The 230,196-nt window shown below is 61.8% G+C and carries 204 protein-coding genes and 1 pseudogene (2 of these 205 cut by a window edge); 119 read left to right on the top strand and 86 right to left on the bottom strand.

Annotated elements, in window-relative coordinates; translation table 11 throughout:
• A protein-coding gene (locus ACJJVH_RS26395) for an amino acid ABC transporter permease (protein WP_412065568.1) crosses the window boundary here: on the bottom strand, positions 1-161 show its 5' end (the start). It extends 973 nt beyond the left edge of the window; the window shows 161 of its 1,134 coding nt (coding positions 1-161); the start codon lies at positions 159-161; the stop codon falls past the left edge of the window.
• A 191-nt stretch (positions 162-352) separates the two neighbouring features.
• Positions 353-1,126 carry an ABC transporter substrate-binding protein gene (locus ACJJVH_RS26390; protein ID WP_412065567.1) on the bottom strand — a complete coding sequence of 258 codons (774 nt, stop codon included), beginning with the start codon at positions 1,124-1,126 and terminating at the stop codon, positions 353-355.
• A gap of 189 nt (positions 1,127-1,315) precedes the next feature.
• On the opposite strand from ACJJVH_RS26390, the gene ACJJVH_RS26385 reads away from it, so the two are divergent.
• Positions 1,316-1,678 (top strand): hypothetical protein, encoded by a 363-nt coding sequence (locus ACJJVH_RS26385; RefSeq protein WP_162764512.1) that lies wholly within the window; start codon positions 1,316-1,318, stop codon positions 1,676-1,678.
• 161 nt (positions 1,679-1,839) lie between these two features.
• Here the strand turns inward: ACJJVH_RS26385 and ACJJVH_RS26380 are convergent, their stop codons facing one another.
• On the bottom strand, positions 1,840-2,709 hold the full coding sequence (locus ACJJVH_RS26380; protein ID WP_412065566.1) for an IclR family transcriptional regulator: 870 nt from the start codon (positions 2,707-2,709) through the stop codon (positions 1,840-1,842).
• Positions 2,710-2,770: 61 nt separating this feature from the next.
• On the opposite strand from ACJJVH_RS26380, the gene ACJJVH_RS26375 reads away from it, so the two are divergent.
• The 8 genes from ACJJVH_RS26375 to ACJJVH_RS26340 all read left to right on the top strand — a co-directional run bounded on the left by ACJJVH_RS26375 (position 2,771) and on the right by ACJJVH_RS26340 (position 13,945).
• Positions 2,771-3,862 (top strand): succinylglutamate desuccinylase/aspartoacylase family protein, encoded by a 1,092-nt coding sequence (locus ACJJVH_RS26375; RefSeq protein WP_412065565.1) that lies wholly within the window; start codon positions 2,771-2,773, stop codon positions 3,860-3,862.
• Positions 3,859-4,797: a threonine/serine dehydratase gene (locus tag ACJJVH_RS26370; protein WP_412065564.1), complete on the top strand. Its 939-nt coding sequence runs from the start codon at positions 3,859-3,861 to the stop codon at positions 4,795-4,797. Before ACJJVH_RS26375 ends, ACJJVH_RS26370 begins: the two co-directional genes overlap by 4 nt.
• 144 nt (positions 4,798-4,941) lie before the next feature.
• Positions 4,942-5,961 (top strand): sugar ABC transporter substrate-binding protein, encoded by a 1,020-nt coding sequence (locus ACJJVH_RS26365; protein WP_412065563.1) that lies wholly within the window; start codon positions 4,942-4,944, stop codon positions 5,959-5,961.
• A 108-nt stretch (positions 5,962-6,069) separates the two neighbouring features.
• Positions 6,070-8,637, top strand: coding sequence for an ATP-binding cassette domain-containing protein (locus ACJJVH_RS26360; RefSeq protein WP_412065562.1), 2,568 nt, complete (start codon positions 6,070-6,072; stop codon positions 8,635-8,637).
• A 48-nt stretch (positions 8,638-8,685) separates the two neighbouring features.
• Positions 8,686-9,660, top strand: a complete 975-nt coding sequence (locus tag ACJJVH_RS26355; protein WP_412065561.1) for an ABC transporter permease — start codon at positions 8,686-8,688, stop codon at positions 9,658-9,660.
• Positions 9,657-10,466, top strand: a complete 810-nt coding sequence (locus tag ACJJVH_RS26350) for a creatininase family protein (RefSeq protein WP_412065560.1) — start codon at positions 9,657-9,659, stop codon at positions 10,464-10,466. Before ACJJVH_RS26355 ends, ACJJVH_RS26350 begins: the two co-directional genes overlap by 4 nt.
• Entirely contained in the window at positions 10,463-11,989 is a 1,527-nt protein-coding gene (locus ACJJVH_RS26345) for an aldehyde dehydrogenase family protein (RefSeq protein ID WP_412065559.1), read from the top strand. Before ACJJVH_RS26350 ends, ACJJVH_RS26345 begins: the two co-directional genes overlap by 4 nt.
• A gap of 246 nt (positions 11,990-12,235) precedes the next feature.
• Positions 12,236-13,945 (top strand): GMC family oxidoreductase, encoded by a 1,710-nt coding sequence (locus ACJJVH_RS26340; protein WP_412065558.1) that lies wholly within the window; start codon positions 12,236-12,238, stop codon positions 13,943-13,945.
• A 379-nt stretch (positions 13,946-14,324) separates the two neighbouring features.
• On the opposite strand, the gene ACJJVH_RS26335 is transcribed toward ACJJVH_RS26340, so the two are convergent.
• Together ACJJVH_RS26335 and ACJJVH_RS26330 are read right to left on the bottom strand one after the other, a co-directional pair.
• Complete coding sequence (locus tag ACJJVH_RS26335; protein ID WP_112798910.1) at positions 14,325-15,101, bottom strand: IclR family transcriptional regulator; 777 nt, start codon at positions 15,099-15,101, stop codon at positions 14,325-14,327.
• Positions 15,102-15,123: 22 nt separating this feature from the next.
• The gene (locus ACJJVH_RS26330) at positions 15,124-15,930 is read right to left on the bottom strand and encodes an ABC transporter ATP-binding protein (RefSeq protein ID WP_113357247.1); all 807 of its coding nucleotides are present in this window, start codon (positions 15,928-15,930) and stop codon (positions 15,124-15,126) included.
• Positions 15,931-16,076: 146 nt separating this feature from the next.
• On the opposite strand from ACJJVH_RS26330, the gene ACJJVH_RS26325 reads away from it, so the two are divergent.
• The 12 genes from ACJJVH_RS26325 to ACJJVH_RS26270 all read left to right on the top strand — a co-directional run bounded on the left by ACJJVH_RS26325 (position 16,077) and on the right by ACJJVH_RS26270 (position 28,362).
• The gene (locus ACJJVH_RS26325; protein WP_412065557.1) at positions 16,077-16,880 is read left to right on the top strand and encodes an ABC transporter permease; all 804 of its coding nucleotides are present in this window, start codon (positions 16,077-16,079) and stop codon (positions 16,878-16,880) included.
• Between the two features lie 32 nt (positions 16,881-16,912).
• A complete protein-coding gene (locus ACJJVH_RS26320) occupies positions 16,913-17,893 on the top strand; it encodes an ABC transporter substrate-binding protein (RefSeq protein WP_412065556.1) in 981 nt (326 codons plus the stop codon).
• A gap of 63 nt (positions 17,894-17,956) precedes the next feature.
• Positions 17,957-18,712 (top strand): SDR family NAD(P)-dependent oxidoreductase, encoded by a 756-nt coding sequence (locus tag ACJJVH_RS26315; protein WP_412065555.1) that lies wholly within the window; start codon positions 17,957-17,959, stop codon positions 18,710-18,712.
• Positions 18,713-18,722: 10 nt separating this feature from the next.
• Positions 18,723-19,424: a hypothetical protein gene (locus ACJJVH_RS26310; protein WP_412065554.1), complete on the top strand. Its 702-nt coding sequence runs from the start codon at positions 18,723-18,725 to the stop codon at positions 19,422-19,424.
• Positions 19,421-20,275: a fumarylacetoacetate hydrolase family protein gene (locus tag ACJJVH_RS26305; protein ID WP_412065553.1), complete on the top strand. Its 855-nt coding sequence runs from the start codon at positions 19,421-19,423 to the stop codon at positions 20,273-20,275. Before ACJJVH_RS26310 ends, ACJJVH_RS26305 begins: the two co-directional genes overlap by 4 nt.
• A gap of 133 nt (positions 20,276-20,408) precedes the next feature.
• On the top strand, positions 20,409-21,194 hold the full coding sequence (locus ACJJVH_RS26300) for a 2-keto-4-pentenoate hydratase (protein ID WP_412065552.1): 786 nt from the start codon (positions 20,409-20,411) through the stop codon (positions 21,192-21,194).
• Between the two features lie 420 nt (positions 21,195-21,614).
• A complete protein-coding gene (locus tag ACJJVH_RS26295) occupies positions 21,615-22,691 on the top strand; it encodes a Gfo/Idh/MocA family protein (protein WP_113393301.1) in 1,077 nt (358 codons plus the stop codon).
• Positions 22,691-23,533 carry a sugar phosphate isomerase/epimerase family protein gene (locus tag ACJJVH_RS26290; protein WP_412065551.1) on the top strand — a complete coding sequence of 281 codons (843 nt, stop codon included), beginning with the start codon at positions 22,691-22,693 and terminating at the stop codon, positions 23,531-23,533. The genes ACJJVH_RS26295 and ACJJVH_RS26290 overlap by 1 nt, the downstream gene beginning before the upstream one ends.
• Positions 23,533-24,366 (top strand): alpha/beta fold hydrolase, encoded by an 834-nt coding sequence (locus ACJJVH_RS26285; RefSeq protein WP_112798893.1) that lies wholly within the window; start codon positions 23,533-23,535, stop codon positions 24,364-24,366. Before ACJJVH_RS26290 ends, ACJJVH_RS26285 begins: the two co-directional genes overlap by 1 nt.
• Positions 24,363-25,064, top strand: a complete 702-nt coding sequence (locus ACJJVH_RS26280) for a ribulose-phosphate 3-epimerase (RefSeq protein ID WP_412065550.1) — start codon at positions 24,363-24,365, stop codon at positions 25,062-25,064. Before ACJJVH_RS26285 ends, ACJJVH_RS26280 begins: the two co-directional genes overlap by 4 nt.
• Before the next feature lie 13 nt (positions 25,065-25,077).
• A complete protein-coding gene (locus tag ACJJVH_RS26275) occupies positions 25,078-26,037 on the top strand; it encodes an ROK family protein (protein WP_412065549.1) in 960 nt (319 codons plus the stop codon).
• Between the two features lie 120 nt (positions 26,038-26,157).
• On the top strand, positions 26,158-28,362 hold the full coding sequence (locus tag ACJJVH_RS26270; RefSeq protein WP_412065548.1) for a DUF1217 domain-containing protein: 2,205 nt from the start codon (positions 26,158-26,160) through the stop codon (positions 28,360-28,362).
• A 206-nt stretch (positions 28,363-28,568) separates the two neighbouring features.
• Here ACJJVH_RS26270 and ACJJVH_RS26265 read toward each other — a convergent pair whose 3' ends face one another.
• From ACJJVH_RS26265 to ACJJVH_RS26250, 4 genes are read right to left on the bottom strand one after another with little or no spacing between them, the layout of a single operon-like run.
• Positions 28,569-29,699 (bottom strand): P1 family peptidase, encoded by a 1,131-nt coding sequence (locus ACJJVH_RS26265; protein WP_412065547.1) that lies wholly within the window; start codon positions 29,697-29,699, stop codon positions 28,569-28,571.
• Between the two features lies 1 nt (position 29,700).
• Entirely contained in the window at positions 29,701-30,531 is an 831-nt protein-coding gene (locus tag ACJJVH_RS26260; protein WP_113357258.1) for an ABC transporter permease, read from the bottom strand.
• Between the two features lie 10 nt (positions 30,532-30,541).
• Positions 30,542-31,441 carry an ABC transporter permease gene (locus ACJJVH_RS26255; RefSeq protein WP_112798880.1) on the bottom strand — a complete coding sequence of 300 codons (900 nt, stop codon included), beginning with the start codon at positions 31,439-31,441 and terminating at the stop codon, positions 30,542-30,544.
• The gene (locus ACJJVH_RS26250) at positions 31,441-32,535 is read right to left on the bottom strand and encodes an ABC transporter ATP-binding protein (RefSeq protein WP_412065546.1); all 1,095 of its coding nucleotides are present in this window, start codon (positions 32,533-32,535) and stop codon (positions 31,441-31,443) included. The genes ACJJVH_RS26255 and ACJJVH_RS26250 overlap by 1 nt, the downstream gene beginning before the upstream one ends.
• A gap of 164 nt (positions 32,536-32,699) precedes the next feature.
• Here ACJJVH_RS26250 and ACJJVH_RS26245 point away from each other — a divergent pair, with 164 nt between their 5' ends.
• Both ACJJVH_RS26245 and ACJJVH_RS26240 read left to right on the top strand, forming a co-directional pair.
• Entirely contained in the window at positions 32,700-33,743 is a 1,044-nt protein-coding gene (locus tag ACJJVH_RS26245; protein ID WP_113370543.1) for a spermidine/putrescine ABC transporter substrate-binding protein, read from the top strand.
• A 54-nt stretch (positions 33,744-33,797) separates the two neighbouring features.
• Positions 33,798-34,655 (top strand): MurR/RpiR family transcriptional regulator, encoded by an 858-nt coding sequence (locus tag ACJJVH_RS26240; protein ID WP_112798874.1) that lies wholly within the window; start codon positions 33,798-33,800, stop codon positions 34,653-34,655.
• 20 nt (positions 34,656-34,675) lie between these two features.
• On the opposite strand, the gene ACJJVH_RS26235 is transcribed toward ACJJVH_RS26240, so the two are convergent.
• The 3 genes from ACJJVH_RS26235 to ACJJVH_RS26225 form a co-directional block, all read right to left on the bottom strand.
• Positions 34,676-35,959, bottom strand: coding sequence for a cystathionine gamma-synthase family protein (locus tag ACJJVH_RS26235; protein WP_412065545.1), 1,284 nt, complete (start codon positions 35,957-35,959; stop codon positions 34,676-34,678).
• 125 nt (positions 35,960-36,084) lie between these two features.
• A complete protein-coding gene (gene ppk2 / locus ACJJVH_RS26230) occupies positions 36,085-36,999 on the bottom strand; it encodes a polyphosphate kinase 2 (RefSeq protein WP_412065544.1) in 915 nt (304 codons plus the stop codon).
• A gap of 96 nt (positions 37,000-37,095) precedes the next feature.
• Positions 37,096-37,884: a 3-hydroxybutyrate dehydrogenase gene (locus ACJJVH_RS26225; protein ID WP_412065543.1), complete on the bottom strand. Its 789-nt coding sequence runs from the start codon at positions 37,882-37,884 to the stop codon at positions 37,096-37,098.
• 219 nt (positions 37,885-38,103) lie between these two features.
• Between ACJJVH_RS26225 and ACJJVH_RS26220 the strand changes: the two genes are divergently transcribed.
• Both ACJJVH_RS26220 and ACJJVH_RS26215 read left to right on the top strand, forming a co-directional pair.
• Positions 38,104-38,850, top strand: a complete 747-nt coding sequence (locus ACJJVH_RS26220; protein WP_412065542.1) for an acetoacetate decarboxylase — start codon at positions 38,104-38,106, stop codon at positions 38,848-38,850.
• 37 nt (positions 38,851-38,887) lie between these two features.
• A complete protein-coding gene (locus ACJJVH_RS26215) occupies positions 38,888-40,045 on the top strand; it encodes a patatin-like phospholipase family protein (RefSeq protein ID WP_412065541.1) in 1,158 nt (385 codons plus the stop codon).
• 158 nt (positions 40,046-40,203) lie between these two features.
• On the opposite strand, the gene ACJJVH_RS26210 is transcribed toward ACJJVH_RS26215, so the two are convergent.
• The 3 genes from ACJJVH_RS26210 to ACJJVH_RS26200 all read right to left on the bottom strand — a co-directional run bounded on the left by ACJJVH_RS26210 (position 40,204) and on the right by ACJJVH_RS26200 (position 43,728).
• Positions 40,204-41,097 (bottom strand): hypothetical protein, encoded by an 894-nt coding sequence (locus tag ACJJVH_RS26210; RefSeq protein ID WP_412065540.1) that lies wholly within the window; start codon positions 41,095-41,097, stop codon positions 40,204-40,206.
• A gap of 201 nt (positions 41,098-41,298) precedes the next feature.
• Positions 41,299-42,996 (bottom strand): GMC family oxidoreductase N-terminal domain-containing protein, encoded by a 1,698-nt coding sequence (locus ACJJVH_RS26205; RefSeq protein WP_113357267.1) that lies wholly within the window; start codon positions 42,994-42,996, stop codon positions 41,299-41,301.
• Positions 42,997-42,999: 3 nt separating this feature from the next.
• Positions 43,000-43,728, bottom strand: a complete 729-nt coding sequence (locus ACJJVH_RS26200) for an SDR family oxidoreductase (RefSeq protein ID WP_412065539.1) — start codon at positions 43,726-43,728, stop codon at positions 43,000-43,002.
• Between the two features lie 604 nt (positions 43,729-44,332).
• On the opposite strand from ACJJVH_RS26200, the pseudogene ACJJVH_RS26195 reads away from it, so the two are divergent.
• Together ACJJVH_RS26195 and ACJJVH_RS26190 are read left to right on the top strand one after the other, a co-directional pair.
• Positions 44,333-44,873, top strand: a pseudogene (locus ACJJVH_RS26195) (TetR family transcriptional regulator); the annotation flags it as partial.
• A gap of 182 nt (positions 44,874-45,055) precedes the next feature.
• On the top strand, positions 45,056-46,243 hold the full coding sequence (locus tag ACJJVH_RS26190) for an arabinose transporter (protein ID WP_113404534.1): 1,188 nt from the start codon (positions 45,056-45,058) through the stop codon (positions 46,241-46,243).
• 81 nt (positions 46,244-46,324) lie between these two features.
• Here ACJJVH_RS26190 and ACJJVH_RS26185 read toward each other — a convergent pair whose 3' ends face one another.
• The 4 genes from ACJJVH_RS26185 to ACJJVH_RS26170 form a co-directional block, all read right to left on the bottom strand.
• Positions 46,325-47,674: a cytochrome c gene (locus ACJJVH_RS26185; protein WP_113422503.1), complete on the bottom strand. Its 1,350-nt coding sequence runs from the start codon at positions 47,672-47,674 to the stop codon at positions 46,325-46,327.
• Positions 47,675-47,800: 126 nt separating this feature from the next.
• On the bottom strand, positions 47,801-50,065 hold the full coding sequence (locus ACJJVH_RS26180) for a molybdopterin cofactor-binding domain-containing protein (protein WP_412065538.1): 2,265 nt from the start codon (positions 50,063-50,065) through the stop codon (positions 47,801-47,803).
• Positions 50,062-50,523 carry a (2Fe-2S)-binding protein gene (locus tag ACJJVH_RS26175; RefSeq protein WP_112798855.1) on the bottom strand — a complete coding sequence of 154 codons (462 nt, stop codon included), beginning with the start codon at positions 50,521-50,523 and terminating at the stop codon, positions 50,062-50,064. The genes ACJJVH_RS26180 and ACJJVH_RS26175 overlap by 4 nt, the downstream gene beginning before the upstream one ends.
• Positions 50,524-50,795: 272 nt before the next feature.
• A complete protein-coding gene (locus tag ACJJVH_RS26170) occupies positions 50,796-51,515 on the bottom strand; it encodes a CDP-diacylglycerol diphosphatase (RefSeq protein WP_113357273.1) in 720 nt (239 codons plus the stop codon).
• A gap of 338 nt (positions 51,516-51,853) precedes the next feature.
• On the opposite strand from ACJJVH_RS26170, the gene ACJJVH_RS26165 reads away from it, so the two are divergent.
• Together ACJJVH_RS26165 and ACJJVH_RS26160 are read left to right on the top strand one after the other, a co-directional pair.
• The gene (locus ACJJVH_RS26165) at positions 51,854-52,057 is read left to right on the top strand and encodes a hypothetical protein (protein WP_412065537.1); all 204 of its coding nucleotides are present in this window, start codon (positions 51,854-51,856) and stop codon (positions 52,055-52,057) included.
• 92 nt (positions 52,058-52,149) lie between these two features.
• Positions 52,150-52,419, top strand: coding sequence for a PsiF family protein (locus ACJJVH_RS26160; protein WP_112798849.1), 270 nt, complete (start codon positions 52,150-52,152; stop codon positions 52,417-52,419).
• Positions 52,420-52,428: 9 nt separating this feature from the next.
• Here ACJJVH_RS26160 and ACJJVH_RS26155 read toward each other — a convergent pair whose 3' ends face one another.
• Positions 52,429-52,566 carry a hypothetical protein gene (locus tag ACJJVH_RS26155; RefSeq protein ID WP_162751718.1) on the bottom strand — a complete coding sequence of 46 codons (138 nt, stop codon included), beginning with the start codon at positions 52,564-52,566 and terminating at the stop codon, positions 52,429-52,431.
• A 254-nt stretch (positions 52,567-52,820) separates the two neighbouring features.
• On the opposite strand from ACJJVH_RS26155, the gene ACJJVH_RS26150 reads away from it, so the two are divergent.
• The 4 genes from ACJJVH_RS26150 to fdxA all read left to right on the top strand — a co-directional run bounded on the left by ACJJVH_RS26150 (position 52,821) and on the right by fdxA (position 57,115).
• Complete coding sequence (locus ACJJVH_RS26150; RefSeq protein WP_113393320.1) at positions 52,821-53,294, top strand: (2Fe-2S)-binding protein; 474 nt, start codon at positions 52,821-52,823, stop codon at positions 53,292-53,294.
• Complete coding sequence (locus tag ACJJVH_RS26145; RefSeq protein ID WP_412065536.1) at positions 53,294-54,277, top strand: FAD binding domain-containing protein; 984 nt, start codon at positions 53,294-53,296, stop codon at positions 54,275-54,277. Before ACJJVH_RS26150 ends, ACJJVH_RS26145 begins: the two co-directional genes overlap by 1 nt.
• Positions 54,274-56,562, top strand: coding sequence for a xanthine dehydrogenase family protein molybdopterin-binding subunit (locus ACJJVH_RS26140; RefSeq protein ID WP_412065535.1), 2,289 nt, complete (start codon positions 54,274-54,276; stop codon positions 56,560-56,562). The genes ACJJVH_RS26145 and ACJJVH_RS26140 overlap by 4 nt, the downstream gene beginning before the upstream one ends.
• Before the next feature lie 211 nt (positions 56,563-56,773).
• Positions 56,774-57,115 carry a ferredoxin gene (gene fdxA, locus ACJJVH_RS26135; protein WP_113370556.1) on the top strand — a complete coding sequence of 114 codons (342 nt, stop codon included), beginning with the start codon at positions 56,774-56,776 and terminating at the stop codon, positions 57,113-57,115.
• A gap of 66 nt (positions 57,116-57,181) precedes the next feature.
• On the opposite strand, the gene ACJJVH_RS26130 is transcribed toward fdxA, so the two are convergent.
• From ACJJVH_RS26130 to ACJJVH_RS26095, 8 genes are read right to left on the bottom strand one after another with little or no spacing between them, the layout of a single operon-like run.
• Complete coding sequence (locus tag ACJJVH_RS26130; protein ID WP_412065534.1) at positions 57,182-58,576, bottom strand: amidohydrolase family protein; 1,395 nt, start codon at positions 58,574-58,576, stop codon at positions 57,182-57,184.
• Positions 58,577-58,588: 12 nt separating this feature from the next.
• Positions 58,589-59,512, bottom strand: coding sequence for a LysR family transcriptional regulator (locus ACJJVH_RS26125; RefSeq protein WP_112798838.1), 924 nt, complete (start codon positions 59,510-59,512; stop codon positions 58,589-58,591).
• 35 nt (positions 59,513-59,547) lie between these two features.
• A complete protein-coding gene (locus ACJJVH_RS26120; RefSeq protein WP_113357278.1) occupies positions 59,548-60,324 on the bottom strand; it encodes an enoyl-CoA hydratase-related protein in 777 nt (258 codons plus the stop codon).
• Complete coding sequence (locus tag ACJJVH_RS26115; RefSeq protein WP_412065533.1) at positions 60,321-61,478, bottom strand: CaiB/BaiF CoA transferase family protein; 1,158 nt, start codon at positions 61,476-61,478, stop codon at positions 60,321-60,323. Before ACJJVH_RS26115 ends, ACJJVH_RS26120 begins: the two co-directional genes overlap by 4 nt.
• On the bottom strand, positions 61,475-62,833 hold the full coding sequence (locus ACJJVH_RS26110; protein ID WP_412065532.1) for an FAD-dependent oxidoreductase: 1,359 nt from the start codon (positions 62,831-62,833) through the stop codon (positions 61,475-61,477). Before ACJJVH_RS26110 ends, ACJJVH_RS26115 begins: the two co-directional genes overlap by 4 nt.
• 27 nt (positions 62,834-62,860) lie before the next feature.
• Positions 62,861-63,694 (bottom strand): ABC transporter permease, encoded by an 834-nt coding sequence (locus tag ACJJVH_RS26105; RefSeq protein WP_112798832.1) that lies wholly within the window; start codon positions 63,692-63,694, stop codon positions 62,861-62,863.
• Complete coding sequence (locus ACJJVH_RS26100) at positions 63,691-64,503, bottom strand: ABC transporter ATP-binding protein (RefSeq protein WP_113503345.1); 813 nt, start codon at positions 64,501-64,503, stop codon at positions 63,691-63,693. Before ACJJVH_RS26100 ends, ACJJVH_RS26105 begins: the two co-directional genes overlap by 4 nt.
• A gap of 5 nt (positions 64,504-64,508) precedes the next feature.
• On the bottom strand, positions 64,509-65,543 hold the full coding sequence (locus ACJJVH_RS26095; protein WP_112798830.1) for an ABC transporter substrate-binding protein: 1,035 nt from the start codon (positions 65,541-65,543) through the stop codon (positions 64,509-64,511).
• 509 nt (positions 65,544-66,052) lie between these two features.
• On the opposite strand from ACJJVH_RS26095, the gene mgrA reads away from it, so the two are divergent.
• Positions 66,053-67,093 carry an L-glyceraldehyde 3-phosphate reductase gene (gene mgrA, locus ACJJVH_RS26090; RefSeq protein ID WP_412065531.1) on the top strand — a complete coding sequence of 347 codons (1,041 nt, stop codon included), beginning with the start codon at positions 66,053-66,055 and terminating at the stop codon, positions 67,091-67,093.
• Positions 67,094-67,281: 188 nt separating this feature from the next.
• Here the strand turns inward: mgrA and ACJJVH_RS26085 are convergent, their stop codons facing one another.
• Together ACJJVH_RS26085 and ACJJVH_RS26080 are read right to left on the bottom strand one after the other, a co-directional pair.
• On the bottom strand, positions 67,282-68,262 hold the full coding sequence (locus tag ACJJVH_RS26085; RefSeq protein WP_412066225.1) for an ABC transporter permease: 981 nt from the start codon (positions 68,260-68,262) through the stop codon (positions 67,282-67,284).
• A 50-nt stretch (positions 68,263-68,312) separates the two neighbouring features.
• Positions 68,313-69,797: a sugar ABC transporter ATP-binding protein gene (locus ACJJVH_RS26080; protein ID WP_412065530.1), complete on the bottom strand. Its 1,485-nt coding sequence runs from the start codon at positions 69,795-69,797 to the stop codon at positions 68,313-68,315.
• Positions 69,798-70,243: 446 nt separating this feature from the next.
• Here ACJJVH_RS26080 and ACJJVH_RS26075 point away from each other — a divergent pair, with 446 nt between their 5' ends.
• On the top strand, positions 70,244-70,393 hold the full coding sequence (locus ACJJVH_RS26075) for a hypothetical protein (protein WP_162749229.1): 150 nt from the start codon (positions 70,244-70,246) through the stop codon (positions 70,391-70,393).
• A gap of 83 nt (positions 70,394-70,476) precedes the next feature.
• Here ACJJVH_RS26075 and ACJJVH_RS26070 read toward each other — a convergent pair whose 3' ends face one another.
• Together ACJJVH_RS26070 and ACJJVH_RS26065 are read right to left on the bottom strand one after the other, a co-directional pair.
• Positions 70,477-72,360, bottom strand: a complete 1,884-nt coding sequence (locus tag ACJJVH_RS26070) for an MFS transporter (protein ID WP_112798823.1) — start codon at positions 72,358-72,360, stop codon at positions 70,477-70,479.
• A 369-nt stretch (positions 72,361-72,729) separates the two neighbouring features.
• Positions 72,730-73,929 (bottom strand): MFS transporter, encoded by a 1,200-nt coding sequence (locus ACJJVH_RS26065; protein WP_412065529.1) that lies wholly within the window; start codon positions 73,927-73,929, stop codon positions 72,730-72,732.
• Between the two features lie 331 nt (positions 73,930-74,260).
• Here ACJJVH_RS26065 and ACJJVH_RS26060 point away from each other — a divergent pair, with 331 nt between their 5' ends.
• Together ACJJVH_RS26060 and ACJJVH_RS26055 are read left to right on the top strand one after the other, a co-directional pair.
• A complete protein-coding gene (locus tag ACJJVH_RS26060) occupies positions 74,261-75,820 on the top strand; it encodes a B12-binding domain-containing radical SAM protein (protein ID WP_112798820.1) in 1,560 nt (519 codons plus the stop codon).
• Positions 75,821-76,278: 458 nt separating this feature from the next.
• Positions 76,279-76,521, top strand: a complete 243-nt coding sequence (locus ACJJVH_RS26055) for a DUF1127 domain-containing protein (RefSeq protein WP_412065528.1) — start codon at positions 76,279-76,281, stop codon at positions 76,519-76,521.
• Positions 76,522-76,890: 369 nt separating this feature from the next.
• Here ACJJVH_RS26055 and ACJJVH_RS26050 read toward each other — a convergent pair whose 3' ends face one another.
• A complete protein-coding gene (locus ACJJVH_RS26050; RefSeq protein WP_113370569.1) occupies positions 76,891-77,922 on the bottom strand; it encodes a class I SAM-dependent methyltransferase in 1,032 nt (343 codons plus the stop codon).
• Between the two features lie 203 nt (positions 77,923-78,125).
• Between ACJJVH_RS26050 and ACJJVH_RS26045 the strand changes: the two genes are divergently transcribed.
• The gene (locus ACJJVH_RS26045; protein ID WP_412065527.1) at positions 78,126-80,117 is read left to right on the top strand and encodes a putative bifunctional diguanylate cyclase/phosphodiesterase; all 1,992 of its coding nucleotides are present in this window, start codon (positions 78,126-78,128) and stop codon (positions 80,115-80,117) included.
• 22 nt (positions 80,118-80,139) lie between these two features.
• A complete protein-coding gene (locus ACJJVH_RS26040; protein ID WP_113434314.1) occupies positions 80,140-80,532 on the top strand; it encodes an ester cyclase in 393 nt (130 codons plus the stop codon).
• Here ACJJVH_RS26040 and ACJJVH_RS26035 read toward each other — a convergent pair.
• The 4 genes from ACJJVH_RS26035 to ACJJVH_RS26020 form a co-directional block, all read right to left on the bottom strand.
• A complete protein-coding gene (locus ACJJVH_RS26035) occupies positions 80,522-82,843 on the bottom strand; it encodes a cation:proton antiporter (RefSeq protein ID WP_412065526.1) in 2,322 nt (773 codons plus the stop codon). The two genes, ACJJVH_RS26040 and ACJJVH_RS26035, sit on opposite strands and share 11 nt — an antisense overlap.
• 154 nt (positions 82,844-82,997) lie before the next feature.
• Positions 82,998-84,203, bottom strand: coding sequence for a 3-oxoadipyl-CoA thiolase (gene pcaF / locus ACJJVH_RS26030; protein WP_412065525.1), 1,206 nt, complete (start codon positions 84,201-84,203; stop codon positions 82,998-83,000).
• A gap of 112 nt (positions 84,204-84,315) precedes the next feature.
• Entirely contained in the window at positions 84,316-85,005 is a 690-nt protein-coding gene (locus tag ACJJVH_RS26025; protein WP_162703980.1) for a CoA transferase subunit B, read from the bottom strand.
• Positions 85,002-85,709, bottom strand: coding sequence for a 3-oxoacid CoA-transferase subunit A (locus ACJJVH_RS26020; protein ID WP_113393336.1), 708 nt, complete (start codon positions 85,707-85,709; stop codon positions 85,002-85,004). Before ACJJVH_RS26020 ends, ACJJVH_RS26025 begins: the two co-directional genes overlap by 4 nt.
• Positions 85,710-85,861: 152 nt before the next feature.
• Between ACJJVH_RS26020 and ACJJVH_RS26015 the strand changes: the two genes are divergently transcribed.
• Positions 85,862-86,617 carry an IclR family transcriptional regulator gene (locus ACJJVH_RS26015; RefSeq protein WP_113393337.1) on the top strand — a complete coding sequence of 252 codons (756 nt, stop codon included), beginning with the start codon at positions 85,862-85,864 and terminating at the stop codon, positions 86,615-86,617.
• Positions 86,618-86,701: 84 nt separating this feature from the next.
• On the opposite strand, the gene ACJJVH_RS26010 is transcribed toward ACJJVH_RS26015, so the two are convergent.
• On the bottom strand, positions 86,702-87,589 hold the full coding sequence (locus tag ACJJVH_RS26010; protein ID WP_113370574.1) for a helix-turn-helix domain-containing protein: 888 nt from the start codon (positions 87,587-87,589) through the stop codon (positions 86,702-86,704).
• A gap of 112 nt (positions 87,590-87,701) precedes the next feature.
• Between ACJJVH_RS26010 and pobA the strand changes: the two genes are divergently transcribed.
• The gene (gene pobA / locus ACJJVH_RS26005) at positions 87,702-88,874 is read left to right on the top strand and encodes a 4-hydroxybenzoate 3-monooxygenase (protein WP_412065524.1); all 1,173 of its coding nucleotides are present in this window, start codon (positions 87,702-87,704) and stop codon (positions 88,872-88,874) included.
• A 109-nt stretch (positions 88,875-88,983) separates the two neighbouring features.
• Here pobA and pcaQ read toward each other — a convergent pair whose 3' ends face one another.
• Positions 88,984-89,910: a pca operon transcription factor PcaQ gene (gene pcaQ / locus ACJJVH_RS26000; RefSeq protein WP_113357390.1), complete on the bottom strand. Its 927-nt coding sequence runs from the start codon at positions 89,908-89,910 to the stop codon at positions 88,984-88,986.
• A gap of 94 nt (positions 89,911-90,004) precedes the next feature.
• Between pcaQ and pcaD the strand changes: the two genes are divergently transcribed.
• From pcaD to ACJJVH_RS25935, 13 genes are all read left to right on the top strand, one after another.
• On the top strand, positions 90,005-90,814 hold the full coding sequence (gene pcaD / locus ACJJVH_RS25995) for a 3-oxoadipate enol-lactonase (protein ID WP_113393339.1): 810 nt from the start codon (positions 90,005-90,007) through the stop codon (positions 90,812-90,814).
• Entirely contained in the window at positions 90,811-91,215 is a 405-nt protein-coding gene (gene pcaC, locus ACJJVH_RS25990) for a 4-carboxymuconolactone decarboxylase (protein WP_112798798.1), read from the top strand. The genes pcaD and pcaC overlap by 4 nt, the downstream gene beginning before the upstream one ends.
• A 12-nt stretch (positions 91,216-91,227) precedes the next feature.
• Positions 91,228-91,977 (top strand): protocatechuate 3,4-dioxygenase subunit beta, encoded by a 750-nt coding sequence (gene pcaH, locus ACJJVH_RS25985; RefSeq protein WP_113393340.1) that lies wholly within the window; start codon positions 91,228-91,230, stop codon positions 91,975-91,977.
• Positions 91,977-92,591, top strand: coding sequence for a protocatechuate 3,4-dioxygenase subunit alpha (gene pcaG, locus ACJJVH_RS25980; protein ID WP_112798794.1), 615 nt, complete (start codon positions 91,977-91,979; stop codon positions 92,589-92,591). Before pcaH ends, pcaG begins: the two co-directional genes overlap by 1 nt.
• Positions 92,592-92,594: 3 nt before the next feature.
• A complete protein-coding gene (locus ACJJVH_RS25975; RefSeq protein WP_113393341.1) occupies positions 92,595-93,647 on the top strand; it encodes a 3-carboxy-cis,cis-muconate cycloisomerase in 1,053 nt (350 codons plus the stop codon).
• Between the two features lie 144 nt (positions 93,648-93,791).
• A complete protein-coding gene (locus ACJJVH_RS25970) occupies positions 93,792-94,964 on the top strand; it encodes an ABC transporter substrate-binding protein (RefSeq protein WP_113393342.1) in 1,173 nt (390 codons plus the stop codon).
• A 92-nt stretch (positions 94,965-95,056) separates the two neighbouring features.
• Complete coding sequence (locus tag ACJJVH_RS25965) at positions 95,057-95,920, top strand: branched-chain amino acid ABC transporter permease (RefSeq protein ID WP_112798788.1); 864 nt, start codon at positions 95,057-95,059, stop codon at positions 95,918-95,920.
• Between the two features lies 1 nt (position 95,921).
• Complete coding sequence (locus tag ACJJVH_RS25960; RefSeq protein WP_412065523.1) at positions 95,922-96,926, top strand: branched-chain amino acid ABC transporter permease; 1,005 nt, start codon at positions 95,922-95,924, stop codon at positions 96,924-96,926.
• Positions 96,923-97,687 (top strand): ABC transporter ATP-binding protein, encoded by a 765-nt coding sequence (locus tag ACJJVH_RS25955; RefSeq protein ID WP_412065522.1) that lies wholly within the window; start codon positions 96,923-96,925, stop codon positions 97,685-97,687. Before ACJJVH_RS25960 ends, ACJJVH_RS25955 begins: the two co-directional genes overlap by 4 nt.
• Positions 97,668-98,384 (top strand): ABC transporter ATP-binding protein, encoded by a 717-nt coding sequence (locus ACJJVH_RS25950; RefSeq protein ID WP_113422494.1) that lies wholly within the window; start codon positions 97,668-97,670, stop codon positions 98,382-98,384. Before ACJJVH_RS25955 ends, ACJJVH_RS25950 begins: the two co-directional genes overlap by 20 nt.
• A 221-nt stretch (positions 98,385-98,605) precedes the next feature.
• Positions 98,606-102,232 carry a hydantoinase B/oxoprolinase family protein gene (locus tag ACJJVH_RS25945; protein WP_412065521.1) on the top strand — a complete coding sequence of 1,209 codons (3,627 nt, stop codon included), beginning with the start codon at positions 98,606-98,608 and terminating at the stop codon, positions 102,230-102,232.
• A gap of 86 nt (positions 102,233-102,318) precedes the next feature.
• Positions 102,319-102,846 carry a winged helix DNA-binding protein gene (locus tag ACJJVH_RS25940; RefSeq protein ID WP_112798780.1) on the top strand — a complete coding sequence of 176 codons (528 nt, stop codon included), beginning with the start codon at positions 102,319-102,321 and terminating at the stop codon, positions 102,844-102,846.
• Between the two features lie 301 nt (positions 102,847-103,147).
• Positions 103,148-103,978: an MBL fold metallo-hydrolase gene (locus ACJJVH_RS25935; RefSeq protein ID WP_412065520.1), complete on the top strand. Its 831-nt coding sequence runs from the start codon at positions 103,148-103,150 to the stop codon at positions 103,976-103,978.
• Positions 103,979-103,993: 15 nt separating this feature from the next.
• On the opposite strand, the gene ACJJVH_RS25930 is transcribed toward ACJJVH_RS25935, so the two are convergent.
• Complete coding sequence (locus ACJJVH_RS25930; protein WP_412065519.1) at positions 103,994-104,746, bottom strand: polysaccharide deacetylase family protein; 753 nt, start codon at positions 104,744-104,746, stop codon at positions 103,994-103,996.
• A complete protein-coding gene (locus tag ACJJVH_RS25925) occupies positions 104,736-105,839 on the bottom strand; it encodes a glycosyltransferase family 4 protein (RefSeq protein ID WP_412065518.1) in 1,104 nt (367 codons plus the stop codon). The genes ACJJVH_RS25930 and ACJJVH_RS25925 overlap by 11 nt, the downstream gene beginning before the upstream one ends.
• A gap of 200 nt (positions 105,840-106,039) precedes the next feature.
• Between ACJJVH_RS25925 and ACJJVH_RS25920 the strand changes: the two genes are divergently transcribed.
• Positions 106,040-107,764 carry an adenylate/guanylate cyclase domain-containing protein gene (locus ACJJVH_RS25920; RefSeq protein WP_112800153.1) on the top strand — a complete coding sequence of 575 codons (1,725 nt, stop codon included), beginning with the start codon at positions 106,040-106,042 and terminating at the stop codon, positions 107,762-107,764.
• 75 nt (positions 107,765-107,839) lie between these two features.
• On the top strand, positions 107,840-108,718 hold the full coding sequence (locus ACJJVH_RS25915; protein WP_113404532.1) for an FkbM family methyltransferase: 879 nt from the start codon (positions 107,840-107,842) through the stop codon (positions 108,716-108,718).
• A 12-nt stretch (positions 108,719-108,730) separates the two neighbouring features.
• Here the strand turns inward: ACJJVH_RS25915 and ACJJVH_RS25910 are convergent, their stop codons facing one another.
• A complete protein-coding gene (locus tag ACJJVH_RS25910) occupies positions 108,731-109,210 on the bottom strand; it encodes a class I SAM-dependent methyltransferase (protein WP_412065517.1) in 480 nt (159 codons plus the stop codon).
• Between the two features lie 144 nt (positions 109,211-109,354).
• On the opposite strand from ACJJVH_RS25910, the gene ACJJVH_RS25905 reads away from it, so the two are divergent.
• From ACJJVH_RS25905 to ACJJVH_RS25855, 11 genes are all read left to right on the top strand, one after another.
• Positions 109,355-110,530 (top strand): DUF3095 domain-containing protein, encoded by a 1,176-nt coding sequence (locus ACJJVH_RS25905; RefSeq protein WP_412065516.1) that lies wholly within the window; start codon positions 109,355-109,357, stop codon positions 110,528-110,530.
• Positions 110,531-110,885: 355 nt separating this feature from the next.
• On the top strand, positions 110,886-112,250 hold the full coding sequence (locus ACJJVH_RS25900; protein ID WP_113399920.1) for an adenylate/guanylate cyclase domain-containing protein: 1,365 nt from the start codon (positions 110,886-110,888) through the stop codon (positions 112,248-112,250).
• A gap of 133 nt (positions 112,251-112,383) precedes the next feature.
• On the top strand, positions 112,384-114,303 hold the full coding sequence (locus ACJJVH_RS25895) for an ABC transporter ATP-binding protein (protein WP_412065515.1): 1,920 nt from the start codon (positions 112,384-112,386) through the stop codon (positions 114,301-114,303).
• Positions 114,300-116,216, top strand: a complete 1,917-nt coding sequence (locus tag ACJJVH_RS25890; protein WP_113357305.1) for an ABC transporter substrate-binding protein — start codon at positions 114,300-114,302, stop codon at positions 116,214-116,216. The genes ACJJVH_RS25895 and ACJJVH_RS25890 overlap by 4 nt, the downstream gene beginning before the upstream one ends.
• Complete coding sequence (locus ACJJVH_RS25885; protein WP_112798766.1) at positions 116,209-117,207, top strand: ABC transporter permease; 999 nt, start codon at positions 116,209-116,211, stop codon at positions 117,205-117,207. The genes ACJJVH_RS25890 and ACJJVH_RS25885 overlap by 8 nt, the downstream gene beginning before the upstream one ends.
• Positions 117,204-118,379: an ABC transporter permease gene (locus tag ACJJVH_RS25880; RefSeq protein WP_113384114.1), complete on the top strand. Its 1,176-nt coding sequence runs from the start codon at positions 117,204-117,206 to the stop codon at positions 118,377-118,379. Before ACJJVH_RS25885 ends, ACJJVH_RS25880 begins: the two co-directional genes overlap by 4 nt.
• 102 nt (positions 118,380-118,481) lie before the next feature.
• On the top strand, positions 118,482-119,696 hold the full coding sequence (locus ACJJVH_RS25875; RefSeq protein WP_412065514.1) for a glycosyltransferase family protein: 1,215 nt from the start codon (positions 118,482-118,484) through the stop codon (positions 119,694-119,696).
• Between the two features lie 11 nt (positions 119,697-119,707).
• On the top strand, positions 119,708-120,973 hold the full coding sequence (locus ACJJVH_RS25870) for a glycosyltransferase family 4 protein (protein ID WP_412065513.1): 1,266 nt from the start codon (positions 119,708-119,710) through the stop codon (positions 120,971-120,973).
• Positions 120,955-122,115 (top strand): glycosyltransferase family protein, encoded by a 1,161-nt coding sequence (locus tag ACJJVH_RS25865; protein WP_412065512.1) that lies wholly within the window; start codon positions 120,955-120,957, stop codon positions 122,113-122,115. Before ACJJVH_RS25870 ends, ACJJVH_RS25865 begins: the two co-directional genes overlap by 19 nt.
• Before the next feature lie 238 nt (positions 122,116-122,353).
• A complete protein-coding gene (locus ACJJVH_RS25860) occupies positions 122,354-125,068 on the top strand; it encodes an ABC transporter ATP-binding protein (RefSeq protein WP_113384112.1) in 2,715 nt (904 codons plus the stop codon).
• A 52-nt stretch (positions 125,069-125,120) separates the two neighbouring features.
• The gene (locus ACJJVH_RS25855; protein ID WP_112798757.1) at positions 125,121-125,597 is read left to right on the top strand and encodes a cyclic nucleotide-binding domain-containing protein; all 477 of its coding nucleotides are present in this window, start codon (positions 125,121-125,123) and stop codon (positions 125,595-125,597) included.
• A 226-nt stretch (positions 125,598-125,823) separates the two neighbouring features.
• Here ACJJVH_RS25855 and ACJJVH_RS25850 read toward each other — a convergent pair whose 3' ends face one another.
• The 7 genes from ACJJVH_RS25850 to ACJJVH_RS25820 all read right to left on the bottom strand — a co-directional run bounded on the left by ACJJVH_RS25850 (position 125,824) and on the right by ACJJVH_RS25820 (position 136,207).
• On the bottom strand, positions 125,824-126,966 hold the full coding sequence (locus ACJJVH_RS25850) for a fumarylacetoacetate hydrolase family protein (protein WP_412065511.1): 1,143 nt from the start codon (positions 126,964-126,966) through the stop codon (positions 125,824-125,826).
• 177 nt (positions 126,967-127,143) lie between these two features.
• Complete coding sequence (locus ACJJVH_RS25845) at positions 127,144-128,514, bottom strand: alpha-glucosidase/alpha-galactosidase (protein ID WP_112798754.1); 1,371 nt, start codon at positions 128,512-128,514, stop codon at positions 127,144-127,146.
• 19 nt (positions 128,515-128,533) lie between these two features.
• Positions 128,534-130,204, bottom strand: coding sequence for an ABC transporter ATP-binding protein (locus tag ACJJVH_RS25840; RefSeq protein WP_113357309.1), 1,671 nt, complete (start codon positions 130,202-130,204; stop codon positions 128,534-128,536).
• 13 nt (positions 130,205-130,217) lie between these two features.
• Positions 130,218-131,345, bottom strand: coding sequence for an ABC transporter permease (locus ACJJVH_RS25835; RefSeq protein ID WP_412065510.1), 1,128 nt, complete (start codon positions 131,343-131,345; stop codon positions 130,218-130,220).
• Positions 131,345-132,355, bottom strand: coding sequence for an ABC transporter permease (locus tag ACJJVH_RS25830; RefSeq protein ID WP_112798748.1), 1,011 nt, complete (start codon positions 132,353-132,355; stop codon positions 131,345-131,347). The genes ACJJVH_RS25835 and ACJJVH_RS25830 overlap by 1 nt, the downstream gene beginning before the upstream one ends.
• 163 nt (positions 132,356-132,518) lie before the next feature.
• Positions 132,519-134,606: an ABC transporter substrate-binding protein gene (locus tag ACJJVH_RS25825; protein WP_412065509.1), complete on the bottom strand. Its 2,088-nt coding sequence runs from the start codon at positions 134,604-134,606 to the stop codon at positions 132,519-132,521.
• 134 nt (positions 134,607-134,740) lie between these two features.
• Positions 134,741-136,207: an alpha-glucosidase/alpha-galactosidase gene (locus tag ACJJVH_RS25820; RefSeq protein ID WP_113357311.1), complete on the bottom strand. Its 1,467-nt coding sequence runs from the start codon at positions 136,205-136,207 to the stop codon at positions 134,741-134,743.
• A 212-nt stretch (positions 136,208-136,419) separates the two neighbouring features.
• Here ACJJVH_RS25820 and ACJJVH_RS25815 point away from each other — a divergent pair, with 212 nt between their 5' ends.
• Positions 136,420-137,322 carry an AraC family transcriptional regulator gene (locus ACJJVH_RS25815; protein WP_113393354.1) on the top strand — a complete coding sequence of 301 codons (903 nt, stop codon included), beginning with the start codon at positions 136,420-136,422 and terminating at the stop codon, positions 137,320-137,322.
• A 196-nt stretch (positions 137,323-137,518) separates the two neighbouring features.
• On the top strand, positions 137,519-139,762 hold the full coding sequence (locus ACJJVH_RS25810; RefSeq protein WP_412065508.1) for a glycoside hydrolase family 2 protein: 2,244 nt from the start codon (positions 137,519-137,521) through the stop codon (positions 139,760-139,762).
• A gap of 21 nt (positions 139,763-139,783) precedes the next feature.
• On the opposite strand, the gene ACJJVH_RS25805 is transcribed toward ACJJVH_RS25810, so the two are convergent.
• A complete protein-coding gene (locus tag ACJJVH_RS25805) occupies positions 139,784-140,695 on the bottom strand; it encodes a GntR family transcriptional regulator (RefSeq protein WP_112800144.1) in 912 nt (303 codons plus the stop codon).
• A gap of 384 nt (positions 140,696-141,079) precedes the next feature.
• On the opposite strand from ACJJVH_RS25805, the gene ACJJVH_RS25800 reads away from it, so the two are divergent.
• From ACJJVH_RS25800 to ACJJVH_RS25785, 4 genes are all read left to right on the top strand, one after another.
• Complete coding sequence (locus tag ACJJVH_RS25800) at positions 141,080-142,099, top strand: aldo/keto reductase (RefSeq protein ID WP_412065507.1); 1,020 nt, start codon at positions 141,080-141,082, stop codon at positions 142,097-142,099.
• A gap of 177 nt (positions 142,100-142,276) precedes the next feature.
• Positions 142,277-143,266, top strand: coding sequence for an ABC transporter substrate-binding protein (locus ACJJVH_RS25795; protein WP_112798738.1), 990 nt, complete (start codon positions 142,277-142,279; stop codon positions 143,264-143,266).
• Between the two features lie 94 nt (positions 143,267-143,360).
• The gene (locus ACJJVH_RS25790) at positions 143,361-144,911 is read left to right on the top strand and encodes a sugar ABC transporter ATP-binding protein (protein WP_112798736.1); all 1,551 of its coding nucleotides are present in this window, start codon (positions 143,361-143,363) and stop codon (positions 144,909-144,911) included.
• 32 nt (positions 144,912-144,943) lie between these two features.
• Positions 144,944-145,915 carry an ABC transporter permease gene (locus ACJJVH_RS25785; RefSeq protein ID WP_112798734.1) on the top strand — a complete coding sequence of 324 codons (972 nt, stop codon included), beginning with the start codon at positions 144,944-144,946 and terminating at the stop codon, positions 145,913-145,915.
• 15 nt (positions 145,916-145,930) lie between these two features.
• Here the strand turns inward: ACJJVH_RS25785 and ACJJVH_RS25780 are convergent, their stop codons facing one another.
• From ACJJVH_RS25780 to ACJJVH_RS25765, 4 genes are all read right to left on the bottom strand, one after another.
• On the bottom strand, positions 145,931-146,932 hold the full coding sequence (locus ACJJVH_RS25780; RefSeq protein WP_412065506.1) for an acyltransferase family protein: 1,002 nt from the start codon (positions 146,930-146,932) through the stop codon (positions 145,931-145,933).
• On the bottom strand, positions 146,929-148,221 hold the full coding sequence (locus tag ACJJVH_RS25775; RefSeq protein ID WP_113503219.1) for an O-antigen ligase family protein: 1,293 nt from the start codon (positions 148,219-148,221) through the stop codon (positions 146,929-146,931). Before ACJJVH_RS25775 ends, ACJJVH_RS25780 begins: the two co-directional genes overlap by 4 nt.
• 9 nt (positions 148,222-148,230) lie before the next feature.
• The gene (locus tag ACJJVH_RS25770; RefSeq protein ID WP_112798730.1) at positions 148,231-149,505 is read right to left on the bottom strand and encodes a polysaccharide biosynthesis/export family protein; all 1,275 of its coding nucleotides are present in this window, start codon (positions 149,503-149,505) and stop codon (positions 148,231-148,233) included.
• An 83-nt stretch (positions 149,506-149,588) separates the two neighbouring features.
• Positions 149,589-150,269, bottom strand: a complete 681-nt coding sequence (locus ACJJVH_RS25765) for a sugar transferase (protein WP_112798727.1) — start codon at positions 150,267-150,269, stop codon at positions 149,589-149,591.
• 799 nt (positions 150,270-151,068) lie between these two features.
• On the opposite strand from ACJJVH_RS25765, the gene ACJJVH_RS25760 reads away from it, so the two are divergent.
• Positions 151,069-151,290, top strand: coding sequence for an exopolysaccharide production repressor protein (locus ACJJVH_RS25760; protein ID WP_412065505.1), 222 nt, complete (start codon positions 151,069-151,071; stop codon positions 151,288-151,290).
• Between the two features lie 90 nt (positions 151,291-151,380).
• Positions 151,381-152,391 (top strand): glycosyltransferase family 2 protein, encoded by a 1,011-nt coding sequence (locus ACJJVH_RS25755; protein WP_113393358.1) that lies wholly within the window; start codon positions 151,381-151,383, stop codon positions 152,389-152,391.
• Between the two features lie 88 nt (positions 152,392-152,479).
• Here ACJJVH_RS25755 and ACJJVH_RS25750 read toward each other — a convergent pair whose 3' ends face one another.
• Entirely contained in the window at positions 152,480-153,424 is a 945-nt protein-coding gene (locus ACJJVH_RS25750) for a polysaccharide pyruvyl transferase family protein (protein ID WP_412065504.1), read from the bottom strand.
• An 88-nt stretch (positions 153,425-153,512) separates the two neighbouring features.
• Positions 153,513-154,472: a glycosyltransferase family 2 protein gene (locus ACJJVH_RS25745; protein ID WP_113357317.1), complete on the bottom strand. Its 960-nt coding sequence runs from the start codon at positions 154,470-154,472 to the stop codon at positions 153,513-153,515.
• Between the two features lie 236 nt (positions 154,473-154,708).
• Here ACJJVH_RS25745 and ACJJVH_RS25740 point away from each other — a divergent pair, with 236 nt between their 5' ends.
• The 9 genes from ACJJVH_RS25740 (at position 154,709) to ACJJVH_RS25700 (ending at position 164,690) form a co-directional block, all read left to right on the top strand.
• Positions 154,709-154,957, top strand: coding sequence for a hypothetical protein (locus ACJJVH_RS25740; protein ID WP_412065503.1), 249 nt, complete (start codon positions 154,709-154,711; stop codon positions 154,955-154,957).
• Positions 154,958-155,192: 235 nt separating this feature from the next.
• Positions 155,193-156,278, top strand: coding sequence for an acyltransferase family protein (locus tag ACJJVH_RS25735; RefSeq protein WP_162760922.1), 1,086 nt, complete (start codon positions 155,193-155,195; stop codon positions 156,276-156,278).
• A gap of 4 nt (positions 156,279-156,282) precedes the next feature.
• Positions 156,283-157,086: a glycoside hydrolase family 16 protein gene (locus ACJJVH_RS25730; protein ID WP_412065502.1), complete on the top strand. Its 804-nt coding sequence runs from the start codon at positions 156,283-156,285 to the stop codon at positions 157,084-157,086.
• Positions 157,087-157,192: 106 nt separating this feature from the next.
• The gene (locus tag ACJJVH_RS25725) at positions 157,193-158,401 is read left to right on the top strand and encodes a glycosyl transferase family 1 (protein WP_412065501.1); all 1,209 of its coding nucleotides are present in this window, start codon (positions 157,193-157,195) and stop codon (positions 158,399-158,401) included.
• A 20-nt stretch (positions 158,402-158,421) separates the two neighbouring features.
• A complete protein-coding gene (locus ACJJVH_RS25720) occupies positions 158,422-159,396 on the top strand; it encodes a glycosyltransferase family 2 protein (RefSeq protein WP_412065500.1) in 975 nt (324 codons plus the stop codon).
• Complete coding sequence (locus ACJJVH_RS25715) at positions 159,393-160,331, top strand: glycosyltransferase (protein ID WP_412065499.1); 939 nt, start codon at positions 159,393-159,395, stop codon at positions 160,329-160,331. Before ACJJVH_RS25720 ends, ACJJVH_RS25715 begins: the two co-directional genes overlap by 4 nt.
• A complete protein-coding gene (locus ACJJVH_RS25710; protein ID WP_113393361.1) occupies positions 160,328-161,353 on the top strand; it encodes a glycosyltransferase family 2 protein in 1,026 nt (341 codons plus the stop codon). Before ACJJVH_RS25715 ends, ACJJVH_RS25710 begins: the two co-directional genes overlap by 4 nt.
• Positions 161,354-161,357: 4 nt before the next feature.
• Complete coding sequence (galU, locus tag ACJJVH_RS25705; RefSeq protein ID WP_113357323.1) at positions 161,358-162,263, top strand: UTP--glucose-1-phosphate uridylyltransferase GalU; 906 nt, start codon at positions 161,358-161,360, stop codon at positions 162,261-162,263.
• An 84-nt stretch (positions 162,264-162,347) separates the two neighbouring features.
• Positions 162,348-164,690 carry a polysaccharide biosynthesis tyrosine autokinase gene (locus ACJJVH_RS25700; protein WP_113357397.1) on the top strand — a complete coding sequence of 781 codons (2,343 nt, stop codon included), beginning with the start codon at positions 162,348-162,350 and terminating at the stop codon, positions 164,688-164,690.
• Positions 164,691-164,695: 5 nt separating this feature from the next.
• Here the strand turns inward: ACJJVH_RS25700 and ACJJVH_RS25695 are convergent, their stop codons facing one another.
• The 5 genes from ACJJVH_RS25695 to ACJJVH_RS25675 all read right to left on the bottom strand — a co-directional run bounded on the left by ACJJVH_RS25695 (position 164,696) and on the right by ACJJVH_RS25675 (position 169,003).
• Positions 164,696-165,583: a DMT family transporter gene (locus tag ACJJVH_RS25695; protein ID WP_112798709.1), complete on the bottom strand. Its 888-nt coding sequence runs from the start codon at positions 165,581-165,583 to the stop codon at positions 164,696-164,698.
• A 128-nt stretch (positions 165,584-165,711) separates the two neighbouring features.
• Positions 165,712-166,272: an NADPH-dependent FMN reductase gene (locus ACJJVH_RS25690; RefSeq protein WP_412065498.1), complete on the bottom strand. Its 561-nt coding sequence runs from the start codon at positions 166,270-166,272 to the stop codon at positions 165,712-165,714.
• Between the two features lie 71 nt (positions 166,273-166,343).
• The gene (locus ACJJVH_RS25685; protein WP_113393364.1) at positions 166,344-167,567 is read right to left on the bottom strand and encodes an FAD-dependent oxidoreductase; all 1,224 of its coding nucleotides are present in this window, start codon (positions 167,565-167,567) and stop codon (positions 166,344-166,346) included.
• 10 nt (positions 167,568-167,577) lie between these two features.
• On the bottom strand, positions 167,578-167,889 hold the full coding sequence (locus ACJJVH_RS25680; RefSeq protein WP_112798704.1) for a MocE family 2Fe-2S type ferredoxin: 312 nt from the start codon (positions 167,887-167,889) through the stop codon (positions 167,578-167,580).
• Positions 167,890-167,914: 25 nt separating this feature from the next.
• A complete protein-coding gene (locus ACJJVH_RS25675) occupies positions 167,915-169,003 on the bottom strand; it encodes a fatty acid desaturase family protein (RefSeq protein WP_113393365.1) in 1,089 nt (362 codons plus the stop codon).
• A 149-nt stretch (positions 169,004-169,152) separates the two neighbouring features.
• Between ACJJVH_RS25675 and ACJJVH_RS25670 the strand changes: the two genes are divergently transcribed.
• Positions 169,153-170,181, top strand: a complete 1,029-nt coding sequence (locus ACJJVH_RS25670) for a LacI family DNA-binding transcriptional regulator (RefSeq protein WP_112798700.1) — start codon at positions 169,153-169,155, stop codon at positions 170,179-170,181.
• Between the two features lie 158 nt (positions 170,182-170,339).
• The gene (locus tag ACJJVH_RS25665; RefSeq protein WP_412065497.1) at positions 170,340-171,152 is read left to right on the top strand and encodes a TIM barrel protein; all 813 of its coding nucleotides are present in this window, start codon (positions 170,340-170,342) and stop codon (positions 171,150-171,152) included.
• A 36-nt stretch (positions 171,153-171,188) separates the two neighbouring features.
• Here the strand turns inward: ACJJVH_RS25665 and nikR are convergent, their stop codons facing one another.
• From nikR to cbiE, 3 genes are all read right to left on the bottom strand, one after another.
• Positions 171,189-171,626, bottom strand: a complete 438-nt coding sequence (gene nikR, locus ACJJVH_RS25660; protein WP_112798696.1) for a nickel-responsive transcriptional regulator NikR — start codon at positions 171,624-171,626, stop codon at positions 171,189-171,191.
• A 79-nt stretch (positions 171,627-171,705) separates the two neighbouring features.
• Positions 171,706-172,464: a precorrin-4 C(11)-methyltransferase gene (gene cobM / locus ACJJVH_RS25655; RefSeq protein WP_113370604.1), complete on the bottom strand. Its 759-nt coding sequence runs from the start codon at positions 172,462-172,464 to the stop codon at positions 171,706-171,708.
• A gap of 19 nt (positions 172,465-172,483) precedes the next feature.
• Positions 172,484-173,710 (bottom strand): precorrin-6y C5,15-methyltransferase (decarboxylating) subunit CbiE, encoded by a 1,227-nt coding sequence (cbiE, locus tag ACJJVH_RS25650; protein ID WP_412065496.1) that lies wholly within the window; start codon positions 173,708-173,710, stop codon positions 172,484-172,486.
• On the opposite strand from cbiE, the gene ACJJVH_RS25645 reads away from it, so the two are divergent.
• A complete protein-coding gene (locus ACJJVH_RS25645; protein ID WP_412065495.1) occupies positions 173,709-174,479 on the top strand; it encodes a cobalt-precorrin-6A reductase in 771 nt (256 codons plus the stop codon). The genes cbiE and ACJJVH_RS25645 overlap by 2 nt on opposite strands.
• Here the strand turns inward: ACJJVH_RS25645 and ACJJVH_RS25640 are convergent.
• The 6 genes from ACJJVH_RS25640 to ACJJVH_RS25615 form a co-directional block, all read right to left on the bottom strand.
• Positions 174,443-175,207, bottom strand: coding sequence for a precorrin-3B C(17)-methyltransferase (locus ACJJVH_RS25640; protein ID WP_113399941.1), 765 nt, complete (start codon positions 175,205-175,207; stop codon positions 174,443-174,445). The two genes, ACJJVH_RS25645 and ACJJVH_RS25640, sit on opposite strands and share 37 nt — an antisense overlap.
• Positions 175,204-175,941 (bottom strand): precorrin-2 C(20)-methyltransferase, encoded by a 738-nt coding sequence (locus ACJJVH_RS25635; protein ID WP_113384094.1) that lies wholly within the window; start codon positions 175,939-175,941, stop codon positions 175,204-175,206. Before ACJJVH_RS25635 ends, ACJJVH_RS25640 begins: the two co-directional genes overlap by 4 nt.
• Positions 175,938-176,570, bottom strand: coding sequence for a precorrin-8X methylmutase (locus ACJJVH_RS25630; RefSeq protein WP_113384093.1), 633 nt, complete (start codon positions 176,568-176,570; stop codon positions 175,938-175,940). The genes ACJJVH_RS25635 and ACJJVH_RS25630 overlap by 4 nt, the downstream gene beginning before the upstream one ends.
• A 2-nt stretch (positions 176,571-176,572) precedes the next feature.
• Positions 176,573-178,000 (bottom strand): precorrin-3B synthase, encoded by a 1,428-nt coding sequence (gene cobG / locus ACJJVH_RS25625; RefSeq protein ID WP_412065494.1) that lies wholly within the window; start codon positions 177,998-178,000, stop codon positions 176,573-176,575.
• A 58-nt stretch (positions 178,001-178,058) separates the two neighbouring features.
• Complete coding sequence (gene cobF, locus ACJJVH_RS25620; protein WP_412066224.1) at positions 178,059-178,835, bottom strand: precorrin-6A synthase (deacetylating); 777 nt, start codon at positions 178,833-178,835, stop codon at positions 178,059-178,061.
• Positions 178,836-178,999: 164 nt separating this feature from the next.
• Complete coding sequence (locus tag ACJJVH_RS25615) at positions 179,000-179,836, bottom strand: AraC family transcriptional regulator (protein ID WP_113370610.1); 837 nt, start codon at positions 179,834-179,836, stop codon at positions 179,000-179,002.
• A 119-nt stretch (positions 179,837-179,955) separates the two neighbouring features.
• On the opposite strand from ACJJVH_RS25615, the gene ACJJVH_RS25610 reads away from it, so the two are divergent.
• Complete coding sequence (locus tag ACJJVH_RS25610; RefSeq protein WP_113357337.1) at positions 179,956-181,152, top strand: MFS transporter; 1,197 nt, start codon at positions 179,956-179,958, stop codon at positions 181,150-181,152.
• A 60-nt stretch (positions 181,153-181,212) separates the two neighbouring features.
• On the opposite strand, the gene ACJJVH_RS25605 is transcribed toward ACJJVH_RS25610, so the two are convergent.
• A complete protein-coding gene (locus tag ACJJVH_RS25605) occupies positions 181,213-182,463 on the bottom strand; it encodes a D-amino acid dehydrogenase (protein WP_112798677.1) in 1,251 nt (416 codons plus the stop codon).
• A 31-nt stretch (positions 182,464-182,494) separates the two neighbouring features.
• A complete protein-coding gene (alr, locus tag ACJJVH_RS25600; RefSeq protein WP_412065493.1) occupies positions 182,495-183,628 on the bottom strand; it encodes an alanine racemase in 1,134 nt (377 codons plus the stop codon).
• 125 nt (positions 183,629-183,753) lie between these two features.
• On the opposite strand from alr, the gene ACJJVH_RS25595 reads away from it, so the two are divergent.
• Positions 183,754-184,218 (top strand): Lrp/AsnC family transcriptional regulator, encoded by a 465-nt coding sequence (locus ACJJVH_RS25595; RefSeq protein WP_112798673.1) that lies wholly within the window; start codon positions 183,754-183,756, stop codon positions 184,216-184,218.
• A gap of 7 nt (positions 184,219-184,225) precedes the next feature.
• Here ACJJVH_RS25595 and ACJJVH_RS25590 read toward each other — a convergent pair whose 3' ends face one another.
• On the bottom strand, positions 184,226-186,022 hold the full coding sequence (locus ACJJVH_RS25590) for a PAS domain S-box protein (RefSeq protein ID WP_113434348.1): 1,797 nt from the start codon (positions 186,020-186,022) through the stop codon (positions 184,226-184,228).
• 623 nt (positions 186,023-186,645) lie between these two features.
• On the bottom strand, positions 186,646-187,695 hold the full coding sequence (locus ACJJVH_RS25585; RefSeq protein ID WP_113393375.1) for an ornithine cyclodeaminase: 1,050 nt from the start codon (positions 187,693-187,695) through the stop codon (positions 186,646-186,648).
• Between the two features lie 142 nt (positions 187,696-187,837).
• Here ACJJVH_RS25585 and ACJJVH_RS25580 point away from each other — a divergent pair, with 142 nt between their 5' ends.
• Both ACJJVH_RS25580 and ACJJVH_RS25575 read left to right on the top strand, forming a co-directional pair.
• The gene (locus ACJJVH_RS25580) at positions 187,838-188,275 is read left to right on the top strand and encodes an Lrp/AsnC family transcriptional regulator (RefSeq protein WP_112798668.1); all 438 of its coding nucleotides are present in this window, start codon (positions 187,838-187,840) and stop codon (positions 188,273-188,275) included.
• Between the two features lie 168 nt (positions 188,276-188,443).
• The gene (locus ACJJVH_RS25575; RefSeq protein ID WP_412065492.1) at positions 188,444-188,779 is read left to right on the top strand and encodes a hypothetical protein; all 336 of its coding nucleotides are present in this window, start codon (positions 188,444-188,446) and stop codon (positions 188,777-188,779) included.
• 93 nt (positions 188,780-188,872) lie between these two features.
• On the opposite strand, the gene hutC is transcribed toward ACJJVH_RS25575, so the two are convergent.
• Positions 188,873-189,628: a histidine utilization repressor gene (hutC, locus tag ACJJVH_RS25570; protein ID WP_113357341.1), complete on the bottom strand. Its 756-nt coding sequence runs from the start codon at positions 189,626-189,628 to the stop codon at positions 188,873-188,875.
• 194 nt (positions 189,629-189,822) lie between these two features.
• Between hutC and ACJJVH_RS25565 the strand changes: the two genes are divergently transcribed.
• The 6 genes from ACJJVH_RS25565 to solA all read left to right on the top strand — a co-directional run bounded on the left by ACJJVH_RS25565 (position 189,823) and on the right by solA (position 195,655).
• A complete protein-coding gene (locus ACJJVH_RS25565; RefSeq protein ID WP_113357342.1) occupies positions 189,823-190,662 on the top strand; it encodes a transporter substrate-binding domain-containing protein in 840 nt (279 codons plus the stop codon).
• Between the two features lie 101 nt (positions 190,663-190,763).
• Positions 190,764-191,489 (top strand): ABC transporter permease subunit, encoded by a 726-nt coding sequence (locus ACJJVH_RS25560; RefSeq protein WP_112798660.1) that lies wholly within the window; start codon positions 190,764-190,766, stop codon positions 191,487-191,489.
• A gap of 10 nt (positions 191,490-191,499) precedes the next feature.
• Complete coding sequence (locus ACJJVH_RS25555) at positions 191,500-192,204, top strand: ABC transporter permease subunit (RefSeq protein WP_112798658.1); 705 nt, start codon at positions 191,500-191,502, stop codon at positions 192,202-192,204.
• A 22-nt stretch (positions 192,205-192,226) separates the two neighbouring features.
• A complete protein-coding gene (locus ACJJVH_RS25550) occupies positions 192,227-193,003 on the top strand; it encodes an ATP-binding cassette domain-containing protein (protein ID WP_113434349.1) in 777 nt (258 codons plus the stop codon).
• Positions 193,000-194,505 (top strand): HAL/PAL/TAL family ammonia-lyase, encoded by a 1,506-nt coding sequence (locus ACJJVH_RS25545; RefSeq protein WP_412065491.1) that lies wholly within the window; start codon positions 193,000-193,002, stop codon positions 194,503-194,505. The genes ACJJVH_RS25550 and ACJJVH_RS25545 overlap by 4 nt, the downstream gene beginning before the upstream one ends.
• Position 194,506: 1 nt before the next feature.
• A complete protein-coding gene (solA, locus tag ACJJVH_RS25540) occupies positions 194,507-195,655 on the top strand; it encodes an N-methyl-L-tryptophan oxidase (RefSeq protein WP_412065490.1) in 1,149 nt (382 codons plus the stop codon).
• A gap of 21 nt (positions 195,656-195,676) precedes the next feature.
• On the opposite strand, the gene ACJJVH_RS25535 is transcribed toward solA, so the two are convergent.
• Positions 195,677-196,171 (bottom strand): cytochrome b, encoded by a 495-nt coding sequence (locus ACJJVH_RS25535; protein WP_412065489.1) that lies wholly within the window; start codon positions 196,169-196,171, stop codon positions 195,677-195,679.
• Positions 196,172-196,552: 381 nt separating this feature from the next.
• Between ACJJVH_RS25535 and ACJJVH_RS25530 the strand changes: the two genes are divergently transcribed.
• The gene (locus ACJJVH_RS25530; protein WP_112798648.1) at positions 196,553-197,170 is read left to right on the top strand and encodes a class I SAM-dependent methyltransferase; all 618 of its coding nucleotides are present in this window, start codon (positions 196,553-196,555) and stop codon (positions 197,168-197,170) included.
• Positions 197,171-197,212: 42 nt separating this feature from the next.
• Here ACJJVH_RS25530 and ACJJVH_RS25525 read toward each other — a convergent pair whose 3' ends face one another.
• Together ACJJVH_RS25525 and ACJJVH_RS25520 are read right to left on the bottom strand one after the other, a co-directional pair.
• Positions 197,213-197,971, bottom strand: a complete 759-nt coding sequence (locus ACJJVH_RS25525; RefSeq protein ID WP_412065488.1) for an alpha/beta fold hydrolase — start codon at positions 197,969-197,971, stop codon at positions 197,213-197,215.
• Between the two features lie 25 nt (positions 197,972-197,996).
• Positions 197,997-199,793, bottom strand: coding sequence for a cytochrome c biogenesis protein DipZ (locus ACJJVH_RS25520; protein ID WP_412065487.1), 1,797 nt, complete (start codon positions 199,791-199,793; stop codon positions 197,997-197,999).
• Positions 199,794-200,152: 359 nt separating this feature from the next.
• Between ACJJVH_RS25520 and ACJJVH_RS25515 the strand changes: the two genes are divergently transcribed.
• The 8 genes from ACJJVH_RS25515 (at position 200,153) to ACJJVH_RS25480 (ending at position 207,212) form a co-directional block, all read left to right on the top strand.
• Positions 200,153-201,205 (top strand): alpha/beta fold hydrolase, encoded by a 1,053-nt coding sequence (locus ACJJVH_RS25515; RefSeq protein ID WP_412065486.1) that lies wholly within the window; start codon positions 200,153-200,155, stop codon positions 201,203-201,205.
• Between the two features lie 114 nt (positions 201,206-201,319).
• Entirely contained in the window at positions 201,320-202,060 is a 741-nt protein-coding gene (locus ACJJVH_RS25510) for a response regulator (protein ID WP_112798640.1), read from the top strand.
• On the top strand, positions 202,057-203,379 hold the full coding sequence (locus ACJJVH_RS25505) for a sensor histidine kinase (RefSeq protein ID WP_412065485.1): 1,323 nt from the start codon (positions 202,057-202,059) through the stop codon (positions 203,377-203,379). Before ACJJVH_RS25510 ends, ACJJVH_RS25505 begins: the two co-directional genes overlap by 4 nt.
• Before the next feature lie 188 nt (positions 203,380-203,567).
• Positions 203,568-203,984 (top strand): organic hydroperoxide resistance protein, encoded by a 417-nt coding sequence (locus ACJJVH_RS25500; protein ID WP_412065484.1) that lies wholly within the window; start codon positions 203,568-203,570, stop codon positions 203,982-203,984.
• 313 nt (positions 203,985-204,297) lie between these two features.
• Positions 204,298-205,029: a septum site-determining protein MinC gene (minC, locus tag ACJJVH_RS25495; RefSeq protein WP_112798633.1), complete on the top strand. Its 732-nt coding sequence runs from the start codon at positions 204,298-204,300 to the stop codon at positions 205,027-205,029.
• Between the two features lie 29 nt (positions 205,030-205,058).
• Complete coding sequence (gene minD / locus ACJJVH_RS25490) at positions 205,059-205,874, top strand: septum site-determining protein MinD (RefSeq protein ID WP_112798632.1); 816 nt, start codon at positions 205,059-205,061, stop codon at positions 205,872-205,874.
• Positions 205,871-206,131 (top strand): cell division topological specificity factor MinE, encoded by a 261-nt coding sequence (minE, locus tag ACJJVH_RS25485; protein WP_112798630.1) that lies wholly within the window; start codon positions 205,871-205,873, stop codon positions 206,129-206,131. The genes minD and minE overlap by 4 nt, the downstream gene beginning before the upstream one ends.
• A 337-nt stretch (positions 206,132-206,468) precedes the next feature.
• The gene (locus ACJJVH_RS25480) at positions 206,469-207,212 is read left to right on the top strand and encodes a polysaccharide deacetylase family protein (RefSeq protein WP_412065483.1); all 744 of its coding nucleotides are present in this window, start codon (positions 206,469-206,471) and stop codon (positions 207,210-207,212) included.
• Positions 207,213-207,232: 20 nt separating this feature from the next.
• Here ACJJVH_RS25480 and ACJJVH_RS25475 read toward each other — a convergent pair whose 3' ends face one another.
• On the bottom strand, positions 207,233-207,841 hold the full coding sequence (locus ACJJVH_RS25475; RefSeq protein WP_113370632.1) for a TetR-like C-terminal domain-containing protein: 609 nt from the start codon (positions 207,839-207,841) through the stop codon (positions 207,233-207,235).
• A gap of 111 nt (positions 207,842-207,952) precedes the next feature.
• Between ACJJVH_RS25475 and ACJJVH_RS25470 the strand changes: the two genes are divergently transcribed.
• The 4 genes from ACJJVH_RS25470 to ACJJVH_RS25455 all read left to right on the top strand — a co-directional run bounded on the left by ACJJVH_RS25470 (position 207,953) and on the right by ACJJVH_RS25455 (position 212,823).
• On the top strand, positions 207,953-208,642 hold the full coding sequence (locus ACJJVH_RS25470) for a PspA/IM30 family protein (RefSeq protein WP_412065482.1): 690 nt from the start codon (positions 207,953-207,955) through the stop codon (positions 208,640-208,642).
• Between the two features lie 37 nt (positions 208,643-208,679).
• Entirely contained in the window at positions 208,680-208,961 is a 282-nt protein-coding gene (locus tag ACJJVH_RS25465) for a YiaA/YiaB family inner membrane protein (RefSeq protein ID WP_112798622.1), read from the top strand.
• 90 nt (positions 208,962-209,051) lie between these two features.
• Positions 209,052-212,447, top strand: a complete 3,396-nt coding sequence (locus ACJJVH_RS25460; protein WP_412065481.1) for an acyl-[ACP]--phospholipid O-acyltransferase — start codon at positions 209,052-209,054, stop codon at positions 212,445-212,447.
• 127 nt (positions 212,448-212,574) lie between these two features.
• Positions 212,575-212,823, top strand: coding sequence for a hypothetical protein (locus tag ACJJVH_RS25455; RefSeq protein WP_113370636.1), 249 nt, complete (start codon positions 212,575-212,577; stop codon positions 212,821-212,823).
• Between the two features lie 5 nt (positions 212,824-212,828).
• Here ACJJVH_RS25455 and ACJJVH_RS25450 read toward each other — a convergent pair whose 3' ends face one another.
• From ACJJVH_RS25450 to ACJJVH_RS25440, 3 genes are read right to left on the bottom strand one after another with little or no spacing between them, the layout of a single operon-like run.
• Positions 212,829-213,863, bottom strand: a complete 1,035-nt coding sequence (locus ACJJVH_RS25450) for a sensor histidine kinase (RefSeq protein ID WP_112798616.1) — start codon at positions 213,861-213,863, stop codon at positions 212,829-212,831.
• Positions 213,863-214,567: a response regulator gene (locus ACJJVH_RS25445; RefSeq protein ID WP_112798614.1), complete on the bottom strand. Its 705-nt coding sequence runs from the start codon at positions 214,565-214,567 to the stop codon at positions 213,863-213,865. Before ACJJVH_RS25445 ends, ACJJVH_RS25450 begins: the two co-directional genes overlap by 1 nt.
• A 45-nt stretch (positions 214,568-214,612) precedes the next feature.
• Positions 214,613-216,094 (bottom strand): DUF4173 domain-containing protein, encoded by a 1,482-nt coding sequence (locus ACJJVH_RS25440; protein WP_412065480.1) that lies wholly within the window; start codon positions 216,092-216,094, stop codon positions 214,613-214,615.
• Between the two features lie 747 nt (positions 216,095-216,841).
• Between ACJJVH_RS25440 and ACJJVH_RS25435 the strand changes: the two genes are divergently transcribed.
• Positions 216,842-218,650 (top strand): diguanylate cyclase, encoded by a 1,809-nt coding sequence (locus ACJJVH_RS25435; protein WP_113357787.1) that lies wholly within the window; start codon positions 216,842-216,844, stop codon positions 218,648-218,650.
• Between the two features lie 164 nt (positions 218,651-218,814).
• Here the strand turns inward: ACJJVH_RS25435 and ACJJVH_RS25430 are convergent, their stop codons facing one another.
• Entirely contained in the window at positions 218,815-219,624 is an 810-nt protein-coding gene (locus ACJJVH_RS25430; protein WP_412065479.1) for a helix-turn-helix domain-containing protein, read from the bottom strand.
• Between the two features lie 295 nt (positions 219,625-219,919).
• Here ACJJVH_RS25430 and leuA point away from each other — a divergent pair, with 295 nt between their 5' ends.
• Entirely contained in the window at positions 219,920-221,590 is a 1,671-nt protein-coding gene (gene leuA, locus ACJJVH_RS25425) for a 2-isopropylmalate synthase (RefSeq protein WP_412065478.1), read from the top strand.
• A gap of 79 nt (positions 221,591-221,669) precedes the next feature.
• Here leuA and ACJJVH_RS25420 read toward each other — a convergent pair whose 3' ends face one another.
• Both ACJJVH_RS25420 and ACJJVH_RS25415 read right to left on the bottom strand, forming a co-directional pair.
• Positions 221,670-223,334: a DUF4166 domain-containing protein gene (locus tag ACJJVH_RS25420; protein WP_412065477.1), complete on the bottom strand. Its 1,665-nt coding sequence runs from the start codon at positions 223,332-223,334 to the stop codon at positions 221,670-221,672.
• Positions 223,292-223,711 carry a thiol-disulfide oxidoreductase DCC family protein gene (locus ACJJVH_RS25415; protein ID WP_412065476.1) on the bottom strand — a complete coding sequence of 140 codons (420 nt, stop codon included), beginning with the start codon at positions 223,709-223,711 and terminating at the stop codon, positions 223,292-223,294. Before ACJJVH_RS25415 ends, ACJJVH_RS25420 begins: the two co-directional genes overlap by 43 nt.
• A gap of 162 nt (positions 223,712-223,873) precedes the next feature.
• On the opposite strand from ACJJVH_RS25415, the gene ACJJVH_RS25410 reads away from it, so the two are divergent.
• Positions 223,874-224,440 (top strand): TetR/AcrR family transcriptional regulator, encoded by a 567-nt coding sequence (locus ACJJVH_RS25410; RefSeq protein ID WP_412065475.1) that lies wholly within the window; start codon positions 223,874-223,876, stop codon positions 224,438-224,440.
• A 48-nt stretch (positions 224,441-224,488) separates the two neighbouring features.
• Entirely contained in the window at positions 224,489-225,457 is a 969-nt protein-coding gene (locus tag ACJJVH_RS25405; RefSeq protein WP_412065474.1) for a quinone oxidoreductase family protein, read from the top strand.
• A gap of 97 nt (positions 225,458-225,554) precedes the next feature.
• Here the strand turns inward: ACJJVH_RS25405 and ACJJVH_RS25400 are convergent, their stop codons facing one another.
• Positions 225,555-225,809 carry a GCG_CRPN prefix-to-repeats domain-containing protein gene (locus ACJJVH_RS25400; protein ID WP_112798597.1) on the bottom strand — a complete coding sequence of 85 codons (255 nt, stop codon included), beginning with the start codon at positions 225,807-225,809 and terminating at the stop codon, positions 225,555-225,557.
• Positions 225,810-226,142: 333 nt separating this feature from the next.
• Here ACJJVH_RS25400 and ACJJVH_RS25395 point away from each other — a divergent pair, with 333 nt between their 5' ends.
• From ACJJVH_RS25395 to ACJJVH_RS25375, 5 genes are all read left to right on the top strand, one after another.
• On the top strand, positions 226,143-227,093 hold the full coding sequence (locus tag ACJJVH_RS25395) for a sigma-54-dependent Fis family transcriptional regulator (RefSeq protein WP_113452009.1): 951 nt from the start codon (positions 226,143-226,145) through the stop codon (positions 227,091-227,093).
• Positions 227,094-227,249: 156 nt separating this feature from the next.
• Entirely contained in the window at positions 227,250-228,758 is a 1,509-nt protein-coding gene (gene adh, locus ACJJVH_RS25390) for an aldehyde dehydrogenase (protein ID WP_113357780.1), read from the top strand.
• A gap of 81 nt (positions 228,759-228,839) precedes the next feature.
• Positions 228,840-229,232, top strand: a complete 393-nt coding sequence (locus ACJJVH_RS25385) for a DUF779 domain-containing protein (RefSeq protein WP_412065473.1) — start codon at positions 228,840-228,842, stop codon at positions 229,230-229,232.
• 93 nt (positions 229,233-229,325) lie between these two features.
• Positions 229,326-229,922 (top strand): DJ-1/PfpI family protein, encoded by a 597-nt coding sequence (locus tag ACJJVH_RS25380; RefSeq protein ID WP_112798591.1) that lies wholly within the window; start codon positions 229,326-229,328, stop codon positions 229,920-229,922.
• Between the two features lie 21 nt (positions 229,923-229,943).
• Positions 229,944-230,196, top strand: the 5' portion of a protein-coding gene (locus ACJJVH_RS25375; RefSeq protein WP_112798589.1) for a ribbon-helix-helix domain-containing protein. It continues 98 nt past the right edge of the window; 253 of the gene's 351 nt are visible here — the first part of the coding sequence; its start codon is at positions 229,944-229,946; the stop codon falls past the right edge of the window.

The raw sequence follows: 230,196 nt of genomic DNA, 5'->3' as shown, positions 1-230,196 counted from the left end.
AGGGTTTTCCAGCCTGCAAGCAGAACGACAACGCTGACGATCAGGGCGGTCACGGCCCAGTTGGTCGTGTCTTTCGGCGGTGCGCTGGCACTCCAGCTGCGCTCGCCTTCATAAAGGCCAAGCAGGGGCTTGGTCCCCGGTCGAGAGGTATTTTCGGTCATCGCATGCCTCTGCCTTCAAGGCATTTTCCGGAATGCACTCGGTTTATCGATGGAAAATGCGTCAGAACAAATCTGGGCGAAGATGCCGCTCCAGAATCTGTCCGCTGCCGGGAAAATCCCGGCTAAAGCAGGCGATTGCGGGAACGGTTGCACCGGATCGCCGGGGACGGCGATCCGGTGCGACAGCGTGATCAGGGCTTGAGATAAGGAATCTGGGCCGGATCCGCACCCCAGGCATCGGCCAGATATTTCTTGGAGAGGGCGGCAAGGGTGCCGTCCTTCTTCATGTCCTCGATCATCTTGTTGAAGGCGGTCTCGTTGGGCGATCCCTTCGGATAGAGCGCGCCATAGGACTCGCCCGTCGAATACTGATAGGGCACTTCGATCATACCGTGCGAGTTGGTGGCGACCCCGAGCATAATCGAGGTGTCATGCAAGGCGGCATCGATCTGGTTGGACATCAGCGCTGTGGACAGCACGCCGGTATCGGAGAAAACCTTGACTTCCTTCGGCTTCAGCTTCTGATCGACGAAATTCGCGCCGGTCGTGCCTTGCATCACGCCGAAGCGCATGTCCTTCACCGTATCGGCGGAGTACTTCGTACCCTTCTTGACCGCCACGCCGATATCGGAGTCGAAATAGGGCGTCGAGAAATCAACCACTTTCTTGCGCTTGTCCGTGATGGAGATTTCAGCCAGCGCGATATCGAAATCCTTGGTCTGGGCGGCGACGAGCGCGTCGAAGGACACGTTGACGACCTTCACCTTGTCGAGGCCGGCGCGATAGGCCATGTTGATGGCCATGCAATATTCGTAGCCATCCTTCATGGCATCCGGTGAATCGCCGTTCCACCAGGCCGGTGCCGGCAACGTGGTCTGGACGGTCAGCTGGCCTGCGACTGCCGGCTTGATCGGATCGGAACCCTTGGTGCCAGTAACTTCGCAATTACCGATCTTTTCCGCCATGGCGGGAATTCCCGTGCCAAGCAGCATTGCACAACAAATCAGGCTTCCTGCAACAAATTGCTTTCCTACGCGAGTTTTCATATTCAGGTTCTCCTCCTTTATATTTTGTCATTTATGATTATCTCGCTGCCGCCATGCAGAAACGGATTTGCCGATCCTATAGCGCCTCACGACCCTCACAAGACATTTGTGACTCAGAGCTTTTGTAAACACAAGCACCGTTTGCAGCGACGAAATGGCAGGGCCAGTTCACCAAGAGGTGCCGGATCCGACCGGAGCCCCGACGATGCCAGCCAATCTGCATCATTCGGCGGAAAGGAGATGATGATGGCGTGCGGAAAATGTCTTGGCTTCCATGGGCTGATGTCGAACTACACGTCGCTCGCGCTGTCCATTCCACGGCAGGCCGAGCTTTTTTCGTGCAGAAATTGCGGTCAGCTTCTCGAAATCGGCGCGCTGGCGCGCTTCCCGATCTTCCTCACGCCTGAGCAGGCGCGCGACAATTTTCCCGACGGCGGCTGGACCGCTGATGACCCGTCCGCAGACGGTTAGCGATCGCCGGTCCTCGTGGAATAGGCTATTTCGGTCAGCCACTTTGTTGGCCTGGCATGAAGGTCGATCCGCAAGGCTCGAGCGCCAAGGTGGAAAAGCGCAGCCGGCCTTTTGCGGTTGTCGCAATATCGATGACGGCGGCCGCACCGAGGCTTCAGGGATCAAAGCTGCTCGAGGACAGGCGATCGCACGCGATTGGACAGTTTGGCGGATATCCGGCTGCAAGCGGCCCGCAATATTTCCGCCGTGTACTGATGACGGCTTTCACGGGTATGACGGTTCACGTAGGCGATAATGACGGCGGCGACTGCATTGCCGTCGGCGCCGAGCACCGGACAGCAAATATCTGTGATGCCGACAAAGTCACGACTTGGCCGCAGCTCGTATCCCTTCGATCTGATCGACGCGAGATGCGCGGCGATCGCTCCGCGATCGCTTGCCACCCCGCTGTGGGTGTCGCAGGCATCGATGATCCGGCTCGCGGCGTCCGGCGGTTGAAAAGCCAGGATAACCTGGCCCGATGTTGCATCCGATGCGATGCGCCCATAACCCAGACGAAGAGTGAAGGACATATCCTCTCCGCCCGGAACTGCGGCAGTGACCACGGTCAAGCCATGGTTGATGACGACCAGATGCGCGGACTGCTGGCTTTCGTTTGCAATCTTCGTGAGTTCGGGCATGGCAGCGCTCATCAGGTCCTGGGCATTCGGCGTGTGAAGCCCAAGCTTGAACAGCCGGTCCGTCAGGGAATAGGCGTCCGTCTCGGAATCGCGATCAATGTAGCCGCGTTCCTGAAGAGCGACCAGCATCCGGAATATCTCGCTCTTGGAGCGGCCCAGCCCGTCGGCAATCTCCTTCATTGTCAGGGCATGGCGCGCCTCGGCGAGCAACTCCATCACCTCCAGCCCTTTCGTCAGGGCGGGCGCTGCATATGCGGGCTTGCCACTATCATTTTCGGTGCTGCTCATGAGGCGAATCCTTCCTTGCCGACAAACATAATGAACTTGAATCGACATTGCCATTTGTTTCATATGAGAACTTGACATCATATATGAAACTGTCATGGTGATGGCACAGACGAGGAACGAGTGAATGGAAATGAAAAATCGAGCAGCCGCGACCGATTACGATACCAAGCGCAATGCGATTTCTCCGCGGCGCAACAGCGTCTTCACCGCCATCGACTTCGATCGCGACGGCAAGCAGATCGGATATTTTCATGTTCCGCAGTCGCCTCACGATGACGCCTGGGGAACCGTCCAGGTGCCGCTTGCAGTGGTCAGGAATGGCCCCGGTCCGACGATCCTGATCGAAGCCGGAAACCACGGCGACGAATACGAGGGGCCGATTGCCCTCGGCGAGCTTCTCCGCGAGATCGACCCGAAGGATATCAGCGGCCGCATCATTGCCATTCCTGCCATCAACGTGCGTGCCGTCGAAGCCGGCACGCGGACGTCTCCCGTCGACGGGCTGAATTTCAATCGCACCTTCCCGGGCAATTTCAATGGCACGCTGACCAGCCAGATTTCCGCCTATGTGCATGATTGCCTGTTCCCGATCGCCGATTACTTCCTTGATCTGCATTCCGGCGGCTCGTCGCTGATGATCCTCCCAAGCGCCATCATCGAGCCGTCACCGACAGCCGAAGGCCATCGTCTCAACATCAAGGCGACCCTGGCCTTCGGTGCGCCGACCGTGGTCATGGTCGACAATCTCGGCGAGACCCGCACGTCGACGGCCGCTGCAAATCTGCAGGGGCTGATCGTCATCGGCAGTGAAATGGCGGGCGGCGGCCTGGTCAGCCCGGATGCGCTGGATATCTGCCGCCGTGGCATCCGCAACGTGCTCAAGCATGCCGGAATCCTGAAGGGCGAAATCGACCGGCCGGCCAACGCCAATGCGCGGGTTCTGAAGGTTCCGGGCAGCGAGGGTTACATCATTTCCGATGAGGACGGCGTGTTCGAACCCATCAGTCTGCTCGGCGATTTCGTGAAGAAGGGTGACATAGCCGGCCGGATTCATTTTCTGCGCACGCCGCAACGTGAGCCGGTCACACTCTATCACCCGATCGACGGCATCGTTTTTGCCAAGCGTCAGCCCGGGCGGGTGAGGCCCGGCAATTGTTGCTTCGTGCTCGCCAACGAATATCAGGAAGCGCTCGCTAACGAGGAGCTGATCCGATGAGTGTCGAAGACATCAGGGCGGCCGCCGAGCGTGTAAAACCTTTCATTCGCCGGACACCGGTGCTCAGGCTCGAGCACTGCACGGGGGCTAACCTGCCCGCGGATTTTCATCTCAAGCTCGAATGCCTGCAGGTCAGCGGCTCCTTCAAGATCCGGGGTGCGGTCAATCGCGTGAAATCGCTGGCACCGGCGCAGCTGGCAAACGGACTGGTCGCCGCCTCGGGCGGCAATCACGGCCTTGCAAGCGCCTACATGGCACGTCAGTCCGGCGTACCGGCCACGATCTTCCTGCCGACCAATGCCAGCCCGCTCAAGGAGCAGAAGCTCAAGAAGCTGGGCGCGGAGGTGCGCTACGCCGGATCGGTCTGGGACGAGGCGCATGCGGCAGCTCTTTCCTTCGCAAAGGAGCGGGGTGCCTTCTACATGCATCCATTCGCCGACGAGGCAATCGTCGCGGGGCAGGGCACTGTCGCCATAGAGATGCTGGAGCAGATCCCCGATGCCGATCTCTATATCGTGGCGATCGGCGGCGGCGGCCTGATCACGGGCATGTCCCAGGTCATCAAGGCGGTCAATCCGAAAGCGCGGATTATTGGCGTCGAGCCGGTCGGCTCGCCGACGCTGCACGCTTCCTTTGCCGCCGGTCAGGTCGTCAGGCTGCCGAAGGTTACGACGCGCGTCGCGACCATGGCATGCGGACGCACCGACGAGAGCATCTACGAGATTGCGCGGCGCCACGTCGACGACATCGTCCTGATCGACGATGACGACATGCAGCGCGCGGCCGAGCTTCTATGGTTCGAATTTGGCATTGCCGCCGATTTGAGCGGTGCGGCGTCGCTGGCGGCACTGATGGCGGGAGCCGTCAAACCGAGGGCGGGCGGGCGGGTTGCCGGCCTCGTCTGCGGCGCCGGCACCGACGGCCTTTCGAACTGATTCAAGACTGTTCCGTTGCTTTCGGGCAGCGGGCCATTACCGGTATTGCCGCCAGCCGCGGCGAAATGCCGGTCAAGAGTGAGAAGAGGCGGAAAACGCCCAAAATGCCACCAATCAAAACTGCTGATGGCAGAGGAGAACGAAATGCGTACTATTTTGAAGGCATCCATCGCCCTTATGGCACTTGCGCTTGCCACACCGTCTCTGGCGGCCGAAAAGGTGCTCGGCGTAGCCGCGATCGATCTGCAGAACTCGTTTTACGTCCGCATGAAGGAAGCCGGCGATGTCGCCGCAAAGGACTACGGCGTCAAATCCACCTGGCAGAGCGCCGAAGGCAGCCTGGAAAAGCAGGTCGGCATCATCGAGAATTTCGTCAACCAGCACGTCAGCGCCATCCTGATCGACCCGATCGACAAGAACGCCGTCATCCCGGCGATCAAGAAGGCCGAAGCGGCCGGCATCCCGGTCATCACCATGGGCAACAAGGTCGAGGCGGGCGAAAACTATTCGACGCTGTATCCCGACTACGACAACATGGCGATGGTCGCGCGTGCCATCGGCAAGTTCCTGGATGGCAAGGGCGAGATCGGTCTGCTCGTGGGCTCCCGCGGCAATTTCGTCTCCGACACCCGCGAAAAGGGCTTCGTCGATACGATGAAGAAGGAGTTTCCCGATATCAAGATCGTTGGCGTCGAGCCGACCGGCTGGGATGCCGCAAAAGCAACCAATGCGGCCCAGACCTGGCTGACCACCTATCCTGATCTGAAGGGCATCGCCTGCATCTCGGACAGTCTTTGCCTGGCCGCCGATTCCGTTGCGAGCAGCATGGGCTCCAATCTCATCTACGGCGGCTATGACGGCGATGCCGAGATGAAGGACCTGATCGACAGCGGCAAGATGGTCCTCGACGTGCTTACCGGCGCCTATCGCGTCGGGTACTGGAATGTCGCTGTGGCTGCCCGTCTCGCCAATGGCGAGAAACTGCCGAAAGACCTCTATATGCCGACCTATTTCGTCAGCTCCGATGCAACGGCGGAGAAGCTGAAGGCGGCCGGTCTGACCTTCGACCATATCAATACGGACAAGGAAGCTATCGAGGCCAAGAACTACACCGAACAGCTCGGCCCGAAGGTTCCCGCTTCGCAAATGACGGTCGGCAAATAGCCGGCTCCCCGGCCGGTGACGGCGCACGCCGCCGCCGGCCCCATTTGCAACACGCCCCGCAACCCGGTTGCTGCGTGTGAGATACCAATTGTTCGAGAGAGGGCGTCGATGTTCCAGTCCCCGATCACATCTTTCTTCCGCCGCAACGAGCCGGTGCTGATTGTCGTCCTGGCCATCGCCATCGCCGTGTTCGGCTGGATCGATCCCCGCTTTCTGACGGCAGGCAATTTCGTCAGCATCACGCAGCAGAGCGCGGTCATCGCACTCGCGGCCTTTGCCATGACGGCCGTCATCATCGCCCGCGGCATCGATATTTCGGTCGGCAGCGCTCTCGCCTTCGCAGGCGTGGTCGCTGGCCTCGTGTTCACGGCAACGGGCTCGGCGGTCGCGACATTGCTTGCCGCGATCGTCAGCGGCGCGGCGATCGGCCTGCTCAACGGCGTGCTGATCGGCTTCGGCGGTATCTCGCCCTTTATCGCGACGCTCGCCACCATGGCATTCGCGCGCGGGCTGTCGCTCAGCCTCTCGCATGCGTCCAGTCTTGAGATCACCGATCCGGCGATCCTCTATGCCGGTCGTGCGACCTTCGGCTTAATCCCGGTATCGGTCGTCATCGCGGCGATCGTGCTTTGTCTGTGGTGGTTCGTGCTGCGGCGCACGGTGTACGGACGCTGGATCTACGCGATCGGCGGCAATGCCGAGGCGGCCCGCGTTTCCATGGTGCCGGTGAACCTGGTGCGTATTTCCGTCTATCTCATTTCCGGCGCCACGGCAGGGCTGGGCGCGATCCTCACGATCGGCCGCCTCGGCTCGGCCCAGCCGCTGGCTGGGACGGGCCTCGAATTCACCGCCATAACCGCCGCGATCATCGGCGGCACGAAGCTGTCGGGAGGGCAGGGCTCGATCTGGGGCACCGCCGTCGGGGCGCTGCTGCTCGGCGTCATCAATACCGGGCTGTCCTTTCTGCAGGTTCCGCAGATCATCATCTATTACGTCACCGGGGCGCTCATTCTCGTTGCCGTTCTGTCCAGCCAGCCGGAAGCAATCTCGCGCCTGGTGCGTTCGGCCCGCCCTCGAACGATATCGGCCGCTCCGACGACAGGCGCAGCAGGAGCAGATGGCCCGGCGCATTCGATCTCGCTGGTCGGGATCGGCAAGATCTTTCCGGGCGTCAAGGCGCTCGACGGCGTGTCGTTCACGGTTTCCGCCGGTGAAGTCGTGGCGCTCGCCGGTGAGAACGGAGCGGGCAAATCCACGTTGGTCAAGTGCATTTCGGGCGTCTACCGGCCCGATGAAGGCCAGCTGGTCATCGATGGCATGCCGGTCAGCTTCAGTTCCCCGAACGACGCGAAGGGCATCAGCGTCATTCACCAGCATTTCAGCCTTTCTCCCGATCTCACGGTGGCTGAGAACATGTTCGTCGGGCGTGAACCGCGCAATGCATTCGGCCTGCTGGACCGTCGCCGGATGCGGCGCGAGGCGAAAGCCATCCTCGACGAGCTTTCGCTCGACATCGATGTCGACATCGAGTTGCGCGCGCTGTCGGTCGGACGCCAGCAAATGGTCGAGATCGCCCGCGCCGTGTTGTCCGATGCATGGTTCATGGTTATGGACGAGCCGACGAGCGCGCTCTCGAACCGTGAACGCGACCAGCTCTATACGCTGATCGCCAAGCTGCGCGCCCGCGGTGCCGGAATTCTCTACATCTCGCACAAGATGGAGGAGATCTTTACCCAATGCGATCGCGTCGTCGTCCTGCGCGATGGAAAGTTCATCGGAGAGCGCAAGACGGCGGAAACGAGCGAGGCCGAAATCGTCTCCATGATGGTTGGCCGGGAGGTGGATGACATCTTCCCGCATCTGGAAGCCGAGATCGGCGAAACTGCGATCGAGGTGAAGGATATTTCAAACGGCAGGCTGCTGAAATCCGCATCGCTCTCCGTGCGATGCGGCGAGATCGTCGCGCTTGCCGGGCTTATGGGCAGCGGTCGATCCGAGGTGCTTCGCCTGATCGCGGGCCTGGAGACGCTGCATGACGGCAGCATCGAGGTCTTCGGGGAACGGCAGGCCGGCGGCGGGATCAAGGCCGCGAACAGGGCCGGCATCGTTTATGTGCCCGAAGACCGGCATCTGGAAGGTTTCGTCGGGCCTATGCCGATCCGCGACAACCTCTCGCTCGCCTGGATACGGGGCAACAGCCGCTTCGGCATTCTGTCGATGCGCAAGATTAGTGCGTTGGCGCGCGAGCTCATCGGTTCGCTTGGCGTTCGGCCGGCGCAGCCGGGCAAGATGACGATGGAACTCTCAGGCGGCAACCAGCAGAAGGTCGTTATCGGCAAATGGCTTGCCACCAAACCGCGCATCATCCTGCTCGACGAGCCGACGCGGGGTGTCGATGTCGGCGCGAAGTCCGATCTTCATCACCTGATTGCCGGACTGAAGCAAAAGGGCGCGGCGATCCTGATGGTGTCGAGCGAGCTGCCGGAAGTGCTTGGGGTTGCCGATCGCATCGTCGTCATGCGCGAGGGCCGTTCCGTAGGCGAGCTGCCGCGCGGCGTAACGGAGGAAGAGGTCATGGCACTTGCCTTCGGCGAAACGTCCCGGACCGCGAAGATGCCACAGCCGCGCACGCTTTCCGCGGCGGCGAATGTCCCGCTTGGAGCAAACGCACGATGAGTAATGCCCATAATCGGGTCGTCTTCACCATGGAAAGGAAGGATTGAGATGATTTCCTCACGCAATATCCTCCTCAGGCGAATTCTCGATCTTTCGCCGCTGATCCTTCTCGTGATCCTGGTGATCGTCTTTTCAGCGATCGATCCGCGCGTGATCGCGAGCCAGAGCCTGATCAATATCGTTTCGCAGGCAACGCCGATTGCCGTTCTCGCCCTTGGCGCTCTCGTCGTGCTGCTGACCGGCGGCATCGATCTGGCGGCGGGTGTTGGCGTTGCTTTTTGCGCCGTCCTGATCGCGAGCCTGATCGATGCGGGAACGGGTCTTTGGGCGGCATTGGCGATTGGGCTGGCGATCATGCTGATCGTCGGGCTGGTCAACGGCGTCATCATCGCGCTTCTGAAGATTCCACCTTTCGTCACGACGCTGGCGACCATGGTGGTGCTGCAGGGCGCGACCCTGGCGGTCGCCTCGAAGGGCGTGCTGATGCTGAAGGATCCGGTCCTTCGCTTCGTCGGCATCACCCGCTCCTTCGGCTTGCCGAATATCATCTTCGCAACGCTGATCATCGTTCTTGCGGCGGCAATCCTGATGCGCATGACCCGGTTTGGCCTGCGCACCTACGCGCTCGGCTCGGATGCGAGCGCGGCCGAGCTTGCCGGCATACCCGTCACGCGGCACACGATCCTGGTCTATGCCACATCCGGCGTTTTCGTTTTCCTGACGTCCGTCGTGATGATCAGCCGTGTGCCGGTCGTCACGCCGAACATCGGCGGCACCTCCCTGCTGCTCGATGCGATCGCTGCGGCCGTGCTCGGCGGCACCAGCATCTTTGGCGGGCGGGGCACGGTCTGGGGGACGGTGGTCGGCGCTTTGATCGTCAGCCTTCTGACGACCGCTCTGCGAATTTTCGGAACCGACCCGTCGAGCCTCGATTTCTACAAGGGCGCGATCATCATGGCAGCGCTTCTGGCGGATACATCGATGACCTATGCCAAGGCTCAGCTCATGGAGCCGGTGCGATGAGCGGCGGCGATACCGATTTCGTCGTCCGGGGATCGTCGGCCTTCGCGTGGATGACGACCGAGGATGCGCGCAGGCTTGCCGGCGACGGCAGGAAAAGACCTGTCGCGCTGCTGCCGACGGGCGCCGTCGAGCAGCATGGTCCCCATCTGCCGATGGGTCTCGATATCTGGCTCGCGTCCGCGGTTGCCGCCGCTGCGGCAGAGGGCGAGGACGGCATTCGCGTGTGCGAGCCCTTCGCCTATGGATCGTCAGCCCATCACCGCGCCTTTCCCGGCACGATGAGCCTCAGTCCGCAGACCTTCATCGCGGTTCTCGTCGATCTCTGCGCCTGCCTCTGGCAGGACGGTTTTCTGCCCGTCATCATCAATGGTCACGGCGGCAATCGCGCGGCCATCCAGGTGGCGATCACCACGCTGGGACGGCAAGGTGTCGTTTCCGCCGGCTTTTCCTATTTCGATCTCATCGCCGACGTGGCTGCTGAAGCGCTGCCCGATCATGCCGGCGGCACCGGCCACGCCTGCGCGCTTGAGACCTCCTTGATGATGCATGTGCTGCCGGCAAGCGTCCGGCAAAACCTGATCCCGGAAGGAACGACGCCGCCGTCCTGGCCCGATCCGCATCTTTATGCCGGCCCGGCGGTCACCGTCTGGCGGCCGTTTGAGGCGATCCGTGAAAACGGCGTCATCGGTACGCCGTCCGAGGCATCGGCGGAAGCCGGCGAGCGGCTTTTCGTGGAAGCCGTACGGCGCAGCCGCCAAACCATTTTGAAAATTCAGTCCGAATACGGTCAAAGGAGTATCCCATGACGGTCCAATTCAGATCTTCGATCGATGGTCCCCACCTGCGCGGCATGCCCATCGTCGCGCAGCCGACGGAAGGGCTGCGCATAGGCACGAACCGCATCGGCTCCGAATGGGTTGCGGGCAGCTCCGGGAAATACCTCCGCATCGATAGTCCGTCGACCGGCGAGGAACTCGGCTATCTCGCGCTGTCGACGCGTGCAGATGTTGGCCGTGCCGTGGCGGCTGCCGATGCCGCGCGCGAGAGCCTGCGCAAAATGGGTGTCTTCCAGCGCGCCGCGCTGTGCATGCGGATCGCCGATGCGATAGACCGCCGCACCGATGACCTTGCGCGCCTCCTCTGCCTTGAACAGGGCAAGCCCTTCCACACGGAGGCCAAGGCCGAGGTCGGCGCTGCCTCGCTCGGTTTCCGCAACGCTGCGGAGCAGATGAAGTGGCTGGAAACGGCCGCTTTCCCCGTCGCCGATGCCAACAAGCGCGCCTTCAGTTTCCTGCAGCCGAAAGGCGTGCTTGCGATCATCACGCCGTGGAATTTTCCGCTTGGGCTCCCATGCCTCTATTATCTCGGCCCGGCAATTGCGACCGGCAACACGGTTGTCTGGGTGCCGGCGCCGACCACGTCGCTGATCGCCGTTGCGCTCATGGAATGCATGATCGAGGCCGGCCTGCCGGATGGCTACATCAACCTCGTGCTCGGCGATGGCGCTGAAGTCGGCGACGAGGCGGTTATCCATCCCGGTACTCACGCCATTGGCTTTACCGGCAGCTCGGCCACCGGCGCAACGATTGCGCGGCGCGGCGCAGGCAAGCCGCTTCTGCTTGAAATGGGCGGTAATGGTCCGACGATCGTGCTGGCGGATGCCGATGTCGACGTAGCCGCCGAGCTCGTCGGCGCCGGCTGCTTCGCCAATGCCGGCCAGATCTGCACCGCGACCGAACGGGTCCTGGTGCACAAGTCGGTGCATGACCGCTTCGTCGAAGGGCTGATCAAGGCCGCCGAGAAGGTACGCATGGGCGATCCCTTCGATCCGGCAACGACGATGGGGCCGGTCAACAATGCGACGGCGCTCGACAAGATGCTGAGCCATATGGCCGATGCCGCCGAGCGCAAGGCGAACATCGTCAAGGGCGGCAACATCGCCGCTGGCCTGCCGACCAATCTTTACTTCGAACCGACCGTCGTGACCGGCCTGACGCGGGACAGCCTTCTCAACCGCGAGGAATCCTTCGGTCCGGTTGCGCCCGTCCTGACCTTCGAGACGGATAAAGAGGCGCTCGAGCTTGCGGCTTCCAGCCCTTACGGGCTTAACGCTTCCGTCTTTACCAACTCGATCAAGAGGGCGTTCTTCTATACTGAAAGCCTGCGCTGCGGCATCGTCAACGTCAACGAAAAGAGCTGCTACTGGGAGCCGCATATTCCTGCCGGCGGTGCCGCAGGCACCGACAGCGGTCTCGGCCGCACCGGTGGCCGGCATACGCTTGTCGAGATGTGCGATCTCAAGACGATGACGATCGACATTACCCGGTAACTTAGGCTCGCGCCGAAGATCGGTGTCGGGGTTTGTATCAGGACGAAGGAAACATCGATGGCCGTCATTCGGCATGGGCCTGGCAAGACGCCATCAGCGAAGGCGTGGAAGCGGTCGGCTGGTTGCTCGTCCCGCGTCGGGCGCCGATGCACGACGGCGCAGTCATCGATCGCATTGCTTGCAAGGCACCCTGAGGCGGGTGCCTTCTGATCCCCAGTTTTCTCCGGTTCTTCAGGAATTACAGTCATGAATGCAGTGGCTTCCAATCGTGTGGATTACATCATCGTCGGCGGCGGTTCCGCAGGCTGCGTTCTGGCGTCACGCTTGACCGAGGATCCTGCGGTTCGGGTGATCCTGCTGGAGGCCGGTATCGATGCGCCGACGCCGGAGCAATTTCCGGATCTCGCCAATCCCTATCCGGGCGTCGCTTATTCCAATCCGACATATACCTGGTCCGGACTGAAGGCGTCGTTTCCCTATACCGGCTCGAACCGGCCCGAGGCAAAAGCGGCCCGCTACGAGCAGGCCAAGGTGCTTGGCGGCGGCTCGGCCATCAACGGTATCGGCGCCAATCGCGGCGGGCCCCACGATTACGATGAATGGGGCGAGATGGGCGTGGAAGGCTGGTCCTGGGCCGAATGCCTCCCCTATTTCAGGAAGCTCGAACGTGATCTCGACATCGATGACGAGTTTCATGGAAAGACCGGCCCGTTCCCGATCCGCCGGCGCGGCGAGGTGCTCTGGACGCCGTTCACCCGGGCGATGCTGGCGATCTGCGAGAAGAGGGGAATTCCCTTCCTGCCGGATCAGAACGGTGCCTGGCAGGAGGGCATTTTCGAAATGGCGGTCAACATGGATGAAAAGGCCCGGCGCGTCAGCACCGCCTGGGCCTATCTGACGCCGGATGTCCGGCGGCGGCCGAACCTCGAAATCCGTACGGAGACGACCGTCTCGCGCATCCTCATCGAGGGAGGCCGGGCGACGGGTGTGGTTGCGGTGCGCGGCAGCGCTCACGAGGCACTTTCGGCGGCTCGGGTGGTCCTGTCAGCCGGCGCCCTGGCAACGCCCGCGATTCTCATGCGGTCGGGTGTCGGGCCTGCGACCCATCTCGTCGACTGCGGCATCAATGTCGTCCACGATCTGCCTGGCATCGGGCAGAACCTGATGGAGCATCCCTCCGCCGGTCTTGTTCCCTATCTCAAGCCCTCGGCCCGGCAGAAGGGCGTGCCCGACTATCATATTCCGATCGGCTACCGCTTCTCTTCCGGTGTTGAGGGGTGCCCTGAGGGTGACATGCACATGAATTTCGTCACACGCGCCGCATGGCATTCCGTGGGACGCCAGCTCGGCTCGGTCTTCTTCTGGGTCAACAAGTCTTACTCGCGCGGCCAGCTGCTTCTGGATCCGACGGCACCCGACGGACCGCCGCGCATCGATTTTCGCATGCTCTCCGATCGCCGCGACCTTATCCGCCTTGCCGATGCTTTCGAACGCGCGGTGCGGCTGACCTCTGATCCCAGCCTTGGTTCCGTCGTTTCCGGAGTCTATGCCGGCGGCATGTCGGAGATCGGCAAGCGCTTTTCAAAGCCGTCCAGGCTCGGGGCGGTCGTTACCGCCGTCGGCGCCGTCGGGCTCGATGCGATCGGCAGCCTGCGCGAGAAGGTCTTTCCCTTCATGTTGTCGAATTACGACGATCCGAAACGGCTGGCCGGCAACCGTGCCGATCTTGAGGCCTATATTGCCGACACCGTCGGCGGCGTCTGGCATCCCTCCGGGACATGCCGCATGGGGGCAACCGGCGACAGGATGGCGGTTACCGACAACAGGGGAAAGGTGAGGGGGCTGGATGGCCTCTACGTCTGCGATGCGTCGCTTATGCCGACCATACCGTGCGCGAATACGAATGTGCCGACGATCATGATGGCCGAGAAGATCGCAGATGGCCTGAAACGATAGGCTGATCAGGATGTGATCGCCAAGACGCTCTATCCAGGAGGCTCGATCAGGCGGAGCCTGGTCGCTTGCATCCGCGCTTCAGTCGGCGGAGTGTCTGAGACGGCCGGTCGGCGCTATCTCCGGTAGTGTCGTGAATTCGTCAGGCTCGGCGCTGGCGCGCACTATGTCCAAGAGGATCACGCCGATGCTATCGGGCAAGCGCTGGCACATTGGATCGCGGCGTTTCCCTGTCTGGAGCAGGGCGTTCCTATCCCTTGATCGCTCCAAGGCCCAATGATGACGGCAGGCAGCGCGCGGCATCCGCAATGACTGCCGTGACATTCGGTGCGATGGGATGGGAAACCATCGGGTTCCGCCCGGGTTGCCCGATGATTGCCGGTCAAGATGCTCCCCAGGCTATCGCCATGTTGCTTGCCGCGTGCTTCAGGAGAGGGACGATCTCCGCGACCTTCTCGTCGGTCAGCCTCGTCAAAGGCGCGGCGACGCTCATCGTGCCGAGCACCCTGGCGCCTTGTTTCACGACCACCGCGATCGCCCCGACCCCGTCTTCCGCCTCTCCGCGAGCGCGGCCGTAGCCCTGGCCGGCGGTCAGGTCGAGTTCCTTGTTGAGGGCGTCGATCGTGCGAATGGTCGCCGCAGCCTGGCCGGGCCGCCCCAATCCGGCCTCCAGGGCAATTCTAAGGGCGAGCTCACGTTCGATATTGGCAAGCCAGATCTTACCGTTGGCGGTCGCATAAGGCAGGATGGTGGCGCTCATGTCCGGCTCGAAAACGAGGCCGGAGCGACGCCCGCGGGCGGAGCCGATCCACACGAGGCTGTTGTTCTGAACGGCCGTCAAGCGAACCAGTTCGCGGGTTCTTTCCGCGAGATCGTTCAGGATCGGTTGCTTGAGGTCGGTCACTTCAAGCCTGTCCAGCTGCTTTTGCCCGATCAGAGCCATCCGGATGGTCAGGGCATAGCAATCGCTTTCATTGCTCTGCCGCACCCAGCCGTTCTCCATCAGCGAGGTGAGGATCCGATGCGATGCACTCTTCGGTATGGCAAGCCGGTGCGCAATATCCGAAAGCTTGAGCGGCTCCTCCGCCAGCGCCAGAAGTTCGAGCATGGCAATCGTTCGCTCGACGCTTCCGCCTGAAACGCCTGAGATCTTATCCATCAGCCTCTCCGTTCAAAAGAGTTCATGCGTGCCGCTGCAAAATGCCACGAGAAAGGAAAATTTCGGTGATTTCTTCTGATTTCTCGATGAATTCAGGCTCGCGTCTCGCAGCAAGGCCGCGTGGACGCGGCATATCGATTTCCAGCACTCTCTCGATGCGGCCCGGCCGCGGCGTCATCACGATCACCCGGTCGGCCAGGAGGACCGCCTCGTCGATGGAATGAGTGATGAAGACGACCGTCATCCGGTTCTTCAGCCACAGCGCCTCGAGATCGATGCGCATCTGCTCGCGCGTCAGGGCGTCGAGTGCGCCGAACGGCTCGTCCATCAGCAGCAGCCGCGGCTGCAGGAGCAATGCTCTGGCGATGGAAGCCCGCTGCTTCATGCCGCCCGACAGTTCATGCGGGTATCGGTTTGCAAAGTCCTTCAACCCAACGGATTCCAGCAATTCCAAGGCGTGCGGGCGGAGTTCCTCGGGATTTCTGCCCGTCATCTCGGCTGGGAAAAGCACGTTGTCGACAATGGTTCGCCACGCGAGCAGAACATGGTTCTGGAACACGATGCTCATGCCTTTCGGCGGTTCTTTCGACACATCGCCGAACACCGAGATTTCGCCGGTACTCGCCTGGGAAAGGCGCGAGATCAATCGCATCATCGTTGACTTGCCGCATCCCGATGGACCGACAACCGCAACGAATTCTCCGTCCCCGATTGTCAGGTCGAGCTTTTCGAGAGCAATCACAGGCGTATCGGCGTGGCCGAAATGCTTGCTGACGCCCTCCAGTCGCACGCCAGGCTCGTACTGCGGCTTCGCATTATGAATATTCAAAGCGGCTCCTCCCGTCCGGTCGCCTTCGATCCGAAGGCCTCGTTTGAGGTGTAAATAGCACTTGACGGAACATTGGTCCATATGGAACATTGTTCCGACTTTAAAATTGTCGGGCGGATTTCGACGGTTTCCATCGGGAGGACGAAATGTTTTCGAATGTGGTCGGCGCATTGCGGGGGCAGGCGCATACGCTTGCCAGCCTCGTCGGTGCGGTGCTTGTCTGGGAAATCGCCGTGCGGCTTCTTTCTGTCCCGGAATACATCCTGCCGGCGCCGAGCCGGGTCTTCGAGGATCTGATCGCCAACTTCGGGATCGTCGCCAGCGCTTCGCTCTACACATTGCAGCCGATGGTCCTCGGCTTCCTCGTCGCCGTTGTCCTCGGCGTCTTGCTCTCGCTGCTCGTTGTCTACTCGAAAGGCTTCGAGCAGGTATTCTATCCGCTACTCGTGGTGCTCCAGATCATCCCGAAGATCGCCATCGCGCCTCTCTTCATCATCTGGGTCGGCTTTGGGCTGCCGTCGAAGATCCTTCTCGTCTTCCTGCTGTCATTCTTTCCGATCGTCGTGAACTCGATCGTGGCGTTCAAATCCATCGAGCCCGATGTATATGATTTGGCAAAAAGCTACCGCGCAAGCCGCCTGAAGATATTCTGGAAAGTCGAGCTTCCCGGCGCATTGCCCTCGCTATTTGCGGGTTTCAAGGTTGCGGCGGCGCTGTCCGCGACGGCCGCCGTCGTCGCCGAGTTCGTCGCGTCCGACAACGGCCTTGGCTATCTGCTGCTCAACTACAACGGAAACATGAATACCAGCATGACCTTCGCGGTCATCGTGGTCCTCAGCCTGCTCGGGTTGCTGCTCTACGGCATCGTCGAACTCGTCGAGCGCTGGGCCATACCCTGGCACGTTTCTCAACGCCGCGACGATTTCGCCGTCGGCAAGAGCCCGACGTAACAAACTTAATCTGGGAGGTGGAAATGCTGAAAATGATGAAAAGAACGGTTGCGGGCGGTCTGCTTGCGCTCGCGATTGCTTCGGCCGGCGTATCGTCGGCCATGGCTGAAGACAAGGTTACGCTACGCCTGAATTTTCTTTTGAGCGGCGTCCATACGATCTTTTATTATGGGGTGGAGAAAGGCTTCTACAAGGACGCGGGAATCGATCTTCAGATCGGCGAGGGCCAGGGATCTGCGCGCACGGTCCAGGCCGTCGCTACGGGCGGCGATACGTTCGGCATCGCCGACGGCGGCAGCGTCATTGCCGGCGCTACCCGTGGCGCGCCGGTCAAATCGGTTCTGGGCCTTCTCAATACCTCGCCCTATGCGATCTCCTTCCGTGCCGACGCCGGCGTGAACACCATCAAGGATATCGAAGGCAAGTCTGTCGCCGCCTCGGCCGGCGAGGCATCGCTCGCGCTGCTGCCGGCGATTTGGAAGAAGAACGGGATCGATCCGTCGAAAGTCAAGATCCTGAACGTGGACGGGCCGGGCAAGATCATCGCGGTCATGCAGAAGCGAACGGACGGCACGTTGGCCGGCCTGGAAAACCAGGTGGTGGTTCTGAAGAGCAAGGGCCTCGAGCAGAAGGTTTTTTCCTTCGTGGAACTGGGCGTGAACACGCAAGGCCTGACGATCATAGCCAATTCGAAGCAGGCTGAAACAAATCAGGACCTCGTCAAGCGGTTCGTGGCGGCATCCATAAAATCCATCGAGGCGGCCAAGGCCGATCCCGACGCGGCTGTTGCCGCGGCGGTCAAGGTGAAGCCGACCGGCGATGCCAAGCTGCTCAAGGACCAGCTCGACGTCTCCCTCACCCTGCTTGCGTCCCCAGCCGATCCTTCCGCCCGGTTGGGCAAAATGTCGCCTGCGGATTGGCAGCAGACCCTCGATCTCATGAAGGAATACCAGGATATCAAGACGGATATGCCTGCGGATGCCTTCTTCACCAACGCGTTTATCGGGAACTAGGTTTCACGCCTCGCCGGCCCGGGCTTGTCGTTCGGGCCGCAACTTTCATCTCGGATAACAACGATGCAGACAAGCGCGACTTATGATCTCCGCGGCAAGATAGCCGTGATTACCGGCGCGGCCGGCGGTTTCGGCGCAGCCATTCGCGAACGCCTCGCGTCGTCGGGCGCAACGGCCGTTCTATGGGACCTGCCGGAGGCTCTGGCGCGGCAGGACCTTCGCGAAACTCCCCACTTCGGTGTCGATGTCACGAAGGAGGAAAGCGTTGAGAGCGCTGCGGCAGATCTCCGCCGTCGTTTCGGCAGGGTTGATATCCTCGTCAACAATGCGGGCATCGTCGGGGCGGTGCGGCCGACATGGGAAATACCCGTGGCGGAATTTCGCAAGATCCTCGACGTCAACCTTTTCGGGGCCTTCCTGGTCTGCCGGTCGCTCGTTCCGCTGATGCTCGAAAGCGTGGCGCCGACGCGGCTCGGACATATCGTCAACGTCGCTTCGATCCAGGCCAAGGAAGGCATGCACAATGCCGCCGCCTACAGCGCGGCAAAGGCCGGACTGGTAGCCTTCACGAAGAGCCTCGCCAAGGAACTGGCAACCTCGAATATCCTTGTTAACGCCATCACTCCAGCTGCCTCCTTGACCGCGATGAGCATCGACGCACCGAAGGAGCGTCTGGACGACATACTGTCGCGCATTCCGATGGGGCGTTTTCTCGAACCGGCGGAGGTGGCGGCCATGGTGGCATGGCTCTCCTCTTCCGAATGCAGCTTTTCGACCGGGGCAGTCTTCGATCTGTCCGGCGGTCGCGCAACCTATTGAGGTGTCAGACATGGGTTTACTGGGCAAGGCGGTGGTGGCTATCTGGAATGATATCCTGCCGGAGGGCCGCGAGAATTTCATCGAATGGCACAATCGCGAGCATATTCCCGAGCGGGTTGCCATACCGGGCTTCCTGCGTGGACGCCGCTATGTGGCCGAATACGGCAGCCCGGAATATTTCACGCTTTACGAAGCCGCCACCGGCGCGGTGCTGACCGGACCAGCCTATCTGGAGCGCCTTAACAGCCCGACGCCCTGGACCAGGCAATCGACCGCGGATTTTCGCAACACTGTCCGCGGCGTCTGCGGAACGGAGTATTCGCGCGGCAGCGGCGACGGAGGCTTCATTCTCACGCTTCGCTTCGATGCGGATCAAAGCCGTCGCGCAGCTCTTGAAAGGGCGATCGTCGCAGAACTTGAGACCGTGGGCCGTTTGAAAGGCGTGAGCGGCGCCCACCTCTGCATCGCCGACAGCGCGGCAAGCGGCCTCGAAACCGCCGAGCGGAAGGGTCGGCAAGTCGGTGTTCCGAACTGGATTATCCTCATCGAGGGGTCGTCCGCCGCAGCCAGCGATGCCGCCGGGCTCGCGCTGATGAGCGCCCTCTCCTCCGAGATCGCGGCAGACACCGTCGAAAAGGGGCTGTATCGCCTCGAATTCTCTCTCGTCGACTTCCCCGTGGACGACGCGCACTTCGAAAGGAAAGCATCATGAAACTTCTGCGCTACGGCGAGGCGGGAGAGGAGCGCCCCGGAATCCTGGACAAGGACCAGCGAATTCGTGACCTGTCCGGCGTTATCCCGGACATTTCCGGAACTTACCTGTCCCGCGCCGGAAGAGAACGGATCGCAGCTCTCGACATCGACGCCCTGCCGATCGTCCCCGACGGGGTGCGGATCGGTCCCTGTGTCGGCAATGTCGGCAATTTCGTCGCCGTGGGCCTGAATTATATCGACCATGCCGTCGAAACCAATACCCCCATCCCGGAAGAGCCGGTTCTGTTCAACAAGCACACCTCCTGCATCTCCGGCCCCAACGATCCGATCGTCCTGTTGAAGGATTCGAAAAAGACGGACTGGGAAGTGGAGATAGCCTTCGTCATCGGCGAGCCGGCCTACCATGTCAGCGAAGAGGAAGCCCTCTCGATGGTAGCAGGCTTTTGCGTGTGCCATGACGTGTCCGAACGCGCGTTCCAGATCGAGCGGGGCGGCCAATGGACGAAGGGCAAGAGCGGTCCGACGTTTGGCCCGCTTGGTCCCTGGCTGGTCACGCCGGAAGAAATCGCCGATGTGCAGAACCTTGGCCTTTGGCTCGACGTCAACGGAAAGCGCATGCAGACCGGCTCCACCAGCAAGATGATTTTCTCCATCGCTCACCTCGTTTCCTACATCACGCGCTTCATGAAGCTCATGCCCGGTGACGTGGTAACCACCGGAACGCCTCCGGGCGTCGGCCTCGGCATGAAGCCGCCGGTGTTTCTCGCGGCAGGTGACGTGGTCGAACTCGGTGTCGAGGGCCTCGGAAGCCAGCGGCAGGTCGTTACCGGCTTCTCGCAGGCGTGCTGATGACGTCAAACCCGTGGCAGGCTGTCTCGAAGCCTTATCCTTCGCGAGAGCGACAACGCGGCTGTCGGAGCAAGCACGCAGGGCGTCCCGGCACTCTGCGGAATTCCGCACTCGCTCGCAGAGAGATGCTGATATGACCGAAGCATTACGCCGCCTGTCCGGAATGCTTGCCGAGGCCGAGCGGACTGGCAAGGCGCTGTCGCTACAGTTCCTGCAATCCGCCGGTCTCATTCCGGGCACGATCAATGCGGGAATGGCTGCGCAGGCTAACGCGACGAAGGCCATCGGCAGGAACGTCGCCGGCTGGAAGCTCGCTCTCACCCCGACAGGCACGGCGATAGCCGCTCCCATTCTCGACGCGCTATCCGTGAACGACACGGACTGCGCCGAAGTCAGCAAGCCCGGGGCAAAGGCGATCGAAGTGGAGGTTTGCTTTCGGTTCAATCGGGATGTCCCGCCGCCCCGAAGCGGCCATCCCTATAGTCGCGAAGATGCAATCGGCATGATCGGGTCGATCCATCTGGGGATAGAACTGATCGGCTTTCGGATCGACGGAAACAGCGACATACCGCTTCCTCTCTTCCTGGCGGATCGGCTTGGAAACCACTCCTACGTGATCGGCCCCAGGATCTCGCGCGACCTCGTCGACCGCCTGGCTTCGCAAGAAGAGCCGCCATTGTCCCTGTGCGTCGACGATCGCGGCATCGAGCAATTTTCCGACGCTCCTCGCCACCCGCAAGGAGACCCGCTCCTGCCGCTGATCGCCTTCATGAACAATCCCTGCGATCGCCTCGGAGGCTTGCGCGAAGGCCAGTTCGCGACCACCGGCAGCCTCTGCGGCGTGATCCCGGTCCAGTCCAGTTCCGACCTTCACGTCCGTGGTCCGATGCTATCTCATATGCGGTTGGTCATGACTTAAGCGGCATGCCGGGTATTGCCTCCGTCCCTTCACCGCAACGATGGACATCACGGGAAAGCCGCAAAATTACTGTCTTCGAGCTTTTCGAGCGGCCGCTGAGTGAGCGGAAAGCGCATGTCGAACCCCGCCTGCTCGGCAAGGGCAGACGGGCCGATTGCGTCTGAATTTTGAGACGGAATTTCGTGCAAGAAATTTACGCATAAAATTGCATCTCCTCTATTTTATTTCTTCTGTAAAAAAATTATAGAGAGAGGAATGGATGATGACCACGGCGGGGAGGACGCCGGTGTCGCTTGTGATCGTCCATTCTCCCAATCGGAAGCGGGAGGTTTCCGGATTGCATTTTCCTCCATCGATAGGCCGTTTTGCCGACGCTCGCACGAGCGTCTGTCGGTTGTTGCGGAAGTGAAGGAAGTGTTGATGCCAGCAAAAGATGAAAGACGCCTTCGCATCGGTGTTCTCGGGGCGGGCCAGATCGCCCAGGCAGCGCATTTCGAAAGCTGCACTAAGGCGGCGAATGCCGATCTTTATGCGATCTGCGACGTGGCCGACGACCTGCGCGAGCGGATGGCGATCACCCATGGCGCCGAGAAAACCTACGCCGATTACGACAGGATGCTGGCCGACCCGGATCTCGATGCCGTGATCATCGCGACGGCCGATGCCTTTCATGTGCCTGCCGCCGTCAAGGCTCTGGAAGCCGGCAAGCATGTGCTTTGCGAGAAGCCGGTGGCTCTGACGGTCGAAGAATGCCTTGAACTGAAGGCCGTCGTCGAAAAGTCGGGAAAGACGTTTCAGGTCGGCCACATGAAGCGCTTCGACGCGGGGCTGCAGGCGGCCAGGACTTTCATCCGCGATGAAATGGGCGAGATGGTCGCGCTCAAGGCATGGTATTGCGACAGCACTCATCGCTATCCGATGACAGACGCCGTCCAGCCCTTGATCGTCACCAGCGCCAATGCCCGCAAGCCGTCCGCCAATCCGAAGGCGGATCTGCGCCGCTATTACATGCTGGCACATGGCTGCCACCTGATCGACACCGCACGCTATTTCGCCGGTGACATCGTTTCGGTCGACGCCCGCCTGTCGGAGCGTGCCGGCATCTGGTGCTGGTTCGTCAATGTCGAATTCGCCTCCGGCACGCTCGGCCATCTCGACCTCACCGTCCAGGTGCGGATGGACTGGCATGAAGGCTTCCAGATCTACGGCAAGAACGGCAGCATCCTCGGGAAGACCTATAATCCCTGGTATTACAAGACGAGCGAGGTCGACATCTTCCGCGAAGCCGATGGCATGACGCATCGCGTCCTTGGCGCCGACGGCCATTTCTATCGCCGGCAGGTGGAGGGTTTTGCCCGGACCGTCCTCGATGGTGCGGCGATGGAGGGTGCCGATATCGACGACGGCCTCGCCTCGGTGCAGGCGATGGTCGCAATCGCCCGGTCGGTCGAAAGCGGCAAGGCGGTTGCGCTTGCCGATGTGACGGGCGGCGTGTGATGAAGCTCGGTATTTTCGCCAAGACCTTCGAAGGGATGGAGCCCGCGGCTGTCCTTCAATCCGTCGCCGATGCCGGCTTTGCCTGTGCGCAATACAATATGGCCTGCTCCGGTCTGACGCCGATGCCCGACACCATCAGCACGGAACAGGCGCGTGCGGTTGGCGCGGCCGCTGCGGACGCGCAGGTCGGGCTTGTGGCCGTTTCCGGCACCTACAACATGATCCATCCCGATATTGCCGTGCGCGAGGCCGGGCACCGAAGGCTGGAGGAGCTTGCCAGGCATTGTGCCGAGATGTCGACGGGTCTGATCACGCTCTGCACCGGCACGCGCGATCCCGTCGATCAGTGGCGGGCGCATCCTGGCAACGATCTGCCCGATGCCTGGCGCGACCTGCTGCAGGCGATGGAGATTGCGATAGGGATTGCGGAGCGATATGGCGTCGATCTCGGTATCGAGCCGGAGCTGGCCAATGTCGTCAATTCCGCGCAAAAGGCGCATCGCCTGATTAGCGAGCTCGGGAGCCCCAGGCTGAAGATCGTCATGGACCCGGCCAACCTCTTCGAGATTGCCCCACTGAGCGAGCAGAGAAGCACGGTATCCGCCGCCATCGATCTTCTGGCCGACCATATCGTGATGGCCCATGCGAAGGATCGCAATCCGGACGGCAGTTTCGCGACGGCCGGCAAGGGCGTTCTCGATTACGCTCACTATCTCGGCAGGTTGAGGGCTATCGGTTTCAGCGGCAGTCTGGTCACTCACGGTCTTCGGGCGGATGAGGCCGCCGGCGTCGCCGTTTTCCTGCAAGGAATTCTCTCGGAGGGGTCGGCTGGAGAAAAATGATGAGCGATAACCAGTCGTTCGAGACGAATGATGGAACCCTGCTGAATGTCGATGGGACGGGGGCGGGCGCTCCGGTCATCTTCCTGCATGGCCTGTGCGGAGACGCGCGGCAGACGGAGGAGGTTTTTCCGAAAGAGGCTGGCTTTCGCCGGATAACGATCGAGGCGAGGGGCCATGGCCGGTCCCAGCCCGGCAATCCGGAATGCTTCTCCATTGCCACCTTCGCCGAGGATGTGGCGTCTTACATCGAAGCGCATGTCTCCACCCCGGTCGTGCTCGGCGGCATTTCCATGGGGGCGGCGATCTCGCTGCGTCTGGCGGTCAAGCGTCCCGATCTGGTCAAGGCCCTCGTCCTTGCCCGGCCCGCGTGGCTGACGGAGCCCGCTCCGGAAAACATGGCCCCCAACGCGGACGTTGGACGCCTTCTGCGGGAGCGCGCGCCGGAGGCGGCCAAAGAGGCGTTTCTCACCGGCAGCACGGGCCAGCGGCTGGCTGCGGAGGCTCCCGACAACCTTGCCTCGTTGCTGGGCTTCTTCTCGCGAATGCCCCACGATGTCACGGCAGCTTTGCTGACGGCGATTTCCAGCGACGGTCCTGGCGTTGCCGAGGCCGAGGTGCGGCGGATATCGGTGCCGACGCTGGTGATCGGACATGACCGCGATGTCATCCATCCGCTCGGCTATGCCCGGCACCTGGCGGAGGAGATTCCGGGCGCGCGCTTCGTGAAGATCACCTCCAAGGCTGAAAGCCGTTCGAACTATATTGCCGATTTCCGCAAGGCGATGGGCGATTTTCTCAAGGATCTGAAAGACCAAGGACCTGAAAGACAATGACTAACCCTTCCAGAAACTGGATTGCCAACCTTCCCAAGGATCGCCTGATCGGCGAGTTTTCCGTCTGGTCCGCGGACCTTTTGCGCCTCGCCGACGACCTCGCCAGGGTCGATCCCCATGTCGACGTTCTCCATATCGACGTCGCCGATGGCCACTTCGCTCCTGCGATGCTGTTCTTTCCCGATCTGGTAGCCGGTATCCGGAAGATCTCCTCGCGCCCGATCCACGTTCATCTGATGACCGCCGACAATATTCTTCTGTCGCAGATCGAGCAGTTTGCCGATGCGGGCAGCGACCTGATCAGCATTCATCTGGAGAACGAGGCGGTTGCCGATGCCGCGCTGGATCTGCTGGATCGCCGCGGCGTAGCGGCTGGCATGGTGCTCAAGGTCGAAACGCCTGTGTCGCAGGTGGGGAAATATGTCGCGCGCCTCGATTTCCTGACGCTGCTCGGTACGGCGATCGGGGTCAAGGGGCAGGGCCTCGACGAGCGCGCGGGCGAAAGGCTGCGGCAGGCCAAGCAGCTTATCGACGCGTCGGGCGCGGCCCACAGGATCGTGCTGGCCGCCGACGGCGGTATCCGCGAACACACGGTTCCGCTGCTTCGCCAGGCTGGAGCCGAGACGGTCGTCCTCGGCTCGCTGGCCTTCAACGCTCCCTCGCTGGAGGAAAGAATGGCGTGGCTGCACGCCCTTTGACATGGAGTGACGCGTGAGCCGGTTTGCAATCGGGATAGATCTGGGCGGAACGCAGGTTCGTGCGGCGCTGGTCGATGAGCACGGCAAAATCCACCAGCGGTTGGAGGAACGGACGGACGCCGAGGCGGGGCCGGATCGGGTGCTTGGCCAGATCGCCGGCCTGACGGAGAGGTTGCGTTCGGCTTGCGGTCCTGCCGCCGTCGCCGGTCTTGGTGTGTCGGCGCCGGGGCCGCTCGATACGGAGCTGGGGATCGCTCTGGATATCCCGACATTGCGCGGCTTCTCGGACTACCCTTTGCGAGAGGAGTTGCAAAAGCGCTTGCGGCTTCCAGTCAGCCTCGAGAACGACGGCATCGCGGCTGCCATCGGCGAATGGCAGTTCGGCGCCGGCCTGGGGCTTCGGAATCTCGTCTATGTCACGGTCAGCACCGGTATCGGCGGCGGCGTCATCGCGGATGGTCGGGTATTGCGCGGCCGAAAAGGCATGGCCGGCCATGTCGGTCATATGTCCATCGTTCCCGACGGACTGGTGTGTTCCTGCGGAGCCAGGGGATGCTTCGAAGCCTATGCCTCCGGAACCGCTTTCACAAGGCGGGCGCGTATGAGGATTGCGGCGTGCGAGGAAACGTCGCTTGCGAAGATCGGCGACGCGCTCGACAGCCGCAGCGTCTTTGCCGCCGCCGAGAACGGCGATCCGGTAGCCCAGGCGCTCGTCGCCGAGGAGGCGGCTATTCTGGGGCGCGGCTTTACCAGCCTGATCCATATCTTCAGCCCGGAAATCGTCATCATGGGCGGCGGGCTCTCGCAGCAGTTCGACCGATTGCAGGCAGGCATTCAATCGCATGTCGAGCGATGCGCCATGCCGGCGTTTCGGGATGTCAGGGTCGTACCTGCGGCCCTCGGGCAAAATTCAGGAGTTGTCGGGGCGGCCGCGCTTGCACTTCTCTTGCAGCCATCCGCCGTCGCCCTCTGATCGCTGGGCTCTCCGTCGTGGAAAACAGGCCTGTAGATTGCCGGTCTAGCCTGGCGCAAGGTCTGGTTGCGACTGTGTATGCGGGGCGAATACCGGTGAACTGCGCTGTGGGGGCGATCTATGATTTCAACGTATCTCGGCTATGTGACCGCGACAAGGGACATGGCATCGACGCTTGCGCGCGTCGCCAGCCAGGCGGCCGTCAAAGGGGATCAGCAATATTACGACACGCATATCGGCAAGGCTAAGAGCGTCGATGAGTTCCTCGGCGACTACAAGCTCTACAGCTATGCGATGAAGGCCTACGGCCTGGAAGATATGACATACGCCAAGGCCTTCATGAAAAAGGTCCTGACGAGCGATCTCAGCGACACGAGCAGCTTTGCGAACAAGCTGACCGATAACCGCTACCGGCAATTCGCCGCAGCCTTCAACTTCGGCAGCAAATCGAAGAACCAATCCGCTCAAAGCGACACCCAGAAGAGCGATACGATCGGACTTTACGAGCAATCCTTTGCCGATGAAACGACGTCCGCGAAGAAGGAGAGCAAATTCTACGACACATGGATCGACAAGGTATCGAATGTCGATGACATCATCGATAATACGAGGATGAGAAACTATGTTTTTCGGGCACATGGAATCAACCCGGAGCACATATCGAAGACGTTTCTGAAATCGATCTTGACCAGCGACGTCAACGATCCGGGCAGCTTCGTCAATACAGCGGCCAATTTCTCGTCGGTAGCGACGCAGGCGACATACAAGCTGATTGCAGCGCAGTTCAATTTCAATGCCGATGGAACGCTTTCTGCCGCGACGGCGCAAACAACGCAGCAGAAAGAGGCGATGATTTCGCGATATAACAGTATGGTTCCAAGCCTGTTGACACCAGAGGCCGCTGTCAGCAACGACGACTATTATCGACAGGCAATTACCAGGGTGACGTCGCTTACCGATATCACCGGCGATAACAGGCTGTTCTCGTATGTAGAACAGGCTTTCAGCCTCAGTTCCAAGATCACTCCAGCACAGTTCAATCTAGCCTTCACCAATGCCGACTATGCCGCCGTAACAGGAATGGCGGACATGGTTTCGCATTTCAATTTTTCCTCAGACGGCTCGCTGCCCGCCGGTCAGCCCGCGCAGTCGGCCCAAGCCACCGACGATATCTCCACGAAGTATTTGACCAGCGCCAAGGGTGCCAAACAAGCCCTGTTCGAAGATGCGGAGAGCCACTACAAAACCGCGGTAGGCGAGATCAAGACGATCGAGGACTTCTTTGCTGCCAACAACATAAAGAGCAAGAATCTGCCGACCATAGAAGAGATGGCTCTCCGCGCCTTTGGAATCGACAAGAATGAAGTGTCGAAGGATCAGTTGCGCAAGATCCTGGAAAGCGACCCCTATGATGGCAAGAGCTACGTCGCGTCTCTGAAGGACGACAGGTTCATCGCGCTTGCCAAAGCATTCAATTTCGACAGCAAAGGCAATCTCCGCGAACCGCTCGTTGCCCTTTCGCAAACTTCCATCAACAGTTTCATATCCACCTATTCGAAGTCGAAGACGTTCGGGCTGACGGGCGAGATACGGGACAAGGCGGTCAAGGATGCGAAGGACGCGGCAACGGAGTTCAGCAAGTCGATTGTCAAGGTCAAGACCGTCGATGAGCTTCTGGCGGACAAGACGCTGACGGAGTTCATTCTCGTTGCCAACAATATCGATCCGAAGACGCTCGACAAGACCGCATTGAAGAAAGCCTTCACCGCCGATCCGGAGGATGCCAAAGGGTTCCTGAACACACCGGCGGGCGAGAAGTTCAAGGCCATGGTGAATGTCTTCAACTTCGACGCCAAGGGAAACCTGACGACAGCCAAGATCGAGGCCGGCCAGAACAAGGGTGCGCGTCTCGCCACCAACGACCTTTATCTTCATCAGACGCTGGAAAGCCAGCAGGGAGCTTCGAACGAGGGTGTCCGGCTTGCGCTCTATTTCCAGCGAAAGGCGCCGCAGGTCAATTCCGTCTACGACATCATGTCGGACCCGGCGCTTTATAATGTCATCAAGACGACCTATTCCCTGCCGTCATCCATGTCGAACATGGATGTGACCCGCCAGGCGAAGATGCTGGAAAAACTTTTTCCGATCAAGGATTTGCACGATGGCGGCAAGGTAAACAACCTGCTGAAGCGCTTCTCGGCCGTTTATGATGCGGCAAATGGCGTGAATACGACCTCGGCGGCTTCCGCCATTCTGACCCGTGGCTCCGGCATCGGCATGAGCGCCGATCTCATGCTGTCCATCGCCCAGCTCAAATCACGATAGCGCTTTCCGCATTTCCCTTTGACGATGGAAGCGGGTTTGGCGGAGGCTCGGCGCGTGGCCGATCCTTCCCGACTGGCTGCGGGTGCTTTTGCAGGAGACGGTTGTCGAGCCATCAAGCATGTTCGGGTGCCAAGCCGCCCGCGTGCGAGCAGTACCCGCGAGGCGGGCGGCTTGTCCTTCAGCCCGATCACACCGGCAAGGGTGCCTTACGTTTCCATTCGCCCATATTGCCGGATCAGTTCGGCGAGCCGGTCATGGGAAATGGCCTGAATCCGGAAGCGGTCATAGGGCGTTCCGCCCATGTCCTCGGCTGCCAGCATGGCGTTGACGACGGCTTCCTCGACGCTGTCGACGGCAGCCAGATAGACCGGGTCGAGGGGCTCGTCGTTGACGATCTGCAGCGGCAGGTGTCCGCTGGCCCTGTGCGCCATCGGGTGGGCGTTCGCCGTCGAAAATGCCAGGAAGATATCGCCGGAATTGTTGCCGCCGGGCGTGCCGTTGCGGCCGATACCGATGGCGGCGCGTCGGGCAAGGCGCTTGAGCTGATGCGGCGCGAGCGGCAGGTCGGTGGCGATGACCACGATAATGGAGCCGCGCTCCTGCAATTGGCTCTGCGGCGTGCCGTCGCGCATATGCCGGCCGACCGGCACGCCCGAAATCGTCAGCCAGTCGCGCTGGCCGTGATTGGCCTGCACCAGCGTGCCGATCGTATAGGCGCGGCCGTCGAACTCGACGATGCGGGAGGATGTGCCCGTTCCACCCTTGAAGCCGTAGGTGATCATGCCGGTGCCGCCGCCGCAATTGCCCTCCTGAACCGGCCCGGCGGCAATGCCGTCGAGGGCCGCGCGCACGTCTGCCTCGCTGACATGCAGTCCGTTGATGTCGTTCAATGCGCCGTCATAGGTCTCGGCGATGACGGGCATGATCCAGAGGAAGTCGTCGGTCTGGTAGGTCGAGGCATAGCGGTCGATCATCCATTTGACCGTAGCGTGATGCGCCATGCCGACGCCGTGCGTATTGGTGATGACAACAGGACCGAGGAAGTAACCGCCATCCTCGATCCAGTGCGTGCCGGTCATCTCGCCATTGCCGTTGAAGCGATGGACGCCGGCATAGACGGGGACGGGCGTTTCGGAATCCATATGCGGCAGGATGGCGGTCACGCCGGTCCGCGTCGGGCGCTTGCGGCCGGGGCGCGGCTCGTTTTCGATGATCGTGCGGAAGCCGACGCCGATGCCGGCGACATCGGTGATGGCGTTGTTCGTGCCGGTGCGGCCGGTGAAGGGAAGGCCGAGCTGGCGGCCGCGCTGTTTGCGGGAGCTTGCTTTTATTGTCATGTCATTTCTGCCGGGAGCGAAGGTAAAGGCCGAGCGAGGCCACGAGGAAGGAGAAGGTCAGCATCATCACCGCGATCGCATTGATCTCCGGTTTGATGCCGCGACGGAGCATGGCGAAGATGAACATCGGCAAGGTCGTCACGTCGACGCCGGCGATGAAATAGGTAATCACCAGGTCATCCATCGAGATGATGAAGGCGAGCAGCGCGCCGCCGAGTATGCCGGGCATCAGCTGCGGCAGTACCACGCGGCGGAAGGTCATCCACTCATTGGCGCCGAGATCGGCCGAGGCGTTCTCCAGCGTCCGGTCCATGCCGGCAAGACGCGCCGATACGACGATGAACACATAGGAGGTGAGGAAGGTACATTGACCGATGATGATGGTCATCAGGCCGAGCTGGATGCCTGAGCTCACGAAGAAGATCAGAAGCGCGATGCCGAGAACGATGTCCGGCATCAGCATCGGCATGAACATGGCGACCTGATAGAAGCGCTTGCCGAAGAAATTGAAGCGGTGGAGCGCAATCGCCATGGCGGTGCCGAGCAGCGTCGAAATCACGGTCGTCGCCAAGGCGATCTTCAGGCTGTTGAGGACGGCGGCGATCAGCTGGTCGGTCGATTCGATATAGAGCGCGTTTTCCGAAACTGCCGTCTTGAAGCCGAAGACCTGGGCATACCAATCCATGGTGAAGCCGCTCCAGCTCATCATGTTGACCGGATTGGCATTGAACGAATAGACGGCGATCAGCACGAGCGGAATATAGATGAAGGCGAAGAACAGCAGGGTGTAAAATGCCAGGCCGCCGGTAAACAGGGTGCGAGCGATCTTCATGGGATCCTCCTCAAGCCGTCAACGCAGCGGACGCGTTGCGGCGCCCGGACAGGATGACATAGACAAGGAGCAGGACCAGCATCACGGCCATGACCATCATGGCGAGCGCCGAGCCGAACGGCCAGTTGCGCGCCGAGAGGAACTGCCCTTCGATGAGGTTTCCGAGCATCATCACCTTGGCGCCGCCAAGCACCGCAGGCACCACGAAATTGCCGAGCGCGGGGATGAAGACGATGATCGAGCCGCCGGCGATCCCGGGTGCCGTCAGCGGCAGGATGATGCGCAGGAACGTCCGGATCGGGCCGGCGCCGAGATCCAGCGACGCCTGCACGAGCCGCCAGTCGAGCTTCTCGATGCTGGCATAGATCGGCATGAACATGAACGGGATGAAGACATAGACCATGCCGAGTATGATCGCGCCATCCGTATAGATCATCTCCAGCGGTGCCGAGATCACGCCGGTCGCCATCAGCGCATTGTTGACCAGCCCGGTCGGGCGCAGGATCATCACCCAGACGAACAGCCGGACGATGAGGCTGGAAAAGAACGGCAGCGTGATCAGGAAGAGGCAGAAATTCTTCCATCTGTCGGGCAGGCGGCTGATGTAGAAGGCGGCGGGATAGCAGACGAGCAGCGTCGCTCCCACCGTCATCGCCGCAATCCGGATCGAGCGGAGAAAGATGCCGATATAGACCGGATCGTATTCCTCGAATTCCGGGTTGGCAAAGCCGAGGATGCGGCCGAAATTGTCGGGATAGAAGCTCCATTCGACGCCGCCGTAGAGGCCCGGCGTCAGGAAGCTCGTCACCACCATGATTCCGAGCGGAATGAGAAAGAAGACGAGCAGGAACAGCGTCACCGGCCCGAGCAACAGCCCGAGCTGGAGGCGCCGGCGTGCGGCGATATTCATCAGGCTGCCTCCTTCGCCGCGATCAGGTGCACGCTTGCCGGATCGTAATGCCAGCGTGCCGATTGGCCTGCAGCGAGCAGGCCTATTGCGCCGCGCTGCGATGCCGGGATCTGGGCCATGAGCCTGCGGCCGCCCGTCGTCCGGCCGAAGACCTCGAAGGACGAGCCGACATAGACGATCTGTTCCACCGTGACGTCGATGGCCGGGCAGGTGTCGGCAGACGTGGCGAGAAAGAAGTTCTCCGGGCGGATCAGCGCGACGGCATGTCCTCTGCCTGCGGCCTCCGTCGTCGGGGCATGCCTGATCTCCGTGCCTTCGCCGGTGACGAGGTTCTGGCCGTCGCTGCTGCCTTCGAACAGGTTGCTGGCGCCGATGAAGCTTGCCACGAAGGTATTGGCCGGATGATCGTAGATCTGCCGCGGCGTATCGAGCTGCTGGATGCGCCCCTCGGCGAGCACCGCGACGCGATCGGACATCGTCAAGGCTTCCTGCTGGTCATGCGTCACGAAGATGAAGGTGATGCCGAGTTCGTGCTGCAGGTTTTTAAGCTCGAGCTGCATCGTCTCGCGCAGATGGCGATCCAGCGCCGACAGCGGTTCGTCGAGCAAAAGCACCTTCGGGCGTGCGACGATGGCGCGGGCAAGCGCCACGCGCTGCTGCTGGCCGCCTGACAATTGCCGCGGCAGGCGGCCCTCCATGCCTTCCAGCCCGACCATCTTCAGCATTGCCCGCACGCGTTCGACGCGCTCTGGTTTTCCGATACCGGCTGCCTCCAAGGCATAGCCCGTGTTCTCGCCGACGCTCATATGCGGGAACAACGCGTAGTTCTGGAAGACGGTGTTGACGGGGCGGCGATAGGGCGGCCGGTCCGTCATGTCCTCTCCGTCGATGTTGATGCGGCCCGCATCGAGTTCGACAAAACCGCTGATTGCCTGCAGCAGCGTGGTCTTGCCGCAGCCGGATGGACCGAGGAGTGTAATGAATTCGTTGCGGCCGATCTCAAGATCGATGCCGTCAAGCGCTTTCACCTGCCGACCCTCGGGAGTCGAAAAGGCCTTTGCGGCTGAGGCCAGCCGCACGATCGCATCTCGCATTCGTCGTTCCCCGAAATGTTATTAAATTAACTCTTGCGTGATTTCGATATGTTGATATCATTTTTTCGTCGAAGTCAACGCCCTCAACGCGGTCGGTTACAGCTTCCACCAAAGGCCGAGCCAAGCGCGCCGAAGGGATAATAATCCTACCAAGGGGAACAGAAATGACGATTTTGAAAGGCGTTTTCCGGCGCCTGGGTCTCTTTGCGCTCACCGCATTGCTGCCCAGCGCTGTGCTTGCCGATGAGCTCAATATCTACAACTGGGGCGAATACATCAATCCGGCCGTCCTCCAGAAATTCGAGGAGGAAACCAAGATCAAGGTCAATCTCTCGACCTACTCCTCGAACGAGGAAATGCTGGCCAAGATCCAGGGCGGCGCGACGGGCTACGATATCGTTTTCCCGTCCGTGCACATGCAGGACATCATGGCCAAGCTCAACCTGCTCGAGAAGACCGATATCGACAGCTATGAGGGTTTCAAGAACATCGATCCGCGCTTCCTGCGCGCCAAGAGCGATCCGAAGGGCGAATACTGCCTGCCCTACGCCTTCGGCACCGTCGGCATTCTCTACAACCGCAAGGTCCTCGGCAAGGACATCACCGGCTGGAAGGATCTGGTCGCGACGGTCAAGGCCAAGCACCTGAAGTTCACGCTGCTCGACGACATGCGCGAGGTGCTGGGCGTCGGCCTGATGCTCAACGGCCATTCCGTCAATTCGACCAATCCGGAAGAGCTCTCGCAGGCGGCGGATACGATCATCGACATGAAGCCCTATGTTGCGGCTTTCACCTATGATTCCCGCCCGATGGTCGAATCCGGCGATATTGCCGCCGCGCACTTCTTCGTCGGCTCGATGATCAACGTTTTCGGTAATCCGAAGGATCTCGGCTATGTCATTCCCGAAGAGGGGGCGACCATGTACCAGGAAGACATGTGCGTGCTGAAGACGGCTCCCAACAAGGCCAATGCCATCAAGTTCCAGCAATTCTATACGCGCCCGGATATCGCAGCCCTCAACGTCTCGCAGCAGACGAACGGCACGCCCAACGTTCCGGCCCGGCAATTGACGCCGGAAAACATCAAGAATAGCAAGGAAATCAATCCGACAGACGAGACCATGAAGCGTTTGCAGATTTTTCAGGATCTCGGCGGCGGCCTGCGCCAGTTCGATCGCGCATGGACGAAAGTCAAGACTGCGCAGTAATATCGCGAAACGAGACTCCGCCCGGTTCCGGGCGGAGCTTCCCCGGAGGAAAGATTGTCGAAGCAGATACTGAAGCTCGTGCAGAGCGCGGACATGCGCAAGTCGAAATCCGACAAGCTGATTGCCAGCTATATCGAGCGCAACATCGCCGAACTTCCCTTCGAGACGGCGAAATCCATAGCAGCCAGGCTCGAGATTTCGCAGATGACCGTCGGCCGCTATCTGCGGCGGCTTGGCTTCGACGGCCTCGATGAGCTGAAGGCGGCGCTGCGCCGTGGCAGCCGTTCCAATCCGGCCTGGCAGATCAAGGGGTCCATGGACCGCTTCCAGGAGGATTTGCGCGATGGCAAATTCCTTGCCGGCCTTTTGCAGCAGCAGGTCGACAATCTCGGCATGATTTACGAGCTGACGACGGCGCCGCAATGGCAGCAGACCATCGATGCGTTGATTTCAGCCAGCGAGGTCTATGTCGCCGCCTATCAGAATGTGCGGGGCATCGCGCAATATTTCGCCGCCCAGCTCTCCTATACCCGACCGCGGGTCGCCTTCATGGATGGCCTGAACGGCACCTATTCCGAACTGCTCGACGGTTCCGTCGACGGCCGCGTCTTGTTTCTTCACGATGTGCGGCGCTTCGCGTCCAAAGCCCGGCCATTGGCCGAGGAGGCGCGTCGCGCCGGCGTCAAGGTCATCCTGCTGACGGACGAGTTCTGCCCCTGGGCGGAGGAGGTATCGGATATCTCGCTCGTCATACCCGGCTCGCACGGCCCGCTTTGGGACGGTGCCGCGACGATGACCGCGGTCATGGACCTTCTTCTGAGCAATATGATCGTCCTTCTGCGTGGCAAGGTGGACGAGCGCGTCGAGCTTCTGACACGATTGCAGGATGTCTTCGGCGATTTCGAAAGCTGAGCCGAGGCGGCTGGGCTTCATCAAGCGCTGTCGAGGGCGGCCGCGAGGTCGGCGATGAGATCGTCCGGATGTTCGATGCCGATCGACAGGCGGATCGTGGATTCCAGCACGCCGATGCGGTGGCGGACGTCCATGGGAACGCCGGAATGCGTCGTTGTTGCGGGATGGGAGGCGAGCGATTCCGTGCCGCCGAGGCTGACGGCGAGCTTGAAGAGCTGCAGCGCGTTCAGGAACTTGAACGATGCCGGCTGTCCGCCTTTGATATCGAAAGAGAAGGTGGAGCCTGCGCCGCTGCACTGGGCGGCGAAGGTGCGGCCCGTTGGTGAGTTCGGGTCCGTGTAGGGCAGATAGTGAATCTGCTCGACCTTCGGGTGATCGCGCAGGAAATCGGCCACCGCCCGGGCGTTGCTGTTTGCCCGCTCCATGCGGAGCTGCAGCGTTTCCAGCGAGCGGCCGAGCATCCAGCAGGAATGCGGGTCGAGCTGCGTGCCGATCGCGCCGCGCAACGCCTTGACCTGCCTGACGACGGCTTTCGAGCCGAGTGCGGCGCCTGCGATCAGATCGGAATGGCCGCCGACATATTTGGTCAGCGAATAAAGCGAGATATCCGCCCCATGCTCGATCGGCCGCTGGAAGATCGGGCCGAGCAGGGTATTGTCGCATGCGATGATCGGCGTATGGCCCTGCTTCCTGCCGATCGCGTCGGCAACGCGGCGGATCATGGCGATATCGACCAGGCTGTTCGTCGGATTGGCCGGGGTTTCCACGAAAATGACCGATACGCGGCCTTTTGCCATCGCCTCCTCGGCGCTGGACATCACCGAGACCTCGTTGACGCCGTCGGCAAATCCGACGGCGGATACGCCCATATTGAGGAATGTCTTGGCGATGAGCGTTTCCGTGCCGCCATAGAGCGGCTGGGAATGCAGGATCGTATCGCCCGGGCGCACGAAAGTCAGAAGGGTGGTGGCGATCGCCGACATGCCCGAGGAGAACAGCGCGCCGCTTTCCGTCCTTTCGTAGACGGCAAGACGGTCCTCGACGATTTCGCTGTTGGGATGGTTGAAGCGCGAGTAGACGAGGCCGACGCCCCGGCCTGCAGGGGGCTCGTTGCGGCCGGATATGTAATTGAAGAAATCGCGCCCGTCCTCGGCCGACTTGAAGACGAAGGTGGAGGTGAGGAAAACCGGAGGCTTGACCGCGCCCTCGGACAGCTCCGGGTCGTAGCCGTAATTCAGCATCTGGGTTTCAGGATGCAGGGCGTGGTTGCCGATATGGGTTTTTGAGGGATGCGGCGCAGTCATGACGGTCTCCTCAGCCGACGACACGAATTTCACGATCGTATCATATCATCACTTGAGGGGACTGGCCCGCCATAGTCTTCGGCGGAAGACGGGCCCGCACGGGCGAGCCCGTCCCGTCGACTACGTCAGTAGATTTCCGGAACGTACATTTCCGGCGGTACGGGCGTGCGGTGGTAATCCTCGTGGCGGAGGCGCTCCGGCAGGATGATTTCCGGCTTCGGCACGGTCTCGTAGGGAATCTGGTTCAAAAGATGGGCGATGCAGTTGAGGCGCGCCTTCTTCTTGTCGACCGCCTGAACCACCCACCACGGCGCTTCCGGAATGTGGGTGCGCTCCAGCATCTCTTCCTTGGCCTTGGTGTATTCCTCCCAGTGGACGCGGCTCTGCAGGTCCATCGGCGACAGCTTCCACTGCTTCAACGGGTCCTGAATGCGCATGTTGAAGCGGAATTCCTGCTCTTCATCGGTGATGGAGAACCAGTATTTGAGCAGGATGATGCCGGAGCGAACCAGCATGCGCTCGAAATCCGGCACGGAACGGAAGAATTCTTCCAGCTCTTCGGGCGAGCAGAAGCCCATGACGCGCTCCACACCGGCGCGGTTGTACCAGCTGCGGTCGAACAGCACCATTTCGCCCGCGGTCGGCAGATGGGCGGTGTAGCGCTGGAAATACCATTGATGCCGCTCGCGCTCGGTCGGCGCAGGCAGGGCGACGACGCGGCAGACGCGCGGGTTGAGGCGTTGCGTCACGCGCTTGATGGCGCCGCCCTTGCCGGCGGAATCGCGGCCCTCGAACAAGACGACGACCTTGAGCTTTTTGTATTGCACCCAGTCCTGCAGGCGGACGAGTTCGTGCTGAAGGCGGAAGAGCTCGCGGAAGTAGAGCTTGCGCTCGAGCGACGGTCCGGCAGTCTCGATCATGCCTTCGGCGACCAACTCGTCCAGCCGATCCTCTTCGAGCTGCATCTCCAGCTCTTCGTCGAAGCTGTCGACGATCTCGGCCTTGATGCGGTTGAGCGGATCCTGGGTATCATCGGTCATTATGCGCCTCCTGCTCTGTTTTCCATGTTGATGCTGTGGTGTTCGACCACAGAGACCGGCACCGCCGTTCGAACATGCGCCGGCTATGGCTTCGGCTTACTCGGCGGTCCAGCCGCCGTCGACGGAAAGTGTCGTGCCGGTAATCTGCTTGGCGGCGTCGCCGCACAGGAAAACGGCGATGGCGGCGACCTCGTCGACGGTCACGAATTCCTTCGTCGGCTGGGCGGCAAGCAGTACGTCGTGCTTGACCTGCTCTTCCGTCATGTTGCGGGCCCTCATGGTCTCTGGGATCTGCTTTTCGACCAGCGGCGTCCAGACATAGCCGGGCGCGATGGAGTTGACGGTGACGCCGTCGCGCGCGGCTTCGAGAGCGATGGTCTTGGTCAGGCCGGTAATGCCATGCTTGGCCGAGACATAGGCCGACTTGAACGGCGAGGCGACGAGCGCATGCGCCGAGGAAGTGTTGATGATGCGGCCCCATTTGCGCGCCTTCATGCCGGGAATGGCGGCCTTGATGGCATAGAAGGCGGCGAGAAGGTTGATGCGGATGATCGCTTCCCACTTGTCGTCGGGGAATTCCTCGATCGGGGCGACGAACTGGATGCCGGCGTTGTTGACCAGGACATCGAGGCTGCCGAAAGCGCCCTCGGCTTCACGCACCATCGCGGTGACTTCCTCGCCATTCATCATGTTGGCGCCGGAGTAGCGGCACTTCACGCCGAAATCGGCTTCGATGGCGGTCCGTTCCTTTTCGATCGCATCGGCATCGCCAAGGCCGTTGATGGTGACATTCGCACCCTCGGCGGCGAAGGCGCGCGCAATCGCAAGCCCGATACCGCTCGTGGAACCGGTGACCAGCGCATTCTTCGAAGTCAACGAACCCATTCTGCTACTCCCGCAATCCCTATGGTATGGTTGAATAAAGGAAAATGCCGATAAGGGCGCACACTGCCAGCCTCATATGTCGCTTTGATAACAGTGCCTGTGTGGCCTTCCGCCGCTCCGCGCTGGCACCCCACACTTCCACCTGACACTTCATTGTCATGCAAGCGTGCAAGTTTCCGCTCCGGCACCCGGCGATTTCCTCCAACGACGGACAATACGATGAAGGTCGAAGACATTCTCAAGCATGCCTATGCGATGCCGCTGACCAATCCTTCCTATCCCCCCGGCCCCTACAGGTTCTTCGATCGCGAATACATCATCATCACCTACCGCACGACCCGCGAAGCCCTGGAGGCCGTGGTGCCCGAGCCGCTCGAAATCGACGAGCCGCTGGTGAAATACGAATTCATCCGCATGCCGGATTCCACAGGCTTCGGCGACTACACCGAGACCGGACAGGTCATCCCGGTCAGCTATCGCGACCAGCGCGGCGGCTATGTCCATTCCATGTACCTGGACGACGATGCGCCGATCACCGGCGGCCGCGAGATCTGGGGCTTTCCCAAAAAGCTCGCCAATCCGAAGATCGTCAACGAAGGCGAGGTCATCGTCGGCACGCTGCATTACGGCAGCGTTCTCTGCGCCACGGGCACGATGGGCTACAAGCACAAGCCGGTCGAGCAGGCGCCGCTTCTGGCCGCCCTGTCCGAACCCAATTTCCTGATCAAGATCGTGCCGCATGTCGACGCCAGCCCACGCATCTGCGAACTGGTGCGCTACTACCTGACCGATATCGCCATCAAGGAGGCCTGGACCTCTCCCGCTGCCCTGGATCTCAGGCCGCACGTCATGGCCGATGTCGCGCGGCTGCCGGTTCTCGACGTGGTCTCGGCCGTTCATTTCACCGCCGACCTGACGCTCGGGCTGGGCGAAGTCGTTCACGACTACCTCGCCGAGCGCAGGTAATCGAAAGCCTTATCGTTAACCTTGCTGGAGACGGATCGTGCTCGAACGAAATACCAAGGCCGCAGCGCCGACCATCCCGGAAATCGCCGCTCAATATGATCGGGTTGCCCTCGTATTCCAGGGTGGCGGCGCGCTCGGCGCCTATCAGGCCGGCGTCTACCAGGCGCTTGCCGAAACGGGATGCGAGCCGACGTGGCTTTCGGGCGTCTCGATCGGCGCGGTCAACGCCGCCATCATCGCCGGTAACGATCCGGGCAGGCGCCTGCAGCGTCTGGAGCAGTTCTGGCAGATCATCTCCGGCCGCAAGATCTGGGCCTATACGCCGGAAGGCGATTTCTTCCGCGATATCCGCAACCGTACCAGCTCGTGGATGACCATGACGATGGGCCAGCCCGGCTTCTTCAAGCCGCGCTTTCCCAATCCATGGTTCGAGCTGCCGGGCGCCGAGGGTGCGACCAGTTTCTACGATTCCGCCGAGCTGAAGAAGACGCTGGAGATGCTGATCGACTTCGATGTGCTGAACGACGGCAAGAAGCGCTTCAGCGTCGGCGCGGTGAATGTCCGCACCGGCAACTTCGTCTATTTCGACACCGATAATATCCGCATCGGCCCCGAGCACATCATGGCAAGCGGCGCCCTGCCTCCGGCCCTGCCGTCGATCCGCATCGAAGGCGAATATTACTGGGACGGCGGCATCGTCTCCAACACGCCGCTGCAATATCTGCTCGATCAGGAAGAAGACCGCAGCTCGCTTGTGTTCCAGGTGGATCTGTTCAGCGCCCGTGGCGTGCTGCCGCGCAGCATGCCCGACGTCCTCTCCCGCCACAAGGACATCATGTATTCGAGCCGCACGCGGCAGAATACCGACAATTTCAAGCGCATTCACGGACTGAAGATGAAATTGCTGGGCGCGCTGAAGCGTGTTCCCAAGGAGCAGCTGACACCCGAAGAGGAAGAGCTGATCACGGACTATTCCGACGCCGGAGTCGTCAACATCGTGCACCTGATCTATCAGCACAAGAACTATGAAGGCCATGCCAAGGACTACGAGTTCTCAGGCACCTCGATGCGCGAGCACTGGGATATGGGGCTGGAGGACACCAAGCGCACGCTGCGTCACACCGAATGGCTGCTGCCGCCCTTCACCGACGATGCCGTCGCCATTCACGACCTGCACCGCGAAGATCCGGTCTGAGGCCGCAGGCGGGTTCCGGCGGCCCTTGCGTCTCTTGTGCGATGAGAGGGCGGCTTCTCAAGCGACCGATCGATATCAGCCCTGCTTGAGCCAATGTGGGCGGACTGCCTGTTGGCGCGGTTGCCGCACATTCAGGTGCCGCATCCGCGCCGGCTTGCTCAACGGGCCTTGTAGCTGACCGAGAGCTTCGCGGTTGCCAGGGCAGCCTGAGCAAGCTGCGCGCCGTTGAAATCGAGAGTGTCGACCGTCAACGGCTTGTCGAAGGCAAGGTCGAGCGTGAAGAAGCCGGTCGGGTGAGGCAGGTCCTGCACGAAGCGCAGCAGCGCCTTCTTCGATTCCGCATCGATCCGGCTGTCGGGCAGGGCCTGCAGCGCCGCTACCGCCGTATCGCGCAGCTGGCCGATGCCCTGGGCGGGGTCGTCCGAGCCCGTCATCTGCTGGATGAACGCGGCGAGCGACGGCACGGCCATGCCCTCGAACAGACCCAGATTATCGAGGCGGAAGCGCAAACGGGACAGGCCGATGGACCCGTCCTGCGCCAGCCTGGAAATGTCGGCATCTTTCGGAAGACTCAGCTCGGCCGAGAGCGAGACTTTGCCGAGGCGCAAATTGGTGAGCTCCAGCTCCTGAATGTCCAGATAGCCGTCCTTGCGATCGAAACGGAAGGAGCCGGACATATCCATCGGCCATTGCTGAACGGTCGCGATATAGTTGGCGAAGGCATTGTCCATCATCGGCGTGAAGCGCGCGCCCTCGACGGAGATCCGGCCCCAGCTGGGCAGGCGATCGGGCTTGCTCGATATGGATTTGAGGAAGTCGACCAAGCCGTCCCCCTTGAATTCGGCACGATCGAAGGTCCACGCCATTCTGCCATCGGATTTGAAAATCGCGTTCGAGACGGCGCAGCCGTCATGCAGCTGGGAAATGGCAAAGCCATCGGCATGCTGAAGGACGGCGCTGCCCTCGACAAGGTCGGCACATGGCGTTCCGGCTGCGGCGGCGGACAGGGGAGCGAAGGACACGAGCAGCGGCAGGAGGAGAGAGAAACGCATCTTTTTCAGGACTACCTGTTTGAGTCGATTGGCAAATACGAGCCGCGCCATGTTTGTGGCTGCGCCGCGCATGTCAAGGTTTGACTCTCCCGTAATCGGCTTGTCGGCGTTACATTCCGGCGAGGCGGCGGCTTTCCCTCCGCAAACGCGTCAAACCAAAAAGATAGAGCGGTTCCGCGATTTCATGAAAACTGAGCCATTCTAGGCTTTAGCGCCGGCCTTGTCGGTGGCGCGGATCAGGTCGGCGGCCTTCTCGGCCAGGCAATAGGTTGCCGCGACCGTGTTGGCCGAAACGATGCTCGGCATGATGGAGGCATCGACGACGCGCAGGCCGTCCACGCCATGCACCCGCATGGTCGCGGGATCGACGACGGCACGGTCGCCGTGCCCCATCGCGCAGGTGCCGACCGGATGAAACAGCGTGCCGACGCGCTCTCGAATGAAGGCGTCGAGGGCGCCGTCGCTTTCGACATCCGGGCCTGGGTCGATCTCGGCCTCGAGATGCGGCGCAAAGGGAGCTTGGGCGGTAATCTTCCGCGCCAGCCGAATACCCTTGCGCAGCGCTTCCATGGTGCTGTCGCCGCGAAAGAAATTATAGAGGATCGTGGGCTTGTCGCCGGGGTCGGCGCTCTTCAGGGCGACGCGGCCGATGCTGCCCGGCCGGAGCTGGCAGACGTGCATCAGGAAGCCATGTCCGGTAAAGCCCGAGGCGGCCTGCGTGTTGGCTCGGCCGGTGCAGAAGAAGAGCTGGATATCGGGCCGGTCGCTTGTCGGGTCGGTCGAAATAAATCCGCCGCCTTCGCCCGTGGTCGAGGAAAACAGCCCGCGCCTGTTGAAGATCCAGTTGAGCACATGACCGGCATTGCGCGGCAGGGCTCGCCAGGAGATGCCATAGGGCGCGATGGACTTGGCGCGATATTCGATCGTGACGTCGAGATGATCCTGAAGGTTTTCGCCCACGCCCGGCAGGTCGGCAACGACCGCGATGCCGTGGCGCGCGAGGTCTTTGGCATTGCCGACGCCCGACAGCATGAGCAGGTGCGGCGATACGAACGAGCCCGCCGAGAGAATGATTTCGCGGGCGTCGAGCGTTCCGCTTCGTCCATCCCTTCGGAAGGCGATGCCGGTCGCTTTGCGACCGTCGAACACGATGCGCGTGACCTCGGTCTCGCTCATCACCGTGAGATTGGGCCGATGTCGTACGGGGTCGAGATAAGCGCCCTCGGCCGTGACGCGCTCGCCGTTCTTCTGGGTAAAGGTGTAGAGGCCGACGCCGTTCTGGCGCACGCCGTTGAAATCCGCATTCAAGGCATGGCCGGCCTGCTGCGCGGCGTCCAGGAACACCTCCGCCATCGGGTTGACGCTGCGCAGCGGCGCAACGTTCAGCGGCCCGTTCGTGCCGTGATAGGCCGGGTCGATCTGCTTTTCGAGCGGTTTGCCGCCGAAGCGGATGTGCCTGGCCGAGCCGGGTTCCGCCAGAATCTCGAACCGCTCCAGCTTGCGGAAATAGGGCAGCAGATCGTCGTAACCCCAGCCGGGATTCCCGAGGTCGCGCCAATGGTCGAAATCCTCGCGCTGGCCGCGCATGAAGATCTGGCCGTTGACATTCGTCGAGCCTCCGGTTCCCTTGCCGCGCGGCAAGGCTATGGAGCGGCCCTGCAGGCCCGGCTCCGGCTCGGTCTCGAACCAGGACATGAATTTCGGGCCGCCGAGAAAGGCGAGCGCCGGCGCCATGAAAGTGACCATGGCCAGCGGAATGCGCACGATGGCCTTGCGGGCGTTGCGATCCATGCCGGCTTCGACCAGGCACACGCGCTTGGCCGGATCTTCGCTCAGGCGATTTGCCAGCACACAGCCGGCCGCACCGCCACCGACGATGATGTAGTCGAATTCGGGCAAGGCTCAGATATCCTGAATCTGCGGCAGGATCACGAGATCGCGGATGGTGACGTTGGCCGGCCGCGTCAGCATGAAGAGCACCGCGTCGGCGACGTCCTCCGATCGCAGACCCTCGCGTGCCTCGACCTTGGCATCGATGGCGGCAGGGTCGGTATAACCCCAGAGCTCGTTCAGCACGACGCCGGGCGCCACGGAGCCGACGCGGATATTTTGCTTCATGGTTTGCCGCCGCAGCCCATGCACGAAAGCCTGGATCGCATGTTTGGATGCCGAATAGATCGGCTCCCAATGAATGGCCTGATGTCCCGCAACGGAGGACGTCACGACGATCTGGCCGCCGCCTCGAGCAATCATGCCCGGCAGTACGGCGCGGGCCAGCCGGAAGACCGAATTGACATTGATGGCAATGAGCTCGTCCCAGGCGTCGGGATCGCCTTCGGCGACATCGCCGGGAATGTAGAGGCCGGCGTTGGGCAGCAGAATATCGATCCGGCCGAAGCGCTGTATCGTGGCATCGACGACGCTTTTGACCGTGCCCGGCTCGGTGAGATCTGCCGGCAATACCAGCACGTCGCCGCCTGTCTTCCCGGCTACCGCCTTCAGCCTTTCGGCGGAACGGCCGACGAGTGCCAACTTCACACCCTCTTCGGCGAGAGCCAATGCGGTCGCGCGCCCGATGCCGGAGCTTGCCCCCGTGACCAGTGCGACCTTGCCTGCAAGTTTCTGTCCCAAGATGTCCTCCCCGTCGGCGGATCCTTGGAAAGCCTCCGCCAACAAGGAGCCTAGGTAGGCCGCTTCTACCCGTCAATAAAAAATCTCTTCCCACGTAAATTTCACGGCCGAGGCGTCGGTATACCGGCTGTGGCGCACAAGCGAGGAGGATGTGTCTCCGCGCGTCCGTCCGTCCGGCTCCTTTTCCGGAAAGCATTGATTTGGCCTGCAAGGGTTATTGAAAGCGCATCAGATCTGCGCGGTGTCGCTGGAATGCGACGGTGCCGACCAAACGCATGTTACAAACCGTTAATACAACGTTTCTTCACCTTTCTTTCGATCCGGAGTTAGCTATCTAGCGTTGGCCATGCCGCATGACGCGGCTGAAGCCGCCGGTGGATGGTGAAAGCCCGGCAGGGTGAGAGTGATGGGATGGGGTTGGTAGATTGGGCATTGCGCGGCATGCTCGACATGAACTGTCGACGCAGGGCGCGGTCCCGCAAGGGACATTATGAACCGTGGGCCGTGCATGCCGTGGATAGTTTTGAGCGCGAAATGCTGGCTTTCTACAGGCGCTCGCAGTTCAGGGTCATTCAAACGGCCGCATGACGGGCACCGGCCCCGATCGGCCATCCTGAGTGCGGCCGCGCAGGTACTGGCCAAGGAAGGCGCGCGTCGCCGAAAGGGCGGATGTCAGCGTCGGCTCCGTCTATCAATATTTTCCCAACAAGGCGTCTATTCTCTTCCGTCTCCAGAGTGACGAATGGCGGCAGACGTCCGATCTGCTGCACGACATCCTTCAAGACGGGGCGAAGCCGCCATTGGAACGGCTGCGGACGCTGGTTCTGGCGTTCCTCCGCTCCGAATGCGAAGAGGCCGCCATGCGCGTCGCGCTCAGCGACGCGGCGCCGCTTTACCGCGACGCGCCCGCGGCGCAGGAGATAAAGTCATCCGGGGACCGGGTCCTGCATATGTTCATGCGCGAGGTCCTGCCGGGGGGCAGCGAGCCAACCGTCGCCCTGGCAACGGACCTGGTCACGGCCACGCTTGGTGCAGTAGGAAAGCAGTTTTCGGAAAGTCCGCGAACGACGCAGGAAATCGAAACCTATGGAGAGGCCATGGCGGACATGCTCTGCGCCTATCTCGAAAACCTCCGGCTTCGCTGAAAGGCATGTATCGGCTGCTTGGTCGTCCGCCAGTTGACTCATATCCAGCCAGCGCCTATTGAAAGGCCAGCCAGTCCCGCTGGCCGTAAGCGTTTGACGTCAAGCAACGCACTCAACGATCCTCGTCGGTCGGAGTGCGTTTTTTTATGCCTTCGCCATCGAGGAAAGCCTTGGAGACCATCATGGCTTTTCAATCGACACCTGATCCGGCGCGCGGCCGGCTTTTGCTGCTCAGCGCCATTCTCTTCATTTCCTATCTTTGTGTCGGCATGTCGTTTCCCATCGTGCCGATCTATGTGACCGAGCAGTTGAAGCTCGGCAACGTCTGGGCCGGGCTCGGCGTCGGCATCGCCTTTCTCGCAACCATTCTGACGCGCGGCTATGCCGGCGGCCTTTCGGATCATCGCGGTCCCAAGCTCGCGGTCGTCCGCGGGCTGGTGTTTTACATCGCCGGTGCCACGATATCGCTGGTCGCCGGTCTGTTCGCCGGCGCATCGGTGCCGTCATTTCTCCTTCTGCTTGCGGGGCGCCTCTTTCTTGGCCTGGGCGAAAGCCTGGTCGCCGTCGGCGTGATCGCATGGGGCATAGGCGTCGTCGGTCCCGCGCGTTCGGGCAGGGTGCTTGCCCTGGTCGGGGCCGCGATCTATGGCGCGCTTGCGGTCGGCGGCCCCATTGGGCTGGCATTGTTCGACCGGTTCGGCTTTGCCGGCGCGATGAGCATCAGTGCCGCTCTCCCCTGCCTCGGCTTGCTGGCGATCTTGCGCATCCCCGGTGTCGCTCCTCATCCCGGCGCGGAGCGGCCGCCGCTATGGAGCGTCATCAACCGGATATGGCTGCATGGCTCCATCGTTTGCCTTCAGGGCATAGGCTTTGCCGCAATCGGCGCCTTTTTCACGCTTTACTTCCACGACCGCGGCTGGGGTTATGCCGGGCTGGGCCTGACCGCCTTCGGCGGCGGGTTCGTGCTGGTGCGCGTGCTCTTCGGTCATTTGCCGGATCGTATCGGCGGCCTGCAGGTCGCGGCCATGTCGCTTGCCGTCGAGGCGATCGGTCAATTCCTGATCTGGAATGCAAACGATCCGGTTTTGGCCCTGGTCGGTGCATTCCTGACCGGGCTCGGATGCTCGATGATCTTTCCGGCCATGGGCCGGGAGGTCGTTCGCCTGGTGGAGCCGCATCTGCGTGGAACGGCGCTCGGCGGCTTTTCGGCCTTTCAGGATCTGGCCTACGGGCTGACCGGACCCCTGGCCGGCTTGCTCGCCGACAAGGCGGGTTACGGCAGCGTGTTCCTGGCGGGGACCATCACGGCGGTCGTCGGGCTTTTGATCGCGCTTTCGCTTCGCAGGATGCGTGCCGCCGCGTTCGGCTGAAGGCACAATGGTCCTCCGCCCCGCGGGGGACCGGCCAGCCGTGCTCCGATCCGCGCCGATAACGCTTGGCGCTGCAAGCAATTAACGCATCTGCAATATGATGGGGCTGCTGCTTGCCGGATCCGTGTGCTGGCGCAAGGATTTCACCTCGTCGGCGGTAACAGATCCGCCGCGGTTTCCCCAGGACGAACGGACGAACGTCAGGACGTCGGCGATCTGCTGGTCCGAGAGCTGCTGCCGGAACGGCGGCATGCGATAGGCGTCCGGAATGCCGTCTGCCACGATGCGGCCGGAACCGTTGAGGGTCACATTGATCTGCGATGCGTTTTCCTTTGCGAGCGATGCCGCGGAGCCGGCCAGCGGCGGAATCCATTGCTGCTTTCCGCGGCCATCGGCGCCGTGACAGAAGCTGCATTTCGCCATGAATGTCTGCGCGCCCGGAATCTGTTCGCGTGCGGGAAGCGCAACATTCCGGGCGGCGCCCTCGTCATATTGCCAGGGCGTGCCGTCACGCGCGGGATCGCCCGGCAGCAACTTCAGATAGTGGCTGATGGCCTTCAGATCGTCATCGGTCATGAACTGGGTCGAGTTGTTGAAGGCATCCGCCATGGAGCCGAAGACGACGGCGTGGCCGTTCCGGCCGTTCTTGAGGAAGGCATGGATATCGTCCTCGGTCCAGCGGCCGAGGCCGGTATTGGGATCGCCACGCAGGCTCGGCGCATACCAGCCGTCGAGAAGAGCGCCGGAAAGATAGAGCGGGCTGCTCTCGTCGAGCGCCTTTTCCGCCATGGTGATCGAGCGCGGCGTGTGGCAGCTGCCGCAATGTCCCGGGCCTTGAACGAGATAGGCGCCCCGGTTCCATCGATCGTCGCCGGCGGCTTTCTGCTCGTAGGTTCCGCCTTCGGTGAAGACCGCATTCCACAGCGCCAGCGGCCAGCGCATGTTCAGCGGCCATTCGATGCCGGAGGGCTTGTTCGGCTGCCGTACGGCTTCGACCCTGCCGGTGAAATAGGCGTAGAGCGCGCGGATATCGTCGTCGCTCATCTTGACATAGGACGGATAGGGCATCGCCGGATAAAGGCGATGTCCGTCGCGGGCGACGCCCTGACGGACGGCGCGGTCGAAATCGGCGAGCGTATAGGCGCCGATGCCGGTTTCCTTGTCCGGGGTGATGTTGGTGGTGAAGATCGAGCCGAGCGGCGTTCCCATCTCCAGCCCGCCGGCAAAAGGGGCGCTTTTCGGTGTGCTGTGGCAGGCCACGCAATCGCCGAGGCGCGCGACATATTCGCCGCGCTGCAACAGCTCCTCGGAGGGCGCCTGCATCGCAGCGACGTTGTCGAAGGGCGATACCGGCTTGCGGGTTGCGAACCACGCGATGCCGCCGGCAACAAGCACGACAATCAAAAGAAGAACCAGAAGAAATTTCTTCAAGGGTGAGCCCTCACGCCTTTGCTTCGGGATTTCGCACGCGGCTATCGAAGAAGCCTGCTACGCCGGCTCTCGGAGCAGGGAAGGGCCGAGAGCCGGAATCGTGCCTGACGCAGCGTCAGCCGCGTCTCAGCTTTCAAAGGTGTAGTTGGAGAGTGGCATGCTGCGTATCCGCTTGCCGGCCAGCGTGGAAACCGCATTGGCGACCGCCGGCGGAATGGCGGGAAGCCCCGGTTCGCCGATGCCGCCCATCTCGGCACCGCTTTCGACGATGCGGACATGCACACGGGCCATGCGGTCGGGCGGCAGGATCGGGTAGAGATCGTAGTTGCGCGCCACCGGCTCGCCGTTCTTGTAGACGGCTTCCTCCATCAGCACCTGCGACAATCCGAGAGCGGTCGCCGAATTGATCTGGGCTTCGATGATCGCCGGATTGACGATGCTGCCGGGATCGATCGCTTCCCAGACGTCGTGTACGACGACCTGCCCCCCGCGGATGGAGACTTCGGCGATCGCCGCCGTGTGGCTGCCGAAGGGAGAGGCCATCGCCACCCCCCGCGCACGCCGCGAACCGTCGTCTGCCGTGAAGGGGCCTCGCTTCCAGCCGCCGGAGAGATCGCCGACCGCTTTCAAGAGATTGCTCAGCCGCTCGTTGCCCTGCAAAAGCCTGGTGCGTAGCTCGTAGGGGTCCTGGCCGCCTTTGTCGGCCAATTCGTCCAGGAACGTTTCGTAGAAGAAGTCGTTCATGGAATTACCGACGGAGCGCCAATAGGCGAGCATCGTCGGGTTCTTCACATAGATCTGGGCGATGCGGCGGTTGGGGATGGCATAGGATTTGCCCGTCAGGCCCTCGAGCGCGGTCGGGTCCAGCGAGTTCTCCTTATGGCCGTAAACGCCTTCGGTCGGCCCTTCGCAGGCGCTAATCGCCTCAAGCGCAACCGGCATGCCATCGGCATCGAGCGCGCCGCGGAATCGCACCGCAGCCATCGGGCGCAGCGGGTCGCGCAGAAACTCCTCCTCGCGGCTCCAGATGAGCTTGATCGGACGCCCGACCTCCTTGGCAAGCCGGATGGCCTGTGGGTAGGGATTGGCGGAAGGATAGAGAAAGTGACGTCCGAAGAAGCCGCCGAGTAATGGACTATGCACCGTGATCTTCGATGCATCGAGGCCGGTAAGCTTGGCAATATCGGCCTGGAATTGCTCGGGCGCCTGGTTGGGCATCCAGACTTCCAGGCTGCCGTCCGCGTTGAACCGCGCCAGGGTGGACGGCGGCTCAAGCTGCGCGTGATGCACATATTGGCTCTTGTAGGTTGCGGAGACGATGGTCTTGGCGCTGGCGAACGCGCCGGCGGCGTCGCCCTTTTTTTCCGCATCCGTGCCTGGGCCGGGCTCGTTCGCGAGCCGCTCGCTGAAGGCAACGGTCGAAAAGTCGGCCGGCATGAGGCGAAGGGCCGGATTGGCGTCGGCGCCCGGCTCCCGCCAATCGACCTGCGCCGCCTCGGCCGCGCGCTTGGCGTTCCACCACCGTTCCGCAACGACGGCGACGGCGCCCGGCAGGCTGTGGACGGAATGGACGCCGGGCATGGCGCGAAGCTGATCCTCGTTGCGGATGCGAGCGATGATCAGCCCAAGTCGCGGGGCGTGCTGGACGGCGGCGTGCAGCATGCCGTCCACCTTGCAATCTATCGCGTAGACCGCCTTGCCCGTCGACTTGTTGTAGACGTCCAGCCGTTCGACCGGCTTGCCGATCCAGCGGAAGGTGCTCGGGTCCCTGAGCGTCACGCTCTCAGGCGCCGGAACCGGTAGATCCAGCGCCTCGGCGGCGACGTCGCCATAAGCAAGACTTCTCCCTGATGCGGCATGGAGCACACGGCCGGGCTCGGTCGTCAGTTCGGTGATGGGCGCGTTCAGGCGGCTGGCGGCGGCCTGCAGGATCATGTTGCGCGCCAGGGCGCCGAGCCGGCGCATGGTCTCGTAGCTCGTGCGCACCGACATGCTGCCGCCGGTGATGCGCATCTTGCCGTGCACGACCAGATAGTCGCTGCCGGTCGGCGCGTTTTCGACGACGAAGGTTTGCGGATCGGCATCGAGTTCTTCACCGACGATCTGGGCCATTGCCGTGAAGACGCCCTGACCGCCTTCGACGAAGGGGCTCATGAAACGGATGGTGCCATCGGGACGGATTTCGAGAAATGCGGGAACGCGCGTGCCGGGCGGCATGGCGGCTGCGGCCTGCTGGGCGCGCGCCGGGCCGACCGGAACGCCGAAGCCAAGGACGAACGCGCCGGCTGCGGCACCCGCGGAGGTCAGGAGAAAGTGCCGGCGCGAGATATTGACCGGAGATCCGGTCGGAAATTCGTCTTTGGGAACGAGATTGCGGCTGGACTCCGTCATAGCGCTTCTCCTTCTTTCGAGGAGAGGTCCTGAACCGCCGCCTTGATGGCGTTGTAGGTTCCGCATCGACAGAGATTGATCATCGCCGCGGCGATCTCGTCGTCGGAGGGGTTGGGCGTTTGTTTCAGGAGCGCGGTCGCCGCCACGACCTGCCCCGATTGACAGTAACCGCATTGCGGGACCTGATGCTTGACCCAGGCGGCGACCACCCGCTTGCCGATCGGGTCCTTCTCGATCGCCTCGATCGTCGTGACCTGACGGCCGGCGACGCTGTCGACCGGCGTGACGCAGGAGCGAACGACCTCCCCGTCGATGAGGACCGAACAGGCGCCGCATTGCGCCAGTCCACAGCCGTATTTCGTGCCGGTCATGCCCAGTTCGTCACGAATGATCCAAAGGAGCGGCGTGTCTCCGTCGGAGGTGATCTGGTAGGACTGGCTGTTGATTTGAAGATTCATGAAGCGCCTCCTGAGGCTTTCGATCGCGAGCCGTCGATGCCGGGCACTACTATGCGACGATCTGGTTTCCCGACAAGCGGACGACACACAGTTCAGGCTCACAAGCCGGAACTATAGCACCGAATTCTCTTCGCCAAAAAGATTGGAATGTGAATCGTGATAACGGTCAGAAGTTGCGTTCGCAGAGCCGTGGCGCGCTTTCGCGGATGCGGGCACCGTGTCTCGCCGTCGAGCGTGGCTCCGTGCCCTTCCGGGTCGGTATCCTGTTGTTTTCAATGCATGATCGCGCAGCTGTGGTCCTGCACATCCTCGCCGCCCATGCCAAGCGTGGCAATATCCGTCAGCACGATGAAGCCGGGGCCGTCGGCGAAATTGGCGCCGGCCACCACGAGATTGTGATCGCCCATTTCCTTTGCCGGATCCTTCAGCGTCTTGGCGAGTGCCAGGACCGGATTGAAATCGCCCAGCGTCTCGCCCTTGACGCGGATTGCCGAGAATTTGTGCCCGGCAATGGTGTCGGGAAGGGGCGCCCAATCCGCGCCGATCTTGTCGGCATCGGCTTTCAGGATGGCCCGGGCATCCGCGCTGAGGCAATCGATATGGATATGCAGCTGGTTTTGCGTGCGGGCCCGGAGCGCGTTGATGGCGAGGCTCAGACCGTCACGCGGGACCGGGCGCGGCAGCCGGGCATTGACGTCGGCCCGCTCGGCCCAGGCATCGGCGAGGAAATTATGCGTTGACGGATCGAGAAGCGCCGGGCTCTCCATGCCGGTGATCTTGTCGGTGGGAATGAGGAGGACTTGCGCAACGCCTCGCAGATCCTTCAGCACGGCGTAATGTTCGGCCTCATTGACCGAAAGGCACGGCGCGGTCTGCACGACGCATTTTTCATGCACGATTTTCCACAGCACGTCGGAGTCGGCAAAGGCCGGAGCAAAAAGAAGGGGAAGGAAGGAGGCGGCGAGAGCCGTGACGCGGCGCGAGATTGTCATGGCATGAAATTCCCTGGTTCAAACGATCCGGCTCTTCGAAAGTCCGGAGGGCTTAGCACAGGCCTATTAGGCGGATGTGACGGTTCGGAGGCTGCGTACGTCAAATCCGGCCGGATGGATGGCGTGAAGGTTGCAATATCAGTTTCGTTTCATCTTGGCTTCAGGCCGCTTTCAGTTTCGTTGCCTACATGGCAGGAGCCGGGGAAAACCATGCCTCGCCTCAGGATGGAAAGGTATCGGTCAGATCCTGGCTACAGCCCTTCGGACCCCTGCGACGGGGTGTTCGCAACGCTCGACCGCCGCGATCGATCGCAGGTCGACATATTCTGGAGCTTAAAATGGGTATCGGAAAATTGATCGAGGAAGTCGCGGGAGCCGTCGCTGCCGAGGATGCTGCAGAGGCTGTCGACCCGAATGCCGGCTTCGTAACGAAGGCCGCCGCCGCCGTCGCCGGCTTCGAAGGCGTCAACAAGCTGACCGACGGACTGAAGGAAAAAGAGCAGGAGCCGGGCGCGGAGAGCGCCGGCGACCAGAACGGCTGATCGTCAGCAGCGTTGTTTCATACAGGCTCAGGCTTGTTATTCATGTCCCACCCCATGCCCGTTCAGGCGGCGCCATCTCCAGAGGAATTTTGATGAAAATCTCCAGAACACTCGCACTTCTTGGCGCGCTCGCCTTTGCCGGATCGGCTTTCGCGGCCTCCCCGGCTCCAGCTCCCGCCGCAACGACAGCCACCACGCCGGCCGCGGCTTCGACGACCGTCAAGCCCGCTGCAACGGCAACGACGGACAAGCAGGCCGTTTCGAAGAAGTGCTCGGCCGACGCCGATGCCAAGGGCCTGCACGGAAAAGCCCGCAAGAAATTCCGCGCGGATTGCAAGGCAGCTTCGAAGAAGAAGAGCTGACGTATCAATTCATTGCAAATCGACTTGGAAGCCGGGATCTCGCATCCCGGCTTTTTGCTTTTTGCCCGCAGTCGTTGCAACATCCCGCTGCGCGGCGGACGTGCCGCCATGCGGGCCCGCCGCGCTCAGGCGGGTCACTGCACCCATCGAAAGCATTCTTGCCATCGATTCTTGCCCGGAATGTCAGGGCTTGACGAAAACAAACCAGGGATTAGTTTAAACGGAGGCGCCTCCGTTTATTGATGTTGCGCCTTACGTCCTGATTCCGATGAGCCGGCCGCTGAGAGGAAATGCTGGCGGTTCGTCTTCCTGAGAAAATCATACAGCAAACCGGTGGACCGACGAATAGACTCTACCAGATTTCGTAGGTCTGATCTTCGTGACGATGGCAGGAGCTTATTATGACGCGAACCATCCATATCGCCCTCGATATCAACGGGCAGCGACACGAACTCGATATCGAGCCGCGCGTGACGCTGCTCGATGCGCTGCGCGAGCATCTTTCGCTTACCGGCACGAAGAAGGGGTGCGACCAGGGCCAGTGCGGCACCTGCACCTGCCATGTCGACGGCAAGCGCGTGCTCTCCTGTCTGACGCTTGCCGCGCAGGCCGAGGGCCGCAAGGTCACGACGATCGAGGGCATTGCCGGCGAGAGCGGCGATCTGCATCCCGTGCAGGCCGCGTTCATCGAACACGATGCCTTTCAGTGCGGCTACTGCACGCCGGGCCAGATCATGTCGGCGGTTGCCTGCATTCGCGAGGGACATGCCGGGTCGGATGCGGAGATCCGCGAATACATGTCCGGCAATCTCTGTCGGTGCGGGGCCTATAACAGCATCGTTGCGGCGGTGCGCCAGGCAGCGGAGGCGGCCTGATGCGGAACTTCTCCTATCTGCGCGCGACTTCTGCCACTGAAGCCGGCCAGGCAGCCCAACAAGCGGGCGCCATGCTGCTGGCTGGCGGCACAACCCTGCTCGATCTTGCCAAATGCGGCGTCAGCGAACCCGAAACGGTGATCGATATCACCCATCTTTCCGGGATGGGCAGCATCGTGGTCGATACAGCCGGTGCAAGGATCGGTGCTCTTGCCAGGATGAGCGAGGTCGCCGATCACAAGGATATTCGTGCGGCCTTTCCGGCGGTTTCGGAATCGCTGTCGCTCGCGGCCTCGGCCCAACTTCGCAACATGGCGACGATCGGCGGCAATCTCCTGCAGCGGACGCGCTGTTCCTATTTTCGCGATCCGGGCGCCTTCCCCGCCTGCAACAAGCGCAATCCCGGTTCCGGCTGCTCGGCAATCGGCGGCGTCACGCGCAATCATGCGGTGCTCGGCACGAGCGAGGCTTGCATCGCCTCCTATCCCGGCGATCTGGCGGTCGCCCTGGTCGCCTTCGATGCCGTGGTCGAGACGGATAGCCGCAAGCTTGCCATTGACGACTTTTTTCTCTGTCCCGGCGACACGCCGGATAGGGAAACGCTCCTTCAGCGCGGCGAAATCATCATCGCAATCGATATCCCTGCTTCCGCCGCTGCGCGAAACTCCACCTATCTGAAGGTCCGCGACCGGCAGTCCTATGAATTCGCTGCCGCAAGTGCCGCTATTGGCCTCGAGCTCGAAGCCGATGGCAGAACGATCCGCGACATCCGTGTGGCATTGGGCGGGGTTGCCGCCAAACCCTGGCGGGCGCGAGCCGTCGAGCAGGCGCTCGTCGGCAAGGCGCTTGAGGCCGATGCCGTGGAAAAGGCCGGCCGTCTCGCCATGGAGGGTGCCGTCGCGCATGGCGGCAACCGTTACAAGATCGAACTTGCGCAGCGCGTCGTCGCTCGCGCCATTCTGAAGATGGGAGGCCTCGCATGACCATGATGGAACCCCGCAAGCATGGGGATGCTTCCGACGGCACGGTCGGCGGTCGTCAATCGCGCTTCGAAGGCAATATGAAGGTCATGGGTACGGCGACTTACGCGCTGGAATATCCCGTCGAAAACCTCGCCCACGCCGTCCTCGTTCAAAGCACCATTCCGGCCGGGCGCGTCGTGAAGGTTGATGCCTCAGCGGCACTTGCAATGCCGGGCGTGCTGCTGGTCCTGACGCCGGAGGATGATCTCGGTCTCAAGCTCGGCGGCGACTGGGGCGGCAACAAGCCCGTCGAGGGACCCTATTATCCGCTGCCGCGCGAGGTGCAGTTCAACGGCCAGTCGATTGCCGCCGTCGTGGCCGAAAGCCGCGAACAGGCGACCGAAGCCGCCAGGCTGGTGCGCGTCACCTACGAGGAAAGCGAGCATGTCGCCGATCTCAACGATCCGAATGCCGGCGAAGGCAAGCTCATGGAGCCACTCTCGTCCAGCTGGGGCGATGCCGAGGCGGCGCTCGCCGCGTCTCCGGTCAGGATCGAGGCGGAGTATTCGACGCCGCGGGAATATCATGTGGCTATGGAGCCGCATGGCCTCACGGCGAAATGGGATGGCGACCAGCTGACCATATGGGAGCCGAGCCAGTGGTCGCATGGCATGGCGCGCATGTATTCCGAATGGTTCGACATGCCCTATGAAAATGTCCGGATCATCTCGCCCTTCATCGGCGGCGGTTTCGGATCGAAGGGGCAACCGCTTGCCTATGGTGCTGTGGCGATCGCGGCGGCAAGGAAGCTTGGCCGGCCGGTGAAGCTCGCGGTCACACGGCCGCAGAATTTTACCAGCTACGGCGGTCGCGCCGCGACCAGACAGAAGATCGCGCTCGGAGCGACGCAGGACGGCGTCCTGCAGGCGATCGTCCATCGCGGCGCCAGCGAGACCTCCATCTATGCCGATTGGCCGGAGCAGACGGGGGCGGCGACCTCGATCCTCTACAAGGTCGAGAATTTTTCCTCGCAGCATCGCATCGTGCCGGTCAACAGCGTGACGCCAGGCGCCTTGCGCGGACCGGGCAAAAACCCGAGCGCCTATGGCATCGAATGCGCGATCGAGGAGCTTGCCTACAAGCTCGGCATGGATCCGCTGGAAATCCGGCTGAAAAACTATGCCGATCACGACTACCAGTCCGGCAAGCCATGGTCGACACGACGGCTGCGTGAAGCGCTGACAGAGGGCGCCGAAGCTTTCGGCTGGGCGCGACGCAGCCACGCGCCGCGTTCGATGCGGGACGGCAAGACCCTGATCGGCTGGGGCATCGGTTGCGGCACCTTCCCGGTCATCCGCGCACCGAGCGAGGCGATGATCCGTATTCTCGCGAACGGCCGGGTCGAGGTCGTCAGCGGCGCCATCGACATGGGGCAGGGGACCTATACGATCCTCGCCCAGAGCGCTGCGGAAGTCTTCGGCATTCCGGTCGAGCAAGTCGAGGTGCATCTCGGCGATTCACGCCTGCCGGGCTCGGCGATTGCCGGCGGCTCGATGCTGGCCGGCTCGATCATGGGAGCCGTTCACAAGGCTGCGGTTGCAGCCCGTGACGAACTTATCGGGCTTGCGCTCAGCGATGCCAATTCGCCGTTCCGTGAGACGGGCGCGAACACGCTGAATTTCGCCGAAGGCCGCATCGCAGCGCCACGCGGCGAAACCCCGTCGCTCACGCTGGCGGAACTGATGTCGGCGCTCAAGCGCGAGGAGATCGAAGTCCGGCGCAACACCCTGCCTGATGGCGCAAATGCCCAGGAGCAGCTTCAGGCATGGACCACCATGGCGAAAGTGCAAGGGCCGACCATGGGCGATTATTCCATGCACAGCTGGTGCGCCCATTTCGCCGAAGTGCGGATCGACGAGGATTTCGGCACGGTGCGCGTCTCGCGCATGGTTTCCGCCTTCGATTGCGGCCGCCTCTACAATCCGCGGCTGGTCGAAAGCCAGTGGCGCGGCGGCATCATCATGGGGATCGGTCAGGCGCTTCTGGAGGAAGGGCTGGTCGATCCGCGCAACGGGCGAACCGTCAACAACAATGTGGGCGATTACCTCGTGCCGACGAATTCGGACATTCCGGATATTCAGGTAATCTCCGTCGGTGTGCCGGACCGTCATGCCTCGGCGCTCGGCGGAAAGGGCGTCGGCGAAGTTGGCATCGTCGGCGTGGCGCCTGCCATTGCCAATGCCGTGTTCCATGCGACCGGCAAGCGCATCCGCGATCTGCCGATCACCTTGGAGAAGCTGATTTGATCTTGCTGCGTTCGAGCCGCACTGTGCGAGCGTGCGGCTCGAATGCTCAGGACGCATGGTCCTTTAAAATTTCTCGCCCGTTTTCGTATTTCCATGACCTCGGCGTTGCCGTTTCGGCAATGAAAAGGCCGAAAATTGGTGCTTCTTCAGAACGCCCCCTTTTGCCATAGTTCATCGAACGCGCCGTTCAGAGCGCAGTGAGGCGAACATCATGGCTTACGTGATCACCGAGCCCTGCATCGATACGAAAGACGGTGCCTGCACCGTGGCCTGTCCGGTGGATTGCATCTACGAGGGCGGACGGATGTTCTACATCCAGCCGGAGGAGTGCATCAATTGCGGGCTCTGTCTCTCCGTCTGTCCGGTCGATGCTATTCTATGGGATGAGGAAATGCCGGCGGAGCGCTTGTTTCTGCGCGACGTCAACCGCGATTTCTTCGCCGGTGACGTTACCGGCTGGGGCGCACCGGGCGGCTGGGACAAAAGCCGCACCACCAGTCTCGATCATCCCTTCGTCGCGGCTTATGGCGGTGCTTCCGAAAAGCGCATGTGATGCCGTGACGCCTTGAACAAGCATCGCGGCCGGGATCCGAACTGCGGTTGCCGCTTTTTACCGGATTCAGGAAACGCCGGACCAGGCGGCATAATAGCTGCGCGTCGCTTCCGACAAGGCCCGCACGAGAGGACGTTGTTTCTGAAGCCGCGGCAGATCGGCTCTTGCCTGCGTCGACAACTCGGACAAGGCCGCATCGAAGTCGACGCTTGTCAGCCTTCCCTCGCGCATCACCTCGCGGCCGGCGACAACGAGCCCTTTGGCATGTCGCGCGCTCATGCGGGTCAGCAGCACGTCCGCCTCGTCGACATCGTCGAAAAGCGACTCGTCGATGAGCGCCTGATAGTCGACGATCGTGAAGTCTTCCGCGCTCCTTGCATTGACGACCTGACGGCCGACGCGGATCGCGGCATCGAATATATCCCCGGTCGCCAGCTGCCTGGTCAGACCGCGACCGCCCTGCAGGAGATAAAGAAGCCGCATCTCGCGCCATAGATCCTGATCGTCATCCAATCCGGTGCCGTCGAGGCCGATGGCGAAGGCCGGGCCGCCGCGTTCGATCGTCGATGCGATCGGGGCGACGCCTGAGCGCAGACGCAGATTGGCCGCGGGATTGCTGACGATCTGTACGCCGCGCCCGGCAAGCAACTCCAATTCGTCGGGGCGCAGCTGCACACCATGGGCAACGGCGAGCCTTGGCGAAAGGAAGCCTATTCTGTCGAGATAACTGACAACGCCCTCCGGGAAGCGCCGGTCGAGCCATACACGTTGGCGCGGACTTTCGAGCAGATGCATATGAATGCGCCGGTCATGGGACGCGGAGGCTTCGGCAATGGCTTCCAGAAGCGCGTTCGAGCACCATTGCGGCCCGATCGGTCCATACTGCACGTCGACCAGCGGACCGGTATTGGCAGCCGCTACCGCCTCGACGGCGTCAAGTTGCGTGCGGATCGGGGCATAGTCGGGAATGGTTCCGGCGAGCGCATTCCAGTCATGTTCGGAAAGAAACGGCCTCAGCCGTTGCGGGCCGCCATCATAGGCCCAGGCGTCATGGTCGAGCAGCGGACAGGAGAGCGCAAGCCGGATGCCGATGTCGCCGGCGGCCCGCACGACCGCACCTGCCTCATCGATCAGGCGATCGACGTTCAATGAGTTATGGCAATGCATCGTGGCGCCGATGCCGGTTCTGGCGAGCCGCCCGAAGGCGACGAGCGCTTCCAGGTAAGGGTCGGTGCGCGGCCGCAGCCTCAGGCCCGGTATCCATGCTTCCAGGGCGTCATCGAGCGCGCCGAAATCGAGGGTGCGGATGCCGTAGCCATGGTCATGCGCGTTGACCGGGGAAGGCAAGACCAGGTCGCCGCGTTGCAGACGAACGGATCGGAGTGCCGGCGGAAGCTCGGCCTCCTCCTCGATCCTCCGGGCCGGCGCATGACCCGGATCAAGCAACAACCGCATGGCCATAGTCCTTTCCCTCTATCGCGAGACCAGCCTGTTGATCTTCTCGGCAAATTTCGACAGCTCTTCGCCCATCGATTGGGCGACGACCTCCGTCGCATGGGTAAGCTGGCGGCGGCGCGAGACGACGATGCCGACTTCGAGATTCTGAAGCTTCGATCCGGCGATCGAAAGGGCGACGGCATCGCCGGCCTCCAGCTCGCGCAGCAGCCCGAGCGGCGTGAAGAAGGCAACGCCTTCGCCGGCGAGGATCATGGGTTTGAGCATCATCTGGTTGTTCGTCGCGACCAATGTGCGCCCGACGCGGTTGAGCGCGCCGAGTTCGACGGCGATCATCGAGCTCATGACCTCGTTGTCGAGCTGCAGCAGCATGTTGAACTGGGCGCATTCCTGCAGCGTTACCGATCTTTGCCGCGCGAGCGGATGGCTTTTGGCGACGATCGCCATCAACGGCATGCGCACGCCATGGATCAGCTTCATGTCGTGCGGCCGGGCGAGATCGAAAGTGACGCCGATGTCGACATCGCCTTCGGCGAGAAAGCGGAAGATATTGTTGTAATTATCGGTGCGGATACGAAAATCCACTGCCGGATGCTTCTTGTGGAAGCCGGAGACGAATTCCGGCAGGAACTGGATCGCGAGGCTGTCCAGGGCGGCGATATGGACCCGGCCGGTATTCTTGCCATGGAGATCGCCGAGATTGGATTTCATGATCTCATATTCGTGCAGCGTGTCCTTGGCGTGCCGCAGCACGATTTCTCCGGCGGACGTCAGCCGCAAGCCGTCGGAGAAGCGTTCGAACAGCGGCGTTCCAAGTTCGTCTTCCAGCTTCTTGATCTGGCGGCTGACGGCCGAGGTTGCCACATGCAGCTCGTCGGATGCCTTGCGGATCGACCCGGAGCGTGCGACCTCGGCGAAATACTTCAGGATGCTGGCATGCATGAAAGGCCCTCGGCAATCTCGAAGCTATAGCATGCCTATCTGCCGCGCCAAACGGGCGCCCGCTTCTCGCGAAAAGCTGTAACGCCCTCCATGGCATCCTCGCTTTTCAGAGCCTTGATCAGAGCCGGCGTTCTGAGCGCCTGTGCTTCGGCCGGGCTTAGATGCGCCGTGCGATTAACCGTCTGCTTGATTGCCCGCAGCGACAGCGGCGCACAGGCGACGATGTCTGCGACCCAGCGATCGACGGCAGCGTCCAGTTCGGCTGCCGGCACGACCTCGTTGACGATGCCATAGCCTGCCATTTCCTGCGCGCCGAACTGCCGCCCCGTCAGCATCACCGCCATGGCGCGGTTGAACGGAATCTTGCGTTGTAAAAGCACCATGCCGCCATCGAGCGGCATGCGGCCAACGCGCGCTTCCGGCAGGCCGAAACGGGCCGTTTCCACCGCAATGACGATATCGCAGCCGAGCACCATTTCGAAGCCGCCGCCCAGCGCGTAGCCGTTGACGCGGGCGATGACGGGCACGTCGAGCGAGCGGCGGAAGGCGAGGCCGCCGAAGCCGTTTTCCCGGCCGACCGTCCAGTAATCGACGCCGGAACTGCCGCTTCCGCCTTTGAGGTCGGCGCCTGCGCAAAACGCCTTTTCGCCGGAACCGGTCAGAACGACGCAGCTGATGTCGTCACGCCTCTCGATCTCCGTCCAGATCGCTTCCAGCCTCGCTTCGGTCTCCGCATCGACTGCGTTCATCCGATCCGGCCGGTCGAGCGTGACGCGGGCGACGCGGTCTTCTACCGTGAAGGAAACGCTCATGCCGCATCCCCCCGCAGCTCTGAAAGCGATGCCAGGATTTCCTCGTTATGCTGGCCAAGCTGCGGCGGCGCAATCCGCACGGTCACCTGTGCGGCCGACATGTCGATCGGCGAACCGATGAGGCGGATTGGACCGGCGGCGGTCTCGCCGGCCTCGAGGATCATCTTGTTGATGATTGTCTGCTCGTCCTTCAGCGCTTCGGGAAGCGACCGCACCGGCGCGCAGAGGATGTCGACGCCTTCGAGCCGCTCTATCCAATGCGCGGTGCTGTTTCTGGCGAAATTCTCGCGGAAGATCGCCTGCAGCTCCGGCCGCCGCGCCATCTGGGCGTCGAAGTCCTTGTATTGCGGATATTGCGAGAGGTCCTCGATCTCGAGTGCCGCGCAGATGTCGCGCAGCGGGTTCGGCTTGAAGGCCCCGACCATGACGATTGCGCTGTCCGTCGTCTCGAAGACGCCCGTCAGCGGGAAAGCACCCCAGTTCAGGTCTCTCTGCCGCATCAGATGCGTCGTGCCTTCCTGCATCTGCATGGCGATCATGGAGTTGTAGAGGCTGACCGCCACCTGCTGGCCTTCGCCCGTCTTGTCGCGTTGCAGGAGAGCGAGCAGGATACCCTGGACGAGGTGCATGCCGGCCGAATAGTCGGCGAGCGGCGTTGCATAGATCGAGGTGGGGTGGCTGTTGTCCGACTTGCGGCGCATGACGCCCGAGACGGCTTGCGCCAGCACGTCCTGACCACCCTTGTGCTGATAAGGGCCCGTCAGCCCGAAGCCCGTGCCGACGGCATAGATCAGACGGGGATTGATCGCCTTCAAATCCTCATAGCCGAAGCCCATGCGCTCCATGACTCCCGGCCGGAAGTTGTTGACGACGACATCGGCCGTCTCCAGCAGCGTCAGAACGGTTCTGTTCGCCGTCGGGTCCTTCAGGTCCAGTGCCAGACTCTTCTTGTTGCGATTCAGGGAGCAGAAGACCGGATTGTTGAGGCCGTCCGGATCGGAACCGAGCGACCAACGCGAGAGATCGCCGATCTTCACCTTCTCGATCTTGATGACCTCGGCGCCGTAATCCGCAAGGACCTGCGTGCAGGAAGGCCCGAGCATGACCTGCGTGAAATCGATCACGCGGATTCCGTCGAGTGGCAAAGTCGTCATTCTGCTGCCTCCAAATATGTGGCGTTCTCCGAGGGGATGTCGCCGGGATCGGCGCCCTGAGCTCGCATCTGTTTCTGAATTGCGCGGATATCGGCCTTGCGAACGGTCGTCCCGGCATTGAGGGCGACGGTTGCGGCGACACCCGCCGCTTCGCCCATCGCCATGCAAGGCGGAATCTCGCGGCTGGATTTCTGTGCCTGTGGCGTTGCCGAATAGTGCCGGCCGGCGACGATCAGCTGGTCGATCTCCTTCGGCAGCATGGCGCGGTACGGCGTGTAATAATCACGGCCGCGGCAGACCGTGTCGGTAAAATGGCGGCGGGTCATGACGTCGTCCTTGGTAACGACATACGCGCCTTCCAGCAGCCGCGTCTGACGCACGCCCGTCTGCGGGGCGAAATCGACGACATAGGCATTCTCGAAGCCGGGCATCTTTTCCCGCGCGAAATCGAGGAGCTTCGCGATCCTTGAGCGACCCTCCATCTCGGCCTTCGTCAGGTCGTCGACCTTCAGGCCGCTCAAGGTCGGCATATGCGGGCAGTTCAGCCAGACGACGCCGGGCAGCGGTGTCTTCAGCCACCAGAAGGACCAGCAACCGCCGATCAGCCGCTTGGCTTCGTGATCGAGCGCCTTGAAGGCTTCCGGCTCCTGCTGTTCGAAGCGTTCCGCCGCTTCCGTATCGACGCCGCCCCAGCGCGACACCGTCGTCAGGATGAAGTTGGATTCGATGTGGGAAGCCCCAGCGCTTGCTGCCACGTCGAGATCACCCGTCGTGTCGATGACGACACCGCCAAGGATCGCCTGCATGCCTTCCTTGGTCTGGCAGATCACGCCTTTGATCGCACCGTCTTCGACGATCGCCGAGGAAAACCAGCTATGGGTCCTGAGCTTGATCCTGGCTTCGGCGATCATGTCGTAGGCTGCACGCTTGAAGGCGTCTGGATCGAAGGCGGCGGAAAAGCAGATCGGGTGCGGCATCGATTGCGTGTGGAAGTCGAAGAGTCCCCAGCGCGCCCAGCGCTGCCAGGCCTCCGACGTGTCGCGGAATTCGATCAGCCGATCGCGGTCCGTCGGCGTCACGCAGAGCCCCCAGCGCTTCATGCGCTCGATCATCTCCATGCAGATGCCGCGCACGGTGATTTCGAGCTCGTTGATCATGTCGTCGAGCACCAGCACCATGCCGCCGGCGGCAAGCCCGCCGACATAGGGGTAGCGTTCGAGAAGGGTGACGCTGGCGCCGTTGCGCGCGGCCGATACGGCTGCGGCAATCCCTGCCGGGCCACCGCCGACGACAACCACATCGGAGCGATCGACGACACGGATATCCCGTGCAGGCTGGTGAATAACCTGTTCCATTGGTGTTCCCTCGATGTTTTTAAGGCTTCAGTGCTGTCCGGCCGGTTTCCAGCGGATCATCCTCGCCTCCGCGACCGAGACGATGAAGAAGAGGATCACGGCGAGCAGCGCGGCAATGACGACCGTTGCGTAAAGCAGCGGCGAGCGGAAATTATAGGTCGCCTCGATGATGAGGGCGCCGAGCCCGAAACTGGAGCCGATCCATTCGGCGACGATCGCACCCATGACGCTGCTTGTCGCTGCGATCTTCAGGGCGGCGAAGAGGAATGGCAGCGAGCTTGGGAGGCGAACCTTCCAGAGGATTTCGGAGTTGCTGGCCGAAAGCACCCGCATGAGATCGAGCATGGCGGGGCTTGCGGAGCGAAGCCCCTGAACCATGTTGACCAGTGTCGGGAAGAAGCAGATCAGCCCGGCGATGATGATTTTCGGGGCGACGCCATTGCCGAAAATCAGGACGAGGATCGGCGCAAGTGCGATGATCGGGATCGCCTTGACGAAGACGGCGATCGGATAAAAGGCTTTCTCCGCGGTGGCGCTGTGGACGAACCAGATCGCCAGCAGAATGGCGACGAGGTTGCCGAACACGAAGCCGAGGACGGCTTCCAACACCGTCGGCAGCAAGTTGCGCGTCAGCATCGCGGCGTTGTCGCGAAAGGCCTGGAGGACATCGACGGGCCCCGGCGCCATGAAGGTCGGAATCTTGAAGATCCAGATGACCGCCTGCCAGAGCACGATGCAGCCGAGTGCCGCAAGGATCGCCGGCATGTGCGAATGAAGGACGCCGAAAGTCGCATCGAGAACGGCGACCTTGCGCGGCGCCTTGGCGACGTTGCGGATGTCGGAGTGCACGGCGTTGCTCATATGCATTCCTCCAGCAGTGCGCGCAGATGCGCAGTGACCTTGATGAAGTCGACCGTATCGCGCATCGCAAGCGCGCGGGGATAGGGAAGGTCGACCTTCATGAATTCCTTCACGCGGCCCGGATGGGCTTGCAGCATCAGCACATGCTGGCCGAGGAAGACCGCCTCTGGAATGGAATGGGTGACGAAGACGATGGTCGTGCCCGTTTCGCGCCAGATGCGCAGCAGTTCCTCGTTGAGCTTGTCGCGGGTGATCTCGTCCAGCGCGCCGAAGGGCTCGTCCATCAGCAAAATCCGCGGCTTCGTCACCAGGGCGCGAGCGATGGCGACACGCTGGCGCATGCCGCCTGACAGTTCGTGCGGCAAGGCTTTTTCGCGCCCCTTCAGGCCGACGAGAGCAAGCAGTTCTATGGGGTCGGCATAGGCGCTCTTGTCGTGCCTGCCGACTTCGAGTGGCAGGCGAACGTTGTCGATGACGCTGCGCCACGGCAGGAGCGTTGCCTCCTGGAAGACGAAGGCGAAGTCGCGGCCCTCGCGCGCCTGGCGCGGCGGCCGGCCGAACACCGAGACCGAACCGTCGCTGATATCGACGAGATCGGCGATACAGCGCAGAAGGGTCGACTTGCCGCAGCCGGACGGCCCGAGCATGGTAACGAACGATCCTTCGGGAATATCCACGGACACATTGGACAGGGCGGTGAACTCATTGCCCTTGTCTCCAAAGCGGATGTCGAGATCGCGAATGGAAACGGCGAGCCTTGCCGTTTCGGCAACGGGCAGCGGCTGTTTGACTGTAGCGGCGCTCATCATGGCGTTCACCCGATCTGCTTGCGGATGTCGGTTGTGGCATCGAGGATCGCCATGGTGGCGACGTCATCGACCGTAGGCGTGGCGCCGGTAAATTGCTTGAGATCGGCGTAAGCCTTGATCTGCGCGGCCCAATTGTCCTTGTTCATCGCGCCCCAGCCGGTCTGCTTGGTGCTGTCGCCGAAGGAGAAATCGATGACGGGGTGAACGGCCTCCAGCTCGCTCGCCTTGTCGAGGTTGGGATAGGCATCCACCAGCATGTCGACGGCTTCCTCCGGATGGTCGCGGACATAGCCCCAGCCCTTGGCGGCCGCCGTGGTGAAGCGCACCAGCACGTCGGAATGCTTGTCGAGCTGCTCGTCGGTGGTGTAGTAGACGTTGGCGTAAAGCTTCAGTCCGGCATCCCACAGCATCATGTCGACGCGCTCGTCTCCGAGCACCTTCAAGGCGTTGGTGTTTGTGACCCAGCCAGTGACGGCATCGGCTTGCCCGGTGATCAGCTGGTTCATGTCGGAACCCATGTTGACCATCTTCACCTTGTCTTCCGGAATGCCATTTTGGGCGAGCAACGCGCGCAAAAGGATGAAGGCCGTCGGCTGCGTGGCGATCGTCTTGCCGATCATGTCCTTCGGCTCGCGGATCGGTGCCTTTTTCAGCGAGAAATATGTAAAGGGATGCTTACGGTATCCGGCGAGAAACGCCTTGACCGGCATTCCGGCCGAGCGCGCGAGCATGACGGATGGGCTGGAGGAGATCTGGCCGATCGTGGATTGTCCGGCCGCGACACCGGCGACGCCATCCACATTCGGGCCGCCGGGAACGATGGTGAGATTGATGCCCTGTTCGGTAAAGAAGCCCTTCTTCTGCGCGGCGACCTCGCCGATCAGGCCGTTGGAAGCAAGCCAGCCGAGCTGCATGCGGACTTCGGCGACATCGGCCGCCTTGCCGGCGCGGATGCCGACGAAGGTCTGGGTTGCGGCGAGACCTCCGATCAGGCCTGCGTTGGACAGGAAACGACGGCGATTCATCATGAATTGAGACATTCTGATAGTTCCCCTGTTGATTGGGCGATCGGACTTTTTGTCTCGTTATCCACCAATGCCGGGATGATGGGGGAATTCAGCGTTCTAATAAAGAACAATTATGCGCACTATCGATTGCTGAAAAGGCAACGGTCAGCACTTCTGCTCGTGCCGGATGGACGGGACCGAAAGCCCCTCCGTGCGGCGAAACGAGCGGATTCCCCGGTTCCGGAAACGACGAGCCGCGCCGGCTCTGGTAAAGGGAGCCTGCCTACCGAATGCGCGAGAGCCTTTTCCGAAGGTTCGGATAGTGCGCGAACCGCATTCATATGCTCTCCGGGACGATCAGCGGCTGGAAAAAACTTCTTCAATCCCGCCGATAAAAAATATCGGTTGGCTTCTCATCGGATGGCTCTCTGCCATTCTCTGTCTATTGCGAAGGTGATCGAGCCTGCCCTTGCCTGCCAGGCAACGAAGCTGCCCCGGTCGCGTCGCTGCCCATATCAGTTTGCTCGACAGGAAGGCAATTCATGACCTATCGCCCCGATCCGGAACGCTATGATTCCGCCCATTTCCGCCGTGTCGGTCGAAGCGGGCTCAAACTGCCGGCCATCTCCTTCGGCCTCTGGCACAATTTCGGCGATACGACGCCTCTCGACACGCAAAGATCGATCCTTTTCAAAGCCTTCGATCTCGGTATCACGCATTTCGACCTAGCCAACAACTACGGCCCGCCGGCTGGAAGCGCGGAGATCAATTTCGGTCGTATCCTGAAACAGGATCTGGCCAGCTATCGCGACGAGCTCATCATCTCTTCGAAGGCCGGCTGGGACATGTGGCCGGGTCCCTATGGCCGTGGCGGGTCGAAGAAGGCGCTTCTTTCCAGCCTCGATCAGAGTCTCGGCCGCCTTGGCATCGACTATGTCGATATTTTCTATTCCCATCGCTTCGACGCGGAGACGCCGCTGGAGGAAACGGCTGACGCGCTGGCTCAGGCGGTGCGGCAGGGCAAGGCGCTTTATGTGGGCGTATCGTCCTATTCCGGCAACAAGACGCGCGAAATCGCAGCACTCCTGAAGGAACGGCAGGTGCCGCTTCTCATCAACCAGCCTGCCTACAATCTTTTCAATCGTTGGATCGAGACGGACCTGCTTGCCGCTTCGGATGAAGTCGGAGCGGGCATCATCGCCTTTACGCCGCTTGCCCAGGGCCTGCTGACCAACAAATATCTGAACGGCATTCCTCAGGATTCCCGCGTCAACCGGCCTGGCGGAGATCCCCTGCGGCCCGAACATCTGAAAGAGGAAAATATCGAGCGGGCCCGCGCGCTCAACGAGATCGCCAAGCGCCGCGGCCAGTCGCTTGCCCAGCTCGCCATTGCCTGGGTTCTCCGGGACCCGCGCGTTACGTCGGCGCTGATCGGCGCGAGTTCGGCGCGGCAGGTGGAGGAGAATGTGGCCGCCCTGAACGACCTGACTTTCAGTGCCGAGGAACTCGCGGAGATCGACCGCCATGCCGTCGAAGGTGGCATCAATCTTTGGGAAAAGCCCTCTCACGACAAGGCGGTCTGACAGATCTCAGGGGTCTGCCCGAAACACCGGGCAGATCATCTTGGATCAGGCCGGCTGGGGACGTGCGGTGCCACCGTCGTTATGTGATGATCGCAAGCCTGGCTGTTGCCTGCTTGCAAGGATCGGAGTTCCGAAATGAACGAGCCGGACCGTTTCGTGCGGTGATTTCCGCTGGTTGGGGAGAGGGATCATGCCTTGCCGCGACCGATGCCGTAGGTGAGGGCGAGCGCGCCGACGAGGACGGCGCCCTTGATGAAATCCTGGGTGTAATAGGGAGCGTTGAGCATCGTCAGCCCGTTCAGAAGAACGCCGACGAAAACCGCACCGATGGTCGTGCCGAGAACGTTGGGACGGCGCAATCCCAGGACGGCGAAGCCGATAAGCGAGGCTGCGACGGAATCCATCAGCAACGAAGCCCCCGAGGAGACATCGCCGCGGCCGACGCGGGCGGCGACGATAATGCCACCGAGAGAGGCGAGAACCCCTGAAAGCACGTAGGCAAAGGTCTTAAGGCGGCCGATATTCGCGCCGGCCAGCCGGGTTGCCGCTTCATTGCCGCCGGTCGCATAGAGGAGGCGGCCGATGCGGGTGCGCTCGGTGAGAACGTGGAGCACGAAGGCCACGAGCAGCATGAGAATCACGGGAAAGGGGATGACGCCGAGCAGGCTCGATCGTCCGATCGTCAGAAAGGCCGGGTCGACCTTGCCGATTGCCACCGTGCCGTCAGGAAGGATCAGCCCCGCGGAAATGGACCGCCCTGCCGTCGGGATTAACTGCAATCCCGTTAACAGAAACATGGTGGCGAGGGTAGCCAGCAGATCCGGCACCTTCAGCCGGACGATCAGCACGGCATTGGCGAGCCCCACGATTGCGCCGAAGGCAAGCACAAGGGGCACCGTCTGGTAGGCATCGAGATCCAGGACGATCATGGCGTAGCTGGCAGCCATGACGCTTGATGCGGCCACCGCGCCGACGGAAAGATCGAAGCCGCCGATGGCAAGCGTCACCGTGACGCCCGCGCCGATAATGGCGACGACCGAAACCGCTTGCAGAATGCTCATCAGATTGTTGATGTTGATGAAGGCCGGCTGGGCGAAGCTGAAGACGACGACAAGGGCGAACAGCAGAAGAAATACCGCTCCCCGCCGTACGAATTCCTGTGGCGACATCGTACCGCCGCCTGGCTTGCCCTGTTCGGGGATGTCGACGGTATCCTCACTCATGGGACGTATTCCTCTTTCTGCCGGTCGGCGGCGGTCGTTCGAGCCACAGCCTTCAAGGCATGGCGTTCCATCACCAGCACCCGGTCGGCGACTTCGAGCGCCTCTTCCGGATCGGATGTCGCGATCAAGGTGGCACGATCCGCATGGGCGCGTATGGCCGCGATAATGTCGTGGCGGGCTCCGACATCCACGCCTTGAAAGGGCTCGTCGAGGAGCAGCAGCCGGCTCGGTTCCGCTTCCCAGCGCGCGAGCACGGCCTTTTGCTGATTGCCGCCGGACAGCGACCACACGGAGGCTTTCGGGCCGGGCGCTTTGATGCCGAGTCGCCGGATTGCCTTTTCCCCTTCGCGGGTTTCGCGCCCTTTGAACAGGAAGCCGGATGGATACCATTTCTTCAGATGAGGCAGGCTGATCGTGGCTGCGATGCTTTCGCCCGGCCAGTCCGGCGGCATGAGCGAGGAGCGATGCCGGTCGGCGGCGGCCATGACGACCCCGCGCGCAAGCGCATCCGCGGGCGAGGCGGGTCGAAAGACTGTGCCATCCAGAAGCGCATTGCCGGCGGCGAAGCGTTCGAGGCCGAAGAGGGTCGAGAGAAGCCGGCTCTTGCCGGCTCCGAGAACGCCGGTAATCGCCACGACCTCGCCGGCATGGAGCTGGAGATCGATCGGCGGGCTGTCCGAAAGCAGCCGTGCGCCCTGAAGCTCCAGCACGGCTCGGCCGAATTGGTCGCGGCGATGCGGCCGCGCTGCCGTCATCGGCCGTCCGATCATGGCTTCGATGGCTGCGTCGAAATCGACAGGGCGCGCAAAGGCGCCGACATTGCGGCCGCCGCGCAGGACGACGACCCGATCGGCAAGCGCATCGAGATCGGCCGTGCGATGCGAAATGTAGAGAATGCCCAGGCCGCGATCCCTCAGCCGGCGAACGATATCGTAGAGCCGCCTGGCTTCGCGCGCGGACAGACTTGCCGTCGGCTCGTCCAGAATGAGCAGCTGCGCCTTGTTCGACAGCGCCCGGGCAATGGCAACCATCTGCCTGTCGGCGGTGCCAAGATCGCCGAAATCCCGATCCAGCGGCAGGTCGAAGCCTGCTTCCGCCAAGACCGCGGCTGCCTGTCGCCGCACCGAACGTTTCGACAGGAAGAAAGGTTGGCGCCTGTCCACGAATTGATTGAGCAGCACGGCGTCCGCCACGGAAAGGCCCGCTACGCCGACGACGTCGGTCGACTGGTGTACCGTAATGATGCCCTGGGCGCTCGCGGCTGCGGGACTATCGGCACGATAGTCATTGCCGTTCCAGAGAATCCTGCCCGAATCGGCGCGGTGAAGGCCGGACAGGATCTTCACCAGTGTCGATTTCCCGGCCCCGTTGGCTCCCATCAGCGCGACGATTTCGCCGCGGTCGATGGTCAGGGACGCGCCCGCCAATGCCTGTGTCGAGCCGAAGGCAAGCGAGAGGTTTTGTATATCGAGCAAGGTCATGAGCGCGGGTTCGATGTTTGGATCGTCTGCGACACTCGTAAGCCACTGAGGCCCAACCGCAAGGATCGGCCTTGCTTTGTTGATTTATTCTATAGAATAAATTTTTATCTAATGTGACCGCCTTCATGGCAGCGCTTTCAGAAGTACGCGTGGCGGCGGTTGTCCGTCCGGATTCACGTAAAAACAAAGAGATGGAGGAGCCCATAGCTCCCGCAAAAGCCGAACCGTTCCATCGGCCGCTGCTCGGCAGAGCCCGATCCGGCTTCAGGGAGAATTCACGGTTGGTGAGGGGGTTAATTTGTCGGGAAACCCGAGAGGGTCGAAAAAATCTTCCTTTAGTCTACTAATTTTATAGATAATAACTGAGGCAACGGAACGCGAAATCCCGCAATCGGGACAACAGCCGCTCCGCCCAACCCAAAAGGATGTTCTTGCCAGGAGTTTTCATGGATACGGTGATCTATCTCGCTTCCCTCGCAACGCGACCGACCATCGCCGCGAACCGCCGCATCTGGTCGATCCTGCAGCATGCCCTGGCTGCCGTCATGGTTCTCTTTTCGTTTTTCGTGTTGCTGCACGCCTTTTGCGGCGCCTGAACTTTCGGGCGCTAATCAGGAACTGTTTCGGGATGGATGCGTAAAAAGCCCGGCGCTGAGATCGCGCCGGGCTTCCTGCATGATTACTGGATGGCGTTGAGATCGACGCCCTTGGTTTCGCGAACGAAGATGAGGCCGATGATCAGCGTCATTGCCGCGATAGCGATCGGATACCAGAGGCCGTAGTAGATATCGCCCTTGGCGGCGCTCATGGCGAAGACTGCTGCCGGAAGCAGGCCGCCGAACCAGCCGTTGCCGATATGATAGGGCAGCGACATGCCGGTGTAGCGGATGCGGGTCGGGAACATCTCCACCAGGATCGCGGCAATCGGGCCGTAGACCATGGTCACGTAGATGACGAGGATCGTCAGGATCAGGATGGTCAATGGCCAATTGATCGCTGCGGGATCGGCGACCATTTTGAAGGCGCCACCGTTGGCTATGGTATAGACAGGCATGTCGGTCGCACCGCCGGCCTGTTCCGCCGTCAGGAGTTTTGCCTTCACGAGATCGGCGACCGGCGTTACCGTCTTGTCGCCGGCGCGTATCGTTGCCGCATTGAGCCCGAGTTCGGGATTGGCGGCGACAAAGGCGTCGAGCCTGGCGTCCGGCACCTTGGCGGGATCGCGAGCCAGCGGAAAGCCGGCCTTCTGCAGGGCGAGGTTCATGTCGTGCGAGAAGGCTGCGTTCTTGGCCGCCGCGTCGGCGCCGGCCGCGGCGGCATCGTAGGACGTCACAGTCGCGTCGCCGACCTTGACGGTTGCCGGCTGGCCGGCCGGTCCCTCGGCGATCGTATAGGGCACGGACGACTTCGACAGGAACGATGTCGCGATGTCGCACGAGTTGTTGAACTTCGCCGTGCCGACGGGATTGAACTGGAACGTGCAATCGCCGGGGGCGGCCGTGACCGTGGCGCGAATGGTCTGTTCAGCCTGGGCGAGCGCCGGATTGGCCGCCCGCGTCAATGCACCGAACAGCGGGAAGTAGGTCAGGATCGCCAGGGCAAGCCCCGCCATGATGATCGGCTTGCGGCCGATCTTGTCGGAGAGCCAGCCGAAGAACACGAAGAAGCCGCTGCCGATCAAAAGCGCGATCGCGATCATGATATTCACCGACTGGCCGTCGACCTTCAGCACGTTCTGCAGGAAGAAGAGCGAATAGAACTGCCCGGCATACCAGACGACAGCCTGGCCGGCGGTAAGGCCGAGCAGGGCGATGAGGGCGATCTTGGCGTTCTTCCACTGGCCGAAGGCTTCGGAGAGCGGCGCCTTGGAGCCCTTGCCCTCTTCCTTCATCTTCTTGAAGGCCGGCGATTCACTGAGCGACAGCCGGATCCAGACCGAAATGCCGAGCAGAACGCAGGACAGAACGAAGGGAATGCGCCAGCCCCAGGCGGCAAACGCATCCTTGCCGACGGCATTCTGCACGATCAGGATGACGATCAGCGACAGAAACAGGCCGAGCGTCGCGGTCGTCTGGATCCAGGATGTGTAGTAGCCGCGCTTGTTGTCGGGCGCATGCTCGGCGACGTAAGTTGCCGCCCCGCCATATTCGCCGCCAAGTGCCAGGCCCTGCAGCAGGCGCAGGATGATCAGGATGACCGGCGCGAGGATGCCCCAGCTTGCCGCCCCGGGGAGGATGCCGACCAGGAAGGTCGAGAGGCCCATGATCAGGATCGTGACGAGGAAGGTGTATTTGCGTCCCACGAGATCGCCGATCCGGCCGAAGACCAGCGCGCCGAACGGACGCACGAGGAAGCCAGCGGCAAAGGCCAGCAGGGCGAAGATGTTGCGGGTTGCTTCCGGATAGTCGCTGAAAAAGGCCGTGCCGATGAAGGCGGCCAAGGATCCATAGAGATAGAAATCGTACCATTCGAACACGGTTCCGAGCGAAGAGGCGAAGATGACCTTCTTCTCTTCCCTCGTCATGCCTCGACTGCTCGTCGCGGCCACGGACGTGGTTGCCATGAATCAATCCTCCAGTTGCACCAGGGACATGGTCAAAAGACCCGTGTCATGTCCCCCATGATGACATTACGCAGGACTTTCCTGCCGATGGGCGCGGAAAGTCGCGCCAGTGGGTGCTCCCCTGATTCCCTCCCCCAGGAGATCACGCACCTGATGCAGGTGCGAGTGTTGGCGAAAAATTGAAAATTGCAATGCCTGCAACCGGTGTCGCTTATGGAAAACTGTGTGTAAGCATCAAGAAACGTCGATCTACCCCTGCCGTGCGTTGCTGCCGGGGGTTTTCGTGGGGCGATGCCGTGCGGCACGCGGTGAAATGTGACGCATCCGGCAAAGTGCCCGGATGTCGGTCCGCGTGTATCCTGGCCTATCTCATGCCGTCTGCGGCCGTAGCCGCTGCATTGGCGGAAAGGCGAGCGCGATGGCGGCGGCGCCCAAACCCACCATGGAAGAGCCGATGAACAGCCAGGAATAATTGGCGTAGGTATCGAATATCCAGCCGCCGATCAGCGGCCCGGCGGCCATGCCGATGCTCGAGAGCATGGAGGCCGCACCGAAGACGGTGCCGATGACGCGCGGCCCGAAATATTCGCGCGCCAGCACCGCGTAAAGCGGCATCACTCCGCCATAGGCGCTGCCGAAGACCACCGCCAGCGCATAGAATTCGCCGAGTTCGCTGACCAGCAGGTAGGTGGCGAGCGCGATCGCCTGCACCAGCAGGCCGGCGATCAGAACCGGCTTGACGCCAAGCCTGTCGGCGAGCGTTCCGTAAAGCAATCGACCGCCAAGCCCGGCAAGCCCCTCGACGCTATAGATGCTGACGGCTGCCATCGGCCCCACGCCGCAGAGGGTGGCATAGCTGACCATATGGAAGATCGGGCCGGAATGGGCCGCACAGCAGGCAAAGAAGGTTGCGCCAAGAACGAGGAATTGCGGCGAACGGAAGATGCGACCGAGCGTCACGCCTCGGTCTTCCCCTGGCGCGTCCGGGCCGGCGGTTTCGGCAGGAGCCGGTGCCCGACGCACAAGCATTGCCGCCGGTATCAGCAGGATCCACGCCACGATGCCGATCGCCAGCATGGCGAAGCGCCAGTCATAGGCGGAAATCAGATAGCGGGCGAAGGGCGAGACGGTCATCGGCGCTACGCCCATGCCGGCCGAGACCAGCGAGACGGCAAGGCCCCTGCCTTCGTCGAACCAGGCCGTCGCCGCCGCGATCATCGGCGCGAAGAAGGCGCTGGCGGCAAGGCCGACGAGGATGCCATAGGTCAGCTGGAACTGCAGAAGCGAGCCGGCGCTGCTCGCCATCACCAGCGCAAGCCCGAGCAGCAGCGCGCCGATCAGCACCACCACGCGAACGCCGAAACGATCGCTTGCAGCGCCCCAGGCAAAGGCGCCCAAACCCATTGCCAGGAAATTCAGCGTCATGGCGGTGGCGATGCCGGCATGCGACCATCCGGTGTCGGCGGCCATCGGCACCTGAAAGATCGCTAGCGAAAACATCGCGCCGAGCGCGACGCAGCTCATCAGCGCTCCGGCGCCGACGATTACCCAACGGTAGGACGAACTCATTTCGCAGTTCCCTTCATCCGGCCCAGATCGAGGTGCGGCGGAGCGGGTAATCATCTCCCGCGGCGCTTCCGGAGTAAAGACGATTGCGGCCAGCCGATTTCGACATCGCCGCCGAAAAAATCTCACCGGCGCCATGGACCGCGCCTCGACAGGCACCTGGCAGATGCCGTCCGGAATTTAATCCTGAGCTCATACAGGGCTGCTAAGACAGCGGCCTCGATGCTGGAAGAAACCGCTTGCCCGCTATCGGCGGGCGCAAGCGGCTGCAAGTGACATTCAGGCTCAAAGGTAACACCGAACCAGATCCTCAAGTCGTGGAGCGGCATGTTCAATGGCTCATATCGTCATCATCAATCCGCGTTTCGAAACCTCCTACTGGGGCATGGAACATGCGCTGCCGCTCTTCGATGTGAAGGCCAACCTGCCGGTGGCCTGTCTGCCGCTGCTTGCGGCGCTGACGCCTGCCGGTCACGCTGTTACGCTAGTCGACGAGAATATCGAGCCGATAGATTACGACCTCTGCGAGAAGGCCGATATCGTTGCGCTGACGGGCATGATCGTCCAGCGTTTCCGGATGACGGAAATCCTGACCGAACTCAAGCGACGCAACTGTTTCACCGTTGTCGGCGGACCTTGGGTTACGGTCAAGGAGGAGTATTTCGGCAATCTCGTCGACGTCTCATTCATCGGCGAGGCCGAGGACACCTGGCCGAAATTCCTGGAGGAATGGCAGCAGGGCTGCCACGCGCGGCGCTACGAACAGTCCGACAAGACGGATATGAGCAAGGTGCCGGTGCCGCGTTTCGATCTCCTGAAGATGGATGAATACGCGGTCGGCAGCATCCAGTTTTCGCGCGGCTGCCCCTTCACCTGCGATTTCTGCGACATCATCGTGGTCTTCGGCCGCAAGCCGCGCATCAAGTCCAGCGCCCAGATCATCGCCGAGATGGAGGCCCTGATGGCGTCGGGCATGGATACGGCGTTCATCGTCGACGACAATCTGATCGGCAACAAGAAGGCGATCAAGGATGTCTTGCGCGATGTCGTCGCCTGGCAGCAACGCCACCATTATCCGATGACGTTTCTGACCGAGGCGTCGATCGACCTCGCCGACGATGCGGAATTGATGCAGTTGATGGTCGATGCCAATATCCGTGTCGTCTTCATCGGCATCGAGACGCCGAACGAGGCGGCGCTGCGCGAGACCAAAAAGCTGCAGAACCTGCGCAAGGGCGGAACCATGCTGGATAAGATCCATGCGATCCAGCAGACCGGCATGGAGGTCTGGTGCGGCATGATCCTCGGCTTCGACAGCGACGATGCGACCATCTTCGACGCGCAGCGCGTCTTCATCAAGGATGCGCGCATCGTCAACGCCATGATCGGCATGCTGGCCGCCATTCCGAAAACGCCGCTCTACACCCGTCTTGCCAAGGAGGGGAGGCTCGATCACGACGATCCGCCCGCCTTCGGCACCAATGTCATTCCTCTCAATCTCTCCCGGGAGACCCTGCGGGATGGATATCTCTCCGTTCTCAGCGACCTGCATCAGCCGGCAGCCTATTTCGATCGCCTGGATGCGCTCTATATCGATGCCCATATCGAACCGGAAAGCAGCCGCTTACGTCATTTGCGCCGGCATCCGCTGCGGCTGCTCGTTCTCAATGCAATGTGGGTGCTGGAGGCGATCGGCATTTTCGTCCGGTTGATGGGCCGGGTGAAAGAGGCGGATCTGCGTGCCGTCTATCGGCGGCGGCTGCTCCACCTGCTGCGATATCGCCGTTCGCCCGTAATCCTGCAGATCTACGCGATCAAGTGCGCCATGCATTACCATGCTCACATCATGGTTCAGCAGATGCGTGCCGGCGGCGGCATCGTCAATTCGTTCTGACCCCGTCTCGAGGCTCGGGAAGCCGGTTCGGACGAAAGTGTCCGTCGCGCAGACGCGCTCCTGCGTCGGGCGCATGCGGGAATGCCGACTGTTGCGGCGAGGCAACAGATTTATCCGGAAATATACAATTCGAAATTGTGGGGTTGCCGATTGTCCGATCCTGCGTATTATAGGCTCATCCGCAAATCAAACAGAGGAGGCGTGAAATGCATCATACACATATGTTTACGTTCGTCTCCGGCGGAGTGTTCGTTACCGGTTCGGCATGTGCCATGCCAATTCTGCGACGAGCTGCTATTTAGCGCCTATAAATAGCGTTATCTGCCGCCGCTTAGGCGTTTTTCCATAAACACATCATGACTTGCTGATGGACCGATCGGCGCATTTCCGTGCGTCTGCTCCTGAAGCCGGTCGAGCTTCAAGAGGACCTGGCTGCATGAGTGCGCCGGGAAAGCACTATGACGTATTCACAATTACTGGTTGCCGACAATCTGACGGCGACGATTGACGAACTGTACCAGAAATTCGGTGCCTGGAGGACGGCGCGCGCCTTGCTGCTCGTCATCTGGAGGCAGCGCCAGACGCGCAAGCTGGTATCCGAGCTATCGAACCATCAGCTTCGCGACATCGGTCTTCCCGAGCGGGGAGACTTTCTGGGATACCCCGGCTATCTGCCGCCGCATCTTCGCCGCTTCAACTGAGGTGGCGGGGTGCAGGCGAGAGACCGGCCGGAGCAATTCCAGGAAAAGTGCGTTGCGGTTTTCCGTTCGGAATTGCGTGACGGCGAAAGGATAGAGCGCTTTTGCGATTCGAGGAAAAGCGGAAAAGCTTTGAATGCCGTTCGCGCTCGATGCATCTATCGGCCCAATCTTCCGAAGGATGATCGGAAAAGAGAAGGCCGCAGACGGAATGGCCCGTCTATTGCGTATGCGGCAGCTTACCGATGGAATGTCCCGCGAGGGACCCTGCAGGGGAGGATGCGAGGCATTCTCCCCTGCGATGCCGTTCGCGGCGGGCGCTTGACGTTCTCAACGCGGCTGGCCGCGGCGCGAGCCAGCCGGTGTCGCGAGCTACACGGTGAGGACCGCGTAGATCACGCCGCCGTTTTCGCCGCGGGTCACGGAAATGTCGGCAAGATGGTGTCGGACCTTGTTGATGATCGCCTGGACGTCCTCGTCCGTGCGCCAGATCAGCGGCCAGTTCATGAAGGTTTCCATATAGCCTTCGACACCGATATCCTTGGCGAAATTCGCGAGCAGGAACTTGCCGCCCGGCTTCAGCATCTGCAGGCAGCGCTCCGTCAGCCGGACGGCCACGTTTTCGGCAAGGTAATCATAAAGGCCGGCGGCATAGATGAAATCGAATGAGCCGAGCTTTTGCGCCCGCCCCAGGATCGTGCGGACGGAACCGTTGACTGCTTCGACGCGGCTCCCGTGGAAGGCCGAGCTCACAGACCCGACGCTGATGGGGTCCTGATCGAGCGCAATCCAGCGCTTGAGCCTGTCGTTTTTCAGAGCCTGGGAAAGCTCCGCTTCGCGCAGATGGCCCGCTGCGATCGCCAGAATTTCGGCATTGTCGGTCTCGTCCGCCACCGCATCGACATGTGCGGCAAGAAGATCCCGCCGCTCGCGTACCGCAACGGCGGATGGAGCGCTGCGGGTGAAATCGTAAATTTCGGAGCCGAGCGCGGACGCTGCCTTTACCTGGGCTGCGACGCTTGGATGTTCGTAGATGAAATCCAGGAGATAGGCGTCGCCGCTATAGCCGCGTGGTTTCTCGAAGGACCATCGCGTCAAGGGGTCCTGCAGCAGGAAGGCCGATACGGGATGAGCCTGCGCGACGGAGGCAAGATGCGTCCAGACGAGCGGGGTCGATTTGTTCATCAATGCCTGCAGACGTTCCGTCAAGGCTTTCATGATGCCTTGAACGGGGGCGTTCGCTTCGAAACCCTGCTGCGTCAAAGAAAGAATGAGGGCTAGCTCTGCTTCGCCCTCCTTAATCTGGTCGGAAGTTAGAATGTTACCCGATGATCTCGCATGTTCCGAAATGGACTGCGCGGTAACAAGGCTATAGCCGTCTAGAGCAGTTTGAAATTGTTTCAATTTTAAATGATTCCGTGAACACTATGCAAACCATATCTCATGTAAAAATTGGGTGCTATGGTTTTGTTAATGTCACTGCGGCAACGCTGTCGCTATCAAACGGACCAAGTCAGCTGCCAGGTGAGGCGGGCGATTTGTTCAGTCGAGCGGCGCAAAGGTAACGCGGTGACATGAAGTCTCGGCTAACTCGGGTGATGGTGGGCATGCGTCGATTGTCGGGGGTAGGTAATCTTGGCCGGGGAGAAATCCGCCGGGCGAGCCGTGCTGCCGAACTTCGCACGCTCTACAAGAACTACAGCAACGAGGCGCGCCGTGCCCTGGCTCGCAGCGGCCTGTGGCTTGCCGTCCCCGTCTATGTCCTCTTCCTGATAACGGACCTGATCTTCATCCCCGACGTGTCGAGCGTGACCATTCCGGCGCGGTTCCTCATCGGCGGTACTTCGCTTCTGGTTCTGGAGATCCAATTCTCCCGCGGCCGTCGGGCGGGAGAGCTCGAGGCGACATGTGCCGCCGCTGTGGTCCTGGGCTACGTGGTGTGGCTCGTGCCCGCACTGCAGACCGCCAATGCCGAAGCCTTCTCCTATTATGCGGCCTTCGGCGCGATCTTCATGATGGGCGTCAACCTGTTCTTCAGCCTTGAATTCGGCTTGGCGATCGCTTCGTCCGGGCTCATCTTTACGTCCTTCCTGCTCTCGCTCATCGAATTTCACTATAGCCCTGCCTATTGCCTGGCATTTACGACCTTCTATCTCTGCTGCTTCGTCTTCACGTCCTATGTGAATTGGAAGCTGAACAAGGAACGCTTCAACGTTTTCCTCAATGCCAGGGAAGCCGAGTTGCAGCAGCGTCAGGCGACGGAGCGGGGAGAAGCCCTTCTGCGCCTGTCCATTACCGATTCCCTGACCGGAATGGAAAACCGGCGCGCTGCGGACATAAGGCTGAAGCAATTCTGGGAGCGCTGGCGCGAAGACGGAGTGGCGTTTGCGGTGCTGCTGGTCGATGTCGATTTCTTCAAGAAGTACAACGACTATTATGGGCATCAGGAAGGCGACCATTGCCTCGTCACGGTCGCCAATGCCCTGTCGGACATCGTCGCTCCCCTGGGCGCGACCGTCGGACGATATGGCGGCGAGGAGTTTATCGTCATTCTCGATCTGGAGCGCGGAGCGGACGCGCTGGCGCTGGCGGAAGCCATCTGTCACGGGATCGAAGATCTCGATATCGTTCACGCGCAGCGCCTCGACGGCTTCCGGCATGTCACCGTGAGCGTTGGGGCGACCGTTGTCAGGGACGTGGCCGGCACCAAGCTGGAAAACGTCATCAATGAAGCCGACCGCGCTCTTTATTCCGCCAAGGCCAGCGGTCGCAACTGCGCCCGGCTGTTCGATCCGAACGAGTTGCCCGGCGGCGATGCCAGCGAAAACATCGCGGCGATCCTGAAGATCGCGGTCCAGCAAAACCTCGTCTCGCTGGTTTATCAGCCGATCCTGTATCTTGAGACAGGCGAGATCGGTGCTTATGAGGCTTTGATGCGCCTGCAATTGCTCGATGGGTCGAGTTCCTCTCCTGCGGTCTTCATCCCGATCGCGGAGCGCACCGGCGCCATTATCGAGCTCGGTTACTGGGCGATCAGGCGCGCGTGTTGCGAACTGCTGTTCCGCGATATCGTCGACACGGTGAGCATCAATGTGTCTCCGATCCAGTTGCGGGCTCCGGGCTTTGCGGCGCAAGTTGCCGGCATATTGGCTGAAACGGGCGTTTCAGGGCACAGGATCGCGTTCGAGATCACCGAAGGCGTCGACATGGAGATACGCCCCGATGTGCTCGACAGCATCCAGGATCTGAAGAAGCTCGGCATCAAATTCTGGCTGGACGATTTCGGCACAGGCTTCGCCGGGTTGTCCTGGCTTCGCCTGATGGATTTCGAGACCGTCAAGATCGACAAGTCGTTCCTCCACGATGCCGCGGACAACGAGGGCGCCAAGGTTCTTCTCGAAGACATTATTGGCCTGGTGCGCAATCGCGGGCATCGCATCCTCGTCGAAGGGGTCGAGAATGAGAAGCAGCTCGATCTCGTCAAATCCTTTGGCATCGATGCGGTCCAGGGATATCATATCGGCCGGCCGGCGCCGCCGCTGAAGCACCCGATCGCGATGAGGCAAGCGGGCAGGCCCCGTTTGCAGGCATCGGCCTGAACCTTGGCCGAAGGCTGTATGAATGGCTAGCGTCGACCTGTCCGACATCTATCGCGGCTACATTGCCTGCCTGAACGGGCAGGACTGGCAGAACCTTGGCAGCTATGTCCACCAAGACGTTCACTACAACGGCGATTTTGTCGGGTTACCGGGCTACCGCGAAATGCTCGAAGGCGATTTTCGCGCCATTCCCGATCTCCATTTCGATATCCGGCTGCTGATTTGCGAACCGCCACGCATCGCAAGCCGGCTGCAGTTCGATTGTACGCCGAAGGGTGCCTTGTTCGGCATGCCCGTAAACGGCAAGAGGGTGCAGTTTGCCGAGAACGTCTTCTATGAGTTTGTGGATGGGCGGATCCGCAGCGTCTGGTCGATCATAGACAAGGCTGCGATCGCAGCCCAGCTCAATTCGTGACCGCCGGCGCGTTCGCCAGATCGGTTTCGATGAAAATGCAGGATCTGTCGGCCGTCTGCAGCAAGGTATCGGCCACGCTGCCATAGGAGAGGCTGCCGCTGGCGCGCTTGCTCACCCCGAGCACGATCAGATTATATTGTCCGCCGCGTGCATGCCGCAGGATCGACAATTCGGGAGATGGCCCCTGCTGGACGACCTTCTTCAGCTCTACACCGTAATAGTCCGCGATTGCCCCGACCTTGTTCAAAACGTCCCGTTGGTCGTTGTCGCGATCGCTGATGCGCGGAAGGGCGCTGACCTGCCGTGGCTCGACGATCAGCAGGAGGGTGCAATGCACGCCGGCCGCCTTGGCCATGGAAAGCCCGAACTCCGCCGCGCGAACGGATCGCTCCGTCCCGCTGACGGGCAGCAGGATTCGCAGATCCTGAGGGCGCTCCGGAAGCGGTCCGCGCGCTGTCACGATAGCCGACGTTCCATGGAAGGCGGAGGTCATGGTCTGCAAGGGCGCGCTGAAGCGGCCGTCGTCGCCCATGGAGGGTTCTATACCGGTGAACAGAAGGTCGTGGCCGGTGCCCGATACATCGTCCAGCACCGCTTCGATCTTGTCGTCCTTCTCCCGGATCGTAACGTGGATATCGCCTTGCGCCGCCATGTTTTTCTCAGGCGGCGCCGATGACAGTAGATCCGTTGCGCATTGCCGGAGATCGTCAGCCACCGTTCGCGCCTGGGAGGACGATCGCGCCGGTGTCTCCGCATTCTCCCTGGCGTCATCGGCTTCCCTCACGTCGAGAACGGTGACCGGCATCTTGTGCGTTGCGGCAAAGAAGGCGGCGATCCAGGTTGCAAGACGGCTGCTTTGCGAACCGTCGACCGCCAGTAGAATGCGCTCGAAATTTGCCAGGAAGCTTTCTCTTTCGAATTGCTCGCGCTCGAGCCGGTCGCGTTCTTCTTCGCGTAGCGGCAGGCGGGCCAGCGCCCAGCGAAGCGTCGGCGGCATCGCCATCGTGGTGATGACCGCCATGGCGACGATGACGGAGAACAGCTTCTCGTCCAGCACGCCTACGGAGAGGCCAATGGTCGCGACGATCACTTCCGTCGAGCCTCTGGCGTTCATGCCGCAACCGAGCGCCAGAGCTTCCGATGCTGAGTAGCCGCTGATCTTGGCGGCGGCAAAGGCTCCTCCGAACTTGCCGATGCTTGCGATCAGCACGACAGCGGCTGTCAGCAGCAGGATGGAGGGATCGGCAAGTACGGTCAGATCGGTCTGCAGGCCGGTCAGCCCGAAGAAGACGGGCATGAACAGCGCCGTCGTCAGGGCACGGAGCTGGACATCGATCTGGCGGGTGAGGATCGGAGATTCGCCGACGAGAATGCCCGCGACGAAGGCGCCGAGCACCGTATGAACTCCGATGAGATTGGTGATGATCGCCATCGTGCCCATGATCGCTATGATGGCGCTGAGCACGGGCAGGTCACTGCGAAAATTGTCGTTGGTCCAGCGGATGATTTCGAAAACGATCCGCCGGCCGACCGTGAAGCTGACGGCCATGAAGGCCAGCGTGCCGATGACGCTGGTTGCCAGTGTCGGAAGGTCGACCATTCCTTTTTCGGCAAGGCCGAAGGTTATGGCGATGATTACCCAGCCCACGGTATCGTCGATGATCGCGGAAGCGACGATCAGCTGACCGATGTTCCTGCGCATGAAGTCCATCTCGCGGACGACGGAGGCGACGATCTTCACCGAGGAGATGGAAAGCGCGGTGCCGAGAAAAAGCGATGTGACCAGCCGCTTTTCGGGATCGGGAAGCAGGGCGTCGGGAAGAAGTTCGCCCAGGGCAAAGCCCGCGGCGAAGGGAATGACGATGCCCGTCAGCGACACGCCGGCCGCGGATTTGCGCAGGCGCTTCGCCAGGCCCAGATCGGTTTCCATGCCGGCCAGCAGCAGGAGGAAGAGGATACCGAGCTGACCGACCGCATCGGCCATGCTCTTTTGCGCCTCGTTCGAGGGAAAGAGGCTTGCCTGCACATGCGGGAAAGCGAGACCCAGAAGAGAAGGGCCGAGAATGATGCCGGCGATGATCTGGCCCATGATCGAGGGCTGTCCGATCCGCACCATCAATTCGCCGAGCAATCTGCCCGATACCACCAGCAGAACGATCTGGACCAGGAATAGCCCTTCCGACGGATGGCTGGCCTTCTGCCCCTCGGCGGCAAAGGCGGTTTGCGCGATCGACAGCGACAGGATGAAGGTAATGAGAATGATGAAAGCGGCTGAAGGAAACGATTTTAGGAATTTCTGGCGTGACGGCATGAATAGATCCCACTGAGCAGCAGGAAAACGCGCCAGAGCGTCTGCCGTTCCCGCTCGCAATCTGTAATTGCCGACTTAATGGAACCGGTCTTTGCGGCTTGCCGGCAGGCGTGGTCCGCCACTCATGTGGCGGCGGACCGATATGACCCGGAGGTCAGACCCGTTCGAGGGCGATGGCAATGCCCTGGCCGACGCCGATGCACATGGTCGACAGCGAATAGCGGCCGCCGGTTTCCTTCAACTCAAGCGCAGCGGTGCCGGTGATGCGCGCGCCGGACATGCCGAGGGGATGGCCGAGCGCGATGGCGCCGCCATTGCGATTGACGCGTGCGTCGTCGTCGGCAATGCCGAGTTCGCGCAGCACGGCAAGCCCCTGCGAGGCGAAGGCTTCGTTGAGTTCGATGACGTCGAACTGTTCCTGGCGCATGCCGAGCCGGGCCATCAGCTTGCGCGAGGCGGGAACCGGGCCGATGCCCATGATGCGCGGGGCGACGCCGGCAGCCGCACCGCCGAGAATGCGCGCGATCGGCGTCAGGCCGTATTTCTTCGCAGCCGCTTCGGAGGCGATGATGAGGGCGGCGGCGCCATCGTTGACACCGGATGCGTTGCCGGCCGTCACCGTACCGCCTTCCTTCTTGAAGGGTGTGCCGAGCTTGGCTAGCGCTTCCATCGAGGTCGCGCGCGGATGCTCATCCTTGCCGATGACGACCGGATCGCCCTTGCGCTGCGGAATCGTGACTGGCGTGATTTCCTTGGCGAGCCGGCCGTTCTCCTGCGCTGCGGCGGCCTTCGCCTGCGAGCGGACGGCAAAGGCATCCTGATCCTCCCGGCTGACCTTGTAGTCCTCGGCGACATTTTCGCCGGTCTCCGGCATGGAATCGACGCCATACTGCTTTTTCATCACCGGATTGATGAAGCGCCAGCCGATGGTGGTGTCGTAGATTTCGGCGTTGCGCGAAAAAGCGCTTTCGGCCTTCGGCATGACGAAGGGCGCGCGCGACATGCTCTCGACGCCGCCGGCGATCATCAGATCGGCCTCGCCAGCACGGATGGCGCGAGCGGCGGCGATGATCGCGTCCATGCCCGAGCCGCAAAGCCGGTTGATCGTCGTGCCCGGTACAGAGATCGGCAGGCCGGCAAGCAGGCTTGCCATGCGCGCGACATTGCGATTGTCCTCACCGGCCTGGTTGGCGCAGCCATAGATCACGTCGTCGATGGCTTCCCAGTCGACCGAGCCGTTGCGCTCGATCAGCGCCTTCAGTGGCACGGCGCCAAGGTCGTCGGCGCGGACGGAAGAAAGCGATCCGCCGAAGCGGCCGATCGGGGTGCGGATATAGTCACAGATGAAGGCGTCGGTCATGGTCTTCTCCCTACTGCAAGTCGCGCAAACATCTACGGCGATTGCGATAACGACCTGCGAATTATTATAAGCTTAAAGCATACCGGGCGAATCTGAAAGATCGCAACATGCTTTAGAGCGTCGGCACGATGAGGTCCGCAACGGGGCGGTCCGTATGGAGCGGCGCGCCGGTCATCGCCTGCAGCTCGTCCATCGTCATGGCAGCGAGTTTCTCGCGCACCACGAAGCCTTCTTTGGCGATGTCGATGACCGCATGGCTTGTATAGACGCGGGTGATGCAGCCGACGCCGGTCAGCGGGAAGGTGCAGGCCTCCACCAGCTTCGGCTTGCCGTCCTTGGTCACATGTTCGGTGATGACGAAAACCTGCTTGGCGCCGTGCACCAGGTCCATGGCGCCGCCGACGGCGGGCACGCCCTTGGAGCCGACGCGCCAGTTGGCGAGGTCGCCATTCTGCGCTACCTGATAGGCGCCGAGGATGGCGACATCCAGATGGCCGCCGCGCACCATGGCGAAACTGTCGGCGTGATGGAAGAAGGAGGCGCCGGGCTTCAGCGTCACGGCCTTCTTGCCGGCGTTGATCAGGTCCCAATCTTCCTCGCCCTCCGCCGGCGGCTCGCCGAAGTTCAGGATGCCGTTTTCGGTGTGGAAGATTGCCTGACGGCCCGGAGGCTGGTAGCGGGCGACCATTTCCGGAAAGCCGATGCCGAGGTTAACATAGGCGCCGTCCTGGATGTCCTGCGCCGCGCGCCAGGCGATCTGGGCGTTGGAGAGCTTGATGTCTTCGCGTGTATCGATGGTCATGCGTATGCCACTCCGGCTCGGATAAGATCTTCTTCCTGTTGCGGATCGGCGACTTCTACGACGCCGTCGACGAAGATGCCGGGGGTAACGATGTGCTCGGGGTCGAGTTCGCCGGCGGCGACGATTTTCGAGACTTGAGCGATCGTCCTGGTCGCGGCCATGCACATCAGCGGATTAAAGTTGCGACCGGCCTTGTTGTAGATGAGATTGCCCTGCACATCGCCGACTTGCGCCTTGACGATGGCAAAATCGGCCTTGAGCCAGCGCTCCTGAACATAGTGGCGGCCATCGAATTCCGCGATGACCTTGCCGTTGGCGAGTTCGGTGCCATAGGCGGTCGGCGTGTAGAAAGCCGGAATGCCCGCACCGCCAGCCCGGATGCGTTCGGCGAGAGTCCCCTGTGGCACCAGTTCCAGTTCGATTTCGCCGGCCAGGTAGCGGTCCGTGAACGCGCGTGGATCGGATGAGCGCGGGAAGGAGCAGATCATCTTCCTGACCATGCCGGCATCGATCATCGCGGCAATGCCGATACGCCCGTTGCCGGCATTGTTGTTGATGACGGTCAGGTTCTTCGGGCCTTTGTCGATCAGCGCGTGAATGAGTTCGATCGGCGCGCCGGAGCCGCCAAAACCGCCGATCATGACGGTCGCGCCATCGCCGATGTCCGAGACGGCAGCCGCCGTGCTCGCGATTGTCTTGTCCATGCGGATTCTCCCGTTTGCCATTGCGGGCGGATTGAGACGACCCGTCCTCTTCTTTTCGAATAGATCAGCATAGGCCGGGCGGCAATCATTTTGTGCGATATTTGACATTTGTTCATATATCGCACAAAATGACGTCGAATTGAGGATCTGAGATGCGCGAAACGGATTTCGTCAGCGGCTTTGCCAAGGGATTGAAGGTCATCGAGGCCTTCGGCGAGACGCGCCAGCGCCTGACGATCGCCGAGGCGTCGAAGCTCACTGGGCTCGACCGCGCCACCGTACGACGTTCGTTGCTGACGCTCTCCGAGCTCGGTTATGCCGTCTATGACGGGAAGTTCTTCACGCTCACGCCGAAGATCCTCCGGCTGGGCCATGCCTATCTTGCCGCGACGCCGTTGCCGATCATCATTCAGCCGTATCTCGATCAGCTGGCCGAGCGCGCCGGGCAGAATGCGTCTGCTTCCGTGCTTGACGGGACGGAAGTGGTCTATATCGCCCGCGCCGCTCAGCGCCGGGTGATGTCGATCAATCTGACCCCGGGCAGCCGCCTTCCGGCCTTCTGTGCCTCCATGGGCCGCGTCCTGCTGGCCGCCTTGCCGGAAAGCGAGGCGCGCTCGGTGCTTGAGCGGACAGACCTCAAGGCGAACACGCCGAATACGAGGACCGATCCGGAGGCGCTGATGGCGGAATTCCGTCGGGTAAAGGAGCAGGGCTACGCCGTCATCGACCAGGAGCTGGAGATCGGGCTCTGCTCGATTGCCGTGCCAGTCGAAAACGATCGCGGCCGGACCGTGGCGGCGATCAATATCGGCGCACCAGCGGCTTACGTCGCCGCTTCCGACATGGCGGAGCGGTTTCTGCCGTTGCTGAAGGAGACACAAAAGGCACTGCGGCTGGTGCTGCCTTAACTTTCGCGTCTTCGGGGCCATCCTCGTGGTTCGAGGGTGGGTGGTTGGCCAACAATTCCAATCCATCCGAAGGCAATGCCATGTTCACATCCCGAGCCGCTCCCGCTCCCCGATGCGCCAGGCGCGGGGCGTCTGACCGGTATGCTTGACGAAGAAACGCGAGAAATAGGCGGGATCGGCAAAACCGAGGCGATAGCTGATTTCCTGGACCGTCGCGAAGGTGAAGACCAGCTCGCGTTTGGCTTCGTCCAGCAGCTTGCGCGTAATCAGTTCGTGCGCGCCGTGCCCCGTCCGGCTGCGCACGATGCGGCTGAGATGGGCCGGCGAGATGCCGAGGCTTTCGGCATAGAAGGCAGCCGGTTTGTGCGAGCGAAAATGGCGCTGGACGAGGCCTTGCAGCATCTCCATCCGGCGTTCGTTCTCATTGCCGGCGCTCGACCCTTCGTCCGCCCTTTGGGAGATGCGCGCCGTCAGCAGCAATGCCGAGGTCAGATAGGCGTCGAGCAGATCGTTGCGGCCGTTGCGGTGACTGGCAAATTCCTCGCCCAGACGCCTCAGCGTACCGGCGACGTGAGCCGCGTCCTCGGTGCCGGTGTCGAGCAAGGTCAAATGCGGCTCGGCAAGCCATGCGCCCAGCCGGCTGCGGTCGCCTGGCGACGCCTTCAGATGCGAGATCAGAACTGTGATGACGAAGCCGTCTATATCCTTCGAAAACCGGAAGCCGTGATTGAGATGCGGCGGCACGGTGATGACGGCGGGGGGCGTAATGGCATGGGGAATGCCGTCGAACACGGCGTCGCCAGATCCGGCATCTATGTACAAGATCTGAAAGAAGCTCTCATGCCGATGCGGGCGGATTTCCCATTGATGAAGACTGCTGCGGGAGGGAATCGTCTCGCAATGCAGCCAGAAATCCGGCTTTCGACCGGTATTTTCGCCGTAAAGCTCATAGGTCGGCACGTTCTTCATCATGGGTTTCCTCCTTCGCCATGTTCGATTTGTGCAATTTCATGACCGAAATGTCCATTGCGGACCGACATTGCGCCGAAGAGACTTGGAGGAAAGACACGCATGGGAGGATAGGATGCGCACTCAAGTCGCCATTATCGGTTCGGGGCCGTCCGGGTTGCTGCTCGGTCAGTTGCTGACGGAGGCCGGTATCGACAACGTCATTCTCGACCGTGTCGGCAAGGATTATATCCTCGGTCGCGTCCGTGCCGGCGTCCTTGAGGAAGGCACTGTCCATTTGCTGGACGCGGCGCAATCCAGCACGCGGCTGCATGCGGAGGGCTTGCCGCATGATGGCTTCTCGCTTGCCTTCGATGGCCGCGACCATCGTATCGACCTTTACGGATTGACCGGCGGCAAGCGGGTCGTCATCTACGGCCAGACCGAGATGACCCGCGACCTCATGGCCCGCCGCGAGGAAAGCGGAGCCTCGACAATTTATAATGCCACGAATGTCCAGCCTCACGGCTTCGATGGCGAGACGCCTTATCTGACCTACGACAAGGATGGCGTTTCGCATCGCATCGATTGCGATTTCATCGCCGGCTGCGACGGTTTTCACGGTGTCAGCCGCAAATCGGTTCCGGAAAAGGCAATACGCAGTTTCGAGAAGGTCTATCCCTTCGGCTGGCTCGGCGTGCTGGCGGACGTGGCGCCTGTCGATCATGAGCTGATCTATGCCAATCATCCGCGCGGCTTTGCATTATGCTCGATGCGGTCGATGGCGCGCAGCCGTTACTATATCCAGTGTCCGCTCGACGAGAAGATCGAGGACTGGAGCGACGATCGTTTCTGGGACGAATTGCGCCGACGCCTGCCCGTTCACCATGCCGAGGCTCTGGTTACGGCACCGTCCTTCGAAAAATCGATTGCGCCTTTGCGCTCTTTCGTGGCCGAGCCCATGCGCTTCGGCCGCCTCTTCGTCGTCGGCGATGCCGCGCATATCGTGCCGCCGACCGGCGCCAAGGGGCTCAATCTGGCGGCCAGCGACGTGCACTATCTGTTTTCGGGTCTCGCCGAACATTATCGGGATCGTTCGAACGCCGGTTTGGATGCCTACTCCGAGCGTGCGCTCGCCCGCGTCTGGAAAGCCGTGCGCTTCTCCTGGTGGATGACGACGATGATGCATCGTTTCCCCGATACCGGCGATTTCGACCAGAAGATCCAGGAGGCCGAGCTCGATTATCTCACCCATTCGCGCGCCGCCTCGACCGCGCTTGCCGAAAATTATGTCGGCCTTCCGTTCTGAGCGGGTGGCGGGGCGGTTTCGCGTTTCACGGAATCGCCGAACTGGTCCATCCCTTTGTTTTTACGGGGATTCCAAACAGAAACCGCTGCGCACTTTTCCTGGAATTGCTTTAAAGCTTTCTGGCAACCTCGGCTGCCGCTTCCCGGATCGTCTGCATCAGGATCGAGAGCGGCAGGTTGGGAACGGCGTCCGTCCGCACGGTCAATCCAACCGGTCCCTTCGTTTCGCTGGTGTCTATCGGCAGGAGCGCCAGCAGCCCGTCCTCGACATCGCCGGCGACGACGCCGGCCGAGATGATCCAGATGGCGTCGCTGGAGCGCACGAAGGCGCGGCCGAAGGAATCGGAAACGGTTTCGATCTGGTTCGGCAAGCCGCCGGCGCCATTGGCGATCAGAAAGCTTTCGACGAAGGGGCGGATGATCGAGCCGCGCGTCGGCATCAGGATCGTATAGCGGCTGAGATCGGAAAACAGCGATTGCGTGCCGGACAGCAGCGGATGTTCGGCCCTGACGGCGAAGACGACCTGTTCGGAGTAGAGATGTTCGAAGGAAAAGCCCGTCATCTTGTCGGGGCTTGCCAATCGGCCGACGACGAGATCGAGGTCGCCGACGCGCAGCTGTTCCAGAAGCACTGCGTTTTCGCCGGTGACGATCTTGATGCGGCTCCAGGTCTCTTCTCGCAGAAACAATTCCATCGCCCGTGGCATGATCCGCGTCGAAACCGTCGGCAGCGCCCCGACGCGGATCGGCGGCGCTTCGCCGGAGCGTTCCTGCGAAACGGAATCGAGTCCGTGCCGGAGCGCCGTCAGAGCGGCGCCGGCATGGCGGAGAAAGACCTCCCCGTAGCGGGTAATGCGAATGCCGCGCCCGTCACGTTCGAACACGGCAACGCCAAGCGCCTCTTCCAGCTCGCGGATCGTCTTCGTTACGGCGGGTTGGCTGACATTGAGCAGACCTGCCGCCTTGATCACGCTTTTCTGGCGTGCAACCTCGACAAAGGTCTGCAGATGGCGGAATTTGATGCGCGCGTCGAGCATGCTCATTCATAACCAAAGAGTTATCGTTGAGCGAAGAAATATCATTTTACCTAACCAGATTATAGTTTCAATCTCGCGCCCGAGGAGATTTCCAGTGCAGTTTGCCCGTATCAACGACGTCACGATCCACTATCAGATCATTGGCGGCCCCGCCGACAAGCCGGTTCTTGTCTTTGCCAATTCGCTCGGCACCGATTTCCGGATCTGGCGCGATGTGATCGTGCGCCTGGCCGGCGATTTCGCCATCGTGCTCTACGACAAGCGCGGCCATGGCCTCTCCGATCTCGGCCAGATGCCCTATTCCATCGAGGATCACGCCACGGACCTTGCCGGCCTGCTCGATTTTCTCTCGGTCAAGGATGCCATCATTTGCGGCCTCTCGGTCGGCGGGTTGATCGCTCAGTCGCTCTATCAGCGTCGCCCGGATCTGGTGCGGGCGCTGATCCTCTGCGACACCGCCCACAAGATCGGCACGGCCGACAGCTGGAATGCCCGTATCGCGCAGGTCGAGGCGCACGGCATCGAATCGATCGTCGATGCGGTCATGGAGCGCTGGTTCACGCAGGCCTTTCGCCGCCCGGAAAACGTCGCCTTCGCGGGCTATTGCAACATGCTGGTCCGCCAGCCAGCGGCAGGTTACGCCGCCACCTGTGCCGCCCTGCGCGATGCCGATCTGACAGAAGCCGCAGCCGGGATCGCGGTTCCCACCCTGTGCGTCGTCGGTGATCAGGACGGCTCCACCCCGCCGGAACTGGTGCTCTCGACGGCAAAGCTCATTCCGAATGCGCGCTATGAAGTGATCAAGGATGCCGGCCATATACCGTGCGTCGAACAACCCGAGGCGTTGACCGAAGTCATCCGTGCCTTCGTCGACGTCGTCTTGCGTGGAGAACAAGCCCCATGAACGATCCCACCGCGCCATCCGAGCGCTATCTGCAGGGCATGGCGACGCGGCGCGCCGTTCTCGGCGACAGCCATGTCGATCGTGCCCAGCAGGCAGTGACGGCGTTCGATCAACCGTTTCAGCAGCTGATTACCGAGGCGGCCTGGGGGCATGTCTGGTCGCGCCCGACGCTGAGCCGGCGCGAGCGCTCCATCGTGACGATCGCGTTGCTTGCGGCGCTCGGCCAGGACGACGAGGTGGCGATGCATGTGCGCGCCACGCGCAATACCGGCGCGACGCGCGATGACATCTGCGAGGCGCTTCTGCATGTGGCGATCTACGCCGGCGTGCCGGCCGCCAATCACGCGATCAAGATCGCCAAGCAGGTTTTTGAACAGATGGACGCCGAAAAGGCGGCATGAAGCGAGGCAGACATGTCGGACAGACGCAACAGCAAGCCCGAGACGGGCGCCTTTTTCGCCAGGGATCGCGCCTGGCATCCGCCGGCCTTTTCGCCCGGCTACAAGACATCGGTATTGCGTTCGCCGCAACGCGCGCTCCTGTCGCTGGATGGAACCATTTCGGAGATCACCGGCCCGGTCTTCGGCCATTCCATGCTGAACGAGCTCGACAACGACCTCATTCATAATTTCGCCAAGCCGGGCGAAAGCGCCATCGGCGAGCGCATCATCGTGCATGGCCGCGTGCTCGACGAGCGCGGCCGGCCGGTGCCGGGCGTGCTGCTCGAATTCTGGCAGGCCAATGCCGGCGGGCGCTATCGCCACAAGAAGGAAACCTATCTCGCCGCCATCGACCCGAATTTCGGCGGCTGCGGCCGCGCGATCACCGACGACGAAGGGTATTATGCGTTCCGCACCATCCGGCCCGGCGCCTACCCCTGGCCGAACGGCGTCAACGACTGGCGGCCCGCGCATATTCATTTCTCCGTCTTCGGTCATGGCTTTGCGCAGCGGCTGATCACGCAGATGTATTTCGAGGGCGACCCGATGATCTGGAAATGTCCGATCGTCGGGACGATCCCCGACAGGCAGGCGATCGAACAGCTGATTGCGCCGCTCGACTGGGGCAATACGATTCCGATGGACGCGCGCGCCTATAAATTCGATATCGTGCTGCGCGGTCGCCGTTCGACCCTGTTCGAGAACCGGCTGGAGGGTAATTGATGGTACAGGAACTCGGCTACCTGAAGGAAACGCCGTCGCAGACGGCAGGCCCTTATGTCCACATCGGCCTCACGCCGAACTACAGCGAGATCGGCGGCGTCTACGAAACCGATCTCGGCTCCGTGATGGTCAACGACAAGACGCTCGGCGAGCGCATCACGGTGACGGGCAGGGTGCTTGACGGCGCGGGCGCGCCTGTCAAGGACGCCGTCCTCGAAATCTGGCAGGCCGACAGTGCCGGCCTTTATAACAGCCCCTCGGAGCTGCGCGGCACGGCCGATCCGAACTTTACCGGCTGGGGGCGTTGCCCGACCAGTTCCACGGACGGCGTCTTTCGCTTCGAGACCATCAAGCCGGGCCGCGTTCCCTTCAAGGACGGCCGCAAGATGGCGCCGCACATCACCTTCTGGATCGTGGCGCGCGGCATTAATATCGGCCTGCACACACGCCTGTATTTTCCGGAGGAGGCGGCCGCCAACGCCGAAGACCCCTTGCTGGCGCGCATCGAGCACAGGGATCGCCTCGCAACGCTCGTCGCCACGAAAGAAGGCTCCGTCTACACGTTCGATATCCATTTGCAGGGCGACAAGGAAACGGTTTTCCTCGATATATAGGCCATGAGCGTTTCTCCCTTCGACCATCCCTTTCTGTCCGGTCTCCTCGGCGACGAGGAGATCGCGGAGTATTTTTCCGCCAAGGCCGATATTCGAGCCATGCTCACCTTCGAAGCGGCCCTTGCCGAGGCCGAGGCGCAGCATGGTTTGATCCCGCCGGCCGCGGCTGCGCATATCGTGGGCGTCTGCGCGGGTTTCGAGCCCGATGTGCAGAGCCTTAAGGCCGCGACGGCGTCGGATGGCGTCGTCGTGCCGGATCTTGTCCGGCAATTGCGCAGGGCGGTTGGCGAGGCTGCCGGCAGCCACGTCCATTTCGGCGCCACCAGCCAGGACCTGATCGACACCAGCCTGATGATGCGCCTGAAGGCCGTTGCCTTTATCCTGAGCGGCCGTCTCTTCGCCGTCTCTGCCGCACTGGGCAGGCTGGACGAGCGTTTCGGGTCGAACAGGCTCATGGGCCGTACGCGGATGCAGGCCGCGATCGCCATCACCGTATCCGATCGGTTGCGAGCCTGGCGCCATCCGCTCGATCAATATCGGGATCGGCTGACGCAGGAGACCTTTCCGCTGCAATTTGGCGGGGCGGCAGGCACGCTGGAAAAGATCGGGCCGAAAGCGGCTGAAATCAGGGCCTCGCTGGCGCAGGCGCTCGGCCTGACGGATGAGCCTCAATGGCAAAGCCAGAGGGCGCGCATTGCCGAGCTGGCCGGATTGCTCTCCATGATCTCGGGCAGCCTCGGCAAGGTCGGCCAGGATGTCGCGCTTCTGGCGCAGGCGGGCGACGAGATCGAGCTTGCCGGCGGCGGCGGCTCCTCGGCCATGCCGCACAAGCAGAATCCGGTTGCAGCCGAAACGCTGGTCGCTCTTGCGCGCTTCAATGCCGTGCAGCTTTCAGGCATTCATCACTCGCTCGTGCATGAGCAGGAACGCTCGGGCGCGGCCTGGACATTGGAATGGCTGCTGTTGCCGCCTATGGTGGTGGCGACGGCGGCATCGCTGCGCCATGCGCTGCAATTGATCGGCGCGATCAAGCGCCTGGGAACGATGGCCGACTAGCATATTATTCGCTATTCATAACCAGATATGTATGAATAGAATGCTTTATTTCATTTTACATCACCATTTCCTATGAGAAATTGGCGATGATCAGGATTTAGACGATCAGAGGCGGCTCGAACCACGGCTGCCGGGAGGAGAAAAATGAAACGGTTTTTATTGGCCGCCCTTGCGGCCGTTGCTCTTGGCGGCGGAGCCTATGCCGATACCATCAAGGTCGGGGTCATCGGTCCGTTCTCCGGCCCGTTCGCGCTGCAGGGCAAGAATTTCAAGGCCGGTATCGACGCCTATATGGCATTGAACGGCAAGAAGGTCGGCAATGACGAGGTGGAGGTGATCTATCGTGACGTGCCGCAGGCCGATCCCGCCCAGTCGAAGGCGCTGGCGCAGGAGCTCGTCGTCAAGGAGCATGTCCAGTATCTCGCCGGCTTCTATTTCACGCCGGATGCGATGGCCGTGACGCCGATCCTCAAGCAGGCCAACGTGCCGATGGTGATCTTCAACGCCGCGACCTCGGCGATCGTCACCAAGAGCCCGCTTGTGGTGCGCACCTCCTTCACGACCTGGCAGACCTCGACGCCGATCGCCAAGGTCGCCTATGACGCCGGCGTCAAGAAGGTCATCTCGGTCGTCAGCGACTACGGCCCGGGCGTCGATGCCGAAAATGCCTTCAAGGCCGGGTTCGAGAAGCAGGGCGGCGAGGTGGTCCAGACGATCCGCATGCCGCTGTCGACAAACGACTTCAGCCCGATCATGCAGCGCGTCAAGGATTCCGGCGCGCAGGGCGTCTTTGCCTTCCTGCCGTCCGGTCCGACGACGCTCGGTTTCGTCAAGGCCTATAATGAAAACGGCCTGAAGGCAGCCGGCATCAAACTCTTCGCTCCGGGCGACCTGACGCAGGAATCCGATCTGCCCGCGCTCGGCGACGCCGCCATCGGCATGCAGACGACCTTCCACTATGCCGTGTCGCATGACTCGCCCGAAAACAAGGCGTTCGTCGCCGCCGCCGAGAAGGCGATCGGCAATCCGGCCGAGCTGACCTTCCCGGCCGTCGGCGCCTTCGACGGCATGCATGTCATCTACAAGATGATCGAGGCGACCGGCGGCAAGCAGGATGCCCAGAAGGCGGTCGATGCCGTGAAGGGTCTTTCATGGGTCAGCCCGCGCGGTCCCGTCACCATCGATCCGGAAAGCCGGCATATCACGCAGAACATCTACCTGCGCGAGGTCGCCAAGGGCGCCGACGGCAAATACTACAACAAGGAAGTCCAGACCTTCGAGAAGCAGGGCGATCCCGGTCTTGCCGCCGCGAAATGAGGCGCTCCTGAACCCTGCACCTCCGGACGGGAACTTCCGTTCGGAGGTTTGACGACAGCGGCCGCGCCACAACAACCGGACCAGCGATATCAATGCAAACCGTGCTCAGCATAGCAGTCGATGCCCTCGCTTACGGCATGGTGCTGTTCGTCATCTCCATCGGGCTTTCCGTCACCATGGGGCTGATGCGCGTCGTCAACCTCGCCCACGGCGCCTTCGCCATGATCGGCGGCTATATCGCCTCCTATGCCGCGCACGATCTTGGTCTTGGCTATGCCGCGGCGGTATTGCTGGCCGTGGTCGGCACCGTCGTCATCTCCATTCCGATCGAGCGGCTGCTTTATCGGCGCATCTATGGAGCGCCGGAACTGACGCAGGTGCTGATGACGATCGGCATCACCTTCTGCATCATCGGCATTGCCAATTACGTCTTCGGCCCGACCTTGAAGACCATACCTTTGCCGGGCAGCCTGCAAGGCTCCGTGGATCTCGGCTTTCGCACCCTCGGCATCCATCGCATCTTTGCGATCGTCTGCGGCCTCATCGTCGCTCTTGCACTATGGTACACCATCGAGAAGACGTCCTTCGGCGTGAAGCTGCGCGCCTCGGTCGACAATGCCGCGATGGCGGCGGCCCTCGGCGTGCGGACGGAAATCGTCTATGCGGTCAGCTTTGCCGTCGCGGTCGGGCTTGCCGCCTTTGGCGGCGTCGTGGGTGCCGAGCTCCTGCCGGTCGAACCCTATTATGCCCTGCGCTACATGGTGACTTTTCTGGTCGTGGTCTCCGTCGGCGGTGCCGGCTCGATCTCGGGCGCGCTGCTCGCCTGCCTGATCCTCGGCTGCATCGACACGACGGGACGTTACCTCATGCCGGAATATGGGGAATTCTTCTTCTATCTGGCCGTCATCGCCATCATCTGCGTTTTCCCGCGCGGCTTTGCCGGGAGGATGAAGTAACATGACGCCGACCCTTGAAAGAGAGGCCGCTCCAGCCGTGACCGGATATCGCACGCTCCGGCAGGATGTGATCGCGGTTGCGGTCATCGTCGCACTGGCCGCCGCCGGCTATCTGCTGTTTCCCGATAATCTTGCCCTCCTGACACGGTTGATCGCGATTGCGCTTCTCGTCCTGTCGCTGGATCTCGTTACCGGCTATTGCGGCGTCGCAACCCTCGGCCATGCGGCGCTGTTCGGCGCCGGCGCTTATGCGGCCGGCATCGCATCCGCTCATTACGGCATCAACGACCCGTTGCTGATGACGCTTGCCGGCATCGTCGCGGGAGCCGTGGCCGGCCTGGTCTGTGGCGTCGTCATTCTGAGGGCGCACGGACTGCCGCAGCTCGTGCTGTCGATCTCGCTGATCTACCTGTTCCACGAATTCGCCAACAAGGCATCGGACTGGACAGGCGGCAGCGACGGTCTGTCGGGCATATCGGCCGATCCGCTGTTCGGCATGTACGAATTCGATCTCTACGGGCATACCGCCTACATCTATGGGGTGGCGCTGCTGCTGATTGCGCTCGTGCTGCTGCGCATTCTCGTGCGCTCGCCCTTCGGCATGCTTTGCCGCGGCATCCGGCAGGATCCCTTGCGCGTCCGCGCCATGGGCGCCTCGCCGAAGGCGGCGCTGATCAAGATGTATATGATTTCCGGCGCCGTAGCCGGGACCGGCGGCGCGTTGACCGCGATTTCGACGCAGGTCGTCGGGCTTGACAGCCTGTCCTTCACGCAATCGGCCGAAGCGCTCGTCATGCTCGTGCTCGGCGGCACCGGATCGCTGTTCGGCGCGCTCGTCGGCACCGTGATCTTCATGCTGTTTGAAGATTATGTCTCCGCCGCCAATCCTTTCCACTGGCTGACGATCGTCGGCGCACTGCTGATCCTCGTGGTTCTGTTCGCACCGAAAGGCATCTACGGCACGGCCGCGGCCTACGTCGCCCGCCGCAGGGAGGCACGGGCATGAGCGCGATTTTCGAAGTCGATAACCTGAAGAAGGCGTTCGGCGGCCTGACGGTGACAAACAATGTCAGCCTGTCGATGGCGCCGGGAGATCGCGTGGCTTTGATCGGCCCGAACGGCGCAGGCAAGACCAGCTTCGTCAACCTCGTGACGGGCAATCTCCAGGCGGATTCCGGCGAGGTTCGCATTGCCGGGCAAAACGTCAACAGGCTCGATGCCATCGGCCGGGTCAAGCGCGGTCTGGTACGCTCGTTCCAGGTGACGCGGCTGTTTCAGGACATGACGCCGGCCGAACATGTCGGTCTGGCGATCCTGCAGCGGACAGGCCGTTCCGGCCGGATGTTCGGCCACTTCCTGTCTATGCGCGACGTTACGGCGGAAATGGAGGAGCTGCTCGGCACCCTTGGCCTTGACGGGCTGGCGCATCGCAAGGTGAGCGAGATCGCCTATGGCCAGCAGCGGCTGTTGGAGATCGCCGTCGCCATGGCCCTGAAGCCGAAAGTGCTTCTGCTGGACGAACCCGCCGCCGGCGTGCCGCAAAGCGATACGGGCCGCATCGAGCAGGCGTTGGCCGATCTGCCCGCCGATCTCGCGGTGCTGATGATCGAGCATGACATGGATCTGGTCTTCCGCTTCGCCAAGCGCGTGGTTGTGCTGGCCGCCGGCACGATCATATTCGACGGCTCGCCGAAAGACGTGACGCAGGATGCGCGTGTGCGCGAAGCCTATCTCGGGAGCTATGCCAATGCCGGCCACGCCGCTTGAAGTGGAAAACCTGTCGGCCGGCTATGGCCCGACGCGGGTGCTGGAAGGTGTTTCCTTTTCCGTGCCGGCCGGCGGCCGGCTTGCCGTCCTCGGACGCAACGGCATGGGCAAGAGCACGCTGCTTGCGACCCTTGCCGGCCAGACCCGCCGCTATGACGGCCGCATCCGGCTGGGCGCGGTCGAGATCGCCGGCCTGCCGAGCGCCAGGCGCGCCCATCAGGGCCTCGGCTATGTGCCGCAGACGCGCGATGTCTTTCCGACGCTGACGGTGGAGGAGAATCTTTCCGTCGGGCTGAAAGGAAGGCCGAAGAGCGCCTTGCAGGAGGCCTATGAGATGTTCCCGCGCCTGAAGGAGCGCCGAAGGAATTTGGGCGGCCAGCTTTCCGGCGGCGAACAGCAGATGCTATCGACCGCACGCACGATCCTCGGCCGTCCCTCCGTGCTGCTTCTGGACGAGCCGCTGGAGGGGCTTGCGCCCGTCATCTGCGAGGAATTGATGGCGGCCTTCGCCAAGCTCGCCAAGGCGGGTGACATGACGATCCTGCTCGTGGAGCAGCGCATTCAGAGCGCATTGGACTTTGCGAGCGACGTCATCGTTCTGGAGCGCGGCCGGCTTGCCTGGAAGGGGACGCCCCAGGCTCTCGCGCAGGATCACGATGCGGTCGAGCGCCTGCTCGGCGTCGGCGGGCTGCATTAGCGCCCGACTTTTTCGGCAGCTTTTCATTTAAATGAAGAGGGAGCGGTGCAGAGGCTGCATCGCGCCTCCATGACCGCGGCTTTATCGTTGCTCTGCCATCGGCTGCGGCTGCATATCGGTGATGAACGGGTCAGCGTCCGTCAATTCATGTTGACGACAAAACGTTGACGATTTATCGATATATTATCATTGTTATTGGCATCGTTCTGCTGGAGGCGGATTTGTCGGAGAACACTTCGGGTCGTTGGGATTTCTGGATCGATCGCGGCGGCACTTTCACCGACGTTGTCGGGCGCGATCCGTCCGGCGCGCTTCATGCCCGCAAGGTCCTGTCGGAGAATCCCGAAGCCTACCGCGACGCAGCCGTCCACGGCATCCGTCTGCATCTCGGCCTCGGCAAGGGCGAGCCGGTTCCCGAGGGGGCCATCGGCGAGGTCCGCATGGGCACCACCGTCGCCACCAACGCTCTGCTCGAGCGCAAGGGCGAGCGCCTTGCCCTGGTGACGACGAAGGGTTTCAGGGACGCCCTGCGCATCGGCTATCAGGAGCGCAAGAAGATCTTCGCGACCGAGATCGTCAAGCCGGAAGCGCTTTATGAGGATGTCGTCGAGATTGGGGAGCGGGTGCTTGCCGACGGCACCGTCGAGCTTGCTCTGGACGAAAAGGCTGCAGAAGCGGCGCTGCGCGACCTTCTCGCAAAGGGTTATCGCTCGGTCGCCATCGTCTTCATGCACGCCTATAAATTCCCGGCGCACGAGGCCGCCGTCGCGAAAATCGCAAGATCGATCGGCTTCGAGCAGGTCTCCGTCGGTCATGAGGTCTCGCCGCTCATCAAGCTCGTCGGCCGTGGCGATACGGCCGTCATCGACGCCTATCTCTCGCCTGTGCTCGGCCGCTATATCCGCCAGGTCTGCGATGAGCTCGATGTCGAGCGCACCGGCGCGCGCGTCATGTTCATGATGTCTTCGGGCGGGTTGACGGCGGCCGACATGTTCCAGGGCAAGGATGCGATCCTGTCCGGCCCGGCAGGCGGCGTGGTCGGTCTCGCAAAGACCGGCGAACAGGCGGGTTTTGCCAATGTCATCGGCTTCGATATGGGCGGCACGTCGACGGATGTGGCGCATTTCGACGGCGAATACGAGCGCGCCTTCGAGACGGAAGTGGCGGGTGTCCGCGTTCGCGCGCCGATGATGCTGATCCATACCGTGGCGGCAGGCGGCGGCTCGATCCTCCATTTCGACGGCGATCGCTTCCGCGTCGGGCCGGATTCGGCCGGCGCCTTTCCGGGGCCGGCCTGCTATCGCAATGGCGGCCCGCTGGCCGTGACCGACGCCAACGTCATGGCCGGCAAGCTGCTGCCGGAGTTCTTTCCTTCCATCTTCGGGCCGAACCAGGACCAGCCCCTCGATATCGAGACGGTGCGCGGCAAGTTCGCAGCACTTGCCGCGGAGATCGGTGACGGCCGCAGCCCGGAAGACGTCGCCGACGGCTTCATTCGCATCGCCGTCGCCAACATGGTCGAGGCGATCAAGAAAATCTCGGTGCAGCGCGGCTACGACGTGACGCGCTATGCGCTCAACTGCTTCGGCGGCGCCGGCGGCCAGCATGCCTGCCTGGTGGCCGATGCGCTCGGCATGAAGAGCATTCTTCTGCATCCGATGTCCGGCCTCCTCTCCGCCTACGGCATGGGGCTTGCCGATATCAGGGCAACGCGTCAGAAGGCGCTCGGCGTCCCGCTCGATGACGCGGCCCCGGCCGCCATCGCGGCTCTCGGCAGCGAGCTGCGCGGCGAATGCGTGCCTGAGCTGGAAGCACAGGGCGTCGCAACGGCCGAGATCAAGACGGTCCAGCGTGCCCATATCCGCTATGCCGGCACCGACACCATCTTGGCGGTCGAGACGACCTTTCCCGAAACCGACGATGCCGCGCGGCTGCGCAGCCAATTCGAGACGCTGCACAAGCGGCGCTTCGGCTTCGTTGCCGAGGACAAGCCCTTGGTCGTGGAAGCCGTGGAGATCGAAACCATCGGCGGCGCGGCGGCCGATATCGTAATCGAGCTCGAATCGGCGGGTGAAGGGGAGGCGCAGGCTGCAAGGCGCACCGCCTTCTATTCAAACGGTGCGAGCCATGATGCGGCCGTCGTGTTGCGTCAGGCGATCAAGCCCGGGCAGACCGTCACCGGCCCGGCCATCATCATCGAGCCCAACCAGACGATCGTCGTCGAGGACGGCTGGCAGGCGCAATTGACGATCAAGGATCATATCGTCCTCAGGCGCATCAAGGCACTGCCGGAGCGCAACGCCATCGGCACCAGGGCCGATCCCGTCATGCTGGAGATCTTCAACAATCTCTTCATGTCCATTGCCGAGCAGATGGGCATGACGCTGCAGAACACCGCCTATTCGGTCAATATCAAGGAGCGGCTGGATTTCTCCTGTGCCGTGTTCGACGCGGACGGCAATCTGGTCGCCAATGCGCCGCATATGCCCGTTCATCTGGGGTCCATGGATGCATCCGTGGCAACCGCGATCCGTGAAAATGCCGTCATTCATCCGGGCGACGTCTTCCTGATCAACGCGCCCTACAATGGCGGCACGCATCTGCCCGACCTCACCGTCTGCACCCCGGTCTTCGACGATGCCGGCCAGAAGATCCGCTTCTGGGTCGCAAGCCGCGGCCATCATGCCGATATCGGCGGTATTTCGCCGGGATCGATGTCGCCGCTCGCCACGCATATCGAGGAGGAAGGCGTCTATATCGACAATTTCAAGCTGCTCGATCGCGGCCGTTTCTGCGAGGAAGAGCTGACGAAGCTGTTGACGGGTGCCCGCTATCCGGTGCGCACGCTCGCGCAGAATGTCAACGATCTCAAGGCCCAGGTTGCCGCCAACGAAAAGGGCGTGGCCGAGCTGAAGAAGATGATCGCGCTCTTCGGCGAGGATGTCGTCGACGCCTATATGGGGCATGTTCAGGACAATGCGGCGGAAAGCGTGCGCCGCGTTCTCGACCGTCTGTCGGACGGCGAGTTCAGCTATGAAATGGATCAGGGCTGCAAGATCGTCGTCAAGATTTCGATCGACAAGGACAAGCGTGAGGCGACGGTCGATTTCACCGGCACGTCACCGCAGCGCCCGGATAATTTCAACGCGCCGCAGCCGGTGACGCGTGCCGCCGTGCTCTATGTCTTCCGCGTTCTGGTCGAGGCCGATATTCCGATGAATGCCGGCTGCCTCCGGCCGATCCGGATCGTCATTCCCGAAGGCACGATGCTGACACCGAAATATCCGGCGGCCGTCGTCGCCGGCAATGTCGAGGTCAGTCAGGCCGTCACCAACTGCCTGTTCGGCGCGGTCGAAGCGCTTGCCGCCGCGCAAGGCACGATGAACAACCTGACCTTCGGCAACGACGTCTATCAATATTACGAGACGATCTGCTCCGGCGCCCCGGCGGGACCGGGCTTCAACGGCGCCGATGCCGTGCATACGCACATGACCAACTCGCGGCTCACCGATCCGGAAATCCTCGAGACGCGCTTTCCGGTCGTGCTGGAGGATTTTCACATTCGTCCGGAGTCCGGCGGGCGCGGCAAGTGGAATGCCGGCAACGGCACGCAGCGCACCATCCGGACCCGCGAAAAGCTGGAATTCGCCATCCTGTCGGGCCATCGGCGCGTGGCGCCTTTCGGCGTCAAGGGCGGCGAAGCGGGGCAAACCGGCCGTAACTATGTCAGGCGCAACGATGGCACGGTCGAGGAGCTGATCGGCTCGGCTCATACCGTGCTGGAGGCGGGCGAGGCCTTCACGGTCGTTACCCCGACCGGCGGCGGCTATGGAAAGCGGGACGAATAGGAACATGACGCCGAGGCCGGACGGCAATCGGCCGCCCGGCCTCGGCAGTCTGCAGGTGCCTCGATCCGGTTCTAGGGAGTTTTCAGGTGACGTCTGAGGAAAAGAGTGAACGACGTGAATTGATCGTATCGTCGGCCCATCTTGCAGGCGGCAGTTCGCCGGCCTTGTCCGAGCTGGAATATGGATCGATTCTCTTTTCCCACGCCTTCAATCGCTGGCTGGTGCGCTGCATGGCGGCCGCCGGCGTGCCCGGTCTTTCGCCGGTCGAGATCCTGATCATCCATTCCGTGCGGCATCGCGACAGGCCGAAGACGCTTGCCGATCTCTGCCTCGTCCTCGACATCGAGGATACCCATGTCGCCAATTACGCCATCAAGAAGCTGGAGGCGGCGGGCCTCGTCAAGAGCGGCAAGGCCGGCAAGGAAAAGACGATCCATGTCACCGACATGGGCCTGGACGCGCTGAAGCGCTATACGGAAATTCGCGAACGGCTGCTGGTGGAGGCGACCAAGGTGTCCGGTCTGTCGCAGGACGGCCTCTCCGATATCGCCTCGCATCTCAGGGCGTTGTCCGGCTATTACGAGCAGGCCGCGCGGTCGGCGGCCACGCTTTGATGCAGCCTTGGAAGCGGGTGGTTATCGCAGGTTCCGGCCAAGGGACCTGCCGTCCGCTGCGGTAGCGACGTCGCATCCGGATCATCACAGCGGGGCGCCGATCCCCGCCCCTTATCTATTTTGTCATACCATACCTATATTAGGTCTGTACGACCCGTCGGCGGTATTCGCCGAACGATCTGCTTCGACCGAACGATAAGATCCAGTTTTTACCACCGCGCGACTTTTGGAAATTGCTGGCTTCGCACGATAGCAAAAGTGTGCTTTTTTTGACCGAAAGGGGAATGGTGTAAAAACTTCCATGAACAACGATAGTTTCGAGCTGAAATTTTGGGGCGTGCGGGGAAGCATCCCTGTATCGGGACCGGAATTTGAGCGGTACGGCGGCAATACGTCATGCATCGAGTTACGGCATGAGGGCAGGCATATCTTATTCGACGCCGGGACAGGGTTGCGCGAAGCGGCCGCGTCGCTCGCGAAAGAGGGGGTCCGCAATATCGATCTCTTCTTCACCCATTCGCACTACGACCACATCATCGGTCTGCCTTTCTTCAACGCCATCTACGATCCGCACGTCAGCGTCGATCTCTGGTCGGGCCATCTGGCCGGCAAGACGACGACGCGGCAGCTGATCGGCCAATTCATGCGGCCGCCATGGTTTCCGGTCGAGCCCGATATCTGTCGCGCCGAAATGAGCTTTCGCGATTTTGCGGCCGGCGACACGCTGAAGCCGCATCCGGGCATCGTCATTCATACGGCGCGGCTGAACCATCCGGGCGGGTGCATCGGTTATCGGATCGAATGGTCGGGCCGGGTGATCGCCATGGTCTACGATACCGAGCATCTGGCAGGCCATCTCGATGAAGCCGCGCTATCGCTGATGGCCGGTGCCGATCTCGCGATATATGATGCGACCTACACCGAGGCGGAGATGTCGAAATATCGGGGTTTCGGCCATTCCACCTGGCAGGAGGGCGTCAAGCTCGCAAAGAAGGCGGGCGCAAAGCGCCTTGCGTTGTTTCATCACGCGCCCGGCCGCACCGACCGCGAACTGGATGACATGCAGCGCGATGCGCGAAAGTGGTTTCCCGAAGCCTTCGTCGCCTTTGACGGGCAGTCGCTGCAGCTCTGAGGGCCAATCGGCGAATCACCGCTCATCCATGAAACTGCCGACCGGCCTCCATTCGACGGCGGCATGGCTGGCCGTTTCCTGAAACAGCGTTTCAATGAAACTCCAGGCGAGATCGTCATGCACCAGATGGTGCGTCATCACGCCGATAGGCTCGTCATTGCCGTCAAAGCGATTCCGGAGCTCTTCCACGAGGCGGGCGATTATCTCGGCATGTGGCAATCCTCCGCGCGCGCCGTGCCATCTCATGATGTCGACATGCGTGTTGACGAGACCGATGGGTGCCTCCTTCGCCAATCCGAAGACGGAGACGGCGCGATAACCGAATGGTTCGAGATGCGGCAGCAATGCATCGTCGATCCGGTTCCATGGCGGCACCAGCAGCGGAACGAACTGCCGCGGATAAAGCGCCTTCAGCTTGTCGAAGCCGCGATGAAGCTCGTCGAGTACGACCGCCTGCGGCCGATGCAGGCCGAGTTCCTGCTTCTTGGTGTCGTCGGGCGCATGGTTCCGGTGCGTCCAGCCATGCACCGTGGCGGTGACGTGGCTAGCGCGTGCCAGTCGTTCGGCCAATGCCTCGCCGGTCGGTTCCGGGATGATCGCAAGCGCCATCGGCACGCCGAAGCGATCGGAAAGCGCCAGCAGCCGGTCGAGGGCAGGGGTCGGCTCGATGGCGTCATCGTCGCGATACCAGAGCTTTGCCTTTCGTCCGGCGTCGCTCCATCGCCGTAGCTCGTCGCGCAAGGGCTGCCATTCGGCTCTATCGCTCATAATAGGTATCTCCCAGATATTTTCGAAGGATGGTTTCGAGGCGCCTGGATGCGGCGGTCAGGGAACGTTCGTGGTGAACGAAGTCATGGGCCGCCTCCGCCATGGCCTGTCGCCGGCCGTGATCGTTCAGAAGCTGGGCAATCGCCTCGGCATAGGCCGCGACGTCGCCCTCCGGTGTCAATAGCCCCGTCTTGTCGGCCACCACCACTTCCGGCACGCCGGCCGTCGCCTGCGCGACTACGGGCAGACCCGCCGCCTGTGCCTCCAGATAGGCAAGACCATAGGCTTCCTTGCATCCGGGCCAGACATAGAGGTCGGCCATTGCGAGCTCTTCCGCGATCTCGCCGGTGGAGCGTTCCCCGTGCCAGACGATCCTGCTTTCGCCGAAGATGGAAAACAGCGATCTCACCTCGGCCCGCATCGGCCCGTCGCCGACGATGGTCAGGCTCCACTCCTGATCGCGGATGAAATCGAGCGCGCGCGCCAGCATGGCGTAACTGTCGAATTTGTCGCCCTTTCTCAGCATCGCTACCGTTATCAAGCGCCGCGCCTTGGAAGTCGGGGCAGATCGTTTGAACGGAGCCGTGTCGATGAAGGGCGGGAAATGCGCATAGCGTCCATCGGCGATGGCGTCTGACAAGCCGATTCGATCCCGTTCGGTAAAGCACAGGTTGACGGAGGCGAGCCGCACCGCATCGGCGACGAGGCGCTGGTTTTCGCGCCAGCCGTTTTCATCATGGCGGCGGGAATAGGACGCCTCGGCCGTGACATAGGGAATGCCAAGCCTTGCGGCGATGGGCGGACCGATGAGATCGGGCGTTTTGTAATAGGGATGGTAGGTGAACCACAGATCGGGCGGCGGCTCGCTCTGCCAGCGGACGAGCAGCCGCATCACCTCATCCTCCGCCTGGCGAGCGATTTCCAGACGCGGCCCCGGGTCGGGCGTGGGGGTAAAGCTCCGCAGCGTGGAGGCGACTTCGACGCGATGGCCCGCCATGTCCAGCGCCGCCATGATCTGCCGCGCCATCAGCCGGTCGCCCGAGGGGACCGGGTGGCCGGGAGATTTCAAAGGGGCATAGAAAGCGATCTTCATGCAGGCGGCACACGGTTGACGATTAAGTGATGGCGGGAATTCGAATTGTGAAACGATTGCCCGAATTCCGACCGGTTGCGTGACAATAAAGCCCCTGCTTCAAAAGGCCGCATCCTCGACAGTGCGCGGCGTTGCGGCTAGATGAATAGGCGATAACCGTTTTCCCATCGGTTGTGAACGGGCAATATACATTGGGTTCGATGACCATCGAGGCAAGAAAGCCAATCATTTCCGATCGTCTGGTGCGAAAGCTGCGCCTTGGCTCTGGTTTGATCGTGTTCGCCTTCGTGATCATGCATCTGGCCAATCACTCCCTTGGCCTGATCTCCCTGAGCATGGCCGAGCGCGCCCAGCATTGGTTCATGGCCGTGTGGCGCAATCCGGCCGGGACCGTGCTTCTCTATACGGCGCTGGTCGTTCATATCTCGCTGGTGTTCCGGCTGCTCTATCAGCGCCGCACCCTCGTGATGCCCGCGGGCGAGGCCTTCCAGATCGTCACCGGCCTGCTGGTGCCGCTGCTCCTGATCGATCATATCGTCGGCACGCGCGTCGTCCATGAGGTTTACGGCTATCACGACACATACCGGGCGATCGTGCGCACGCTATGGCTGACGTCTCCCGCCAACGGCCTGCGCCAGTCGCTCGTGCTTCTGATCGTATGGCTTCATGGCTGCATCGGCGTTCACTTCTGGCTGCGTTATCGTTCGTGGTACATGGCCATCGCGCCCGTCATGCTGTCCTTCGCCATCGTCCTGCCGATTCTTGCGCTGCTCGGCTTTGCCGCAATGGGCAAGACCGTGGCACACGAGGCCGCCCAGGAGGATGAGCACGGCTATCCCGGCGGATATTACAGCGACGTGCGAAGCTACGGCGAGCCCGGCTCCCTGCCGGGCGAGCGGATGAGTGCGGAAACCTGGCCGTATCGGGCCGGGTTCTATGGCGCCTTCAGCCTGTCGATCGTCGCTCTCTTTGCCTTTCGAGCACATCGCAGGCTGCGCGAGCGGCAACATCAGGTCGCCATACGCTATGCGGGCGGCGAAGTGGTGCATGCGCCGCGGGGGTTCAGCGTGCTTGAGGCAAGCCGCCTCGGCGGCATCCCGCATTATTCCGTCTGCGGCGGCAAGGGCCAATGCTCGACCTGTCGCGTGCAGATCGTCGAAGGTGCGGAAAACCTGCCGCCGCCCGAGCCGCTGGAGCAGAAGACGTTGAACCGCATCGGGGCCACGCCGGATGTCAGGCTTGCCTGCCAGCTGCGCCCGATGGGCAATGTCAGCGTCATTCCCCTCCTGACGCCGATGGCCGAAGCGACGATCCCCGTCTACAGCCAGACCGCCAGCCCCGGCCGCGAACGCGAGATCGTGGTTTTCTTCTGCGACCTGCGCCACTTCACGACGCTGACGGAAGCACGCCTGCCGTTCGATATCGTTTTCCTGCTCAATCGCTATTTCGCCATCGTCGGCCGTATCATCGAGGAAAATGGCGGCCGGATGGACAAGTTCATCGGCGATGGCGCCATGGCGCTTTTCGGGCTACGCACGACCCCGAAGGAGGCCAACCGTCAGGCATTGAAAGCGGCAGCGGCGATCATTCAGGAAATCGACAAGCTCAGCGCGGAGCTGGCCGATGAACTGGCCGCGCCTCTCGAAATCGCCATCGGCCTTCACACCGGATTGGCCGTGGTCGGTTCCATGGGGTACGGCAGCGTCAAGAACGTGACGGCGATCGGCGACACGGTCAACGTCGCCAGCCGTCTCGAAAGCGTCGCGAAGGAATTCAACAGCGCGCTCGTCTTTTCCGAACCGGTCGCGCAGCTTTCCGAGATCGATACCGATGGCGTCGAGAGCCGCGAGATTGCCGTTCGCGGCCGCGGCGAGCCCTTGCGGGTCTATATCGTTTCGAAGGAGGCGAGCAGCCGCTTCGCCTGACGGCCGGGGGAGCGGCAGCGCTCCGCCGATCTTCACCGTTTGCAACGAGAAAGCCCTGGTGTAGGGATGCTCCTCATGTTCGACCGCAAGCTTCTCACGAAAAAATACTGGAGACGCGCCTTCCGCCGGAAGCGGGATGCGATGGCGGCGCGTTTGTTCGATACGCGTCTGGGCCGCGATATTCTCGTCAGTGCGCTCGGCCCGCGTGTAAAGACCATGACGGTTGATTGCGGGGATCACGTCTTGAGCTTTTCGCCGGCCGATTACATCGGCCGCAAGGTTTTTCGCAAAGGGCATTTCGAGCGCGACCATGTCGACCGGCTGCTGGGCGTGCTGCGCGCGCGCGGCCTGTCGCGCAGAGGCTCGGCCTTGCTGGAGCTCGGCGGCAATATCGGCACGCAGACCTGCTATTTTGCCCTTAGCGGCGCCTATGAGCGTATCGTCAGCGTCGAGCCGGACCCGCGCAATTTCCGGCTGCTGTCGATCAACATCGCCGACAACGGTCTGCGGGAGAAGGTGGTCGCGGTCAATTGCGCCGCCGGCGACCGCGAGGGCGAGCTCGACTTCTATCTCAATCGCAAGAACCATGGCAAAAGCAGCGCATTGCGCCAAAGCCCGAGCGACGAGAAGATCGCCGTTCCGGTCCGGCCGGTGCCCGATATTCTCCTGCAGGCCGGCGTCGATCCGGCCGATGTCGGGCTGGTCTGGATGGATATCGAGGGCTATGAGCCCGTGGCCTGCCGCTCGATGGCTGCGCTTATGGCCCGCAGGGTGCCGCTCTACATGGAATTCACGCCGGCCTTCTACGGCCGGGATAAGACCAGAGCCTTCATTGCCGATCTGGGCAGGCACTACGACGAATGCCTCGCCTTTTTTGAAGACGGCGAGCGGGAGATGAAAGTGGCCGACCTGCCCGCGGAAGGCGAGCAGTTCGACGTTCTGTTTCTGGGGTGAGGCTGAACCGCTCTATCGGCGACGATAGATGAAATAGCGCCCTTCCTTGACGGTCGAGGGCAGGGGCAGTGGCTGGAGATCGGGATGATCGAGAGGAAGGCCGCTGACCGCGAGCCCGCCCGATGCCAGCACGCCGGCCATGATCTGCGGCAGCCAGGTCAGCGTCACCGCATCCTTGTCCTCGTAGCCGGTGCCGATATCGGCATGCGCAAGCGAGGCGTTCGCGCCCACGAAATTTCTGGCCGTATCCTTGATTTCGCCGAGAATGAGATTGTCGGCCGACGGCATGGAAGGACCGTAGGCATTGGCCGCCCGATCGAAGGCAACGATGCGGCGATCGGGGAAAAGCTCGCGCAGGTGGTCGAAAGTGCGGCCGTTGCCCAGGCCCAGTTCCAGCACGGGGCCATCCAGCCTCCCGACCTCGTCGGCCACGGCATTGAGAATGTCGCGCTGTGCGCTCAGGCGGCGAATGAAACTATCCAGTCGGCTCATCGTATCTGACATATCCTTGGCGTCTTGTGCCTCTTCGTCAGCCGAAGTAGCACGGCCCATATCGCGGCGTCGACCGCCCGCTGGTTTTTCGATGCATTTGCTGTAGGGATAGATTGTCGCAGCGATCAACAAGGGGGGAATATCATGGCCGGGCCACCAGACGATGATTTCTTCCACAAGCTCACCGGCTTCACGCGTTTCGAGGGCGTGACCGACAGCGCCAACTATCAGCCCCTTCCGGACGATTGGCTGATTGCGATCGCCGATATCGTCAGTTCGACGAAGGCGATCGCCGCCGGCCACTACAAATCCGTCAACATGGCGGGCGCCAGCGTGATTTCCGCGGTGCTCAACGCTTTGGACAGGGGCGACTATCCCTTCGTCTTCGGCGGCGACGGCGCATTGGTGGCCGTTCCGCCGTCCGGAGAGGCGCAGGTTCGCCGAGCGCTCGCGGCCGTTCGGGCCTGGGTGATGGAGGAGCTGCATCTCGATCTGCGCACGGCGCTGGTGCCGCTGACGGCGATCCGCGGCGAGGGTCTCGATGTGCGGGTCGCCCGCTTCAGTCCGAGCGACTACGTCTCCTACGCCATGTTCTCGGGCGGCGGCACGAGCTGGGCGGAACGGCAGATGAAAGCGGGGCGCTTCATCGTCGAGGCGATTTCGACGAAGGTGGACCCCGATCTTACGGGCCTTTCCTGCCGCTGGAATCCGATCAAGGCGCGGAACGGCGAGATCGTTTCCATCATCGCCATTCCCGGCGACGATGGAAACGGCCCGCAGTTTCGGCAACTGGTCGCCGATATCATCACGATTTCCGCCGAGCAGAACCGCGACGGCCATCCCGTACCCGTCGAAGGGCCGACGCCGGCATTGAACTTCGGCGGTGCCGACATCGAGGCGCGCGCCGTCGCCGCCCCGGCCAATCGGTGGTGGAAGAAGCTTGCCATCGACGCCCAGATCTTTCTTGTCTGGCTTCTCGACAAGTTCGGCGTGAGGACCGCGACCTTCGACGCCAGGATCTACCGGCGCGACCTTGCCGCGAATTCCGACTTTCGCAAATTCGACGATGGTCTGAAAATGACCATCGACGTCGACGCCGCGCATCTCGCGCGCATCGAGGAGCGCTTGCGGCAGGCCGAGGCCGAAGGGGTCTGTCGTTACGGTCTGCATCGGCAGGACAGCGCGCTGATGACGTGTTTCGTGCCCACCCCGCTCATGCGGGATCACATGCATTTCATCGACGGCGCGAGCGGCGGCTATGCGATGGCGGCCATGGCGCTACGACAAAAGAAGCCGCCCGAACTGGCCGCCGGCGAGTGATTTTCAGCGTGCGCGCGCAGCAGGCCGTGGAGCGTGGTCGCGATTTTCTCGATCCGTTTCGGTTTCGCCCATTGTTTCAGCAGCATATGCGCCTTATCTGAATGAGAACAAAACGAGAGTCGTCGCTTGCGGCGATTGCTGTCTACTGCATTTCACAGGCGGGGGCGTGGTGAGGTGCAGCCGAATTTTCCGGTATCGACGCGATCCGGCAAGTAAGAAGGTCGACGCTTTCGCACGATGCTTTCATCCGACCTCGGCTGACGGGCCGGAGGTTCCGGAAATGGCGGCGGGCGAAATTGCCGGCCCTCCATGGCCGGACGAGACATCAGACATTGCAGGATAGGCCGCGGGGATAATGACTATTCATTCGAGTGTTTCCGATATTCTTCTCGACAAAGTGGCGGAATGGCTGACCCAGGCCGCATTGACCGGCGAAAACCTCGAGACCATCGTTCGGGGTTTCTGCGAACGTATGGCGGCGACGGGAATGCCGATCGCCCGCGTGCATCTGACTTTTTCGATGCTCCATCCGCTCTACGACGCGCTCGGCTTCACCTGGCGACGCGCCGGCGGCTTGACGATCGAGGGCTACCGGCATGTGAACGAGAAGCCGGAGCGCTTCATGCAGAGCCCCTACTACTATCTCCTGTCCAACAATCTTCAGCATCTGCGCCGCCGGATCGATGTGGACGGCGCAGTCGAGTTTCCGATCTTCGAAGACCTGCGCAAGGAGAAGATGACGGACTACATGGCCTTCGTGCAGACCTTCGGCGCCGGCTCGGTCCAGGGCATGATGGGCTCCTGGGCCACCGATGGCATCGGCGGTTTCAGCGAAGAGATGATCGGCGCGCTGATGCGCATGCAGAACCATCTGGCCATGGCCGCCAAGATGGCGGTTCTCGGCAAGCTCGCCAACAATATGCTGACCACCTATCTCGGCGGCGATGCAGGAAAGCGGGTGCTGAACGGACAGATCCGCCGCGGCGACGGCGAGACGATCCGCGCCGCGCTGGTCATGGGCGACATGCGGCAATCGACAGTCTATGCCGAGAAGGAAGGACGCCAGGCCTATATCGACACGCTGAACGAGTTCTTCGACGCGATCGCGGCGCCGTTCAATCGCAACGGCGGCGAAATCCTCAGTTTCCTCGGCGACGGGTTTCTGGCGGTCTATCCGTGCGGGCGGCACAAGGACCCGTCGAAGGTCGCCTGCGAGGCGGCATTGTCGGCCGTGTTCGAGGCGCAGCGCCGGGTGGCCTTGCTCAACAGCGATCGCCAGTCCCGCAACCTGAGCGCCGTGCGCTACGGAATAGGCCTGCATGTCGGCAACGTCATGTTCGGCAATGTCGGACTGAGGGACCGCCTGACCTTCTCGGCCTTCGGCGCGGCCGTCAACGAAGTGGAGCGGCTGCAGTCTCTGACCAAGAAGTATTCGACCGAGGTCGTCGCAAGCCAGGCATTCGCCAGCTATACCGATTGCGAATGGGGAAAACTCGGCGAGGAGAAGCTGCGTGGCGTGCGCCAGCGCTTTACCGTCGTCTACCCGAAAGTTGCGACGGCGGCCAACGGAGCAATGGACATCTTTCAGGAAACGACGGCTGACAGCCTGTCGGAAGCCGAGCAGGTCATTCTGTTGCACAGGGACGCCAAGAAGTTCGAAGGCCGCGTTCAAGTCGAAAACCTGACGTCGCGGCCGCTATCGTCACCTGGTTCAGCATAGACCGATATATCACTGGAAAGACGACAGTTTTTTTAAAGTCTCCGCATTGCTTTGATCAGCTAGACACCCGTTATGGCCTACGTTAGTGTGCCGCTTAAGGCCACAAAGGTCATGTGAGCGGGAAGTAATATGTATGGCGTCAGGGACTGATCTACTGCGTATTGAGGGCCTCGACGTCTCGTTTTCCCTATACGGGGACAAGCTGCGCGTCGTCAAAGATGCCAGTTTGAGAGTGCTTCCCGGCAAGGTTACTGCTCTGGTCGGGGAATCGGGCTCCGGCAAATCCATCATCAGCCAGTCGATCATGGGAATCCTTCCGGCGCCGGCAACGGCGACGGGGCGAATCCTTTTCACCGATCCGCTCGACGGCCAGACCACCGATCTTCTTCAGCTTCCGCGTGACGGCGTGGCCATGCGCAGGCTGCGCGGGGCCCGCATCGCCAAGATTTTCCAGGAGCCGATGACGTCGCTGTCGCCGCTGCATACGGTGGGAAACCAGATCAGCGAGGCGCTTCGTATCCACAGACCCGGCACCGGCCGGGCGGAACAGCGCGAGAAGACGGAGGAAATGCTGAGCCTCGTCGGCTTTCAGGATCCCTATCACACCTTCGACATGTATCCTTTCGAGCTTTCCGGCGGCATGCGCCAGCGCGCCATGATCGCCATGGCGCTGATCTGCAATCCCGCTCTCCTGATTGCGGACGAGCCGACGACGGCGCTCGATGTCACCATCCAGGCGCAGATTCTCGGCCTGCTGCGCAATCTTCAGCAGACCTTCAACATGGCGATGCTGCTGATCACTCACGATCTCGGAGTCGTCGCCAACATGGCCGACGAGGTCGTCGTCATCTATCACGGCGAGATCATGGAAGCGGGGCCGGTCGAAACGATCTTCCGCCAGCCGCAGCATCGCTATCTCAAGGCTCTCATGTCGGCTGTACCGCATTTCGACATGAAACCCGGAGAGCGGTTGAAGTCGCTGCGGGATGTCCCCGTCAATCTCGGCACCTTCTCCGGCAAGAAGAAGCTGATCGGCAATGCCTCGGGCAATGGCGCGGCGGCCGCTGGCGGGGCGCCCGAGGTCATGCTCAGCGTGCGTAATCTGACCAAGACCTACACGTCGAAGGCCGGCGGCTTGTTCGGCAGGCGGGATGGCGGGAAGTTCCGGGCGGTCGATGATGTTAGCTTCGATATCCGCCGCGGCGAATGCCTCGGCCTGGTCGGCGAAAGCGGCTGCGGCAAGACGACGGTGAGCAAGATCCTCATGCGCGCCATCACCGCCGACAGCGGCTCCGTCAGCTTTGACGACGGCAGCGGCAAGATCGATGTTCTCTCCGTCAAGGGTGAGGCGTTGATGGATTTGCGCACGAAGATACAGATGGTCTTCCAGGATCCGGTTTCGTCGCTCTCGCCGCGCATGACGATCCGCAACATCCTGAGCGAGCCCCTGGAAATTCACGGGCACGGCGACAGCGCCGAGCGCAAGGAAAAGGTCAAGGCGCTGATGCAGGCGATCGGCCTCGACAAGCACTATCTGAGCCGCTATCCCCACAGCTTCTCCGGCGGCCAGCGCCAGCGCATCGGCATTGCGCGCGCTTTGGCGCTTGGGCCGAAACTCCTTATCCTCGATGAACCCGTTTCGGCGCTCGATGTGTCCGTGCAGGCTCAGATCCTCAATCTTCTCAAGGATTTGCAGAAGGAACTCGGCCTGACCTATCTGTTCATTTCGCACAATCTGGCCGTGGTCGATTATATGGCCGACCGCATCGCCGTCATGGCGCGCGGGCGCATCGTCGAGATCGCGCCGCGCGAAGTGATCCTGCGCGCGCCCGTCCACCCCTATACGCGGTCGCTGCTGGCTGCCGTGCCGTTCCCCGATCTCGACCGGCAGCTCGATTTCGCCGCATTGAACAGCGAGGGTGCGGCCGCCAGGCAGAAATGGGGGCCGCAATTCTCCGAAGGAGGGGATGGAGAGCTTGCCTATGCCGATCTGGGCGGCGGACATTTCGTTCGTGCCCGCCGGGGCATCGACGCCCGGGAGCTTCGGAAATGATCAATCGGCGCATTTTCCTCGGCCTGCTCGCCTCCACCGTCCTGCCCCAGCCCGGTTTCGCCGCGGATGTCGACAACGAGCCGGAATATTTTACCGATTGGCTGAGGGCGGGCCAGATGCCTCATCTCGCCAAGCGCCTGCCGAAATTCCCGCGCATCGTCAACGTCGCCGCCATGGGTCGCACGCCCGGCCACTACGGCGGCTCCGTGCGCACGATCATCGGCAGCCAGAACGATATCCGCTTCATGACGATCTACGGCTATGCGCGCCTGGTCGGATACGACAGCATGCTGTCGCTGCAGGCCGATATTCTGGAGTCCTTCTCCGCCGTCAACGACATGGTCTTCACCTTCAAGCTGCGGGAAGGGCATAAATGGTCGGATGGCCATCCGTTTACGGCCAATGACTTTCGCTACTGGTGGGAAGACGTCATCCTCAACAAGCAGCTCACGCCCGGTGGCGGCGCGCTGGAGCTGCGCCCGCACGGCAGCCTGCCGCGCTTCGAAGTGCTCGATGAATTGACGGTGCGATATTCCTGGGATGATCCCAATCCGGATTTCCTGCCGAGCCTTGCCGCCCCGCAGCCGCTCGTCATCGTCGGTCCCTCTCACTATCTGAAGCAGTTCCACAAGAAGTACCAGGACAGCATCCGTCTTTCCTCGCTGATGCAGGAAAACAGGGTGAAGAAATGGCAGGACCTGCACATCAAGATGGGCCGGGCCTATCGGCCGGAAAATCCGCATCTGCCGGTGCTCGATCCCTGGCGGAACACGACGGCGCCGCCGGCCGAGCAATTCGTTTTCGAGCGCAATCCCTACTTTCATCGCGTTGACGAGAATGGCCGGCAGCTGCCCTATATCGACCGCATGATCCTGAATATCAGCTCTTCGGCGATCATTGCCGCCAAGACCGGCGCAGGGGAAAGCGATCTGCAGGCGACCGGCATAGACTTCAACGACTATACCTTCCTGAAGGATGCGGAGAAGCGTTATCCGATCAAGGTCAACCTCTGGAAAATGGCGCGCGGCTCGCGCGTCGCGCTGTTTCCGAATTTGAACAGCGCCGATCCCGTCTGGCGCGACGTGCTGCGCGATGTGAGGGTGCGGCGCGCGCTGTCGCTGGCGATCGACCGCCACGAGATCAACATGGCCGTCTTCTACGGCCTTGGAACGGAAAGCGCCGATACGGTCCTGCCCGAAAGCCCGCTCTTCAAGCCGGAATATGCCTCGGCGTGGATCGCGCACGACCCGGATCAGGCCAATGCCCTGCTCGATGCCGCCGGCCTTGCCAAGCGCGACGAGGATGGCATCCGGCTGCTGCCCGATGGACGGCGCATGGAGATCACCGTGGAAACCCCCGGCGAGAGCACGCTGGATTCCGATGTCCTGGAGCTGATCACCGATCATTGGCGCAAGGTCGGCATCGCGCTTTTCACCCGCGTATCGCAACGCGATATCTTCCGCAGCCGCGCCATGGGTGGCCGTATCCTGATGTCGCTGTGGTACGGTCTCGACAACGGGGTGCCGACGGCCGACATGAACCCGGGCGAGCTGGCCCCCACCATGGACGACCAGATGCAATGGCCGCTGTGGGGAATGTATTATCTCTCGCGCGAGACGCAGGGCGTCGCGCCTGAACTTCCCGAGGCCGCGGAGCTCGTCAAGCTGCTGCGCGAATGGGAAACGGCCGCTTCCTCCTTCGAACGGGCGGATGTCTGGCACAAGATGCTGGCCACCTATACCGACCAGGTTTTCTCCATCGGCCTCGTCAATGCCACCCTGCAGCCGATCGTTCATTCGGCGCGCATGCAGAACGTGCCGGCAAAGGCGCTCTATGGTTTCGATCCGACCTGCTATCTCGGTGTCTATATGCCGGATACCTTCTGGATGAAGGAGGATCGCCGGAATGCTTAGATATATCCTCTGGCGTATCGCCGTGATGATCCCGACCCTGATCGTCATTTCGATGCTGGTCTTCACCATCATCCAGCTTCCGCCGGGCGACTTCTTCGAAAGCCAGATCGCCGAGCTGCGCGCCCAGGGCGAAACCGCGAACCTCGCGGAAATCGAGAACCTCCGGCACGAATACGGGCTGGATCGGCCCCTGCCGATCCAGTATGTCCGCTGGGTGGCCGGCATGCTGCACGGCGATTTCGGCTATTCCTTCGAATATCAGCTGCCGGTTTCCGATGTCGTCGGCGACCGCTTGTGGCTGACCATCCTCGTGTCGATGACGACGATCCTTCTGACGTGGCTGATCGCTTTTCCGATCGGCATCTATTCCGCTACCCACCAGTACAGCTGGGGCGACTACGGGCTGACCTTTCTCGGGCTGCTCGGCATCGCCATCCCGAATTTCATGCTGGCGCTGATCCTGATGTATTTCGCCAACGTCTGGTTCGGCGTGTCGATCGGCCACCTGATGGATCAGAAATACCTGTCGCAGCCGATGAGCTGGGAAAAGGCAAAGTCGATCCTGTCGCATCTGTGGATTCCCGTCATCATCGTCGGAACGGCGGGCACGGCCGGAATGATCCGCCGCCTTCGCGCCAACCTGCTCGACGAGATGCAGAAGCAATATGTCATCACCGCGCGCGCCAAGGGGCTGCATCCGCTGAAGGCGCTGGTGAAATATCCGCTGCGCATGGCATTGAACTTCTTTGTCGCCGATATCGGCTCGATCCTGCCTTCAATCATCTCCGGCGCCGAGATCACCGCCATCGTGCTGTCGCTGGAGACGACCGGCCCCATGCTGATCAGGGCGCTGCAGAGCCAGGACATGTATCTTGCCGGCTCGTTCCTGATGTTCCTGGCGTTTCTGAACGTCATCGGCGTGCTGATCTCCGATATCGCCCTCGGCTTTCTCGACCCCCGCATCCGCTTGCAAGGCAGGAGCACAAAGTGAGCGTATCCCTGCCGAAACCCGGCGCTCCGCTGGAGCATTATGTTTCGAATGCCGACTTCGATCCGGATCAGTTCGAGGCCACATCGGCCGGTCAAGCCCGCTACTACATGGCTTCGCAGAAGCGGCTCATGTGGTGGAAATTCAAGAGGCACAAGCTTGCATTGGCGTCCGGCATCTTTCTGGTGCTGATCTACGGCATGATCCTGATCGCGGAATTCCTGGCGCCCTACGGGCTGCATACCCGCAACGTCGACTATATCCATTCGCCGCCACAGGCGATCCATTTCTTCGACAAGGGCAATTTCGTCGGGCCGTTCGTCTACGGCCGCAAGATGACGCTCGATATCGATACGCTGCGCCGGAACTACACCGATAATCCCTCTGACGTGCAGCCGATCCGCTTCTTCTGCCGCGGCGATGCCTATCGCTTCTGGGGGCTGGTGGATTCGAATCTCCACCTGATGTGCCCGGCCGTCGGCGGCCAGATGTATCTGCTCGGCACCGACCGGCTGGGCCGCGACGTGCTGTCGCGCATCATCTACGGCGCGCGCATTTCCCTGACGATCGGCCTGATCGGCATTGCCATCAGCTTCGTTCTCGGCATCGTCATCGGCGGCCTGGCAGGCTACCACGGCGGCCTTTTCGATCTCCTCGTGCAGCGGGTGATCGAGGTGCTGCAGTCGCTGCCCAGTCTGCCTTTGTGGATGGCGCTTGCCGCCATCATGCCGGTGAGCTGGAGCCCGATCATCGTCTATTTCGGCATCACCATCATTCTCGGCATTCTCGACTGGACCGGCCTTGCGCGTGCCGTGCGCTCCAAGCTCTTATCGTTGCGCGAAGAGGATTACGTGCTTGCGGCGCAATTGATGGGTGCAAGCACGCGGCGCATCATCGGACGTCATCTCGTTCCCGGCTTCATGTCGCATCTGATCGCCACGGCGACGATCTCGGTCCCGAGCATGATTCTGGGCGAAACCGCGCTGAGCTTCCTCGGATTGGGCCTGCGTCCGCCGATCACGAGCTGGGGAATTTTGTTGACGGAGGCAAGAAGCGTCAGCGTCATCGCCTTTTATCCATGGCTGCTTTTCCCCATGATCCCGGTGATTTTGGTCATTCTGGCGTTCAACTTTTTAGGAGACGGCTTGCGCGATGCCGCCGATCCCTACAAATAGCAGGGTGAATGGCGAAGACAGGATTGCAATTCGAGGAGCGGACGCGGATGTCGTTTGCCGACAGACCGCGTACATGACTTTCATCCCCCAGAGGTTTTGCCCATGAAGCGGCGCTTAGAAGATGCTCGAATCCTCATGTATAGCCACGACACGTTCGGTCTCGGCCATCTCCGCCGATGCCGAACGATCGCCCATGCCCTCGTGGAAGACTATCGTGGGCTGAACGTGCTGATCATTTCCGGCGCGACCATTGCCGGAGCGTTCGATTATCGGTCGCGTGTCGATTTCGTCAAAGTGCCGAGCGTCATCAAGCTGCGCGACGGCGAGTATACGTCGATGGCAAGTCATGTCGCTCTTCAGGAAACGCTGAAGATGCGGCAGTCGATCATCCGCCATACGGCCGAAACCTTCCAGCCCGACGTTTTCATCGTCGACAAGGAGCCCCTGGGCCTGAAGGGCGAGGTCGAGGAGACGCTGACCTACCTCAAGGCGCGGGGAACGACGCTCGTCCTCGGCATGCGCGACGTCATGGACGCGCCGCACCTGCTGGAGGCGGAGTGGAAGAAGAACAACGTCCTGCAGAAGATCGACCAGTTCTACGATCGCGTCTGGGTTTACGGACCGCCGGATTTCTACGACCCGCTGGCGGGGCTCGACGTGCCGCCAGGCGTGCGCCGGAAGATGGAGTTCGTCGGCTTCCTGCAGCGCAGCGTCTCTACCTTGGGGACGAAGTCGGAACATGTGCCCGACGAGGACTATATCCTTGTCACGACCGGCGGCGGCGGCGATGGCGCCGATCTGGTCAGCGATGTCGTCGGCGCCTTCGAGCATGACAGGTCGCTGACGCAGAGGACGCTGATCGTCCTCGGTCCCTATATGCCGGCCAAGGAGCGCAGCCAGTTGCTGGAGCGAGCCGCCAGGATCGACTGTCTGCAGGTCATCGAGTTCGACAACAAGATGGAAGAGCTGATTGCCGGAGCCAAGGCGGTCGTCGCGATGGGCGGCTACAATACCTATTGCGAGATCTTGTCTTTCGACAAGCCGGCGCTGATCATCCCGCGCACGCGGCCGCGCGAGGAGCAGCTGATCCGCGCGCAACGGGCGAGCGAGCTCGGCCTCGTCGACATGCTGCTGCCGGAGGAATCGGCCGATCCGAAGCAGCTTGCCGCCGCCTTGAAGCGCCTGGCAAACCGCGCGCCGCCCTCGGCAAGCAGCAGCAATATGCGCCTCGAGGGATTGGTGCATATTTCGCGCACCATCGGCGAGTGGTTCGACGATCGCGAGCGCTACCCGCCGCTATCGATCGTGGCAGAATAGATCGCCGGACCTTGTCGATGCGGAAGAAAATACTGGTGGTCCTGAAAGGCTATCCCCGCCTGTCGGAAACCTTCATTGCACAGGAGTTGCTCGGTCTGGAGAAGGCCGGTTTCGAGCTGACGCTGATTTCGATGCGCAAGCCCACGGACAAGAAGCGCCATCCCGTCCATGACGAAATCAAGGCGCGTGTCGTCTACCTGCCGGAATATCTGCACGACGAGCCTCTGAGGGTCTTGCGGGCATTTCTCGCCGGCATCCGCAAGCCGGGTTTCAAGCCGCTTCTGAAGCAATTCTGGGCCGATCTGAAACGCGACCTTACGCCGAACCGCGTACGCCGCTTCGGCCAGGCGCTGGTGCTGGCGCATGAGTGGCCCGACGGCGGCGAGTGGCTGCATGCCCATTTCATCCACACGCCGGCCTCGGTGACGGCCTATGCCAGCCTCATGACCGGTATTCCCTGGACATGCTCGGCGCATGCCAAGGATATCTGGACATCGCCGGACTGGGAGCTCTCGGAAAAGCTCGACCGGGCCCGCTGGGCGGTGACGTGCACGCGCACCGGCTTCGAGCACATGCGCGACCTGATCGCGGCGGGCGACAAGGTGCATCTGAGCTATCACGGCCTGGATCTCGACCGTTTCGGCCCATTTTCCGGCGCGCATTCCAATCGCGATGGCACCGATGCCACCGATCCTGCCTTCATCCTCAGCGTCGGGCGCGCCGTGGAAAAGAAAGGGTACGACGTGCTGTTGAAAGCACTGGCGTTGTTGCCCGGCGATATCAACTGGCGCTTTACCCATATCGGCGGCGGCGATGGCCTGTCGAAATTGAAGGCATTGGCCGGCACGCTCGGGATTGCCGACCGCATCGCCTGGAAGGGTGCGCTGGCGCAGGAGGATGTGCTTGCCCATTATCGTGAGGCCGATATTTTCGCTCTCGCCTGCCGGGTGGCGGCGGACGGCGACCGCGACGGGCTGCCGAATGTGCTCGTGGAGGCATCGAGCCAGCGTCTCGTCTGCGTCTCGACCAATGTGTCCGGCGTTCCGGAACTGCTCGATGACGGCGTCAACGGACTCGTCGTTCCCTCGGAAGATCCGCAGGCCCTCGCCGCAGCGCTGGAATCGGCCATTCGCAACCCGGCGCTGCGCTTGCGGCTCGGGGAGGCAGCCGAGCGGCGGGTTCGCGAGCATTTCGATTATCACGCCAGCATCCGGCAATTGACCCGGCTGTTCGAGGAGCAGTGGCAGAAGGAAGATCAATGGCGCAAATCCGCATGACGGCATCGCATTCCCCGCCCTTGCGTATTTTCTTCTACGTTCAGCACCTGCTCGGCATCGGCCATCTGGCGCGCGCCAGTCGCATTGCCAGCGCTTTGGCGAAAGACGGTTGTCAAGTGACGATCGTCACGGGGGGCGTGCCGGTGAACGGGTTTCCCGGTCCGGATGTGACCTCTGTCACCTTGCCGGCGGTGGTCGCCAGCAGCGCCGGTTTTTCCGGGCTTGCCGATCAGGCCGGCAAGCCTGTCGACGAGGACTTTCTGTCTCACCGCCGGGACCTGTTGCTGGATGCGTTCCGGCAGGCAGCGCCCGACGTCGTCATCATCGAGGCCTTTCCGTTCGGCCGCAGGCAGATGCGTTTCGAACTCCTGCCGTTGCTCGAAGCCGTTGCGACGGCCGATCCGAAGCCGAGGCTTTACAGCTCCGTGCGCGATATTCTCCAGCAGCAGAAAAAGCCGGGGCGCGACGAAGAGACGGTGGCCCTGCTTCGCGATCGTTTCGATGGCGTGCTTGTCCACGGCGATCCGCATTTCGTCCGGCTGGAGGAGACCTTTCCCTTGACCGGGGCGATTGCCGACAAGATCGTCTATACGGGCCTCGTCGCTCCCGCTTTGCCTCCGGAGCCTGCCGAAACCTTCGATATCGTCGTTTCGGCCGGCGGCGGTGCGGTCGGGCGCGATCTTGTCCGGGCATCGCTGGAGGCGGCCGGCCGCGTGGCGACCGACCGCCGCTGGCTGCTGATTGCAGGACCGAACCTGCCTGAACAGGATTATGCCGCCCTCGAAGAGGACGCGCCCGACAATGTCACGCTCGTTCGGTTTCGCAGGGATTTTCCATCTCTCCTGCGGGGAGCCGAGCTATCGATCTCGCAAGCGGGTTACAACACGGTCGGCGACCTTCTTGTCGCCGGCTGCCGCGCCATTCTGGTTCCCTTCACGGCCGGCGGAGAAACGGAGCAATCCGTCAGGGCCGAGCGGCTGGAGAGGCTGGGGCTGGCTTTGACCTTGCCGGAGGCGGGATTGACGACCGATCTGCTTGCCGAGGCGGTGACGACCGCGCTGTCGCGACCCAAGCCGGACAATCCGGATATCGATCTCGGCGGTGCTGCCGGAACCTCGGCCATCCTGCGCCGGCTCCCATAGGGAGCGGGCGCGGCGGCGATGGGGAGCAGCCTGTCGTTTTATCCTCCTGGATTCCTGCAATCTTGTGATATAAATCGGGAAATCGATGAATCGGGAGGGGCGGGGACGAAAGACCGGGCCGTGTCCCTTTTCACACATGGGGCGACATATCCGCAACGAAATCTTCCCGCATCCCTGCAACATCGGTGCCGGCATCTGGCCGTCGCTGGGCGTTGAATTTGAAAGCCTGCAGTAAGCAATGGAAAAAAGCCTAGCGCGTTATATTTGGTCGAATACCCGGCTGGAGCAGATGTGGATACTGCTGGTCGTCGCGGCTTCGATGATCCCGTACTTCCTGTCCTTCGACCTGCCGAAGCAGATCGTCAACGGGCCGATCCAGGGCAAAGGTTTCGAGCATCCCGGCGATACGCAGACTTTCATGCATGTCGCCTTCGACATGCCGCTGATCGGCCACATCGAAGTGTTTCATGGCGTACAGCTTACCCGCGTGTGGATGCTGGTCTCGCTGAGCCTCGTGTTTCTGGCGCTTGTCGTGCTCAACGGCCTCTTCAAGCTCTACATCAATACCTACAAGGGCCGGCTCGGCGAGCGGATGTTGCGGCGTATCCGCTTCGAGCTGATCGATCGCGTGCTGCGGTTTCCTCCGGCCCATTTCAAGCGGGTGAAGCCTGCGGAAATCGCCACCATGATCAAGGACGAGGTGGAGCCGATGGGCGGCTTTACCGGGGATGCCTTCGTTCAGCCCGCCCTTCTCGGCGGCCAGGCCGTGACTGCCCTTGTCTTCATCATCATGCAGAATTTCTGGCTCGGCATGATCGCCGCCGCCATCGTCGCCGTGCAGGCGATCGTCATTCCACGCATGCGCAGGCGGTTGCTGGAACTCGGCCGCCAGCGCCAGCTGACGGCGCGCGAACTTTCCGGCCGCGTCGGCGAGATCGTCGACGGCATCGGCACGATCCATGCCAACGACACCACGAATCTGGAGCGCGCCGACATCGCTCACCGCCTCGGGCTGATTTTTTCGATCCGCTACGATCTCTATCAGTGGAAGTTTCTGGTGAAGTTCATCAACAACTTCCTTGCTCAGGTTACGCCGTTCCTGTTCTACCTGATCGGCGGTTTCCTGGCGCTGCAGGGGCGGCTGGACATCGGTCAGCTCGTCGCGGTCATCAATGCCTATAAGGACCTGCCCGGACCGCTCAAGGAACTGATTGACTGGGATCAGTCGCGCCAGGACGTTCAGGTCAAGTACAATCAGGTGGTCGAGCAGTTCAGCGTCGATAATCTGATCGATTCGAAGATCCAGGTGGTTTCCCCCGCGCCGGCGGGCCGCATCACCCATTCGCTCGTTGCGACCAATCTGACGGTGGTCGACGACAGCGGCGCACGCGTGCTCGATCACGTATCGGTCGAGATTCAACCCGGCGAGAAGGTGGCGATCGTCGGCGACAGCGGTGCCGGCGGCGAATATCTCGCCGAGGCATTCGGACGGCTGATATGGGCGGACAGCGGCCGTGTCTCGATCGACGGGCAGGATATTCTGGAATTGCCGGAATCGATGACGGGACGGCGCATCGCCTATGCGTCGTCGGAGACGTTCTTCTTCCACGGCACCTTGCGCAGCAATCTGCTCTATGCCCTCAAGCACGCGCCGCTCATCCCTCCGGTCTACACCGAAGACGAGGCCCTGAAGGAAAAATGGCGCGTAATGGAAGCGCGGCGCGCGGCCAATCCGGAATTCGACCTCAACAGCGATTGGGTCGATTATGCCGCTGCGGGCGCGACGGGTCCGGATGATATCTATTCCGCGATCCGCCCGGTTCTCGATGCCGTCGCCATGTCCCAGGATATCTTCGACATGGCGTTGCGCTCGAACGTCGATGCCGCGGCCCATCAGGATCTGACGTCGCGCATCGTCGAGCTGCGGCAGGCATTGCGGTTGCAGCTCGAAGAGGAGAAGCTGGAAGATCTTGTCGTTCCCTTCCGCTTCGACGCCTATAACCAGCAGGCGACGGTCGGCGAAAATCTGCTGTTCGGCACATTGAAGCGGCCGCAGATGACCAACCGCAAGCTGGCTGCGAATCCTTACTTCCAGCAGATATTCGCCGAGACCGGACTCGTGTCCGATTTGTACGATATGGGCTTGGAGATCGCCGAGAACGCGGTCGAGCTCTTCACCGACCTGCCGCCGGATCACCCCTTCTTCCAGCAGCTGACCTTCATGACGGCGGAGGATATCCCCACCTACGAGGCGCTGCTGCAGAAGCTGAACGGCAAGGGCTACGAGGCGGCGACGGATGACGAGCGCGCGGCCATCATCCGCCTCAGCTTTTCCTATATCGAGCCGCGCCACCGCTTCGGTCTGCTGACGCAGGTGCTGATGGAAAAGATCGTGCAGGCGCGTGCGAAGTTCTACGAGAATATTCCGGCGGATCTTGCCAGCGTGATCGAGCGCTACGATCCGGAGCGTTTCACCGCTTCCGCGACGCTGATGGACAACGTCCTGTTCGGTCGCATCGCCCATCAGCAGGCCAATGCGCCGGAGCGCATCCATCAGATCATGTACGATGTCTTCGGGCGTCTGGGCATGCATGACAGCGTCCTGTCGATCGGCCTGGATTACGATGTCGGCTCCGGCGGCAAGCGCCTGACGAACGTGCAGCGCCAGAAGCTCAATCTCGGGCGCGCGCTTCTGAAACGGGCGGACTACATCATCTGCAATCGTCCGCTGCCGGCGCTCGACCATCGCGTTCAGGATCAGATCGCCAGGGCAATCCTGGGAAAACTCGACAGCGACGGCTACGCGCCGGCGATCGTCTGGGTACTTTCCAACCCGAGCTTTGCCGAATTGTTCGACCGCGTTCTTGTCTTCGACCATGGAAGCCTTGTCGAAAGCGGGTCCAGCACCGATCTTTTGGAGAAAAACGGTATGTTCAAAGAACTGTTATCGTAATATCCTATCTCGACAGTGCGTCTGGGGCCGAACACTGGGGGTATCGAAGTCCATGCTTCTGAAGGACGAAGTTGAAATGCTGAAGCGGGTGCCGATTTTTTCGCGCATCGCGCCTGCGAAATTGAAGCTTTTGGCGTTTACGTCCGATCGCGTCAGCTACAATGCTGGCCAAACTCTGTTTCATCAGGGCGATCAGGGCGATGCGGCCTATGTTGTTCTTTCCGGAACTGCTGATATTCTCGTCGATAGCCCAGCCGGCGAGATCAAGGTTGCCGAAGTCGACCTCAATTCCATCGTCGGCGAGATCGCCATCCTCTGCGACGTCTCCCGTACCGCCACTGTAAAGGCCACATCGAGGCTCGAAGCCCTGAAGATCAGCAAGGAGCATTTCCTGAAGCTGCTCAGCGACTTTCCGGAAATGGCCGTCGAAATCATGCGTGTGCTCGCCGACCGCCTCAACCATACGACCTCCGAACTGACGGCCGTTCGCAGCCGGCTCGACCAGCCGCAGCCGATGTCCACCCATTGAGATCGAAATGCCGGCCATCCGCGCGCCTTGAGCGGCGGGCGGCGCTATTCCAGGCAGCATGAAGACGGGTGCGATCCGGCCAATCGGCAAGGGGCGCCATGTCGGCCTTGAAGGATAGATTACCGGCAGGGCCATCTGTTTATTGTTATGACGCGATGCCAGCCGCGACATCGAGCATCGAGAACCCCGCGGGATAGCGGGGCCGAACCCGATTTTACCTGATGCTTCAGAGCAAGCCGCGCCCGGCGAGATTGCGCATCAGGTGCGACGCGCCGAAGATCCAGGGCGCGCACTCCGTCGACAGCAGCACGCGGTTCCGCAATGAGCCGAGTTTGTCGTTGGAGATGGTAACGATGTCGCCGACCTTATGGGTGAACCCCTGTCCGGGCGTATCGCGGTCTTCGACCGGTGCGAAAAGCGTTCCCATGAACAGCACGAACCCATCGGGATACTGGTGATGGCGGCCGATGGTCTGGGCGACGAGGTCAAGGGGATCGCGGCTGATTTCCTTCATCGACGAGCGGCCGTGCAGCACATAGCCATCCTCTCCTTCGACCTTCAGGTCGAGTTCGGCGTTGCGCACGTCGTCAAGGCTGTAAGTTTCGTCGAACAGGCGGATGAACGGTCCGATCGCGCAGGACGCGTTATTGTCCTTCGCCTTGCCGAGCAACAGGGCGGACCGGCCCTCGACATCGCGCAGGTTGACGTCGTTGCCGAGCGTGGCGCCCTTGACCCTGCCGCCGCTGTCGACGGCGAGCACGATTTCCGGCTCGGGATTGTTCCATTTGGAGATCGGATGCAGGCCGACATCCGCACCGGGACCGACCGAGGACATGACCTGCGACTTGGAAAAGACTTCCGCATCGGGCCCGATGCCCACTTCGAGATACTGCGACCAGACACCTTCCTCGATCAGGGCTGCCTTGACCTTGGCGGCTTCGGGAGACCCGGCCTTGAGGTTGCGCAGGCTATCGCCGATCAGGGCAGTCACCTTGCCGCGGATCGATTCGGCAAGATCCGGATTGCCGGCGGCGCGCTCCTCGATGACGCGCTCCAGCATCGAGCGGGCGAAGGTGACGCCGCAGGCCTTGATCGCCTGCAGGTCGATGGGGGCGAGAAGGTGGATGGCCAATTCATTGGCCCTGGCCGCCAGCAATTCGTCGAGCCTGGCGATGGCCTCGCCTTTCTGCGCGCGAACGAAAGCAACCGGATCGTTCTTCTCCAGCAGGTCGCGCATGGTCGGCGCTTCCTTGGAGGTGATGTCGCAAAGCATGCCGTCCCGAATGGTGACGAGGGCAGGGCCTTTCACGTCCGGGCGCCAGATGCGGCCGACGAAGGTTCCGGTGTTGAATGTCTCCGAGCTCGCCATGTCGTTCGTCTCCTCCAGGCTGCGCGTGTTTCTAACGCAGTCCTTCGTGCTTTGCCATCGATTATCGATGCGCCATCTGCCGCGTTCCGGATTTTCAGGTTTCCGGACCGGCCAGAGACGTAAGGCCCCGCGGCGGCGCCGCGAGGCCTTTTGGCCGCAAGCCGGGAGAGAATGGCTTTAGGCGGCCTGAACCTTGCGGCTACCGCGTGCCCATTCCGGCAGCCAGTCGCCGTGGGCCGCCAGGAGGTCGTCCACCAGCGACCAGATCTGATCGAGATCGAGTTCGGCTGCCGTGTGCGGGTCCATCATCGCCGCATGGTAGATATGCTCGCGATTTTCGGTCATCAGAGCCTTCACGGTCAGCTCCTGCACGTTGATGTTGGTGCGGATGAGAGCCGTCAGCTGCGGCGGCAGATCGCCGACATAGGTCGGCTGGATGCCGGACGCATCGACGAGGCAGGCAACTTCGGCAGCGCAATTGGTCGGCAGCGACGTGATGCAGCCATTGTTGCGGACGTTGCCGTAGATGACGGAGGGTTCGCCGGTCCAGACCGAATTGATGATCGAGGATGCGTACTCCTTCGATTGCTTGACCTCGATCTTCTCGGCCGTGCGATATTCCTCGGCCTGGTTCTTCCAGCGCGCTACCTGCTCGATGCAGCGTTTCGGATATTCGTCGAGCGGGATGCCGAACTTCTCGATCAGGTCTTCACGGCCTTCCTTGATGAAGTAGGGCGTATATTCGGCGAAGTGCTCCGAGCTTTCGGTGACGAAATAGCCGAGGCGGGTCAGCATCTCGTAGCGCACCTTGTTCGGGCAGCGCGGATTCCAGCCGGGCTTCGGCGCGCGTCCTTCGCGATAGGCGCGGACGAGATCCGGATAGAGATTGCGGTAGGAACCATCCGGCTGGCGATGCTCGAATTCGAGATAGAAGGCCATGTGGTTGATGCCGGCCGAGCGGTAGCGGATTTCCTCGTAGGGAATGTCGAGATCGTGCGCCAGTTCCATCGCCGTGCCCTGCACGGAATGGCAAAGCCCGACCTGCTTGATCGTCGGGTATTTCTCGCCGATCGCCCAGGTGTTGATCGCCATCGGGTTCACATATTGCAGCATGATCGCGTTCGGGCAGACGGCGAGCATGTCCTCGCAGATCTTCCACAGGTGCGGAACCGTGCGCAGGCCGCGCATGATGCCGCCGACGCCGAGCGTGTCGGCGATCGTCTGGCGCAGGCCGTATTTCTTCGGCACCTCGAAATCGGTGACGGTGCATGGTTCGTAACCGCCGATCTGGAAGGCGACGACGACGAAGTGGGCGCCGTCGAGCGCCTTGCGCTGGTCGGTGAAGGTTTCCACGGTCGCGGAGGCGCCGAGGGTCGAGGCCAGCTTGCGAGCCACGATGGCGCTTTCCTCGAGCCGCTGCGGATTGATGTCCATCAGCGCGATCCTGGCGCCTGCCAGCGCGGGGCGCTGCAAGACGTCGCCGATGATATTCTTCATGAAGACCGTCGAGCCGGCTCCGATGAACGTGATCTTGGGAGTGCCTGTCATGTAAAATCTCCTGAAATGCTTAGGAAGCTACCTCGAACGCCGCTCTGACAAGGCGTTCGGTGTAAGCGGTCTTGGGATGCGACAGAACCTGTTCGACCGGCCCTTCCTCCATGATCTTGCCATGCTGCATGACGATGACGCGGTGGCAAAGGGCGCGGACGACCTTGAGGTCGTGTGATATGAAGAGGTAGCTCAAGCCCCTCTCGTCCTGCAGCTTGCGCAGGAGGTCGATGATCTGTGCCTGAACGGAAAGATCGAGCGCGGAGGTCGGCTCGTCGAGCAGAATGAACTCCGGCTCCAGCGCGATGGCGCGGGCGATCGCGATGCGCTGGCGCTGGCCGCCGGAAAACTCGTGCGGGAAGCGCGAGAGAATGTTGGCCGGCATGCCGGCGCTGACGAGCGCCTCCTTGACGCGCTCCAGGCGCTCGGCCCTGTTGGCGCCGAGATTGTTGACCACCAGCCCCTCCGAAATGATCTGGCCGATGGTCATGCGTGGATTGAGCGATGAGAACGGGTCCTGGAAGACAATCTGCATGCGCGAGCGCAATGGCCGCATTTCGGCGCGCGACCGGCCATGGATCGGCTGCCCGTCGAAATAGATCTCGCCGCCATCGGCATCGATGAGGCGCAACAGTGCCTGGCCGAAAGTGGTCTTTCCGGAGCCGGATTCGCCGACCAGACCCAGCGTCTCGTGACGGCGAAGCTCGATATTGAGGCCGTCGACGGCGACGAGCTCACGCATGTCGGGCTTGAAGAAGCTGCCGTGACGCAGCATGAAGGCGACCTTGACGGACTTGCCTTCGAGGACGGTGTCGCAGTTCGGCGGCAGCGGCTTTGCCTGCCCGCGCGGTTCGGACGTCAGCAGATGCTGCGTATAGGGATGCTGCGGATTGGCGAAAAGCGCCTCGGTCGTGTTGTGTTCGCGCATCTCGCCATGCTGCATCACATAGACGTAGTCGGAAAACCGGCGCACGACCGTCAGGTCGTGGGTGATCAGGATCACCGCCATGCCGAGCTGCTTCTGAAGGTTGCGGATGAGGTTCAGGATCTGCGCCTGCACGGTGACGTCGAGCGCGGTCGTGGGTTCGTCGGCAATCAGGACGTCCGGATCGTTGGCGAGCGCCATGGCGATCATCACGCGCTGGCGCTGGCCGCCGGACAGCTGATGCGGATATTGCTTCAGCCTCGCTTCCGGATCGGGGATCTGCACCTGCTTCAGCAATTCGAGGGCCCGCTTTTCCGCGTCGCGGCGGCTGACCTTGCGATGCACGCGGATCGCCTCGACGATCTGGCTGCCGATCGTATAGATCGGATTGAGCGAGCTCATCGGCTCCTGGAAGATCATCGAGATGCGGTCGCCGCGCAGCTGCCGACGCGCCCTCTCGGAAAACCTCAGCACATTCTTGCCATCGTAGTGGACGGCGGACTTGTCCGAAACCACGGCGCGCTTGGTCAGCAATCCCATGACCGTGCGCGCCGTCACCGACTTTCCGGAGCCGGATTCGCCGACGATGGCGATGGTTTCGCCGCGATAGAGCTGGAACGAGATATCCTTGACGGCATCGACCATGCCGTCCTCGACCTTGAATTTGACGGCGATATTGCGCGCGTCGATGATCGGCGAGACCGCTCTGTCGCCGGCGTCGAGGCGGATGTCGGGAGCGAAGGGATTGACGAGTGCAAGAGCCATATCCGGTCTCCTCTCAATAGGGGTCGATCGCGTCGCGCAGGCCGTCACCGAGCGCGTTGAAGGCGAAGACGGTGATCAGAACGAAGCCGACGGGCGAGAGAATCCAGGGATAGGAGCCGATGACCGAGTAGGTCGACGTATCCTGCAGCATCAGGCCCCAGGAAATCAGCGGCGGCTTGACGGCGAAGCCGAGGAAGCCGAGGAAGGACTCCAGCAGCACCACGCTCGGGATCGCCAGCGTCACCGCGACGATGACGTGGCTCATGACGTTCGGAAAGATATGCTGGAGAATGATGCGCCGATCGGTGGCACCCACCGCCATCGCGGCGCGGACATAGTCGATCCTCGCCAGCGCCAGCGTCTTGCCGCGCACCTCGCGCGACATCTGCGCCCAGCCGAGGGCCGACATGACGACGATGACGAACGCGAGGAACACGTTGGTCGGCGCCGTGACCGGGATCAGCGATGTCAGCGCGAGGTAGAGCGGCAATTGCGGGAAGGCCAGAACCACTTCGACGAAGCGCTGGATCCAGGCATCGACCGTCCCGCCGAAATAACCCGAGATCATCCCGACCGTGGTGCCGACGATGGTGACGATGGCAACGACCGTCAGGGCGATCATCAGCGAGATACGCGAGCCGTAGATGGCGCGCGACAGCACGTCCCGGCCGAACTTGTCCGTGCCGAGGAAATGGACCGGGCCGCCGTCGGTCGCTCCGAAAAGATGGCGGTCGCCGGGGATCAGGCCGAAGAGATAGTAGGGGTCGCCCTTGACGAAGAAGCCGAGCAGGCGCGGATTGTCGTAATCCGGCCCCACGATCGGCTGGAATGTCACGGGGTCGAGATCGGAGGTCTCGACGAGCGCATAGACCCGCGGCTGGAAGACGAGGTTGCCGCCCTTGTCGTGAAAGCTCATGACCTGCGGCGGCGCGAAGCCGGTGTCCGTCGCTTTCGGATCGAGCGGCGCGATGAATTCGGCGAAGGCGGCCATCAGGAGCAGCAGGATAACCAGGGTCAGGCCACTCATGCCGGTCCAGGAACGCTTCAGGCGGCGCCAGACCAGTGCGATGTAGCTCTCACTGCCGCTCTTATGCTTGATTTTCTCGTCCGATGGGGCCGGGGAGCTGTTGAAGGCGAGCATTAGTGAATCCCTCCCTGTTGACGCACGCGCGGATCGAGCAGGGCAAGCAGCATGTCGGCGATGATGTTGCCGATGATGAGGGTCGCCGAAAGCACCATCATGAAGGTGGCCGTGACGTAGACGTCACCGACCGCCATCGAGCCGACGATGGCCGGCCCCACGGTCGGCAGCGTGAAGATGATTGCGGTTTCGATCTCGCCGGTCAGCATGTAGGGCAGAACCACGCCCTGATACATGACAAGCGGATGCAGCGCGTTGGGAACGGCATGGCGCATGACGACCGCGCCGCCGGAAAGGCCCTTGGCGCGCGCGGTCTCGACATATTGGGCGTTCAGCGTGTCGAGCAGGTTGCCGCGCATGACGCGCATGTTGTAGGCGAGCCCGCCGAAGGTGGCGATGGCGACGACCGGCCAGACATGCTTGACCAGATCGGCGAACTTCGCCCAGGACCATGGAGCGCCGCCATATTGCGGCGAGAAGAAGCTGCCGATTTCAGAGACGTTCAGCTGGAAGACGAGGATGTAGACGATGATCAGCGCCATCAGAAAGCGCGGCACCGTCATGCCGAGGAAGGAAATGCCCGACAGCAGGCTGTCGATCCAGCTATATTGCCGCGTTGCAGCCCATATGCCGAAACCGATGCCGAGGATGGATGCGAAGATATGGCATACCAGGGCCAATGCCAGCGTCCGCGGCAAGCGCTCGCCGACGACATCGGCAACGGGCTTGTTGTAGAACATACTGTAGCCGAAATCGCCCCTGGTGACGATGCCGCCGATCCAGTTGACGTATTGGATGACAATCGGCTTGTCGAGTCCGTGCTCATGGCGATAGATCTGCGCCTGCTCATCGGCTTGCGCGAAGGACGCGCCGCCCTGGTTCATCAGCTGCGAGCGGATGTAATCCGCATAGTCGCCCGGCGGTGCCTGGATGATGGCGAAAGTCACCACGCTCAGGATGAAGAGCACGGGAATGGCGGATGCTATGCGAACGAGCAGGAATCGTAACATCGGACGGTTCGCTTCTCTTGATGCTGTCGGCGGCAGTCTCGATCCTTCAGGACGATATGCGCCAGCGGTTCATTCTTCCCCGGCAAGGGCTGGTCGCCGGAATGTTCTGGACCTCCATGGCAGCCGGCGTCATATCGGCTGCCATGGATGGCTTCGATCGAGCCTACTTGATCGGGCCGGCGCTGCCCGGCGCGCCCGGAAGCTCCTCGGGGAACAGCTCGTACTTTCCTTGCTTGTCTGCGGCCACCCAGAGGCGTTCGCGCATGATGGAGTCTTCCGCCCAGTTGAACAGGAAGATCGGCGTGCCCGGGGGGACGTTGGAGAAGCGCTTGTTGATGATCAGCGCGCCCGGATATTCGGTCAGGCCGATATTGTAGAGATGCCCGGTCGATATCTTCTGGAACTGCTTCATCAAGGCCACGCGTTCGTCGTTGTCCTTCGACGTGGTGAACTTGTTGACGATATCGGCCATGTCCTTTTCGAAGGGCATCAGGTCCAGCTGCCCGCTCTCGGGCGCGCGGTGGTTCCAGCTCGTGCGCGGGCCGACCGGAGCAAGCTGCTCGGTATTCTGCACGACCGAAGCCAGTTCCGTGCTGTTGCGGCGGACCATCCAGTCGAAGCGGCCGCTATAATTGGCGTCGTCGCGCTTCGGGCCATCGAGCGCATTGATGATGACGCGCAGACCGAGCTTTTCCATCTGGGCGACGACGCCCTCGGCAAGGCTCTTGTCGGTGGTGTAATCGTTGCTGACCAGAAGCGTGATTTCCACATCCTTGCCGCCGTTGACGTCGGCAGGGAAGTTGACGATGCCGTCGCCATCGGTGTCCTTGAGGCCGGCCTTCGCAAGCTCGGCCTTGGCGCCGGCGAGGTCGAAGGGATAATAGACCGTGGAGTTGCGGTCATAGAAGGTGCTGCCGGAAGAAAGACCGCCCGGATAGATTGCCGTGAAAGGTCCCTTGACCAGCGAATCGCCGAGCGCCTTGCGGTCGAGCGCCATGGTCACGGCCTTGCGGAAATCCTCGTTGCGGTTCAACTCGCGCACGGCCTGGCCACGCGGGTCGGGATTGCCCCAGCCGTTGGCGGAGAAATTCATCTGTAGGTTATAGCCGATGAGGCGAGGACCGAAGGCGAGACGGGCCGGAGCATCGGGTTGTGCTGCACGCTTCAGCGAAGCGACGAAGTTTTCCGGCTGCTCGAGGTTCGAAAGATCCGCGGAGCCGGCAACGGCCTGCACGTCGCGATCTGCCCAGGTGGACAGCTTGTAGTGCAGCTCGTTGAGGTAAGGCAGTTGGTTGCCCTTCTCGTCGATCTTCCAGTAATAAGGATTGCGGCGCATGACGATGATGTCGTCGGAGCGGTATTCGACCGGCACCCAGGCGCCCATGACCGGAATGTTCATATATTCCGGCGGGAAGGCGTTCTTGAACTGGTCGTAGGTGTTCTTCGAATATTTCGGGTGCTGCGGCTTGAGGATGTGCGATGGACCCGGGCAAAAGTTCGGATAGGCCATCGTATAGAGATATTGCTTCGGGAAGGCGTCCTTGAAGGTCCATTCGATGGTGTAATCGTCGATCTTCTTCAGCGTCGTTCCTTCGCCGAAGGCTTCCGGCGATGCGCCGCCGCCAAGCGGCGAGACGTTCGGATCGATGACCTCGTCTTCCCAGTAGAACATGATGTCGTCGGCGTTGAACGGCACGCCGTCGGACCATTTCGCGCCTTCGATCAGGTGCATGGTGAGTTTGTGGCCGTCCGGCGACCATTCCCAGCTCTTGGCCAGATTCGGCAGCGGCTCGGTGTCCTTGGCCTCGACCTGGAACAGAGGCGCCGTGCGCGTCAGGCATTCGGATAGCCCGATATCGATCCCGCCCCAGCCCTGCGTCTGGCCGGCGCCGTAATTCCAGCCTTCCGGCCGTCCGCCGATGACGTGGCGCAGCGTGTCGCCGTAGACGCCGATGCCATCGGGCATATTGCCGGTCTTGTAGACCAGCGGCTCTTTCGGCAGACGATCCTTGACGGGCGGCAGCTTGCCGGTCTTGACGAACTTGTCGGTGACCCAGGCGGGTTCGTGATATTCAGGCAGCGCCTTGAACTCCAGGATGGAGCTGCGCTCGACATATTTGATCTTGCCTTCCGCCGGGAAAACCGGTGGCACGGGCGGCACTGTCGGCTCGGCTGCGTAAGCGCTGATGGCGATCGCGGATGTGGCAATCGTCAATGCGGCCAGAAGGCCGATCGGTCGAAAATGTCTCATCTTGTTCTCTCTCCCAAAATCGCGAGCGTTCCGTTCGAGGCCTCGCGTTCCTCCTTCGATACGGAAGGTGCCGATTATGGCGGGATATCCCCTGAAATCCCGCCGCAATCCTTATCTTCCGATCCGCATGCTCATTAACCGGCCTGCTTCAGGGCGGCTTTTTCCGCGCGCAACTCCTCGATCGAGCGCACGTTGCGGCTTGCCGCGCCCTTCCACTCGCGCGTCTTGACCTTGCCGCGCGACAGGCGCTCCTTCGCCCCTTCGACGGCATGGGCGTATTGCGGCAGCCAGCGTGCCTCGGCGACGACCATTTCGTCGACCATCTGCCAGACCTCCTCCGGCGTTGCAACGGCGCCGACCAGCGGGTCGTGCAGGACGGCGAGCTTCAACAGGTCGATATCGCCGCTGATGGCGGCATGCACCGACATGCGCTGAACGTTGATCGAGGAAATGCAGGTAGCCGCGCACGCCTCGGGCAAAGTGATGCCGGCGACCATGTTGATGCCGAAGCGATCGACGAAGCCGGGGGATTCGATAATGGCATCGGCAGGCAGGTTGGTGATGACGCCGTTGTTCTTGACGTTGAAGTGGCCGCGATAGACGCGGTTGGTTTCAAGCGCTTCGAGAATATGGCTGGCATGCTCGTTGGAGCGGCGGGCAGGGTCGATCGGCTGCGAGGCGCTGTCGAGGATCTGCTGGAATTCCGTCTCGAACCAGTTGCGCGTTTCGGTGGAGTGACGCAGATAGCCGCCGGTCTCGCCATGGATCCAGTCCGACATATCGATCCATTTGTTGATCTCGTCGGGACGCTTGCGATACCAGGGCAGGTATTCGGACAGGTGCCCGTTGCTCTCGGTGGAATAGACGCCGAAGCGCTTCAGCACGTCGATGCGCAGCTTCTCCTGCTGCGAAAAGACCGGGTGAGCCTCGAAGGCCGCGATCAGCTCGTCCTTGCCGATCTTGCGGCCATTGAGGCGCAGGTCGACGAACCAGGTCTGGTGGTTGATGCCCGAGCAGATATAGTCGAGTTCGCTCTTGTCCTTCGCGCCGAGCACTTCGGCGATCTGCTCGGCGCCGTGCTGGACGCCGTGGCAAAGGCCGATCGTGTCCACCTTGCCGTATTCGATGGCGGCCCAGGTGTTCATCGCCATCGGGTTGGCATAGTTCAGGAACTTCGCGCCGCTTTCGGCGACCTCGCGGATATCCTTGCAGAAATCGAGGATGACCGGAATGTTGCGCTGGCCGTAGAGTATGCCGCCGGCGCAAATGGTATCGCCGACGCACTGGTCGATGCCGTATTTCAACGGAATGCGGATATCCTCCGCATAGGCTTCCAGGCCGCCGACCCGCACACAGCTGATGATATAGCGCGCGCCTTCCAGCGCCTTGCGGCGATCCGTGGTGGCGGTGACGCGCGTCGGCAGCTTGTTGGCCTCGACGATCCGGTCGAGGATGGCCTTGATCATCGTCAGATTGTGCTCACTCATGTCCGTCAGCGCGAATTCGACGTCGCGGAATTCCGGCACGCAGAGAATATCGGTGAACAGTTTTTTCGTGAAGCCGACGCTGCCGGCGCCGATAATAGCGATTTTGAAACTCATGATCCTCACCTTCAAGTCGGTCGAACAAGCAGCGGCAGGGAAGATATCAGCATTTTCACCTCATGATCGCATCGGTTGCGAAACAGGCTGAAATCGTGGCTTTTTCTCCAATCGCCGGTCCTCATCGGCGGTCATGCGCTGTTTTCCGGCGGGGATTATGCCTATAATAATCTGGCCGAACAGAGAACTATTATGCTTTTAAGGGTAATTTTGTGCTGCAAGAATTGATCGAGAACGGACAGGTCATGCGAACGGTTTCCCTGCCGCGCGGACGCCACCGGCTGCATGCCATGCCGACCAGCGCCGGCTATGAAATCCGGCACAACGAACCCTACGATTGGGATGGCCGCCGCCGCGGCCAGACGCCGTTCACGGTGCTTCAGCACACCATCAGCGGCACCGGGCGGCTGCGCTACGAAAACCGCAGCTATCGTGTGAACCCCGGGGAAACGCTGCTCGTGCTCGTGCCGCACAATCATCGCTACTGGCTGGAGAAAGGGGAGCGCTGGGAATATTTCTGGATCTCGATGAACGGTGAGGAAGCCTTGCGCATCCATCGGCTGATTCTGGCCGCGGCCGGCCCCGTGCTGAAATTGCAGCAGGCGACCATCGATCACCTTGCCGATTGCAGCCTTCGGCTCGTCAAGGGCGCGGAGACGCCCGCCTCCGCCTCGGCCGTCGCCTACGAGGCGGCCATGGCGCTTTATGACGACGTCTTCGGTTCGCATGCCTTTGCCGCCGATCGCTCCGCCATGCAGATCGTCATCGACCATATCCATGCCAATCTCGACAAGCCGCTGCCCGTCGGCGAGCTTGCCAGGGTCAGCGGCCTCAGCCGTGCGCATTTCTCGCGCGTCTTTGCCGAAAGCGAGGGTGTGCCGCCGGCGGAATTCGTGCTGCAGCAGCGCATGCAGCGCGCGGCCAAGCTGCTGGCGAAGGCCGCCTTCATTCCGGTCAAGGAAGTGGCGATCATGTCCGGTTTCGACGACGCCAATTATTTTTCCAAGGTGTTTCGCCGCATCTACGGCATCAATCCGACGGAATTCCGCACGACCGGCATGTATGCCTCGGTGCGCAGCCCGGTCGAGGAAGCCAAGAATGGGCGCGGCCGGTAAGTTTGTGAGGCCACCGCGCCGGCAGCGGTTGCTCGCCGGGAAAATCGGAATCCGCCAACCGGTCGCATTGCGCGTCAGCGGCGAGCCTGTATAGATATCGCCCCGCGGCACCTGCGCCAGCCTCGCCGCGCGCCTGATTTTCCAAGCAACATCTGTTCGTCACCCGATGCGACGGGCTTAATCGATAGGATTGAATATGCGTTCTGTTGTCGCCTTCAACGAATCCTGGACGTTTCATGACGGGTTCTCATCCGAGAACGCCGGTCGCCTGCGGGAGGGGCAACCTGTCACGCTGCCGCATACGGCCGTCGAACTGCCCTTCAACTATTTCGACGAAAAATCCTATCAGCGCGCCTTCACCTATCAGAAAGTCCTGAACTGGGACGAGACCTTCGCCGGACGCGAGGTATCGCTGGTGTTCGATGCCGCCATGGCCGATGCGGTCGTCTATCTGAACGGCGAGCAGATTGTCGCCCACAAGGACGGTTACACGCCCTTCGAGGCTCGGCTGACCGGTCGGCTGCGCCACGGCGAAAACCTGATCACGGTCAAGATCGACGGCAGCGAGAACCCTGAGATCCCGCCTTTCGGCGGCCGAATCGATTATCTCACCTATGCAGGAATCTATCGCGACGTCTGGCTGAAGCTGGCCGCTCCCGTATCCGTCGCCAATATCAAGGTCGAGACGGACAACGTCCTGGCCGATCGCAAATCCGCGACGGTGCGTTGCGATTTCGCCAATCCGCAGAACCTGGATTTCAAGGGCAAGGTAACTGTCACCCTGCGTGACGCCGCCGGCACGGCCCTTGCCTCCCGGCAGGTGGAAACGCGCGGTGAGACCGTGACGCTCGCTTTCTCCGACCTTTCGGGCATTTCGCTTTGGGATATCGACAATCCCGTCCTCTACTCGGCCGAGGTGGATCTTGCGACAGATCACGGGACGGATCGCCATGTCGCGAGTTTCGGTTTTCGAACCGCGAGTTTTACGGCCGAGGGCTTCCTGCTGAACGGCAGGAAGCTGAAGCTGCGGGGCCTCAACCGTCATCAGGCCTTCCCCTATGTCGGTTATGCCATGGGCCGCTCGGCTCAGGAGCGCGATGCCGAGATCATGAAACGCACGTTGAAATGCAATATCGTGCGCACCTCGCATTATCCGCAGTCGAAATGGTTTCTCGACCATTGCGACCGCATCGGCCTGCTGGTTTTCGAGGAAATTCCCGGCTGGCAGCATATCGGCGACGAGGAATGGCAGCAGGAGTCGATCCGCAACGTGCGGCGCATGATCGAGCGCGACTGGAACCATCCCTCGATCGTCATCTGGGGCGTACGCATCAACGAGTCCCAGGACTCCCATGATTTCTACGCGGAGACCAACCGGCTGGCACGCGAACTCGATCCGACGCGCCAGACCGGCGGCGTTCGTTACATCACCGAGAGCGAAATGCTCGAGGACGTCTATACGATGAACGATTTCATCCTCGGCAACGAGGAACTGCCGGGCGTCAACCGGCCGCGTACGCCGCTGAGGCCGCAGCAGGAAAACACCGGTCTTTCAAGGGACGTACCCTATCTGATCACCGAGTTCGGCGGCCATATGTATCCGACGAAGATCTACGATCAGGAACAGCGTCAGGACGAACATGTGCGCCGGCATCTGGACGTCCTGAATGCCGCCTATGGCGATCCGTCGATCTCGGGCGCCATCGGATGGTGCATGTTCGACTACAATACCCACAGCGATTTCGGCTCGGGCGACCGCATTTGCTATCATGGCGTCATGGATATGTTCCGCGAGCCGAAATTCGCCGCCTACGTCTATGCCAGCCAGTGCGAGCCATCCGAAGAGATCGTCATGAAGCCGGTGACGATCTGGGCGCGGGGCGAGCGCAATATCGGCGGCGCCCTGCCGCTTCTGGTGCTGACCAATTGCGACGAGGTCGAGCTGCGGTACGGGTCGCTCACCAAGCGCCTCGGTCCGGACCGGGAGACTTTCCCGCACCTGCCGCATGCGCCCGTCGTTTTCGATCACCGTTCCTTCACCCAGGACGAACTCGGCGTATGGGGAATGGAATGGGAGGATGTACACTTTACCGGCTATATCGGCGGCAAGGTGGTGGCGGAGCAGCGCATGGTCGCCAATCCGCTTCCGACGACGCTTCAGGTCGAAGCCGACGCCGATACCTTGCGCGCAGGCGAGCGCGACACGGTGCGCGTCATCGTGCGCGCGCTGGATCAGGCCGGTTCGCGCCTGCCTTTCCTCAATGAAGCCATCACCATCAAGGTCGATGGTCCGGCGAAGCTCGTCGGGCCGGAAACGGTGGCATTCCAGGGCGGAACCGCGGGCTTCTGGCTGCAGGCGACCGGGGAGGCCGGCGTCGTCGAGCTCGGCGTCTCGTCTCCGCGCTTCGCCAAGCAAGGCCTGCGCTTGACCGCAAAATGAGCGGCCGTCCGGCTCCTGCCATCAGGCGGCCGAGCCGGCGATCTCCACCGTGGTTTGCGGGATCGACTGCAACAGCGTCTGCCGCGCCGAGGCGAGGTGCCGGCGGCAGGCGGCGTCGATCCTCTGCTGATCGCCGGATTGCAGGGCTTCGATATAGTCGAGATGTTCCGCTATGGCGCGGGCATTGCGCTCGCGGGCAAAGGCTTTGTTCCACTGGTAGTGATAGTGAAAAATGATGGCGATGACGTCGTAGAAATCGGCGATGAAGCGGTTCTTCGAGGCGCGATGGATGAGCAGGTGAAACTTCTCGTCGAGGCGCGAGAAATCGCGATAGTGCGTGTCGAAATCCTGAAGCAGCTCGTGATGCTCCCGCTCGATCGCCTCCAGATCCCTCCAGGCATGATGGCTGGGAGGCAGGCGGCCGAATTCGGCGGCGGAATGCAATTCGAACATTTCCCGCACGTCGGCAAGCTCGAGCGCGAATTCGCTGGTGAAACCCTTGAGAATCCAGTGGCTGTTCGGTCGCTTCTCGATCAGGCCGAAGCGGCTGAAGCGAATGAGGAATTCGCGCACGACGGAGGTGCCGGTGCCGATTTCGCGGGCCAGTTCCAGTTCGTTGATCTGCATGCCGGGCTGGGCTTCGTCGGACATGATGCGCATCATGAAGCTGCGCTCGATGATGTCGTGCAGTGAATCGGTTTCCTCCTTGGGGAAGAAATCGGCCTGGGTCGGCAGGCGCAGGACCGTCTTTTGCCGCTTGTTCCACAGAATGATTCCAGCGTCGCTGAGGCGCATCAGGATCGCGCGCGCCGTGCTGCGGCTGACGCCGAGCTCTGCGGCGATTTCAGGCTCGCTCGGCAGTTCGGTATCGGGCCGCAGGCGGGCCGTATAGCGATTGTACGCCTCCTTGAAGAGCGTGTTTTGCCTTGCCATTTCCCCCTCGCGTATCGTCGCCGCTCTTTGCCGGCGGCGCTGTCTGAACCATGTATCAATGGCAGTCAATTGCAGGAGCTGTGTCGAAATCGCGTTTTCCGCCATCCCCGGGCGGTCGGTGATTTCCTCGTTGACACCAAAATGTTTATTGTAGATAAAAAACAAAATCAATTGGCGATGGATGTTGGGAGCTTCCGGTAATGCCGATGAGCAGGGAGGTAGTGGGAATGGCTACGCTTGAATCCTGCAGCCGGAGTGCAGCCGTCAACCTGAGATGCGGCTTTATTGCCTCACGCCAATAGATATCGCGCAACGTGACGATGGCGAACCCGTCGAGCCATATGCGACGGGACTTGAAGTGACCGTCATCACAAGGGAGAGGTGATGAAGACAAGAACGATCGGCAGGACGGGACTTGAAGTCACCGAAATTAGCTTCGGCGCTGCGGCGCTGGGCGGCCTTTATCGCGCCTGCCCCCGCGACCAGGCGATGGAGACCCTGCAGGCCGCCTGGGATAGCGGCATCCGCTATTTCGATGTCGCGCCCTGGTATGGCTTCGGTCTCGGCGAACGGCGTGTCGGTGATTTTCTGCGCGATCAGCCCGAAGACAGCTATGTGCTGTCGACCAAGGTCGGCCGTATCATGCGTCCGGTGCCGAGCGACAAGGTGCCGAATTACGGCTATGTCGACCCGCTGCCTTTCGATGCCGATTACGATTACTCCTACGACGGCATCATGCGCTCGGTCGAGTTCAGCTATGCCCGTCTCGGGCTCAACCGCATCGATATCCTCTACGTTCACGATATCGGCGGCTATACCCACGGCAAGGCTCTCAACGAGCGCTATCTCGGGCAGCTGCTCGGCTCCGGGCTGAAGGCTCTGGAGGAGCTGAAGTCGTCCGGCGCGATCAAGGCTTACGGTCTCGGCGTCAACGAGGTGCCGGTCTGCCTGGACGTGATGCATGCGGCCGATATCGACTGCATCCTGCTGGCCGGCCGCTACACGCTGCTCGACCGCTCGGCCGTTGCCGCGCTGTTGCCGCTTTGCGAGAAAAAGGGAACGTCGCTGGTCGTGGGTGGCGTCTTCAATTCCGGCATTCTGGCGACCGGCCCCGTACCCGGAGCACATTTCGATTACCTGCCGGCATCGCCGGATATTCTGGCCAAGGTCGGGGCGATGGAGGAGATCGCCCGCAGGCATGGTATACCGCTTGCCCAGCCGGCGCTGCAGTTCCCGTTGCGCAATCCCTGCGTGGCTTCGGTTCTGATCGGCACGGCAAAGGCAGCAAGTCTTGAGCGCAATATGCAACTCGTGGAGCCTCGGCTTCCCGACAGCCTCTATGCGGAATTCGAAGGATTGACCCTGGTTGCGCCTCCGTTGGGAGACGAGGCGATCCGCGTCTAGCAGACAGCAGCTATCGGGCCGTCGGGAGAGGCGGCTTCGAGGAGGAGGAAAACCTGTTTTGGCGCCGGCGGCCATTGCCGCGGCGCGATGCGTGCCGCCCGAGGCGTCACGATACCGAGCCGTAAGCGTTCAGCGGCGGGTGTGCAGGAAAGCAGAGCGCGTTGAGAGGAGAAGCAGATGAAAATTGCCAAGTCACTTCTGTCCCGCCGCAGCTTTGCCGGCCTTGCCGGCGCTGCCATCATCGCAATGGCGATGCCGGTGCAGTCCTTCGCAGCCGACGTGACCATTCCGATCATCGTCAAGGACACGACATCCTTCTACTGGCAGATCGTTCTTGCCGGGGCCCGCCAGGCGGGCAAGGATCTCGGCGTGAAGGTGCCGGAGCTCGGCGCTCAGTCCGAAGCCGATATCAACGGCCAGATCAGCATTCTCGAAAACGCCGTTGCCGGCAAGCCGGCTGCGGTCGTGATCGCACCGACCGAGTTCAAGGCGCTCGGCAAGCCCGTGGATGAAGCCGCCAAGTCCGTGCCGGTCGTCGGTATCGACTCAGCCGCCGATTCCAAGTCTTTCGTCTCGTTCCTGACCACCGACAACGTCCAGGGCGGCCGCATCGCTGCCGACGGTCTTGCCGCCGCGGTCAAGGGAATGACCGGCAAGGAAGAGGGTGAGATCGCCATCATCACCAGCCTGCCCGGCGTCGGCTCTCTCGACCAGCGCCGTCAGGGCTTCCTGGAAGAGGTCAAGAACAAGTATCCGGGCCTCAAAGTCGTCGCTGACAAATATGCCGATGGCCAGGCAACCACCGGCCTCAACATCATGACCGACCTGATCACGGCCAACCCGAAGCTCGTCGGCGTCTTCGCCTCCAACCTGATCATGGCCCAGGGCGTCGGCCAGGCGATTGCCGAAAACAAGCTCGGCGACAAGATCAAGGTCATCGGCTTCGACAACGACGACAAGACTGTCGGCTTCCTGAAGTCGGGTGTTCTTGCCGGCCTCGTGGTGCAGGACCCGTATCGCATGGGCTATGACGGCATCAAGACGGCGCTCGCCGCTTCCAAGAAGGAAAAGGTCGAGGCCAATGTCGACACCGGTGCCAATCTCGTCACCAAGGCGAATATGAGCGATCCGAAGATCGACGCCTTGATCAACCCGAAGGTCAAGTAAGGCTTGAGGCCGCGCCCGAGGCATCGGGCGCGGCTTTTTCGTCTGACCGCTTTCCAAAAGCGGCCGCGCGGCGATGCGAGAGGGAGGAGACCTCATGACGAGCCTTGAAGAAATCAGCCATCGGCACGACGATACCGTCAAGACGGAAGCAAGCCGTGTTCCGGCAGGCTCGCCTATTCTCGAACTCAAGGGACTGCAGAAGCGCTACGGCTATGTCGAGGCGCTGAAGCCGGCGACGATCACATTCCTGGCCGGGGAAATTCATGCGATCGTCGGTGAAAACGGCGCGGGCAAGTCGACGCTCATCAAGCTCCTGACGGGTGTGATCACGCGCACGGCCGGCGAAATCTTCTGGTGCGGTCATCCGGTCGCGCTGGCAACGCCGAACGAGGCGATCGCACGCGGTATCAATGCCGTGCATCAGGAGGTGGTGCTTTGCCCGCATCTGACGGTCGCCGCCAATCTCTTTCTCGGCGACGAGGTCAATCGTTTCGGTCTGATGCGCAAGAAGCAGATGGTCGCCCTGGCCCAGACGGTGCTCGACGATCTCGGTTTCGGATTGCCGGCCGGCGAACTCCTGAGCTCGCTCACCATCGGCCAGCAACAACTGGTCGCGACCGCGAGAGCGGCGATGCGCGGCACGCAATTTCTGATTTTCGACGAGCCGACCGCCTATCTCACCCGCCAGGAATCGGCGCAGTTGTTCAAGCTGATCCGCCGCCTGCAGAGCGAAGGCATCACGATCGTCTATATCAGCCACCGCATGGAAGAGGTGTTCGAACTGGCCGATCGCGTCTCCGTGCTGCGCGATGGCACGCATGTCGGGACCCGTTCGATCTCCGAAACGAACGAGGACGAATTGATCAAGCTGATGATCAATCGTTCCATCGAACAGATCTACCACAAGGAGGAGATTCCGATCGGCGATACCATCCTTGAGGTGCGCGGCCTTTCCGGCCCCGGCTTCGAGAATGTTTCGCTGAGCGTTCGCGCCGGCGAGATCGTCGGCCTTTACGGGCTGATCGGTGCCGGCCGCAGCGAATTCGCCCTCGGTCTATATGGGCGTCAGCCGCTCTCCTCGGGGGAAATTTACTGGCAGGGACGCAAGGTCGATATCCGCAACGAGCGCGATGCGATGGAGCTCGGCATTGCGCTGGCGCCGGAAAGCCGCCGCGATCAGGGGCTCTGCCTCAACCTGCCGATCGGTCTCAACATCAATCTGCCCGTTTTCAAGCGGCTGAGCCGTGGTCCGATCATCGACAACAAGCGTGAGGCTGCCAACGCCGACCAGCAGATCCGCGGCCTCAGCATCAAGACGCCGAGCCGGCGGGTTCTGGTCTCCGCCATGTCCGGCGGCAATCAGCAGAAGGTAGTGATCGGCAAGTGGCTGAGCCACGGTGCAAAGCTGTTCATCTTCGACGAACCGACGGTCGGAGTCGACGTCGGGACCAAGGCGGAGATCTACCGCCTGTTCGCCAACCTGCTGCGCGACGGAGCGGGCATCATCGTCATCTCCTCCTATCTGCCGGAGGTCTACGAGCTTGCCGATCGTCTGCATGTCTTCCGCCACGGCCAGCTGGTCGCCAGCCATGATTTTCACGCCGCGACGCATGAGGTGGTCCTTGGCGAGGCAATCGGCGTCTAAACGATAAGAAACTCGAAAGAGGGAGAACAAGAATGGCCGCGAACACCACAGAGGGCCCGACCGTCGCGCCGCGACGCAAGATGAACATCCTCTTCAGCCTGACGCTGATCCTGCTCCTGCTGGCGCTCTGGGTTCTGCTCGGCTTCTGGACGGACAAGTTCTGGACCCCGCTCAACATCACCAACCTCATGCGCCAGGGGTCGATGACGGCCATCCTCGCATTGGGGCAGACCTTCGTCATCATCACAGCCGGCATCGACCTCTCCGTCGGCGCGATCGTCGGCTTCTGCACGGTCATCGTCGCCTGGCTGCTTCAGGCGGGATTTCCGGTCTGGGCCGCCATCCTCATAACCCTGCTGTTCGGAGTGCTGATCGGCGCTTTCCATGGTTTCGGCATCGTGCGCATGGGCCTGCCACCCTTCATTATCACGCTGGCGACGCTGACATCGCTGCGCGGCATCGGCTTGCTCATCACCAACGGCTCGACGATCAATATCGTCAACGACGATTTCACCAATTTTGCCGTCGCCGACTTCCTGGGCATTCCAAGTCTGTTCTGGATGGTGATCCTGGTCGCGATCCCGGCCGTTGTCTTCCTGCATCTCAGCCGCTGGGGCCGCTATCTCTTTGCGGTCGGCTCGAACCGCGAAGCGGCGCGCCTTTCAGGCGTCAACGTCAACGGGATGATCTATCTCGCCTATATCCTGTCGGGTGTTTGCGCCGCCTTCGTCGGCGTGCTGCTGGCCTCGCGCATCGCGATCGGCAACGCCACGCAGGCCGATGGTTGGGAACTGCAGGCGATCGCCTCTTCGGTCATCGGCGGAACCAGCCTGTTCGGCGCGGTCGGCTCCGTCTACGGGCCGCTGATCGGCGCCTTCATTCTTGCAACCATCAACAACGGCGCCAATCTGCTGAACCTGAATTCCTTCTGGCAACGCATCATCACCGGCGCGCTGATCATCGTCATCGTCTATTTCGATCAGCTGCGGCGCCGACGCATGTAAGGTTGAATCTCATAGTCATGCCGGCGAGGGGCGAGCCCGTCGCCAGCTGACATTCCGCAGCAGATTGCGCAGCGGTTTTTCAACCAGCTCATAGGCGAATATTCCGAGCAGGGTTCCGGATATCATTCCGAGAAAGGCCACGACATCTGATGGGATCGGTGTCGATGCCGCAAGCTTGACGATAACCGAGATCGCCAGCGTGTGCCACAGGTAGATGGAATAGGAACCGTTGCCGAGATAGGTGAGCGGCGCGATCTGGGGCAGCCTGCCGCCGCGCTCGATAGAGACCATGCCCAATACCAACGCTATGGCGAGCGGGCCGCATGTCAGCTCGTCGAAGTCGAGGCCGAGGATCTCGATCGCGGCGAAACCGGCGATCGCGGCCACGACGAGGGCAAGCCCGAGGCCGGGTCCGGGAATATTTCCCTTCAGCCAAAGCTGCCCCAGAACCGCGCCGGCCGCGAATTCGAGGATGATCGGCCTGGTATAAGTGATGGGCAAGGGCGACTGCGGGTGGATAAGGGCTCCGGCGACGACGAAGGCGGCAAAGACGGCGATCAGGCTGCCAAGACGCAGGCGTCGCGGCAGCAGCAGGCAGGCTGCGAAGATCACGTAGAAGAACATCTCGAAATTCAGCGTCCAGCCCTGCACCAGCACCGGCCAGATCTCGCCATTGCTCGGCGAGCGGACCGGGATGAACAGCAGCGAGCCGAGGATATGGCCTGCAGTCAGTTTCATGTTCGGAAACAGGCCGACGGCCGCTCCGCCGATCATGATGGCGGTGACGATCCAGTAGGACGGCGCTATTCGCTGCAGGCGGTCGAGCACGAAACGCAACGGCGTCACAGGCCGGCGCTCGCTCATGGTCCACATGATGAAGCCGCTGATCACGAAGAAAACGTCGACGCCCGCCGCCCCGATGCGGAAATGACCGCCGCTGCGCTCTGTCGCATGAAACAGCACGACCGCAAGAGCGGCAAGGGCGCGAAGATATTGAATGCCGTATAGCGTTTTCATCGGCCCGCCCGCGGCTCCCAATTGACGGGCGGCGCAAATTCCATGCGCTCGCCGGCCGGCATCTGTGCGCTTGCCGGTGCCCGCATCCGCTTCGAGAGCTTGCCCGCGGTGAAATAAAACAGGAAGGAGCCGACATGATACGGATTGAGGATATCGATCTCCACGAAGGACCGGATCAGCAGCAAGGTGGCGACGCCCAGCAGCACGTAGGATTCGTCGTTTCTGATATCGCTGAGGAAGCGATTGATGTGGCCGACGAAAGCGGTCAGCAGGATCGAGGCGAGCAGGACCACGCCGATGAGCCCGGTTTCCACAGTCGTTTCGATATAGGTGTTGTGGAAGTGGAAACCCGCGCGGGAGGCTATGTAAAACTCCTGCCATAGCCGTTCAGGCTCGGAAAAGCCCTGGACCCAGTAAGCCTGGTAGCCGACCCCGAAAAAGGGATTCTGCATCGCCGCCGCGATGCCCTGCTGCCAGAGATAGGTGCGGCCCGTGAGCGTGGAATCCTTGCCGAAGGCGCCGAGTACGAGATCGACCGCACCGAGATAGACGCCGGCAACCGCCAGGACGACGCCGGAGATGGCCACGGTCATGAACAGCTTCTTGCGCTGTTTCGGCGAGAGGAAGAGGATGACGCGCAGGCTGACACACAATGCCACGACCAGCCCCGTCGTCAGCACCGATGTCGCCGACTGCGATGCGAGCAGGCAATAGGCCGACAGAAGCCCGGCAATTCCTGCGCCCAACATCCAGATCCGCCGCTCGCCGAGAACGAAAACGGCGGCGAAGGCAAAATAAATGCCGAGCGAGGCGTAGAAGCCGAGCTGGTTCTTGGAGTCGAAGGCGCCGACGAAGCTGTAGGTTCCGTCGATGGGGTCGTAAGCGTAATAGCCGAACAATATCGAATAGATGAGCACGAGGCCGGTTCCGGCGATCGCTCCGCGCGAGAGCGTGCGGATATCGAGCGTGCGCATGGCGACCAGGGCGCAGAAGATGTGCGTCATATACTGGATTGCCGCTCGCGCGGTCACAGAGGGGACGACCGACCAGAAGATCGACAGGCAGGTGAAGATGCCGAAGGCGAAAAGCCAGAGCTGTTTCTGATAGCTGCCGAGCACATTGCGGTAATCCATCAGCACCAGCGGAAACCACAGCGCGTAGTAGAGCAGGATGGAAGGCTGGCCGAAGTGCGAGGAATAGGCGAAGACGAAAAAAGAAAGCGCAATCGCCACCATGCCATAGGTGGCGTTGCTGCCGGGACGGACAAAGATCGATTTGGCTATCCGCATCGATTTTCCTTACCGCATCGCAAGACCGGTGCTGACCTTGATGAGATCACCGGGCAATACCTGCGTATTTTCCTGGGCTTGGATTTCCTTCGACTGGCCGTTCTCGTCGCGAATGATCGTGTAGACGATATTCACGCCCTGCCCGTTGGCATCGAGATTGCTGGCATCGGCCGATTGGGCGACCGCTTCCTGCATCAGGGACTGGCTGGTGGAAAGCTTCAGCTGCAGCGTTTCCAGCTGGGTATCGGTATCCTGCATGTCCTGTGCCAGCGAGCTCTGCCAGTCGTTGTGCAAGGTGATCTCGTCCTGATTGGCCTTGTTGATGTCCTGCTTGGCCTTCAGCGACGCCGTTTCGGTATCCAGAAGCGTAGCCTCCAGATCGGATGCGCGCTGCTCGGCGGAAATCCGGCGGGATGCGAGCTCCAGCCCTCTTTCGGCAAGGCTTTCGACCTTGTCGCGGTCGGCCTTGGCCAGATCCAGCTGACGGCTCTGCGTGTCGTTCTTCTTCGAAAGGGCCTCGACTTCGTTCTGCAGCAGCGTCTTCAGATCTTCCAGGGATTGCAGCTGCGTCTTCATGCGCTGGCTGCGCGTGTCCATCAGCGCCTTTTCGCTTGCGAGCAGGCTTGCCGCCTGCGGCAGCTGCTTGAGGTCCGCCGGAACCTCGATTTCGTCCTTGCCCGTCAGCTCGGCCATCAGGCGTGCCTTGCGCATCAACAGGCGCCCGCGCTCTGCCATATAGACGACGGCATCGCCCTTGGCATTGATGAAGTCGCGTGCAAAACGCTGCCCGGCATCGGCGCGGCGCATGCCGCCGCCGAGGCTCACCGCCTTAAGCACGGTCAGGTTGGGCGCAAACGGATATTCCCCGGGATTCTGGACCTCCCCGGAAAGGTAGATCGGCCGGAACTGAGACATTTCCACGGAAGCCGAAGGCCGATCGCGCAGGCCGAACTGCTTCTGCAGGCCGATGCCGATAGCTTCCGCGATCTCATCTGTCGTCTTGCCCGTGGCGGGCATTTCGCCGATGAACGGGATGGAAATCGAACCGGAAGGGCCGACCGTGTAGTCGCCCGAGATCACCGACCAATCGCGGATGGTGCCTTCGGCGGTCTGCCATTCGGCAACGCGCACATGCAGCTTGTCCATGACTCCCAGATGGTAGCCGGGCAGATTATCGGCCGCGGCGGAAACGGAAGCTGCGCAAAGGCTAAGAGCAACGAAAGCTGCGCACCGGAGCGATGTGTTGACGCGAACGAGCCTCTTGGAAGGCCGAAATTCAATCATGCAGGATCTTCCCTGTTACTGGTTGGCAGCCCGCAAGATGCGGAAACCCGCAGGAAACCTTCCGCGGCGGCTGCCAGTCGTCATCAATAGCTGCCACGCGAGAGGCAGACTGCAGGAATGGTTTTGGCGATGATCATCATGTCGCTGCCAAGCGACCAGTTCTTCACATAATGCGTGTCGAAGGCGACACGGCTTTCATAGGAGACGTCGTTGCGGCCGCTCACCTGCCACAGACCGGTAAGGCCGGGGCGGGACTGCAGGTAATAGATCGCCGCGGTCTCATAAAGCTCGAGCTCGTCTTCCACGACCGGACGCGGACCGACGACGCTCATTTCGCCGCGGATGATATTGATCAACTGCGGCAGTTCATCGAGGCTGAGCTTGCGAAGCACAGATCCGACGGTCGTGACGCGAGGGTCGTTCTGGAGCTTGCGCGTCGCGCGCCATTCTTCCATTGCTCTCGGGTCCGACTGAAGATGGGCATGCAGAACCTTGTCGCCACCGACGACCATGGTGCGGAACTTCAGGCAGCGGAAGGTCCGGCCGTTGTGGCCTATGCGGCGATGCCCGTAGAAGGCGGGTCCGTTGTCCGTAAGTTTCACCAGCAACATCAGCATCAGGAAAAGCGGGCTGATGAGAACCAGTGCGGTCATTGCGGCAGAGACGTCGAAAACGCGTTTCAATACTCCACCAGTGGGCGGAAAGACGTCGCTTTCCGCGGCGCTGAAAAAAGCCGATGTGGCCGATCTCGTCGCAGACTTCATAGAGAAAACTCCATTCATGTTGACGATTGGTCGGAAATTCTCGGACGCGTAATTAGAGCCGGGATGATTGGAGTGTAGGTTGGGATTTGGACTTTTTAAGCCAAACTTTTGTAGCGATATGGCATGGTGGTATGAATTTACCGCATCGCTGGTGACTTGGTTTAAATCAGTGATTGGTTATAGATGGGATGTACTGTATCGAGCGTCGTATAACGGCAGCGCCGATAGCTCTGACACGTCGCGGCGGATGTTTTCCAAGGACGTTATAGAGAGAGAAAGGGAAGTTGTTCATTATCATTGGCTTCGATAGCCTCCGATCGCTTTTCCGTTAGCTGCACGCCATATTGGTTCTTCTACGGGATATATTGCATTGCAGCAATATTTTGCGGCGCACATACTGAGGCCGGCTTTTTCAGGACTTTGTAATAAAAGTTGATTGATCCGGCGACGGCGCCAGCCGCAAACGGAGGCCACGGCACGTCTTTATAATTGTGCAAATTTGGCATATCGCCGTATAATTGCGGATAAGAAAATGAACAAATTCAATTCTAATTATAATTGGGGTGTAGTTTTAACGCGCGCGGCGTAAAGATCGTCTCAATTCGCAACGGATCGCCCTGACTTGGTTGAATCTCAATGAATCATAAAATATATTTGAGTTTCAGGTCTGATAAGGGAGGAAAGACCTTGGTCGTTTTTTACACGATGGCTGAGCGGGCGAGGTAAGATTATGTATTCGCCGCGCGTTTTTATCAGCATGCTGGGCACGCTGATCGTATTTGCCATCGCGACATATTTTTTGACGAATTCTCTTTGGACGACCCTGATCGAAACGATCATCTGCGCGGTCCTCCTGCAGATCGGCTATTTCCTGGGTATTCTCTATCTGGTCTGGAAAGAGGGCAAATCGCGCCTTGCCTTGCTGAATGAAGACAAGGGGCCGGTGCCTGGCCAGGAGGAAGCCAAGGTCGGCGGCCTTGCCGCGTCCAATCTCAAGCAATCCGAGCCGTTCAACCCCTGAGCCGGATCGGCGGCAGCATCTTTTGGCGGTCTGGCGGTTGTCGGATCTAAGCGACGTCCTAAGTCTCCGGCAGAAGCATCGGAGGCTGACGTGACCGACAGTGCAGAAAACAGCGTCTGCGTAATCATTGCCGCGAAGAATGCCAGCGAGACCATTGGGCTGGCCGTAGCCTCGGCTCTTCGGGAGCCCGAAGTGGCGGAGGTCGTCGTCATCGACGATGGCTCGACGGATGGAACCGCCGCAGCCGCCGCCAGCGCGGACGATGGCAGCGGCAGGCTGACGATCCGCGAATTCGAGAAAAATCGCGGGCCGGCGGCCGCGCGCAATCACGCGATCGAGATATCCAGGGCACCGCTGATCGGTATTCTCGACGCCGATGATTTCTTCTTTCCCGGACGCTTTGCCTCGCTGCTTGCTGCCGACGACTGGGATTTCGTCGCCGACAATATCGCGTTCGTCAACGCCGATACGGTTCCGGATGCGCATGCAAGGCTCGATCATTTCGATGCGAAGCCGCGTTTTCTCGATCTCGTTGCCTTCGTCGAGGGCAATATTTCCAAGCGCGGCGTGCGCCGCGGCGAAATCGGCTTCCTGAAGCCCCTGATGCGCCGCTCTTTTCTCGATGCGCATGGCCTGCGCTACAACGAAGCATTGCGCCTCGGCGAAGACTACGACCTCTACGTCCGTGCGCTCGCCCGGCGCGCGCGCTACAAGATCATTCATAGCTGCGGTTACGGCGCAGTCGTGCGCAGCGATTCCCTAAGCGGCCGCCACAGGACCGAGGATTTGCGGCGGCTTTATGAGGCCGACCAGGCGGTCCTTGCAAAGGGCGGCCTTTCTTCAGCCGATGCAGCGGCGATCCGCCGCCACGAACGGCATATTCGCGACCGCTACGAGCTAAGGCACTTTCTCGATATCAAGTCGCAGTCCGGGCTGTTGCCCGCGGCGGGCTATGCGCTTGCGCATCCCTTCGCCGTTCCGGCCATCGCCGGCGGCATCCTGGCGGACAAGACGGAACGTTTCCGCAAGGGCGGCGGGGCGCCCATCGCCCATTCCGGCGCAAACGGCCTGCGCTATCTTCTGCAGGCCGCGCCGGAATAGACCTGTCGCGGGCTGAACACTTAAAGCGGTTGCTCGTCTTTACGCATTTCCGGACAGAAAACCGCTGTGCACTTTTTCTGGAATTACTCTAGAGATAGTCGCGCCGTACGCCTTCGATCACATTCAGAAGGCGTTCCTTGCAGGAGGCAAGCGCGCTGTCCTTGCTCAGCTGCGGCTTTGCCTTGCTGGCCTGCCAGAGGGCAAGCGCCGAGGGCATGGCGAGGGCCTGCTTTGCCATCACCCGAAGCGTGGTCTGCTCGGGGTCGGCCAGCAGGATATTTTCGCCATAGCGCTGCTTTTCGAGTTCGGCCGCGGCTTGCTTGCTGCGTTCGAAGCCGACGCCCCAGAACCGGGCTCCCTTGGCGATCGCCTCGGCACGAGTGGAAACGGGAATGTGTTTCGGCTGATAGGTGACACCGAGCGAACGGGCCCAGTCATTCCACTTGAAGCTGTTGATGGAGCGCGAGGAACTGACCGCAATCCACGGAACGCGGAAGGCATCGGCAAGAATTGCGCCATGCATGGATTCGGCCACGATCAGTTCGGAGGCTGCGATCTCGCGGATCACGGCCTTCGCCTCGCCACGAGGATCGAGATAGGAAAGGCCGACGGTCTTGCAGATCTCGGGCCAGAGGCCGGCGGCCGCCGATTCCCAATGCGGTATGAAGGTGCGCTTGCCGTTCTTCGACAGGTTCTGGAATTCCGGCATCTCCGTCACCAGCACGGCGGGATCGACGATGCCCATCTCGCTCGGCAAACCGGCCTTCTGCGCCGTCAGCGGGCCGCGGACGCTGCGGACATCCCAATGCGACCTGTCGCGCATATCGGGCAGGGAGCCATAGCCGAAGCCGCTGCCGATGACGAGCTTGCGCCCATCGGCGGGCAGGATTTCCGTATTGAGGACGGTTCCGACGCCGACCAGCAATGTTTCTTCATGAACCTCGCGCAGCCCGGGAAGCAGGAAATCCCAGAGCCAGAGATTGAGATCGTCACCGAAATTGCCATGGGTCGATTCCCAGTGGAACGGCTTCATGCAGGACTCCTTGCTGATCCAAACGAATAACGGGAACATGCCGAGGCTCATGGATGCGGCATGCGCAGTTTATGCTGCGGTGCAAAATCTAGGGCGCGAGTTTGCCCACGGCAAGGCGCATGGCGCTTTGTAAGATGGCAGGGTCGCGCAGCGCCCATTTCGCCAGCAGTCCGAATTGCGGCAGTCGCCGTTGCCGCATCTGCCGCGCCTGGCTCCAGAGTGCCTGCCGGCGGGCGCGGTTCTTGTAGCCGCGAATGGCCTCGACATCCTGCGGTCTGCGAGAGAATCTCCGCTCCAATGTGTCAAGCGCCGTCCAGGTGTTGAATTGCTGGCGCAGAAACTGCGGTGAATCGTTGTCGATGCTATGAAAGATATTCACGCCTTCACCGCGCAGCGCGCCCGCATTTTCGCACAGCAGCACGCGCCTGGCCGCCAGAATGCAGTCGCAGAAGAAAAGAATGTCTTCGGCCGCGAGCCGCAGCGTCGGCTCAAAACGGATTTTTTCGAAAAGCGGCCTGCCGATCACCATGCAGGACATGTGGAGGAAACTCCAGTCCTGCAGCATGACGCTGGCGATATCGGGGATTTCGATGACCGCAGGCCGATCCGACAGCCGGACCGTATCGGTCGACTTGCCCAGTTCCGCAATGCTGAAGTGGTAATAGAACTCCTCGCCGCCCTCTATGGAGTCCCAATAGCAATCGGCCTGATAGTGTGTCAGCGTTCCGAATGCATTGCTGAGATGTTCCGGCGCCCATTCGTCGTCCGAGTCCAGAAAAGCCACGAACCGGCTGTCCGCCGGAACATTGTTAAGGCCGGTGTTGCGCGCGCCTCCCGGGCCCGCGTTGATCTGGCGGATCACGCGGATACGCTTTCGTTCCTCGTTGCTCAGCGATTGCAGCTCGCTTTCCGCCGGAAGCGGCGATTCATCGTCGACGATGAGAATATCGAAATCCTGAAACGTCTGCCGGAATATCGATTTCAAAGCGCGCTGCAGAACACCGACATGCTTCTGGTAGAACGGAACAACAATCGTAATGGACGCCATTTCCCCGCCTTTACGTTTTAATTCAAGAGCTTGCGATCTCATCCGATGAGGTCGCGGCGATCTGCGTTGCGGCGGCTCCCACCGTCCTCTCCGGCTGGTTTTCCGCGAAAGGACGTCGCCGTGACGCCAACAGGTAGCGTCCATTCGATGCGGAGCAATGTCGAACAAGGAGATTTTCGGGAACTTTATGCATCCGTGTCCTGGCCGCCGGTTTGCATCATGGCTGGACCGCCGCCATGCGCAGCGCGCCGGGATGGGACGTCACTGCACTTATGAGAGGAGAATGGCGGGCCGATTTTCTCATCGTGATTGAAATCCTGTCGCATTTTGGTCATGCTTCGCCTGCCGAATTGTGTTGCGCTGCAAAAAATCTTCACCTTCCAGAGAAAAAATCGATGCGCGTTGAACGCTTCCTGCGGCTGCCGCCATCGAGGCGTCGGATCGCATCTAAGTGCCTTTCGCAGAAGGGCTTTTCTTCGATCTAAATCGATTGTTTCACGTCCTGAGCGGCATAAAACGGTGTTTCCGGCGGCCGGCGGCATCTCTCATTTCGCTCATTTTTGCTGCGCTGCCATATTCCCTTTCCAAAGAGCGCCCTAGGTTACGTCTGCGAGCACTGCTCTGTTCTATTTGAAATGGCTGCGAGGGGGGATGCAGCCCGAAGAAGGGGTGACAGACATCGTGAATGTGACTGCCAACGTGTCTTCGCGGATAAACCTCATGCGTATCGTGCTCATCTCGGGCATCATCTTTGTCCATATACCGTTCGATCCGCAGACCAGTCCGTTCAATGGCGCCTATGGTCTTTTCGACTGGCTGCGGGTGTTCCTGCGTGACAGTCTGTTCCGTGTCGGCGTTCCATGCCTGAGCGCGATCTCCGGCTATCTGCTGTTTCGTCATGGCGCGGCATCGCTGGATTATGGAAAAACCATCCGCCGAAAGACAAAGACGGTCATCCTGCCGTTCCTGCTGTGGAATAGTGCATTCTTTATGTTCGTACTGATCCTTCAGCACTACGGCATTGGCGACGGATATCTGCCGGATCTTTCGGAAGCTACTCCGCATACGCTTGCGACTCTTCTGTTTGCAATCGACGGAACTCCGATCAACCTGCCACTTTACTTCCTGCGCGATCTATTCGTCTGCATTCTGTTATCGCCGATCCTTGCCTTCCTCATACGTCGCGCACCGCTGCCGACGCTGGGTTTTCTACTTCTGCTTGCTGCATGGCCGGTATCGATCGGCATCGTGCTGCGGAATTCTATTCTCTTCAGCTTCAGCTTCGGCATCTATCTCAGTCTTCACCGCATCGACGTCACGATCGTGGATCGTTATGCGGCCTTGATCGGTACTGCCTTCATTGCGCTTGCGGCACTTCTGGCAACCGCTGCCTATATGACCGGCCCCGGTCTGCCCTTGTGGCTCGAGGTTTGCCGCAATCTGATGGTGCTCGTCGGCATACCGGGCTTCTGGGCGCTGTCGGCAATCCTCATCCGCAGCAGGGTCGGGCAGGCACTGGCGGATACCGGCGGGCTGAGTTTCTGGATCTTTTGCGCGCATTATCCGCTGCTGTTCTGTCTCTGGGTCCTGTGGAACCGTGGCGGCAGCGACCTTTACCCGATTTTCTATCTTCTGGCCGCAGCGCTTTCCTTGCTGCTGCTGCCCTTGACCAACGGCATGGCGCGTTACGCCTTGCCGAGCTTCTACAACCTTCTGACCGGCAGCCGGACGCGGCCACAGGCCGAAGCCCGTGTTGCCTCGAGCCGCCCCGCCGACGATCGGCCTGTGCGTTCCGAGCAAAGGTGATGCCATGACGACATTCAAAAGCTACGTGCAAAGATTCGGTCTTGTTTCCATCGCTCTCGTCAATGTTTGCGTCCTGCCTCAGACCGTTGCGGCACAGGATGCTCAGCCGACGGGCGGGTCCTTCGTCGACAATTTCGAACGCCTGGACAGTAGCCGCTGGTACGTCTCCGATGGCTGGAACAACGGGCCGCACCAGAACTGCACCTGGTCGCGAAAGCAGGTGAGCATCAGCGATGGAATGCTGCAATTGCAGTTCATCCAATCCAGGACGGGCGAGCGCAATTATGCCTGCGGCGAGATCCAGACGACGAAGCGTTACGGCTATGGCACCTATGAGGCGCGCTATCGCACCGCTACCGGGTCCGGGCTGAACTCCGCCTTCTTCACCTATATCGGCCCGACCGACAAGAAGCCGCACGACGAGATCGATTTCGAAGTGCTCGGCAAGAATTCCGGCCAGGTTCAGGTCAACCAGTATATCTCCGCCAAGGGCGGCAACGAGAAGCTGGCGCCGGTCGCCGGCGGCGCCGATCAGGGCTTCAACGACTACGCCTTCGTCTGGGAAAAGGATCGCCTGCGCTACTACGTGAACGGCAAGCTTGTTCAGGATGTCACCGATCCGTCGAAGATACCGACGAATGCGCAGAAGATCTTCTTCAGCCTCTGGGGCACCGACACGCTGAGCGGCTGGATGGGCAAGTTCACCTATAGCGGAAAGCCCGCGACCATGCAGGTCAAGCGCGTCGCCTTCACCGCGGCTGGCGAGAAATGCCTGTTCCCGGAATCGATCACTTGCAAGATCGACTGAACCCGGCCGGGCGCGCGGCATCTCGCGCGCTTGGCTGCATTGCCACGATGCAACACCAGCCACACGAGGCGCCCGGTCCCGGCCAGGCGCAGAAGCGGAAATTTTGATGCTGCATATTCTTTATTTCGTTCACGATCTTGCCGATCCGGCCGTGCGCAGGCGAGTGCTGATGCTGCAGGCCGGCGGAGCGAGCGTGACGCTGGCGGGTTTCCGGCGCGACGACAACGCGCTTGCCGCCATTCATGGCATCGAGCCGATCGAGCTCGGCAGGACGCAGGATGCGCAGTTCGCCCAGCGCGTCGCCGCCGTTGCCAGATCGGCCGCCAAGCTGAGCAGTGCATTGCGCACGGTCGCAAGACCGGATGTCATCATCGGCCGCAACCTCGAAATGCTGGTGCTGGCCAACCGCGCCAGGTCCGTTTTCGGCGGCGACATGCCGATCGTCTATGAATGCCTCGATATTCATCGGCTGTTGCTGCGCAACGATGTGGTGGGCGGCGCGCTCCGCAGCGTGGAGCGTCATTTCGGTTCTCAGGCGTCGTTGCTCATCACCAGTTCGCCCGCCTTTGTCGAACGCTATTTCCGGCCGCGCTCCGGTCTGCGTCTGCCGGTCGTGCTGCTCGAAAACAAGGTATTGGCGCTTGATCCCGCAATACGCTCTGTCACACCGGCCGCGCGTCCGCCGGCTGCGGGTGAACCGTGGAAGATCGGCTGGTTCGGTGCGCTTCGCTGCCGCAAGTCGCTGGTCCTGCTCGACGACGTCTCCCGCCGGATGGACGGCCGTTTCGAAATCGTGCTGCGCGGCAGGCCCGCTTATTCCGAATTCGATGATTTCGATCGCGTCGTGCGCGATGCGCCCTTCATGCAGTTTGCCGGCCCCTACAGGAATCCGGAGGATCTCGCGGCAATCTACAGCGACGTCCAGTTTTCCTGGGCGATAGACTTCTTCGAGGAAGGGTTGAATTCGAGCTGGCTGCTGCCGAACCGCCTTTATGAAGGCGGCCTCCATGGCGCCGTGCCTATCGCGATGGAGGGCACCGAGACGGCCCGGTTTTTGGCGAGCCGAAGGATCGGGCTCATGCTCGACGTGGCCGACGCCGCACATCTGACCGCACTTTTGAATGACATGGACGAGCAGCGTTACCTTGCCGCGTTCGGGGCCATGGCGTCTCAGGATCGCAAGCAATGGATAATCGATCGCGCGGACTGCCAGAGCCTGGTGCAGCGGCTGGCGTCGCTCACGCGCGCCAGCGAGCAGATTGCCGAATTACAGACCCTCCCACAACTGCATCGCAATAGAGGTGGATTGCAATGACGAACGGACGTTCAGGGGACATGCGTTGCATAATCGTTATTCCCTGCCTCAACGAGGAAAAACATATCGAGCCGCTGATTGGCAAGCTCGGCCAGGCGCTCGACGATCTCGATGCCAGGATCGTGGTGGCTGATGGCGGCAGCACCGATCGCACGCGCGAGATTGTCAGGGACATTGCCGAGAGGGATTCGCGGGTTCTTCTGCTCGATAACCCCAAGCGCTTGCAGAGCGCCGCGATCAATCTCGCCATGGAAACCTTCGGCGACGATTGCGAGTATTTCATCCGCATCGACGCGCATGGCGACTATCCCGCCGACTATTGCCAGGCACTGGTTGAGGAGGCGGGCGCGACCGGAGCCGATTCCGTCGTCGTCGCCATGCGCACCATGGGCTTCAGCGCCTTCCAGAAAGCCACGGCCGTCGCGCAGAACTCCAAGCTCGGCAATGGCGGCTCGAAGCATCGCGAAGGCGCAAAAGGCCATTGGGCCGAGCATGGTCATCACGCACTGATGCGTGTCGCGGCTTTCCGCGCCGTCGGCGGCTACGATGAAACGTTCAGCCACAATGAGGATGCCGAGCTCGACTATCGGCTGCACAAGGCAGGGTATCGGATCTGGCTTACGGACAAGACGGCCATGACCTATTATCCGCGCTCCAGCATCCCGACGCTCTTCAAGCAATATCTGGGCTATGGCCGCGGCCGCGCGCGCAACATCCTCAAGCACCGCAGCATGCCGAGCCTACGCCAGATGCTGCCGCTCGCGGTCGTGCCGATCTTCATCGGCGCGTTTCTCGCCATTCTCAACTGGATTGCGGTCATTCCCGTCGGCCTTTGGGCCGTGGCCTGCATCGCCTACGGTTTCTGGATCGCGCTTGGCGAGAAGAATCCCTATGGGCCGCTGGCCGCCATCTCCGCCATGGTCATGCATTTCGCCTGGTCGATGGGCTTCTGGATGGAGGTCTTCAGCTTCCGCAACCGCAGGGTCGTGTCATGACACAAGTCTACCGGCGTCCCATCAGGATCGATATAGCGGTCTGCACCTATCGGCGGGCTGAGCTCGATCAGACGCTGTTGTCGCTGGCCGTGCTCAGCATTCCGGCCGGCGCGGTCGTCCGGATCATCGTGGCCGACAACGATGTCACGCCGAGTGCGCGGGACCGTGTCGACGCCATGCGTTCGGCCGTGCCCTTCGAGATCGTCTATGTCCATTGCCCGGCGTCGAATATCTCGATTGCCCGCAATGCCTGCCTGGATCATGCCAGCGGCGATTTCCTTGCCTTCATCGATGACGACGAGACCGCCTCGGAGGACTGGCTGACGGAAATGCTCGTCATGGCCGATACGACCGGCGCCGATGCCGTTCTCGGGCCCGTGCAGGCGGTTTATACAAACGTCGCTCCGGCATGGATGCGGCGCGGGGATTTCCATTCGACCTTGCCCGTCTGGGTCGCGGGAGAAATTCTGACCGGCTACACCTGCAATGTGTTGCTGCGTCGCGGTGCGCCTTCGCTTGCCGGCCAGCGCTTCAATATCGCGCTTGGGCGCAGCGGCGGCGAGGATACCGAGTTTTTCGCCCATATGCACAAGGCGGGCGGCAGGATCGCCTATGCCGAGGATGCGCTGGTCTACGAGCCCGTCCCCGATGGGCGCGCTACGGTATCCTGGCTGTCGAAGCGCCGCTACCGCATGGGCCAGACCCATGGTCGCATGCTGCTGGAAGCCAAGGGCGGTTTCGGACGCTGGCGGGCGATTGCGCTTGCGGGAGCGAAATCCGCCTATTGCTTCGCCGCCGCGGCGCTGCTCTCGGCGTCTCCGATCAAGCGGCATCGCTATGGCCTGCGCGGCATCATGCATGCCGGCGTTGTCAGCGGCCTCTTCGGCGTTCGCGAAATCGAGCAATACGGAAATCTGGAGAAAGCACCGCAATGACGGATTTCGTCCCCGATGTCAGCTTCGTCATCGCTGCCTACAATGCGGAGGAAACGCTTGGGCGTGCCATCGACAGCGCGTTGGCGCAGGGCGCCGTCAGCATGGAAGTGATCGTCGTCGACGATTGCTCGACGGATGGTACGCGCGACATTGCCGGCAACCATCCCGATCCGCGCGTGCGTCTGATAGCCATGGCCCGTAACGGCGGGCCGGGTGCGGCCCGTAATGCCGGCCTCGATGCGGCCCGCGGCCGCTGGATCGCCGTGCTCGATTCCGATGATGCCTTGCGCCCGGACCGCATGGCACGCCTGATCGGACGGGCCGAAAAGGCAGAAGCACAGATCGCGGTCGACAATCTCGACGTCATTCGCGAGGGCGTGGGGACGATGCTGCCGATGTTCCCGGAGCCGATGCTGGCGCGCATGCCGCTGCTGACGCTGGCGAAGTTCATCTCCTCGAACATGATTTTCCAGTCCGAGCACAACTTCGGCTACATGAAGCCGATCTTCGAGCGGGCGTTCATCGAAAAGCACCATCTGCGCTTCGACGAGGCGCTGCGGATCGGCGAGGACTATATCTTCCTGGCATCGGCGCTGGCGAGAGGCGGTGTCTGCGTCGTCGAGCCGACCGTCGGCTATCTTTACTACATCCGCGAAGGATCGATCTCGCGTGTTCTCAAGAAAGAGCATGTCGAGGCGATGATCGCGGCCGATGCCAAGTTTTTTGCCGAGCATCCCTTCGGTGCCGCCGCCCTTGCCGCACAGCGGCGGCGCACGCGCAATCTGAAGGAAGTCATCGCCTTCCTGAAGCTGGTCGACAGCATCAAGGAGCGCGAGGTGCAGACCATGTTGAAGATCGCCTGCCTCAACCCGCGCGCTGTGCGCCATCTCAGCATGCCGATCGCTGCCCGTTTTCGCCGGTTGGCCGCCTCCTTGCGGAGCGGTCGCGAACCGGCGTCCGCCTCTCAACTCTCCTCGCCCCTGCCAAATATGAGCGCAGGCCCTCACTCTAACAAAGGATAGAGCCATGGACCCCAAGCATCGTGTGAGAAAAGCAGTCATTCCGGTTGCAGGCAACGGAACACGTTTCCTGCCCGCTACAAAGGCCATGCCGAAGGAGATGCTGACGATCGTCGATCGTCCGGTCGTGCAATATGCCGTCGACGAGGCTATTGAGGCCGGCATCGAGCACATCGTCTTCGTCACCAGCCGCAACAAGTCGGCGATCGAAGACCACTTCGACGATACGCCGGAGCTGATTTCGTCGCTTCAACGGGCCGGCAAGAGCCATCAGGTGAGCGAGCTGGAACGCCTCCTGCCGCGGCCGGGCGCTGTCAGCTTCACGCGTCAGCAGGCTCCGCTCGGCCTCGGCCACGCCGTCTGGTGTGCCCGCGACCTGATCGGCGACGAACCGTTCGCCCTGCTTCTGCCCGACATGCTCTGCTACGGCATGCGCGGCTGCATGGCCGGCCTGATGGACCTTTACAACGAGGTCGGCGGCAATATCGTCGCCGTCGAGGAATGTGCCCCGGAAGAGACGTCGAAATACGGCATTATCGGCAAGGGATCGGCCGTGCGTCATGGCTTTGCCGTGACCAAAATGGTCGAAAAGCCGCATCCGTCCGAGGCGCCTTCAAACTTTTACCTCAATGGCCGTTATATTCTGCAGCCTGAGATCTTCGATATTCTGGCCCGCCAGGAGCGCGGTGCCGGCAACGAGATTCAGCTGACCGACGGCATGCTGCGCCTTTCCGAGACGCAATCGTTCCATGCCCAGGTCTATAACGGTCGCACGTTCGACTGCGGGTCCAAGCACGGCTTTATCGAAGCGAACGTGGCCTTCGCGCTCGCTCGCGCCGATATCGGCGGCCTGGTCTACGATTCGATCCGCAATCTGGTCGTCTCGCACGAAGCGCAGATGACCGCCGCTTGAGCCTGTTCGCATTGTGGCCTGCGGCCGAAAAGGCCGCGGGCCATGGCTATTGTTCCTTCAGGCTTCTCCGACAAGGTGGTCGCCATGCATCAAAAGAATTTCACTTTCCAGAGCGCTCTTCCGCAAGCGGAGGCGCAGGATAGCTTTATCGATCTCGACCGGCTGATGGCCGTCGTGATCCGTCGCATCCGCACCATCATTCTCACCGTTGCTGCTTGCGTCATTCTGGCTGTCGCCTATCTGCTGACCGCCACGTCGAGCTATACGTCCATGACGCAGATCCTGCTCGACGAAAGCATGACGAAATATGCGGAGGATCAGCCGCCCGCGGCCAGCAGCCAGCAGGCGGACATGGAAATCGCCAGCGCGGTCGAAATCCTCAAATCGAACGAGATGGCCTTGCGTGTCGTCGACCAGGCAGGCCTTGCCGATAATGCCGTGCTGCTCAATCCGCCGCAATCGCCGGCGGCCCTGCTCAAGTCCGGGGTCGGCCTGATCGCCAGCGTCTTTACGCCGGGTCGCCCGCCGATGACGCCGGAAGAGCAGCGTGAAGCGCAGCGCCAGAAGGTGGCCGCCGTCTTGCAGGACGGCCTCAAGGTCGAGCGTGTCACGCGAAGCTCGGTGGTTGCGGTTTCCTTCAGCTCAACCGACAAGCTGCTGGCCGCCAAGGTCACGCGCGCCTATGCCGACGCTTATCTGACCGACCAGCTGAACGCCAATTTCGATGCGACCGAGCGCGCTTCCGTCTGGCTGCAGGAACGTCTGAACGACCTGCGCCAGCGTGCGCAGGAAGCCTCGCTCGAAGTCGAGAAGTACAAGGCCGACAACGGGCTGACCTCGACCGGCGGCGAGCTGATGTCGGAGCAGCAGATTTCCGACCTGAACAAACAGCTGATCATCGCCCAGGCCGATACGGCGAGCGCTTCCGCCCGCTACAACCAGTATAAATCGATCATCGACCAGGGCCCGGACAACGCGGTCAAGAACGCCACCATCTCGTCGAGCCAGACCGACAATTCGGTGCTGCAGGATCTGAAGACCCGCTATCTCGCCGTCGAGAAGCGTGAGCAGGACGTCACGCAGAACTTCGGTGCCGACCATCCGCAGGCCGTGGCGCTTCGTGCGGAACGCCAGGATATCACGCGGCAGATCTATCAGGAGCTTCAGCAGCTTACCGCCAGCTACAAGAACGAGCTCGACGTTGCGCAATCGCGGGCGGAATCGCTGCGGGAAAGCATCGAGAAGGTCGTCGGCAAGAATTCCGAAGCCAACAAGTCGCTGGTTCACCTGAATGAGCTGAACCAGAAGGCAACCGCGCTGAAGACGCTCTACGAATCCTATCTCGGCCGCTTCGAAGAGGCCACCCAGCAGCGTTCCTTCCCGATCGCCAAGGCGCGTGTCATCTCGGTTGCCGGCGTGCCGACGGCGCCGTCGAGCCCGAAGAAGACGCTCGTGATGGCGCTTTCGGTCATTCTCGGCCTGATGGCCGGTGCCGGCCTGGCCGCCTTCCAGGAGTTCCGCGATCGCTTTTTCCGCGTCGAGGCCGATGTGCGCTCGGCGCTCGGGCTGAAGTTCCTCGGTTATCTGCCTTTGCTCGGTCAACAGGGCAAGGCCAGGAAAAAGCCGCGCAAGGCGAATGCCGGAGCGGAGCCTGTAACGGCGGAAGAGACCGAAAACGGCGTCGCCTTCGAACGGATGATGCGCATTTCGGTCGAAGCGCCGCGTTCGATCTTCGCCGAGACCTTGAGGAATGCCAAGCTTGCCAGCGACGTGATGTTGCAGGGTCGTGCCGATCGCGTGATCGGCGTCGTTTCCGCGCTGCCGGGCGAAGGCAAGTCGACGACGGCCGCGAACTTTGCCGCTTTGCTTGCCAGCAGCGGCAAGCGTACGCTGCTCATCGACGCCGACTTGCGCAATCCCGGTCTCAGCCGGACGCTGAAGACGCCGCCGCAGGCCGGCCTGATCGAGGCTGTGCTCGGCGAGGTCCCATGGACGAATGCCGTGAAGGTGGATCCGCGCACCAAGCTCGCCATCCTGCCGGTTGCCGTGCGCGATCAGCTGTTGCACACCAGCGAGCTTCTGTCCTCGCAGGGCATGCAGCAGCTGATGGAAAACGCGCGCAAGATGTTCGACTACATCATCGTCGATCTTGCGCCTTTGGGGCCGGTCATCGACGCGAAGGCCTTTGCGCCGCAGGTCGATGCCTTCCTGCTCGTCACGGAGTGGGGCGCGACACCCACCAATCTGGTGCGTGACGTTCTGGAGCAGGAGCCGCAGATCAATTCGCGCATCCTCGGCGTCATCCTCAACAAGACCGACATGTCGGAATTGCCGCGCTACAGCGATTTCGGCGGGACGGAGCGCTATCGCCAGAAATATGTGAGCTACTACACCGAGGCGCAGCCGCGTGCCCAGGTGGATGCATAAGTTGCCTATGCCCTGCCGGCCTTGAGCCTTGCCCTTGCCAGAGCATGTTCGCGCCAGATCGTGAATATGCCCGCCGCGACGACGATAAGCGCGCCCAGGATCATGGGCGCGCTCAGATTTTCACCGAATATGGTGACGCCGATAATGGCGGAGAACACGAGCTGCAAATAGGTCAGGGGCTGGATGACCACCGCGTCGAGCATGTCGTAGGCTCGGATGAGGAAATAGTGGCTCGAAACGCCCGTCAGGCAGAGGATGCCCATGAAGATCCAGTCATGCGGCGCAAGCTGCGTCCAGAAGAACGGGCCGATGCAGCTCATGGCGACGGCGCCGACCACGCCCGTATAGAAAAAGCTCGTCATGGCGCCGTCCTCGCGGCTGACGTAGCGGGTCAGGACGACGTAGAGCGAAAACAGCAGCGCGCCGAAAAGCGGCACCAGGAAGCGGGCATCGAAAACGCCGCTTTCGGGTTTGAGGATCAGCAGCACGCCGACGAAACCGAAGCAGATCGCCAGCCATCGCCGCCAGCCGACCTTCTCGCCGAGGATCGGTATGGAAAGTAGCGCCACCATGAGCGGGCCGGATGAGAAAATTGCCTGCGAATGGGCCAGGCCGACGATGACGAAGGACGAGATGGCGACGACGATCTGCGCCGCCAGCAGCAGTCCGCGGGCGACCTGCAGGACGGGGCGCCTGGTTCTGGCATTGCGTCGCAATCCGCCCGGCGCGCGCGAGGCCATCGCGACGGCGAACAGCATGAAGGCCCAATAGCGGATCATCGCCACCAGAAGCGGCGGATAGGCGCTGACGAGGTGCTTGGAAATGCCGTCCTGTATGGCGAATATGGTGATGGCCAACAGCGTGAAGACGTAACCGATACTATTGGATTTCATGATTTTCGAAGGAAGAACGTGCGCGGCCCCGGAGGCGTCGGGGACCCGGCGCCGCAGTCACATTAGGCTATTCGCCGGTTCAATCATAGGCTTCATATTGGCCTTGCAGCCCGGCGCGATACGGCGTCTCAGCCCTTTTTGCGGTCCGAGACGAAGGCGCTGAAGCCTTCGATGAAAGCAGCGAGATTGTGTTTCACTTTTTCATCGACGATCCGGCCGCCTTCATCGAAGACGCTGCCGGCGCGCGACACCATCAGCCGGCCGCCGAACCAGGGATCGGTGCCGAGCGTGCGCAACACCGCCAGCCAGGCGTTCTGGCTGAGGATGGTGCCGAAATTGCCGGGCGAGGCCCCGAGAACGGCGATCGGTTTTCCGCCGAACACCTGGGCGATGTCGGAGGAGGGACGGCTCATCCAGTCGATGGCGTTCTTGAACACGCCGGGAAGCGAATTGTTGTATTCCGGCGTAAACAGGATCAGGCCATCGGCCGCGATGGCCAAATCCTTGAGCTCACGTACTTTTTCCGGAATTCCCTCTGCAGCCTCGAGGTCGGCGTCGTAGAGCGGCACGCCATGGACGGTGCGTGCGATCAGCTCGACGCCGCTCGGTGCCAATTCGGCTGCGGCGTGAAGCAGGGCGGTGTTGAAAGAGCCTTTGCGCAGGCTGCCTGATATGCCGAGTATCTTCATTGCGTCCCCCGTTTGCGGTTACAGGAAGACATTTATGCTTCAGCGTCCGTCGTCAAGGCCTGGGAGCGATCTTATGCGGCGAGCAGGGATTTCAGCTTGACGGAGCTTGCCGCCAGTGCGGTCCGATCCGGATGGGCGCGGGCAGCGATCAGCATTTCGGCAAGACGGATGTCGCGTGCGATGGCATTGCCGCGGCCGATGCCGCTGGCGGCAAGCAGCCGTCCATCCGTGTCGAGGTGGAAGAGGATGAACGCCCCGTCGTCAAGGTCGCGCCGTATATGAGTGACCGCATCGTCGGCCAGGCCGGCGATCTGCAATGTCAGATCATATTGGTCGGACCAGAACCATGGAACGGCGGATATTTCCTCGCCTTCTCCCAGCATGTTGGCGGCAGCCAGATTTGCCTGCTCCTGCGCATTGCGCCAAGATTCCAGGCGAACGCGCCGCCCGCCGTAAAGTGCCAGCGGAAAGGAGCAGCAATCGCCCGCCGCATAGATGCCGGAAACAGAGGTCTCCAGCCGTTCGTTGACGGCAATGCCGTTATCGATCGCAAGGCCCGCTTCCGCGGCAAGGGCGACATTGGGCAAGGCGCCGATGCCGACGATCAGCAGATCGGCGGAAATCACGTCGCCGCCGGCCAGGCGAATGATCGCCTTGTCGGCCCGTTCCTCCACGGATTCGATCGTCCGGCCGCACCGAAGATCCACGCCTTCCTGACGATGACGGAGCGTCACGGCCTCGGCGATTTCCTCCGGCACGCCGCGCTTCAACACCCGCGGCAGGCCTTCGATGAGGATGACGTCGGCGCCGCGCATGCGAGCCGTTGCCGCCAGCTCCAGGCCGATGAAGCCGCCGCCGATGATGGCGATGCGCTGTCCGGCGCGCAGGGCGGCATGCAAAGCCGTCGCATCCGCATGCGTGCGCAGCACACGGATACGCCCGGATGCGCCGACACCGGGAAAGCCGCGTGCCGAGGCTCCGGTCGCGAGCAAAAGCTTGTCGCAGGAGAGCGTTTGTCCGTCCGCGAGCCTGATCGCCCGGGCGGCGGGATCGATCGCCGTCACCGTCGTATCGAGCTTCAGCTCGATCGATTGTTCCCGGTAACGCTCCAATGCGGCGATGAATTTCGGCTCCGGCGCCTCGTTCGCTCCGCCTTTCGAAAGGGGCGGACGCTCATACGGCGCGAGCGGCTCGGTGCCGATCAAAGTGATTTCGCCTTCAAATCCCTTTTCACGCAGGGAAAAGGCGGCACGCGCACCGCATTCTCCGGCTCCGACGATGACGAAATGAGCCACGATTGCCTCCTCAAAGCCCGATGAAGACGGTGCCGTTCTCGATCTTGACCGGATAGGTCTGAAGATTGACGCAGACCGGCGCGCCCTTGGCTTCGCCGGTGCGATAGTCGAAGCGGCCATTGTGCTTGGGACATTCGATGATGTTGTCCATGACGAGGCCGTCGGCGAGATGAATCTTCTCGTGCGTGCACAGGCCGTCGGTGGCGAAGTAGTCGTCTTCGGGGCTGCGATAGACCGCGAAGGTTCGGCCGTCATGATCGAAACGGATGACATCCTCTTCATCGATCGCATCGGCGGCGCAGACTTCGATCCAGTTGCTCATATTTTCCTCCCTTGCAAGCTTGATTTTATTGAGCGGCCGCGGCCGGCAGATCGCTGTGGAACTCTTCCCGGTAGGGCCGGGCAGTCGGCGGCAGTTCGCGTTTCAGGAAATAATCTTCATTGCGCAATTGCCGCAGGAACGCCGGTATCATCTCGCGATAGCCGGACCACATGGATGGATTGGCGGCCGGCAGATCGTGCTTGATCATCGCATGCAGCCTCGGCAGCGCATGATACGGCACCATCGGGAACATGTGGTGCTCGACATGGTAGTTCATGTTCCAGTAGATGAAGCGGCTGATGGGGTTCATCATCACGGTGCGGCTGTTCAGCCGGTGGTCGATGACGTTGTCGGCGAGGCCGCCATGCTGCAGCAGGCCGGTCAGGACGTGGTGCCAGGCGCCGTAGAGCCGGGGAAGCCCGATCAGCATCAGGGGCAGGATCGAGCCCATGGCGACCGCCGCGGCAATGGTCACGATATAGATGGCAAGCCAGATGCGGGCGATGCGAATGACCTTTGGCTGCTCCATTTCCGGGATGAAGCTCTTTTCCGCGGCGCTGATGACGCCGGCGGCGTTGCGCAGCATGTCGACGATTGCATACCAGGCATCGAGAATGCCGAAGAAATTCAGGACCAAGCGCAAAAGATCCGGCGGCCGCATGACGGCGATCTCCGGGTCGCGGCCGACAATGACGGTATCGGTGTGGTGGCGCGCATGGCTCCAGCGCCAGGTGACCGGATTGCGCATGATCATGAAACACGCGATCTGGTAGACCGCATCGTTCATCCAGCGCGTCTTGAACGCCGTCCCGTGACCGCATTCGTGCCAGCGGCTGTCCGAGGCCGAACCGTAGAGCACGCCATAGGCCAGGAAGAAGGGCAGGCAGATCCACGACCCCCAGAAATAGACGCCCAGCCCGGCAAGGATCGCCATGCTGCCGAGCCAGACGATGGTGTCGCGGATCGCCGGCGCATCCGAGCGCTGCATCAGCGCCTTCATCTCCTTGCGCGGAACATCCGTGTGATACCATTCGGCGGCCGCCAGCCCGGTTTCCACGGCCAGCCTGCCGCTTGCGCCGAGCAGATCGTAATCGCGCTTGATTGTCGTCGTCATCCCTGCCTCCCACGATGCGCGACAGCGCCTCGCCTCAATACCGGAAACGATAGATCGACTTTTCGCTTGCCTCAATGCGGGAATGATGGAATCTATCAAAACCTATCAAATTCTGATGTCATTAATGATGACATATCTCAGGAGCAGCCATGCGTCGCCCTACCATATCCGATCTTGCCAAGGCATCCGGCGTCAGCGTCGCCACGATCGATCGCGTGCTGAACGGCCGCCATCGTGTCCGGGAGGAGACGGCAAGGCGCGTCTATGAGGCGGCGCAGGAAATCGGCTATCACGCCGTCGGTCTGCTGCGGCAGCGCGTTTTCGAAGACCTGCCGCAATATCGATTGGGTTTCGTATTGCAGAAACCGGTCCAGGCCTTCTATCAGGCCTTTGCCAGGGAGATTGCCGTGGCGGCGCAGGCTGTCACGACCGCGCGGATCAATGCGCAGGTCGATTTCGTCACCGCATCGACGCCGACGGCGATTGTCGAGAAGCTGAAGGCGATGGCTGCCCGCAGCCAGGCCGTCGCGCTCGTCGCACCGGATTATCCGGCCGTCACGGCTGCGATCGAGGAGTTGCAGGAAAAAGGCATTCCCGTCTTTTCCCTGCTGTCGGATTTCTCCACCACCGCCCGCCGCGGCTATATCGGCGTCGACAACCGGAAAGTCGGGCGCACGGCGGCCTGGGTCATTGCGCGCTCGGCGCGTCGTCCCGGCAAGGTCGCCTGCTTCGTCGGCAGCCATCGCTTCCTTGGTCATGAACTGCGCGAGATCGGCTTTCGCTCCTATTTTCGCGAGAATGCGCCGGAATTCGAGGTGCTGGATACGCTCATCAATCTCGACACACCGGAAATCACGCATGAGGCGACGCTCGATCTTCTGCAGAAGCACCCGGATCTCATCGGCTTTTATGTCTGCGGCGGCGGCATGGAGGGCGCCATTTCGGCCATCCGCGAGGAGCGGTTGTCCGGCAAGCTGATCGCAGTCGTCAACGAACTGACGCCGGAATCGAAGGCGGCGCTCGCCGACGATGTCGTCGCCATGGCGATCGGCACGCCGTTGCCGGCGCTCTGCAAGGAGTTGATGGGCCTCATGATTGCGGCGATCGAGAATGGCGAGGCCGCGGTACCCGGCCAGAGCTTCCTGCCGTTCGACATCTTCCTTTCTGAAAATATCTAGCAACCATGATGGAATTCCATCATGGTTGGGATAAATCTATCAGGAATGATGGCTAGGGCCGATGGAACTAGGCCATGAATCTCGCTAGTCCTTCGCGAAGCAGGCGCGGCGGATCGAGATGTCTTTTGCGGCCGGACGCCTTGAGGAGGAGTGCCATCATGAGTTCCATTCGTTTCGCGCTCAATCATATGTGCGCGCCATCCATGAGCCTGGAATCGTTTTTCGCCTCGGCAAGGGAGCTCGGAATAGACAGCGTGGAAATCCGCAACGATCTCGCCGGAAACGCGATCCTGGACGGCACGCCGGCCGCCGCCGTCAAGGAGCTTGCTGCGCGCCATGGGCTGACGATCATCTCGATCAACGCGCTGCAGCGCTTCAACGAATGGAATGACGATCGCGCCCGCGAGGCTGCCGAACTGATCAATTATGCGCGCGATTGCGGGGCGAGGGCGCTCGTGCTGGTTCCCGTCAACGACGGCAGCGGCCGTGAGCCGGAGGTGCGCCGCGCCAATCTCCGCAAGGCGCTCTCGGCCCTGAAGCCGATGCTGGAAGCCGCCGGTATCGTGGGACTGGTGGAGCCGCTCGGCTTCGAGATCTGCTCTCTGCGCCTGAAGAGCGAAGCGGCGGCCGCGATCGAGGAACTCGGGGCAAAAACCACGTTCTGCCTGGTGCATGATACCTTCCATCATCATCTCGCCGGCGAGTCCGCGATCTTCCCCGACCTGACCGGCCTCGTGCATATTTCAGGCGTCAGCGATGCCGATGTCTCCGTTGCCGACATGCGCGATCCTCATCGCGTTCTCGTCGACGCCGGGGATCGTCTCGACAATGTCGGCCAATTGCGGGCGTTGATCGCTGCCGGCTATGTCGGCCCAGCATCCTTCGAGCCGTTTGCCCCGGCGGTGCATGCCTTGAAGGAGCCGGTTGCGGCCCTCGGGGAGAGCATGGCCTATATTGCGGCTCAGCTCTGATCGATTCGGTAGTCCGCGGGCAACTTGCCCGCCAGCTCAATCGTGCGAATGCGTTTCGGGATGATCCGTGCCATGGTCCGATGGGATGATGTGCAGGTTCCCGAAGCGCACGCCGCGTTGCGTCACGACACTGTCGGCAAACGTCTTGATCTCGTCCGCCTTGCCCTTCAGCACGGAGACTTCGAGGCAATCGTGCCCATCGATATGAACATGCAGCGTCGAGACTGAAAGATCGTGGTGGTCGTGCTGCGCGGTCGTCAACCGCCGCGACAGGTCGCGGGTTTCGTGTTCATAGACATAGGTGAGCGCCGCGTAGCATCTGGCTTCGCCGCCGATAGCCGGCTGCGCGCGGGTCACGGCATCGCGAACGAGATCGCGCAAGGTTTCCGAGCGGCTGGCATAGCCGCGTTGCGCGCTGATCGTGTCGATCGTTTCCAGAAGATCGTCATCGATGGTGATGGTAATGCGCTGCATTTCCTGATCCTCTGTTGCGCTCGTGGCCTGCCGCGCTGACTAGAGGAAATTTCAGCGCGATTTGCAACGGTATCAGGCGTTATTGACGGCCGCGGAACCGGCGCTGATAGGTGGGGTCGTAGAGCGAGCTTTCGCGGAAATCGCTGGCGGCAAGCGATGGACCGACGAAGATCAGCGCGGTGCGTTCGATCGGTTCGGCCGCCACTTTCGCCTCGATCGTGGCGAGCGTGCCCCGGACGATCCGCTCATCCGGCCAGGATGCCTTGACGACGATCGCAACCGGGCAATCGCCGCCATAAAGCGGTGTCAGTTCCTCGACCACCTCTTTGAGTGCGTGGATTGCCAGATGGATGGCCAGCGTCGCGCCGGTCGCGCCGAATTTTTCCAGCGTCTCGTTGTTCGGCATCGGCGAGGCACGGCCGGAAACCCGCGTCAGGACCAGGCTCTGGGCGACGGCCGGGATGGTCAGTTCACGGCCGAGCGCTGAGGCCGCGGCCGCGAAAGCGGGAACGCCGGGGGTCAGGGTGTAGCTTATGCCATGCTTCTCAAGCCTGCGGATCTGCTCGGCGACCGCGCTCCAGACGGAGAGGTCGCCGGAATGCAGGCGCGCGACATCCTCGCCGGCTTCTGCCGCTTTCAGATATTCCGCCTCTATCTCGTCCAGCGACATCGGCGCCGTGTCGATGATGCGGGCGCCGGGCGGGCAATATTGCAGCAATTCCGGCGAAACGATCGATCCGGCATAGAGGCAGACCGGGCATTTGCCGATCAGGTCGCGGCCGCGCACCGTGATCAGGTCGGCCGCACCGGGGCCTGCGCCAATGAAATGCACTGTCATCGCTCTACCTCATTCCTGATTATGGCTTGATCCAGCACCATTGCGTCACGGGCATGGCCGGCCGCCAGCCGGTCATGCGTCCGACGGGCGCGGCGCGCGCGATATCGATGCGGATCAGCGAGCCGCCCCTGCGTGCCTGTTCGGCAAGCAGAAGGGCTTCCATTTCCGTCGTGACGGCATTGGCAACCAGCCTGCCGCCGCTTTTCAATCGGCCGATGGCGGCATCGAGCACACCGGCATCGCTGCCGCCGCCGCCGATGAAGACCGCATCCGGCGTCGGCAGCCCTGCCAGGGCATTCGGCGCCTCTCCCTCGACGATGGTCAGGGCCGGGACCCCGAAATTCGCTGCGTTGCTGCGGATTCGCGCTGCGCGCTCGACCGAAGCCTCGATGGCGATGGCGCGAAGCGAGGGATCGGCCAGCATCCACTCGATGCCGATCGAACCGGAGCCGGCGCCGATATCCCAGAGCAGTTCACCGTGGCGCGGCGAGAGTGCCGATAGCGTCATCGCACGGATTTCCCGCTTGGTGATCTGGCCGTCATGCTCGAAGAGGTCGTCGGCCAGGCCCGCGCTCAGCGGCAAAACCCGCGCGCCGGCTTCGGCTTTGACCTCGATGCCGCAGACGTTCAGATCGTTGACGCCGGAAAGAGCGAACTCGGCCGCGTTTTGCCGGGAGACTTTCTCCTGCGGACCGCCAAGCGCTTCCAGCACCGTCAGTTCGGATTGACCGAAGCCCGTGTTTCGCAGCAGGGCGGCCAGTTCGGCAGGCCCCTTGCCGTCGGAGGTCAGCGCCAGGATCTTGCGGCCGGGATGCAGATGCGGACGGATGAGATCGATGGGCCGTCCGTGGAGCGACAGGACCGTCGTCTCCTGCAAAGGCCAGCCCAGGCGGGATGCGGCAAGGCTGAAGGAGGAGGGCGCCGGGATAACGGTCATTTCCGTGGCCGGAATGCGTCGCGAAAGCGTCGCGCCGACACCGTAGAAGAACGGATCGCCGGAGGCGAGGACCACCGTCGGCCGGCCGCGCCGCTCAAGGACCGCCTCGACGGATCGTTCGAATGGCGAGAGCCATTGATGTGTCTCGCCGGTGATGACGGCGCTCATCAGTTCGATATGGCGTGCGCCGCCGAAGACGACCGGGGCCGAGGCGATCAGCTGTCTGGCCGTGTCGCCGATGCCGGCTGGACCGTCTTCGCCGATGCCGATAAGAGTGAGCCAAGGTTGAACGGAAGGTATCTCAGCCATGGGAAAGGTCCGCATTCTGATCCTGGGCGGCACGACGGAGGCCCGCGCGCTGGCGGCAGCCCTTGCCCGGCGCGTCGATCTCGACGTTGTCCTGTCGCTTGCCGGCAGGACCGCCGATCCGGCGCCGCAGCCCGTTCCGACACGCAGCGGCGGCTTCGGAGGCGCCGAGGGGCTTGCCCGCTATCTTCGCGACGAAGCCGTCGATCTGGTGGTCGACGCCACCCATCCCTTCGCGGCTCGCATTTCCGCCAATGCGGCCCGGGCCGCCGGTGAATGCGATGTGCCGGCCTTTGCGCTGCGCCGCCCGGCCTGGGCGCCGGTCGAAGGAGATGACTGGCTCTCGGTGCATAGCGTTTCTCAGGCCGTGACCGCGCTTGGCAACGCGCCATTGCGCGTCTTCCTTGCGACCGGCCGGCAGGAGGCGCATCAGGCGAACGCGGCGCCGCATCACCATTACTGGGTCCGCAGCGTCGATCCCGTCGAGCCGCCGCTCACGGCCCCGCATGTCGACTACATCCACGGCAGGGGACCGTTCCGGCTGGAGGACGAGCTGGATCTGTTGAAGAGGCATGCGATCGACGTGGTCGTCGCCAAGAACAGCGGTGGCGATGCGACCTATGCGAAAATCGAGGCGGCGAGGCGTCTCGGCATCAGGATAATCATGGTCGAGCGCGCGGAGACAGCCGGCTTGCCGGTGGTCGAAACAGTCGAAGCGGCGCTCGGTCAGATCGATCATTTCGTCTCTTCCCGGATGAAACGCGGCGTGTAGACCAGATCGGGCCGACCTTCGCGGGCGATGACGCGCGTCTCGGCCGAGCCGATGATGACGCAGGTTGCCATATCCGCCTGCGCGGCCTGCGCATCCGCAAGCCGTGCAACCGTCATGCGTTCGTCCGGCCGGCCGGCGGCCCGGCCGAAGATGACCGGCGTATCCGCAGGCAATATGGCCCGCACGATCTCGAAAGCCTTGCCGAGCTGCCACGGCCGCGCCTTGCTGATCGGATTGTAGAGCGCGATCACAAGGCCGGCCTCGGCAACGGCGCGAAGGCGGCGTTCGATGAGCGGCCATGGCTTCAGATTGTCCGACAGCGAGATCGCGCAGAAATCGTGCCCGAGAGGGGCGCCGATTCGTGCCGCCACGGCAAGCATGGCGGTGATGCCCGGCACGACGACGAGATCCACCGCGCGCCATTCCGCAGGGCCATGATCGATCGCCTCGCAGACGGCCGCCGCCATGGCGAAGACGCCGGGATCGCCGCCGGAAACGACGCAGACATTGACGCCGGCTGCCGCCCTTTGCAGGGCTACCTTGGCGCGGTCCAGCTCCTCGCGATTGTCGGAGACATGACGGATCTGGTCGCCGCGCAGCGTCAAGCGGTCGAGATAAGGGCCGTAGCCATAGAATTCTTGAGCGTCCGCAACCGCGCTCAGCGCCTCCGGCGTTGTCTGCGCGGGATTGCCGGGGCCGGTGCCGATGACATAGAGACGCCCGCTCATGGCCTGTTTTCCCAACCCGGAACCAGAACGAGCGAGAAATAGGGCGCCTCGGTATCGTCGCGGCTTGCAAGCGGCGTCATCGCCCCGTTCGCCATTGTGCCGCGCTCGACATAGATGGCTTCGTTCAGCCGACCGGCAGCATCCAGCGCACGGCGGATCTTCGGCAGGTTGCGGCCGACCTTCATGATGACGGCGGCCTGCGTGTCGCCGAGACGGCGCACGAGCTCGGCTTCCGCCATCGTTCCCGGCAGCACGGAGAGGACATCGTCTCCCTGCACCATCGGCAATCCGGCGAGAGACCAGCAGCCGGACATCGCGGTCACGCCCGGTATGACCTCGGTCGGGAAGCGGTCGGCAAGCCGCACATGCAGATGCATGTAGGAGCCGTAAAACAGCGGATCGCCTTCGCTGAGCACCGCAACCGTTTTTCCTTCGCGCAGATGTGCCGCCACCATCTCGGCCGACACGTCGTAGAAGGCCGTGATCTGGCTGATATAGTCCGGTGCGTCCTTGTCGACCTCCGTCGTAACGGGATAGTAGAGCGGCAGCAGCGTTACGTCCGCTTTCAGCAGGTCGCCCACGATGGCCCGTCCGTTGCCGCTTCGACCCTGCTTGGCGAAGTAGGCGACGACATCGGCGCGCTCGAGAGCCTTGACGGCCTTGACCGTCAGCAATTCCGGATCGCCGGGACCGGTGCCGACGCCGATCAGGCTTCCGCTTGAAGGCACACTCATAGGCCCGGCCTCGCAAGAGCGTTGAGGGCGGCTGCTGTCATGGCGCTGCCGCCGAGCCGGCCGCGCACGAGGGCAAAGGGCACACCGTAGGAATTTTCCGCAAGGGCATCCTTCGATTCGGCCGCGCCGACGAAGCCGACAGGCATGCCGATGATGGCGGCGGGCTTCGGAGCGCCGTCGCGCAACATTTCCAGAAGATGAAAAAGGGCAGTCGGCGCGTTGCCGATGGCGACGACCGCGCCGGCAAGGCGCTCGGCCCACAGATGCATGGCCGCTGCCGAGCGCGTGTTGCCGATGGTCCTGGCGATGTCCGCCGTGCGCGGGTCCTGCAGCGTGCAGATGACGTCGTTTGCCGCCGGCAGGCGGGCGCGAGTCACGCCACGGGCCACCATCTCCGCATCGCAGAAAATCGGCGCGCCGCCGGAGAGTGCCTTGCGGGCCGATGCGACGAAATCGGGGGAGAACATGAAATGCTGTGCCGCTTCCACCTGCCCGCAGGCATGGATCATGCGGACTGCAATATCGGCCTCGGCTTCGGGAAAACGCGACAGGTCGGCTTCGCTGCGGATGATCGCGAAGGAGCGTTCGTAGATCGCATCCCCTTCGCGGATATAGTCATAGTCAGGCATTTTTATCCCTGTCGTAAAGCCGTCGCGATTGCGTCCCGGCCGAGCCGTTTAAGACACTGCCGGGCCGATTCGCCAGCAGCTTTGTTGTTTCGTAGCAGTTCACCGAGCCGCGAGAGCGCCGATTTCAGTTTTTCCTTGCCGATGTAAGCCACGGGTTCGCTCGATGATGACCCATTTACGACAATAGCATAGCCCGTTGCAGCCCCGACGATGGTAAGCATCGCCGCAGACGGATGGGCGCATCCCTTTATGCAGCCCGACAGATGCACCCGGAGCGAGCCGTCGAGCAGACCGCTGCCGACCTCGAGGAGATCGGCGGCGGCCTGTCGCGTGGCGTAGTGGGCGGAGGCACATGCGCCGGCGCCGGCGCAGGGGATTGCATAATTCGCTGGATCGTCGGCACGCGTCTGAAAGCCGCAAGCCGCCGCGGCAGCCAGAATGCTTTCGATACGCTCGCGCGGCAGCCCGAGCAGCAGGAGGCTGTGTTCCGGTCCCGTGCGGATTTCACTCACGCCTGCGGCTTCCGCCAAGGCAAGAAAGCGGATGAGGTCCCGGGCGTGGATCTGGCCGAAGGATGGGCGCAGCCCGACGACGCAACGCCGATCGCCGAGCCGAATGAGGCCGACGGGGGAGACCGCGGGGCCGATTGCGCTACGCGCATGGTTCGGCAGGGCTGGAAACCGGGCGCGCAGAGATGCGGCGTCCAGATCGCGGCCGCGGGCGCGGGGTCCGATTTCGGCCAGCGCTTTCAGCAGTGTGACGACGCCGGCGACGACCTGTCCCCCAGGCAATGCGGCAAGAGGTGTGGCCGTTGCGTCCGTTCCGGCGATCGCAAGCGCCCACAGCCCTGTGTCGTCGCTGGAACGGATGGCCTTCAGGCGGATATCCGCCGAAAGTTCATCGAGAGTGAGCTGACCGCCGCCATCGACGATAATGGCAAGCTTGGCCGCCAGACGCGGCTTGGGGTCCAATGCATCGATCGCACGCCGCAGGCGGTCGGCCAAAGCCCGCGCGTCGGCGATCTGCGATGGGTCGACACCGTCAAGCGGCGGAACTTCGATGGCGACGCCGCTTTCCGGCACGATTCCCGCCCGATCGATATCGGCGGCCAGTCCGGCCATGCTTTGCGCCGTCATGCCGCGCAGCTGAAAATTGCCCCGGGCGGTGATTTCGATGAGGCTGTTACCGTGCTTGCCGGCGGCTTCGGCCAGCGCGCGAAATTGGGAGACGGTCAATCCCGGTGTCGATGGCCGCAGCCGTACGAGCAGGCCGTCGCCCGTTTGCATCGGCGCGCTGAGCGAGGGGCATGCACCGCGAACCATGGAGGGCGAGGGCGCTGCAACGCCATGGCCGCCGCCTTCCTCCTGCGAGAAACACCCTGGTCCTTCTATCGTCCGTTTGTCGACCGCAACCATAAGACTGCCCTTCATAAGGGACATTTCCTTGCATAAACCCGATCCGGCGGCAAACGATTTGGCGTCGCAGCGTTCATTCGCGGTCGTCGAAATCGCGCCCCTTGCGCAGCAGGTAGATATCCATGATCCACCCATGCCGGGCGCGGGCTTCGGCGCGCGTCGCGACGATGCGCCCGGAAACGTCGGCCAGCCTTCCCGCGATGGTGATCTCGTCCCCGGTGCCGAGATAGGCTCCCCAGTAGATATAGGCATCGGGATCGTCGATCTTGCTGAAAGCCTGCTCGCCGTCGAGCATGACCACGGCCGTTTCGGCAATGCCGGGAAAGCTTTCGGCCAGTCGCCGGCCGGTGGTGATCTGCACCGGCTTGCCGACGAGGTTGAGGGGAATGCGATGGCTCGCCGTCAGCGCCTGGATGCTGGTGATGCCGGGAACGACGCTGTAATCGAGGCCGACATTGCCGCGCGCGACGACGCGCTCGATGATGCGCAAGGTGCTGTCGTAGAGCCCGGGATCGCCCCAGACGAGAAAGGCCGCGCTTTCGCCTTCTGCCAGATGTTCCAGAAACAGCCGCTCATAGGTCGCGGAAATCGCCTCATGCCATTCATCGACGCCCTGTACATAGCCGCGCTGCGCCGTCTGGCGCTGGGGCACGTCATAATCCACGAAGCGCGTGGTCGTGCTGGTGATATAACGCTCGCAGATTTCCCGCCGGACATCGGCAAGCTCGCTCTTGGCTGCGCCCTTGCTGGGAATGAGGATGACATCGGCTGCATTCAGCGCGTTGATCGCCTGCACGGTCAGATGCTCGGGATTTCCCGTGCCGATACCGACGATGTGAATGTGCCGCATATGCTTGCCCTCGCGCGTCGAGCAATTCCAGGGAAAGTGCACAGCGGTTTTCCATCCGGAATTGCGAGGAAACAAAGAGATAGAGCGGCTCAGAGATTCCGTGAAAGGCTGAGCCGCTCCAGCGCTGTTTGCCGGAAGCGTCGGATCATTTCAAGGGGAAGGATTCAAGCCGGTTGCCGTTCGAAGGTCCAGCGATTGGCCATGTAGGTGCGCGGCGAGGTGCCGAGCATGCGTCGGAACATGGTGGTGAACGCCGCCACGCTCTCATAGCCGGCTTCGAGCGCGACATTGGTGACAGGCTGGCCGCCCGCAAGCTGCGGCAGGCAGGCAAAGACGCTGGCCTGCTGGCGCCAGGTCGTGAAGCTGATGCCGGTTTCCTTGCGAAACTGCCGAGTAAAGGTGCGGCGGCTCATGGCAAGTCTTTCGGCCCAATCGTCCAGTCTGGCATTGGGTGACGGATTGGCGAGATATTCGCGGCAGAGCGCGGTCAATCGGCGGTCGGAGGGAAAGGGCAGGCCGAGCGGACGTTCCGGCAGCGTCGCGATCTCCTCGACGAGCAGGGACAGGACCAGCTTGGCCTTTCGATGGCTGACCGGCGCCTCCCTCAGCCGAACGGCCTCCAGCAGCAGGCTGCGGGCGAGATCCGTCACCTCGACGACGCGCGGGGCTTCGTCCTTCGGCGGCTGGCTGCGCGGCGTCACATAGACCGATTTCATGCTGACGTCGCTCAGGATCTCGATCGAGTGCTCCATTCCGACGGGGATGAAGAGGGCGTGACCGGGCGGCACCATCCAGCGGCCGCGCGCGGTCATGATCAGGGCGACGCCGGCGAAGATGCAAAGCAATTGCGTGCGGCGATGATGATGCCACGGAACGGTGTAGCCCTGCGGCGGCTCGGCACTGTGGACGAGCACATCGGCGGGCGATTCCTCCATCCAGCGGATATTCTGGACATGGTCGTCGTCGAGGGTTGCCAGCAACTGTTTCGATAGCTTTTCCATTTTGGCCCAATCGCGAAACTACTGGACCAAAACACGAAAGAAGGTCATCCGCAAGCCGTGTAAAAGGCGGATCAAACAATACAGTCGGCGGATGTCGCCGACGCTGGAAGGATTCATCCATGGTTGCGGCATTTCCTGGTACGCCGGCCCGATATGAAAAGACGACGATGTCGATCGTCATGGCGGTCAGCACCTGCCATCTGCTGAACGATACGATGCAATCGCTGCTGACGTCGCTCTACCCGATGTTCAGAGAGAATTATGCGCTCGACTTCGTGCAGATCGGCCTGTTGACGATGATGTTCCAGATCACCGCATCGCTGCTGCAGCCGGTGGTCGGCATCGTCACCGACAAATGGCCGATGCCTTATTCGCTGCCGGTCGGCATGGTCAGCACGTTTTCCGGCCTGCTGTTGCTCGGCTATGCCGGCAGTTTCAGCATGCTGCTGATCGCCGCAAGCCTGATCGGCTTCGGTTCGGCCGTCTTCCATCCCGAGGCTTCGCGCGTGGCCCGCCTGGCGTCTGGCGGGCGCCACGGCCTGGCGCAATCGCTCTTCCAGCTTGGCGGCAATGCCGGTTCGGCAATCGGGCCGCTGATTGCCGCGTTCTTTGTCCTGCAGCATGGCCAGAAGAGCGTGGCCTGGCTTTCCGTGCTTGCCGTTATCGGGTTCATTGTTCTCAGCTGGGTCGGCAACTGGTTCATCAACCATCGCCGCCAGCAGTCGGCGCGGCCCGCACCGAGCCGCACGCTGCCGATCGCCCGCAACAAGGCGATGTGGGCGCTTGCCATCCTCATCCTGCTGACGGCGACGAAGAACGTCTACATGGCGAGCATATCGAGCTATTTCACCTTCTACGTCATCGACAAGTTCCATCTCGACGTCCGGGACGCGCAGCTGATGCTGTTTCTGTTCCTGGGGTCGGTCGCGGTCGGGACTATCATGGGTGGCCCGGTGGGCGACCGTTTCGGTGCGCGCTTCGTGATCTGGTTTTCGATCCTCGGCGTCATCCCCTTCGCGCTGCTGATGCCCTATGCGAACTTGTTCTGGACCTGCGTCCTGACGGTCATCATCGGCCTCGTGCTCGCCTCGGCCTTTCCGGCGATCGTGGTCTTTGCGCAGGAGCTGATCCCCGGCCGCGTCGGGCTGATCGGCGGCATCTTCTTTGGCTTCGCCTTCGGCGCGGGCGGACTTGGCGCGGCCTGGCTCGGTGACTTCGCAGATGCGCGCGGCATCCCCTTCGTCTACACGATCTGCTCGTACCTGCCGCTGCTCGGTTTGTTTACGATCTTCCTGCCACGCATCCCCAGGCATTGAACGAAATCGGCGGGCAAATCAGCCCGCCGATTTCTTGAATGCTGGTGCGAAGCCTGCTCGTCAGGCGTAGCGGCTGATGGCGAGATCGGTTGCGTCGATATCGGGCTTGCGGCCGCTGACGAGATCGCTGATGACGCGCGCCGAGCCGGAGCTCATGGTCCATCCGAGCGTGCCGTGGCCGGTGTTGAGGTAAAGCCCTTTGATCTTCGTCGGCCCGATGACCGGCGTGCCGTCCGGCGTCATCGGCCTCAGGCCTGACCAGAAGGACGCCTTGGCGACATCGCCGCCGGGGAAGAGATCGGTGACGGAATGCTCGAGCGTCTGCCGCCGGGCGAGGCCGAGATCGTTCGTATAGCCGGATATTTCAGCCATGCCGCCGACGCGGATGCGATCGCCAAGGCGCGTGATGGCGATCTTGTAGGTTTCGTCCATCACGGTCGATTCCGGCGAGCGCGATGCATCGGTGATCGGAATCGTCAGCGAGTAACCCTTGACCGGATAGACGGACAGGCTGATGCCGAGCGGCTTCAGCAGCAGTGGCGAATAGCTGCCGAGCGCAACGACGACCGCATCGGCATCCATACGCCCGCGATTGGTCACGACGCCGCGTGTCTGGCCGCCCTGAACGTCGAGCCCGTTGATCGTCGTGTCGTACTGGAACCGGACGCCGAGCTCGACTGCCTTTGCGGCAAGCGCATTGGTAAACTTGAAGCAATCGCCCGTTTCGTCCTTCGGGGTCAGCAGGCCGCCGACGACCTTCTCCCGGACATGCCGGAGCGCCGGCTCGACGCGGATGCATCCATCGCGATCGAGCACTTCATAGGGAATGCCGTCGGCCGCGAGCGCCTTGACGTCCTTTGCCGAGGCGTCGAGCTGCTGCTGCGTGCGGAAGAGCTGCAGCGTACCCTGCATGCGCTCGTCATAGGCGATGCCCGTCTCCTCGCGAACCTGGGCGAGCGAGATGCGGCTATAGTCGGCCAGGCGCAGCATCCGGCTCTTGTTGATCGCATAGCGTTCCGACGTGCAGTTGGACAGCATCTTGACCAGCCAGGAAAGCATCGCGCCGTCGACCTTGGGCCGCAGGATGAGCGGCGCATGTTTCATGAACAGCCACTTCATCGCTTTTGCGGGGATGCCGGGCGCTGCCCAGGGCGAGCAATAGCCGAAGGAAACTTCGCCCGCATTGGCAAAGCTCGTTTCCAGCGCCGGCCCCTGCTGCCGGTCGATGACCGTGACTTCGTGCCCCGCCCTGGCAAGCTGATAGGCGGATGTCACACCGACGATGCCGGCACCCAGTACGACGACTTTCATGATGTCCTCAGAGAATTGAGCATTGGGAAGTTCAGCGATATTGCCTGTTGTAGCGGTGGCCGAGACTGGTCAGGATCTCATAGGAAATCAAGCCGGCATCCCGGGCAAGATCTTCCAGGGTCTGGTGATGCCCCAGAACCTCGACCATGCTTCCGAAAGACAGGGTGCCTTCGGGCAGGGCGCTGATATCGATTGTGATGCTGTCCATCGATACGCGGCCGACGATCGGCAGACGCACGCCGTCATAGTAGACTGCGCCGCGATCGCTGAGGCTGCGCGGCAGGCCGTCGGCATAGCCGGCGGCGATCGTGGCAAGTCGGGTCGGGGCTTTCGTCACATGTACGCCGCTATAGCCGACGCGCGCGCCAGCCGGAACGGTTCGGGTCTGTACCACCGCGACATCGAGCCGAACGACCGCTTCCATGGGATTGGCGACACCATTCGTCGGAGCGCCGCCGTAAAGGGCAATTCCCGGCCGGGCCAGTGCGCCATGAAAGTCCCCGCCGAGGAAGATGCCGCCGGAGTTCGCAAACGAGATATCGTAATCCGGGAATTCCGCCGCGATGCGATGCATTTCCGCAAGCTGGTCGGCATTCTGTGCGCTGTCGACGTCGTCCGCCGAGGCGAGATGGCTCATGATGAACAGGATATCGATAGCGTCCGATGTTTGCAGGTGAGCCGCGACGGAGCCCCTGTCTTCCGGCGGTATGCCGAGCCGCGACATGCCGGTGTCGAACTGCAGAACCGCGGAAAGCCTGCGCGGGAGGGATTGCGCGATGTCGGACCATTGCCGCAACTGATCGAGCGAATTGATGACGGGCACGATGCCGCCTTCGGCGCAGGCGGCTTCATTGCCGGGCAGCAGGCCGTTCAGCACGAAGATTGTCGCGTTGCCCGGCAGTTGCGGGCGCAGCCGCAGCGCCTCCATGAAGTGAGCCACGAAGAAATGCCGGCAGCCACGCGCATAGAGCGCCTTTGAGACCTGATTTGCGCCGAGCCCATAGGAGTCGGCCTTCACCACGGCGGCTGCGCGCGCGGGCGCAACCATGGCGGACAGCTTTTCATAATTCCGGCACAGGGCTGCCAGATCGATCGTCAGATAACCGCTAGCCCCGGTATCGACCGCCAGTTTCGGCCCCCGGGAATCCACTATGCCGCCGTCCATATCCACCCTCGTTTTTCTGGGAGCAGATTATTGAAATGATCGTAGAATTGCCGGTCAAATAGTGATTGATTATTGTGTTATTGAATTGATATTGAAACGATCTGCGAATTTTTGAAAGAATCCACATGGCCGCTCTGGATGCGATCGACCGTAATATCCTTCGCCTGCTTCGTCTCGATGCCCGCGTCAGCAATGCGAAGCTGGCAAGCGAAGTGGGGCTGTCGCCATCCGCCTGTCTGCGGCGTATCAAATTGATGGAGCAAGCAGGCGTTATCCGCGGCTACACCGCCTTGGTGGACACGTCCCAGGCCGAAACCGCGATTGCCGTCATCATCAACATCACGCTCGAGCGGCAGACGGAGGACCACCTCGATCGTTTCGAGGCGGCGGTGCGCAAGCACCCGGAGATCAAGGAGTGCTTTCTGATGACGGGTGGCTCCGATTATCTGTTGCGCGTGGAGGTCGCCAATCCGGGCGATTTCGAGCGCATCCACAAGGATATTCTTTCGACCATGCCGGGTGTGCTGCGAATCCATTCGAGCTTTTCGATCCGCAACGTGCTTGCGACACGGCCGAAAAGCTCGCGCTGAGTGGATATCATTCCGCCACGTCGCGAGCCTGATCCCAGCCGATGCCGGCCGCGGCCTGCACCTCGCATATCAGGCCGCCCGGCTCGTAGCTGATATGGACATCGCCATTCAATTCGGCGGCCAGCAGGCTTCCGATCAACCGGGAACCGAAACCCTTGTGCGTCGGCTGTTTCACCGTCGGCCCGCCCGATTCCTGCCAGCGCAGCTTGAGCAGGTCCGTCTTGCCGGTTTCCAAGAGCCAGGTAATGGCGACACGGCCATCCGGCACCGAAAGCGCGCCGTATTTCGCGGCGTTCGTGGCGAGCTCATGCAGCGCAAGCGATATGGAGACGACGGCCCTCGGCGCAAGCTTGATCGCCGGGCCGGAAACCTCGAATCTGTCCTTCGGATAGGGTGACAACGCCTGGGCGATGACGGCCGTCAGCTCGGCCTGCTCCCAGTTGCCATGGATCAGCAGATCATGGGCGCGGGCCATCGAAGACAGCCTCGCCTCGAAGGTTTCGACCGAGGTTTTGTCGGCATCGCTGCGCCCGAGCGTCTGGCGCGCAATGGCCATGACCGTCGCAAGCACGTTCTTGACGCGATGGTTGAGTTCGCCGACAAGCACCGTCTGAAGCCTCTCGGCCTCCTTTTTCGCGCTGATGTCGTGGGCGATCTTCGATGCGCCTACGATCCGGCCATAGGCGTCGAAGATCGGGGAAACGCTGAGCAGAACGTCGACCAGTTCGCCGGATTTGCAGCGTCGCTTGGTTTCGTAAGGCTCGACTTTGTGGCCTGCGCGGATCTGGGCGAGGATTGCCGGCTCTTCTTCGCTCCGGTCATCGGGAACGAGCATCATGACCGACTGGCCGATCGCCTCCTCGGCCGATTGGCCGTAGAGCCTTTCGGCGCCGGTGTTCCAGCTGGTGATTACCATGTTGAGGTCGGTGCTGAGGATGGCGTCGTCCGACGAGGCGATGATCGCGGCCAGGCGCCGTTCGACTTCCTGGGCGCGCTTGCGCTCGTTGATATCGATGACGACGCCGGAGACCCGCTGGATGCGTCCCGAAGCGTCCCGCAGGCCGGAAACGGTATTGGCCACCCAGACGAGGCTGCCGTCCTTGCGGACGTAGCGCTTTTCGATTTCGAAGCTTTCGCCGGTCGCCATCATCGTCTCGAACAGCCGCATGTTCTCGTGCAGGTCGTCCGGGTAGGTGATGTCCTGCATCCGCATGCCGAGAAGCTCGTTTTCCGAATAGCCGACGATCTCGCAGAAGCGCCCGTTCACCAGGACGAAGCGGCCATCGAGCTCGCATTGGACGATGCCCGTTGCCGATTGCGATATGACGCCGCGAAACCGCTCTTCGCTCTCGCGCAAAGCCTGGTCGGCCCGGACGCGCTCCGTCGTTTCGTTGACGATGCAGAAGACACCGAGCGCCCTGCCGTCGCCATCGCGAACGGGCGAGTAGGAGATGTCGAAATAGGCCGTTTCCGGGTAGCCGTGGCGCTCGATATAGAAAGGGCGATCCTTGGCGGAAATCGTACTTCCGTCTTGCAGGACCGAGCGCAGAAGCGGCTCCAGATCGCTCCAGAGCTCCGTCCAATTTTCCTTTGCCGGACGTCCCAGTGCTCGCGGGTGCTTGTCGCCGATGGTGGGCGCATAGGCGTCGTTATAGAGAGCAACGAAATCCTCGCCCCAGAACATGACGATCTGGGCTCGTGCAGATAGCATGATGTCGACGGCAGTCGTAAGGCAGGCGGGCCAGGCCGATCTCGGGCCAAGTCGGGTCGACGCCCAATCGAAGCCAGATATGAGCGCTGCCATCTCATTGGGTTGACTTGTCAGTTCAGGCACGATGTTCAGGACAGTATCCTCTCTTGAGCGATGGCAGTCCGCACGGGATGCCTGATCCGCTCATGTTCGCGAGGACTCATAGCATATTCCCCCGGGCAAAGTGCAGGAGGAATATTCGTTGATTTCAACGTATATAAGCGATTTTTGCGGCAAGGATTTCACGGACGCCGCAACAGGACACGGGCCGCCCTGTTGCGAACGCATCCCCCGGCTGCCGAAGGTGATTTCTGCTGCCCGGCAAGTTCGAATTTTGCCTTGAGGAATGAGGCTCGGCGCCGCCACTTCGAATGAGCATGGCCGGCAAATGCGAAGCCAAGACCGGCAATCGGAAATATCGGCGCATCATGCAACTGATATGATGCGCCGTCTGGCGCTTATGAACGGAGAGATCGCTGGCCCGGTCCAGCTTCATGGACTTGCGGAGCCATTCTCTCTTTGGTTTGACGCAACTCCGGCCGGAAAATTGTTGTAAACTTTTCCCGGGATTGCTCTATCGTCCTGGCCGATGCCGGCCAGGACGTTCCGATCGCGCAGATACGGATAGAGTCAGGTGGCGGACGGTCGGGTCGCGAACACGGCCGCCGTGTCGCCGCTCAAGCCGCGCGCTGCAGCATGCCGAACAGGTCGCGCGGGTCGTCCGGATCGGCGATGATGTCGAGCTTCTGGAAGTAATCCGTGCCCGCCAGCTTCTCGCGGACGTAGCGCAGGGCCGAAAAGTCCTCGATCGCGAAACCGACGCTGTCGAACAGGGTAATCTGCCTTTCGCTGCTGCGGCCCTTGGCCCGGCCGTTTATGACCTGCCACAGTTCGGTGACGGGATAGTCCGGGTCCATTTGCTGGATCTCGCCTTCCACACGCGTCTGCGGCGGATATTCGACGAAGGTGTCGGAGCGCAGAAGGATGTCGCGATGGAGTTCCGTCTTGCCGGGGCAATCGCCGCCGATGGCGTTGATGTGGACGCCGGCGCCGACCATGTTGTCGGTCAGGATGGTGGCGTATTGCTTGTCGGCGGTGCAGGTGGTGATGATGTCGGCGCCTTCGATGGCGGCCTGGGCCGAAGTGCAAGGCACGAGGCGCAAGCCCTTCCCGGTGAGATTGCGCACCGTCTTTTCAGTCGCCTTCGGATCGATGTCGTAAAGGCGGACTTCCTCGATTCCCAGGACCGCCTTCATCGCCAGCGCCTGGAATTCCGCCTGTGCGCCATTGCCGATCAGGGTGAGGCGGCGGGATTTCGGCGGCGCGAGATGTCTTGCGGCCATGGCCGAGGTTGCCGCCGTGCGCAGCGCCGTCAGCAGCGTCATTTCGGTCAGCAGCACGGGATAGCCGGTCGACACTTCCGCAAGCAGGCCGAAAGCGGTCACGGTCTGCAACCCCTGAGCCATGTTCTTTGGATGGCCGTTCACATATTTGAAGCTGTAGACCGCTCCGTCCGAGGTCGGCATCAATTCGATGACGCCGTCATGCGAATGGGAGGCGACGCGGGGAGTCTTGTCGAAAAGGTCCCAGCGACGGAAGTCCGCTTCGACGGCGTCCGTGAGTTCGACCAGCACGGTTTCGATGCCGACGTGATGCACGAGGCGCATCATGTTCTCGACGCTGACGAAGGGGATGAAGGCTCTTTCCGATGGGAGCGGTGCGGGCATTCTCTTATCCTCGATGAGATTATTTCCCATAGGGTATCAAGCGGAACGATTGACTGAAATCGCAAAACTGTGCCAGTTTTGGTATGAGTTTGCACAAATTGCCCAGAAATTTTGACCAAAAAGACAAAATCAGGATTGCGGTATGGCACTTGCCAAATATATCCCCGATGATCTCGACCGGCGGATCATCGCCCATCTGCGTGCCGATGGCCGCGCTTCGCTCTCCAAACTGTCGGACGCGCTGGGCGTTGCGCGGGGCACGGTGCAGAACAGGCTGGACCGGTTGATCGAGACCGGCACGCTGCTGGGTTTCACCGTGCGGGTGCGCGAGGATTATGACGAACAGACCGTGCATGCCGTCATGATGATCGAAGTGGTCGGAAAATCGACGACCCAGGTCATCCGCAAGCTGCGCGGCCTGCCGGAAATCTATTCGCTGCACACGACCAATGGAAACTGGGACCTGGTGGCCAATATCCGGGCGACCAGCCTTTCGGACTTCGATCGCGTTCTGCGCGAGGTGCGGATGATCGACGGTGTCGCCAACAGCGAAACGAGCCTGCTGCTCAGCAGTCTCTGAGAATGCCGGCGCCGTCGCGCCATGGCGGCTTGGATTTCTTCCGCCGCACGTTCCCGCAGGCAGGTGCCGGCGTTTCAGGCCTGAACGTTCGTGTACGCGATTCGGCGGTGTGTGGCGGCAAGGGGCGTGGCGCTTGAAAATTCGCTCCATGTGTTGTTATGATCTCGCATGGAACTCGCTCTGCTCGCTCACGCTCTTGCCTGGACCGTCTTCGGACTGGTTGTCGTGACCACGGTCGTCCCGGTCAGGACGCGGTATCACTTCATGGCCCTGGCGAGTGTCGACAGCATGATTCCGTTCGCCCTTTTGGGATTCCTGTTCGTGATGGCTTACCCGGATGATCGCCGCATTATTGCGCTGGTGTGCATATCGGGCGCCGCGGCGAGTGAATCGCTCGCATTGGTGCTTCCGGAGAAGTGTCTGCGGATAGAACGTGCGATCCTGAAAGTCCTGGCGACCGTCTCTGGCTTGTTGCTGGGCGCTTTGTTCGCGGAACTCATATAGCAGGCCTCGTAATCCTGTTGCCGCCCCGTCAGTCAGGTCCCGACGGGTCGCTCCATAGGGCGGCAGAGCAGTGGCCTATCCTTCCATATACAACTATCGATCCGAAGGTTTACCGCTTTGGCTCTCCAGCCGATAGCGATGTCCTGGATAAATCAGCCGGGCCGTGGACACCACGCCGCGCGCCGACCATGTCCGCCTGCGGATTGTCAGGCAGGGTTCGGTTTTCAGGATCGTCAGCAGCTTGCATTCCCAGGCTTGCGGCAGGATCGCCTCGACCACATGCTCCGATCCGCTCAAGGGGGCGACGGCCGAGAGATAGGCGTTCGGCGTCATGCCGGTGAAGTCCTGCTGCAGGTAGTCGGGCGCGGCTTCCGGGTGGACGTGCCGGTCCTCGATCTGCACGGGTACGCCATTTTCGCTGTGTACGATCAGCGAATGGAAAACCGGTGATCCGATATCGAGCTCCAATGCGTCTGCAACGTCGGGCGATGCGGCTTCCCGGGCCAGTACGATCACGGTCGCCTGATGGGAATGGCCGCGTTCGGCGATTTCCTCGGCGATGTTGCGCACCTCGAACAGGGCGGATGCGCCCTTGCGTTCGGCGACGAAGGATCCGACGCCCTGGATGCGGACCAACTCGCCCTCGTTGGCCAGTTCGCGCAACGCGCGATTGGCCGTCATCTTGCTGACGCCGAGTTCGGTGACCAGTTCGTTTTCGGATGGAACTCTATATTTCGGTGGCCACTCGCCGCTATGGATGCGATCGAGTATCATCTGCTTGACACCGGCATAGAGAGGGGATGCGTCGTTTTCCGCCAGTTCGCGTTTCATCTCGCCGGAGCGCTTCATTGCCTATTCCCTTCGCACGAACTGAATCTGCCTCGAAAACAACTTTCCCACTTGAATATCATAAATTATCTCATATGGTACCCTATACAACCTCGCAATCAATCCTAAAAATGAGTTAGGAAAGCGGGCAAGCCGGCAAAGATCGGCGGGAAAATGCTGCAAGGCCTGTTTTAACTTCAGAGGAGCTCTACACGATGAAATTCAGTGCAATTCTCTTGTCCGGTGCCGTAGCTGCCGCCGCCTTCGCGGCCCCGGCCGTCGCCAAGGACTGGAAGACGGCGACGATCACCCTGGAAGGCGCCTATGCGCCGTGGAACATGACGAACGCCGATGGTTCGCTCGGCGGGTTCGAGCCGGAACTCGCCAAGGTGCTGTGCGAGCGCGCCAAGATCGACTGCAAGCTCGTCGCTTCCGATTGGGATGGAATGATCCCGGCGCTGAATGCCGGCAAGTTCGATGTCATCATGGATGCGCTGTCGATCACCGACGAGCGCAAGCAGGTCATCGGCTTCACCATTCCTTACGCCGCCACGCCGGCTGCCTTCGCAACCGCCAAGGACAGCCCGCTCGCCAATGCCGCAGGCACCGGCACCACGATCAAGATGACCCCCGGCCAGACCGGCGTCAAGGAGATCGACGTGTTGAAGGAAGCCTTCAAGGGCAAGACGATCGGCATCCAGGCGGCAACCGTCTACGCCAAGTTCGTCTATGACAACTTCGGCTCGATCGCCACCATCCGCGAGTACAAGACCGGCGCGGACCGCGATCTCGATCTCCAGAACGGCCGTATCGACCTCGGTTTCGACGATGCCGTGTACTTCGCGAATGCCTTCGCCAGCGCGAACGACTCGCTTGCCTTTACCGGTCCGGAAATCGCCGGGTCCATCTGGGGCGAGGGCGAGGGCCTCGGCATCCGCAAGGCCGATACCGACCTGCGCGACAAGCTGAACGAGGCCATCAAGTCGGCACTCGCCGACGGCACTATCAAGACCCTGTCGATGAAGTGGTTCAAGGTCGACGTCAGCCCTGAATGATCGTCGCGACCTTCAGGTCGTCGTCATCGGTCTCCGGCTTTGATGCCGGAGACCGTATGATATCCTGATGCGTGAAACTGCCACGGACAGGGATTGGATCTATGGCAACCTTGCAATTGCTGGGCTTCGGCTCGAACGGGTGGGGCGCGCTGCTGCTCGTGGCCACCCTGATGACACTTGCCGTAACGGCAACGGCTTTGGCCATCGGCGCCGTGCTGGGCGCGATCGTCGCTTTCGCCAAGCTTTCCGGCAGCTTGATATTGAAGACGCTCGGCAATATCTACACCACGGTCTTTCGCGGCGTCCCCGAGCTTCTGATTATCTACCTGATCTATTTCGGCGGATCCTCGGCGATGACATCGGTCGGCAAGTGGCTCGGCTATGATGGTTTTCTCGGGCTGCCGTCCTTTGCCGCGGGCGCGCTTGCGGTCGGCATCATCTCGGGTTCCTATCAGGCGGAAGTTTTCCGTGGCGCCTATCTCGCCATTTCCAAAGGCGAGCTGGAGGCGGCGTCGGCGATCGGCATGCATCGCGGCTTGCGCCTGCGCCGCATCATTATCCCGCAGGTCCTGCGTTTCGCCATTCCCGGCCTCGGCAATGTCTGGCAGCTCAGCCTCAAGGATTCCGCCTTGATCTCCGTGACCGGCCTTGCCGAGCTGATGCGCACAAGCCAGGTGGCGGCAGGCTCTACCCGCCAGTATTTCCTCTTCTTCATTGTCGGCGGGCTGCTCTATCTGATCCTGACCAGCCTGTCGGATCGCGTGTTCAACAGAGCGGAGCGTCGTGCCAATCGCAGCATGCCGGCTGCCACCATCGGCCAGGCTTGAGGAGGAAGACATGGACTTCGAGTTCCTTTCGAGCACGATGATCACGCTGCTGAAGGCCGTGCCGACCACGCTGCTGTTGTTCTTCCTGTCGATTTTCTTCGGCGGGCTGCTGGCGCTGATCATCGTCGCGATGCGGGTCAGCGGCAATCCGATCCTGTCCGGCTTCGCCAAGGGTTATATTTTCGTCTTCCGCGGCTCGCCGCTGTTGATCCAGATGTTCCTGGTGTTCTACGGGCTGGCGCAGTTCTCGATCATTCGTTACTCGTTTCTCTGGCCGTTCCTGCGCGAGCCGGTCGTCTGCGCGATCCTGTCGCTGGCGCTTTGCACCGCCGGCTATTCGGCCGAGATCTTCCGGGGCGGCATCCGCGCCGTTTCGCCGAAGGAGATCGAAGCGGCGCGCTCGATCGGCATGTCCGGCTTCCTGCTCGTGCGCCGTATCATCGCGCCCATCGCCTTCAGGCATGCCCTGCCGGCCTATTCCACCGAGATCGTCCTGATGATGAAGTCGACGGCGCTTGCAAGCCTCGTCACGGTCTGGGAGGTCACGGGCGTTGCCCAGCGGCTGATCTCGCAGACCTATCGCACCATGGAAGTCTTTCTCTGTGCCGCGATCATCTATCTCGTGCTGAATTTCGTCATTCTGCAGGCCATGGCCCTGCTGGAATATTCCTTGTCACGCCATCGCCGTGCCGTTCCGCCGGCGCTGAAGGCTTAAAGCTTAACGGAGCAGGCAAATCATGCCAGGTGTCACCCGACTTTCGGTCCGCAACATCCGCAAGAGCTTCGGCAATCATGAAGTCCTTCGCGGCATATCGCTCGACGCCCGGGACGGCGATGTGATTTCGCTGCTTGGAGCCTCGGGCTCGGGCAAATCGACCTTCCTTCGTTGCATCAACCTCCTCGAAATCGCTACCGATGGCGAGATCTGGGTGGACGGCGAACAGATCCGCATGATCCATAAGAACGGCCAAAGCCGCCCGGCGAGCCACAAGCAGGTGGATCATATCCGTTCGGAACTCGGCATGGTGTTCCAGAGCTTCAATCTCTGGTCGCATATGACGATCCTGCAGAACGTCATCGAGGGGCCGGTCCATGTCCTGAAGCGTCCGCGCGCCGATTGCATCGCCGAGGCCGAGGCGCTTCTGGAAAAGGTCGGCATTGCCGACAAGCGCCACGCTTATCCCGCGCATCTTTCCGGCGGCCAGCAGCAGCGCGCGGCGATTGCCCGCGCGCTGGCCATGAAGCCGAAGGTCATGCTATTCGACGAGCCGACCTCGGCGCTCGATCCGGAGCTTGTCGGCGAAGTGCTGCGCGTCATGCGCTCCCTTGCCGAGGAAGGCATGACGATGCTGGTGGTCACGCATGAAATGAGCTTTGCCCGCAACGTTTCCAACCGCGTCGTCTTCATGAAGGAAGGCCTCGTCGAAAGCAGCGGCACACCGGATGAAATGTTCGGCGGCGGCGCTTCGCCTGCTTTCCGCCAGTTCATCGGCCACTTCGGAAACGGGCAATGACCGTCACCATCGACAAGCCGTTGTCCTGGCGCGAGGTCGCACGCGTTGGCGGCGGTGAGCCGCTGGCGTTGTCCAATGCAGCGTGGGAACGCGTTGCCGCGGCAAGCCGCATCGTCGCGCGTATCGTTGAAACCGGCGTGCGCGCCTACGGCGTCAACACCGGTGTCGGCGCCTTGTCCGATACGGTGGTCGACCGCCAATCCCAGAGCAGGCTTTCGCGCAATATCATCCTCAGCCATGCCTGTGGCGTCGGCCCGCTTTTGCCGGCGCGCCAGGTGCGTGCCATCATCGCGGCACAGATCGCCAATTTCGCCCATGGCCATTCCGGCGTGCGGCCCGAGATCATCCGGCATCTGGCGGCGTTTCTCGAACATGACTGCATTCCGGAAGTTCCCTCCAAGGGATCAGCCGGCTATCTCACGCACAATGCGCATACCGCTCTCGTCCTGATCGGCGAGGGCAGGGCTGTCGTGCAGGGCAAATCCGCGAGCGGCTCTGAGGCGCTTGCGGCAATCGGCCTGGAACCCCTGGTGCTCGGCGCCAAGGAGGGTCTGAGCCTCGTCAATGGCACGGCCTGCGCCACCGGATTGTCGGCGCTTGCCGTCGCCCGCGCCGAACGGCTGCTGGACTGGGCCGACGCCATTGCCGCCCTGACGCTGGAGGCGGCCGGTTGCCAGATGGCGGCCTTCGACGAGGCCGTGCTGGCCCTTCGCCCGTCGGCGGGGATCGCAAAGGTCGGCCGCAGGCTGCGCAGCCGGTTGCATGGAAGCGGCCTCGTCGCTGCGGCTTTCGGGCGGCGGACGCAGGATGCGTTGAGCCTGAGGTCAGTCCCCCACGCGCATGGCGCCGCCTGGGATGTGTTCGAACAGACGGCCCGCGTCGTCGACCAGGAACTGGCCTCGGTAACGGACAATCCTGCCGTTTCGGGCACGCCCGAGCAGCCCGTCGTCTCCTCCGAAGCGCATGCGGTCGCTCCGGCTCTCGGCCAGGCTGCCGACAGTCTGGCGATCGCGATCGCGCAGATCTCGGCCATGAGCGAGCGTCGGACGGACCGTCTCGTCAATCCGCTGGTCAGCGGTCTTCCGCCTTTCCTGGCGAGCGACGCCGGCAGCCACTCCGGCTTCATGATTGCCCAATATACGGCGGCCGCCCTGAGCAACGACAACAGGCGCCTGGCTGCTCCCGCATCGCTCGACGGCGGCTTGACCTCCGGCCTTCAGGAGGATTTTCTCGCCCATCCGACGGCGGCTGCCAGCAAGCTGCTCGCGATCCTCGACAATGCCGAATATATCCTGGCGATCGAACTGATGGCGGCGGCGCAGGCGCACGATCTTCTCGTCTCCAACGGAGCGCGGGCGCCGGGAACGGAGCGCGTCCATGCGGCGGTTCGTTCCTGCGTGTGCCTTTACGGCGACGATCGTCCCTTGAGTGCGGATATCGAAGCATTGCGAACCTTGATCGCCGATGCCGCGCCGCCGGCGGACAGTGAAACTGGAGCGTGACATGCCTGTGGAATTCGACATTGCCGTCATCGGGCTCGGTGCGATGGGAAGCGCAGCCCTGTCCTTCGCCGCGGCTCGCGGCGCAAAGGCAATCGGGATCGAGGCTCACTTCCCCGCCCATGCGCTCAGTTCCTCGCATGGCGACAGCCGTCTGATCCGCCTCGGCTATTTCGAGGATCCGTCCTATGTTCCGCTGCTGACGCGAGCCTATCGGAACTGGCGCTCGCTGGAGGCGAGGCTGCGCGCCGAGATCATGACGGTAACGGGCGTTCTGCAGATCGGGGCGCCCGACAGCAAGATCGTCAGCGGCACGCGCGCCTCCTGCGACCTGCATGGATTGCCGCATGAAATTCTCGACAGGGATGCCATGAAACGGCGCTTTCCGGCTTTCGTGCTGGAAGAAGGCGAGATTGGCCTGCTCGATCCGCAAGGAGGCTATGTGCGCCCCGAGGCGGCAATCATGGGCTACCTGAGGCTTGCCGCCGAAGACGGCGCGGCCGTGCATTTCGGCGAACGTGTCGTCTCCATCGAGCCGGACGCAACGGGCGTAACCGTCGTTTCGACCATGGGCAGATATCGCGCCCGCAAGGCGATCGTCGCAACCGGCGCCTGGATCGCGGAGCTTGTGCCGCAATTGAAAGCGCATGCGCAACCGATCCGGCAGGTGGTCGCCTGGTATCAGCCGAAGGACGGTTTCGTCGCGCAACCGCAGCGCATGCCATGCTTCCTGCGTGACGAGGGAGACGAAGGCTCCTATTTCGGCTTTCCGGCAATCGGCGTCGATGGCGTGAAAATCGGCCGCCACGCTCATTTCCGGGAGCCCATTGATCCCGCCATGCCCAATCCGCCGGTCAATGACACGGATACCGATTTGCTCGATAGTTTCGCTCGCAAGCGCCTTCCGGATGCGGCGTCTTTTCGCGTGCGGGCAACGACCTGCCGCTATACCATGCTGCCGAGCGAGGATTTCCTCATCGATATAATGCCGGATCAGCCAAATGTCGTCGTGTCCTCGGCCTGCTCCGGTCATGGCTTCAAGTTCACCAGCGTCGTCGGCGAGATCCTGGCGGATTTGGCGCTCGAAGGGGGAAGTGCGTTGCCGACGGCGCTGTTCTCCTTCGAAAAACATTTCGGCCATCAATCGGCCTAGCCGCCAAAGGCACGGTTGTTTCTAGCCGATCGTCATGCGTCGCAATACGTCCGATCGGAAATAGAAGTGCTGGATGAGCGCGCCGAGAATGTGAAGGACGACGACGACCCAGAGCAGGGATTTGATCGGTCCGGCATGGACGAAGGCGGCGGTATCGATTCCCAGATAATAGGCCGCCATTCCCGAAAGCGGCATCGCAAAAAGCAGCACATACAGCAGGACATGCGTTATCCGCGCGATATAATGCAGGAAGGCGGGCTGACCATCCGGCATGGCGGGCAGGTTGGATGAAAACCTGACTGCGAGGCGCACGATGGCGAGCAGCAGGATCGCGATGCCGGCATAGGCGTGGACATTGGCGCTGGCAATATCGTCCGGCGACGGCGTCCGGCCGTTGCGGATCAGATGTCGCCACGCATTCATCCCATCGGGAAACAGGAGATTGAAGAAGATGAGGATGGCCACGAGCCAGTGGAGGAGGCGCTGCGGAACGGAATAGCGGTCTTTGGCGGGCATATCGTCTCCCGATATGAGAATCTATCTAAAACTAACGCAGGATCCTAACGGGAACCTGAATGCGTCAGGCCTTTTTCCGCTGCCGCCGAGCATCACGCTGGCGCGTTGCCGAACACGTAGACGCCGGGATATGATCCTCATGTCGGAAGACTGGAGCCCGCCTTGTCCAGGGCTAAGCCTCTATTTGTCCAGCAGCGCCAGATGCCGGCACGACTGCGTGCTCCGATCGATCTGATCCGCGAGCAAATGCCTCGCGCGCAACGCCGGCCAAAGATTAAGTTTCAGACATGAATCTTCATAGCGCTTGAGCGGCGCCATATCGGGATGTAGCCATATCGCCCGAGGCAGCAGCACGACGATTGCTTGAAAGGTGAGTTTACCATGGACCAGAAGATCGAAGCCGTTCTCGAAGCCTACCACGAACTTATTCGCGAAGAGCGCAGCAAGCCAAAGGAAATGCCGCCCGGCGGCCGCGATGGCGGCCAAGATCGCCGCTTGAGGGCTGTCGGACCGGAAACCGGCCGGCTGCTCAATATTCTGGCGAAAAGCCTGAAGGCGCCCACCATTCTGGAGCTCGGCACCTCCTTCGGTTATTCCGGCATCTGGCTCGCGGAAGCCGCGCGCGCAAGCGGCGGAAAGCTCATCTCCATGGAACTGCACGCCTACAAGACCGAGTTTGCCCGGGAGATGGCCGGAAAGGCGGGGTTGTCGGAGCATATCGATTTCCAGATCGGCGATGCTGTCGAGATGATCAGGGCGCTTCCCGGCGGCGTCGATTTCGTTCTCGTCGACCTGTGGAAGGATCTCTACATTCCCTGCCTGGAAGCCTTCTATCCGAAGCTCAATCCCGGCGCGATCGTCGTTGCCGACAACATGTTCATGCCCGGCAACGAGGACGTCAAACGCTATGGCGAGGCCGTTCGCGCCAAGCCGGGCATTACGTCCGTCCTGCTGCCTGTCGGCTCCGGGATAGAAGTCAGCCGGTACGATCCCGCGTAAAAGCCAGGCGGCGGCCATTCATGCGGCCGCCGCCGCTTTCCGTTACTTGCCGGCGTCCTTTGCTGCCTTTTCGATAACGGCGGCGACCTTTTCCGGCTGCGAGGCGAAGACGGCGTGGCTCGCCTTGATTTCGGTCACGTCGCTGCCGGCGCGCTTTGCCATGTCCCGCTCGAGGGCCGGATTGATGGAGCGGTCATCGCTCGCAACGACGACCCAGCTCTTCTTTTTCCGCCATGCCGGATCGCCGGCCTTGGCCGTAAAGGCTGCCTTCGAAGCGAACACCTGCGATCTGGCCAGAAAATCGGCCTCCTCCTTCGGCAGATCGGCGGCAAAGTCGGCGGCGAAAGCTGCCGGATCGAGATAGAGATACTGGCCATCCTTTGTTTCGCGGATGTTCATGCCGCCGGCGGGCTTGGAACTGGCAAGGCTGATCAGGCTTTCGCCCTTATCGGGCTGAAACGCGGCGACGTAGACAAGACCGGCGACATCCGGCCTGTTTCCCGCCTCGGTGATGACCATGCCGCCGTAGCTGTGGCCGACGAGCAGGCTCGGCCCGTCCTGCAGATCGAGCACGCGGTTGGCAGCGGCGACATCGTCGGCAAGCGAGGTGATCGGCTCCTGAACGATCGAGACCTTGAAGCCGTCCTTCTCCAGGATCTCGCTGGTCTTGCGCCATCCCGAGCCGTCGGCAAGCGCGCCGTGGACGATGACGATATTCTTGATCTCGGCGGCGTGCGCCGCAAGCGTCATGGTGCTTGCGGCAAGGCCAAGGGCGATGGTGGAGAGGAAACGCGTATTCATGGGTATGACTCCTGTCGGTTGCGGTTCATGCTTGGGTAGGAAGGGGGGGGCAGCCGAAGGTGAAGGCGTAGGCCCGCACCCCGGGATCGAGGAAACGGATTTCGAAGTTGCGTGCGGCGACATCGCCGGACTGGCGGACGAGCTGGTAGAGCCTGGTTTCCGTCACCGTGCCGTTTCCGGCGGCATCGATATCGGAGCCGTGGTCGGAGCCGGGTGCCTTTCCGTCCACGCTTACCTGGAAGCGGATCGGCTTTCCGTCGGCTGATGGCCCGAGCACGAGGTGCAGGTCGCGGGCGCTGAAGCGGTAGCTCATGCCGCCGCCTGCCTTGCCGAGCGATGCCTGCTCCGGGCCGATGGTCCATGTTCCGGCCAGCCCCCATTGGTTCAGGCCGGGATTGGCAATCGAATAGTTGGCGGCGGCATCGGCCTTCAGCCCCTCGGGAGAAACGAACCCCGTTGCTTGTCTGTAGCCGACATAGGTTTCGCCGGAGCGGATATGACCGAGGTCGGGGCCTGCCTCTGCCCCCTTCGCATCCGGAACGACCGGGCTGCTTTGGGCCATGTCGCTGCCTGCCTCGTGCAGAAGGTCCTGTATCGCCTGTTCGGTCTGGCGATAATTGCCTTCGCCGAAGTGCTGGTAGCGGACCTGGCCCTTGGCACCGATCAGGTAATGGGCCGGCCAGTAGTTGTTCTCGAAGGCACGCCAGATGCGATAGTCGTTGTCGATGGCGACCGGATAGCCGATCTGGAAATCGGCAATCGCCTTCTTGACGTTATCGACATTCTTCTCGAAGGCGAATTCGGGAGCGTGGACGCCGATGACGACGAGACCCCGATCCTTGTACTTTTCCGCCCAGGCACGAACATAGGGAATGGTGCGGATGCAGTTGATGCAGGAATAGGTCCAGAAATCGACGAGCACGACCTTGCCGCGCAGCTGGTCTGTGGTCAGCGGCTTGGAGTTCAGCCAGGTGACGGCGCCATCGAGGGAAGGCGCCGGGCCTTCGACCGGAAGATCGCTGTGGAACGGGTATGCAGCGTCGCCGCCAATCTTCATCGCGCCGTTGCTGGCGACTTCGGTCTCCGGACCTGTGGTCTTCGCGTGCAGCTTCTCGAGCAAGGCCTGCTCGAAGGAACCGGTGCTTGCATAGGAAAGGCGGGCGAGCAGGCCGGTATCGAGGCCAAGGGCGATGGCCGCGACGCCGGCCAGAACGGCAGCGCCTGCGAACTGGCGGATGCGTTCGCTGACGCCGAGCGATCGCTTCATGCTGGCAAAGATCCTGCCACCGGCAAACAGCGCAACGGCAAGCGAGGTTGCGGCACCGGCGCCATAGGCAAGCAGCAGGAAGGTCGTTTGCAGATTGGCGCCCTTCAAAGCCGCGCCCGTGAGGACGAGCCCGAGGATCGGGCCGGCGCAGGGCGCCCAGAGCAGGCCGGTCGCAATGCCGAGCACGAAGGAACTTCTGGCGCTTGCAGCCGTGCGACCGTTGCCGGCGGCGTTCAGGAGGTTGTTGCCGAGATCGACCGCCGGCCGGGATAGAGCGCTGGCGATGCGCGGCGAAATCAGGCTCAGGCCGAAGAGCCCGAGCAATACGATTGCCGCGAGGCGACCGTATTCATTGGCGCGGATGGCCCAGGCGCCACCGATGGCGGCCAGGGTCGCGACGCATGCGAAGGTGAGCGCCATGCCCGCCAGCATAGGCAGTGTGCTCCTGACGAAAGGCTGCCCGGCGCGGGCGAAGACGAAGGGTAGGATGGGCAGGATGCACGGACTGAGAATCGTCAGCGCGCCGCCGAGATAGGCTATGATGAGAAGCGTCATCGTCTTGTTCCTTTGGAAGCGATTGACCGGCTGCGGACGGCGGCGTGCCGTTCTCAGCGGTGACGCTATCTGCCGTCGGCGACGTATCTCGAATGTGTCGGATGGGATGGGAGAATGTACCGAAACGTCGGCATCTCCGGCTTCGATACAATGCGATACAAATTGAGGCGGGAGCGGTGCGATTCCGCCGCGGAGTCGGCCGCTTGCCGGATCCGGCAGATCGGAAGGGCGAATTGTATCAGACTGTATCTCTGCCGCCGCAAGCTACATAGTTATTCAAAAGACGGCCGTCCGCGACACATCGGCGATACATGCGGCTGGTTTTCTCAATCCCATGATCCAATCGACAGGAGAGACAGATGTCCGAGGAACTCAATCATAGCCGCCGCCGCTTCTTTGGCCTTGCCGCCGTCGCCGTCGCAGCCGCCGAATTCGGCCTGCCGGCCATGGCCGCTGCCGCGCAGCCGAAGGCTTCCGCTTCGACCCTGCCCGCCGTCAAGGCCGGCAGCCATACGTCCTTCGACGCGCTGAAGCAGATCCACGCGGGCGTGCTCGATATCGGTTACGCGGAAGCCGGTCCGGCCAATGGTCCTGTCGTGCTGCTGCTGCACGGCTGGCCCTACGACATCTATAGCTTCGTCGATGTCGCGCCGCTGCTGGCCGGTGCCGGCTACCGCGTCATCATCCCCTATCTGCGCGGTTACGGCACCACCCGTTTTCTTTCGAAGGAAACTCCGCGCAACGGCCAGCAGGCAGCGCTGGCGGCCGATATGATCGCGCTTCTCGATGCGCTGAAGATCGAAAAGGTCGTCGTTGCCGGTTATGATTGGGGCGGCCGCACCGCCAACATCATGGCGGCGCTCTGGCCCGAGCGCTGCAAGGCGATGGTCTCGGTCAGCGGCTATCTGATCGGCAGCCAGGAAATCAACCGCAAGCCGCTGCCGCCGAAGGCTGAACTTGCCTGGTGGTATCAGTTCTATTTCGCCACCGAGCGCGGCCGTCTCGGCTATCAGGAAAACCGGCACGATTTCGCAAAGCTGATCTGGAAAACCGCCTCGCCGCAATGGGCCTTCGACGACGCCACCTACGATCGTTCCGCTGCCGCCTTCGACAATCCCGACCACGTCGATATCGTCATCCACAATTATCGCTGGCGCCTCGGTCTGGCCGAAGGCGAGGCAAAGTTCGATGCCTATGAACAGAAGCTGGCCGCAGGCCCGGTGATTTCGATCCCGACCATCACCATGGAAGGCGATGCCAACGGCGCGCCGCACCCGGAGCCGTCGGCCTATCGCGGCAAATTCTCGGGCAAGTACGAGCATCGCACCATCACAGGCGGCATCGGGCACAATCTGCCCCAGGAAGCGCCGCAAGCCTTCGCCCAGGCCGTGATAGATGTTGATCGATTCTAGTACGGCGATAGTGTGCGTCAGGGCGCCGGCATATGCTGGCGCCCTCTGCCGTTGGCACGACAAGAGGATGAATAATCGTAGGTTGATGCTTACGATGATGAGTGGGAAATCAAAATGGATCATGTCGACCATATCCTGATCGTGGATGACGATCGGGAAATCCGTGAGCTGGTGTCGAGCTACCTGAAGAAGAACGGCTTGCGGGCGACGACGGCTGCCGACGGCCGGCAGATGCGCAGCTTCCTGGAGGCCAATTCGGTCGATCTGATCGTGCTCGACGTGATGATGCCAGGCGACGACGGCCTGGTGCTGTGTCGCGAGCTTCGCGCCGGAAAGCACAAGGCGACGCCTATCCTGATGCTGACGGCGCGCAGCGACGAGATGGACCGGATTCTCGGCCTCGAAATGGGCGCGGACGATTATCTGGCAAAGCCCTTCGCCGCCCGCGAGCTTCTCGCCCGCATCAAGGCGGTTCTCCGGCGCACGCGCATGCTGCCGCCCAACCTGCAGATCAGCGAAGCCGGCCAGCTGCTGGTCTTCGGGGATTGGCGGCTGGATACGGTCGGTCGTCATCTTCTCGACCGGGACGGAACCGAGATCACGCTCAGCGGCGCCGAATATCGTCTGCTGCGCGTCTTCATCGACCATCCGCAGCGGGTGCTCAATCGCGATCAATTGCTGAACCTGACGCAGGGCCGCGACGCCGATCTTTTCGACCGCTCCATCGATCTGCTTGTCAGCCGGCTGCGCCAGCGTCTGGGAGACGATGCGCGTGAGCCGATCTACATCAAGACGGTTCGCAGCGAAGGCTACGTCTTCTCCGTGCCGGTGGAAATCGCGGAGCTGCGCTCATGACGGCGGCCGGCTTTTCAGTCCGGCGGCTCTGGTGGCCCAGCACGCTGCGCTCGCGGATTTCCCTGATCCTGCTTGCCGGGCTTGCGATCGCCTACGGCCTGTCCTTCAGCGTGCTCTACATCGAGCGCTACATGTCGGCAAAGGCCGTCATGCTCGGCACGCTGGAGAACGACGTCGCGACCTCGATCGCCGTGCTCGACCGCCTCCCGGCGGATGAAAGGGCGAACTTCGTCGATTGGCTGAGCCGCGGCAACTATAATTTCGAGCTGGGGACCGGCCTGCCGGGCGTGCCCGATACCTCCACCCACGGCGCGGAGATCGCCGCCAAGATAGAGGATGCCGTCGGCCATCGTTTTCCGATCCGCATGGAATCGATACCGGGCTCGGTCACGCGCCTGCAGGCACATCTGAATTTGAGCGACGGCAGTCCACTGACGATCGATGTCACGCCGAGGGGAATCATGCCGATCGCGGCGTGGCTGCCTTATGTCTTCGTCGTCCAGATGCTGGTGATCGTCCTCTGTACCTGGTTTGCGGTTCGCCTGGCCATCCGGCCGCTGGCCGAACTTGCCGCCGCCGCTGACGCCCTCGATCCCAACAGGAAGGGGGCGGCATTGAGCGACGGAGGCCCGAGCGAGGTTGCGCATGCCGCCAGGGCCTTCAATGCCATGCGGGATCGCATAGCGCACTACCTCGAGGAACGGGTGCAGATCCTCGCAGCTATTTCGCACGATCTGCAGACGCCGATCACGCGCATGCGGCTGCGCGCCGATATCGCCGATGATTCGCCTGAAAAAACCAAGCTGCTCCAGGATCTCGGGGAAATCGAGCGCCTTGTGCAGGATGGGATCGCCTATGCGCGCAGCGCCCATGGCAACGGCGAGAAAAGTGCGCGAATCGACCTTGCCTCCTTCATCGAGAGCATCAGTTACGACTACCAGGACACCGGCAAATCCGTCGAGATTCTCGGCCTTGTTCGCGGAACGGCGACGACGAAGCCGCACGCCCTTCGCCGCATCCTGACCAACTTCATCGACAATGCCCTGAAATTCGCTGGTTCCGCTGAAATCGCGGTGGAGCGCAGGGATACGGGCGAGATCACGATAACGGTTCTGGACCGCGGTCCCGGCATTCCGCAGGAGCAGATAGACGCGGCCATGCAGCCGTTCTTTCGGCTGGAGCAGTCGCGCAACCGCAATACCGGCGGCACCGGACTCGGGCTCGCGATTGCCCAGCAGCTCGCCCAGACGCTCGGCGGTTCCGTCCGGCTCTATAACCGCGAAGGCGGCGGGCTGGCGGCCGAAGTCGTCATTTCGTGATTGCTTTCCCGCGACGATTTTCGGGGTATTTGTAAGCCATTGTATCCGGCCCGCCGGGGGCTACGTTTCGAGACATTTCCGGCGATTCCCGAAACATGCCGGATACGTCGATCCATCAAAAACCACTCCGTCAACGGACGGCGCCCGGACGACACAGCAAACCGGGCGGCGCAACAAAGGAGTGTTCCATGACCAAGATCGACAAGGTTCTCTACACCGGCAGAACGCACACCGTCGGCGGCCGCGACGGCTCGGCCCGCAGCGATGACGGCCAGCTGGAGGTCAAGCTTTCGCCTCCCGGCAGCGCTCACGCCGGCACCAATCCCGAGCAGCTCTTCGCAGCCGGCTGGTCGGCCTGCTTCATCGGCGCAATGGGTCTGGCCGCGGCCAAGCGCAAGGTCAGGCTGCCTGCCGATCTCGCCGTCGATGCCGAGGTGGATCTGGGCACCACGGACGGTGCCTACTTCCTGCAGGCTCGCCTCACCGTCAGCATGCCCGGCACGGAGCCGGAGCTGGCGAAGGCGCTGGTCGAGGAAGCGCACCAGACCTGCCCCTACTCGAAGGCGACTCGCGGCAACATCAATGTCGAGCTGAAGCTCGCCTGAGAATCGCTCAAGTCCCGATATTGCGCGCCGTACCGGAGGGCGCGGCGCGTCGAATCGTTAATTTTTCCACATCGGATAGCAAGCAAAGCGGCGCAGGCCTTGCGCCCGGAGGATCTCATGAGGCCGATCATTCTTTTCCTTGCAGGAGCTGCGATTTTCGCCGTTCCGTGCGTCTACGACCCCGGTTCAAACGAGCCTTCGGCGCTCGCGAGCATTGCCGTTTTATGGGGCGGTCCGGGCCTGAACGGAAGCCCGCGTTAACCAGTTGTTAACCATATGAGCGGTACAAACGGTCAACGATTTATTTACACAGATGACCAAAGTGCTAACAGACGCTCGTTCGATCCGTATCAAGGGCCGCTCCTTTCTGGCGGTCGTACTTTCGCCGGATCTTCCGCTGGACCAGTGGTTGATCAGGCTCGATGATCTGGCCGCCCGGTCGGCCGGCTTCTTTCTGGGGCGGCCGGTCGTGCTCGACATTACCGATCTGGCGATCGACCGCGCACAGCTCAAGGAGCTGATCGGCGAGCTTTCGGCTCGCAACGTCAGCATCATGGGCATCGAGGGCGGCCGTCCGTCGATCATCGGGCCAGGCATGCCGCCGGCGCTGAAGGGCGGACGTCCCGCTGCCGATTTCGAGGTCGCGGAGACCGAGCCGGCCGTGGAGCGCCGCAATAGCGAGCCCAAGCCGGCGCCGCCGGAAATCCGGCCGGTCACGCAGTCGTTGATCATCCGCGAGCCGGTCCGTTCCGGCCAGTCGGTGATCTTTCCCGAGGGGGATGTCACCGTCATCGGTTCGGTGGCATCCGGCGCGGAAATCATCGCGGGCGGATCCGTCCACATCTATGGCGCCCTCAGGGGGCGCGCCATGGCGGGTTCGATCGGCAATGCCTCGGCGCGTATCTTTTGCCGCAAGCTCGAGGCCGAACTGCTGGCAATCGATGGAATCTACAAGATGTCGGAAGACATATCACCCAGCCTGCGGGGGCAGTCCGTTCAGCTGTGGCTGGATGATGAAACAATCATGGCCGAAAAACTAATCTGAGCCGAAGCCGGCCAAAACAGGAGAGCGAGATGGGCAAGGTAATCGTCGTCACATCAGGCAAAGGCGGAGTTGGAAAGACGACTTCGACGGCCGCTTTGGGGGCGGCTCTGGCGCAGAGAAACGAAAAGGTCGTCGTGGTCGATTTCGACGTCGGCCTGCGCAATCTCGATCTGGTCATGGGAGCCGAAAGGCGCGTGGTCTACGACCTGGTGAATGTCATCCAGGGCGATGCCAAGCTGCCGCAAGCCCTGATCCGCGACAAGCGGCTGGAGACGCTCTTCCTGCTGCCGGCTTCGCAGACCCGCGACAAGGACAATCTGACCCCGGAGGGTGTCGAGCGCGTCATCAACGAGCTCAAGAACCATTTCGACTGGGTCATCTGCGACAGCCCGGCGGGCATCGAGCGCGGCGCGACGCTTGCCATGCGCCATGCCGACGTCGCGGTCGTCGTCACCAATCCGGAAGTCTCCTCGGTACGCGATTCCGATCGGATCATCGGCCTGCTGGACGCCAAGACGCTGAAGGCGGAGCGCGGCGAGCGCATGGAAAAGCACCTTCTGCTGACTCGTTTCGACGCTGGCCGGGCCGAGCGCGGCGACATGCTGAAGGTTGACGACGTGCTGGAGATCCTTTCCATCCCGCTGCTCGGCATCATCCCGGAAAGCACGGACGTTCTGCGCGCCTCCAACCTCGGCTCGCCCGTGACGCTTGCCGACGCGCGCTGCGCACCGTCGCTTGCCTATTTCGAAGCAGCGCGTCGTCTTGCCGGCGAGCAGCTGCCGATCACCATCCCCGGCGAAAAGCGGGGTATTTTCGGCAAGATCTTTGCAAGGAGGGCCGCATGAGCATTTTCGGACTGTTTCGCAAGCAGAGATCTGCGCCGCTGGCGCGCGAGCGCCTGCAGATCCTTCTCGCCCACGAGCGCGCCTCCGTGGGCTCGGATCTGGTCTCCGTGCTGAGAGAGGAAATTCTTGCCGCCATCGCCAAGCACATCCAGGTCGACCGGGACAAGGTGCAGGTGAAGATGGATCGCGACAAGGACGTCTCCATGCTGGAGATCGATGTCGAAATCCCGCGGGATGCCGTTTTGCAGGCAGCCTGAGGGAGAGCCGGCACCATGCTGCTGTGGGAATAACACCACACGGTTTCCCGCTGCGGCGGATCTTCGAAATTTTTCGAAGTTTCCCCTTGCAAAGCATGCGATTCGCCATTATTTGCGGGCCATCACCTGTATCGATGGCCTGCCGCCCTGACATTTCTATGTCGAGCCGGTGTTCGCTGTCCGGGTTAAAAAGCAAGGGCGCTCCCCAGAAATGGGTAGAGCGCCCTTTGCTTTTGTCGCATTCGCAGCGCTATTCTCGCCCAACGCGATGGGCCGGTTTGCGGCGATCGCGCGGGAGGCGGTGGATTTGGGCGGACTGCGGGGTCTACGAAGCTTGTTGCGGCTACTTGCCGGCATGGTCTTCGCTTTGCACGCCATCGGCGTGCAGGCGGCCGACAGAACGATCTATCTGACGTTTGACGACGGTCCCTTGCCGGGGACGCAGAATGTTCTTTCGGTGCTGCGCCAGGAAAACGTCCCCGCCGCCATGTTCATGGTCGGCCTGCATGTGGAAACCAATCCGGCCGGCCGCGCTCTGCTGGCCGAAGCAAAGGCAATGCCTCTGGTGATTGTCGGCAATCACAGCTACAGCCACGCCAATAATCGCTACAGGCGATATTACTCCGACACGCAGGCAGTGGTGGCGGACATGCTCCATGCCAATGAGGTGCTTGGGCTTGCGCCGATCGTGAATGCGCGGCTGCCGGGCAGGGACGTTTTCCGGCTTCCGGCCGTGTCGAGAGAGGATCTGTCCATCAATGTCGCCCAGTGGGAGCGCGAGTGGCTGGACTATGAGCTTGTCGCCGAGGCGGGATTCTATCTCTATGGCTGGGATTTCGAATGGGTGCATCAGGATGACGGCAAGCCTGTTCAATCGGTCGATCATCTGGTCAACGAGATCGATCACCTTTTTCAATACGGGCGCTTCACACAGCGGGGAAAGATGATCGTGCTGATGCACGATCAGATGTTTCAGGATCAGTTCGACGGCCGGGAAAACCTGTTGTCCCTCATCCGCAAGCTGAAGCAGCGCGGCTACGCCTTCGGCGACATCGGCAGCTATGCGTCGTCGACCCCATGAGCTTGGTCCCATGAGCTTGGTTAGGCCTGTCTCGCCGCCGCTCCCGCCGCGACCGTCAGGATGAAGTCATCCAGCTCCAGTTCCAGGCTTTCGATCGGCAAGCCGACGAATCGTCCTTCGAGGCTGATGCTGACGACGCCGTGCACGGCGCCGAACAGGGTTCTTGCGCGGATCGCCCGCGCCGCCCCGGACATCGCGGGCTGCAATTCGGCAAGCGGCTCGGCAATGACCCCCATCAGGAACATATGTTCTTCCAGATGCCATTCCGGGCTCAGGCGGTCGTCCGGCGGACGGTGATCGAATAGTGCCTTCCACAGATTGCGGTGAGCGACCGCGAAGCGCAGATAGCCGCGCGCTAGGTTGCGCAGCCGGTCGGTCGGCGTGTGATCCTTGACTTCCGCCAGCGTGAGGGAAGCTTCCAGCGCCTTCAGCGTTGCCGAATTGACGTGGATGACGAGATCGTCGAGATCGGCAAAGACCGTATAAAGACCTCCAAGGGCGCAGCCGACATCCTGCGTGACGTCGCGCGCCCGCAGGTTTGTCAGCCCATCGGCCGCTATGCGATTGCGCGCCGCCTCGATGAGACGGAGCTTCAGATCCTCGCGCTTTTCCAGGGTCTTTCTCGCCATCAATCCTTCCAATCCGATTTTTTGAACATTGTTCAAAATTGTTCTTGAACAACGTTCATGATTCTGGCATACCTCATTTCATGAACATCGTTCATAAACGGGAGACGACAAATGTTCAATGCAATTCTGACGCTCATCCGCGGTCGGGCCTTCGAGGCGGAACAGGCGTTCATCGATCGCAACGCCGTGCCGCTGCTTGCGCAGCAGATCCGCGATGCGGCAAGCGCCATTCAGTCGGCGCGGCGGGCAGTTGCGGTCGCGGTCGCACAGAATGAGCAGGAAAAGAGCCAGCACGCGGCGATTGCCGGTCGTATCGCGGATCTGGAAAACCGGGCCGTCGCCGCCTTGCAGAAGGGCAATGACGAGCTTGCCCGGCAGGCCGCCGAGGCGATCGCCCAGCTCGAAGCCGAGCGCGATGCCTCCGAGAAGGCGCAGGCCCAATTCACGGCTACGATCGGCAAGCTCAAGGCAACCGTCCGCGCCTCCGAAGCGCGCCTGCAGGAGTTGCAGCGCAGCGAGCGTCTGGCGCGCGCCACCGAACAGACGCAGAAGCTCACCGCCGCCTGCGACGACAATTCCGGCCTGGCCACCCTGGACGAGGCCGAGGAAACGCTTGCCCGCCTTCAGGCCTATCAAAACCGTTGCGAGATCGCGGCTTCGACCATGAAGGAGATGGACGCCGCGAGCCGGCAGGCGACCATCATCGAGAAGCTTGCCAATGCCGGCTTCGGCGCGCCGCTCGGCCCATCGGCCGATGACGTGCTGGCCCGCCTGCGCGACCGCATGAATTCAGCAGCCTGAAATCGAATACACCGGACAGATAAGAGAGGATACGATCATGAACGACAGCTTCCAGAAACATTCCCAGGCCTGGGTCAGTTTTTCCTACATTTCCTTCGGCGCCGCCGCCTTCATGCTGTTTGTCGGTCTCTATATGATGCCGATCGATCTCTGGGGCAAAGGCTATCTCGCCATGGGTATCCTGATGCTGGTGCAGACGGCGGTCAATGTCACCAAGACGATCCGCGACAACAGCGAGGCCGACAAGCTGATCCGCAAGGTGGAAGATGCCCGCACGGAAAAGCTCCTGGTCAAGTTCAATCGCGATGGTCAGGACTAATCTTTATTAACGGTGCTGCAGAGTTGTATCCGCGCTCAACCATTGCGTAACAACTCTGTGGCGTCTTGTTGGCTGAACGAGGGATACGCCATGCAAACGCACCTGATGAGATCGAGGAAATTCGCGCCGCTGTTCTGGACGCAGTTTCTCACCGCCTTTAACGATAATTTCCTCAAGCAGACATTGGTTTTCGTCATTCTCGCGCAAATGGCGACGGAAGGTGCGGCGCTGGTGACGCTTGCCGGCGGCATTTTCATCGTGCCGTTTTTGCTCCTGTCGGCGATCGCCGGCGAGCTCGCCGACAAATACGACAAGGCCAAGATGGCCGAGCTTTTGAAGCGCTGCGAGCTCGGGGTCGCGGCCATTTCCGTCGTCGGCATCGCATTCTCGTCGATCTGGCTCCTGATGCTCGCCCTCTTCGGCTTCGGCGTCATTTCCTCCCTTTTCGGACCGATCAAATACGGCATCCTGCCGGATCATCTGGAAAACCGGGATCTCCCGAAGGCCAATGCGTGGATCGAGGGCGGCACCTTCATCGCCATCCTGACCGGCACCATGGTCGCCGCCGTTGCTTTCCGCGAGGGCGAGAATGTCTGGATCTTCGGTCCGATGATGATGGGACTTTCGATCCTCTGCTGGTTTGCCGCGCGCATGATTCCCTCGACCGGCTCCAAGGCACCTGATCTGGTTATCGACACAAACGTCGTGCGCTCCAGCTACCGGCTGGTCAACGAGCTGCGCGCCGACAGCCGCATCTGGCGCGCCTCGCTGATGAATTGCTGGTTCTGGTTCGTCGGCGCTTTCATCATGTCGATGCTGCCGGTCATGGTCACCGATATTCTCGGCGGCTCGGAAATCGTCGTTCCCGCCTATCTGGCGATCTTCGCCGTGTCCGTCGCCATCGGCTCGGCCATTGCGGGCTGGATGGCCGCTGGCCGCATCGTGCTTCTGCCGGCGCCTGTCGGCATGCTGATCGTTGCTCTCTTCGGTCTCGATCTCGGCTGGAACCTGTGGGGCCTTCAGTCGACCGCCCACGCCGAGACCATTCTCGGCTTCTTCGAGGGGGCGAAAACCATTCGCGTGGCCATCGATCTCGCCGGCATGGCAATCGGCGGCGCTTTCCTTGCCGTTCCGACCTTCGCGGCCATGCAGAGCTGGGCAAACGAGGATCGGCGCGCCCGCGTCATCGGCGCAGCAAACGTGCTGTCCGCTCTTTTCATCGCCGTGGGCCTGGCACTGGTGGCTGTCCTGCAGGCCGTCGGCCTGTCGGTTCCGCTGATCATTCTCAGCATCTCCGTGCTCAACATCGCGGTTGCCTGGGTCATGCTGAAAATGCTGCCGACCAACGCCTTCCGCGACCTCATCTCCATCATCTTCCGCGCTTTCATGCGGCTGGAGGTCGAGGGGCTGGAAAATATCCGCAAGGCAGGGCCGGCGCCGATCATCGCCTTGAACCATGTGAGCCTGCTCGACGGTGCGCTGGCGCTCGCCATCACCGAGGAAGAGCCCGTCTTCGCCATCGACTATGCCTTCGCCAAGAAATGGTGGATGCGGCCACTTTTGAAGATGTGCAAGTTCCTGCCGCTCGATCCGACGAAGCCGATGGCGACGCGCTCGCTGATCAAGGTGATCCAGGACGGCAGCCCGATCGGCATCTTTCCGGAGGGCCGTCTGACCGTTACCGGCACGCTGATGAAGGTCTATGACGGCGCGGCCATGGTTGCCGACAAGACCGGCGCGATGATCGTGCCTGTTCGCATCGACGGCCTTGAAAAGAGCTACGCCTCCTACCTGACATCGAGCCACGTTCGCCGCCGCCTCTTCCCCAAGGTCAAGGTGACGATCCTCGAGCCCGTCAAACTCGAGGTTCCGGCGGAGCTCAAGGGCAGGAAGCGCCGCATTGCCGCCGGTGCTGCTCTCTATCAGATCATGTCGACGCTGATGTTCCGCACCGCCGATACGAACAACACCGTTCTTGGCCGCGTCATCGAAAGCGCCCACGAATATGGCGGCAAGAAACTTGCCGTCGAGGATCCGATTGCCGGCAAGCTCTCCTATGCCAAGCTTCTCACCGGTGCTGCGGTGCTGGGTGCGAAGTTCAAGAAGATGTTTCCGAACGAAAAGACGCTGGGCGTCATGTTGCCGAATGCCAACGGTACGGCCGCGACCGTCCTCGGAGTCATGTCGGCGGGCAAGGTTCCGGCCATGCTGAACTTTACCACCGGTGCGGCCAATATCCTGTCCGCCTGCCGGACCGCCGAGGTCAGGCATGTGCTCTGCTCGCGCGCCTTCATCACGCAGGCCAAGCTCGGCCCGGTGGTCGAGGAACTCGAAAAGCAAGTGACGTTCGTCTGGCTGGATGAGCTGCGCACGCAGGTCACGTTCCTCGACAAGATTTTCGGCCTCATCCGTAAGTACCGGCCACTGGTCAAGCGCAGCGCGGACGATACCGCCGTCATCCTCTTCACCTCCGGCTCCGAAGGTGCGCCGAAGGGCGTGGTGCTGACGCACCGCAATATCCTGTCGAACGCAGCCCAGGCGGCTTCGCGGATCGACTTCCATCCGGGCGACAAGGTGTTCAACATCCTGCCGATGTTCCACTCCTTCGGCCTGACGGCGGGCACGATCCTGCCGCTGGTTTCGGGCGTGCCGGTCTTCCTCTATCCGTCGCCGCTGCACTATCGCATCGTGCCGGAGTTGATCTACGTCTCGAACGCCACCATCGTCTTCGGCACGGATACGTTCCTGAACGGCTATGCGCGCACCGCCCATCCGTACGACCTGCGGTCGATCCGCTACATCTTCTCGGGTGCCGAACCGGTCAAGGCCTCGACCCGAGAGGTCTATATGGAGAAATTCGGCCTGCGCATCCTGGAAGGCTACGGCGTGACCGAGGCGGCGCCGGTGATCTCGCTGAACACGCCGATGTACAACCGCACGGGAACGGTCGGCAAGATCATGCCGGGCATGGAATGGAAGCTCGAACCGGTTCCGGGCATCGAGGAGGGCGGCCGTCTTCTGATCCGCGGCGCCAATGTCATGGCCGGCTACCTGCGCGCCGACAATCCCGGTGTCCTCGAACCGCTGCCGGAAGGCTGGCACGATACCGGCGACATCGTCACCATCGACGAGGACGGTTTCGTCAAGATCCGCGGCCGCGCCAAGCGCTTCGCCAAGATCGGCGGCGAGATGGTCTCGCTCGCTGCGGTGGAGACCCTTGCCACTCAACTCTGGCCGGGTGCCCTCAGCGTCGTCTCGGCCATACCCGACCCGAAGAAGGGCGAACGGCTGGTGCTCCTGACCGATGCGCCGGACGCCACGCGAGCCGATTTCCTGGCCTTCGCCAAATCGAAGGGCGCCACGGAAATGATGGTTCCCGCCGAGGTGACCGTCGGCAAGGTTCCGGTTCTCGGCTCCGGCAAGGTCGATTTCGTCACGGCCCGCGCGATGGCGTTGGAAGCTCAAGCGCAGTCGCAGGCAGCGTAGACCATCGATCTTGCAACGATGGAGCGGTCGATGGTTTCAGCCATCGGCCGCTTATAGTCTGACGAAACGCCACATAGGATGCTATGTAAATGCAGAGCGAACTTGGCGTGATATTGGAATGGCCCCCTTGCGATACGCACTCATCATTGTGTCATTAAGTCTCTTTGGTTTTGCAATTTACCACTTCTATATCGGCGCCACGATGTCTCTTCCCGCGATCGCGGAAGCTTGCGAGGCGTTTGATCAATCGGCGCATGAGAAAGGCTGCTTCCCTGAATTGGGACACTTTTTGTTCGGGTTCATTTTTCTCGGCCCAGCCATGATTATCGGTATTCTGGCTTTGGCTTTAAGGAAGAAACCGCCGCTAAAGTTGTGAATGAGTTATTCGCCGGCAGTTGAGGGCAACGACGGACAGGGCAGACCGATCTGAAACGTTGAGCCGTCCTTGCTCGTGTCCAGCAGCTCGATGCTGCCGCCATGCGAGGCGAGCATCGCCCGGACGATGCCGAGGCCCATGCCCGTGCCGCCATCGTCCCGCCGCGTCGAGAAGAAGGGTTCAAAGATGCGATCCCGATTACCGTCGGCAATGCCGCGTCCATTGTCGCGCACCTGGATTGTCGTTCGTCGCCCTTCGTCGCTTGCCTCGATCGCAAGGGTCGTCGCGCCGTTTTGAACGGCATTCTCGGCCAGATTGACAAAGATGATGCCGGCCGCTTCGCCGGGCAGCGCCAGCATCTCGTCGGCACTTCCCTGACTGATGACGGAGAGTGGGTGAAACCGCATTTCGAGCTGTGCTACAATGTCGCGAAGGCTGGTGGAGTCTTGCTCTGGTGGAAGCTCGGCTTTTGCCAGCTCCCGCAGGCGTGACAACAATCGATCCAGCCGCTCGGTATCGGCAATGATGTTTGCGAGGAAGCGGTCGCGCTGCTCCGGGCTCATCGGATGATCGGCGTCATCGTCACGCAGCAGTTCCGCCGCGCCCTTAATCGAGGTCAACGGCGATTTCAGTTCATGGGAAACGTGGGCGGCAAAGGAGCGGACATAATCGGAATGATCGACAAGCTTGCCGGCGAGGTCGAGAAAGCTCTGCGAGAGCGTCGCGACTTCGCGCGTGCCGTAGATTTCGAGCGGCCGGATTGCGGAGCGCCCGCCGCGGGCGATTTCGTCCGTGCGGGCGATCAATGCGTTGATCGGCACAGTCAGGGTGCGCGTCAGCACATAGGCGACGCCCAAGGTCAGGATCAGAACGGCGGCAAGCGTCGCAATCTCTGCCGGTGCCATTGCGCCGGAGGCCGCCCGGACCACGCGAAACCAGATGATGGTGAGCATCGGAAGCGTCATGACGGTCAAAAGCACGGCATAGACGATGAGGGCGAGCGGCGGCCGCCATTTCGGCTTGACCCGTGGCGCACGCATCAGGCGCTTCCTTCCATGCCCGATGTCAGCTTGAAGCCGATCCCGTGCACCGTGGCGATGATTCCCTTGCCTCCGGCGGCCGAAAGCTTGGCGCGGATGTTGCGGATATGGCTGTCGATGGTGCGGTCGGCGACCTGCATGTCGGCCCCGTAAGCCGCCTCCATCAGCTGGTCGCGGCTGAAGACGATTTCGGGACGCGACAGCAGCGTGTCGAGGATCGCGAATTCGAGTGCCGTCAGGGACAGCGGCATATCGGCGAAACTTGCGGTGCGGCCGCCGCGATTGAGCCGCAACGATCCCATGGAAACGGAGCCGTTGTTCGTAGCCGGCTCCAGGCCGTGTCCGCTGCGCTTGAGGATGGTCCGCACCCGTGCAACGAGTTCGCGCGGGCTGAAGGGTTTGGTGACATAGTCGTCGCCACCGATCTCGAGGCCCAAAACCCGGTCGATTTCCTCATCGCGCGCCGACAGGAACAGGATCGGAAGGTCGGAGCTTTTCCGGATGCGGCGGCAGACTTCCAGCCCATCCATCTCGGGCATGCCGACATCGAGCACGATCAGATCGAGACCGCCCCTGTGAAAGGCCATCATCGCCTCCGTGCCGTTACGGGCGGTCGTCGTCTTCATGCCGGCGCGATCGAGCGCGAAGCAGATCACGTCGCGGATATTGGGTTCGTCGTCGACGACAAGGATGCGCTGTGCCATGCGATGCCTGCTTTGGTTCCGTTGCTCGTTTTCCTCGTTTCGGTGTCATCTGGCAAGGGTTGCGTTGTTCCTGAGGTAGTCGTCGAGGCGAGCGGCGCGATATGTCCAGCTTCGCCAATCAACTGAACGTCCCTCATGCTGCCATTGAAGCGCTTCGCGTACCCTGCGGACATCCTGGTCGGCAGGCAGCGAGGCCAGATAGGTATCGAGCGCCGGGATGGCCGCAGGCCCGAGCGTAGAGAGATAGTCGAGATCGAGACTGATGCCTTCGCCAGATATTTCCCGGCTGTGAGCGACATTGAAGCGGGCGATGAAGGCGGGAATGTCGGCGAGCGCGGCGGCGTAGAGCGTCATGACCAGCGTGGCGGAACTGAGCGCGATCAGCCATTCGTTGGAGCGATGCAGCAGGATGCGCAGGAGGATGAGGAAGAGGCCGAGCGCGACGAGGCCCATCCATATGCCGGCCGCAACGCGCAGCTCGGTCAGCGAATAGGCTTCGACGTAGAGATCGAGCCGCAGGATGGAGGAAAGGCAGAGCAGGATGTTCTGCGCAATCCACAGGTGCACGAGGCCGCGAAGCAGGGCGCTGCCATCGCCCGGCCCGCCTCGGCGCATGGCGGCAAGCACGAAGGCGGCGGCGAGGATTGCGGTGAGCATCAGCGGATAAGCGCCGCGATGGGCGTATTCGGCATGCGTCATGCCGTCGGGCAGGCTGGCACCGCCCCACAGATAGGTAAGATCGAGCAGCGTCTGCACCGCAAAAAGCGCATTGAATACGACAAGCGAGCGCAGCAATGTCGCGTGGCCGAACAGTCCTTCCTTGAATTTTGGCAGCTCATGCACGGTCTGGAGCCGATCGGCGCGGCGCCGTATCAGGCGCGGGCGAAGCAGCAGGCCGAGGAAGGCTGCGACCAGCAGCCAGAAGCCGATGCGCCAGAGGCTGAGCAACCGCAGCAGAAAGGTCAGATCGATGCTGCGCAGGGTCTTGTCGATCAGCGGATTGGCTGCCGCGAAAAGGGCAAGGAAGCCTGCGGCAAAGCCCAGAGGCACGATCCAGCCGCGAAGATGATGCCAGAGGCCTTGCGAGGGTGGTTTTCCCAGATGCCGCAGCCGGCGGTAGCTTGTCCGGCGAAACGGCCGCTGCGGCACATCCAGAAGAAAGCGCAGCAGCACGAGCGGCAAACGTGTCCATTGCCGGGGCAGAAGTCCGCAGGCGCCGAGAGAAACGCAGGCAAGGGTGAGCAGGCTGATCGTGATGCCCGCCCAGGATGCTGTTTCGACAAGCGGTATGGATGCGGCGACGCTGAAAGCCAGAAACGTCGAGGCTCTTAAAAAGGATAGCCGACTTCTGGAGCAGATCAGCAGGCCACCGGCAACGGCATTGGCAAAGAGAAAGAGATTGAGGCCCGGCTTCCTGTCGAAAAGGAGGATGTCTGCCAGTATGACGAGGGCAAGAAGGATCAGAAATTTGCGATTGGATTTGCTGGCGGGAGTGGTGAGAAGAGCGGCTGCATCCTGGATGCTCATCGGCATCGGCTCCTTGCTGTTCGTTCGGCAGCGATGAAAGGAATGATCCTGGCTCCCTGAATGGGCGGATCGGCCTGAGGGCGACGAGCGTCCACAAGCCACCAGCCCTCCTTGAGAAGGCGGCGTGGCAGGCAAACGGGCGGGGCGGCTTTTTCGGGTGTTTTGCTCATGATGCGACCATGGCGCGCGTCTTTGCAGAAACTGTGCAGGGCCGGAGGAGCTATTCAGGAAAATTCGCGAGGCTGAAACGTCCGAATTATCCGTCGTGTGCGAGATCCGGACAATAGGAGCCGCCGGGCGGTCGACCTTGGTCGGAGGAATTAGCGGAATATCGAGCGGCTGTCTCAAAAAGGGGCAATCATGTGTGGAACTTAAGCTTGCGTTTTCCAGCTTCCGGTCACCCTATGGATTGCCGGTCTGAAAATCGATTTGTTGTCCGCGCTGTCGTATTCACCCCTGACGACAGCCGGGAGTCCTGGAAGCGGCCTTCAGCCGCGACCGGGACTTCCGTCAGAGGCCAGCGCTCTCGGCAGCTCGTCATCGATGCGACATGGAGGGCTGCCGGACCGCCGAAGTGCAAGATCTCGAGCGCTCAAGGATTGGGGATTGCCGAAATATCTGCGTCGAATAAGCCGGTAATCGGCTTTCCACGCCGCTTGTTCAGGCTTTATCGTATAAGCAGGTGTCATGATGGACGGCTCGGCAAAAGACTCCGGCGACACATGAGCCAGGCGCAGAGGACGGCATATGAGAATCACGACAATTACGAACTGGGCCTACGGTATCACCGTGGTTCTGACCGTGCTGTCCGCTGCGGCTTTCATTTTATCAGCTCGAAGCGCTGTCCAGGAAAGGCAGGCGGTCGAACAGCACCTGCTGCTGAACAGCATGGGCGAGGAGCTTGCGCTCGGGGCCGAGGAAACGACGGATGAGGCCCGCCTCTATGTCATGCGCGGCGAGGCCAGGCATCTCGATGCTTTCACCGTCGACGAGGGCGAAGAGCGCCGCCGCGACACGGCGATCAACAAACTGCGGGGCCTCGGTATTCCCGATGCCGAACTTCAGGTGGTCGAGCAGGTGGCGGCCAATGCGGAGGCGCTGGATAAAGTGGAGGAAGCAGCGGTCGCCGCCTATACCGGCGGCAATCAGGCCGGTGCGCGCGACACCCTGTTCGGCCCCGAGCACGAACGCACCCAGATGGCGCTCCTCAACAGCGTCGGCCAGTTTCGCGCCTTGGCGACGGCGCGCACCGAGGCCGCCGTCCGATCTGCGCAGGCGCGCAGCGACCTATGGGCCGATGTCGCCAAGGTGATGCTTGCGTTGACAGCGGCGATCTTTCTCGGCGTGCTCTACTTCATATTGCGGCGGCGGGTCGCATTGCCGCTGGTTCGCATGACGGGGATCGTCAACCGGCTGGCAAATCAGGATTATGCCGTCGAAGTGCCGACCGATCGCCGCCGCGACGAGATAGGCGAGATGAACGACGCCATCCAGATCTTCCGCGAGAACGGTCTGGAGCGGAACCGGCTGGACGCCGAGCGCAAGCGGGATCTTCAGACCAAGGATCTCATTTTGCAGATGATGCATCGCCTGCAAGCCTGCTACGCCCAGAGCGAGCTTGCCGAAGTGGTCGCGCTCTTCGTTCCGCAGATCTTTCCCGGTATCGCCGGTTGCCTCTACACGATGAACGAGAGCAGGACGACGCTGACGGAAGTCAGCCGCTGGCTCGATCCTGCCCATACCCAGCCTTCTTTTGCCGCGTCGGCCTGCTGGGGTCTGCGCCGTGGCCGGCCGCATGTCAGCCATGTGGCGGACAACGACATTCCCTGCCAGCATCTGGACGATTCCGGCATGCCGGGCCTTTGCGTTCCCCTGACGGCGCTCGGCGAGGCGATCGGCCTGCTTTACTTCGAGGATCGTTCGAAGGATGCGACGGCTGCCGATGCGCCGCGGCTCTATCTGGAGCTGATTGCCGAGAACATCGGTCTTGCCATTGCAAATCTTCAGCTGCGCGACAGGCTCATCAATCTTGCCGTGCGCGATGCGCTGACCGGCCTGCTCAACAGGCGCTCCCTGGATGAAACGCTGAACAATCTTCACCGGGATCAATCCGCTCGCACGGTCATCTGCATGATGATCGACATCGATCATTTCAAGCGCTTCAACGATGAGTTCGGCCACGATGCCGGCGACGAGGTGCTGCGTCATGTCGGGCAGATCGTCGCCGACACTGTCGGCGAAGCCGGCACCGTCTACAGGTTCGGCGGCGAGGAATTGACGGTTATCGCCACCGATATGACGGACGAGACAGGTTTTGCGCTTGCGGAGAAGCTTCGTATACGGGTGTTCGGTACGCCTTTTTCCTATCGCGGGCGCATCGTCGGGCCGCTTTCCGTTTCCATCGGTATCGCCTCTTCTCCGGTTTCGGGGCCGACCACGACCTTGATCAACCGCGCGGATGGAGCCTTGCTGAAGGCAAAGTTGAACGGCCGCAACAGAACCGTCGCCGCTTTTGTGATCGAGACGGACGCGGGCGCGAGAATGGGGCAGGGGTGATTGGAAGGGGGCGAATGTAGGCGCGGAAACGCGGCTTGATCGCTTTTTCGACCGAACACGGTTTGGGCTATGACAGGCTGCAGCTTCCTGAACCGGCAATCTGCGCCTTCCGAATGTTGGCAGCTTGGCCGATGGCCGATAGAGGACCGCCTTCGGCGATGTCCTCATTTCGGCCCGGCTGGGGATGCCATGGGCTGAAAATAATCTCTCGGCGAGCGTCCAAGCGATCGCCGGAACATGGCGGAAAAGGCGCTTGGGCTTTCGTAGCCGCATTCCAACGCGATATCGAGAATGCTCCGGCCTTCCGCCAGCAAAGTCAGCGCTTTCAACATTCGTGCCTGCTGTCGCCACCGGCCAAGGCTCAAACCGGTCTCGCGTTGAAAGAGCCGCATGAGGGTTGCCCGGCTCATGTTCAGCCCGGCCGCTGCCCTTTCGATAGGAATGGTGTTTGCTAGATCGCCGAGCATGGCCTCGCAGAAGGCGGTCAGGGCCGGATGTCTCGGCCGCGGCAAGCTCAATGGCTGTGCGGGCAGAAAGGCGAGTTCGAGAAGCAGCAGGCGAATGACTGCTTCGGTCATTTCCCCATGGGCAGGTTTCCCCGCAAGATCGGCGAGTTTCAGGATGAGCTCGCGCAGCAAAGGCGTAACCTCCACGACCATGCACTCTTTCGGGAGAGCCGCGTTGCTTGCGGCATCGATCAGAAGCGAACGAAATTGAACGTTCGTATGGCTTGCCGTCACATGCTCGATATGCGGTGGCAACCAGACGGCGCGACTTGGCGGCACGACCCATGTGCCGTTGTCCGTGGTCAGCGACACGACGCCGTTGACGGCATAGAGCAGCTGGGCGTGCGGATGGCTGTGTCTTTGGCTGGAGAAGCGCTGTTGGTCATGCGCGATAACGGCGACGCCTTCGGTGACGCTGGTGCCAAACCGAAGATAGGCCTGATCCTTTTGCGACGATAAATGATCCATGCGCGTGAGAATATCAAAGCCGTTGGCGATATCCTAGGCGTCCTTTCAAGTAGGAAATCTCGCCAGGTGTTTGCCTTATCCCACAATCTGTATCGATCGGACCGGCCGCGCCGCGCAGCTGCCGCATCGATGCGTATATGGGCAGGCGGCGAGGCTTCCACCACCGCACACGTATTTTCCCAGCTTTCCGTTGCACTGCGACTTAGCCGCGGTCGCCGGGCCTGACGGCATCCCGGCGACCGTAGGCTGCTGTCTTCTCTTTTCCCGAATTGACCCAGATGCAACGGAACGGCTCATGCTGAAGAATCCCGAAACCAAATATCGCCCCTTTGTCTCCCCCATCGAGCTGCCGGATCGGCAATGGCCGAACAGGCGGCTTACCAAAGCGCCGCGCTGGCTCTCCACGGATCTGCGCGACGGAAACCAGGCGCTCGCCAATCCCATGGATGTCGAGCGCAAGCTGCGCTTCCATGACATGCTGCTCGCCTCCGGCTTCAAGGAGATCGAGGTTGCCTTTCCGTCGGCCTCGCAGATCGAATTCGATTTCGTGCGCGCGCTGATCGAGGAGGATCGCATCCCCGAGGATGTGACGATACAGGTGTTGACCCAGTCGCGCGCCGATCTCATTGCCCGTACTTTCGAGTCCCTGACGGGCGCCCGAAAGGCCATCGTCCATCTCTACAATGCAACGGCACCGCTTTTCCGGCGCGTCGTCTTCGGCATGGAGCGGCATGAAATCGTCGATCTCGCCATCAGCGGCGTCACGGCGATGCTGGAGGAAAGCCTCAAGCGGCCGGAGACCGACTGGACTTTCGAATATTCGCCGGAGACCTTCTGCGCCACCGAGCCGGATTTTGCGCTGGAAATCTGCGAACGCGTGCTCGATGTCTGGCAGCCGACCGTGGATCGCCCCGTCATCCTCAATTTGCCGGCGACGGTCGAGGTTGCGATGCCGAATGTCTATGCCGACCAGATCGAATGGTTCTGCCGCAATGTTTCGCGCCGCGAGGCTGTCGTCATCAGTGTCCATCCGCATAATGATCGCGGCACGGCGGTTGCCTCCGCCGAACAGGCGCTCCTTGCCGGCGCGGATCGTGTCGAAGGCTGCCTCTTCGGCAATGGCGAGCGCACCGGTAATGTCGATCTGGTGACGCTGGCCCTCAATCTCTATACGCAGGGCATCGACCCCGGCCTCTCTTTTCCCTCGATCCGAGAGGTGGTCAAGACGGTCGAATATTGCAACGGATTGCCCGTTCACCCGCGCCATCCCTATGCGGGCGAGCTGGTGCACACTGCCTTCTCCGGTTCGCATCAGGATGCCATCCGCAAGGGATTTGCCATGCACGAACGCCGCAACGACGGCATATGGGAAATGCCCTATCTGCCGGTCGATCCCGCCGATATCGGCGAAAGCTACGAAGCCGTCATCCGCGTCAACAGCCAGTCGGGAAAGGGTGGCGTCGCCTGGGTGATCGAGCAGGACAAGGGCCTGAAGCTGCCGCGCGCCCTGCAGATCGATTTCAGCAGGCGCGTGCAGCGTCTCGCCGATGAGACCAAGCGGGAGCTGTCGGCCGAGGATATCTGGGTGGCGTTCGTGCGCGCCTATCATGTCGACGATACCGACTTCGCGCTTGTCGACTACGAGGGCGGATTCCGCAAGGGTGCGGGCGCCGAGCGCGTCTTCACCGGGCGGATTCGGCATGGCACCAGGGACGTCGCCGTCAGCGGCCGCGGCAACGGGCTCGTCTCGGCGGTGCTTGCCGCGATGGACGAGGCGTTCGGCGTGACGCTCGCCGTCATCGACTATCAGGAGCATGCGCTGCGTCGTGGCAGCGACGCGAAGGCCGCCAGCTATCTGCAATGCGCGCGGCCGGACGGCACGCAGGTCTTCGGCGTCGGCATCGATGACGATGTGGCGACCGCGACCGTCAAGGCCGTCTTGAGCGCTGCAAGCTCAATCGGTTGACAATCGTCCGTTGCATTCGTGCCATCGGCCGCACACCGGCCGATGGCAGCCGGCTTTGGATTGAGGGTAACGGTTCGAATCACTCGATCGGCTGCAGCCAGCCTCGATAGTGAACGACCGGGCCGATGAACGGCAGGGCTATCGGCACGTCGAACTGGAAACGGCCGTTCTCGGTCCATTCGCGGGCGACGCTTCGAGGCGCGAGAAAGAGCGGCAAGGGAATGCGCAGGAGCGACCATTGCCGCATCTCCATGCCGAGCCCGTTGCCGCGAGAAGGAAGATCGAATGCGAAGCGGAAGGGTCCGAAGCGTTCGACGAGGCGGCCATTATCCTCGCTCAAATGGCTTGAGAAGCGCTGGCCGGAAAAGTTCCGCGTCCATTGTTCGATGCCATTGTGTTCCTCGAAGGAGACATATAACGCGTGCTTTCCGGCGGCAGGAAAGCCGAATGCTCCGGCGACGAGCCGGGCAGCAAGGGACCGGCCGCGGGTCACGATCGCCTCGCCTTCGGCGCCGCCGTCTCCGAAGACCTCATGCATGGTGCGCACCGGCTCGGACAGATGCGCGAATGCGGGGCCCATGACACGCCGATAGAGCGGCGTATAGGACGCTTCCGTCGTTTCCTCGCCGATTGCCAAGTCGCGAAACAATGCCCGAAAATCATCGAGGGACAGAAGCCCGCCGGCATGACGGGCGCCGGGTGGGACGCGGCCGTCGCGCAGCGCGCGTGCCAGCAATTGCGCCGGAAGGGTGGGGATTTCCACGCCATCGCCGTTTTCGGCAATGAGTGTCCAGCGGCGGGATCGCATTCTTCCGTGCCGGATTCCCTTTATCTCGATCGTCACGGCGGAGCGCGCCGTGCCGAGCCGCGCGGTCAATCCCTGTAAGGGCAGCAGAAAGCGGCTTATCTGCCTGAGCGACGTCAGCCAGCCCCAGGCGACCGGCCAGGACAGCAGCCATAGGGCCAGCGTCTGGAAAGCAAATTCCGGTCCGGCCCGAAAGATGACGCTCGGACGTCCGGCCATGCCGTCGACCAGCAGGTCGTGATCCGGCACATCGGCCAGTGCCACGAGCCGGTGCAAGGGGCTATGCCCGGAGACCGCGTAGGTTTCGCGCTTCAGCATGTGCCAGCCGGTTCGGTTTTGCCAGTGCCGGCCGCGCCAGAGCCGCACGGGTTTGCCGACATAGCTGAGGATCGCCGATGCCACCGAGGCGCCTGCGGCCGCACGGTTCGAGGCGCTGATCGACATGTCTATCGAGCGAAGCGCCTGCATGCCCTCGGCAAGGTCTGCCACGACCGCGCTCGAGAGAGCCGGCACACTCGACGCGCCGGAGATGACGGCAACGCCGGCAGCCGTGGCCTGTTCGTCGAGCGAGCCGATCGCGCCGACGAAATCGCGGGCATCGGCAAGATCGATGTAGTGGACGCCGGCCCTTACGCAGGCCCGCGCGACCCGGTCGTCGCTTTTCTGGAAGGGGCCGGCAGCATCGATGAGCAAAAAGGGCCGGTGCTCGTCGAGGACAGCAGCGATATCGCCGTTGCGATCGGCCTGCAGCGCGGTCGCGTTCGGCAATCGGGAAGCGAGCGCCTTTGCCGCTTCAAGATTGCGCCCGGCGACCAGAATCCCGAAGCCATCGCCTGCAAGGCGTCGCGACAGGCGCGCGCCGAACCCGCCGTAGCCGCCAAGGATGAGGATCTTTCTCAAAGGATGCGGCTCGCCTGCTCCGGCGTCGGCAGCCAGCATGTTTCGCGCCTGCCGAAGATGCGGTAGCGGTTGCGCGCAAGCCAATGGTAGGCCGGGTCGCGCAGCATGCGCGGCACGAGGCGCAGCAGGGACATCGCCTTCCACGGCCAGCCGAGGCCGGCATAGATGGCGAGCACCGCATCGCTGTCGCGCAGCACATTTGCGCCTTCCACGATGATCAGGCTGTCCGGATTGGCCGGGTCGATGCCGCAGCGCCGATAGAGAGCGGCGCCGGTCTCGTTCTGCATGGAGGCGAAGCGGAAGCGGCCGCCATCGTCGTGGCGCAGGACGAACCGGGCATTGGCGGAGCATAGGACACACATGGCATCGAATACGATGATCGGCCCTTGATCCTCGATGATGTCGTTTTTGCTCATGCTGGCGCCGGCGTTTTCCATAACCCGTCTGTCCGTAGTCTTGCCTGGTTGAGTCGCCTTCGTCAATTGCACGCACGAGGATGCGTCGATAGCGCACGGACAAAAGATCGTGAGACGCGCATTATTCTTGACCAATCGTTCCGGAATACCTATCTTGCCTCCATGGCAAGACCAAAAGAATTCGATACGGCGACGGCTTTGGATGCGGCAATCGAGGTTTTTCGCGACAAGGGTTATGCCGCGACGTCGGCCTCCACGCTCGTCGGCGCGCTTCATATCGGCCGCCAGAGCCTCTATGACACATTCGGCGACAAATGGCGCCTGTATCTCGAAGCCGTGCGGCGCTACTCCGCTCAGGAGACCGATGCGCATCTTGCTGCGTTGAAGACAGGCCCGCGGGCTATGGATGGCATCGAGGCCATGTTGGCGCGCGTCGTGGCCACGGCCTCCGAAACCTGCCTCGGCGTCGGTTCCATCTGCGAGTTCGGAACCACGCAGCCGGAGCTTACGAAAATCCATGAGGCCGCAGGCCGGCGTCTGCATTCGGCCATCCTGGACCGGGTGCAGGCAGCCCGGAAGGAGGGCGGCATTGCCTCCGTCATCGATCCGGAACAGGCAGCGCAGTTCGTGACCGCGAACATCGCCGCAATCCGCGTGGCAGCCAGAGCCGGCTCGTCGGGCAAGGATCTTGCCGCTCTTGCCCGCCTTGCCCTTCGCGGATTGCGCTAGAAAATTTTTTGCCAAATTATGGAACGATCAGTCAAATAAGGAGACAAAATGAAATCGATCGTCATGACCGCCGCGGGCGGACCCGATGTCCTGCAGCTTGTCGATGGACCGGACCCGATTCCCGGTGCGGGAGAGGTTCTGGTGCAGGTACATGCCGCTGGTGTGAACTTCATGGATATCGGCGTACGCCAGGGAAAAGCCTGGACGCATCTGCCGGAGCCCAAGACGCTTGGCGTCGAGGGCGCGGGCCGCGTGGTTGCGCTGGGAAAGGATGTGGAAAGCGTCAAGGTTGGCGACCGTGTCGCCTGGGTCTATGCGCCCGGTAGCTATGCCGAGAGGGTCGTCATGCCCGAAACGTCATTGGTGCAGGTGCCCGACGCGATCGACGACCGCACGGCTGCGGCCATTATGATGCAGGGCCTGACCGCCAGCCATTTCGCGACCGATTTCTATCCCGTGCAGCCAGGCGATTTCGCCCTCGTTCACGCCGCTGCGGGCGGTCTCGGCCTGCTCCTGACGCAGATCGTCAAATTGCGCGGCGGGCACGTTATCGGCCGCGTTTCCAGCGCGGAGAAGGTCGAGATCGCGAAATCCGCAGGCGCCGATCATGTGATCGTGGATACCGAAGGCAAATTCGCCGAAGAGGCCATTCGCCTGTCCGGCGGCGAGGGCGTGCATGTCGTCTATGACGGCTCCGGCCCGACGACGTTTCAAGGATCGCTGGATTCCCTCCGGCGGTCGGGAACCTTCTGCTGGTTCGGCCCGGTACTGGGCGGGCCCGGCCCCATCGATATCATGAGCCTGCCGCGCAGCATCAAGCTCGGCTATGCCGTCTTCTTCGATCATATTCACACACCGGATCTGTTCAGGTCACATTCCGCCCGGCTTTTCGAATGGATCGAACAAGGCAGGCTGAAGGTGAACATAGGCGGCATCTACCCCCTGCCGGAGGCTCGGCGCGCGCATGAGGATATGGAGGGCCGCAGGACCACGGGAAAATTGCTTCTGCTGCCTTGAGCGGGCCGCGGCAATGTGGCTGTCGAGCAGCCGGCGAGGATGCGGCCCGATCTTTAGGACCGGGTCGCATTCCTGTCAGGCAAGGGGCTCAGGAGGCTTAGCGGTAACGCCAGCCGCCATGCCACCGCTCGCGGTGTATCCAATAGCGGTGTCCATCCCAATAGCCGCGTCCGGGATAGAAGATGCCGACGGCCGGCCCAGCCGGTACGACGACGACCGGACGTCCGTTCGGGCGGCAATAGCCATAGGGGCCGCGATGAAAGCCGATGCCGCACCCATCGCGAGCCTCGGCCGGCGAGATCGCCGCGAAGCAGGCCGTTACCGCAAAAGCCAGCAGAATGATCTTTTTCATGATGTCCTCATTGATCCTTGAAGAGCTTACGCTGTTATCCCTTCAGCATTTAAACGGCCGGGACCGGCAAATCCGTCGCTGCTATCGAGAATTCCGACATGAAACCGGTTTTGCGACCGCGGATTTCCGCTCCGCTTTCCCTGATGCGAGGTTGCCCCCACTGAGGAATGCGGCCGCCGGGGCGGGTGACGAAGGATGAGCGGCATCGAAAAAGACTGCGTCGCCAGTCAGATAACGGCGAAAACCCGCATTCTCCGGCGAAAGGCATCGGAAGGATTGCCACGGCCGGCTTTTTTAGCGACAATTGACGCGGCGTTCGGTGGGAGGAGCCAAATGCACGAATATTCCGCGCATGCGGATCAGGTCTATGCATCGGCGCAATCGGCGGCGGCAAGTTCGCCGGTCGTCGCCTCATGGAGGCGGTGCATGACGATGCATCGTCTTGCACCGGAAGACAAGCGTCTGCCGATGCGCCTGACCGGCCAGGAATTCCAGGCGGCGCTGGAGCGGTCGCAGCGGCTGGTCGCCGAGGCATCGAGCGAACTGGATCGTCTGTTCCTTGCAGTCGGCAAGGCCGGGTGCTGCCTGCTGCTGACCGACCGTGACGGCATCGCGCTCGAGCGTCGCGGAGCGACGGCCGACGACAAGGAGTTTCACGATCTTGGCCTGTGGACCGGCTCGGTCTGGACCGAGGCAAGCATCGGCACCAACGGCATCGGCACGGCGCTTGCCGACGAGCGGGCCGTGGCGATCTTTCGAGATCAGCACTTTTTCAGCTCCAATATCGACCTGAGCTGCACCACGGCGCCGATCCGCGACCATCGCGGACAGCTTGCGGGCGCGCTCGACATTTCCACCTGCCGCGCCGATGTCAACGACGCGACCTTGATGATCCTGTCGCAGACCGTACGCGATGCGGCGCTGCGCATAGAGCTCAACCTTTTCCGCAATGCCTTTGCCGGCGCCCGCTTCGTCATGGTGCCGACGGATACGGCTTCCACCTCCGCGCTGCTGGCGGTCGACCGCAACGACCTCGTGCTCGGCGCGACGCGAGCGGCCCGCCTTGCGCTGAGGCTCGACGATCACCGCATTGCCGCGGGAATTCCCGCGTCGGATGTCCTGCGTGAGCAGCGCGCCGCGAATGAAGACCTGCTGGAGGCCGAACGGGCCGCACTGCTGCGGGCGCTTTCCCGCGCCAATGGCAATGTTTCGCAGGCTGCTTCGGCCCTCGGCATGAGCCGTTCGACACTGCATCGGAAGATGAAACGGCTCAATCTGCACTGAATTGCCGGCGAATGCGTATTTGCGCGGACAGATGTCGCAGAGTTGCGACACTGTGCGCTGCAGCATGGCGGGCTACCTCTATCCCCCGAAGGCGCATGCACTCAAACTTGCGGCATTAGGTTCACTTACCGGACCTGCCGACCAAGGGAGGATGGCATGCTGCATCAGAAGATCGTCGAATCTCCGTTCAAGCTCAGATATGGCAACTATATCGGGGGCGAGTGGCGCGAGCCCATCGGTGGAAAATATTTCGACAATGTCACGCCGATCACCGGCGGCAAGCTCTGCGAAATTCCGCGCTCCGACGAGAAGGACATCAACGCCGCTCTCGACGCCGCCCATGCGGCGAAGGACAAATGGGGCCGGACAGCCGTCGCCGAGCGCTCCAATATCCTGATGAAGATCGCCCAGCGCATGGAAGACAAGCTGGAAGTGCTGGCGCAGGCGGAAAGCTGGGACAACGGCAAGCCGATCCGCGAGACCATGGCGGCCGACATTCCGCTTGCCATCGATCATTTCCGCTATTTCGCCTCCTGCATCCGTGCACAGGAAGGTTCGATCGGCGAGATCGATCACGATACCGTCGCCTATCACTTCCATGAGCCGCTCGGGGTCGTCGGGCAGATCATTCCCTGGAACTTCCCGATCCTGATGGCGGCCTGGAAGCTGGCACCCGCGCTTGCCGCCGGCAATTGCGTCGTCATCAAGCCCGCCGAGCAGACGCCTGCTTCGCTTCTCGTCTGGGCCGAGCTGGTCGGCGATCTCCTGCCGCCCGGCGTTCTCAACATCGTCAACGGCTTCGGCCTGGAGGCCGGCAAGCCGCTGGCGACCAGCCCGCGTATCGCCAAGATCGCCTTTACCGGCGAGACGACGACCGGCCGGCTGATCATGCAATATGCCAGCCAGAACCTCATCCCCGTCACGCTCGAGCTCGGCGGCAAGTCGCCGAACATCTTCTTCGCCGACGTCGCGGCCGAGGACGATGATTTCTTCGACAAGGCGCTCGAAGGCTTTGCGATGTTCGCTCTCAATCAGGGCGAGGTCTGCACATGCCCCAGCCGTGCGCTGATCCAGGAATCGGTCTACGACCGCTTCATGGAGCGGGCGGTCAAGCGCGTGGAGGCCATCAAGCAGGGCAATCCGCTGGATTCCGCGACCATGATCGGCGCCCAGGCGTCGAGCGAGCAGATGGAAAAGATCCTCTCCTACCTCGATATCGGCAAGCAGGAAGGCGCCGAAGTGCTGACGGGCGGCGCGCGCGCCGATCTCGGCGGCGAGCTGTCGAGCGGTTACTACATCAAGCCGACCATCTTCAAGGGCCACAACAAGATGCGTGTGTTCCAGGAGGAGATCTTCGGCCCGGTCGTGTCGGTGACGACCTTCAAGGACGAGAAGGAAGCGCTTGAAATCGCCAACGACACGCTCTACGGCCTCGGCGCCGGCGTCTGGACGCGTGACGGCAACCGCGCCTATCGCTTCGGTCGCGAAATCCAGGCCGGTCGCGTCTGGACCAATTGCTACCATGCCTATCCGGCGCACGCCGCCTTCGGCGGCTACAAGCAATCGGGCATCGGCCGCGAGACGCACAAGATGATGCTCGATCACTATCAGCAGACCAAGAACATGCTGGTCAGCTACAGCACGAAGGCGCTCGGCTTCTTCTGAGACCTCCCAACGACGCCAACAAGGCTCCCAGCGGCAGCTGGGGGCCTTCGGGCATTTGCACACCGGCGATGGAGGATGGTCATGGACGGCAATGGATCGGAGCCGCGGGTGCTGGCGACCGACAAGGCGCTCGAGCTGATCCGCGAGATACAGCAGGAGCACCCCGATATTCTGTTTCATCAGTCGGGCGGCTGCTGCGACGGTTCCTCGCCGATGTGCTATCCGGCGAACGAATTCATGGTCGGCGACAACGACGTCAAGCTCGGCGAGATCGGCGGCGTGCCCGTCTATATCAGCGGCAGCCAGTTCGAAGCCTGGAAGCACACACAGCTCATCATCGACGTCGTGCCGGGACGCGGCGGCATGTTCTCCCTCGATAACGGTCGCGAGAAGCGGTTTCTGACCCGCTCCCGCCTCTTCGGCGGCGGCGAGGCTTGCGCAATCCCGGAGATTCGTCGTCCGCCGACCCGGTAACGACATCGGATGGGTGGTGTAGTATTCGCCTAATACCCATGCTGCCCGGCGCTTTGCTAGAGTGCCGCCTGTTGGTTCCAAGGGAGGAAGACGATGCCAGCAGCAAAGATCCTGATGATTACCGGTGACTTCACCGAGGACTACGAAACCATGGTGCCGTTTCAGACGCTGCTTGCCTGCGGCTATACGGTCCATGCCGTTTGCCCCGGTAAGAATGCCGGCGAAACGGTGGCAACGGCCATTCACGATTTCGAAGGCGATCAGACCTACTCCGAAAAGCGCGGCCATAATTTTGCATTGAATGCGACGTTTGCCAGCGTCCGCGCCGAGGATTACGATGCGCTCGTCATTCCGGGTGGCCGTGCTCCGGAATATCTCCGTTTGAATCCCGAGGTCATCAAGGCAGTGCAACACTTCTTCGAGGCGGAGAAACCGGTCGCCGCCATTTGCCACGGCGCGCAATTGCTGGCTGCCGCCGGCGTCCTCAAGGGGCGTACCTGCTCGGCCTACCCCGCCTGCCGCCCCGAAGTGGAGCTTGCCGGCGGCACGTATGCCGATATTGCCATCAACGACGCCGTCGCCGACGGCAATCTCGTTACCGCGCCGGCCTGGCCGGCTCATCCGGCATGGTTGCGCCAGTTCATGGCCGTGCTCGATGCCAGCGCCTTGTCGAAAGCGGACGCAGCCTGAGGCTAATGAGGGGAGACGCGCATGTGCGAGTTGTTCATCAAGGCCGATGCCGGGCTCTGGGAAAGCACCACGCGCTCCCTGCGCATCGATGGCATGGTGACGAGCGTCAGGCTGGAAAACTTCTTCTGGTCGAAGCTGGAGGAAATCGCCCGGCGTGACGGCATGAACGTGGTGCAGCTGATTACCAAGCTGCACCATGAATCGATCGACGCCGGCCACGATCTCGGCAATTTCACGTCGTTCCTGCGTGTCTGCTGCGCGCGTTATCTCGACC

The sequence above is a fragment of the Rhizobium sp. SYY.PMSO genome (assembly GCF_046840415.1).
GTDB lineage: Bacteria > Pseudomonadota > Alphaproteobacteria > Rhizobiales > Rhizobiaceae > Rhizobium.
Note: the sequence above shows the minus strand (reverse complement) of the source record. Positions and strands in the feature narration are given on the sequence as shown.

Coding starts and splice junctions, on each gene's coding strand:
- ACJJVH_RS26345 (WP_412065559.1), top strand. CDS start 10,463: ATGACGGTCCAATTCAGATCTTCGATCGATGGTCCCCACCTGCGCGGC.
- ACJJVH_RS26220 (WP_412065542.1), top strand. CDS start 38,104: ATGAAGGTCGAAGACATTCTCAAGCATGCCTATGCGATGCCGCTGACC.
- ACJJVH_RS26380 (WP_412065566.1), bottom strand. CDS start 2,709: ATGAAACAAATGGCAATGTCGATTCAAGTTCATTATGTTTGTCGGCAA.
- ACJJVH_RS25830 (WP_112798748.1), bottom strand. CDS start 132,355: ATGTTACGATTCCTGCTCGTTCGCATAGCATCCGCCATTCCCGTGCTC.
- ACJJVH_RS25695 (WP_112798709.1), bottom strand. CDS start 165,583: ATGAAATCCAATAGTATCGGTTACGTCTTCACGCTGTTGGCCATCACC.
- ACJJVH_RS26285 (WP_112798893.1), top strand. CDS start 23,533: ATGAGCGATAACCAGTCGTTCGAGACGAATGATGGAACCCTGCTGAAT.
- ACJJVH_RS25505 (WP_412065485.1), top strand. CDS start 202,057: ATGACGGCGGCCGGCTTTTCAGTCCGGCGGCTCTGGTGGCCCAGCACG.
- ACJJVH_RS26045 (WP_412065527.1), top strand. CDS start 78,126: ATGCGTCGATTGTCGGGGGTAGGTAATCTTGGCCGGGGAGAAATCCGC.
- ACJJVH_RS25475 (WP_113370632.1), bottom strand. CDS start 207,841: ATGGCGAGAAAGACCCTGGAAAAGCGCGAGGATCTGAAGCTCCGTCTC.
- ACJJVH_RS26070 (WP_112798823.1), bottom strand. CDS start 72,360: ATGGCAACCACGTCCGTGGCCGCGACGAGCAGTCGAGGCATGACGAGG.
- ACJJVH_RS25930 (WP_412065519.1), bottom strand. CDS start 104,746: ATGAGCGATAGAGCCGAATGGCAGCCCTTGCGCGACGAGCTACGGCGA.
- ACJJVH_RS26175 (WP_112798855.1), bottom strand. CDS start 50,523: ATGAATCTTCAAATCAACAGCCAGTCCTACCAGATCACCTCCGACGGA.
- ACJJVH_RS26110 (WP_412065532.1), bottom strand. CDS start 62,833: ATGGAACAGGTTATTCACCAGCCTGCACGGGATATCCGTGTCGTCGAT.
- ACJJVH_RS25750 (WP_412065504.1), bottom strand. CDS start 153,424: ATGAAGCCGTTCCACTGGGAATCGACCCATGGCAATTTCGGTGACGAT.
- ACJJVH_RS26150 (WP_113393320.1), top strand. CDS start 52,821: ATGACGCGAACCATCCATATCGCCCTCGATATCAACGGGCAGCGACAC.
- galU (WP_113357323.1), top strand. CDS start 161,358: ATGGACCCCAAGCATCGTGTGAGAAAAGCAGTCATTCCGGTTGCAGGC.
- ACJJVH_RS25825 (WP_412065509.1), bottom strand. CDS start 134,606: ATGAGACATTTTCGACCGATCGGCCTTCTGGCCGCATTGACGATTGCC.
- ACJJVH_RS25805 (WP_112800144.1), bottom strand. CDS start 140,695: ATGGCAAGGCAAAACACGCTCTTCAAGGAGGCGTACAATCGCTATACG.
- pcaC (WP_112798798.1), top strand. CDS start 90,811: ATGAACGATCCCACCGCGCCATCCGAGCGCTATCTGCAGGGCATGGCG.
- hutC (WP_113357341.1), bottom strand. CDS start 189,628: ATGAAGCGCTCCGGCGAGATGAAACGCGAACTGGCGGAAAACGACGCA.
- ACJJVH_RS25850 (WP_412065511.1), bottom strand. CDS start 126,966: ATGGCGAGCTCGGAGACATTCAACACCGGAACCTTCGTCGGCCGCATC.
- ACJJVH_RS25970 (WP_113393342.1), top strand. CDS start 93,792: ATGAAACGGTTTTTATTGGCCGCCCTTGCGGCCGTTGCTCTTGGCGGC.
- ACJJVH_RS26210 (WP_412065540.1), bottom strand. CDS start 41,097: ATGCGTTTCTCTCTCCTCCTGCCGCTGCTCGTGTCCTTCGCTCCCCTG.
- ACJJVH_RS26155 (WP_162751718.1), bottom strand. CDS start 52,566: ATGGGTGCAGTGACCCGCCTGAGCGCGGCGGGCCCGCATGGCGGCACG.
- pcaQ (WP_113357390.1), bottom strand. CDS start 89,910: ATGCTCGACGCGCGCATCAAATTCCGCCATCTGCAGACCTTTGTCGAG.
- ACJJVH_RS25640 (WP_113399941.1), bottom strand. CDS start 175,207: ATGAGCGGGCGTCTCTATGTCATCGGCACCGGCCCCGGCAATCCCGCG.
- ACJJVH_RS25820 (WP_113357311.1), bottom strand. CDS start 136,207: ATGAGTTTCAAAATCGCTATTATCGGCGCCGGCAGCGTCGGCTTCACG.
- ACJJVH_RS25905 (WP_412065516.1), top strand. CDS start 109,355: ATGGCCGGGCCACCAGACGATGATTTCTTCCACAAGCTCACCGGCTTC.
- ACJJVH_RS25715 (WP_412065499.1), top strand. CDS start 159,393: ATGACACAAGTCTACCGGCGTCCCATCAGGATCGATATAGCGGTCTGC.
- ACJJVH_RS26170 (WP_113357273.1), bottom strand. CDS start 51,515: ATGACAATCTCGCGCCGCGTCACGGCTCTCGCCGCCTCCTTCCTTCCC.
- ACJJVH_RS25465 (WP_112798622.1), top strand. CDS start 208,680: ATGAACGACAGCTTCCAGAAACATTCCCAGGCCTGGGTCAGTTTTTCC.
- ACJJVH_RS25730 (WP_412065502.1), top strand. CDS start 156,283: ATGACGACATTCAAAAGCTACGTGCAAAGATTCGGTCTTGTTTCCATC.
- ACJJVH_RS25770 (WP_112798730.1), bottom strand. CDS start 149,505: ATGATTGAATTTCGGCCTTCCAAGAGGCTCGTTCGCGTCAACACATCG.
- ACJJVH_RS25500 (WP_412065484.1), top strand. CDS start 203,568: ATGACCAAGATCGACAAGGTTCTCTACACCGGCAGAACGCACACCGTC.
- ACJJVH_RS25950 (WP_113422494.1), top strand. CDS start 97,668: ATGCCGGCCACGCCGCTTGAAGTGGAAAACCTGTCGGCCGGCTATGGC.
- ACJJVH_RS25610 (WP_113357337.1), top strand. CDS start 179,956: ATGGTTGCGGCATTTCCTGGTACGCCGGCCCGATATGAAAAGACGACG.
- ACJJVH_RS26145 (WP_412065536.1), top strand. CDS start 53,294: ATGCGGAACTTCTCCTATCTGCGCGCGACTTCTGCCACTGAAGCCGGC.
- ACJJVH_RS25400 (WP_112798597.1), bottom strand. CDS start 225,809: ATGAAAAAGATCATTCTGCTGGCTTTTGCGGTAACGGCCTGCTTCGCG.
- ACJJVH_RS25470 (WP_412065482.1), top strand. CDS start 207,953: ATGTTCAATGCAATTCTGACGCTCATCCGCGGTCGGGCCTTCGAGGCG.
- ACJJVH_RS26160 (WP_112798849.1), top strand. CDS start 52,150: ATGAAAATCTCCAGAACACTCGCACTTCTTGGCGCGCTCGCCTTTGCC.
- ACJJVH_RS25595 (WP_112798673.1), top strand. CDS start 183,754: ATGGCCGCTCTGGATGCGATCGACCGTAATATCCTTCGCCTGCTTCGT.
- ACJJVH_RS26100 (WP_113503345.1), bottom strand. CDS start 64,503: ATGATGAGCGCCGCTACAGTCAAACAGCCGCTGCCCGTTGCCGAAACG.
- ACJJVH_RS25510 (WP_112798640.1), top strand. CDS start 201,320: ATGGATCATGTCGACCATATCCTGATCGTGGATGACGATCGGGAAATC.
- ACJJVH_RS25430 (WP_412065479.1), bottom strand. CDS start 219,624: ATGGATCATTTATCGTCGCAAAAGGATCAGGCCTATCTTCGGTTTGGC.
- fdxA (WP_113370556.1), top strand. CDS start 56,774: ATGGCTTACGTGATCACCGAGCCCTGCATCGATACGAAAGACGGTGCC.
- ACJJVH_RS25665 (WP_412065497.1), top strand. CDS start 170,340: ATGAGTTCCATTCGTTTCGCGCTCAATCATATGTGCGCGCCATCCATG.
- ACJJVH_RS25965 (WP_112798788.1), top strand. CDS start 95,057: ATGCAAACCGTGCTCAGCATAGCAGTCGATGCCCTCGCTTACGGCATG.
- ACJJVH_RS25800 (WP_412065507.1), top strand. CDS start 141,080: ATGAAGACAAGAACGATCGGCAGGACGGGACTTGAAGTCACCGAAATT.
- ACJJVH_RS26105 (WP_112798832.1), bottom strand. CDS start 63,694: ATGAGCAACGCCGTGCACTCCGACATCCGCAACGTCGCCAAGGCGCCG.
- ACJJVH_RS25925 (WP_412065518.1), bottom strand. CDS start 105,839: ATGAAGATCGCTTTCTATGCCCCTTTGAAATCTCCCGGCCACCCGGTC.
- pcaF (WP_412065525.1), bottom strand. CDS start 84,203: ATGACCGACGCCTTCATCTGTGACTATATCCGCACCCCGATCGGCCGC.
- ACJJVH_RS26390 (WP_412065567.1), bottom strand. CDS start 1,126: ATGGCGGAAAAGATCGGTAATTGCGAAGTTACTGGCACCAAGGGTTCC.
- ACJJVH_RS25895 (WP_412065515.1), top strand. CDS start 112,384: ATGGCGTCAGGGACTGATCTACTGCGTATTGAGGGCCTCGACGTCTCG.
- ACJJVH_RS25865 (WP_412065512.1), top strand. CDS start 120,955: ATGGCGCAAATCCGCATGACGGCATCGCATTCCCCGCCCTTGCGTATT.
- solA (WP_412065490.1), top strand. CDS start 194,507: ATGCCTGTGGAATTCGACATTGCCGTCATCGGGCTCGGTGCGATGGGA.
- ACJJVH_RS25675 (WP_113393365.1), bottom strand. CDS start 169,003: ATGACGACGACAATCAAGCGCGATTACGATCTGCTCGGCGCAAGCGGC.
- ACJJVH_RS26065 (WP_412065529.1), bottom strand. CDS start 73,929: ATGAGTTCGTCCTACCGTTGGGTAATCGTCGGCGCCGGAGCGCTGATG.
- ACJJVH_RS25525 (WP_412065488.1), bottom strand. CDS start 197,971: ATGAATACGCGTTTCCTCTCCACCATCGCCCTTGGCCTTGCCGCAAGC.
- ACJJVH_RS26165 (WP_412065537.1), top strand. CDS start 51,854: ATGGGTATCGGAAAATTGATCGAGGAAGTCGCGGGAGCCGTCGCTGCC.
- ACJJVH_RS25580 (WP_112798668.1), top strand. CDS start 187,838: ATGGCACTTGCCAAATATATCCCCGATGATCTCGACCGGCGGATCATC.
- ACJJVH_RS25935 (WP_412065520.1), top strand. CDS start 103,148: ATGAACAACGATAGTTTCGAGCTGAAATTTTGGGGCGTGCGGGGAAGC.
- ACJJVH_RS25915 (WP_113404532.1), top strand. CDS start 107,840: ATGTTCGACCGCAAGCTTCTCACGAAAAAATACTGGAGACGCGCCTTC.
- cobM (WP_113370604.1), bottom strand. CDS start 172,464: ATGACAGTGCATTTCATTGGCGCAGGCCCCGGTGCGGCCGACCTGATC.
- minC (WP_112798633.1), top strand. CDS start 204,298: ATGACCAAAGTGCTAACAGACGCTCGTTCGATCCGTATCAAGGGCCGC.
- ACJJVH_RS26375 (WP_412065565.1), top strand. CDS start 2,771: ATGGAAATGAAAAATCGAGCAGCCGCGACCGATTACGATACCAAGCGC.
- ACJJVH_RS25535 (WP_412065489.1), bottom strand. CDS start 196,171: ATGCCCGCCAAAGACCGCTATTCCGTTCCGCAGCGCCTCCTCCACTGG.
- ACJJVH_RS26360 (WP_412065562.1), top strand. CDS start 6,070: ATGTTCCAGTCCCCGATCACATCTTTCTTCCGCCGCAACGAGCCGGTG.
- ACJJVH_RS26080 (WP_412065530.1), bottom strand. CDS start 69,797: ATGACCTTGCTCGATATACAAAACCTCTCGCTTGCCTTCGGCTCGACA.
- ACJJVH_RS26095 (WP_112798830.1), bottom strand. CDS start 65,543: ATGTCTCAATTCATGATGAATCGCCGTCGTTTCCTGTCCAACGCAGGC.
- adh (WP_113357780.1), top strand. CDS start 227,250: ATGCTGCATCAGAAGATCGTCGAATCTCCGTTCAAGCTCAGATATGGC.
- ACJJVH_RS25670 (WP_112798700.1), top strand. CDS start 169,153: ATGCGTCGCCCTACCATATCCGATCTTGCCAAGGCATCCGGCGTCAGC.
- ACJJVH_RS25450 (WP_112798616.1), bottom strand. CDS start 213,863: ATGCGTGCGCCACGGGTCAAGCCGAAATGGCGGCCGCCGCTCGCCCTC.
- ACJJVH_RS26255 (WP_112798880.1), bottom strand. CDS start 31,441: ATGAATATCGCCGCACGCCGGCGCCTCCAGCTCGGGCTGTTGCTCGGG.
- ACJJVH_RS25555 (WP_112798658.1), top strand. CDS start 191,500: ATGGACTTCGAGTTCCTTTCGAGCACGATGATCACGCTGCTGAAGGCC.
- ACJJVH_RS26335 (WP_112798910.1), bottom strand. CDS start 15,101: ATGGATAAGATCTCAGGCGTTTCAGGCGGAAGCGTCGAGCGAACGATT.
- mgrA (WP_412065531.1), top strand. CDS start 66,053: ATGACCTATCGCCCCGATCCGGAACGCTATGATTCCGCCCATTTCCGC.
- ACJJVH_RS25910 (WP_412065517.1), bottom strand. CDS start 109,210: ATGAGCCGACTGGATAGTTTCATTCGCCGCCTGAGCGCACAGCGCGAC.
- ACJJVH_RS25975 (WP_113393341.1), top strand. CDS start 92,595: ATGAGCGTTTCTCCCTTCGACCATCCCTTTCTGTCCGGTCTCCTCGGC.
- ACJJVH_RS26250 (WP_412065546.1), bottom strand. CDS start 32,535: ATGCGAGATGCGATCGTGCGGCTGGCCTCAGCCGCAAAGGCCTTTTCG.
- ACJJVH_RS26265 (WP_412065547.1), bottom strand. CDS start 29,699: ATGACAATAAAAGCAAGCTCCCGCAAACAGCGCGGCCGCCAGCTCGGC.
- ACJJVH_RS25960 (WP_412065523.1), top strand. CDS start 95,922: ATGACGCCGACCCTTGAAAGAGAGGCCGCTCCAGCCGTGACCGGATAT.
- ACJJVH_RS26355 (WP_412065561.1), top strand. CDS start 8,686: ATGATTTCCTCACGCAATATCCTCCTCAGGCGAATTCTCGATCTTTCG.
- ACJJVH_RS26295 (WP_113393301.1), top strand. CDS start 21,615: ATGCCAGCAAAAGATGAAAGACGCCTTCGCATCGGTGTTCTCGGGGCG.
- ACJJVH_RS25630 (WP_113384093.1), bottom strand. CDS start 176,570: ATGCCTGACTATGACTATATCCGCGAAGGGGATGCGATCTACGAACGC.
- ACJJVH_RS25780 (WP_412065506.1), bottom strand. CDS start 146,932: ATGAAAACGCTATACGGCATTCAATATCTTCGCGCCCTTGCCGCTCTT.
- ACJJVH_RS25735 (WP_162760922.1), top strand. CDS start 155,193: ATGCGTATCGTGCTCATCTCGGGCATCATCTTTGTCCATATACCGTTC.
- ACJJVH_RS25885 (WP_112798766.1), top strand. CDS start 116,209: ATGCTTAGATATATCCTCTGGCGTATCGCCGTGATGATCCCGACCCTG.
- ACJJVH_RS25725 (WP_412065501.1), top strand. CDS start 157,193: ATGCTGCATATTCTTTATTTCGTTCACGATCTTGCCGATCCGGCCGTG.
- ACJJVH_RS25900 (WP_113399920.1), top strand. CDS start 110,886: ATGACTATTCATTCGAGTGTTTCCGATATTCTTCTCGACAAAGTGGCG.
- ACJJVH_RS25790 (WP_112798736.1), top strand. CDS start 143,361: ATGACGAGCCTTGAAGAAATCAGCCATCGGCACGACGATACCGTCAAG.
- ACJJVH_RS26140 (WP_412065535.1), top strand. CDS start 54,274: ATGACCATGATGGAACCCCGCAAGCATGGGGATGCTTCCGACGGCACG.
- ppk2 (WP_412065544.1), bottom strand. CDS start 36,999: ATGACCGATGATACCCAGGATCCGCTCAACCGCATCAAGGCCGAGATC.
- ACJJVH_RS25745 (WP_113357317.1), bottom strand. CDS start 154,472: ATGGCGTCCATTACGATTGTTGTTCCGTTCTACCAGAAGCATGTCGGT.
- ACJJVH_RS26010 (WP_113370574.1), bottom strand. CDS start 87,589: ATGATGAAGAACGTGCCGACCTATGAGCTTTACGGCGAAAATACCGGT.
- ACJJVH_RS25460 (WP_412065481.1), top strand. CDS start 209,052: ATGCAAACGCACCTGATGAGATCGAGGAAATTCGCGCCGCTGTTCTGG.
- ACJJVH_RS25560 (WP_112798660.1), top strand. CDS start 190,764: ATGGCAACCTTGCAATTGCTGGGCTTCGGCTCGAACGGGTGGGGCGCG.
- ACJJVH_RS25680 (WP_112798704.1), bottom strand. CDS start 167,889: ATGAGCAACTGGATCGAAGTCTGCGCCGCCGATGCGATCGATGAAGAG.
- ACJJVH_RS25645 (WP_412065495.1), top strand. CDS start 173,709: ATGGGAAAGGTCCGCATTCTGATCCTGGGCGGCACGACGGAGGCCCGC.
- ACJJVH_RS26340 (WP_412065558.1), top strand. CDS start 12,236: ATGAATGCAGTGGCTTCCAATCGTGTGGATTACATCATCGTCGGCGGC.
- ACJJVH_RS25845 (WP_112798754.1), bottom strand. CDS start 128,514: ATGACAGGCACTCCCAAGATCACGTTCATCGGAGCCGGCTCGACGGTC.
- ACJJVH_RS26270 (WP_412065548.1), top strand. CDS start 26,158: ATGATTTCAACGTATCTCGGCTATGTGACCGCGACAAGGGACATGGCA.
- ACJJVH_RS25530 (WP_112798648.1), top strand. CDS start 196,553: ATGGACCAGAAGATCGAAGCCGTTCTCGAAGCCTACCACGAACTTATT.
- ACJJVH_RS25765 (WP_112798727.1), bottom strand. CDS start 150,269: ATGAAGTCTGCGACGAGATCGGCCACATCGGCTTTTTTCAGCGCCGCG.
- ACJJVH_RS25635 (WP_113384094.1), bottom strand. CDS start 175,941: ATGAGTGTGCCTTCAAGCGGAAGCCTGATCGGCGTCGGCACCGGTCCC.
- ACJJVH_RS26130 (WP_412065534.1), bottom strand. CDS start 58,576: ATGGCCATGCGGTTGTTGCTTGATCCGGGTCATGCGCCGGCCCGGAGG.
- ACJJVH_RS25590 (WP_113434348.1), bottom strand. CDS start 186,022: ATGGCAGCGCTCATATCTGGCTTCGATTGGGCGTCGACCCGACTTGGC.
- ACJJVH_RS25440 (WP_412065480.1), bottom strand. CDS start 216,094: ATGAGCATCCAGGATGCAGCCGCTCTTCTCACCACTCCCGCCAGCAAA.
- ACJJVH_RS26235 (WP_412065545.1), bottom strand. CDS start 35,959: ATGACTGCGCCGCATCCCTCAAAAACCCATATCGGCAACCACGCCCTG.
- ACJJVH_RS26300 (WP_412065552.1), top strand. CDS start 20,409: ATGACCGAAGCATTACGCCGCCTGTCCGGAATGCTTGCCGAGGCCGAG.
- ACJJVH_RS25785 (WP_112798734.1), top strand. CDS start 144,944: ATGGCCGCGAACACCACAGAGGGCCCGACCGTCGCGCCGCGACGCAAG.
- ACJJVH_RS25550 (WP_113434349.1), top strand. CDS start 192,227: ATGCCAGGTGTCACCCGACTTTCGGTCCGCAACATCCGCAAGAGCTTC.
- ACJJVH_RS25565 (WP_113357342.1), top strand. CDS start 189,823: ATGAAATTCAGTGCAATTCTCTTGTCCGGTGCCGTAGCTGCCGCCGCC.
- ACJJVH_RS26075 (WP_162749229.1), top strand. CDS start 70,244: ATGGATACGGTGATCTATCTCGCTTCCCTCGCAACGCGACCGACCATC.
- minE (WP_112798630.1), top strand. CDS start 205,871: ATGAGCATTTTCGGACTGTTTCGCAAGCAGAGATCTGCGCCGCTGGCG.
- ACJJVH_RS26370 (WP_412065564.1), top strand. CDS start 3,859: ATGAGTGTCGAAGACATCAGGGCGGCCGCCGAGCGTGTAAAACCTTTC.
- ACJJVH_RS25520 (WP_412065487.1), bottom strand. CDS start 199,793: ATGACGCTTCTCATCATAGCCTATCTCGGCGGCGCGCTGACGATTCTC.
- ACJJVH_RS25605 (WP_112798677.1), bottom strand. CDS start 182,463: ATGAAAGTCGTCGTACTGGGTGCCGGCATCGTCGGTGTGACATCCGCC.
- ACJJVH_RS26190 (WP_113404534.1), top strand. CDS start 45,056: ATGGCTTTTCAATCGACACCTGATCCGGCGCGCGGCCGGCTTTTGCTG.
- ACJJVH_RS26035 (WP_412065526.1), bottom strand. CDS start 82,843: ATGCCGTCACGCCAGAAATTCCTAAAATCGTTTCCTTCAGCCGCTTTC.
- ACJJVH_RS25435 (WP_113357787.1), top strand. CDS start 216,842: ATGAGAATCACGACAATTACGAACTGGGCCTACGGTATCACCGTGGTT.
- ACJJVH_RS25700 (WP_113357397.1), top strand. CDS start 162,348: ATGCATCAAAAGAATTTCACTTTCCAGAGCGCTCTTCCGCAAGCGGAG.
- ACJJVH_RS26365 (WP_412065563.1), top strand. CDS start 4,942: ATGCGTACTATTTTGAAGGCATCCATCGCCCTTATGGCACTTGCGCTT.
- ACJJVH_RS25420 (WP_412065477.1), bottom strand. CDS start 223,334: ATGCTGGCTGCCGACGCCGGAGCAGGCGAGCCGCATCCTTTGAGAAAG.
- ACJJVH_RS25720 (WP_412065500.1), top strand. CDS start 158,422: ATGCGTTGCATAATCGTTATTCCCTGCCTCAACGAGGAAAAACATATC.
- pcaH (WP_113393340.1), top strand. CDS start 91,228: ATGTCGGACAGACGCAACAGCAAGCCCGAGACGGGCGCCTTTTTCGCC.
- ACJJVH_RS26180 (WP_412065538.1), bottom strand. CDS start 50,065: ATGACGGAGTCCAGCCGCAATCTCGTTCCCAAAGACGAATTTCCGACC.
- ACJJVH_RS25890 (WP_113357305.1), top strand. CDS start 114,300: ATGATCAATCGGCGCATTTTCCTCGGCCTGCTCGCCTCCACCGTCCTG.
- minD (WP_112798632.1), top strand. CDS start 205,059: ATGGGCAAGGTAATCGTCGTCACATCAGGCAAAGGCGGAGTTGGAAAG.
- ACJJVH_RS25515 (WP_412065486.1), top strand. CDS start 200,153: ATGTCCGAGGAACTCAATCATAGCCGCCGCCGCTTCTTTGGCCTTGCC.
- ACJJVH_RS26225 (WP_412065543.1), bottom strand. CDS start 37,884: ATGGGTTCGTTGACTTCGAAGAATGCGCTGGTCACCGGTTCCACGAGC.
- ACJJVH_RS26315 (WP_412065555.1), top strand. CDS start 17,957: ATGCAGACAAGCGCGACTTATGATCTCCGCGGCAAGATAGCCGTGATT.
- ACJJVH_RS26040 (WP_113434314.1), top strand. CDS start 80,140: ATGGCTAGCGTCGACCTGTCCGACATCTATCGCGGCTACATTGCCTGC.
- ACJJVH_RS25385 (WP_412065473.1), top strand. CDS start 228,840: ATGGACGGCAATGGATCGGAGCCGCGGGTGCTGGCGACCGACAAGGCG.
- cobG (WP_412065494.1), bottom strand. CDS start 178,000: ATGAAGGGCAGTCTTATGGTTGCGGTCGACAAACGGACGATAGAAGGA.
- ACJJVH_RS26115 (WP_412065533.1), bottom strand. CDS start 61,478: ATGACGACTTTGCCACTCGACGGAATCCGCGTGATCGATTTCACGCAG.
- ACJJVH_RS26120 (WP_113357278.1), bottom strand. CDS start 60,324: ATGAGCGTTTCCTTCACGGTAGAAGACCGCGTCGCCCGCGTCACGCTC.
- ACJJVH_RS26320 (WP_412065556.1), top strand. CDS start 16,913: ATGATGAAAAGAACGGTTGCGGGCGGTCTGCTTGCGCTCGCGATTGCT.
- ACJJVH_RS26350 (WP_412065560.1), top strand. CDS start 9,657: ATGAGCGGCGGCGATACCGATTTCGTCGTCCGGGGATCGTCGGCCTTC.
- ACJJVH_RS25920 (WP_112800153.1), top strand. CDS start 106,040: ATGACCATCGAGGCAAGAAAGCCAATCATTTCCGATCGTCTGGTGCGA.
- ACJJVH_RS25545 (WP_412065491.1), top strand. CDS start 193,000: ATGACCGTCACCATCGACAAGCCGTTGTCCTGGCGCGAGGTCGCACGC.
- ACJJVH_RS25690 (WP_412065498.1), bottom strand. CDS start 166,272: ATGAAGATACTCGGCATATCAGGCAGCCTGCGCAAAGGCTCTTTCAAC.
- ACJJVH_RS25860 (WP_113384112.1), top strand. CDS start 122,354: ATGGAAAAAAGCCTAGCGCGTTATATTTGGTCGAATACCCGGCTGGAG.
- ACJJVH_RS25810 (WP_412065508.1), top strand. CDS start 137,519: ATGCGTTCTGTTGTCGCCTTCAACGAATCCTGGACGTTTCATGACGGG.
- ACJJVH_RS26325 (WP_412065557.1), top strand. CDS start 16,077: ATGTTTTCGAATGTGGTCGGCGCATTGCGGGGGCAGGCGCATACGCTT.
- cobF (WP_412066224.1), bottom strand. CDS start 178,835: ATGCGGCACATTCACATCGTCGGTATCGGCACGGGAAATCCCGAGCAT.
- ACJJVH_RS25775 (WP_113503219.1), bottom strand. CDS start 148,221: ATGCGGATAGCCAAATCGATCTTTGTCCGTCCCGGCAGCAACGCCACC.
- ACJJVH_RS26055 (WP_412065528.1), top strand. CDS start 76,279: ATGACGTATTCACAATTACTGGTTGCCGACAATCTGACGGCGACGATT.
- ACJJVH_RS26310 (WP_412065554.1), top strand. CDS start 18,723: ATGGGTTTACTGGGCAAGGCGGTGGTGGCTATCTGGAATGATATCCTG.
- ACJJVH_RS26245 (WP_113370543.1), top strand. CDS start 32,700: ATGACGATTTTGAAAGGCGTTTTCCGGCGCCTGGGTCTCTTTGCGCTC.
- ACJJVH_RS25405 (WP_412065474.1), top strand. CDS start 224,489: ATGAAATCGATCGTCATGACCGCCGCGGGCGGACCCGATGTCCTGCAG.
- ACJJVH_RS26020 (WP_113393336.1), bottom strand. CDS start 85,709: ATGGACAAGACAATCGCGAGCACGGCGGCTGCCGTCTCGGACATCGGC.
- ACJJVH_RS26060 (WP_112798820.1), top strand. CDS start 74,261: ATGGCTCATATCGTCATCATCAATCCGCGTTTCGAAACCTCCTACTGG.
- ACJJVH_RS25855 (WP_112798757.1), top strand. CDS start 125,121: ATGCTTCTGAAGGACGAAGTTGAAATGCTGAAGCGGGTGCCGATTTTT.
- ACJJVH_RS25445 (WP_112798614.1), bottom strand. CDS start 214,567: ATGGCACAGCGCATCCTTGTCGTCGACGACGAACCCAATATCCGCGAC.
- ACJJVH_RS25395 (WP_113452009.1), top strand. CDS start 226,143: ATGCACGAATATTCCGCGCATGCGGATCAGGTCTATGCATCGGCGCAA.
- ACJJVH_RS25795 (WP_112798738.1), top strand. CDS start 142,277: ATGAAAATTGCCAAGTCACTTCTGTCCCGCCGCAGCTTTGCCGGCCTT.
- ACJJVH_RS26015 (WP_113393337.1), top strand. CDS start 85,862: ATGCGCGAAACGGATTTCGTCAGCGGCTTTGCCAAGGGATTGAAGGTC.
- ACJJVH_RS25835 (WP_412065510.1), bottom strand. CDS start 131,345: ATGCTCGCCTTCAACAGCTCCCCGGCCCCATCGGACGAGAAAATCAAG.
- ACJJVH_RS25380 (WP_112798591.1), top strand. CDS start 229,326: ATGCCAGCAGCAAAGATCCTGATGATTACCGGTGACTTCACCGAGGAC.
- ACJJVH_RS26025 (WP_162703980.1), bottom strand. CDS start 85,005: ATGACCATCGATACACGCGAAGACATCAAGCTCTCCAACGCCCAGATC.
- ACJJVH_RS25710 (WP_113393361.1), top strand. CDS start 160,328: ATGACGGATTTCGTCCCCGATGTCAGCTTCGTCATCGCTGCCTACAAT.
- ACJJVH_RS26260 (WP_113357258.1), bottom strand. CDS start 30,531: ATGAAGATCGCTCGCACCCTGTTTACCGGCGGCCTGGCATTTTACACC.
- ACJJVH_RS25840 (WP_113357309.1), bottom strand. CDS start 130,204: ATGGCTCTTGCACTCGTCAATCCCTTCGCTCCCGACATCCGCCTCGAC.
- ACJJVH_RS26305 (WP_412065553.1), top strand. CDS start 19,421: ATGAAACTTCTGCGCTACGGCGAGGCGGGAGAGGAGCGCCCCGGAATC.
- ACJJVH_RS25875 (WP_412065514.1), top strand. CDS start 118,482: ATGAAGCGGCGCTTAGAAGATGCTCGAATCCTCATGTATAGCCACGAC.
- pobA (WP_412065524.1), top strand. CDS start 87,702: ATGCGCACTCAAGTCGCCATTATCGGTTCGGGGCCGTCCGGGTTGCTG.
- cbiE (WP_412065496.1), bottom strand. CDS start 173,710: ATGGCTGAGATACCTTCCGTTCAACCTTGGCTCACTCTTATCGGCATC.
- nikR (WP_112798696.1), bottom strand. CDS start 171,626: ATGCAGCGCATTACCATCACCATCGATGACGATCTTCTGGAAACGATC.
- leuA (WP_412065478.1), top strand. CDS start 219,920: ATGCTGAAGAATCCCGAAACCAAATATCGCCCCTTTGTCTCCCCCATC.
- pcaG (WP_112798794.1), top strand. CDS start 91,977: ATGGTACAGGAACTCGGCTACCTGAAGGAAACGCCGTCGCAGACGGCA.
- ACJJVH_RS25740 (WP_412065503.1), top strand. CDS start 154,709: ATGCGCAGCGCGCCGGGATGGGACGTCACTGCACTTATGAGAGGAGAA.
- ACJJVH_RS26290 (WP_412065551.1), top strand. CDS start 22,691: ATGAAGCTCGGTATTTTCGCCAAGACCTTCGAAGGGATGGAGCCCGCG.
- ACJJVH_RS25585 (WP_113393375.1), bottom strand. CDS start 187,695: ATGCCCGCACCGCTCCCATCGGAAAGAGCCTTCATCCCCTTCGTCAGC.
- ACJJVH_RS25410 (WP_412065475.1), top strand. CDS start 223,874: ATGGCAAGACCAAAAGAATTCGATACGGCGACGGCTTTGGATGCGGCA.
- ACJJVH_RS25955 (WP_412065522.1), top strand. CDS start 96,923: ATGAGCGCGATTTTCGAAGTCGATAACCTGAAGAAGGCGTTCGGCGGC.
- ACJJVH_RS25415 (WP_412065476.1), bottom strand. CDS start 223,711: ATGAGCAAAAACGACATCATCGAGGATCAAGGGCCGATCATCGTATTC.
- ACJJVH_RS25615 (WP_113370610.1), bottom strand. CDS start 179,836: ATGGAAAAGCTATCGAAACAGTTGCTGGCAACCCTCGACGACGACCAT.
- ACJJVH_RS25575 (WP_412065492.1), top strand. CDS start 188,444: ATGGAACTCGCTCTGCTCGCTCACGCTCTTGCCTGGACCGTCTTCGGA.
- ACJJVH_RS26125 (WP_112798838.1), bottom strand. CDS start 59,512: ATGCATGCCAGCATCCTGAAGTATTTCGCCGAGGTCGCACGCTCCGGG.
- ACJJVH_RS26085 (WP_412066225.1), bottom strand. CDS start 68,262: ATGTCGCCACAGGAATTCGTACGGCGGGGAGCGGTATTTCTTCTGCTG.
- alr (WP_412065493.1), bottom strand. CDS start 183,628: ATGGACGGCGGCATAGTGGATTCCCGGGGGCCGAAACTGGCGGTCGAT.
- ACJJVH_RS26280 (WP_412065550.1), top strand. CDS start 24,363: ATGACTAACCCTTCCAGAAACTGGATTGCCAACCTTCCCAAGGATCGC.